Origin of the sequence: Mesorhizobium sp. WSM3860 (assembly GCF_002294995.1) — a bacterium.
Lineage (GTDB): Bacteria > Pseudomonadota > Alphaproteobacteria > Rhizobiales > Rhizobiaceae > Mesorhizobium.
In genome coordinates this window covers 56,835-286,755 of record NZ_NSGF01000002.1, presented here as the reverse complement: position 1 = coordinate 286,755, position 229,921 = coordinate 56,835, and the positions used below count along the sequence as shown (strand labels likewise).

General features: G+C 64.2%; 205 protein-coding genes, 2 tRNA genes and 3 pseudogenes (2 of these 210 only partly in view). 104 read left to right on the top strand and 106 right to left on the bottom strand.

What is annotated here, in order from left to right:
• Positions 1–754: the 5' portion of a sugar ABC transporter ATP-binding protein gene (locus CK220_RS05275; RefSeq protein WP_095810736.1), read on the bottom strand. 812 nt of this gene lie to the left of the window's left edge; only the first 754 of its 1,566 coding nucleotides appear in the window; the start codon lies at positions 752–754; its stop codon lies off the left edge, out of view.
• A 122-nt stretch (positions 755–876) separates the two neighbouring features.
• A complete protein-coding gene (locus tag CK220_RS05270; RefSeq protein WP_095810516.1) occupies positions 877–1,839 on the bottom strand; it encodes a sugar-binding protein in 963 nt (320 codons plus the stop codon).
• Between the two features lie 579 nt (positions 1,840–2,418).
• Between CK220_RS05270 and CK220_RS05265 the strand changes: the two genes are divergently transcribed.
• Both CK220_RS05265 and CK220_RS05260 read left to right on the top strand, forming a co-directional pair.
• Entirely contained in the window at positions 2,419–3,525 is a 1,107-nt protein-coding gene (locus CK220_RS05265) for a LacI family DNA-binding transcriptional regulator (RefSeq protein WP_176478989.1), read from the top strand.
• A gap of 157 nt (positions 3,526–3,682) precedes the next feature.
• A complete protein-coding gene (locus CK220_RS05260; protein ID WP_095810515.1) occupies positions 3,683–4,483 on the top strand; it encodes a class I SAM-dependent methyltransferase in 801 nt (266 codons plus the stop codon).
• A 414-nt stretch (positions 4,484–4,897) separates the two neighbouring features.
• On the opposite strand, the gene CK220_RS05255 is transcribed toward CK220_RS05260, so the two are convergent.
• From CK220_RS05255 to CK220_RS05215, 7 genes are all read right to left on the bottom strand, one after another.
• On the bottom strand, positions 4,898–5,650 hold the full coding sequence (locus tag CK220_RS05255) for a DUF6339 family protein (RefSeq protein WP_095810514.1): 753 nt from the start codon (positions 5,648–5,650) through the stop codon (positions 4,898–4,900).
• Positions 5,651–5,903: 253 nt separating this feature from the next.
• On the bottom strand, positions 5,904–6,482 hold the full coding sequence (locus CK220_RS05245; protein ID WP_095810512.1) for a hypothetical protein: 579 nt from the start codon (positions 6,480–6,482) through the stop codon (positions 5,904–5,906).
• On the bottom strand, positions 6,472–8,406 hold the full coding sequence (locus CK220_RS05240; protein ID WP_095810511.1) for a hypothetical protein: 1,935 nt from the start codon (positions 8,404–8,406) through the stop codon (positions 6,472–6,474). Before CK220_RS05240 ends, CK220_RS05245 begins: the two co-directional genes overlap by 11 nt.
• Complete coding sequence (dcm, locus tag CK220_RS05235) at positions 8,407–9,390, bottom strand: DNA (cytosine-5-)-methyltransferase (RefSeq protein WP_095810510.1); 984 nt, start codon at positions 9,388–9,390, stop codon at positions 8,407–8,409.
• An 804-nt stretch (positions 9,391–10,194) separates the two neighbouring features.
• Positions 10,195–10,271 (bottom strand) — tRNA-Arg (locus tag CK220_RS05225).
• Positions 10,272–10,491: 220 nt separating this feature from the next.
• Positions 10,492–11,418 (bottom strand): DUF1003 domain-containing protein, encoded by a 927-nt coding sequence (locus tag CK220_RS05220; RefSeq protein ID WP_095810508.1) that lies wholly within the window; start codon positions 11,416–11,418, stop codon positions 10,492–10,494.
• A 386-nt stretch (positions 11,419–11,804) separates the two neighbouring features.
• Positions 11,805–12,728 (bottom strand): D-alanyl-D-alanine carboxypeptidase family protein, encoded by a 924-nt coding sequence (locus CK220_RS05215; protein ID WP_095810734.1) that lies wholly within the window; start codon positions 12,726–12,728, stop codon positions 11,805–11,807.
• Between the two features lie 458 nt (positions 12,729–13,186).
• Between CK220_RS05215 and CK220_RS05205 the strand changes: the two genes are divergently transcribed.
• From CK220_RS05205 to CK220_RS05190, 3 genes are all read left to right on the top strand, one after another.
• Complete coding sequence (locus tag CK220_RS05205) at positions 13,187–14,290, top strand: hypothetical protein (protein WP_095810507.1); 1,104 nt, start codon at positions 13,187–13,189, stop codon at positions 14,288–14,290.
• Positions 14,291–14,684: 394 nt separating this feature from the next.
• Positions 14,685–15,296, top strand: coding sequence for a nucleoside triphosphate hydrolase (locus CK220_RS05195; protein WP_095810733.1), 612 nt, complete (start codon positions 14,685–14,687; stop codon positions 15,294–15,296).
• A gap of 148 nt (positions 15,297–15,444) precedes the next feature.
• Positions 15,445–15,753 (top strand): hypothetical protein, encoded by a 309-nt coding sequence (locus CK220_RS05190; protein WP_095810506.1) that lies wholly within the window; start codon positions 15,445–15,447, stop codon positions 15,751–15,753.
• An 8-nt stretch (positions 15,754–15,761) separates the two neighbouring features.
• Here the strand turns inward: CK220_RS05190 and CK220_RS05185 are convergent, their stop codons facing one another.
• The 3 genes from CK220_RS05185 to CK220_RS05175 all read right to left on the bottom strand — a co-directional run bounded on the left by CK220_RS05185 (position 15,762) and on the right by CK220_RS05175 (position 18,117).
• Positions 15,762–16,466 carry a glutathione S-transferase N-terminal domain-containing protein gene (locus CK220_RS05185; protein ID WP_095810505.1) on the bottom strand — a complete coding sequence of 235 codons (705 nt, stop codon included), beginning with the start codon at positions 16,464–16,466 and terminating at the stop codon, positions 15,762–15,764.
• A gap of 183 nt (positions 16,467–16,649) precedes the next feature.
• A complete protein-coding gene (locus tag CK220_RS05180) occupies positions 16,650–17,858 on the bottom strand; it encodes a beta-ketoacyl-[acyl-carrier-protein] synthase family protein (protein WP_095810504.1) in 1,209 nt (402 codons plus the stop codon).
• Positions 17,859–17,862: 4 nt separating this feature from the next.
• The gene (locus CK220_RS05175) at positions 17,863–18,117 is read right to left on the bottom strand and encodes an acyl carrier protein (protein ID WP_040975089.1); all 255 of its coding nucleotides are present in this window, start codon (positions 18,115–18,117) and stop codon (positions 17,863–17,865) included.
• A 197-nt stretch (positions 18,118–18,314) separates the two neighbouring features.
• On the opposite strand from CK220_RS05175, the gene CK220_RS05170 reads away from it, so the two are divergent.
• From CK220_RS05170 to CK220_RS05150, 5 genes are read left to right on the top strand one after another with little or no spacing between them, the layout of a single operon-like run.
• Positions 18,315–19,157, top strand: coding sequence for an urease accessory protein UreD (locus tag CK220_RS05170; RefSeq protein ID WP_176479004.1), 843 nt, complete (start codon positions 18,315–18,317; stop codon positions 19,155–19,157).
• Between the two features lie 37 nt (positions 19,158–19,194).
• Complete coding sequence (locus CK220_RS05165; protein WP_059188709.1) at positions 19,195–19,497, top strand: urease subunit gamma; 303 nt, start codon at positions 19,195–19,197, stop codon at positions 19,495–19,497.
• Between the two features lie 10 nt (positions 19,498–19,507).
• Entirely contained in the window at positions 19,508–19,762 is a 255-nt protein-coding gene (locus tag CK220_RS05160) for a DUF1272 domain-containing protein (RefSeq protein WP_095810503.1), read from the top strand.
• Positions 19,763–19,788: 26 nt separating this feature from the next.
• On the top strand, positions 19,789–20,382 hold the full coding sequence (locus CK220_RS05155; protein ID WP_095810502.1) for a HupE/UreJ family protein: 594 nt from the start codon (positions 19,789–19,791) through the stop codon (positions 20,380–20,382).
• A gap of 7 nt (positions 20,383–20,389) precedes the next feature.
• A complete protein-coding gene (locus tag CK220_RS05150; RefSeq protein ID WP_095810501.1) occupies positions 20,390–20,695 on the top strand; it encodes an urease subunit beta in 306 nt (101 codons plus the stop codon).
• A 20-nt stretch (positions 20,696–20,715) separates the two neighbouring features.
• Here the strand turns inward: CK220_RS05150 and CK220_RS05145 are convergent, their stop codons facing one another.
• A complete protein-coding gene (locus CK220_RS05145; protein ID WP_095810500.1) occupies positions 20,716–21,219 on the bottom strand; it encodes a hypothetical protein in 504 nt (167 codons plus the stop codon).
• Positions 21,220–21,336: 117 nt separating this feature from the next.
• On the bottom strand, positions 21,337–21,708 hold the full coding sequence (locus CK220_RS05140) for a hypothetical protein (protein WP_095810499.1): 372 nt from the start codon (positions 21,706–21,708) through the stop codon (positions 21,337–21,339).
• 179 nt (positions 21,709–21,887) lie between these two features.
• Between CK220_RS05140 and ureC the strand changes: the two genes are divergently transcribed.
• The 7 genes from ureC (at position 21,888) to CK220_RS05105 (ending at position 27,552) form a co-directional block, all read left to right on the top strand.
• On the top strand, positions 21,888–23,603 hold the full coding sequence (gene ureC, locus CK220_RS05135) for an urease subunit alpha (RefSeq protein ID WP_176479003.1): 1,716 nt from the start codon (positions 21,888–21,890) through the stop codon (positions 23,601–23,603).
• 106 nt (positions 23,604–23,709) lie between these two features.
• The gene (locus CK220_RS05130; protein WP_095810497.1) at positions 23,710–24,345 is read left to right on the top strand and encodes a glutathione S-transferase family protein; all 636 of its coding nucleotides are present in this window, start codon (positions 23,710–23,712) and stop codon (positions 24,343–24,345) included.
• A gap of 69 nt (positions 24,346–24,414) precedes the next feature.
• Positions 24,415–24,987: an urease accessory protein UreE gene (locus CK220_RS05125; RefSeq protein ID WP_095810496.1), complete on the top strand. Its 573-nt coding sequence runs from the start codon at positions 24,415–24,417 to the stop codon at positions 24,985–24,987.
• Complete coding sequence (locus tag CK220_RS05120; protein WP_176479002.1) at positions 24,980–25,651, top strand: urease accessory protein UreF; 672 nt, start codon at positions 24,980–24,982, stop codon at positions 25,649–25,651. Before CK220_RS05125 ends, CK220_RS05120 begins: the two co-directional genes overlap by 8 nt.
• Positions 25,648–26,088 (top strand): DUF3995 domain-containing protein, encoded by a 441-nt coding sequence (locus CK220_RS05115; protein WP_095810495.1) that lies wholly within the window; start codon positions 25,648–25,650, stop codon positions 26,086–26,088. The genes CK220_RS05120 and CK220_RS05115 overlap by 4 nt, the downstream gene beginning before the upstream one ends.
• Positions 26,085–26,717, top strand: coding sequence for an urease accessory protein UreG (gene ureG / locus CK220_RS05110; RefSeq protein ID WP_095810494.1), 633 nt, complete (start codon positions 26,085–26,087; stop codon positions 26,715–26,717). Before CK220_RS05115 ends, ureG begins: the two co-directional genes overlap by 4 nt.
• Before the next feature lie 67 nt (positions 26,718–26,784).
• Positions 26,785–27,552, top strand: a complete 768-nt coding sequence (locus CK220_RS05105) for a class II aldolase and adducin N-terminal domain-containing protein (protein ID WP_095810493.1) — start codon at positions 26,785–26,787, stop codon at positions 27,550–27,552.
• A 149-nt stretch (positions 27,553–27,701) separates the two neighbouring features.
• On the opposite strand, the gene CK220_RS05100 is transcribed toward CK220_RS05105, so the two are convergent.
• Entirely contained in the window at positions 27,702–28,334 is a 633-nt protein-coding gene (locus CK220_RS05100; RefSeq protein WP_095810492.1) for an HAD family phosphatase, read from the bottom strand.
• Between the two features lie 203 nt (positions 28,335–28,537).
• Between CK220_RS05100 and CK220_RS05095 the strand changes: the two genes are divergently transcribed.
• On the top strand, positions 28,538–29,497 hold the full coding sequence (locus tag CK220_RS05095; RefSeq protein WP_095810491.1) for a sugar-binding transcriptional regulator: 960 nt from the start codon (positions 28,538–28,540) through the stop codon (positions 29,495–29,497).
• Positions 29,498–29,560: 63 nt separating this feature from the next.
• Here the strand turns inward: CK220_RS05095 and CK220_RS05090 are convergent, their stop codons facing one another.
• Positions 29,561–29,746, bottom strand: coding sequence for a hypothetical protein (locus tag CK220_RS05090; protein WP_095782167.1), 186 nt, complete (start codon positions 29,744–29,746; stop codon positions 29,561–29,563).
• A 110-nt stretch (positions 29,747–29,856) separates the two neighbouring features.
• Between CK220_RS05090 and gcvA (CK220_RS05085) the strand changes: the two genes are divergently transcribed.
• The 9 genes from gcvA (CK220_RS05085) to CK220_RS05045 all read left to right on the top strand — a co-directional run bounded on the left by gcvA (CK220_RS05085) (position 29,857) and on the right by CK220_RS05045 (position 39,810).
• Complete coding sequence (gene gcvA / locus CK220_RS05085) at positions 29,857–30,765, top strand: transcriptional regulator GcvA (protein ID WP_095810490.1); 909 nt, start codon at positions 29,857–29,859, stop codon at positions 30,763–30,765.
• Between the two features lie 163 nt (positions 30,766–30,928).
• On the top strand, positions 30,929–32,239 hold the full coding sequence (locus CK220_RS05080; protein ID WP_095810489.1) for a sugar ABC transporter substrate-binding protein: 1,311 nt from the start codon (positions 30,929–30,931) through the stop codon (positions 32,237–32,239).
• A gap of 138 nt (positions 32,240–32,377) precedes the next feature.
• Positions 32,378–33,250: a sugar ABC transporter permease gene (locus tag CK220_RS05075; protein WP_095810730.1), complete on the top strand. Its 873-nt coding sequence runs from the start codon at positions 32,378–32,380 to the stop codon at positions 33,248–33,250.
• Positions 33,251–33,261: 11 nt separating this feature from the next.
• Positions 33,262–34,086 carry a carbohydrate ABC transporter permease gene (locus tag CK220_RS05070; protein ID WP_095810488.1) on the top strand — a complete coding sequence of 275 codons (825 nt, stop codon included), beginning with the start codon at positions 33,262–33,264 and terminating at the stop codon, positions 34,084–34,086.
• 35 nt (positions 34,087–34,121) lie between these two features.
• Positions 34,122–35,126 carry an ABC transporter ATP-binding protein gene (locus tag CK220_RS05065; protein WP_095810487.1) on the top strand — a complete coding sequence of 335 codons (1,005 nt, stop codon included), beginning with the start codon at positions 34,122–34,124 and terminating at the stop codon, positions 35,124–35,126.
• A complete protein-coding gene (locus tag CK220_RS05060) occupies positions 35,123–35,893 on the top strand; it encodes an L-iditol 2-dehydrogenase (RefSeq protein WP_095810486.1) in 771 nt (256 codons plus the stop codon). Before CK220_RS05065 ends, CK220_RS05060 begins: the two co-directional genes overlap by 4 nt.
• 153 nt (positions 35,894–36,046) lie before the next feature.
• Positions 36,047–37,525 (top strand): mannitol dehydrogenase family protein, encoded by a 1,479-nt coding sequence (locus CK220_RS05055; protein ID WP_095810485.1) that lies wholly within the window; start codon positions 36,047–36,049, stop codon positions 37,523–37,525.
• Between the two features lie 21 nt (positions 37,526–37,546).
• Positions 37,547–38,230 carry an HAD family hydrolase gene (locus CK220_RS05050; RefSeq protein WP_095810484.1) on the top strand — a complete coding sequence of 228 codons (684 nt, stop codon included), beginning with the start codon at positions 37,547–37,549 and terminating at the stop codon, positions 38,228–38,230.
• Positions 38,224–39,810, top strand: a complete 1,587-nt coding sequence (locus CK220_RS05045; RefSeq protein WP_095810483.1) for an FGGY-family carbohydrate kinase — start codon at positions 38,224–38,226, stop codon at positions 39,808–39,810. Before CK220_RS05050 ends, CK220_RS05045 begins: the two co-directional genes overlap by 7 nt.
• 4 nt (positions 39,811–39,814) lie before the next feature.
• On the opposite strand, the gene ugpC (CK220_RS05040) is transcribed toward CK220_RS05045, so the two are convergent.
• From ugpC (CK220_RS05040) to CK220_RS05015, 6 genes are all read right to left on the bottom strand, one after another.
• The gene (gene ugpC / locus CK220_RS05040; RefSeq protein ID WP_095810482.1) at positions 39,815–40,903 is read right to left on the bottom strand and encodes a sn-glycerol-3-phosphate ABC transporter ATP-binding protein UgpC; all 1,089 of its coding nucleotides are present in this window, start codon (positions 40,901–40,903) and stop codon (positions 39,815–39,817) included.
• Between the two features lie 3 nt (positions 40,904–40,906).
• Entirely contained in the window at positions 40,907–41,953 is a 1,047-nt protein-coding gene (locus CK220_RS05035; RefSeq protein WP_095810481.1) for an NAD(P)-dependent alcohol dehydrogenase, read from the bottom strand.
• A 14-nt stretch (positions 41,954–41,967) separates the two neighbouring features.
• Positions 41,968–42,795: a carbohydrate ABC transporter permease gene (locus tag CK220_RS05030; protein ID WP_095810480.1), complete on the bottom strand. Its 828-nt coding sequence runs from the start codon at positions 42,793–42,795 to the stop codon at positions 41,968–41,970.
• The gene (locus CK220_RS05025; RefSeq protein WP_095810479.1) at positions 42,792–43,658 is read right to left on the bottom strand and encodes a sugar ABC transporter permease; all 867 of its coding nucleotides are present in this window, start codon (positions 43,656–43,658) and stop codon (positions 42,792–42,794) included. Before CK220_RS05025 ends, CK220_RS05030 begins: the two co-directional genes overlap by 4 nt.
• A 111-nt stretch (positions 43,659–43,769) precedes the next feature.
• The gene (locus tag CK220_RS05020; RefSeq protein WP_095810478.1) at positions 43,770–45,044 is read right to left on the bottom strand and encodes an extracellular solute-binding protein; all 1,275 of its coding nucleotides are present in this window, start codon (positions 45,042–45,044) and stop codon (positions 43,770–43,772) included.
• 232 nt (positions 45,045–45,276) lie between these two features.
• The gene (locus CK220_RS05015; RefSeq protein ID WP_095810477.1) at positions 45,277–46,194 is read right to left on the bottom strand and encodes an AraC family transcriptional regulator; all 918 of its coding nucleotides are present in this window, start codon (positions 46,192–46,194) and stop codon (positions 45,277–45,279) included.
• Positions 46,195–46,436: 242 nt separating this feature from the next.
• Here CK220_RS05015 and CK220_RS05010 point away from each other — a divergent pair, with 242 nt between their 5' ends.
• Positions 46,437–47,840 (top strand): MATE family efflux transporter, encoded by a 1,404-nt coding sequence (locus CK220_RS05010; RefSeq protein WP_095810476.1) that lies wholly within the window; start codon positions 46,437–46,439, stop codon positions 47,838–47,840.
• A gap of 42 nt (positions 47,841–47,882) precedes the next feature.
• Here the strand turns inward: CK220_RS05010 and CK220_RS05005 are convergent, their stop codons facing one another.
• The 4 genes from CK220_RS05005 to speB all read right to left on the bottom strand — a co-directional run bounded on the left by CK220_RS05005 (position 47,883) and on the right by speB (position 51,329).
• Positions 47,883–48,527: an amino acid ABC transporter permease gene (locus CK220_RS05005; protein WP_095810475.1), complete on the bottom strand. Its 645-nt coding sequence runs from the start codon at positions 48,525–48,527 to the stop codon at positions 47,883–47,885.
• A complete protein-coding gene (locus CK220_RS05000) occupies positions 48,524–49,192 on the bottom strand; it encodes an amino acid ABC transporter permease (protein WP_095810474.1) in 669 nt (222 codons plus the stop codon). The genes CK220_RS05005 and CK220_RS05000 overlap by 4 nt, the downstream gene beginning before the upstream one ends.
• Before the next feature lie 84 nt (positions 49,193–49,276).
• Positions 49,277–50,077, bottom strand: coding sequence for a transporter substrate-binding domain-containing protein (locus CK220_RS04995; RefSeq protein WP_095810473.1), 801 nt, complete (start codon positions 50,075–50,077; stop codon positions 49,277–49,279).
• Between the two features lie 196 nt (positions 50,078–50,273).
• Positions 50,274–51,329: an agmatinase gene (gene speB / locus CK220_RS04990; RefSeq protein WP_095782179.1), complete on the bottom strand. Its 1,056-nt coding sequence runs from the start codon at positions 51,327–51,329 to the stop codon at positions 50,274–50,276.
• 215 nt (positions 51,330–51,544) lie between these two features.
• Here speB and gcvA (CK220_RS04985) point away from each other — a divergent pair, with 215 nt between their 5' ends.
• The 8 genes from gcvA (CK220_RS04985) (at position 51,545) to CK220_RS04945 (ending at position 60,841) form a co-directional block, all read left to right on the top strand.
• Positions 51,545–52,528, top strand: a complete 984-nt coding sequence (gene gcvA, locus CK220_RS04985; RefSeq protein WP_095810472.1) for a transcriptional regulator GcvA — start codon at positions 51,545–51,547, stop codon at positions 52,526–52,528.
• 290 nt (positions 52,529–52,818) lie between these two features.
• A complete protein-coding gene (gene pncB, locus CK220_RS04980) occupies positions 52,819–54,123 on the top strand; it encodes a nicotinate phosphoribosyltransferase (RefSeq protein ID WP_095810471.1) in 1,305 nt (434 codons plus the stop codon).
• Between the two features lie 205 nt (positions 54,124–54,328).
• Positions 54,329–55,777 (top strand): hypothetical protein, encoded by a 1,449-nt coding sequence (locus CK220_RS04975; RefSeq protein ID WP_095810470.1) that lies wholly within the window; start codon positions 54,329–54,331, stop codon positions 55,775–55,777.
• A 255-nt stretch (positions 55,778–56,032) separates the two neighbouring features.
• Entirely contained in the window at positions 56,033–57,337 is a 1,305-nt protein-coding gene (locus CK220_RS04970; protein ID WP_095810469.1) for an ABC transporter substrate-binding protein, read from the top strand.
• A gap of 217 nt (positions 57,338–57,554) precedes the next feature.
• Positions 57,555–58,436, top strand: a complete 882-nt coding sequence (locus CK220_RS04960; RefSeq protein WP_095810468.1) for a branched-chain amino acid ABC transporter permease — start codon at positions 57,555–57,557, stop codon at positions 58,434–58,436.
• Positions 58,433–59,395, top strand: coding sequence for a branched-chain amino acid ABC transporter permease (locus CK220_RS04955; protein WP_095810467.1), 963 nt, complete (start codon positions 58,433–58,435; stop codon positions 59,393–59,395). Before CK220_RS04960 ends, CK220_RS04955 begins: the two co-directional genes overlap by 4 nt.
• Complete coding sequence (locus CK220_RS04950; RefSeq protein WP_095810729.1) at positions 59,392–60,120, top strand: ABC transporter ATP-binding protein; 729 nt, start codon at positions 59,392–59,394, stop codon at positions 60,118–60,120. Before CK220_RS04955 ends, CK220_RS04950 begins: the two co-directional genes overlap by 4 nt.
• Positions 60,113–60,841, top strand: a complete 729-nt coding sequence (locus CK220_RS04945; RefSeq protein WP_095810466.1) for an ABC transporter ATP-binding protein — start codon at positions 60,113–60,115, stop codon at positions 60,839–60,841. The genes CK220_RS04950 and CK220_RS04945 overlap by 8 nt, the downstream gene beginning before the upstream one ends.
• A 116-nt stretch (positions 60,842–60,957) precedes the next feature.
• On the opposite strand, the gene CK220_RS04940 is transcribed toward CK220_RS04945, so the two are convergent.
• Together CK220_RS04940 and pncA are read right to left on the bottom strand one after the other, a co-directional pair.
• Positions 60,958–62,373: a sodium:proton antiporter gene (locus tag CK220_RS04940; protein ID WP_095810465.1), complete on the bottom strand. Its 1,416-nt coding sequence runs from the start codon at positions 62,371–62,373 to the stop codon at positions 60,958–60,960.
• A gap of 43 nt (positions 62,374–62,416) precedes the next feature.
• Positions 62,417–63,031 (bottom strand): bifunctional nicotinamidase/pyrazinamidase, encoded by a 615-nt coding sequence (pncA, locus tag CK220_RS04935; RefSeq protein ID WP_095810728.1) that lies wholly within the window; start codon positions 63,029–63,031, stop codon positions 62,417–62,419.
• 246 nt (positions 63,032–63,277) lie between these two features.
• On the opposite strand from pncA, the gene CK220_RS04930 reads away from it, so the two are divergent.
• Genes CK220_RS04930 through CK220_RS04905 form a run of 6 tightly spaced genes read left to right on the top strand, consistent with a single transcriptional unit; the run spans position 63,278 to position 70,504 of the window.
• Entirely contained in the window at positions 63,278–64,135 is an 858-nt protein-coding gene (locus tag CK220_RS04930) for a xanthine dehydrogenase family protein subunit M (protein WP_095810464.1), read from the top strand.
• The gene (locus CK220_RS04925; protein ID WP_095810463.1) at positions 64,132–67,050 is read left to right on the top strand and encodes a molybdopterin-dependent oxidoreductase; all 2,919 of its coding nucleotides are present in this window, start codon (positions 64,132–64,134) and stop codon (positions 67,048–67,050) included. Before CK220_RS04930 ends, CK220_RS04925 begins: the two co-directional genes overlap by 4 nt.
• Positions 67,047–68,588, top strand: coding sequence for a 6-hydroxynicotinate reductase (locus tag CK220_RS04920; protein ID WP_095810462.1), 1,542 nt, complete (start codon positions 67,047–67,049; stop codon positions 68,586–68,588). Before CK220_RS04925 ends, CK220_RS04920 begins: the two co-directional genes overlap by 4 nt.
• Complete coding sequence (locus CK220_RS04915; RefSeq protein ID WP_095810461.1) at positions 68,588–69,469, top strand: hypothetical protein; 882 nt, start codon at positions 68,588–68,590, stop codon at positions 69,467–69,469. Before CK220_RS04920 ends, CK220_RS04915 begins: the two co-directional genes overlap by 1 nt.
• On the top strand, positions 69,462–70,046 hold the full coding sequence (locus CK220_RS04910; RefSeq protein ID WP_095810460.1) for an amino acid synthesis family protein: 585 nt from the start codon (positions 69,462–69,464) through the stop codon (positions 70,044–70,046). The genes CK220_RS04915 and CK220_RS04910 overlap by 8 nt, the downstream gene beginning before the upstream one ends.
• On the top strand, positions 70,043–70,504 hold the full coding sequence (locus CK220_RS04905) for a MarR family transcriptional regulator (protein WP_095810459.1): 462 nt from the start codon (positions 70,043–70,045) through the stop codon (positions 70,502–70,504). The genes CK220_RS04910 and CK220_RS04905 overlap by 4 nt, the downstream gene beginning before the upstream one ends.
• Here the strand turns inward: CK220_RS04905 and CK220_RS04900 are convergent, their stop codons facing one another.
• Entirely contained in the window at positions 70,505–72,214 is a 1,710-nt protein-coding gene (locus CK220_RS04900; RefSeq protein ID WP_095810458.1) for a hydantoinase B/oxoprolinase family protein, read from the bottom strand.
• 2 nt (positions 72,215–72,216) lie between these two features.
• Complete coding sequence (locus CK220_RS04895; RefSeq protein WP_095810457.1) at positions 72,217–74,289, bottom strand: hydantoinase/oxoprolinase family protein; 2,073 nt, start codon at positions 74,287–74,289, stop codon at positions 72,217–72,219.
• Between the two features lie 220 nt (positions 74,290–74,509).
• Between CK220_RS04895 and CK220_RS04890 the strand changes: the two genes are divergently transcribed.
• The 5 genes from CK220_RS04890 (at position 74,510) to CK220_RS04870 (ending at position 81,023) form a co-directional block, all read left to right on the top strand.
• Positions 74,510–75,337 (top strand): ferredoxin--NADP reductase, encoded by an 828-nt coding sequence (locus CK220_RS04890; protein WP_095810456.1) that lies wholly within the window; start codon positions 74,510–74,512, stop codon positions 75,335–75,337.
• A gap of 142 nt (positions 75,338–75,479) precedes the next feature.
• A complete protein-coding gene (deoC, locus tag CK220_RS04885) occupies positions 75,480–76,529 on the top strand; it encodes a deoxyribose-phosphate aldolase (RefSeq protein ID WP_095810727.1) in 1,050 nt (349 codons plus the stop codon).
• Positions 76,530–76,632: 103 nt separating this feature from the next.
• The gene (locus CK220_RS04880; protein WP_095810455.1) at positions 76,633–79,008 is read left to right on the top strand and encodes an aldehyde dehydrogenase family protein; all 2,376 of its coding nucleotides are present in this window, start codon (positions 76,633–76,635) and stop codon (positions 79,006–79,008) included.
• 199 nt (positions 79,009–79,207) lie between these two features.
• Positions 79,208–79,939 carry an SDR family oxidoreductase gene (locus CK220_RS04875; protein ID WP_095810454.1) on the top strand — a complete coding sequence of 244 codons (732 nt, stop codon included), beginning with the start codon at positions 79,208–79,210 and terminating at the stop codon, positions 79,937–79,939.
• Positions 79,940–80,177: 238 nt separating this feature from the next.
• Positions 80,178–81,023 (top strand): fumarylacetoacetate hydrolase family protein, encoded by an 846-nt coding sequence (locus tag CK220_RS04870; RefSeq protein ID WP_095810453.1) that lies wholly within the window; start codon positions 80,178–80,180, stop codon positions 81,021–81,023.
• 204 nt (positions 81,024–81,227) lie between these two features.
• Here CK220_RS04870 and CK220_RS04865 read toward each other — a convergent pair whose 3' ends face one another.
• From CK220_RS04865 to CK220_RS04840, 6 genes are all read right to left on the bottom strand, one after another.
• On the bottom strand, positions 81,228–82,226 hold the full coding sequence (locus CK220_RS04865; RefSeq protein WP_095810452.1) for an ABC transporter ATP-binding protein: 999 nt from the start codon (positions 82,224–82,226) through the stop codon (positions 81,228–81,230).
• Positions 82,227–82,241: 15 nt separating this feature from the next.
• Entirely contained in the window at positions 82,242–83,303 is a 1,062-nt protein-coding gene (locus CK220_RS04860; protein WP_095810451.1) for a Gfo/Idh/MocA family oxidoreductase, read from the bottom strand.
• A gap of 250 nt (positions 83,304–83,553) precedes the next feature.
• On the bottom strand, positions 83,554–84,393 hold the full coding sequence (locus CK220_RS04855; protein WP_095810450.1) for a carbohydrate ABC transporter permease: 840 nt from the start codon (positions 84,391–84,393) through the stop codon (positions 83,554–83,556).
• A gap of 10 nt (positions 84,394–84,403) precedes the next feature.
• Positions 84,404–85,333 (bottom strand): sugar ABC transporter permease, encoded by a 930-nt coding sequence (locus tag CK220_RS04850; protein ID WP_095810449.1) that lies wholly within the window; start codon positions 85,331–85,333, stop codon positions 84,404–84,406.
• A gap of 224 nt (positions 85,334–85,557) precedes the next feature.
• Positions 85,558–86,817 (bottom strand): ABC transporter substrate-binding protein, encoded by a 1,260-nt coding sequence (locus CK220_RS04845; protein ID WP_095810448.1) that lies wholly within the window; start codon positions 86,815–86,817, stop codon positions 85,558–85,560.
• Positions 86,818–86,869: 52 nt separating this feature from the next.
• Positions 86,870–87,778, bottom strand: coding sequence for an N-acetylmuramic acid 6-phosphate etherase (locus tag CK220_RS04840; protein WP_095810447.1), 909 nt, complete (start codon positions 87,776–87,778; stop codon positions 86,870–86,872).
• 201 nt (positions 87,779–87,979) lie between these two features.
• Here CK220_RS04840 and CK220_RS04835 point away from each other — a divergent pair, with 201 nt between their 5' ends.
• From CK220_RS04835 to nagA, 4 genes are all read left to right on the top strand, one after another.
• Complete coding sequence (locus CK220_RS04835) at positions 87,980–88,861, top strand: N-acetylglucosamine kinase (protein ID WP_095810446.1); 882 nt, start codon at positions 87,980–87,982, stop codon at positions 88,859–88,861.
• A gap of 90 nt (positions 88,862–88,951) precedes the next feature.
• Positions 88,952–89,731, top strand: a complete 780-nt coding sequence (locus tag CK220_RS04830) for a GntR family transcriptional regulator (RefSeq protein ID WP_095810445.1) — start codon at positions 88,952–88,954, stop codon at positions 89,729–89,731.
• Positions 89,728–90,759 carry an SIS domain-containing protein gene (locus CK220_RS04825; protein ID WP_095810444.1) on the top strand — a complete coding sequence of 344 codons (1,032 nt, stop codon included), beginning with the start codon at positions 89,728–89,730 and terminating at the stop codon, positions 90,757–90,759. The genes CK220_RS04830 and CK220_RS04825 overlap by 4 nt, the downstream gene beginning before the upstream one ends.
• Entirely contained in the window at positions 90,756–91,913 is a 1,158-nt protein-coding gene (gene nagA, locus CK220_RS04820) for an N-acetylglucosamine-6-phosphate deacetylase (protein WP_095810443.1), read from the top strand. The genes CK220_RS04825 and nagA overlap by 4 nt, the downstream gene beginning before the upstream one ends.
• Before the next feature lie 203 nt (positions 91,914–92,116).
• Here the strand turns inward: nagA and CK220_RS04815 are convergent, their stop codons facing one another.
• The 12 genes from CK220_RS04815 to CK220_RS04755 form a co-directional block, all read right to left on the bottom strand.
• Entirely contained in the window at positions 92,117–93,637 is a 1,521-nt protein-coding gene (locus tag CK220_RS04815) for a malonyl-CoA synthase (RefSeq protein WP_095810442.1), read from the bottom strand.
• A 60-nt stretch (positions 93,638–93,697) separates the two neighbouring features.
• Positions 93,698–94,441 (bottom strand): GntR family transcriptional regulator, encoded by a 744-nt coding sequence (locus tag CK220_RS04810; protein WP_095810441.1) that lies wholly within the window; start codon positions 94,439–94,441, stop codon positions 93,698–93,700.
• Between the two features lie 257 nt (positions 94,442–94,698).
• On the bottom strand, positions 94,699–95,376 hold the full coding sequence (gene rpe, locus CK220_RS04805; protein ID WP_095810440.1) for a ribulose-phosphate 3-epimerase: 678 nt from the start codon (positions 95,374–95,376) through the stop codon (positions 94,699–94,701).
• 199 nt (positions 95,377–95,575) lie between these two features.
• Positions 95,576–99,301 (bottom strand): DUF11 domain-containing protein, encoded by a 3,726-nt coding sequence (locus CK220_RS04800; protein WP_095810439.1) that lies wholly within the window; start codon positions 99,299–99,301, stop codon positions 95,576–95,578.
• On the bottom strand, positions 99,298–101,565 hold the full coding sequence (locus CK220_RS04795; RefSeq protein WP_176478987.1) for a hypothetical protein: 2,268 nt from the start codon (positions 101,563–101,565) through the stop codon (positions 99,298–99,300). Before CK220_RS04795 ends, CK220_RS04800 begins: the two co-directional genes overlap by 4 nt.
• A gap of 151 nt (positions 101,566–101,716) precedes the next feature.
• Positions 101,717–102,658: an alpha/beta hydrolase gene (locus CK220_RS04790; RefSeq protein ID WP_095810437.1), complete on the bottom strand. Its 942-nt coding sequence runs from the start codon at positions 102,656–102,658 to the stop codon at positions 101,717–101,719.
• 217 nt (positions 102,659–102,875) lie between these two features.
• Entirely contained in the window at positions 102,876–103,658 is a 783-nt protein-coding gene (locus tag CK220_RS04780) for a carnitinyl-CoA dehydratase (protein WP_095810436.1), read from the bottom strand.
• The gene (locus CK220_RS04775; protein ID WP_095810725.1) at positions 103,651–105,729 is read right to left on the bottom strand and encodes an acetate--CoA ligase family protein; all 2,079 of its coding nucleotides are present in this window, start codon (positions 105,727–105,729) and stop codon (positions 103,651–103,653) included. The genes CK220_RS04780 and CK220_RS04775 overlap by 8 nt, the downstream gene beginning before the upstream one ends.
• Before the next feature lie 64 nt (positions 105,730–105,793).
• On the bottom strand, positions 105,794–106,957 hold the full coding sequence (locus CK220_RS04770; protein ID WP_095810435.1) for an acyl-CoA dehydrogenase: 1,164 nt from the start codon (positions 106,955–106,957) through the stop codon (positions 105,794–105,796).
• A gap of 4 nt (positions 106,958–106,961) precedes the next feature.
• On the bottom strand, positions 106,962–108,080 hold the full coding sequence (locus CK220_RS04765; protein ID WP_095810434.1) for a carnitine 3-dehydrogenase: 1,119 nt from the start codon (positions 108,078–108,080) through the stop codon (positions 106,962–106,964).
• Positions 108,081–108,082: 2 nt separating this feature from the next.
• Positions 108,083–108,706: an HD domain-containing protein gene (locus CK220_RS04760; protein ID WP_095810433.1), complete on the bottom strand. Its 624-nt coding sequence runs from the start codon at positions 108,704–108,706 to the stop codon at positions 108,083–108,085.
• Positions 108,707–108,782: 76 nt separating this feature from the next.
• On the bottom strand, positions 108,783–109,700 hold the full coding sequence (locus tag CK220_RS04755; protein WP_066996067.1) for a 3-keto-5-aminohexanoate cleavage protein: 918 nt from the start codon (positions 109,698–109,700) through the stop codon (positions 108,783–108,785).
• A gap of 137 nt (positions 109,701–109,837) precedes the next feature.
• On the opposite strand from CK220_RS04755, the gene CK220_RS04750 reads away from it, so the two are divergent.
• Positions 109,838–110,818, top strand: a complete 981-nt coding sequence (locus CK220_RS04750; RefSeq protein WP_095810432.1) for a GlxA family transcriptional regulator — start codon at positions 109,838–109,840, stop codon at positions 110,816–110,818.
• Positions 110,819–110,877: 59 nt separating this feature from the next.
• On the opposite strand, the gene CK220_RS04745 is transcribed toward CK220_RS04750, so the two are convergent.
• From CK220_RS04745 to xylA, 3 genes are all read right to left on the bottom strand, one after another.
• The gene (locus tag CK220_RS04745; protein ID WP_348629648.1) at positions 110,878–111,663 is read right to left on the bottom strand and encodes a TIGR01458 family HAD-type hydrolase; all 786 of its coding nucleotides are present in this window, start codon (positions 111,661–111,663) and stop codon (positions 110,878–110,880) included.
• An 83-nt stretch (positions 111,664–111,746) separates the two neighbouring features.
• Positions 111,747–111,950, bottom strand: a complete 204-nt coding sequence (locus CK220_RS04740) for a hypothetical protein (protein WP_095810724.1) — start codon at positions 111,948–111,950, stop codon at positions 111,747–111,749.
• 185 nt (positions 111,951–112,135) lie between these two features.
• Positions 112,136–113,461: a xylose isomerase gene (xylA, locus tag CK220_RS04735; protein ID WP_095810430.1), complete on the bottom strand. Its 1,326-nt coding sequence runs from the start codon at positions 113,459–113,461 to the stop codon at positions 112,136–112,138.
• A gap of 112 nt (positions 113,462–113,573) precedes the next feature.
• Here xylA and CK220_RS04730 point away from each other — a divergent pair, with 112 nt between their 5' ends.
• A complete protein-coding gene (locus CK220_RS04730) occupies positions 113,574–113,936 on the top strand; it encodes a nuclear transport factor 2 family protein (protein ID WP_095810723.1) in 363 nt (120 codons plus the stop codon).
• Positions 113,937–114,133: 197 nt separating this feature from the next.
• On the opposite strand, the gene xylB is transcribed toward CK220_RS04730, so the two are convergent.
• From xylB to CK220_RS04710, 3 genes and pseudogenes are all read right to left on the bottom strand, one after another.
• Positions 114,134–115,588: a xylulokinase gene (gene xylB / locus CK220_RS04720; RefSeq protein ID WP_095810429.1), complete on the bottom strand. Its 1,455-nt coding sequence runs from the start codon at positions 115,586–115,588 to the stop codon at positions 114,134–114,136.
• A gap of 81 nt (positions 115,589–115,669) precedes the next feature.
• A pseudogene (locus tag CK220_RS04715) lies at positions 115,670–116,994 on the bottom strand (tetratricopeptide repeat protein).
• A 109-nt stretch (positions 116,995–117,103) separates the two neighbouring features.
• A complete protein-coding gene (locus CK220_RS04710) occupies positions 117,104–117,727 on the bottom strand; it encodes a LysE family translocator (RefSeq protein WP_095810428.1) in 624 nt (207 codons plus the stop codon).
• A gap of 227 nt (positions 117,728–117,954) precedes the next feature.
• Between CK220_RS04710 and CK220_RS04705 the strand changes: the two genes are divergently transcribed.
• The 6 genes from CK220_RS04705 to CK220_RS04680 all read left to right on the top strand — a co-directional run bounded on the left by CK220_RS04705 (position 117,955) and on the right by CK220_RS04680 (position 123,632).
• Complete coding sequence (locus tag CK220_RS04705; protein WP_095810427.1) at positions 117,955–118,722, top strand: L,D-transpeptidase; 768 nt, start codon at positions 117,955–117,957, stop codon at positions 118,720–118,722.
• A 120-nt stretch (positions 118,723–118,842) separates the two neighbouring features.
• The gene (locus CK220_RS04700) at positions 118,843–120,009 is read left to right on the top strand and encodes a diphosphate--fructose-6-phosphate 1-phosphotransferase (protein ID WP_095810426.1); all 1,167 of its coding nucleotides are present in this window, start codon (positions 118,843–118,845) and stop codon (positions 120,007–120,009) included.
• A complete protein-coding gene (locus tag CK220_RS04695; RefSeq protein ID WP_176478986.1) occupies positions 120,009–120,755 on the top strand; it encodes an MBL fold metallo-hydrolase in 747 nt (248 codons plus the stop codon). The genes CK220_RS04700 and CK220_RS04695 overlap by 1 nt, the downstream gene beginning before the upstream one ends.
• Positions 120,756–120,944: 189 nt before the next feature.
• Entirely contained in the window at positions 120,945–122,489 is a 1,545-nt protein-coding gene (locus CK220_RS04690; RefSeq protein WP_095810425.1) for a DegQ family serine endoprotease, read from the top strand.
• A gap of 556 nt (positions 122,490–123,045) precedes the next feature.
• Positions 123,046–123,252, top strand: a complete 207-nt coding sequence (locus CK220_RS04685; protein ID WP_095810424.1) for a DUF680 domain-containing protein — start codon at positions 123,046–123,048, stop codon at positions 123,250–123,252.
• Between the two features lie 149 nt (positions 123,253–123,401).
• Complete coding sequence (locus CK220_RS04680) at positions 123,402–123,632, top strand: DUF680 domain-containing protein (protein ID WP_095810423.1); 231 nt, start codon at positions 123,402–123,404, stop codon at positions 123,630–123,632.
• 103 nt (positions 123,633–123,735) lie between these two features.
• Here CK220_RS04680 and ugpC (CK220_RS04675) read toward each other — a convergent pair whose 3' ends face one another.
• The 5 genes from ugpC (CK220_RS04675) to CK220_RS04655 form a co-directional block, all read right to left on the bottom strand.
• Complete coding sequence (gene ugpC / locus CK220_RS04675; RefSeq protein WP_095810422.1) at positions 123,736–124,848, bottom strand: sn-glycerol-3-phosphate ABC transporter ATP-binding protein UgpC; 1,113 nt, start codon at positions 124,846–124,848, stop codon at positions 123,736–123,738.
• 33 nt (positions 124,849–124,881) lie between these two features.
• Positions 124,882–126,546, bottom strand: a complete 1,665-nt coding sequence (locus CK220_RS04670) for an alpha-glucosidase (protein WP_095810421.1) — start codon at positions 126,544–126,546, stop codon at positions 124,882–124,884.
• A 4-nt stretch (positions 126,547–126,550) separates the two neighbouring features.
• The gene (locus tag CK220_RS04665) at positions 126,551–127,705 is read right to left on the bottom strand and encodes a carbohydrate ABC transporter permease (protein WP_095810420.1); all 1,155 of its coding nucleotides are present in this window, start codon (positions 127,703–127,705) and stop codon (positions 126,551–126,553) included.
• Between the two features lies 1 nt (position 127,706).
• A complete protein-coding gene (locus CK220_RS04660) occupies positions 127,707–128,720 on the bottom strand; it encodes a sugar ABC transporter permease (RefSeq protein WP_095810419.1) in 1,014 nt (337 codons plus the stop codon).
• 192 nt (positions 128,721–128,912) lie between these two features.
• A complete protein-coding gene (locus CK220_RS04655) occupies positions 128,913–130,268 on the bottom strand; it encodes an ABC transporter substrate-binding protein (RefSeq protein WP_095810418.1) in 1,356 nt (451 codons plus the stop codon).
• Positions 130,269–130,289: 21 nt separating this feature from the next.
• On the opposite strand from CK220_RS04655, the gene CK220_RS04650 reads away from it, so the two are divergent.
• Together CK220_RS04650 and CK220_RS04645 are read left to right on the top strand one after the other, a co-directional pair.
• Positions 130,290–130,550: a hypothetical protein gene (locus CK220_RS04650; RefSeq protein ID WP_095810417.1), complete on the top strand. Its 261-nt coding sequence runs from the start codon at positions 130,290–130,292 to the stop codon at positions 130,548–130,550.
• Between the two features lie 78 nt (positions 130,551–130,628).
• Positions 130,629–131,651 (top strand): substrate-binding domain-containing protein, encoded by a 1,023-nt coding sequence (locus tag CK220_RS04645; protein ID WP_095810416.1) that lies wholly within the window; start codon positions 130,629–130,631, stop codon positions 131,649–131,651.
• 219 nt (positions 131,652–131,870) lie between these two features.
• On the opposite strand, the gene CK220_RS04635 is transcribed toward CK220_RS04645, so the two are convergent.
• The 13 genes from CK220_RS04635 to puuE all read right to left on the bottom strand — a co-directional run bounded on the left by CK220_RS04635 (position 131,871) and on the right by puuE (position 146,408).
• Positions 131,871–133,325, bottom strand: coding sequence for a S8 family serine peptidase (locus tag CK220_RS04635; RefSeq protein WP_095810415.1), 1,455 nt, complete (start codon positions 133,323–133,325; stop codon positions 131,871–131,873).
• Complete coding sequence (locus CK220_RS04630; protein WP_095810414.1) at positions 133,315–133,983, bottom strand: anti-sigma factor; 669 nt, start codon at positions 133,981–133,983, stop codon at positions 133,315–133,317. Before CK220_RS04630 ends, CK220_RS04635 begins: the two co-directional genes overlap by 11 nt.
• Positions 133,980–134,546 carry a sigma-70 family RNA polymerase sigma factor gene (locus CK220_RS04625; RefSeq protein WP_095810413.1) on the bottom strand — a complete coding sequence of 189 codons (567 nt, stop codon included), beginning with the start codon at positions 134,544–134,546 and terminating at the stop codon, positions 133,980–133,982. Before CK220_RS04625 ends, CK220_RS04630 begins: the two co-directional genes overlap by 4 nt.
• 268 nt (positions 134,547–134,814) lie before the next feature.
• The gene (locus tag CK220_RS04620) at positions 134,815–135,654 is read right to left on the bottom strand and encodes an alkaline phosphatase family protein (protein ID WP_095810721.1); all 840 of its coding nucleotides are present in this window, start codon (positions 135,652–135,654) and stop codon (positions 134,815–134,817) included.
• A 90-nt stretch (positions 135,655–135,744) separates the two neighbouring features.
• A complete protein-coding gene (locus CK220_RS04615) occupies positions 135,745–137,400 on the bottom strand; it encodes an ABC transporter ATP-binding protein (RefSeq protein ID WP_095810412.1) in 1,656 nt (551 codons plus the stop codon).
• The gene (locus CK220_RS04610) at positions 137,400–138,227 is read right to left on the bottom strand and encodes an ABC transporter permease (RefSeq protein ID WP_066995982.1); all 828 of its coding nucleotides are present in this window, start codon (positions 138,225–138,227) and stop codon (positions 137,400–137,402) included. Before CK220_RS04610 ends, CK220_RS04615 begins: the two co-directional genes overlap by 1 nt.
• Positions 138,228–138,238: 11 nt before the next feature.
• Positions 138,239–139,198: an ABC transporter permease gene (locus CK220_RS04605; RefSeq protein WP_095810411.1), complete on the bottom strand. Its 960-nt coding sequence runs from the start codon at positions 139,196–139,198 to the stop codon at positions 138,239–138,241.
• A gap of 17 nt (positions 139,199–139,215) precedes the next feature.
• On the bottom strand, positions 139,216–140,802 hold the full coding sequence (locus tag CK220_RS04600) for an ABC transporter substrate-binding protein (protein ID WP_095810410.1): 1,587 nt from the start codon (positions 140,800–140,802) through the stop codon (positions 139,216–139,218).
• 149 nt (positions 140,803–140,951) lie between these two features.
• Positions 140,952–142,937 (bottom strand): CocE/NonD family hydrolase, encoded by a 1,986-nt coding sequence (locus CK220_RS04595; protein WP_095810409.1) that lies wholly within the window; start codon positions 142,935–142,937, stop codon positions 140,952–140,954.
• A gap of 83 nt (positions 142,938–143,020) precedes the next feature.
• A complete protein-coding gene (locus tag CK220_RS04590) occupies positions 143,021–143,614 on the bottom strand; it encodes a nucleoside deaminase (RefSeq protein WP_095810408.1) in 594 nt (197 codons plus the stop codon).
• Between the two features lie 10 nt (positions 143,615–143,624).
• The gene (locus CK220_RS04585; protein ID WP_095810407.1) at positions 143,625–144,116 is read right to left on the bottom strand and encodes an ureidoglycolate lyase; all 492 of its coding nucleotides are present in this window, start codon (positions 144,114–144,116) and stop codon (positions 143,625–143,627) included.
• Positions 144,113–144,973, bottom strand: a complete 861-nt coding sequence (locus CK220_RS04580; RefSeq protein WP_095810406.1) for a bifunctional allantoicase/(S)-ureidoglycine aminohydrolase — start codon at positions 144,971–144,973, stop codon at positions 144,113–144,115. Before CK220_RS04580 ends, CK220_RS04585 begins: the two co-directional genes overlap by 4 nt.
• Positions 144,974–144,983: 10 nt before the next feature.
• Complete coding sequence (puuE, locus tag CK220_RS04575) at positions 144,984–146,408, bottom strand: allantoinase PuuE (RefSeq protein WP_095810405.1); 1,425 nt, start codon at positions 146,406–146,408, stop codon at positions 144,984–144,986.
• 176 nt (positions 146,409–146,584) lie between these two features.
• On the opposite strand from puuE, the gene uraH reads away from it, so the two are divergent.
• The 4 genes from uraH to xdhC are packed head-to-tail and all read left to right on the top strand — an operon-like array spanning position 146,585 to position 151,860.
• Positions 146,585–146,959: a hydroxyisourate hydrolase gene (gene uraH / locus CK220_RS04570; RefSeq protein WP_095810404.1), complete on the top strand. Its 375-nt coding sequence runs from the start codon at positions 146,585–146,587 to the stop codon at positions 146,957–146,959.
• Between the two features lie 3 nt (positions 146,960–146,962).
• On the top strand, positions 146,963–148,441 hold the full coding sequence (gene xdhA, locus CK220_RS04565; RefSeq protein WP_095810403.1) for a xanthine dehydrogenase small subunit: 1,479 nt from the start codon (positions 146,963–146,965) through the stop codon (positions 148,439–148,441).
• Entirely contained in the window at positions 148,441–150,804 is a 2,364-nt protein-coding gene (xdhB, locus tag CK220_RS04560) for a xanthine dehydrogenase molybdopterin binding subunit (protein WP_095810402.1), read from the top strand. Before xdhA ends, xdhB begins: the two co-directional genes overlap by 1 nt.
• Before the next feature lie 60 nt (positions 150,805–150,864).
• A complete protein-coding gene (gene xdhC, locus CK220_RS04555) occupies positions 150,865–151,860 on the top strand; it encodes a xanthine dehydrogenase accessory protein XdhC (protein WP_095810720.1) in 996 nt (331 codons plus the stop codon).
• Positions 151,861–151,892: 32 nt separating this feature from the next.
• Here xdhC and dps read toward each other — a convergent pair whose 3' ends face one another.
• Positions 151,893–152,381 carry a DNA starvation/stationary phase protection protein Dps gene (gene dps / locus CK220_RS04550; RefSeq protein ID WP_095810401.1) on the bottom strand — a complete coding sequence of 163 codons (489 nt, stop codon included), beginning with the start codon at positions 152,379–152,381 and terminating at the stop codon, positions 151,893–151,895.
• 249 nt (positions 152,382–152,630) lie between these two features.
• Here dps and CK220_RS04545 point away from each other — a divergent pair, with 249 nt between their 5' ends.
• Positions 152,631–153,203, top strand: coding sequence for a PhzF family phenazine biosynthesis protein (locus CK220_RS04545; RefSeq protein ID WP_095810400.1), 573 nt, complete (start codon positions 152,631–152,633; stop codon positions 153,201–153,203).
• A gap of 37 nt (positions 153,204–153,240) precedes the next feature.
• On the opposite strand, the gene CK220_RS04540 is transcribed toward CK220_RS04545, so the two are convergent.
• Positions 153,241–154,161, bottom strand: coding sequence for a LysR family transcriptional regulator (locus CK220_RS04540; protein WP_095810399.1), 921 nt, complete (start codon positions 154,159–154,161; stop codon positions 153,241–153,243).
• A gap of 151 nt (positions 154,162–154,312) precedes the next feature.
• On the opposite strand from CK220_RS04540, the gene CK220_RS04535 reads away from it, so the two are divergent.
• From CK220_RS04535 to CK220_RS04520, 4 genes are all read left to right on the top strand, one after another.
• Positions 154,313–155,539, top strand: a complete 1,227-nt coding sequence (locus CK220_RS04535) for a urate hydroxylase PuuD (RefSeq protein WP_095810398.1) — start codon at positions 154,313–154,315, stop codon at positions 155,537–155,539.
• A 2-nt stretch (positions 155,540–155,541) separates the two neighbouring features.
• Positions 155,542–156,855, top strand: a complete 1,314-nt coding sequence (gene guaD / locus CK220_RS04530) for a guanine deaminase (protein WP_095810397.1) — start codon at positions 155,542–155,544, stop codon at positions 156,853–156,855.
• A gap of 75 nt (positions 156,856–156,930) precedes the next feature.
• Positions 156,931–157,434 (top strand): heme-degrading domain-containing protein, encoded by a 504-nt coding sequence (locus tag CK220_RS04525; protein ID WP_067324128.1) that lies wholly within the window; start codon positions 156,931–156,933, stop codon positions 157,432–157,434.
• Positions 157,431–158,690 (top strand): glycerate kinase, encoded by a 1,260-nt coding sequence (locus tag CK220_RS04520; RefSeq protein ID WP_095810396.1) that lies wholly within the window; start codon positions 157,431–157,433, stop codon positions 158,688–158,690. The genes CK220_RS04525 and CK220_RS04520 overlap by 4 nt, the downstream gene beginning before the upstream one ends.
• Before the next feature lie 10 nt (positions 158,691–158,700).
• Here the strand turns inward: CK220_RS04520 and CK220_RS04515 are convergent, their stop codons facing one another.
• From CK220_RS04515 to CK220_RS04490, 6 genes are all read right to left on the bottom strand, one after another.
• The gene (locus CK220_RS04515) at positions 158,701–160,167 is read right to left on the bottom strand and encodes a UdgX family uracil-DNA binding protein (protein ID WP_095810395.1); all 1,467 of its coding nucleotides are present in this window, start codon (positions 160,165–160,167) and stop codon (positions 158,701–158,703) included.
• A 2-nt stretch (positions 160,168–160,169) separates the two neighbouring features.
• Positions 160,170–161,405, bottom strand: coding sequence for a putative DNA modification/repair radical SAM protein (locus CK220_RS04510; RefSeq protein ID WP_095810394.1), 1,236 nt, complete (start codon positions 161,403–161,405; stop codon positions 160,170–160,172).
• Between the two features lie 97 nt (positions 161,406–161,502).
• Positions 161,503–162,909 (bottom strand): glutamine synthetase family protein, encoded by a 1,407-nt coding sequence (locus CK220_RS04505; RefSeq protein WP_095810393.1) that lies wholly within the window; start codon positions 162,907–162,909, stop codon positions 161,503–161,505.
• An 11-nt stretch (positions 162,910–162,920) separates the two neighbouring features.
• On the bottom strand, positions 162,921–164,297 hold the full coding sequence (locus CK220_RS04500) for an aspartate aminotransferase family protein (RefSeq protein WP_095810392.1): 1,377 nt from the start codon (positions 164,295–164,297) through the stop codon (positions 162,921–162,923).
• A 142-nt stretch (positions 164,298–164,439) separates the two neighbouring features.
• Positions 164,440–165,414 carry a WD40 repeat domain-containing protein gene (locus CK220_RS04495; protein WP_095810391.1) on the bottom strand — a complete coding sequence of 325 codons (975 nt, stop codon included), beginning with the start codon at positions 165,412–165,414 and terminating at the stop codon, positions 164,440–164,442.
• A gap of 232 nt (positions 165,415–165,646) precedes the next feature.
• The gene (locus CK220_RS04490; RefSeq protein ID WP_095810390.1) at positions 165,647–166,708 is read right to left on the bottom strand and encodes a GTP-binding protein; all 1,062 of its coding nucleotides are present in this window, start codon (positions 166,706–166,708) and stop codon (positions 165,647–165,649) included.
• A 359-nt stretch (positions 166,709–167,067) separates the two neighbouring features.
• On the opposite strand from CK220_RS04490, the gene CK220_RS04485 reads away from it, so the two are divergent.
• Complete coding sequence (locus CK220_RS04485; protein ID WP_095810719.1) at positions 167,068–167,541, top strand: MarR family transcriptional regulator; 474 nt, start codon at positions 167,068–167,070, stop codon at positions 167,539–167,541.
• Between the two features lie 292 nt (positions 167,542–167,833).
• On the opposite strand, the gene CK220_RS04480 is transcribed toward CK220_RS04485, so the two are convergent.
• Positions 167,834–168,685, bottom strand: a complete 852-nt coding sequence (locus CK220_RS04480; protein ID WP_095810389.1) for an AraC family transcriptional regulator — start codon at positions 168,683–168,685, stop codon at positions 167,834–167,836.
• A 33-nt stretch (positions 168,686–168,718) separates the two neighbouring features.
• Here CK220_RS04480 and CK220_RS04475 point away from each other — a divergent pair, with 33 nt between their 5' ends.
• The 5 genes from CK220_RS04475 (at position 168,719) to CK220_RS04455 (ending at position 172,942) form a co-directional block, all read left to right on the top strand.
• A complete protein-coding gene (locus CK220_RS04475) occupies positions 168,719–169,126 on the top strand; it encodes a DUF2000 family protein (RefSeq protein ID WP_095810388.1) in 408 nt (135 codons plus the stop codon).
• 341 nt (positions 169,127–169,467) lie between these two features.
• A complete protein-coding gene (locus CK220_RS04470; RefSeq protein WP_176479001.1) occupies positions 169,468–170,352 on the top strand; it encodes a DMT family transporter in 885 nt (294 codons plus the stop codon).
• Positions 170,353–170,413: 61 nt separating this feature from the next.
• Positions 170,414–171,436, top strand: coding sequence for a LacI family DNA-binding transcriptional regulator (locus CK220_RS04465; protein WP_067324144.1), 1,023 nt, complete (start codon positions 170,414–170,416; stop codon positions 171,434–171,436).
• Positions 171,433–172,416, top strand: coding sequence for a 2-hydroxyacid dehydrogenase (locus CK220_RS04460; RefSeq protein ID WP_095810387.1), 984 nt, complete (start codon positions 171,433–171,435; stop codon positions 172,414–172,416). Before CK220_RS04465 ends, CK220_RS04460 begins: the two co-directional genes overlap by 4 nt.
• 133 nt (positions 172,417–172,549) lie before the next feature.
• Positions 172,550–172,942, top strand: a complete 393-nt coding sequence (locus tag CK220_RS04455) for a hypothetical protein (protein ID WP_095810386.1) — start codon at positions 172,550–172,552, stop codon at positions 172,940–172,942.
• A 15-nt stretch (positions 172,943–172,957) separates the two neighbouring features.
• Here the strand turns inward: CK220_RS04455 and CK220_RS04450 are convergent, their stop codons facing one another.
• Positions 172,958–173,731: a gamma-glutamyl-gamma-aminobutyrate hydrolase family protein gene (locus CK220_RS04450; protein WP_095810717.1), complete on the bottom strand. Its 774-nt coding sequence runs from the start codon at positions 173,729–173,731 to the stop codon at positions 172,958–172,960.
• A gap of 245 nt (positions 173,732–173,976) precedes the next feature.
• On the opposite strand from CK220_RS04450, the gene CK220_RS04445 reads away from it, so the two are divergent.
• Positions 173,977–175,086, top strand: a complete 1,110-nt coding sequence (locus CK220_RS04445; RefSeq protein ID WP_067003340.1) for a TRAP transporter substrate-binding protein — start codon at positions 173,977–173,979, stop codon at positions 175,084–175,086.
• A 219-nt stretch (positions 175,087–175,305) separates the two neighbouring features.
• Here CK220_RS04445 and CK220_RS04440 read toward each other — a convergent pair whose 3' ends face one another.
• The 4 genes from CK220_RS04440 to CK220_RS04425 form a co-directional block, all read right to left on the bottom strand.
• Positions 175,306–176,334, bottom strand: coding sequence for a zinc-dependent alcohol dehydrogenase family protein (locus CK220_RS04440; RefSeq protein WP_095810385.1), 1,029 nt, complete (start codon positions 176,332–176,334; stop codon positions 175,306–175,308).
• A 12-nt stretch (positions 176,335–176,346) separates the two neighbouring features.
• Positions 176,347–178,143 (bottom strand): TRAP transporter large permease subunit, encoded by a 1,797-nt coding sequence (locus CK220_RS04435; RefSeq protein WP_176478984.1) that lies wholly within the window; start codon positions 178,141–178,143, stop codon positions 176,347–176,349.
• Positions 178,140–178,745: a TRAP transporter small permease subunit gene (locus CK220_RS04430; protein WP_095810384.1), complete on the bottom strand. Its 606-nt coding sequence runs from the start codon at positions 178,743–178,745 to the stop codon at positions 178,140–178,142. Before CK220_RS04430 ends, CK220_RS04435 begins: the two co-directional genes overlap by 4 nt.
• A gap of 242 nt (positions 178,746–178,987) precedes the next feature.
• Complete coding sequence (locus tag CK220_RS04425) at positions 178,988–179,893, bottom strand: branched-chain amino acid ABC transporter permease (protein ID WP_095810383.1); 906 nt, start codon at positions 179,891–179,893, stop codon at positions 178,988–178,990.
• 94 nt (positions 179,894–179,987) lie between these two features.
• On the opposite strand from CK220_RS04425, the gene CK220_RS04420 reads away from it, so the two are divergent.
• From CK220_RS04420 to CK220_RS04400, 5 genes are all read left to right on the top strand, one after another.
• Positions 179,988–180,596, top strand: coding sequence for a CGNR zinc finger domain-containing protein (locus CK220_RS04420; protein ID WP_095810382.1), 609 nt, complete (start codon positions 179,988–179,990; stop codon positions 180,594–180,596).
• On the top strand, positions 180,589–181,116 hold the full coding sequence (locus tag CK220_RS04415; protein ID WP_095810381.1) for a hypothetical protein: 528 nt from the start codon (positions 180,589–180,591) through the stop codon (positions 181,114–181,116). The genes CK220_RS04420 and CK220_RS04415 overlap by 8 nt, the downstream gene beginning before the upstream one ends.
• A gap of 56 nt (positions 181,117–181,172) precedes the next feature.
• Entirely contained in the window at positions 181,173–184,799 is a 3,627-nt protein-coding gene (locus CK220_RS04410; protein WP_280952706.1) for an indolepyruvate ferredoxin oxidoreductase family protein, read from the top strand.
• Positions 184,800–185,055: 256 nt separating this feature from the next.
• Positions 185,056–185,508, top strand: coding sequence for a DoxX family protein (locus CK220_RS04405; protein WP_095810715.1), 453 nt, complete (start codon positions 185,056–185,058; stop codon positions 185,506–185,508).
• Positions 185,509–185,667: 159 nt separating this feature from the next.
• The gene (locus CK220_RS04400; RefSeq protein ID WP_095810379.1) at positions 185,668–186,651 is read left to right on the top strand and encodes a complex I NDUFA9 subunit family protein; all 984 of its coding nucleotides are present in this window, start codon (positions 185,668–185,670) and stop codon (positions 186,649–186,651) included.
• A 91-nt stretch (positions 186,652–186,742) separates the two neighbouring features.
• Here the strand turns inward: CK220_RS04400 and CK220_RS04395 are convergent, their stop codons facing one another.
• The gene (locus tag CK220_RS04395; RefSeq protein WP_095810378.1) at positions 186,743–188,113 is read right to left on the bottom strand and encodes a cytochrome P450; all 1,371 of its coding nucleotides are present in this window, start codon (positions 188,111–188,113) and stop codon (positions 186,743–186,745) included.
• Positions 188,114–188,294: 181 nt separating this feature from the next.
• Between CK220_RS04395 and CK220_RS04390 the strand changes: the two genes are divergently transcribed.
• From CK220_RS04390 to CK220_RS04380, 3 genes are all read left to right on the top strand, one after another.
• Positions 188,295–188,876 carry an NADPH-dependent FMN reductase gene (locus tag CK220_RS04390; protein WP_095810377.1) on the top strand — a complete coding sequence of 194 codons (582 nt, stop codon included), beginning with the start codon at positions 188,295–188,297 and terminating at the stop codon, positions 188,874–188,876.
• 247 nt (positions 188,877–189,123) lie between these two features.
• Entirely contained in the window at positions 189,124–191,595 is a 2,472-nt protein-coding gene (gyrB, locus tag CK220_RS04385; RefSeq protein WP_095810376.1) for a DNA topoisomerase (ATP-hydrolyzing) subunit B, read from the top strand.
• 219 nt (positions 191,596–191,814) lie between these two features.
• Positions 191,815–192,732: a hypothetical protein gene (locus tag CK220_RS04380; RefSeq protein ID WP_095810375.1), complete on the top strand. Its 918-nt coding sequence runs from the start codon at positions 191,815–191,817 to the stop codon at positions 192,730–192,732.
• A gap of 76 nt (positions 192,733–192,808) precedes the next feature.
• Here CK220_RS04380 and CK220_RS04375 read toward each other — a convergent pair whose 3' ends face one another.
• The 12 genes from CK220_RS04375 to CK220_RS04320 all read right to left on the bottom strand — a co-directional run bounded on the left by CK220_RS04375 (position 192,809) and on the right by CK220_RS04320 (position 205,028).
• On the bottom strand, positions 192,809–194,206 hold the full coding sequence (locus CK220_RS04375; protein ID WP_095810374.1) for an NAD(P)(+) transhydrogenase (Re/Si-specific) subunit beta: 1,398 nt from the start codon (positions 194,204–194,206) through the stop codon (positions 192,809–192,811).
• Between the two features lies 1 nt (position 194,207).
• A complete protein-coding gene (locus tag CK220_RS04370) occupies positions 194,208–194,630 on the bottom strand; it encodes a proton-translocating transhydrogenase family protein (RefSeq protein WP_067003367.1) in 423 nt (140 codons plus the stop codon).
• The gene (locus CK220_RS04365; RefSeq protein WP_095810373.1) at positions 194,630–195,898 is read right to left on the bottom strand and encodes a Re/Si-specific NAD(P)(+) transhydrogenase subunit alpha; all 1,269 of its coding nucleotides are present in this window, start codon (positions 195,896–195,898) and stop codon (positions 194,630–194,632) included. The genes CK220_RS04370 and CK220_RS04365 overlap by 1 nt, the downstream gene beginning before the upstream one ends.
• An 86-nt stretch (positions 195,899–195,984) precedes the next feature.
• Positions 195,985–196,209, bottom strand: a complete 225-nt coding sequence (locus CK220_RS04360) for an aa3-type cytochrome c oxidase subunit IV (RefSeq protein WP_067003362.1) — start codon at positions 196,207–196,209, stop codon at positions 195,985–195,987.
• 271 nt (positions 196,210–196,480) lie between these two features.
• Positions 196,481–196,630, bottom strand: a complete 150-nt coding sequence (locus CK220_RS04355; RefSeq protein ID WP_095810372.1) for a DUF3096 domain-containing protein — start codon at positions 196,628–196,630, stop codon at positions 196,481–196,483.
• Between the two features lie 146 nt (positions 196,631–196,776).
• A complete protein-coding gene (locus CK220_RS04350; protein ID WP_095810371.1) occupies positions 196,777–197,538 on the bottom strand; it encodes a hypothetical protein in 762 nt (253 codons plus the stop codon).
• A 385-nt stretch (positions 197,539–197,923) separates the two neighbouring features.
• Positions 197,924–200,239 (bottom strand): EAL domain-containing protein, encoded by a 2,316-nt coding sequence (locus CK220_RS04345; protein ID WP_095810370.1) that lies wholly within the window; start codon positions 200,237–200,239, stop codon positions 197,924–197,926.
• Between the two features lie 367 nt (positions 200,240–200,606).
• The gene (locus CK220_RS04340) at positions 200,607–201,608 is read right to left on the bottom strand and encodes an Ldh family oxidoreductase (RefSeq protein ID WP_095810369.1); all 1,002 of its coding nucleotides are present in this window, start codon (positions 201,606–201,608) and stop codon (positions 200,607–200,609) included.
• 82 nt (positions 201,609–201,690) lie between these two features.
• Complete coding sequence (locus CK220_RS04335) at positions 201,691–202,500, bottom strand: ABC transporter permease (protein ID WP_095810368.1); 810 nt, start codon at positions 202,498–202,500, stop codon at positions 201,691–201,693.
• Positions 202,500–203,165 (bottom strand): ABC transporter permease subunit, encoded by a 666-nt coding sequence (locus CK220_RS04330; protein ID WP_176479000.1) that lies wholly within the window; start codon positions 203,163–203,165, stop codon positions 202,500–202,502. Before CK220_RS04330 ends, CK220_RS04335 begins: the two co-directional genes overlap by 1 nt.
• 197 nt (positions 203,166–203,362) lie before the next feature.
• Positions 203,363–204,157, bottom strand: coding sequence for a transporter substrate-binding domain-containing protein (locus CK220_RS04325; protein WP_067324186.1), 795 nt, complete (start codon positions 204,155–204,157; stop codon positions 203,363–203,365).
• Positions 204,158–204,212: 55 nt separating this feature from the next.
• Positions 204,213–205,028: an ABC transporter ATP-binding protein gene (locus tag CK220_RS04320; protein ID WP_095810366.1), complete on the bottom strand. Its 816-nt coding sequence runs from the start codon at positions 205,026–205,028 to the stop codon at positions 204,213–204,215.
• A gap of 211 nt (positions 205,029–205,239) precedes the next feature.
• Between CK220_RS04320 and CK220_RS04315 the strand changes: the two genes are divergently transcribed.
• From CK220_RS04315 to CK220_RS04300, 4 genes are all read left to right on the top strand, one after another.
• Positions 205,240–206,112 carry a dimethylarginine dimethylaminohydrolase family protein gene (locus tag CK220_RS04315; protein ID WP_095810365.1) on the top strand — a complete coding sequence of 291 codons (873 nt, stop codon included), beginning with the start codon at positions 205,240–205,242 and terminating at the stop codon, positions 206,110–206,112.
• A complete protein-coding gene (locus CK220_RS04310) occupies positions 206,082–206,795 on the top strand; it encodes a TetR family transcriptional regulator C-terminal domain-containing protein (RefSeq protein WP_095810364.1) in 714 nt (237 codons plus the stop codon). Before CK220_RS04315 ends, CK220_RS04310 begins: the two co-directional genes overlap by 31 nt.
• A gap of 164 nt (positions 206,796–206,959) precedes the next feature.
• Complete coding sequence (locus CK220_RS04305) at positions 206,960–208,540, top strand: 5-guanidino-2-oxopentanoate decarboxylase (protein WP_095810363.1); 1,581 nt, start codon at positions 206,960–206,962, stop codon at positions 208,538–208,540.
• 184 nt (positions 208,541–208,724) lie between these two features.
• Positions 208,725–209,432, top strand: coding sequence for an SDR family NAD(P)-dependent oxidoreductase (locus CK220_RS04300; RefSeq protein WP_095810362.1), 708 nt, complete (start codon positions 208,725–208,727; stop codon positions 209,430–209,432).
• A 76-nt stretch (positions 209,433–209,508) separates the two neighbouring features.
• On the opposite strand, the gene rpsA is transcribed toward CK220_RS04300, so the two are convergent.
• Both rpsA and CK220_RS32335 read right to left on the bottom strand, forming a co-directional pair.
• Positions 209,509–211,206, bottom strand: a complete 1,698-nt coding sequence (gene rpsA, locus CK220_RS04295; RefSeq protein ID WP_095810361.1) for a 30S ribosomal protein S1 — start codon at positions 211,204–211,206, stop codon at positions 209,509–209,511.
• A gap of 203 nt (positions 211,207–211,409) precedes the next feature.
• A pseudogene (locus CK220_RS32335) lies at positions 211,410–211,511 on the bottom strand (cytidylate kinase); the annotation flags it as partial.
• A gap of 95 nt (positions 211,512–211,606) precedes the next feature.
• On the opposite strand from CK220_RS32335, the gene CK220_RS04290 reads away from it, so the two are divergent.
• Complete coding sequence (locus tag CK220_RS04290; RefSeq protein ID WP_095810360.1) at positions 211,607–212,497, top strand: bile acid:sodium symporter family protein; 891 nt, start codon at positions 211,607–211,609, stop codon at positions 212,495–212,497.
• A gap of 9 nt (positions 212,498–212,506) precedes the next feature.
• On the opposite strand, the gene cmk is transcribed toward CK220_RS04290, so the two are convergent.
• The gene (gene cmk / locus CK220_RS04285; RefSeq protein ID WP_095810359.1) at positions 212,507–213,157 is read right to left on the bottom strand and encodes a (d)CMP kinase; all 651 of its coding nucleotides are present in this window, start codon (positions 213,155–213,157) and stop codon (positions 212,507–212,509) included.
• Between the two features lie 257 nt (positions 213,158–213,414).
• Positions 213,415–214,773 (bottom strand): 3-phosphoshikimate 1-carboxyvinyltransferase, encoded by a 1,359-nt coding sequence (aroA, locus tag CK220_RS04275; protein ID WP_095810358.1) that lies wholly within the window; start codon positions 214,771–214,773, stop codon positions 213,415–213,417.
• Between the two features lie 193 nt (positions 214,774–214,966).
• On the opposite strand from aroA, the gene CK220_RS04270 reads away from it, so the two are divergent.
• The 4 genes from CK220_RS04270 (at position 214,967) to CK220_RS04255 (ending at position 216,828) form a co-directional block, all read left to right on the top strand.
• The gene (locus tag CK220_RS04270; protein ID WP_095810357.1) at positions 214,967–215,362 is read left to right on the top strand and encodes a TIGR02300 family protein; all 396 of its coding nucleotides are present in this window, start codon (positions 214,967–214,969) and stop codon (positions 215,360–215,362) included.
• 176 nt (positions 215,363–215,538) lie between these two features.
• A tRNA-Ala gene (locus CK220_RS04265) sits at positions 215,539–215,614 on the top strand.
• A 132-nt stretch (positions 215,615–215,746) separates the two neighbouring features.
• Entirely contained in the window at positions 215,747–216,097 is a 351-nt protein-coding gene (locus CK220_RS04260) for a hypothetical protein (protein ID WP_245428970.1), read from the top strand.
• Positions 216,098–216,159: 62 nt separating this feature from the next.
• Complete coding sequence (locus CK220_RS04255; protein WP_095810356.1) at positions 216,160–216,828, top strand: DUF2161 family putative PD-(D/E)XK-type phosphodiesterase; 669 nt, start codon at positions 216,160–216,162, stop codon at positions 216,826–216,828.
• 26 nt (positions 216,829–216,854) lie between these two features.
• On the opposite strand, the pseudogene CK220_RS04250 reads toward CK220_RS04255, so the two are convergent.
• A pseudogene (locus CK220_RS04250) lies at positions 216,855–217,592 on the bottom strand (helix-turn-helix domain-containing protein); the annotation flags it as partial.
• 80 nt (positions 217,593–217,672) lie between these two features.
• Here CK220_RS04250 and CK220_RS04245 point away from each other — a divergent pair.
• The 10 genes from CK220_RS04245 (at position 217,673) to CK220_RS04200 (ending at position 227,774) form a co-directional block, all read left to right on the top strand.
• A complete protein-coding gene (locus CK220_RS04245) occupies positions 217,673–218,380 on the top strand; it encodes a DJ-1/PfpI family protein (protein ID WP_095810354.1) in 708 nt (235 codons plus the stop codon).
• Positions 218,381–218,655: 275 nt separating this feature from the next.
• Positions 218,656–219,387 (top strand): FadR/GntR family transcriptional regulator, encoded by a 732-nt coding sequence (locus tag CK220_RS04240; RefSeq protein ID WP_095810713.1) that lies wholly within the window; start codon positions 218,656–218,658, stop codon positions 219,385–219,387.
• The gene (locus tag CK220_RS04235) at positions 219,384–220,586 is read left to right on the top strand and encodes a PLP-dependent transferase (RefSeq protein WP_095810353.1); all 1,203 of its coding nucleotides are present in this window, start codon (positions 219,384–219,386) and stop codon (positions 220,584–220,586) included. The genes CK220_RS04240 and CK220_RS04235 overlap by 4 nt, the downstream gene beginning before the upstream one ends.
• Positions 220,587–220,611: 25 nt before the next feature.
• The gene (locus tag CK220_RS04230; RefSeq protein WP_095810712.1) at positions 220,612–221,889 is read left to right on the top strand and encodes a sugar ABC transporter substrate-binding protein; all 1,278 of its coding nucleotides are present in this window, start codon (positions 220,612–220,614) and stop codon (positions 221,887–221,889) included.
• A gap of 241 nt (positions 221,890–222,130) precedes the next feature.
• Positions 222,131–223,054, top strand: a complete 924-nt coding sequence (locus CK220_RS04225) for a sugar ABC transporter permease (RefSeq protein ID WP_095810352.1) — start codon at positions 222,131–222,133, stop codon at positions 223,052–223,054.
• Positions 223,054–223,902 carry a carbohydrate ABC transporter permease gene (locus tag CK220_RS04220; protein ID WP_095810351.1) on the top strand — a complete coding sequence of 283 codons (849 nt, stop codon included), beginning with the start codon at positions 223,054–223,056 and terminating at the stop codon, positions 223,900–223,902. The genes CK220_RS04225 and CK220_RS04220 overlap by 1 nt, the downstream gene beginning before the upstream one ends.
• 3 nt (positions 223,903–223,905) lie before the next feature.
• Entirely contained in the window at positions 223,906–224,973 is a 1,068-nt protein-coding gene (gene ugpC, locus CK220_RS04215) for a sn-glycerol-3-phosphate ABC transporter ATP-binding protein UgpC (RefSeq protein WP_095810350.1), read from the top strand.
• 100 nt (positions 224,974–225,073) lie between these two features.
• Positions 225,074–225,559 (top strand): hypothetical protein, encoded by a 486-nt coding sequence (locus tag CK220_RS04210; protein WP_095810349.1) that lies wholly within the window; start codon positions 225,074–225,076, stop codon positions 225,557–225,559.
• Positions 225,560–225,740: 181 nt separating this feature from the next.
• The gene (locus tag CK220_RS04205) at positions 225,741–227,180 is read left to right on the top strand and encodes an aldehyde dehydrogenase family protein (protein ID WP_095810711.1); all 1,440 of its coding nucleotides are present in this window, start codon (positions 225,741–225,743) and stop codon (positions 227,178–227,180) included.
• 12 nt (positions 227,181–227,192) lie between these two features.
• The gene (locus CK220_RS04200; protein WP_095810348.1) at positions 227,193–227,774 is read left to right on the top strand and encodes a DUF1349 domain-containing protein; all 582 of its coding nucleotides are present in this window, start codon (positions 227,193–227,195) and stop codon (positions 227,772–227,774) included.
• A 183-nt stretch (positions 227,775–227,957) separates the two neighbouring features.
• Here the strand turns inward: CK220_RS04200 and CK220_RS04195 are convergent, their stop codons facing one another.
• Together CK220_RS04195 and CK220_RS04190 are read right to left on the bottom strand one after the other, a co-directional pair.
• A complete protein-coding gene (locus CK220_RS04195; RefSeq protein WP_095810347.1) occupies positions 227,958–229,523 on the bottom strand; it encodes a glycosyltransferase in 1,566 nt (521 codons plus the stop codon).
• Positions 229,520–229,921, bottom strand: the 3' end of a protein-coding gene (locus tag CK220_RS04190) for a glycosyltransferase (RefSeq protein WP_095810346.1). It continues 1,755 nt past the right edge of the window; the window shows 402 of its 2,157 coding nt (coding positions 1,756–2,157); its start codon lies off the right edge, out of view; it ends in the stop codon at positions 229,520–229,522. The genes CK220_RS04195 and CK220_RS04190 overlap by 4 nt, the downstream gene beginning before the upstream one ends.

The following is a 229,921-nucleotide window of genomic DNA, read 5'->3' as shown; positions in this document are numbered from 1 at the left end:
GCCCGATCATCAGCTTGACCATCTGGTCGTGATTGATGTCGCTCTTCGACAGCGTGCCGGCCAGCATGCCGTCGCGCAGCACCACGACGCGGTCGGCGACGCGCTCGACCTCGTGCAGGCGGTGCGAGATGAAGATGACGCTGATGCCTTCCGCCTTGAGCCCCTTGATCACGTCGAGCAGCTTTTCGGTCTCGGCGAGCGGCAGGCTGGAGGTCGGCTCGTCGAGGATCACCAGCCGCGCCTTGATCGACAGCGCCTTGGCGATCTCGACCATCTGCTGCTGCGCCAGCGACAGCGAGGCGACCGGCGCGTCGGCCGAGAAATTGGCGCCGACGCGTTTCAGGAGCGGCGCCACCATCTCGCGCAGTCTGGCGCGGTCGACCAGCCTCAGCGGCCCGGCCTTGAGCGGCTCGCGGCCGAAGAAGATGTTGGCGGCGACGTCGAGGTTTTCGAACAGGTTGAGCTCCTGATGCACGAAGGCGATCCCGGAGCCGATGCTGGCTTCCACGGTCAAGCCGTCATGCGCGACGCCGTCGACGGTGACGGTGCCGCTGTCCGGCCGCGTCACGCCGCCGAGGATCTTCATCAATGTCGATTTGCCGGCGCCGTTCTCGCCGACCAGGCCGATCACCTCGCCCGGCCTGACCTCCATCGAGAACCCGTCCAGCGCCACGACGCCAGGATAGGTCTTGCGCACGGCCTCGAGGCTCAGGAACGGAGCGGATTGGACGATGGATGGATCGGAATAATTCATCACGCCGTGATTCATCGCGCTTATCGGCAGCCGGTGGACTGCAGACTGACGGGCCGCATGCGGCCCGTCAATACGGACGCCGGCTCAAGGCGAAGCTTGAGCCGGCGCTAACTGTGCATCGATTACTTTCCGGCCATCGCCTTCAGGTTGGCGGCGTAGGCGTCGACATCGTCCTTGCCGATGATCTTGGTCGGCACGATGATCAGGCCGCCGGCCGGAATGCCCGACTTGTCGCCCTTGAGGTAGGCGGCCATCAGCTTCATGCCCTGATAGGCCCATTCGAAGGGTTGCTGCACCACGGTGGCGGCAACCGTGCCTTCCTTGACGCCGCCCAGCGTGATCGGATCGTCGTCGAAGCCGACGACGGTGATCTGGCCGAGCTTGCCGGCGTCGCGCAGCGCCTCATAGATGCGCGGCGTGTTGTAGGAGTAGAAGCCGACCATGCAGGTGATGTCGGGGCTGGCGACCAGCGCGTCCTCGACATTCTTCTTGGCCCGCGCCTGGTCGATGTCGTCGCCGCGCACGTCGACCAGCTCGATCTTGCTGCCCTTGAGCCCGTCCTTCATGCCCTCGATGCGCTCCTTGGCGTTGTCGGCGCCGAGCAGGCCGACAAAGCCCAGGCACTTGCCGCCGTTCGGCATCGCCTTCTTGGCGATCTCGGCCGCCTGCTTGCCGGCATCGACATTGGACGAGCCGATATAGGCGACGCGCTTGGTCTGCGGGGCATCGCTGTCGGTGGTGAACAGAGCGGTCTGGGACGCGATCTTGTTCAGCCCGTCGGTCGAGGTCTTGGGGTCGACTGCCGACACCATGATGCCCTTCACGCCGGCCGTCACCAGATCGTCCATCAGGCGCTGCTGGATGGCGACCGACGACTGCTCGGGATATTTCAGCTCGAGATTGTAGTCGGGCAGTTCGCCTTGCGCCTTCTTCACGCCGGCTTCCGCCGCCTTCCAGAAGTCTGACGCGCCATTGACGACGAAGGCCAGCGTCGGCTTGTCGTCGGCGCGCACGGCTGCGCTGGCCGTCAAGCCAATGGCCAAGGCCGCCGCGGCGACGGACGCGTTACGTATCATGGATTTCATGGTTCAACCTCCCTTTTTGAAACTCATCGCTGGTGTCTCGGCTGCGGCCTGGACGCCCTCTTCCTCAAGGGTCTGGCACCTAAGTCCGGGGCCGATCCACCCGCGACCGAAACACTAGCCACAGATTTGACGTTCGTAAATAGTCCGATTTGTCTGACATTTTCGTGAGAATGAAGGCAGTCCTCTTCCGGCAAATAGCCGGGGCAGCGAACCTGCGCGCCTCCCACATGTCGCCACCGCATCTTGGCCGGTGACGACGAGTTGACAGTAGATCGCTTACCGATATTAGTAAATACTATTAGTCATCGGTTCGGACCGGCGCGCCCCGGCCGCGTCGAAGGTACCGCGGAGCGGCCTGGTTGAAGAAGGATTTGTGCTGGTCGGGTCGGCCAATGTCGCGGAAACCGACAGCTTTGCTGACCTTTCTCGGCCGTTTTGTCGCTGCGTGCTGCGGCTGGTGCCGGCGGTCCCTTATGTGATAATAGTTATAAGCTAAACCGCTCCGGCGGCGGCGCCGGGCTTGGCGTTCTTGCCGTTGCCGCGGCTTTGCCTAACAGCCGGCAGGTTTGGGAAACGATCATGAGCGAACCGACGCAACTGCGCGATCCACCGGAAACACGACGCAAGTCGTCGGCCAAGCCCAAGAGCCGGGTCACCATGACCGATATAGCGAGGGCCGCCGGCTGCTCGCAGGCGACGGTCTCTTTCGTGCTCAACAATTCGCCGGGCATCAGGCTGTCGCAGCAGACGCGCGACCGTGTGATCGAGGCGGCGCGGGCGCTGGGCTATTCGCCGCCGGTCTTTTCAGCTTTGCGTCCGCCCGTCACGCCCTTCGAAGGGCTGGATGGCGTCATCGGCTTTGCCGTCGACCAACTCGCCACCAGCCCCGAGGCGGTGGTCGCCATCGAGGGCGCGCGCCAGGCCTCGTGGAATGCCGGCAACGTGCTCTTGGTGGCGCAGACCATGGGTGATGCCGTCATGGAGCCGCGTGCCGTCCAGGCGCTCACCCGGCGCGGCCTCTCGGCGCTGATCTACATGACCATCTTCACCCGCGAGATCACCGCGCCCGAGTTCCTCTACAGCCTCGACATTCCGGTCATCCTGCTCAACTGCTACACCGCCGACTATGCCTTCCCGGCCGTGGTGCCCTCCGAGATCGCCGGCGGCCAGAACTCCACCCGGCATCTGATCAGCCGCGGCCACCGCCGCATCGCCACCATCACCGGCGAGCCCTGGATGCAGGCGGCGCAGGATCGGCTGAAGGGCTATCGCCGCGCTTTGGCCACCGCCGACATCCCCTTCGATCCGGACCTGGTGGTGGAGGGCGACTGGTCGGCCAGCGCCGGCTACGCGGCAACCGTCAGGTTGCTCGCGTTGAAAGACCGCCCGACCGCCATCTTCTGCCAGAACGACCGCACGGCGATCGGCTGCTACGAGGCGCTGAAGGAGGCCGGCCTGCATATCCCCGGGGACATTTCCGTGATCGGCTACGACGACGAGGAGATCGCCCGCCACCTCTTCCCGCCGCTGACGACATCGATCCTGCCGCACCTGGCGATGGGCCAATGGGCGATCGAGCAATTGGAGACGCCGCCGCCGCCAGGTCGGGGACGCTATCCCGTCACCAAGCTGGAATGTCCGCTGGTGGAGCGGGAGAGCGTGGCGGGGGTGAAGGAAGCGGCATAGGGCGCTCGTGGTTGGCATTTCCTCGCCCCCACAAAGTGGGGGAGAGGTGGCTCGGCGAAGCCGAGACGGAGCGGGGGAGCGCCATCTGCGATTTGCCACCTCGCTTGGCATCCTTCCCCTACCGGTCTAGCCTGAACTCCGTCCAAGGGAGAGAGCCATGACCTCGAGCTTCACCGTTCACGCCGCCTCCGGCTATGAGCAGTTGATGGGCCGCTGGAGCCGCCGGCTCGCGCCCAAGTTCATCGACTTCGCCGGCCTGGCGGCCGGCGAAAAGATCCTCGACGTCGGCTGCGGCACCGGCAGCCTGACCTTCGAATTGGCCAAGTCGCGTGATCTCGCCGAAATCCAGGCCATCGATTTTTCGCCCGTCTTCGTCGCGGCGGCTAAGGAGAGGAACACCGATCCGCGCATCACCATCAGCCAAGCGGACGCCACGGCGCTGCCTTTCGCGGACAATGCGTTCGACCGCGCCCTTGCCCTGCTCGTTCTCCATTTCGTGCCGGAGGCCGGCAAGGCGGTGGCCGAGATGCGCCGCGTAACGCGGCCGGGCGGCGTCGTCGCGGCCGTGGTGTGGGACCATCTCGGCGGCATGCCGGGCATGCGCATGATGATCGACACCGTTGCCGCGCTCAGCGAAAGCGGCCGCCAGATGCGCAGCCGCTACTGCTTTCAGCCGATGATGCAGCCCGGCGAGATGAAGCGGACCTTCGTCGAACAGGGCCTGGCCGACGTCACCGAAACCGAGCTGATGATCCGCATGGATTACGAAAATTTCGACGACTACTGGGCGCCGATTGCGGCCGGCGAAGGCCCGCTCGGGAAATATATGACCACGCTTGATGCGGCAGAGCGGGGGCGCGTCGAGGCGGCGGTGCGCGACGCGTTTGAGGCAGGGCGGGGCGATGGTGCGCGGTCGTTTGCCAATGTGGCTTGGGCTTGCAGGGGCATTGTGCCCTGAGAGCAGCTCCGGGAAAAAGCGCGCAGCGGTCTTCCACCCGCAATTGCGTCGAAACGGCATGCCCGGCGCCGCCAGCTCTTCCGCGAGATCGTGACCGGGCGCCTGCGCGACGAGATCACGCCCGCCGGAGCCGGCATCCAGGTGGTAGGCTATCTGAAACCCGGCATCGACGACATCAGGTCAGCCAGGCCGCCGCGCGAAGGGCGATAAACGTCTCGCCGCTGTCGAAATATTTCCAAAACACGGCGGCCACGCAGGGGCTGGTGCTGGGCTACGCGGCCTGCGACGCGGCGCAGACGCGGGAGGGGGTGGAGCGGCTGGCGGCGGCGATACGCCAGACGGCTGGGGTGAGGGACATACATCGAAGCTCAACCCGCCGTCGAATCGTTCACCGCCCGCGCTATGAAGACCAAATCAAAGACTCTTTAGCTGCAGTCTGTTCACTATTATTTCGTCGAGTATTCCTTCGAGCTGGGTGTATGGCAGACAATCAAGTAGTTTGTAGCCACCGACGGAATTGATTTCCGTCATAAGCCTACGGAACATAGATCGCTGGAACAGCTGTTTCTCTCCGTCGAGCGAGGTGGCTAACTTCCGAACGATCGCGCCAAAGAGGTCCGAGCATTGTGATGTAGTGGGCCGCTCGACCAAGTTGGCGCGGACATCTGATCGAAATAGGAATGCGCGAAGAGCCTGTTCGTGGTCCATCGAACTGATGCGGGCACATAGATGTGCCATCCACCAGAGACGTGATCCCACGTTGTCTCGTTCGACCTGCCGCTTATCGCGCGCGAAAAAATGCTTTGCGACGTGCTTGGTTGCCGCATCATCATCTGCAGGAATGGGCCACCTGGCCCTAGCGTGCTGAAGCAACACTGTGTGGCTGAGGTAAACCCACAAGCGCTCATCCCGCGCTTCATACGGACTTAGTTCGGACAGCGCACGATAAACGATAGCGCAATTCTCGACCTCAAAGAACTTCCCGTCGACTGGCGGTTGAAGCGCGGCAAGCGCTCCCTCATCGAATTCAATGTCGTGCTCAAACCAATACGAAGAATCAGCGGAGACCTCGCTGAAGCTGCCGGTTCGATAAGCACCGAGATTTATCCGAATATTGGCGCGAAGCTCTTCAAGAGCTGTAGCTCGAAGGAAGCGAACCTTAGTCATTCGCCGTTTTCCCCAAAGAAGTAGTTATCCAGAACGCTAATTGGATGGCGCATGAGTTGCTGGGCGATCCAGACCTCGTCATGACTATTTATATCGATCCCTTGATCGGTCATCCTTCGCTTGAAAATATGCGCCCAACGATAGTCAAACTCGCTCTCTTCGCGTTTTAGGAGACTCAAGCACTGCATCACGGCGGCAAAATAGATGGAGTTTATCAGTATGGCACGATTTTCCTTCGTATTCCGAGCTGCATCTATGCGTGCTTTGAGAGCTGGACTGACGCAATTTGAACCTTGTGGCCATCCGCTTGGACCTGCCATTCGTTGTCAGCGATATTGTCCCTCTTGACCATTGAGAAGCAGGAGCTAATTGGCTTGAAGGCGTCGCGATCAATGTAGATCGACTGAGGTTGATCAAGCGCAAGAACGGCACCATTTGGAAACGAAAAAGGCCCGGGACCAAACTCCTCATTGATCCATGCGCATTCAAAATCGGTGATTACTGACGACGCGATTATGTACGGGTAAATTAGTACCTCTCCACGCAACTCGCCAGCCGAGAAAGTTTCAGTGAAGCTCGATTGTTCTTTGATTGAAGCTTTTCGGAAATATGTGTCGCGGCAAGCAAAGACAACGACATAGTGGGCTACTCCGTCCGAGACCAATTTCTTTATCTCGGGCACGCTAAGGGCGAAATCTATCTCCGCTGTAATGATATTGCTGCCAGATGTTTCTTCGAAATAGACGGTAGCTTGAATATCACTGTCCCGATAATCGTCGACTCCCGGGCGAAGTACCGGATACGGAAAGGCGCGCAACAGATCAAATTGCATTAGCCACTACCCTCAAAGTGCCCTGGAATTCGGCGCCAAGTTCAACATCGATAATGCAACGTTCGCCAGCGTTCGCCACGACCCCTTCGATGCGACCATCTTTGATAGTGCCGGCGCTCGCGGCATGCACTGACAAAGCATAATTTGTGTCAGCGCCTGAATCCTGCAGTTCAATTCGCAAGGTACCCGAAGCGGAAGGTGTGAAGGCGACGCGCCGACGGTTCGGTGCCAAGGGCACGGCGCGCACATCACCAAGAGCTAACCCAGAGCTCTGTGTACGCTTAGGTTGGGCTCCTCCATTTTTTGACGGTGGCTGATCGCCTCCGCCTCCGCCATTTTCTTCTCCTCCTCCGTTGCCATCGCCTTCGCCGAGACCATCGCTATCCCCGTCACCGCTACCGTCAGCTATTCCACCCTCTTCGTCATCCACACTTGCAGCACTCGCTTCAAACGTGCCGTTACCGAGTTTGGGTTTTATTGCGCGTGCTCTGATCACAATCGCGCCTGCCGGATTCTCGTCCCTTTGTTTCGTGATGCCTTCTTCGTCTTCATCTCCAAAGAAATCCGCCAATTCATCAAGACTGGTTTCTTCACGTACAGGATCCTTGGCATGGCGCATCAGCATGTTGCGCACCCAGACAACGAGTTCACGCAGCGCCGTGCGGCCGTGCTGGCGGCGATCTGGAGGGAGCCGATCGGGTTCAAAGGCATCGTGGCGAGGCGGTTCCATCGCACGAAGTAGGTTCAGCCCTTTTTCAGACTTGCACTCAAGTACGGCGACGAACTCTTTGAAGTCTCCAAAGCGGATGAGTCCGGGAAGGGTTTCGGTTATCAGCATGCCGTTACGCAGTACAGCCACCCGCCTGGGTAGATTCTCGCCTACAAGGATCCGAAGTTCGCACTCTCCCAAATGGTAATTTTCCGATTGTTCGACATGCACCTCAGGTCCGCCTTCAAGTGCGCGAAGATAACTTGCGACATTCTCAAACTTCTCGGGCTCACCGGCTTGATCAGAAACTGAGTCCTTGAGATCGGGATTAGCGAGCAGGCCACTGAGTGTAGCGGCACTAATCAGGGTGCCATCATCGATCTTCACCTCGAGTTCACCCCGGCTTATGGCGCCGAAGAAATTCTCCACGATGTTAGCAGTCAGCACATTCTGCCAACCTCTGGTTGGCAAAAAGCCAACAACGCTGAGCATTGTGCCTTGCTGACCCTTCAGCCCACCGTCCGGAGTCACTAGCCGCAACCAGTTAGGAATATCGTCACTGAGCGTCTCAATGGGTTGGCACTGCTTGCGGACTCCCCAGAAGCCCGTGCCACGCCTTGTTCGTTTCTGAGCATCGAGATGCGACATCAAAACCGATTTGCCTTGGACGTAGTGGTGAGGCTGACCTTTCTCGTCGGTCCAAACCGTGCTGACGAATACCGTGCGGAGTTCGGATAAAGTAAACGGAGCAAACTTTCCGATGCCATAGGAGCCAGTTGAGCTTCCCACCTTCTTACTTTGACCAGTCGCTTTCATGAGAGCGAAGAAGGGCTTTCCGTTCACGCACGGGCCCTGAAGGCCGGTTGTGTTCGAGTCTCGCAACTGGAGGACATATAAGTCCTTGCCCCCAAGGATCTTGGTGGCATCATTGAAAAACTTGACAGCCTTTTCGCTGTCCTCGCCCAGAGCGGCTTTAGCACATTGAGTAACGGCTTCCCTGAGGTCTGTCACCCCGGGGAGACTCTTCACAGGCACCTTGCGCAATGAAACTGTGATGCGGGCTGGAGAACCAATTCTGGCGTCAATTGTATTCTGGGGGACTTCCCTCCCAAGGTGTTGAAGTCGGCTCCCTGCAAAGTGCTCTATGCCCGGATCGTTAAACCCATCCCATTGGCCCGAACTATCTATCGGGAATTCAAACCCCACCGCCGTCATTCAGTACCCCTCCTCTTCAAGCCTGACCTTCACTTTTTCTGCAAGTAATTTGGCTACAGGCACTGTCACTGCATTGCCAGCCTGTATGTAGCGTTTCGCACGCGGAACGTCGTCGGGGAATGAAAAATCGTTGGGAAATCCCTGAAGCCTAAGGCATTCGTGCTCAGTGAGCTTTCGCAATCCATGGCTATTCATGATAAATGGCACATTGTGCCCACCCAAGCCCATATTGGCGGTAAGTGTCGGGCACACGCCAGGTTCTTTGGCGCGAACTTCGTATTTCCGGAGCTGGTACAAGCATTCACGGTTTGTTACCGTATTGCTGATCATCTTGAAGTACCGGTTCTCCCGAGGCAGGTAATATTCCTCCTCAGCATGGCCATCGAAGTCAATATAATTGCGCATATTCTTTGGAGTGAGGTCCCGCTCAGTCGGAAATTCAAATCGACCACTGCGGAAGGCATCCATAGACAGCGCAACCATAAACAGTCGGGTACGTTGCTGCGGTAGCGCGGTAAGTTCATTGGCGGTTAGTTCGCAGCTGTTTTCCGGGCGAAACCAGTAACCCGCTTTCCGGATAGCCCGTTGAAGTTCCAAAAACCAAGCTCCGCCTTCGCCGTAGCGCAGGAACGGCGCGTTCTCTAGAACAAGTACCTTAGGCTTGTCTGAGCCGAACTCGCTAATCAGCCGAATAATTTCGTAGAAGAGCTTTCCCCGTGGGTCATCAAAGCCTCGTCGTTCACCGGCTTGGGAGAAACTTTGGCAGGGAAACCCCGCGTGAAGGACATCAACAGGCTCCAAACGGTCGCCCGATACAGTGACATCGGTGACACTCTTATCGAGAAGGCGAACGTTCGGAAGATTTCGGCGATAGGTGGCTGTTGCGTGTTCATTGATTTCTACAGCCCACGCCGTGCTGAAGCCCGCTCCTTCGAATCCTAGGCAGAAGCCACCGATACCAGAGAATAGTGCTCCGCATTTCATGGCTGCCAAAGTTCTATCTCCCGAATGCCGTCCTCGCAGCCCGCCGACCACCGAGCCACCAATAGGTGCGTCTTCATCGACAAGCCCATTCGCCCACGGTCGGAGTCTCTCTCGCGCCTGACCACATAGCTTGGTTGGGAGGCGAAAAGTCACACGTCTTCGACGCAAGAACCTGCTCTAACAAATTCGCATTACGTCGTGCAGCAGAAAAAGTTAGGGCCAGACCCGTGCGATTGTTCAAGAGCCGGCCGATCGTTGAAAAAACGCCAGATTGCAAGCCTAGCCTCTTCAGGATCACGTGTTTGGCATTCCCACAGCTCCAGCACTCGCCACCCCTGAGTCTCCAACGCCGCCTTTACCCGCGCGTCGCGTTGCATATTGCGCGTCAGCTTGGGGAGCCAATAGTCTTCGCGGGTGATTGGCAAACGAGCATAGCGGCAACCGCTATGCTGGTGCCAAAAGCAACCATGCACGAAGATTGCCTTTCTATGACGGGGGAACACAAGGTCGGGGGTTCCCGGCAGATCCTTGCGGTGCAAACGAAAGCGGAGGCCCAACCTATGCGCGAGTCGCCTAATACGCAATTCGGGTTGCGTCCCGAACGCTCGAATTCTTCGCATATTCTCGCTGCGTTGTGTTGGATCAAGTCGATCTGCCATTAACATAAGACTCAAAAGTATTATTTCGCCTGGGCATGTATATTCTTGCCCAATTTGAAGTCTATACTGGACGCCATTCAGAAACTCCAATAACATGTTTTGCTTGGAGATATTCAGGCAGACTGACGATATCTGCCACTGTGTTTGGCGCACCCGACAAGATTCGAACTTGTGACCTCTGCCTTCGGAGGGCAGCGCTCTATCCAGCTGAGCTACGGGTGCTTCCCGGGAAACCGGAAAACGAACCGGCCGGTGAGCCGGCCAGCCACGGCTTCTTAGCGGAAGCCGCTCCGGGCTTCAACGGCCAATTGGAGTGGCGGCGGCCTGTGATGGTTGATTGTCTGGTCGATAGGTTATCGGACATGGCGCTCCCCCGCTCCGTCTCGGCTTCGCCGAGCCACCTCTCCCCACTTTGTGGGGGCGAGGAACCCAGGCCTTGGCCTCACCCCTCCGCCTCGCTCTTCGCCACCCTGCGCCTTGTTCCGTGCGTCGCCCGCTTCTGCTTCTTCGCCGTCAGCTCGTGCATGGCGTCGAGCTGCATCTGCTGCATTTCGGCCAGCCGCTGCCATTGGCGCGAGATGAGATAATCGAGCTTCTCGTGCAGGTGCCGCACTTCAAGCTCGGCCTTCAGGTTCACCCGGTAGTCGTTGAAGGAGCGCAGCCGGTCCTTCGCTTCCTGCCGCTTCTGGCTCATCATGATGATCGGCGCCTGGATGGCGGCGATGCAGGAGAGCAAAAGGTTGAGCAGGATGAACGGGTAGGGGTCGAAGGCGCCTGTCGTGCCTTCGAACAGATTGATGCCGATCCAGATCAGCAGCACGGCCGCAAACGAGATCAGGAACCACCAGCTGCCGCCGAACTCGGCCATGTTGTCGGAGACGCGGTCGGCGAAGGAGCGGTGCTCCTCGAACTCTTCTTCCGAGTTTTCCGAGATCGTGTCTTGTCTCGCGATCGATTCCACCACCTGGCGGTCGAGCTCGGAGAATTCGCCGTGCTCCTGCTGCAGCAGTTCCTCCATGTAGCGCATGCGATAGCGCGAAAGCTCCTCGCGGCTGATGCGGGCGCCGCGCGGCAGGTCGGGGTGGTCGGAGCGGATGCGGTCGGCGAGGCTCGGTCTCAGGTCGTCGATGCGCACCAGGTCGCGCTTGCGGAACTTTCGGCCGCTGATCGCCGACGGTTTTTTCTTGGGCTTTGTGCGCGCCGTGCCGGGCACGTGCGGCTCGGAATCCGGCACCTCCGGCGCTTCGAGGATCTCGTCGGCCGCCTCATGCTGGTCTTCCGGCACGGTGGCCGCCTCGAGATATTCGCCGCCGGAGTCGTTTTCGGTGTCGGCTATTGTCTGCGCGGATGCCTTTGGGTCGCCGGCCATGCTCAGTGCTCCTGTTCTCGGGCTTCGCTACGATACGCCGAGCCGGCGCGGCATATCCATTGCGACTGTGAAGCTGGTGTGACCGAACAAGTTGTTGTGATGGGTGGAGGCCGCTTCGCCGGATTCCGCGTGCAATCGTGTAGGGCAGCGCCGCCCCCGCTCCGTCTCGGCGCTGCGCGCCGAGCCACCTCTCCCCCATTTCATGGGGGCGAGGAAACGCCAATCGCCAAGGCCGCGACCTTTCGCAGGCTTGGGTTCCTCGCCCCCGCGAGAGCGGGGGAGAGGTGGCTCGGCGAAGCCGAGACGGAGCGGGGGAGCGCCGTGGACGATTTGTTCGCCCGCGGTGGAGACTGTCCCGCCGGCATTTCAAGGTTTTCTGCGACGCGCTACTGCGCCGGCAAACCCGGCAGCGACGAACTTGGCGCCGGCAAACCGGGAAGCGCCGAACCGGCCGGCTGCTGCCCGGCATACATCAGCCGCGTCTGGGCATCGGCGCTCATCGGCGCCAGGCTGCGCTGGATCAGCGCCTCGACATGGTCGTTGCGCTGGCGCGCGCTTTGGGCGCCCATCACCACCACGATCAGATGCCTGCCGTCGGCATTGTAGGAGGTGACGATGTTGTAGCCGGAGGCGCGGATATAACCGGTCTTGATGCCGTCGACGCCGCGCACCCGTCCCAGCATGTCGTTGTGACCGCGCACCAGCCGGCCGCGGAACATGAAATCGCTTTCGGAGAAATAATGGAAATGCTGCGGGAAGCGGCGCTCGAGCGCGATGCCCAGTACCGCCATGTCGCGCGCCGTCGTCACCTGGCCGTCGTCGGGCAGGCCGCAGGCGTTGCGGAAATTGGTGCTGGTCATGCCGAGCTGCCGCGCCTTGGCGGTCATCATGGCGGCAAACTGCTCCTCGCTGCCGCCGCCGAGATATTCGCCCACCGCCACCGCCACGTCGTTCGCCGACTTCACCACCATGGCGCGGATGGCGGAATCGACGTCGATCGTCTCGCCGCGCCTGAAGCGCAGCTTTGTCGGCGGCTGCGAGGCGGCGTGGTTGGATACCGGGATCTGCGTCTCCTTGCTCACCCGGCCGCTCTCCAGCGCCTCGAACAGCATATAGAGCGTCATCATCTTGGTCAGCGACGCCGGATAGCGCTGCGCCGTCGAATTGACCTCGAACAGCGTCTTGCCGGTCGAGGCATCGACCACGATCGCCGCATATTTCTGCGGCTGCGCCGGCACGGCCAGCACGCTTTCCGGCGGCGCGGCGGTGGTGCAGCCGGCAAGCAGGAGCAGCAGGGCCAGCGCGGCCATCAGTTTCTGGAGGAGCGAAAGCGGAGTGGTCAAGACTGTTCTAAAAATGGTTGCTGAGATGCGGCGAAGCTAGCGTACCGCATCCGCCCCGTCCAACTGGTTAACGGCGGGAATGAGGCATTTGCCCAGCTTTTGGCGGTTTGCACCGGGTTGCATTGCCTTCGAAGTTGGCGCCGCCCCTCATCCGCCTGCCGGCACCTTCTCCCCGTATGGTGACGGGGAGAAGGGGGCTGGCCGCAGGCTCGGCGCTTTTCCTGCAACACTGGGGATTGGCGAAATCGACGGCGACAGCGTCCCTCTCCCCGTCACTATACGGGGAGAGGATGCCGGCAGGCACGTGAGGGGCAGCGCCGAGTTCGACAATTGGTGGCATTCGCCTGATGCAAAATGCCTATCGCCCTGCTTGCGCCCCTGCCGCCGGTCAGGCTTTGTTGTCACCGAAGATTCGAGGTTTAGCAATGGACACCCTCAGCATCAACGCAACAGGCATCTCGGTTTCGCTCGATCTCGCCGTCGGCCACATCGCCGCCCTGGAAATCGAGGCCGATGGCCGCCGCCTGAAGCCGCTGCACCGCGCGCCCTGGGTCGGCTCGCCGCGCGCGGCGTTGCCGGAAAACCTGCCGGAGGGCACGGTGCGCCTGTCCGGCGATTTCCTCTGCGCGCCGTTTTCCACCAGCGATGTCGAGGAAGCTCCCCTCCATGGCTGGACGGCCAACAGCGAGTGGGATGTCGTCGAGAGCAGTGCCATCGCCGGCGGCTGGCGCGCCGTCTTCCGCTTGCGCCGCAAGGTGATGGGTGCTTCCGTCGACAAGGTCTTCACGCTCCGCGACAGCCATCCCTTCCTCTACCAGGAACACGTCTTTTCCGGCGGTTCGGGTGCCATTTCGGTCGCCCACCATCCGATGGCGGCGATGCAGGGCGGCGGCCGGCTCGCCTTCTCGCGGAAGCGTCTGGCGGTCACGCCGGCGATCCCGCTGGAGCCCGATCCGGCGCGCGGCCGGTTTCGCCTGGCCTATCCCGCCCGCGCCACCGATCTCAACCATTTCCCGCTCGCGGCCGGCGGCACCGCCGATCTCACCGACTACCGCATGGAAGACCGGCGCGAGGATTTCATCACCCTGGTCGAGGCCGATCATGGCGGGCCGGGCTGGACGGCGCTCGCCCGCCGCGCCGAGCAGGATCTGGTGCTGGTGCTGAAGAACCCGTCCGAGCTGCCGGTCACCATGCTGTGGTTCTCGAATGGTGGGCGCGACTACGCGCCCTGGAGCGGCCGCCACATCGGCGTGCTTGGCATCGAGGACGGCCGCGCCGCGGTCGGCCACGCCGCCTCGCTCGGCGACAACTGGCTGAAGCATGAAGGCGTGGCGACGGCCTTCGCGCTTGCCGAAGGGCGCAGCGTCTCCTTCCGCCATGTCATCGGCGCGGTTGCCTTTTCCGGCGCCGAGCCGCCCGATATCAAAACGGGGGATGGAGGCATGCATCTTGTGGCGACAGATGGTTCGGCCAGAGACATCGCCTTCGACAACGAATTCCTGCGCATCGGGCGCTCGGTTCCGGCCTGAGGCCCTTGAGTTCGTCATTCCAGGGCGAAGCAGGAGCGAAGCTCCAGGGATGATGGGACGACTAAGAAAGTTGCTGTGACGCCGCGTTCCTTCACACCCCCCTCTGGCCTGCCGGCCATCTCCCCCGCAAGGGGGGAGATCAGACGTCACTGCCGCTTTCGCCAATCGCCTACATTGGACGGAGAGCGCGGACGACGACGCTGCCAATCTCCCCCCTTGCGGGGGAGATGGCCGGCAGGCCAGAGGGGGGTGCTGTCCCGCCGCGTTTCGGATTTCTGTACCGCGCCGGCGGCATGCGATTGCCGGCTTGCAGCCGAAAACGTCGCCATCCACGTTTGAAATTTCCGCCAACAGCCGCCAAGATGCGGCCGGAGTCGCTAGCGAAGAGGCGCCGATGTCTGACTTAGCCCATATCACTGCCGCCATCTTCAAGCGCGCCGGCAAGGCCAAGCGTTTCGTTGTTGCCATTGCCGGCCCGCCGGGAGCCGGCAAGTCGACCATATCGGGCAGGCTCCATGAATTGCTGCCGGAGGGCACGTCCGAGGTCGTGCCGATGGACGGCTTCCACTTTGACGACATCGTGCTCGACCGGCGCGGGCTGCGCGCGCGAAAGGGTGCGCCGGAAACTTTCGACTTCGCCGGCTTCGAGACGCTTTTGAAGCGCATCCGCTCCGGCGAGCCGGACATTGCCATTCCGGTCTTCGACCGCAGCATCGAACTGTCGCGCGCCGCGGCCGAGATCATCTCCGCCGACACCAAGTTCATCCTGGTCGAGGGCAACTATCTGCTGCTCGACGAGGAGCCGTGGTCGCGGCTGGCGGCGCTGTTCGATTTCACCATTTTCGTCGATGTGCCGCGCAACGAGCTCGAGCGCCGGCTGATGGAGCGCTGGCGCGGCCATGGCAAGTCCGACGAGGACGCCCGCGCCTGGATCGCCTCCAACGACATGCCCAACATCGAGCGCGTGCTGGCGCGTCGCCGCGAGGCCGACCTGGTGATTGGTTAACCCGCTAAATTTTCACTATTTTTGGGCGGGAACCTTAAGATTTACAGGTCGTTATCTCCATGACCCGAATTGTGGCGCTGACGCAATTCCAGGGAAAGTCTGGAACGGTTTTCCCTCCGGAATTGCGCGAATAACAGGGAACCGTCTCATGGCAACCAAGACCAGAAAACCCGCGCCTGCAAGAAGCAGAGCCAATCAATCCAAAGCTGGGGCCGCTCCGGCAGCGGCCGAGCGCTCCAAGGACGCCAAGCCGAGCTTCGGCAAGGCGGCGCCCAAGAAGGTCGTGCCCGGCGCGGCGCACAAGGTCGCCGCGAAGGCCGCGAAGCCTCATAAGCCAGCGGCGAGGTCCGGTCCGATGCGCACCGTGGCAAGCGTGGCGACCGGCGCGGTGGTGGCCACCGCGCGGCTTGCCGCTTCGGTGCTCGGCCGAGGCGGCGCCAAAGCCAAGCCCAAATAGAGCGCCACTCAGCCCCGCGCGGGGATGGTGAGGCCCCTCTGCACGGCGGGTCGGGCGAGGCCGCGCTCCAGCCATGCCGCGACCCCAGGGAAATCGTCGAAGCCGACCAGATCGCGCGCCTCGTAGAAGCCGATCAGGTTGCGCACCCAGCCGAGCGTCGCGACGTCGGCGATGGTGAACTCGTCATCCATGATCCATTGCCGGCCCTTGAGCCGCGTTTCGAGGACGCCGATGAGGCGCCGCGACTCGTCGCGATAGCGCTCCAGCGGCCGCTTGTCGGCGATCTCGCGCCCGGCGAATTTGTTGAAGAAGCCGACCTGCCCGAAGATCGGGCCGATCGCGGCCATCTGGAAGAACACCCACTGGATCGTCTCGTAGCGCCGGATGGGATCGGCCGGGATCAGCTTGCCGGTCTTGTCGCTGAGATAGAGCAGGATGGCGCCGGATTCGAACAGCCCGATCGGCTTTCCGTCGGGCCCGTTCGGATCGATCATCGCCGGGATCTTGCCGTTCGGGTTGAGCGACAGGAATTCCGGCGTCCAGCTCTCGTTCTTGCCGATGTCGACGGGATGCGGCTCATAAGGCAGGCCGATCTCCTCCAGCGCGATCGAAATCTTCACGCCGTTGGGCGTCGGCCATGAATAGAGCTGCAGGCGATCCGGATGCTTGGCCGGCCAGCGCTTGGCGATCGGAAAGGCGGACAGGTCGGTCATCGGGGACTCCGGATGCGGATGGGCGCGTGGCCGCGCGCGTGGCGGGCAAGAATTAGGATCCCGGCCCTTCGGGATCAATATGGCCGGCAATTGACCTGCCGCGCACGGTCAGCCAACGAAAGTACCCGCAAGGTTGGAAACGCGTCCGGCGAATGGGCGAGCGCCCGTGTCGGATCGCCCGTCTCAGATCGCCTTGAAGGCCAGCACGGCATTTGTGCCGCCGAAGGCAAAACTGTTGCTCAGTGCTGCGCGCACCTTGCGCTCGCGCGCCACATTCGGCGTCACGTCGAGATCGCATTCTGGATCTGTCTCGCGGAAATTGGCGGTCGGCGGCACGATGCCGTCGCGGATCGCCATCACGCAGGCGATCATCTCCAGACCGCCCGAGGCGCCCAGGCAATGCGCATGCATCGACTTGGTCGAGGAGACGGACAGTGCGCTCGCATGCTCACCGAAGACGCGCTTGATCGCCGCGGTCTCGATCTGGTCGTTGGCCTTGGTGCCGGTGCCATGCGCGTTGAGATAGTCGACGTCCTCGGGATTGAGCCCCGCATCCACCAGGCAGAAGCGCATCGCCGCTTCCGGTCCCTCGACGGTCGGCGCGACGATGTCGGAGGCGTCGGCCGAGAGGCCCGCGCCGGCGATCTCGGCAAGGATGGTAGCGCCTCGGGCCACGGCGTGGTCGTAGCTTTCCAGCACCGCCATGCCGGCGCCTTCGCCGAGCGACAGACCCTGGCGGTCGGCCGAGAACGGCCTGCAGGTGTCGGGCGAAAGCACTCGCAGTGCCTCCCAGCCCTTGAGCACGCCCCAGACCAACGGCGCCTCGGTGCCGCCGGCGACCATGACGTCGGCGCGGCCGAGCCGGATCTGGTCGACGGCCGAGGCGATGGCATGATTGGCCGACGCGCAGGCCGAAGTGACGCCGAACACCGGTCCGCGCAGGCCGAGACTCATGCTGACCTGGCCGGCGGCCGCGCCCGGCATCACCTTCGGCACGGTGAAGATAGCAGCGCGGTTGCGCCCTTCGATCAGGATCGCGCGGTAATTTTCCTCGATCGTCTCGAAGCCGGCGACGCCGACGCCGACAACGGCACCCATCCGATAGGTGTTGTCGGTATGCGCGACCAGTCCGGACTGCCGCATCGCTTCGCGCGCCGCGATCACCGCCAGCAGGCTGAAGCGGTCCATCGACACCACCTGCTTGCGGTCGATGCCGTGATCCGGCAACGCCTTGATCTCGGAGCCGACCTTGACCTTCAGGTCATGCAGCGAAGGATTGTCGATCGGGCCGATTGCCGAGCGGCCGGCGCGCATGGCGTCCCAGATCGCCGGCACATCGGTGCCGAGCCCGCATATTCCGCCAATGCCGGTGATGACGACGCGCTTGAGCATGCAGTCAGGCTTTTTTCGCGATCAGTTCGCGAACCGCCTCGACCATGTCGCCGACGTTCTTGAGGTTGCTCCAGGCGTCGACCGTGTTCATCTCGATCTCGATGCCGTACTTCTCCTCGAGATCGAAGATGATCTCGGTCAATTCCAGCGAATGGATCCCCAGCGTGTTGAGATCCGTGCTCGGCGTGATTTCTTCGCCGCCGGGTTCGGCATGCGCTTTGATCTTTTCGATGATTTCGGTCGTCAGCTGGTCAGCCATTCGGTTCCTTCCCCTGTCGTTTTCCGACGCCAACTGATCAGCGCCCCTGTGTCCCCGGATTCACAAACGTCGTCGCCCCTTACCTCGCCAGGAATCCGCGTGACCGCTCCAAGGTGGCTCCCTCTATAGAAACCGAAACGATGTCAAGCAACAAGCTATATATCGACAAAGCCAGTGGAGTGCTTAACGTTGGCGCCGTGGACATGATCGACGATATCCTGATTTCTTTGCCTGCCGCGCAACGTGTTGCCGGGCGAGGCAGGCTTTTCTGCGGCAAGGGCGGCGGCAGGACCCGCCTTCAACGTCTCTATCAGGATGGATCGGCGAAGATTCGCATGCCGGCGGTGCAAGGCGACCCGCTCGAGGCCGTACTGATCAACACGGCCGGTGGGCTGACGGGCGGCGACCGGCTGGGCTGGGAGATCGAGGTCGGCGAGGGCGCCTCGGCATCCATCACCACCCAGGCCTGCGAGAAGATTTACCGCGCCGCATCCGACCGGGCCGAGACGAAGGTCAGCCTCACGGTTGGCGACGGCGGCCGCATTGCCTGGCTGCCGCAGGAAACCATCGTTTTCAACCGCGCGGCCTTCGCCCGCGCGCTGGATGTCGAACTGGCGGCCGGCGCCGAGGCGCTGCTCTTGGAGGCGACGCTGTTCGGCCGGCTTGCGATGGGTGAACGGACGATCCTGGGCACTTTCCATGACCGCTGGCGGGTCCGCCAGGGTGGCAGGCTCATCCACGCCGAGGACTTTCGCATCGGCCCGGATATCGCAGCCGGTCTCCAGCGCCAGGCCGTGGCCGGCGGCGCGCTTGCAATTGCAACGATGCTTCTCGTCTCCCCGGGTGCGGAGACCCTGCTGGAGCCCGCCCGCGCGATCATCGGTGATCAGGGCGGCGCCAGTTTCTGGAGCGTCGGGCAATCTGGCAAGCTTCTTGCGAGGCTCATCGCCGGCGACGGCTACCAGCTCCGCAAGCGGCTGGTTCCGCTCGTCGATCTGCTCAACGGACGGGCTGGCCTGCCCAAATTATGGTCACTTTGACTTTCGAATATTTTGATCTTGAATACCGAGAAGACGCATGAATCTGACGCCGCGTGAAAAGGACAAGCTGCTGATCGCCATGGCGGCGATCGTGGCGCGCAAGCGGCTGGAACGCGGCGTCAAGCTCAACCACCCCGAGGCGATCGCGCTGATCACCGATTTCGTCGTCGAGGGCGCCCGCGACGGCCGCTCGGTGGCCGAGCTGATGGAGGCCGGCGCCCATGTCGTCACGCGCGCCCAGGTCATGGACGGCATTGCCGAGATGATCCACGACGTCCAGGTCGAGGCGACATTCCCCGACGGCACCAAGCTGGTGACCGTGCACGAACCGATCCGGTGAGGAGGATCCGATGCTGGAACTCAGACCCAATTGCGAATGCTGCGACAAGGATCTGCCGCCGGAGGCACCGGATGCGCTGATCTGCACCTTCGAATGCACCTTCTGCGCCGATTGTGCGCAAAATGTTTTCGGCGGCGTCTGCCCGAACTGCGGCGGCAATTTCGCGCCGCGGCCGATCCGGCCGGCGGCAAAGCTGGCAAAATATCCGGCCTCGACGAGGCGCGTGCTCAAGGCCGAGGGCTGCGGCCCACGCAAGGCTGCCTGACTCGGCAATTTGAAGAGGACCCGCCCATGATTTCCGCTTCGACGAAACGCACCGCGCTTGCCGCGATCCTTTTCCTGGCGGCGGCGCTGCCGGCTTACGCCCATGTCGGCGTCGGCACGACCTCGTCCTTCACGGCGGGCTTCATGCACCCGCTGTCGGGCCTCGACCATATGACCGTCATGATCGCGGTCGGCCTGTGGGCAGCGATGAAAGGCGGCAAGGCGGTGTGGGCATGGCCGCTCGCCTTCGTTGGCGTCATGGTGGCGGGCGCAGCACTCGGCATGCTCCAGGTGCCGGTGCCCTTCGTCGAGCCTGGTATCCTCGCTTCGGTCGTGGCCCTCGGGTTGCTGGTGGCGCTGGCGGTCGACCTGCCGGTCTCGGGGGGTATGGCCATCATCGGCCTGTTCGCCCTGTTCCACGGCCATGCGCATGGCACCGAAGTGCCGGAGAATGCCGGCGGCCTCGAATATATGGCGGGTTTCGCCGTAGCGACGGCGCTTCTTCATGGCATCGGCATCGCGGCCGCGGTCGGTCTTGGGCTCCGCTTCCGCGCCTTGACCCGTCTTGCCGGCGCCGCCTGCGCAGCGGTAGGCGCGGGCCTTGCCTTCGGCATGCTGTGAGGCCGCGATGATCCCCGGCGAAGTCATCACCGCAAAGGGCGACATCAAGTTGAACAAGGGGCTGCCGACGGTGACGCTCAAGGTCGCCAACAGCGGCGACCGTCCGATCCAGGTCGGCAGCCACTATCATTTCTTCGAGACCAATGAGGGGCTGAAATTCGACCGCGAACGCGCCCGCGGCATGCGGCTCGACATCGCCGCCGGCACGGCCATGCGCTTCGAGCCGGGCCAGGAACGTGACGTCACACTGGTGCCGCTCGGCGGCAAGCGCGAGGTCTATGGATTTCAACAGAAGGTGATGGGCAAGCTGTGAGGCGTGGCGGCGCGCTCAAATCACTTCGGCGGCTTGGCGGCCGCGTAGATGACGACCTTCCCCGGATTGTCGAACTCGACGGCAAGCACGTCCTCGGCCTGCACGCGCCGCGAATCGATGGCATTGAAGAGCAGAGCGTTCGCTTCGATCTCCTGCCGCAGCTCCGCGACGTCTTCCTGATGCTGCTTCACCTTGTTCTCGATCGCAGGCGGCGGCCCGCCTTCGCTGCGCGCGGCATCCGTCAGGAAAACGATATCGACGCTATCCAGCTTGGTCGTCTTGCGCACGGTGCCGATATTGTCGCGCGTGCGGTCGATGGCGGTGGTGACCTTCCCGGCGTCCGTCTTCGACAGCGCCTCCTCCTGCCGGACGTCGGAATCGACGATCGTCGCGCCCGGCTTGGTGCTGTCCAGTGGCGGCTTGCCGTCCGCAGGCTGCGCGGGAAACGCTGGAGCGGCGGCCACGAGAAGCATGGCCGCGACAAGGGCTGGAAATCCTGTTCCGGGGCACGGGGCGTTCGCCATCGCTCGCTCCTGGTTGAACTTGTGGCGGGGCGAAAAAGGCGAAACGAGTCTCGTCGGCGGGAGGTTCCGTTCGCGATGATGCTGACGGGCCTGCGACCGGCCCGCCAGCATCGGTCGTCAGCTCGCCTTCTTGATGATCAGCGTCAGCGCGCCATTGGGCTGCAGGCTGGCGGCGATCACCTGCGCCGAGCTCATCCCCTTGGCTTCGAGCGCGGACTTCACCTTGGGTGTCGCGTCGATCGATTTGCGCAATGTCTGCAGGCCGGCGTCGCCGCGTTGCGCCACGATCTGGTTGACCTGCGTCTGCGTGTCCTTTGGCAGTTCCGTAATATCGACAATGCTGACGCTCTCGATCGTCGGCGCCTTGGGCGCGGCGGGAGCAGGTGCCGCCGGCGCCGGGCTCGGCTGCGGCGCTGGCTGCTGCTGGGCGCCGGCCGCACCCGCCATCATCAAGCTGGCGGCGGCCGCGAAAAGTATCGTCGTTCGCATGGATATTCCTTCCCTCGGTTTGGAAAACGCTCGTTTTGGGCTGACTCGGTCACCTCAACCGCCAAATGGGCTCGCAAGGTGTCGTCGAGCGGGTCATTGCGTGACCATTGGATGGCGACAATGTGCGCTCCGCGCCCAATCAACATCTATCTCAGCAACCTCGCTTTCGGGAGCAATCGCTGATGGCAAGAATTTCCCGTGCCGCCTATGCGCAGATGTACGGCCCCACGGTCGGCGACAAGGTGCGGCTTGCCGACACCGAGCTCCTCATCGAGGTCGAAAAGGATTTCACCGTCCATGGCGAGGAAGTGAAATTCGGCGGCGGCAAGGTCATCCGCGACGGCATGGGCCAGAGCCAGGTATCTAGGGCGGGCGGTGCCGTCGACACCGTCATCACCAACGCGCTGGTCGTCGACGCGATCGCCGGGATCGTCAAGGCCGATATCGGCCTGAAGGACGGTCGCATCGCCGCAGTCGGCAAGGCAGGCAATCCGGACACGCAGGATGGCGTCACCATCATCATCGGTCCGGGCACCGAGATCATCGCCGGCGAGGGCAAGATCCTGACGGCCGGCGGCTTCGACGCGCATATCCACTTCATCTGTCCGCAGCAGATCGAGGAAGCGCTGATGAGCGGCATCACCACCATGCTCGGCGGCGGCACCGGTCCGGCCCACGGTACCCTGGCCACCACCTGCACACCCGGGCCCTGGCACATGGCGCGCATGATCCAGTCCTTCGACGCCTTCCCGATGAATATCGGGCTGTCGGGCAAGGGCAATGCGTCGCGGCCGGCGGCGCTGGAGGAAATGGTGCTCGCCGGCGCCTGTTCGCTGAAGCTGCATGAGGATTGGGGCACGACGCCGGCCGCCATCGACTGCTGCCTGTCGGTCGCCGACGACTATGACGTGCAGGTGATGATCCACACCGACACGCTGAACGAGTCAGGGTTTGTCGAGAACACGGTTGCCGCGATCAAGGGCCGCACCATCCACGCCTTCCACACCGAGGGCGCCGGCGGCGGCCATGCGCCCGACATCATCAAGGTCTGCGGCCTGCCCAATGTCATCCCGTCCTCGACCAATCCGACAAGGCCCTACACGGTCAACACGCTGGCCGAGCATCTCGACATGCTGATGGTCTGCCATCATCTATCGCCGTCGATCCCCGAGGACATCGCCTTCGCCGAAAGCCGCATCCGCAAGGAAACCATCGCGGCCGAAGACATATTGCACGACATCGGCGCCTTCTCGATCATCTCCTCCGACAGCCAGGCCATGGGCCGTGTCGGCGAGGTGGCGATCCGCTGCTGGCAGACGGCCGACAAGATGAAGCGCCAGCGCGGTTCGCTGCCTGAGGAGACCGGCGGCAACGACAATTTCCGGGTTCGCCGCTACATCGCCAAATACACCATCAATCCGGCCATCGCGCATGGCCTGTCGCAGGAGATCGGCTCCGTGACGGCCGGGAAACGCGCTGATCTCGTGCTGTGGAACCCGGCCTTCTTCGGCGTCAAGCCGGAGATGGTGCTGGTCGGCGGCACAATCGCCGCCGCCCCGATGGGCGATCCCAACGCATCGATCCCGACGCCGCAGCCGATGCACTACCGGCCGATGTTCGGCGCCTATGGCAAGGCGCTGACCAACTCCTCGGTCACCTTCGTCTCCAAGGCGGCTTTTGATGCCGGCCTCCAAGGCAGCTTGGGAGTTGGAAAAGCCATGGTCGCGGTGGAAAACACGCGCGGCGGCATCGGCAAGCATTCCATGGTGCTTAACGACGCCACGCCGCATGTCGAGGTCGACCCGGAAACGTATGAGGTGCGTGCGGACGGCGAGCTCTTGACTTGCGAGCCGGCGACGGTGCTGCCGATGGCGCAGCGGTATTTTCTGTTTTAGCGCTACCGCAGTCATTCATCCTGCGGCTCTTCGACCCCATCGCCTGATCGCCATTGGGCTGATGGCTTGGATGGTCTAGGGTCCAGGAAAAAGCAGGATTCCAACCATGTACAAGGCCGTCGGATCACGAGGTTCCCGGGTCAGCCGCGTTCTCTGGATGCTCGAGGAGCTCGGGGAGCCCTATGAGTTCGTCGAGGTCAAGCTGCGCTCGCCGGAGGCCTTTGCGCTCAACCCGTCCGGCAAGGTGCCGATCCTGATCGATGGCGAGCTGACAATCACCGATTCGGCGGCGATCTGCGTCTATCTGGCGGACAAGCATGCCGATAAGGGAATGGGCGCCAATCCCGGCCTCGCCGGCCGCGCCGAGATGGATTCCTGGATGCATTTCGCTCAGAGCGAGTTCGAAGCGCCGCTGTGGAATAAGCTGCGCCACCGCTTCATCCTGCCCAAGGAGCTGCGCGTCGATGTCGGCCCTGCCGCTGCCCATGATTTCGCTTCGGAAGTGAAGGCGCTGGACCGCCGGCTCGACGACAAGCCCTTCGCGCTCGGCGGCCGCTTTTCCGCCGTCGATATCCTGCTCGGCGATATGGGCGGCTGGGCGCGCGCCGGCCGGTTCCCGATCGACTCCGATCGCGTCAACGCCTATTTCGATCGCGTGCTGTCGCGACCCGCCCGCGCGCGGGCGCAAGCCAATGCATCGGCCCGAAAATCGGAATCGATTTCCGGAAAGCACGATGCATAGATTCAAAATATTAGAGCGTCCTTTGCGCGTCCAAGAGGACGCGCGGCGCTCTAATGGCGGAGCCATGAAATGAAGCTCAACATCAACACCGATTTCACCAAATTTCCGCGCGCCGTCTCGGTGCTCCCGGCCGGCGAGGGCGGAGCGGCGACACCTTTCGACAAGGCCATCTTGCCGCATGACGAGCGGCACCTGCGCCGCCGCGCCATCGAAACCGCCGGCGGCGACAGGGTATTGGTCGATCTGCCCGAGCCGGTGGCGCTGAACAATGGCGACCGGCTGGTGCTTGAGGACGGCCGCCAGCTCGAGATTGTCGCGGCGCCGGAGGAGGTCTACGACATCCGCGCCCGCGACGCCGTGCATCTCACCGAGCTCGCCTGGCATATCGGCAACCGCCATCTCGCCGCAAGTATCGGGGCGGACCGCATCCTCATCCTGCGCGACCATGTCATCAAGGCGATGCTGGAAGGGCTCGGCGCCACGGTCAGCGAGGTGCTGGAACCGTTCAGTCCGGTGCGCGGCGCGTATTCCGGACATGGCCACGACCAAAGCCCTGCGCATGATCATCACGGCCACGACCATCACGATCATGATCACGCGCATGGCCATCATGACCATGGCCACCACCACCACCATGACTGAGCAATTATCCGGTACCGCACTGCTGCGGCTGATGGCCTGGCTGTCGCCGTCCTTTCCGGTCGGCGGCTTCTCCTACAGTCATGGCCTCGAACGCGCCGTGCATGACGGACTTGTCGCCGATCGCCGGGATCTCGCCGAGTGGCTGGAGACGCTGGTCGAGATGGGCTCGGGCTGGAACGATGCGGTACTGTTTGCCGAAAGCTGGCGGCGCGCCCGTGACGGCGGCGATCTCACGGAGGTTGCCGCGCTTGCCGACGCGCTTGCCGGATCGCAGGAGCGTCACATGGAAACCATGCTCCAGGGCGCCGCCTTCCAAAAAGCCGCCTCTGCCTGGCCCTGTCCCGCACTCGAGCGCCTGCCTCCGGATTGCCCCTATTGCGTCGCCGTCGGCGCGATCGCCGGTAGCCATGGCATCGGCTTGGCGGAAGCGCTGCCGGTCTTCCTGCAGGCCTTCTTCTCCAACCTCGTGCAGGCCGCTATCCGGCTCGGCGTTGTAGGACAGGTAGATGCCACCGCTTTGTTAGCCGGCTTCGAACCTCTGGCGCTGGCGACAGCTGCTCGCGCCGCGGAGTCCACGCTCGATGATCTCGGCGGCTCGGCCTTCACATCCGACATTGCGGCGATGAGGCACGAAACCCAATATTCGCGTCTGTTTCGATCATGATCATTCTTGCCTTCGTCCTCTCCCTCATCCTGTTGCTGATCACCACGCTGCACGTTTATTGGGGCATAGGCGGCATCTGGCCGGGAAAGGACGCGAAATCCTGTGCCCGCGCTGTCGTCGGCTTTCGCGGCGTCGATGAGATGCCCTCGCCCGTCGCGAGCTTTGCCGTCGCCGCGTGCCTGTCGCTCGCGACGCTATGGCCGCTGGCACTTGAAGGCGTCTTCGCCTCGCCCTTTCCCAGGGAGGGCCTTGCCGCCACGGCGCTGCTCTTTGGCATCGTTTTCTTCGGCCGAGGCATCGCCGGCTTCACGCCCTGGTGGCGCGGGCTGACGCCGGAGCAGCCTTTCGCCCGGCTCGACCAGCGCCTCTACTCGCCGCTCTGCCTGTTGATCGGGCTGGGCCTCGCAATCCTCGCCATCACGGAGTTTCCGGCATGACCCAAGCCAATGGTCCCCTGCGCATCGGCATCGGCGGCCCCGTCGGTTCCGGAAAGACGACGCTCACCGAAAAGCTCTGCAAGGCGCTGCGCGACCGGTTCTCGATCGCCGTCGTCACCAACGACATCTATACCAAGGAAGACGCCATGATGCTGGCGCGCCTGCAGGCGCTGCCGGAGGAGCGCATCGTCGGCGTGGAGACCGGCGGCTGTCCGCACACGGCCATTCGCGAGGACGCCTCGATCAACCTGCGGGCGATCGCCGAGTTGAACCGCAAATTCCCCGACCTCGACATCGTCTTCATCGAATCCGGTGGCGACAATCTCGCTGCCACCTTCTCGCCGGACCTTGCCGATCTGACGCTGTATGTCATTTCGGTCTGCCAGGGCGAGGAGATCCCGCGCAAGGGCGGTCCGGCCATCACCCGCTCCGACTTCCTCGTCATCAACAAGAGCGATCTGGCGCCCTATGTGAACGTCAACCTGGACGTCATGGAGACGGACGCCGCCCGCATGCGCGGCAAGCGGCCTTTCGGCTTCACCGATCTGTCGCGCGGCAAGGGCCTGCAGGAGGTGATCGACTTCATCGTCGAGCAGGGCGGGCTGCAATCGGCACGGCCCGCCGCCTGACCCATCAGTTTGCGGTTGCTGGCAGCCGCCATGCGCGGCATGCTCGGCCAAAACCGGAGGATTTTCTATGAGCCTTGCCCGTCTGCAGAAGGAAACGCTGACCAACCTGCCTTACTACGAGGAGCGGGTCGATCTCGCCGCCGCCTTCCGCTGGACGGCGCGGCTCAACATGCATGAGGCGGTCGCCAACCATTTTTCGTTGTCGGTCAACGAGGACGGCACGAAATTCCTGATGAACCCGAACCAGGTGCATTTCTCGCGCATCAAGGCGAGCGATCTGCTTTTGATCGACGCCAACGATCCCGAGACGCTCTCCGGCCCGAACGCGCCCGACCCTACGGCCTGGGGCCTGCACGGCGCCATCCATCGCAACGTGCCGCATGCGCGCTGCGCCATGCATGTGCATTCGATCCACGCCACGGTGCTTGCCTCGCTGGCCGACTCCACCCTGCCGCCGATCGACCAGAACTCGGCCATGTTCTTCAACCGTCATGTCGTAGACCCTCATTATGGCGGGCTGGCCTTCGAAGAGGAGGGCGAGCGCTGCTCGAAACTGCTCGTCGATCCCAAGGTCAAGGTGATGGTCATGGGCAATCACGGCGTGATGGTCATCGGGGATTCGGTCGCCGACACCTTCAATCGCATGTTCTATTTCGAGCGTGCCGCCGAGACTTACATCAAGGCGCTGTGGACCGGCCGGCCGCTGCGCACGCTCTCCGACGAGATCGCGGAAAAGACGGCGAGCGAGATGGACGACTATCCCGGCCAGGCCGAGCGCCACCTTGCCGAGCTGAAGGCAATCCTCGACGAGGAAGAGCCGGTTTATCGGAATTAATCTTCCTTCTCCCCGTTCTACGGGGAGAGGGTGCCCGAAGGGCGGATGAGGGGCGGCGCCGATCTCTGAAAGCTTGCTCAGAGCGGTTCAGCGTTTCGTGGAATCGCAATTCCGGACGGAAAATCGTTACATACTTTTCCTGGAATTGCTCAAAGTCCCAACTGCGCCCGCAGCTCGTCCGCGCTGTTGATGACGATTGCGCCGGGCGGTCCTTCCATCGGTGCTTCCGGCCAGAAAATCGTCTTCATGCCCGCAGCCAGGCCGGCCATCGCGCCGGTACGGCTGTCGTCGACCGCGACCGCGTCGGCCGGATCTACACCAGCGAGATAGGCCGCGCGCAGGAAGGGTTCCGCATGCGGCTTGCCTTGCCGCACGTCGTTTCGGCTCACCGTGTGCATGCCGGGATAGACGAGACCGACCGCGCCGAGATTGGCGTCGACGATCAGCCGGTCGGAATTGGACACCACCGCCTGCTCGACCCCCAGCGCGCGCAATTTATTGAACACCTCGATCGCGCCGGGCCGCGGCTTAAGCGTCTCGGCCATCGGCAGGTAGTGGTCGTATTTGCGCACGATCCAGTCATCGAAGTGCAGGTCGAGACCGAACTGGTCGCGCAGCATTTCGTAGACCGGCCATGCCGCGACGCCCAGCACCCGTTCGTGCAGGTCGGTCGGCGGCGCGATGCCGACGCTGCGCAACGCGGCCACAAGGGCCGCCTCGTGCAGCGGCTCGCTGTCGACCAGCGTGCCGTCCATGTCCCAGAAAACCGCTTTCGGCGTCATGCAAGGCTCCTTTCGCCGATCCCCTTAATGGGTTTCCGGTCCGAGATAAACCGCTCTCCCGGCAAATGGTTGAGGCGAGCGCGAATGGGTCGGTCCTTGGTCGGCAACGGCGCAAGCAATTGCTCTTTCAATTGACAATTGCGCAGAGCTGCTTTCGCTGTAATCTAGACGACCCGCTATTGTCGGGTTTGGGGAGGCAGGAAGTGAACGCGCGACAGGAAACCGGCAGCACCAGGTTGGACGACGCCGCGCGGGCCGGCTGGCTCTATTATGTTGCCGGCAATACCCAGGATCAGATCGCCGCCAAACTCGGCATTTCCAGGCAGACGGCGCAGCGGCTCGTCTCGCTGGCGATGTCGGAAGGGCTGATCAAGGTCCGCGTCGATCATCCGATCGCCAATTGCCTCGATCTTGCCGCGCGGCTGAAGTCGCGTTTCGCGCTCGATCTCGTCGAGGTGGTGCCGAGCGATCCGACTTCGTCCTCGACGACGATCGGCGTCGCCGAGGCGGCGGCGGCCGAGATCGAGCGCCGGCTGAGCTCCGCCGCGCCCATCGTCATGGCCATCGGCACCGGGCGCACGCTGAAGGCGGCAATCGAGCTGTTGCCGCCGATGGAGTGCCCGCAGCACAAGGTGGTGTCCTTGACCGGCAACATCTCGCCCGACGGCTCGGCCGCCCTCTACAACGTCATCTTCACCATGGCCGACCGGGTCAAGGCGCGCTCCTTCCCGATGCCGCTGCCGGTCATCGCCTCCTCGCCGGAAGAGCGCGACATGCTGCTCAGCCAGCCGATGATCCAGCCGACGCTGGCGCTTGCCGCGGAGGCCGACGTCACCTTCGTTGGCATCGGCGATCTCGGCCCGAAGGCGCCGCTCTATGAGGACGGCTTCATCTCGGAAGTGGAATTGAAGGCGCTGCAGAAAGCTGGCGGCGTCGCCGAGATCGTCGGCTGGGTGTTCGACCGCGAAGGCCGCATGATCGAAGGTATCACCAATGATCGGGTGTCCTCGGCCGCCTTGCCGTCACGCGAGAAGTCCCTGGTCATCGCGCTTGCCATGGGCGAGCGCAAGCTGCCGGGCATCCTCGCCGCCGTGAATCGGCGCTTGGTCAATGGCCTTATCACCGACGAACGGACAGCCACCGCCCTGCTTGACGGCACGTGACCAGGGGCTCGGGTTCAAAACAACAATGCTCGAGAATGGGCCTGTCGATAAAAAGACGGCCTGCTATTTGTAGCGTCCATGCGGATCGTTACCGTCGAGGAAACCCATGTCCCGCTGCAGGTGCTCCGACAGTTCTCGGACATCGACATAGCCGCGCCTGCGGCTGGCGAACCACGAGAATTCCCGCGCCAGCAGCGAAATCCATCCATGTATCGGGGTCGAATCGAGTTTTTCCTGCATCGGGGTCATGATCGTCAGCCTTCGCTATGCTTGAACTGGAGTGATCGTCGACCCCAGATATCGGGCTGATCGGCAGGTGCTTCCAATCAAACGTCGATCATGACCCATAAGGAGGCCTTATGCCCGATCTGAGCTCCCGGCAGAATGTCCAGCTCCCGCCTCTGCAAGCGATTCGGGTGTTCGAGGCCGTGGCCAGACACCTCTCCTTCACCAAGGCCGCCGAGGAGCTCGGCATGACCCAGGCCGCCGCGAGCTATCAGATCAAGCTTCTGGAGGAGCGCATCGGCGCGCCGCTGTTCCTGCGTCGTCCACGGCAGATCGAGCTGACCGAACCCGGCCAGCGCCTTGCGCCGGCTGTCAGCGAGGCCTTCGCGCTGCTGGGCGGCGCCTATGCGGCCGCCCGAGCCGGCGCCGACGGCGTGCTTTGCGTTTCCACCCTGCTCACCTTCGCTTCGAACTGGCTGGCGCAGCATCTAGGTTCCTTCCAGGTCGCGCACCCCTCGCTCGCCGTTCGTGTCGACACCTCGAACCTTGTCGTCGATTTCGCCCGCGAGGATGTCGACATCGCCATCCGCTCCGGCGGCGGCAAATGGCCGGGCGTGGAAACGCATATGCTGTTCAGGGCCGACTTCACCCCGGTGCTCAGCCCCAGGCTTGCGGCGAGCATCGGCGGCGTCAAGGAGCCGGCCGACCTGCTCAAGCTCCCCATCCTCGATCCCGGCGACATCTGGTGGCAGGAATGGTTCGCGCTCGCCGGCCTGCCTGCGGAGGAACTCGCCAGCCGTCCCGGCACCAGCATGGGCGCGCAGGCCTATGAGGCCAATGCCGCGATGGCCGGGCAAGGTGTTGCCATCGTCACCAGGGCCCTGTTCAAGAACGAGCTTGCCGACGGCCGGCTGATCCAGCCCTTCGACCTGGTCGGAGACGACGGCCACGCCTACTGGCTGGTCTATCCCACGGCCCGGCGCAACGTGCCGAAGATCCGCGCCTTCCGCGATTGGATTCTCGCCGAGATCGCCTGCCGGTAGCACGACACCGCAACCTGCCGCCTCCGCTGTGCATCGCGCAAACGGGCGCGGGCATCGATTTGTGCTGCGCTGCAGCATCGATTCCGGCTTGACATAATTCACACTTAGTGAGTAATTGCCCGCAGCCAAGGCAAATGCTCATCTTGGTTTTAGGGAGGAATTGATGAAACTTCGCACGCTCACCCTGGGCCTGTTGTCGGCCAGCGCCCTTGCTTTCGCCGCGCATGCCGAATCCATCACCATCGCCACCGTCAACAATGGCGACATGGTCCGCATGCAGAAGCTGACGGACGACTTCACGAAGGCCAATCCCGACATCCAGCTCAACTGGGTCACCCTCGAAGAAAACGTCCTGCGCGAGCGCGTCACCACCGACATCGCCACCAAGGGTGGCCAGTACGACGTCTTGACCATCGGCACCTACGAGGTTCCGATCTGGGCCAAGCAGAGCTGGTTGCTGCCGCTCGAAAAGCTCGGCGACGACTACGACGTCAAGGACATCATCCCGGCCATTGCCGGCGGCCTTTCGGTCGACGGCAAGCTCTATGCCGCGCCCTTCTACGGCGAGAGCTCCTTCGTAATGTACCGCAAGGACCTGATGGAAAAGGCCGGGCTCAAAATGCCCGACGCGCCGACCTGGGACTTCATCAAGGAGGCCGCCGACAAGATGACCGATCGCGCCAATGGCGTGAACGGCATCTGCCTGCGCGGCAAGGCCGGCTGGGGCGAGAACATGGCCTTCCTGACCGCCATGTCGAACTCCTTCGGCGCCCGCTGGTTCGACGAGAACTGGAAGCCGCAATTCGACCAGCCGGAATGGAAGAACACGCTGCAGTTCTATGTCGACCTGATGAAGGCAGACGGTCCTGAGGGCGCGTCCTCCAACGGCTTCAACGAGAATCTTGCGCTGTTCCAGCAGGGCAAGTGCGGCATGTGGATCGACGCCACCGTCGCCGCGTCCTTCGTCTCCGACCCGAAGGCCTCGCAGGTCGCCGACAAGGTCGGCTATGCGCTGGCGCCCGATAAGGGTCTCGGCAAGCGCGGCAACTGGCTGTGGGCATGGTCTCTCGCCATTCCCGCCGGCACCAAGAAGGCGGACGCTGCCGAGAAGTTCGTCTCCTGGGCGACCTCGAAGCACTACCTCGAACTGGTGGCTGCGAAGGAAGGCTGGGCCAACGTTCCGCCCGGAACCCGTACCTCGCTCTACAACAATCCGGAGTACCAGAAGGCAGCGCCCTTCGCGAAGATGACGCTGGACTCCATCAATGCCGCCGACCCGACGCATCCGACCGTCAAGCCCGTGCCCTATGTAGGCGTGCAGTTCGTAGCCATCCCGGAATTCCAGGGCCTCGGCACCACCGTCGGCCAGCTCTTCTCCGCCGCGCTTGCCGGCCAGTCGAGCGTCGATGACGCGCTGAAGCAGGCCCAGGACGCGGCGACCGCCGCGATGACCGAAGGCGGCTACCTCAAGTAAGGCTCCTCCCGGTGCCGAACGCCGGTAGCGGATCATGACCGGCATTGGCCGCCCGAAACCCAGTTCGGGCGGCCACCTTTGCAATCAGGAATTCTGGCAGAACTCTAAAATCCGGCTGACCTTGGGAGGGTGACCGTCATGGCTACTCAGCAAACCCGTTCGCTTGCCCGCTTCATGATGGCGCCGTCGGTGATCCTGCTGTTCGTCTGGATGATCGTGCCGCTGGTCTTTACGCTGTGGTTCTCGTTCCTCCAGTACAACCCGCTCAATCCGATCCGCGATGGGTTCGTCTGGTTCGCCAATTACAAGCTCTTCTACTCCAACCCCGCCTTCCTGCAGTCGATTCTCAACACATTGACCATAGTCGTCAGCGTGCTGGTCATCACCGTGATCGGCGGCATCCTTTTGGCGCTGCTCCTCGACCAGCCGATCTGGGGTCAGGGCTTCGTGCGCATTCTGGTCATCTCGCCGTTCTTCGTCATGCCGCCGGTGGCCGCACTTGTCTGGAAGAACATGATCATGCACCCGCAATACGGCGTCTTTGCCGATATTGCCCGCTTCTTCGGCGCCAATCCCATCGACTGGTTCGGTCAGCACCCGCTGACCGCGGTCATCCTGATCGTCGCCTGGCAATGGCTGCCCTTCGCGACGCTGATCCTGCTCACCTCGCTGCAATCGCTTGACGGTGAGCAGAAGGAGGCGGCCGAGATGGATGGCGCCGGCTTCCTCAGCCGCTTCTGGTATCTGACGCTGCCGCACATGTCGCGCGCCATCACCGTCGTTATCCTGATCCAGACGATCTTCCTGCTCTCGGTCTATGCCGAGATCCTGGTCACCACCAATGGCGGTCCTGGCTACGCCTCCACCAACCTGCCCTTCCTCGTCTACCAGAAGGCGCTCTTGGAATTCAAAATCGGCCAGGCGTCCGCAGGCGGCGTCATCGCGGTCATTCTCGCCAACATCGTCGCCTTCTTCGTCATGCGCGCCGTCGGCAAGAACCTGGACAAGTGAGGGAGGACAGAATGGCACGCGCAGTCACCACGCAGCACAAGACGATCGCAACAGTCGCGGCCTGGATCGTCGCCCTGCTGATCTTCTTCCCGATCCTTTACACGATCATCACCTCGTTCAAGTCGGAGCAGGAGGCGATCCAGGGCTTCGCGCTGATCCCGTCGGGCACCACCGAAAGCTATTCGGAAGTGCAGGCGCAGAGCGGCTACTTCAAGTTTTTCCTGAATTCGGTGATCCTGTCGGTCGGCTCGACCGTCCTTGCGCTCATCATCGCCGTTCCGGCGGCCTGGTCGATGGCCTTCTCGCCGACCAAGCGGACCAAGGACATCCTGATGTGGATGCTCTCGACCAAGATGATGCCGGCCGTCGCCGTGCTGTTCCCGATCTATCTGATCTTCCGCGACACCGGCCTGCTCGACAGCCGCATCGGCCTCACCGTCATGCTGATGCTGATCAACCTGCCGATCGTGGTCTGGATGCTCTACACCTATTTCCGTGAGATCCCGGTCGAGATCCTCGAAGCGGCGCGCATGGACGGCGCCTCGCTGTGGAACGAGATCATCTATGTGCTGACGCCCATGGCCGTTCCCGGCATTGCCTCGACCATGCTCTTGAACATCATCCTGGCCTGGAACGAGGCGTTCTGGACGATCCGCCTGACCACCACCGAGGCCGCGCCGCTCACCGCCTTCATCAGCTCCTTCTCCAGTCCGCAGGGCCTGTTCTGGGCCAAGCTCTCGGCCGCCTCGACATTGGCCATCGCGCCGATCCTGATCATGGGCTGGTTCAGCCAGAAGCAGCTGGTGCGCGGCCTGACCTTTGGCGCCGTGAAGTAAGCCGTAAGCGGCGGACGAAATCCGGGGAGGAAACCATGGGAAACATCACGCTCAAGAACGTCTCCAAGTCCTTCGGGTCGACAACGATCATTCCGAACATCGACCTCGCCATCGAGGACGGCGAGTTCGTCGTGTTCGTCGGCCCCTCGGGCTGCGGCAAGTCCACGCTGCTCAGGCTGATCGCCGGGCTGGAGGACACCAGCGGCGGCACCATCAGCATCGATGGCCGCGACGTGACCCGCGAGGCGCCGGCCAAGCGCAAGCTCGCCATGGTCTTCCAGTCCTACGCGCTCTATCCGCACATGACGGTCGCCAAGAACATCGCCTTCCCGCTGAAGATGGCCGGCGAGGACCAGGCGACCATCGACAAGAAGGTCAAGGACGCAGCCAGAGTGCTCAACCTCACCAACTATCTCGAGCGCCGCCCGGGCCAGCTTTCAGGCGGCCAACGCCAGCGCGTCGCCATCGGCCGCGCCATCGTGCGCCAGCCATCGGCCTTCCTGTTCGACGAGCCGCTGTCCAACCTCGACGCGGCGCTGCGCGGCACCATGCGGCTGGAGATCAGCGAACTGCATCATCAACTGAAGACGACGATGATCTATGTCACCCACGATCAGGTCGAGGCCATGACGATGGCCGACAAGATCGTCGTGCTCAACGCGGGCAATATCGAGCAGGTCGGCTCGCCGATGGAGCTCTATCGCTCGCCGCGCAATCTCTTCGTTGCCGGTTTCATCGGCTCGCCCAAGATGAACCTGATCGAAGGCGCGCCGGCCGAAAAATATGGCGCCAAGACCATCGGTGTCCGGCCCGAGCACATCAACATCTCGACCACGGCGGGCGACTGGAAGGCGACGGTCGGCGTTGCCGAGCATCTCGGCTCCGACACCTTCCTGCATGTTCAGACCGACGGCATCGGCACGATCAATGTGCGCACCGACGGCGAGGTTGCCGTCAAGCATGGCGATACCGTCTATCTGACGCCCGACAAGACCAAGCTCCATCGCTTCGGCGCCGACGGCAAGGCGCTGGCGCAGTGAGGCTCAAAGGCAAATCGGCGCTGATCACCGGATCGGCGCGCGGCATCGGCAGGGCCTTCGCCGAAGCCTATGCGCGCGAAGGCGCCACGGTGGCGATTGCCGACATCAATCTCGAAGCGGCGGAAGCGACGGCGAAGGATATCGGTTCTGCCGCTTACGCGGTCCGGCTCGATGTCACCGACCAGTCCTCGATCGAGGCCAGCGTGAAAGCCGTCGAAGCGAACGCGGGCGGCCTCGATATCCTGATCAACAATGCCGCCTTGTTCGACCTTGCGCCCATCGTCGAGATCAGCCGGGCGAGCTACGACAAGCTCTTCTCCGTAAATGTCGCCGGCACGCTGTTCATGCTGCAGGCGGCGGCCCGCTCGATGATCGCTGCTGGCCGTGGCGGCAAGATCATCAACATGGCGAGCCAAGCCGGGCGCCGCGGCGAGCCGCTGGTCGCGGTGTACTGCGCCACCAAGGCCGCCGTCATTTCGCTCACGCAATCGGCGGGGCTCGACCTGATCAAGCACCGCATCAATGTCAACGCCATCGCACCGGGCGTCGTCGACGGCGAGCATTGGGATCACGTCGATTCGCTGTTTGCCAAATATGAGAACCGGCCGGAGGGCGAGAAGAAGAAGCTCGTCGGCGAAAGCGTGCCCTATGGCCGCATGGGTCGAGCCGAAGATCTGACGGGCATGGCGGTTTTCCTCGCCAGCGACGAAGCCGAATACGTTGTCGCCCAGACTTACAATGTCGACGGCGGTCAATGGATGAGTTGAGGGGGAAGCGCGCCTCTCTTCCTCCGGGGAGGACGCGTCGCGGGGCAGGTGAGGGGCGCATACCGCAAACGGATGCTGCCCCTCACCGCTCGCCCCAAGCAGGTGAATTGGGGTTGGATTGTCGGGCTGCATATCGGCCGAAGGGTAAGTAAGATGACCGTGAAACTCTCTTCCTCGAACCTCGCAAAGCTTCCTTCGACGGTTTCCGGTCCGAAATACGATCGCGCCGCGCTGAAGGCCGGCATCGTGCATTTCGGCGTCGGCAACTTCCACCGCTCGCACCAGGCCGTCTATCTCGACGACCTGTTCAATTCCGGCCTCGGTCATGACTGGGCGCTGATCGGGGCCGGCGTGTTCGAGGGCGAGAAGGCCGGCCGCGCCAGGCTGCAGGAGCAGGACTGGCTGACCACCGTGGTCGAGCAGGACCAGGGCCATCTAAGCGCCCGCGTTACCGGTGCCATGGTCGATTTCTTGACGCCGGGCGATGCTGAGGCGATCGTCGAGCAACTCGCCGACCCTGCGATCAAGATCGTCTCGCTGACCATCACCGAAGGCGGCTATTTCATCGATCCGGCCTCCGGAAAATTCAATCCGACCCATCCCGACATTGTCGCCGATGCTCAGCCGGGCGCAGCGCCGAGGACCGTCTTCGGCATCATCCTTGCCGGACTGGTGCGCCGGCGCGCCGACGGCATCGTGCCGTTCACCGTCATGTCCTGCGACAACATCCCCCATAACGGCCATGTCACGTCCGACGGCGTCATCGGGCTTGCCCGGCTGATCGACGAGGGTCTGGCCAACTGGGTGAGCGACAACGTCGCTTTCCCGAACGGCATGGTCGACCGCATCACGCCGGCCACCACCGACCGCGAGCGCAGCATTCTGGCGAGTGATTTCGGGCTGGAGGACAATTGGCCGGTCTTCTGCGAACCATTCAAGCAATGGGTGCTGGAGGATCATTTCACCGCCGGCCGGCCGCCGCTGGAACAGGCCGGCGTCCAGTTCGTCAAGGATGTCTCGCCTTACGAACTGATGAAGATCCGCATCTTGAACGGCGGCCACGCAGCGATCGCCTATCCGGCGGGCCTGATGGACATCCATTTCGTGCATGAGGCGATGCAAGAGCCGCTGGTGCGCGGCTTCCTCGCCAAGCTGGAGCGCGACGAGATCATTCCGACCGTGCCGCCGGTGCCGGACACGGTGCTCGAGGATTACTACCAGCTCATCGAGCGCCGCTTTTCCAATCCCAAGATCGGCGACACCATCAGAAGGCTTTGCCTTGACGGTTCCAACCGCCAGCCGAAATTCATCATTCCGACCATCGCGGACCGGCTGAAGGCGGGGAAAGGTGTTACCGGCCTGGCCCTAGAGTCCGCGCTCTGGTGCCGCTACTGCTTCGGCACCACTGACAGCGGCGCCGTCATCGAGCCGAACGATCCGAACTGGGACCGGATGCAGGCGACCGCCAAAGCGGCGAAGAACTCGCCCGAGGCCTGGCTGGCGATGGACGACATCTACGGCGATGTCTGCCGCTCCGCCGTCTTCACGCAAGCCTTTGCCCATGCACTGGCCGAACTGTGGGCGAACGGCGCGCGCGAAACCTTGTCGCGCTATCTCGCCGGCAAGCTCTGAAGCTCTTTGGACGCAGCCGCAATGACGCCCGAGCTGGTCATCTTCGACTGTGACGGCGTGCTGGTCGACAGCGAGGCGCTCTCGGTCTCCGCGTTGCTCGGCATGATCGAGCTCGCCGGCGGCACCGTCTCTGAGGACGCCGCCTACGAGCATTTCCTCGGCAAGAGCATGAAGAGCGTGCGCGAGATCCTCGGCAGCGATTTCGGCCTGGAGATCAGCGACAAGCATCTGACCGCCATGCGGGTCGAGTTGATGCGCAAGTTCCGCGAGGAGCTGAAGCCGATCCCCGGCATCAAGGAAATCCTGCCGAAGCTTGGCCTGCCCTATTGCGTCGCCTCTTCCGGCACGCTGGAGCGCATCCGCTACGCGCTCGAGGTCACCGGCCTGCTGGGCCTGCTGGAGCCGCATCTCTTCAGCGCCGCCATGGTCAAGCGCGGCAAGCCGGCGCCGGACCTGTTCCTCCATGCCGCTGCCGCAATGCGCGCTGATCCGCCCGAATGCCTGGTCATCGAGGACAGCCCGGCCGGCATCGCCGCGGCGCGGGCGGCGGGCATGCGCGTCTTTGCCTTCACCGGCGGATCGCATGCGAACAACCCAGCGCTCAAGGCGCGGCTTGCGTCGACCGAACCGGACTTTATATTCGCTGACATGCTGCAATTGCCCGATCTGATTGCAGACCTGGGAGCGAGAGTAAAAGCATCTTGACGAGTTTCGTTTGCGCGGTCGATGTCGGCACCGGGAGCGCTCGCGCGGGCATTCTCGACTCTAAAGGCAATCTGCTCGGCCGCGCGGAGCGGCCGATCGCCATGCACCAGCCTAAGCCCGATCACGCGGAGCACGATTCGGAAAATATCTGGTCGGCAGTCTGCGCCGCCGTGCGGGCCGCGCGTGAGAAGGCCGGCGTCGCTGCATCGGATATCGTCGGCATCTCCTTTGACGCTACCTGTTCGCTTGTGGTGCGCGGCAGGCAGGGCGATCAGCTGAGCGTCTCGGTCACCGGCGAGAAGCGCTGGGACACCATCGTCTGGCTCGACCATCGCGCCATCGCCGAAGCCGACGAATGCACCAGAAGCGGCCATGCCGTGCTCGACTATATCGGCGGGGTGATGTCGCCGGAAATGGAAACGCCGAAGCTGATGTGGCTGAAGCGCAACCTGCCCACAACCTGGAATGAAGCCGGCTATCTGTTCGATCTCGCCGATTTCCTGACCTGGAAAGCGACCGGATCGCTCGCCCGCTCGCAATGCACGCTGACAGCCAAATGGACCTATCTCGCGCATGAGGAGACGGGCTGGCGGCGCGATTTCTTCAAGCTCGTCGGCATCGGCGATCTCTTCGAGCACGGCAATCTCCCGGAAAAAGCGAGCCCCGTCGGCACCGATATCGGGCAACTCACGGCCGATGCAGCGGCAGATCTCGGCCTGACGGAGAAATGCCGGGTCGGCGCCGGGGTGATCGACGCCTATGCTGGCGCGCTCGGCGTGCTCGGCGGCTTTGCCGACGACGAGAAGGACATCAGCCGGCACCTGGCGCTGATTGCCGGGACCTCGTCCTGCGTCATGGCGATGTCGCAGGATCCGCAGCCTTTCGCCGGCGTCTGGGGCCCGTATTATGGCGCGGCGTTGCCGAAGCTATGGCTGTCGGAGGGCGGCCAGTCGGCGACCGGAGCGCTGCTCGACCACATCATCCGCTGGCATGGCGCCGGCGGCGAGCCGGATGCGGCGATGCATGCCAGGATCGCCAGGCGCGTCGCCGAACTGCGCGCTGCCGAGGGCGATGCGCTGGCGGCGCGGCTGCATGTGCTGCCGGATTTCCACGGCAATCGCTCGCCGCTCGCCGACCCGCACGCGGTTGGCGTCGTCAGCGGGCTGACGCTGGACTCCTCCTTCGACAGCCTGTGCAAGCTCTATTGGCGCACCGCCGTCGGCATCGCGCTCGGCGTGCGCCATGTGCTGGAGGCGCTGAACGAGAACGGATATTTGATCGACACGCTGCACGTCACCGGCGGCCACACCAAGAATCCGCTCTTGATGGAGCTCTATGCCGACGCCACCGGCTGCACCGTCATCGAGCCGCTGGCCGACGAGGCGGTGCTGCTCGGCACCGGCATGGTGGCGGCGACAGCCGCCGGGCTTTACCCTGACCTCAACGCCGCTTGCGTCGCCATGCAGCAAGGCGGCAAGACACGCGCCTCCAACCCGGCCGCCGGCGCCCGCTTCGATCGCGACTACCGGATTTTCCTCGAGATGCACCGCCAGCGGCAGGCGCTCGACGCGATCAGCTAGCCGGCTACTGCTTGCGCAGCGACACACCCGTCGTCGCGTCGAACAGGTGGATGCTGTCCTCGTCGAAGCTGTAGCGCACAGGCGCGCGCAGGTCCGAGCATTCGCGGGCCGGCACCAGCGCGCTGATCTCCTTGCCGCCGGAGCCGAACGTCACCAGCGCGTCGTTGCCGTGGAATTCGATGAGGTCGGCCGTGCCCAGCAGCATGTTGCCGCCCGCATTGTTACTTGCCGTTTTCAGGTCCGGAGGCCGGACGCCGAGCACGGCGCGGTCGCCGTGTTGCAGATGAAATTCCCGGCCCTCGATCGAAAGAACCGCTCCTGCGCCGGTCAGCGTCCAGCCATTGCCCGAGCGGCCGACCGTCACTTCGATGAAATTCATGTTTGGCGTGCCGATGAAGCCGGCTACGAACATATTGCCCGGCCGGCGATAGATCTCCGCCGGCGAGCCGATCTGCTCGATCACGCCGTCCTTCAGGAGCACGATGCGGTCGGCCAGCGTCATCGCTTCGAGCTGGTCATGCGTGACATAGACGGTCGTGGTCTTTAACGACTGATGCAGCCGGGCGATCTCGACCCGCATATGGTTGCGCAGCTTGGCGTCGAGGTTGGACAGCGGCTCGTCGAACAGGAAGACTTTCGGCGTCTTGATCATGGCGCGCGCGATCGCCACGCGCTGCTGCTGGCCGCCGGAAAGCTCGGTCGGCTTGCGGCCGAGATAGGGCTCGAGGCCGAGCGTCCTGGAAACCGCCTCGACCCGTTTCTTGATCTCGGCCGCCGGCACTTTCTGCCGCCTCAGCCCGAAGGCGATGTTGTCGAAGATCGTCATATGTGGATAGAGCGCGTAGTTCTGGAACACCATGGCGATGCCACGGTCGCCGGGCTCAAGATCGTTAACCACCTTGCCGCCGATCGACACCTCGCCGCCGCTGATGTCCTCCAGCCCGGCCAACATCCTGAGCAGAGTGGACTTGCCGCAGCCGGACGGGCCGAGGAACACGACGAATTCGTGCTCCTCGATCGAAAGGTTGAGATCGCGGATGACGGTCGTGGCGCCATAGGCCTTGTCGACATGGGAGCAGGTGATCGCGGACATAAGTCACCCCTTCTCGCCGGTGAGCAGGATCTGCAGCTTGACGTCTTGCGGGTTGCCTGCAGCCGCCCGCTCGAAGGCCTTGATGCTGTCCGGAAAATCATAAGTGCCGGTGATCAGTGGCTTGAGGTCGACCTTGCCGGAAGCGATCAACTGTAGGGCACGGTCGAAGATGTTGGCGTAGCGGAACACGGTTTCGATGCGCACTTCTTTCGAGATCGCCGCCGGCACGTCGAGGCTGACCGGCTCGACAGGCAGTCCGACCAGCACCACGGCGCCGCCGGGCCGCACCACGTCGAACAGATCGGCGAAAGCCTTCGGGCTGCCGCTCGCCTCGAAGACGATGTCGGCGCCCCAATTGCCGGTCGCGGCCGCGACGGCTTCGACCAGCAATTGCTCGCCGATATTGACCGGTACGACGCCTGGATACTGGGCGGCGATCTTCAACTTCGGCGCGGAGAAGTCTGAGATCAGGACTTTGGAGCAGCCGCCGGCCAGAGCCGCGACCGCGATCATGATGCCGATCGGCCCGCAGCCGACGACCACGGCGACGTCGCCGGGAACGATCCGTGCACGCGTTGCCGCCTGCATGCCGATGGCGAAGGGCTCGACCATCGCGCCTTCGGCGAAGGAGACATTGTCCGGCAGTCTGTAGGTGAAGGCCGCCGGATGCACCGCTTGAGGAGCAAGCACGCCGTGCACCGGCGGCGTTGCCCAGAAGCGGACGTCGGGATCGACATTGTAGATGCCGAGCTTCGTCGCGCGCGAGGAGAGGTTCGGCACGCCCGGTTCCATGCAGACGCGGTCGCCGACCTTCAGGCTCTTGACGTTGGCGCCGACCTCGACGACCGTTCCCGAGGCTTCGTGCCCAAGCACCATCGGCTGGCGCACGATATAGCTGCCGATGGCGCCATGCGTGTAGTAGTGCACGTCGCTGCCGCAGACGCCGACGGTATGGACGGCGATCCTGACGTCATCCGGCCCGACATCGAGCGGCAACGCGATCTCGCGCAGCGACAGTTCGCCTTTTTTCTCAAGCACCAGTGCCCGCATCGGGTATCCTCGCATCAACTTTTCTTTTGCCGGAAAACGGAATTCAGGAAGCCGCTCAGCACGCCGAGGAAGAGCAGCGGCGGCAGCGACAGAAGCACGACCGAGGCGTTAAGGATCCCCCACGGCACGTTCATGCCTTGCTGGGAAAGCTCGGAAGCCACGATCGGCAGGGTCTTGGCGTTGGAACTCGACAGCATCAGCGCGATCAGGAACTCGTTCCAGACCAGCACGAAGCTGAAGGCAACGGCGCCGGCGAGCGAACGCGCCGCGACGGGAAGAGCGATCCGCCAGAACACCGAATAGGCGCCGTAGCCGTCGACGAAGGCCGCTTCCTCGACCTCCTTCGGCACGGCCTGGAAGGCAGGGATCGCCAGCCACATGATCACCGAGATGGTCAGCAGCGAATAGGTGACGATCAGCGCCGGCAAAGTGTCGTAGAGGCCGATCTGCAGCCAGATCACCATCAGCGGAATAGCTACTGCCACCGGCGGCAGAAAGCGCAGCGAAAGCACGAAGAACTGGATGTCGCCGGCGAAGCGATTGGGATAGCGCGCCACCGCATAGGCTGCCGGCAGGCCGAGCGCGACGCCGATCAGCACGGCCGCGCCGCAAGCGACGACAGAGTTGTAGAGACCAGTCAGCACGCTGTCGCGGCCGAGGATGTAGCCGATGTTGGCGAGCGTCGGCGAAAACACCAGGCGCGGCACGCGCGTGATGATATCGACATTGTTCTTCAGCGCATTGAGCGCCGTCCAGACGAGCGGGAACACGGCCAGAAACCCGGCCAGCGCCAGGATGGCTTTGGCGAGCAGGCGGCCCAGCCCTATCGGATATGGCCTCATGCCTGCACCCGCTTCCAAAGCATGGTGAAGGTGATGACCGTCGCGATCATCATCAGGACCGCCATGGCCGAGGCATAGGAGACCTTACCGGACTCGATGAAGCCTTGCGAGAAGGCATACATGTCGAGTGTCTCGGTCGCCACACCCGGCCCGCCGCGCGTCATCACATAGATCAGGTCGAATGAGCGCAGCGATTCGATCATCTTGACGAACATCAGGCTGATCAGCGGCGCCTTCAGCATCGGCAAGGTAACATAGGCGTGGATCTGCCAGCGCTTGGCGTGGTCGAGCCGCGCCGCTTCGATCGGCTGCGGCGGCAAGGTCTCCAAGTACTTCAGCACGATCACCGCGAAGAACAGGCCCCATTGCCAGACGTCGACCGAGGCGACCGCGAACAGCGCCGTCGAAGCCTTGGACAACGGGTCGAAGATCAGCCCGCCCGTGACGAGCCGGTACGGATAGGTGGCGATGCCGTAGAGCGGGTGATAGGCGAACTTCCACACGAACGCAGCCGAGACGCGCGGCAACAGCACCGGGATGATGAACAAAAGGCAATAGACATTGCGCAGGCGGGGCGAGGCGACCTCGAACATCAGCACGCCGAGCCCGATCGCCACCACCATCGTCGCCACGACCGTGACGATCTCCCATTTCACCGAAACCCAGACGGCATTGAGGAAACGGCGGTCGAGGAAGAGATCGGCGAAGTTGGAGAACCAGACCCAGGAATAGCTCGGCGTGCTCAGCTCGCGGTTCTGCAGGGCTATTACGATGGCGTAGAGCGTCGGCACCATCGACAGCACGAGCAGGATGGCGAGCGTCGGAACGAGAAACGTGACCGGCAGGGATGAGCGTCGGCGCATTGCCTATCCTCGGGTATATCGCGGATGCATTGGAATCGGCGGCGGGACCCGCGGCGCACGGGTTCCGGCATTCCGACGAATGCCGCGGACCGCGCGCCACGGGCGGGAGGATTACTTCTTTTTTACCAGCTCGTCGGCATAGGCCTCGAGCTCGTTCAGGCCGCCCTTGATGTCGGTGCGCGTGCCGGTGACCAGCTCTTCGAGGATGATGCCCCAGCGGTCGCCGAGGTCGGGCCAGCGCGGATCCTGCCAGAAGTTCACAGCCGTGACCTTGCCGGTATCGGCCAGCGCCTGGCCGAGATCGGCGCCGTAGATGTCGGCGAACTCCTTGCTGGACAGGATGCTGGTGCGGTTGAGCTCGCCGAACTGATGCGCGTCGAGCCGGCGCTTCTCGTTCTCCTTCGATGTCGCCCAGGCGATGAACAGGCCGGCGCACTTCTTCGAGGCGTCGTCTTGATTGGCCTTGGTGCCGATGGCGAGCCCGTGGCCGTAGCCGCCGCCCGGCAGCGGCGAGGGCGGCGGCAGGAAGCCGACCTTGCCGACCACCTGCGAGGTCTTGGGATCGACCGCCATGCCCGACAGCGGCGTCGATTCGACGAGGATGGCGACCTGGCCGGAGAGGAAGGCGCCGGTCGATTCATCCCAGCTGCCGGTCTGCGTGCCGGGCGCCGAGTCCTTGAACAGCTTGAGATAGGTCTCCGTCGCCTTGACGGCGGCGTCTGAATTGAAAGCCGGCTTGTCGCCGTCGAACCATTTGCCGCCATAGGCCTTGAAGAAAGGCATCCAGCGCCAGACATTGGCGCCCGAGCCGCGCGCGCCGCGCAGCGCGATGCCATACATGCCCTTGTCGGGATCGTTCAGCTTCGCCACGTCGGCGATCAACTCGTCCAGCGTCTTCGGTGGCTGGATGCCGGCAGCCTCCAGCACGTCCTTACGGTAGACCATCAGGTCGCCGCCGCCGGTCAGCGGCGCGAACCAGACCTTGCCGTCATAGGTGGCGACCTTCTGGCGGCCCGGATCGAAATCGGCGAAGTCGTATTCAGCCGGGTAATAATCAGCCAGTGGCGCGATCCAGCCGGAGGAGGCGAACAGCGCGACATTGGCCTCGTCGACATAATAGACGTTGTAGTTGCCGACGGTGGAGGCGTCGGCACGCGACTTTGCCCGGCGGTCGTTTTCGTTGAGGTAGTCGATCTGGAAGGAGGCGCCGGAGAGTTTTTTGAACTCGTCCTTGGAATCTTCCAGAAGCGTCAGCCCGTCGCGCGGCTGGGCAAGCACCTTGACCGGTGCCGAGCAGACCGGAGCCTGCGCCAGTGCAGCGGTTGAAACGGAAGCGGTAAGCAGGAAAGCTGCGCCGAGGCTGGCAGCGAGCCGATTTGATTTCATTGATTTTTCTCCTCCAGGAACACTCGCAAGAAGCGGAGGCCTGCGGGCTAAAGCGACCCTCACCGTCGCCCGGGTGACCTGCCACCCGTCACCAAAATGAGGAGTTGGAAGCAGCGAGACTAGAAGCCCCGTTGCAGCAGACCTGTACTTTTATGCATTGTGCGACGCAAAAAATGATGCAGACAAAGTCTGCTCGTCACACGAGTATCAGGAGAGCCGGTTCTCGATCCGATCAGGCCCGCAACGCTAGCCGCTGCCGCGACAGCTTGCGGTAGGAGGATGGCGTCATCTTATGCTTGCGCAGGAAGGCGCGGTTGAAGTTCGAGATGTTCATGTAGCCGACCTGGAAGCAGATATCAGTGATCGGGATCTCGGTATCGGCGAGCAGCTTGCAGGCCTGCCAGAGCCTGAGCTTCGCAAGGTGATCGCTGAAAGAGTTGCCGGTGTTCTTCTGGAAGAAGCGCGAGAATGTGCTTTCGCTCATACCGGCCAATGCCGCCACTTCCGGCAGCTTCAGGTCCTCGGCGAAATGCTGGAACAGATAGGTCAGCGAACGCTGGATGATGTCCAGCGACGCCGCGTCGAGAAGCGGGGAAAAGTCCGGCGACGACAAGAGCTCGTATTCGTCGGTCGTGGCCAGCAGGTCCAGCAGTTCGAGGAACATGCGGAACCTTGCCAACCCACGCACCTCGCCCATTGTTTCCATCAGCTCGGCGCCGTCGAGCGCCGTCTGGCCATGGAAAACCATGCCGCGCAGCGAGCGCTCCAGGAAGGGCTCAAGCTCGCGCAACTCCGGCAGCAGCCCGGCCGAGCCGCGCAGCCGCTCGGGATCGAACTGCAGGACGATGTCACGGCCCCCGATCAACTCGCCCGGCTGCACCGCCGTCACCCAGTCATGCGGCAGGCCGCCGCCGACGATCGTCAGGTAGCCCGGCCCGAACTCGCCGATGTGGTCGCCGACCAGCACCACGCCGGACGATTTCCTCAGGAGATGGATCTCGTATTCCGGATGGAAGTTCCAGACATTGCGCTCCCACGGATAGTCGTCCAGCCGCCACAGAAAACTGTCGCTGGCCTCGGTGACGATGTGCTCGAAGGCGGGCACCGTGCGCGGGATCGCGGCCGTGTTCTTTCTGCGCCTGAACGGCATCCATTCCTCCCGACGTGGTTCGCCGGCTCCGGGTCTTCGGACATTCCGTAGCAGCCCTCGCCCGGCAAGTGAACGTGGACGCCGGTGGCCGAGGCTTCCGCTGGATCAATGACTCGCCGCGCCTCCTCCCTTGCCAATATGTCGCATTTCGTTCACAAGGCGGCGCAAATGGCGCCATTTTGCGCCGTTTGCGTGCGGCTTCCGGGCCTCGTCCCGACGCGCCGTGGTCTGAAGAGCGGAAAATGTCTGCGATCGAAGCCGGCGCTCGCGCGCCGGAAAACCTTTGGCGTCAGGAAATCAGGGCGACATTGTCGCTTGCCTGGCCGATGGTGCTCACCAATCTCGGCCAGACCGCCATGACTGCGACCGACGTCATGATGATGGGCCGTTTGGGAGCCGATACGCTGGCCGCCGGCGCGCTCGGCTCCAACCTCTATTTCATGCCGCTGATCTTCGGGCTTGGCCTGATGCTCGCCACCTCGCCGATGATGGCGACCGAGCTTGGCCGCCGCCGCCATTCGGTGCGCGACCTGCGCCGCACCGTGCGCCAGGGACTCTGGCTGGCGGTTCTCGTCTCGATCCCGATCTGGCTGTTCCTTTGGCATGGCGAAGAAGTGCTTTTGGCCATGGGGCAGAAGCCGGACCTCGCGCACCAGGCAGGCATCTACCTGCATTGGCTGCAATGGGCGGTGCTGCCTTTTTACGGCTATATCGTGCTGCGCTCCTTCATCTCGGCGCTGGAGCGGCCGGGCTGGGCGCTGATCATCGTCTTCGTCGCCGTGGCCTGCAACGCCTTCTTCAACTGGGTGTTCATGTTCGGCAATCTCGGCGTCTCGGCCATGGGCATTGCCGGCTCGGGCCTCGCCACCTCGCTTTCCAGCATGCTGATGTTTGTTGGCCTGGCGGCCGTGGTGGTGTTGGAGAAAAAATTCCGCCGCTATCAGCTGTTCGGCCGCTTCTGGCGCTCCGACTGGCCGCGTTTCCGCGGCCTGCTGAGGCTCGGCCTGCCGATCGCCGGCATCCTCGCCTTCGAGGTGACGATCTTCAACGCGGCGGCGTTGCTGATGGGCCTGATCGACGCTGACTCGCTGGCCGCGCACGCGATCGCCATCCAGATCGCCTCGATCTCCTTCATGGTGCCGCTCGGCCTCAACCAGGCGGTCACCGTGCGCGTCGGCCTCGCCCATGGCGCCGGCAATCCGGAAGGCGTCTCCCGCGCCGGCTGGACCGCCTTCGTCATCGGCGTCTCCTTCATGGCGTTGATGGGGCTGGTCATGGTGCTATGGCCGCATCTTTTGATCAGCGCCTTCATTAATCTCGCCGATCCGGCCAACGCCCGGGTGATCGCACTTGCCGTGTCGTTCCTGGTGTTCGCGGCCTTGTTCCAGATCTTCGACGGTGCGCAGGCGGTCGCCGCCGGCATGCTGCGCGGCCTGCACGACACCAAGGTACCGATGATCTATGCCGCGATCGGCTACTGGGGCATCGGCCTGCCGCTCGGCGTGCTGCTCGCCTTCCATTTCGGCTTGAACGGCGTCGGCATCTGGATCGGCCTGGCGTCGGGCCTGGCGGTGGTGGCCGCCCTTCTGCTCGTGCGCTGGCTGAGGCGCGGCCGCATCGCGCCGGCCTTGTCCTTCAGCCATTGAAAAGAGCGGCCGCCGCTTAGCCCCGGCGGCCGTGGTGAATCTTCAGTGTGCGGAGACCCGCTCGAGCCGCCGCGCATATTGCGTCAGCGGGAAACACATGACGAAGAAGATCAGCGCCACCAGGCCGTAGACGGTGAACGGTTCGAAGGTTGCGTTGTTGATGGCGTTGGAGGTCCTCACCAGCTCCTCGAAACCGATGATCGAGGTCAGCGCCGTCGACTTGATCAGCTGCACCAGGAAGCCGACGGTCGGGGCGCGCGTGATGGCGAAGGCCTGCGGCAGGATGATCAGCCTGAGCTCCTGCAGGTAGTGCAGGCCGAGGCTGGCGCCCGCATCCCACTGGCCGCGCGGCAACGCGTCGACGCCGCTGCGCCAGATCTCGGCGAGATAGGCGCTGGCGAAGAAGGTGAGGCCGAGCGTCGCCGCGGTCCACGGCTCGATGCGCAGCCCGAGCATGGGCAGGCCGAAGAACATGAGGAAGAGCTGCATCAGGAGCGGCGTTCCCTGGAACAGCGCGATGTAGCCGGAAGCGATCCGCTTGATCCATTTGTTCGTCGATATGCGCAGGAACAGCACGACCAGTCCGACCAGCGCGCCGCCGACAAAGGCGGCAAGCGACAACAGCACCGTCCAGCGCGCGGCGAGCAGAAGGTTGCGCAATATATCCCAGAGGGTGAATTCGATCATGACACGCCGGCTCCGAGCGCGCGACGCCCGCCGCTGACCAGCAGCCGGCGAAGTCCCATCGACAGGCCGAGATAGACCACGGTCACCACCAGATAGGTTTCGAAGGCGCGGAAGGTGCGGGCCTGCAGCATGTCAGCCTCGTAGGTCAGCTCACGCACGGCAATCTGCGACACCACGGCCGATTCCAGCATCATGATGACGATCTGGCTGGTCAGCGCCGGATAGATCACCTTCAGCGCCTGCGGCAGCACGATCTTGATGAACACCTGCCTGGGCCTGAGCCCGAGCGCAAGCGCTGCCTCAGTCTGCCCGCGCGGCACCGCGTCCAGACCTGCGCCGACGATCTCGATCGTGTAGGCCGCCATGTTGAGCGTCATCGCCAGCATAGCGGCCAGGATCGGATCGAGTCGGATGCCGAGGCTGGGCAGGCCGAAGAAGATGAAGAACAACTGCACCAGGAACGGCGTGTTGCGCATCACCTCGACATACCAGCCGATCGCCAGCTTGAGCGGCTTCGGGCCGTTCCGGCGGCCGGCGGCGCCCAGGATGCTGAGGAAAGTGCCGGCAAGCGTGGTGACGACGATCAGAAGCAGCGTCATCGCTGCGCCGCGCGCGATCGCGCCCGCTGCACCCGCAAGCCAGCCGAAGTCGAGGCTGTAGCCCATCGCGATTGGCCCTGTTGGAAAGTGCGTAGCGCAGAAGTGCGGGAGCGGCTCAGCGCTTCATGGCGCGCTGAACCGCTCCGGGGATCAATCCTTGAGGTTGTCGGGATTGAGCGGTGTCTTCAACCAGGCCTTCGAGCTCTCGTCCAGCTTGCCGTCCGCCAGCATCTTGGCAACCGCATCGTTCACCGCCTTCTTCAGCCTGTCCTCGTTCTTGTTGAGGCCGATATGCGAGGGCGAGGTGAGCAGCTGGAACTTCTGCTCGGGCTTCAATGCAACCTGCTTGGCCAGCACCTGCGCGCCGACATCGTTGCCGACCACCATCAGCTGCGTCTGTCCGGAGATGAAGGCCTGGATGACGGAATTGTAGTTGTCGAAGCGGCGGATGTCGGCCGAGGCGGGCGCCGCCTGGGTGAGCGAAGTGTCCTCCAGCGTGCCGCGATTGACGGCGATCGACTTGTCGGCGAGGTCGTCCTTGCCTTTGACGGCAAGCTCGGCCGGACCGATGACGGCGATGTAGTAGGGCGCGTAGGCGGCGGCGAAGTCGATCACCTGCTCACGCTCCTTGGAGTAGCCGACGCTCATCAGGATGTCGACGCGCTTGTCGGTGAGATACGGGATGCGGTTCTGCCCGGTGACGCTGACCAGGTTCAGCTTCACCTTCAAGGAATCGGCGATCGCTTGCGCGACGTCGATGTCATAGCCCTTGATGCTCATGTCGGCACTGGCCGACGAGAAGGGCGGGAAGTCGGAGAAGATGCCGACATTGATGGCGCCGGCTTTGGTGATGTCGTCGATGGCGTCGGCCTTGGCCTGCGAGGCAAGACCGGCCGCTCCGAGCATGATGAGTGCCGTAAGTGCGGATTTCACTGTGCTGCGAAGAGTCATTTTAGTTCCCCTGCTGGAAGCTTGTTGTTGAAACCGGCCGCCGGCTCCAGCGCGACGGCCGTATTGGCTAGAGCAATTCAAGGAAAAGTGTCGGTTTACGCTTGACGACTTCGCCATGGCTTCCGTCCGGAATTGCGCAAAAACAAAGCGATAGATCGGTTCGCCGTTTTCATGAAACGGGTTAAACGCTTTCGTGTCAGCCCTTCTTGATTGCCGGGCTGAACACCATCAGGCTCAGGATCTCGAACAGGACCTGCGCGCCGACATGGGCGGTGTTGGTGGTCGCATCATATTGCGGCGCCACCTCGACGACGTCGCCGCCGACGATGTTGAGGCCCTTCAGGCCGCGCAGCAGCTCGAGCACCTCGCGCGTCGTCAGCCCACCGACCTCAGGCGTGCCGGTGCCCGGCGCGAAGGCCGGATCGATGCTGTCGACGTCGAAGGAGATGTAGGTCGGACCGTCGCCGACGATCTTCCGCGCCTTCTCGATGATGGCGGGTATGCCGAGGCCGGTCACCTCCTCGGCGTGGACCACCGTCATGCCGGATTCATAGGTGAACTCCCACAGATACTCGGCCGAGCCGCGAATGCCGATCTGGATGGTGCGGGTCGGATCGAGCACGCCGTCCAAGACAGCGTTGCGGAACGGTCCGCCGTGGTGGAACTTGGTCATGTCGAACAGCCCGCTGGTGTCGCAATGGGCGTCGATATGGATCATGCCGACCGGAGCCTGCTTACCGACCGCTTTCAGGATCGGATGGCTGATCGAATGGTCGCCGCCGACCGAAAGCGGCAGCACGCCGGCGTCGACGATCTGGTTGGTGCGCTTTTCGATGTCCTCGTGGCTGATCTCCAGCCGGTAACGGCTGCGGAACGGCGTGTCGCCGATGTCGGCGACGCGCAGCTCATGCGTCGGCGCGCATTCCAGCACATGATTGTAGGGGCCGATGCGCTCGATGGCGCGCAGCGCCCGCGGCCCGAAGCGTGAGCCCGGCCGGTTGGTGACGCCAAGGTCCATTGGCACGCCGATCATCGCCACTTGCAAGTCGCCGAAATCCGGATTGTCGGCGGCCACTTGCCGATAGGGCGCGGCAAGGAAGGTCGGGATGCCGGAATAGGGCGCCAGCCGGGTGCCGCTTTTGCTGAAGATCTTGTCGGCGACCTTGCGGAATTTCGGGTCGAACATCTCGCCGCCATGGCTCTCGCCATATTTGCGGCGCAACGCCTCGAGCTTGCCGCGATCGTAACCCATGTCCGGTCCTCCTCTGTCACTGCTTGCAGCGCGGCGACTGCACGGACGGCTGCCAAGCCAGCCGTCATCCGGCTGGATCGTTGCTCGCCGGCGCCTGCGAATTCTAAGTCTCTTGAGCTGTTCCGGCCAAAAGTGTCAGGCAGCTGTATTGAAAAATCAATTGATATTGTTAGGGTCTTTGCTGTGAGAAAATCTCACAAACTCGGGAGCTGTCCTTGGCCAAGCGCTTGCCGCCGTTGAACCCGCTGCGCGCTTTCGAGGCGACGGCGCGACATGCCTCGCTGACCAAGGCGGCGGGCGAGCTCAACGTCACGCACGGCGCGGTCAGCCATCAAATCAAGGCGCTCGAGCAATCGCTCGGCGTAAAGCTTTTCAAGCGCACGGGTCAGCGCGTGAAGCTGACGCCGCACGGCGCTGAGTTCCTGCCGGCCGTTTCGGCGGCCTTCGACGGCATCGCCGCCGCCACGCAGCGCATGACACGCCCCGCAAGCACCGGCGTGCTGTCGGTGTCCTGCGTACCGGCGCTGCTCCTGTTGTGGATGACGCCGCGGCTCGGCTCCTTCACCGCGCAGTATCCCGACATTCAGCTGACGCTGATCCCCTCCAACGATGCCAGGGACATCCGCGCGCCGCACATCGACGTCTGCGTGCACTATGGCGACGGCAGCTGGAGCGACTGCTGGATACGCAAATGGTCGGGCCTCGAGCTGTTTCCGGTGGTCAGCCCGACGCTGATCAACAACCGCCCGATCCGCAGCGTGCGCGACCTTGCCGACCACGTTTTCCTGCATGGCGACGACGGCCGCGAGTGGCACACCTGGCTCGCCGCCGCCGACGCGCTCGATCTGGAGCGCGGCCGCCGCCATCACCTCGGCGACGCGCGCATAGCGGTGGAGGCCGCCGTCCACGGCCACGGCGTGGCGCTCGGCGATTCCGTGACCGCGCGCGCCTTGCTCGCCAGGGGCATGCTTGTCGCGCCCTTCACTTTGTCGGTTCCGGCGGTCGATGATTTCTATGTCGTCTGCCGCAACGAGATGCGCTCGGCGCCGATCGTCCAGCTTTTCATCGACTGGCTGTTTGCCGAGAAGGAGCAGGACGAGGGCCGCGCCGATGCGCCGGTCGCCGGCCGTGTGCCGAGCCGCAGGAAGCGCCCGGCCCTCAAGGTGGTCGGGGCTAGAGCAGTTCCAGGAAAACTGTGAGCGGCTTTCCGTCCGGAATTGCGGCAAAAACAAAAAGAGCCAGAGCATTTCGCCGTTTCCGTGAAACGGCGATATCCTCTGGCGCAGCGTCCTGACCGCTGGACTTGCATAGCTGCTTTTTGTCGGGCCAGCTTGCAAAGCAGGAAGCGCTTTCAAAAATACAATGCTAAGAGGCTGATACAATTCCGGGAAGCTGCGCGGCGGTTTTCCTTCCGGAGTGCTTGAAAACAGGGACTTGAGGCGCCGCGCTTGAAATCAAGCAAGCGAAACGCGCTTTTTGGGTGAGCAGAATGGCACGAACCGATATAGCGCGGCGCGTCTACAACCACACCTGGAAGCTGGACCCCATCGTCCGCAGCCTGCTGGACACCGATTTCTACAAGCTTCTGATGCTGCAGATGATCTGGGGCATGTATCCCAAGGTCGACGCCACCTTCACGCTGATCAATCGCACGACCTCGGTGCGGCTAGCCGACGAGATCGACGAAGGCGAACTGCGTGAGCAGCTCGACCACGCCCGCACCTTGCGCTTCTCCAAGAAGGAGATGATCTGGCTCGGCGGCAACACCTTCTATGGCCGCAAGCAGATCTTCGAGCCGGAATTCCTCGCCTGGCTGGAGGATTTCCGCCTTCCCGACTACGAGCTCACCAAGCGCGACGGCCAGTACGAACTGTCCTTCCCCGGTCCCTGGATGTACACCACCTTGTGGGAGATCCCGGCGCTCGCCATCATCAACGAGCTGCGCTCGCGCGCCGCCATGCGCTCCTTCGGCCAGTTTGCGCTGGACGTGCTCTACGCCCGCGCCAAGGCCAAGATGTGGGCCAAGACCGAGCGGCTGAAGGCATTGCCCGGCATCCGCATTTCCGATTTCGGCACCCGCCGCCGCCACTCCTTCCTGTGGCAGCGCTGGTGCGTCGAGGCGCTGAAGGAAGGCATCGGCGAGGCTTTCACCGGCACGTCCAACGTGCTTCTGGCCATGGACAACGACCTCGAGGCGCTCGGCACGAATGCGCACGAACTGCCTATGGTGTTTGCGGCACTCGCCAATTCGGTGGAGGAGCTGAGGCAGGCGCCCTACAAGGTGCTGCAGGACTGGCAGCGCTATTATGGCGGCAATCTGCTGATCGTGCTGCCCGATACGTTCGGCACGGCCGCTTTCCTGCGCGACGCGCCGGATTGGATCGCCGACTGGACCGGCTTCCGCCCCGACAGCGCGCCGCCGATCGAAGGCGGCGAAAAGATCCTCTCCTGGTGGCGCGAAAAGGGCAAGGATCCGAAGCAGAAGCTGCTCATCTTCTCCGACGGGCTCGAGGTCGAGACCATCGAGGAGACCTACAAGCATTTCCGCGGCAAGGTGCGCATGTCCTTCGGCTGGGGCACCAACCTCACCAATGATTTCGAAGGCTGCGCGCCGACCGAGACCAACAGCCTCGACGCCATCTCGCTGGTCTGCAAGGTCAGCGAGGCCAATGGCCGGCCGGCAGTCAAGCTCTCCGACAACCCCGCCAAGTCGACCGGCGACGAGAAGGAGATCAAAAGGTATCTCAGGATATTCGGCGAGAAGGACCGGGTGAGGCAGCTGGTCAAGGTGTGAGGCAGCAACGGTGATGTTCATGCCGGGGTCGCCACTTGTCATCCACGACCCTGAAATGTCGAGTTCCCGCCCACCCCCCTCTGTCCTGCCGGACATCTCCCCCGCAAGGGGGGAGATTGGCTGTCGCCACCGCTTTCGCCAATCTTCGACGTTGCAGGACAAGCACCCTTCGCGCGAGCCGCTGATCTCCCCCCTTGCGGGGGAGATGTCCGGCAGGACAGAGGGGGGTGTGAAAGAACACGGCGTTGGCGGAAATTCTCTTTCGAAGGGCGCTCTCGTCTGCGTCCTGACAATTCTCCTCCCCACCCCCGCCTTCGCCCACGCCTCTGACCGCGGCCATGTCCTGCTTCTTCCAACGGGCTACTACATCGCTGGTGGCGCGCTTGCGGTGGCTTTCAGCTTTCTGACGCTGGCGCTGCTGCCGCCCGCAGCTCTTGACCGCTTATGGCGCCGACGCCTTTCTTTGTTCACCGTCAAAGACCACCCGCGGACCGTCCTCAGCTTGCTTTCCTTTGCCGGCTGCGTGCTTCTCGTCGCCACCGGCCTGTTCGGCAGCCGTGATCCACTCTCCAACCCCTTGCCGCTGGTCATCTGGACGCTGCTGTGGGCCGGTTTCACGCTGCTTCAGGGCGTGCTCGGCGATCTCTGGTCCTGGCTCAACCCGTGGTACGGCCCCTGGCGCGTTGCATTTCGCGTCTTCAGCCTTCGCGAAACCGAGCCATCGCGCCTTCCCAAGTGGCTCGGCTACTGGCCGGCTTTCGTCCTGTTCTTCACCTTCGCCTGGTTCGAGCTCATCGACCCCGCGCCCGACGATCCGTCGCGCCTGGCCTTCGCCGCCGCCATCTATTGGCTGTTCAGCTTCGCCGCCATACTCGTCTTCGGCTACGAAAACTGGAGTCGGCGCGGCGAATTCCTGACCGTCTTCTTCTCCATGGTCGCCCGCTTCGCGCCTTTGCAGCGCGAGAAAGGCCGGCTCGACCTCGGCTGGCCGGGGGTGAAGCTGCTGGCGGCCGAGCCATTGCCGGCAAGCGGCACGGCGTTCCTGCTGCTGGCGCTGTCGTCCGTATCCTTCGACGGTCTTTCCAGAACTTTCTTCTGGCTCGGTCTGTTCGGCGTCAATCCACTGGAATTTCCCGGCCGCACCGCGTTGATCGGCATCGGCAGCTTTGGCTTGGTGCTGTCATTCATCTTGTTGGCGGCCCTGTTCGCGCTTGCCGTTTCACTCGGCCAGCGCCTTGCCGGCGACCGGCAACCGTTCGAGAAAGCCGCCGGCCTCCTGGTTTGGTCGATCGTGCCGATCGCGCTCGCCTACCACATCGCGCACTACCTCACGGCGCTGCTCGTCGACGGCCAATACGCGCTGGTCGCCTTGTCCGATCCGTTCGCTCTCGGCTGGAACCTGTTCGGCACCGCCGACAGGATGGTCGAGGCGGGCGTGGTCGCCGGCGCCGAGTCGGCCTGGTGGCTGTGGAATCTGCAGGCCGGCGTCATCATCGCCGGCCATGTGCTGGCGGTCCTGATCGCACATGGCCTTGCCTGGCGAATCCACCCGCAGCCGTCGCGCGCGGCGCTCAGCCAGCTGCCGCTGACGCTTCTGATGATCGCCTACACGATATTCGGCCTATGGCTGCTTGCCACGCCGACGGCGGGATGAGACAAGGGCCGCCGTCATGACGCGCGCATGACCCGGAAAATCGGGTTCGATTTTCGGAAAGGATCATGCGCAAAATCAAAGTGCTCCAGCGTCCGTTGCGCGTCCAAGAGGACGCGCGGCGCTGGAGTGGAAGCTCGCTTGCCACGTCACGGCTTTGGTGATTTAGTTTGTACACATGCAATTTTCGCGTCCTCCGAGCGCGGAGGATCGAGCCGCCCTATCGCTGGTCAAAAAACTGAAAACAGGGGAACGGACATGGCTGACAAGAACGGATTTTTCGACCTCTCCAAAAGCACGCTTTCCCGCCGCACCGCGCTGAGAGGCATCGCCGCCGGCGCCGGCCTGGCGCTCGCGCCCGGCTTCGTTCGCTACAGCCAGGCGCAGAGCTCGGCTCCGATCAAGATCGGCTTCCAGTCGCACCGCACCGGCATCGGCGCCGCCTACGGCCGCTGGTACGAGAAGACGAGCGCTGCCGCCGTCAAGGCGATCAACGATGCCGGCGGCATCGGCGGCCGCAAGGTCGAGCTGGTGATCGAAGATGACGGCACCGATCCCGCCCGCGGCGCCGAGGTGGTCGGCAAGTTCGCCAAGCAGCATAAGACCGACATCGTCTTCGGCACGCTGTTCTCGCATGTGGTGATCGGCTCGGCGCCCGCTGCCGGCGAAAACAAGATTCCCTATTTCGTGGTCAGCGAAGGCCACCACGTCGCCTCGACGAAGCTCAACCGCTACGTCTTCCAGCCCGGCATCACCGACGTGAAGAGCCAGATCCAGTCGATGGCGCCGTGGATCGCGGCGAATGCCGGCAAGAAGGTGACGCAGATCTTCCCCGACTTCGCCTTCGGCTACGACCATCGCGACTACCTGCCGGCGGCGCTGAAGGCGCAAGGCGCTGAGGTTATCGCGCAGATCGCCATCCCGCCGACGGAGTCGTCCTTCACCAAATACTTCCCGCAGATCCCGGCCGAGACCGAGGTGATCTACCACGTCATGGTCGGTCCGGCCGTGCTCACCTTCGTCAAGGAACTCGGCGAGTTCTACGGCTCGCAAAGGCCGCAGCTCTTCGGCTTCATCGACTCCCTCGAAGCCGTCGACATCAACAGCCCGGGCCTCGAATTCCTCGACGGCAGCCATTTCTGGGAAGGCTCGCCGCGCTACGCCCAGCCCGATGATTCCGCCGCGCAGAAGGCCTATCGCGCCGCCGTCGGCATTGACGACAATGGCGCCGCCGTCGGCGACCCCAAGGACGTCTCCACCGCTGCCCACATGTTCGGCTGCTGGGAGACGCTCTATGTCGTCAAGAAGGCGATGGAGGATGCCGGCTATAAGGGGCCTGAAGACCGCGCCAAGCTGGTCGAGGCAACCGAAGCGCTGAAGGAATTCGCCGAAGGGCCGGAGCATCCGCAGGGTCCGAAAACCTTTAACGGCAAGATCCACCAGTGCTTCGGCATCCAGAACATCTCCAAGGTCGAAGGCGGCAAGTTGAAGGTCGTCCACAAGACCAAGATCGAGGACGGCCTCTACGAGCCGGAAGGGGATTACACCACGCAGGCGCTGTGACGCTGACGTTTCGCCGAGCGTGAGCGTCAAGCCACCCCCCTCTGTCCTGCCGGACATCTCCCCCTCGAGGGGGGAGATTGGCAGTTCGTGCGATGGCGGCCATCTGGCGACCTTGGTGATTGGCGAAGCGTTAGGTGAAATCCAATCTCCCCCCTTGAGGGGGAGGTGCCCGGCAGGGCAGAGGAGGGTGCCTCGCGCATCCGCCGGTATCTAGGCCATGCACTTCGGACCCCATCTCCTGCTCGCCGCCCTGGAAGGCCTCGTCACCTCCGCCGTGCTGGCGCTGACGGCGCTTGGCCTGTCGCTGGTGTTCGGCGTCATGCGCATCGTCAATGTCGCGCATGGCGAGTTCTTCATGCTGGGAGCGGTGCTTGCCTGGGCGATCTCGACGGCAATTTCCGGCCATCCCGCTATCGGCTTCGTCGCCGCGCTGGTGATTGCGCCCTTGCTGGTCGGGCTGGTCGCGTTTCTTGCCGAATGGCTGGTGCTGCGCCGGCTGAACTACAATCCCGAAGGCACCATCGTCGCCACCATCGGCATGCTCTACATCATCCAGCAGCTGGCGCTGACTTTCTACGGTCCGGAGGCGCGCCCGGTCGAGCCGCCCTTCAATTACCGCATCCTGCTGCCGTGGTTCGGCTATTCAGGCTACAAGCTGTCGGTCATTGCCGCCTCCGCCGTTCTGCTGGTGATCACCTGGCTGGTGCTCACACGGACGAAAATCGGCCTGATCATGCGCGCCACCCAGTATGACCGCGAGACGGCGCAGGCCTTCGGCATCCCTGTCGAGCGCGTCTATGCCGGCGTGTTCGCCATCGGCGCCATGCTGGCGGCAATCGCGGCGGTGCTGATCGTGCCGATCAGCCAGGCGCATTACCTGATGGGGCAGGATCCGCTGCTGTTGTCCTTCATCGTCGTCATCATCGGCGGGCTCGGCTCGCTGCGCGGCACCGTGGTTGCCGCCATTCTGATCGGCCTCTCCGACGGCATCGTCTCGGTGTTCTTCTCGCCGACCTTGGCCAAGATCATCGCCACGCTGGTGGTCGCCATGGTGCTGGTGTTCCGGCCGCAAGGCCTGTTTGGGACGACGCCGCGATGAAGGATGCTTCGCCGGCAAAGACCTACGCGCTGCATCTCGGCGTCATCGCGCTCCTGTTCGCGCTGAACTTCGTCCTGCCCGATTATCATCAGGGCCTCTTCGCCCGCATCATGGCGCTCGCCGTCTTCGCCATGGGCTACAATCTGCTCTTCGGCTATGTCGGGCTGCTCAGCCTCGGTCACGCCATGTTCTTCTCGGCCGGCCTCTATGGCGCGGGACTCACCGTCTACCACCTCGGCTGGGGTGTGCCCGAAGCCTTCGTCGCCGGGGTTGCCTGCGGCGCCCTGTTTGCCTTGGCCATCGGCCTGCTCGCGCTGCGCACATCGGGTGTGGCGTTCATGATCGTCACCATGATGTTCGCGCAGGTCTTCTATCTGCTCATCCTCTATTTCGCCGCCTGGACCGGCGGCGACCAGGGCCTGGTCATCCAGCAGTCGTCGAGAATCATCACGATCGGCGGCGCATCCCTCGACTTGACCAATCCGACTGTGCGCTACATGAGCGCTCTGGCGCTGTTCTCGGTCGTGCTGCTCATCACGCTTGCCGTCGTTCGCTCCCGCTTCGGCCGCGTGCTGGTCGCCATTCGCGAGAATGAGGAGCGCACGAAGATGCTGGGCTACGACACGGTCGCCAACAAGCTCGCCGCCGTCATTGCCTCAGGCGCCATCTGCGCCGCGTCCGGTGCGGCTTATGCGCTGCTGTTCGGCTATATTGGATCGAGCTTCGCTTCGGTGCAGTATTCGATCCTGCCACTGCTCTGGGTGCTGCTCGGCGGCGCCGCGACCATCCTCGGGCCGCTTATCGGCACGCTGTTCATGTATTATGTCACCGACATCACCAGCGGCTTCACCTCCGCCTATCTTTTGATCGTCGGCGTGGCGCTGATCCTGCTGGTGCTCTTCTTCCCGAAGGGCGTTCTGGGCAGCGTCCGCCAGCGCTGGCTCGGATGGCTGCCGTGATGCCGCTGCTCACCACCAAGGATCTTTCGCGCCGTTTTGGCGGCTTGCGCGCCGTCGACGGCGTCGACTTCGCGCTGATGCCGGGCGAGATCCGCGCCATCATCGGCCCCAACGGCGCCGGTAAGACCACGTTCGTCAGCCTGCTCAGCGGCCGCATCCAGCCGTCCTCCGGCATGATCGTCTTCGACGGCGCCGACATAACGACCATGCCGGCTTACAAAAGGGTCCGCCTCGGCGTTGCCTACACCTTCCAGATCACCAGCGTCTTCGCCAATCTCACGGCCTACGACAATGTCGCGCTGCCGGTGCAGCGCACGCTGACCGACGGCCGTTCGAAGGGGCAGGTGAGGAGCGGCGTCATGGCGGCGCTGGAGCGCACCGGCCTCGCCGACCGCGCCGGTACGCCGGCCGGCCAGCTTTCCTACGGCCACCAGCGCCTGCTGGAGGTGGCGATGGGCCTGGCGCTGAGGCCGCGCCTGCTGATCCTCGATGAGCCGACGCAAGGGCTGGCCGACAGCGAGATCGACAATTTCGTCCTACTGGTGCGCGAGATCGCCAAGCACGCCACCGTGCTGCTCATCGAGCACAACATGCCGGTGGTCATGCAGCTTGCCGACCGCATCACCGTCTTCAATTCGGGAAAGATTCTCGCTGAGGGCACGCCCGAGCAGATCCGCACCAATGCCGAGGTGCAGGATGCCTATCTCGGAGCGACCCATGGCTGATCTGCCCAGCACCAAGAGCGGGCTGCTCGCCATTTCCGGCCTCGACTGTTTTTACGGCGAGGTGCAGGTGCTCTACGGGCTCGACCTTGTCCTCAACAAGGGCGAAGTGCTTTGCCTGTTCGGCCGCAACGGCGCCGGCAAGACGACGACGCTGAAGGCGATCATGGGGCTGGTTCCGGCCGCTGCCGGTTCGATCAGACTGGCCGGCAAGGAGCTGACTGGGCTGGCCGCGCATGACGTGCCCAAGACGGGCGTCGCTTATGTGCCGCAGGGCCGACGATTATTCGCCGACATGACGGTGGCGGAAAACGTCGAGATCGGCCTGATGGCCCGCGGCAAGGGCAAGGCGACGCGGGAACGCGTCCTCGACCTTTTCCCGCTGCTGCGAGAGCGCTTGAAGCAACGCTCCGGCACGCTTTCCGGAGGCGAGCAGCAGATGCTTGCCATGGCGCGCGCGCTCTGTCTCGAGCCGCAGGTGCTTCTGCTCGACGAGCCGACCGAAGGGCTGATGCCGTCGATGATCGCCAAGATCCGCGAGACGGTGGCGAAGCTGCGTGATCTGGGCGTCTCGACGATCCTGGTCGAGCAGCGCGTCGACGCCGTGCTGTCGGTCGCCGACCGCATCTCATTCATCGAGAACGGCCGCAACCGGGAGACGGTCGATGTCGAGGAACTGCGCGCCGACCCCTCCGCGGTGCGGAGGTATGTGGGCGTGGGCTGAGGACTACCCCTCCCTTGTGGGGAGGGTCGCGAGGCAGCGGGGCGGGGCTGGCGCCGACCCCCACCCGGACCTTCGGCCCGACCTCCCCACAAGGGAAGGTAAAGCTCTGCACCGCTTCAGCTGAAAAACAAAAACCCCGCGATCCAAAACGTCGGGATCAGCACCAAGCCCGACCACGCCATGTAGCCGAAGAAGCCCGGCATCTTGAAGCCGCGATGCCTGGCGATGGCAAAGACCATGAAGTTTGGCGCATTGCCGATATAAGTGTTGGCGCCCATGAACACGGCGCCGGCCGAGATCGCGGCGAGCGTCGAGGCGGCTTCGGTCATCAAGTGGTGCGCATCGCCGCCGGCGAGCTCGAAGAACACCAGATAGGTCGGCGCGTTGTCGAGAAAGGACGACAGGGCTCCGGTCAGCCAGAAATAGGCGAGATCGTCGGGCTGGCCGTCGGCCGAGGTGACCAGCGAGACCAGCGGCGCCAGCGCGCCATCGTGCCCGGCTCTCAGGATGGCGATAACCGGCACGATGCAGATGAAGATGCCGGCAAACAATTTCGCCACCTCGGCGATGGGCCCCCAACTGAAGCCGTTCGCTTCCCTGTGGCTCTTGTAGGAGACTTTGAGCGACAGAAAGGCTAGTGCCAGGATGATCGCGTCGCGCACCAGGTTCTGCAGCTCCAGGCCGACGCCGAGGACCGGGATGCTGATGCCCGGCTTCCAGCTGGCGGAAAGCAGGATCGCACCGATCACGCCGGCCAGCAGCGGCAGGTTGGCGAGGCCCCGCAGGCGCACCTTCGTCTCCGGTGTCGGGTCCTTGATCTTCGGCAAGCCGCCCTCGCGGCGATGCAGCACGATGTCGAGCGCCAGGAAGATGATGAGCACCAGCCCGCCGGTGAACAAGGTCTCTTGCCAGAGGTTCGCGGTCGTCCAGAAGAAGTCGACCCCGCGCAGGAATCCGACGAACAGCGGCGGGTCGCCGAGCGGGGTCAGCGAGCCGCCGATGTTCGAAACCAGGAAGATGAAGAAGACCACCACATGCGCGTTGAACGAGCGGTTGTCATTGGCGCGCAGGACCGGTCGGATCAGGATCATCGAGGCGCCGGTCGTGCCGATGACCGAGGCGAGGATTGCGCCGATCAGCAGCAGGCCGGCATTGACCAACGGGGTGCCATGGATGTTGCCGGCGACCAGGATGCCGCCCGAAATCGTGAACAGCGCAAACAAAAGGATGATGAAGGAGAGATATTCTGTGAGCAGCGTGTGCAGCACCGCCTCGCTTGCCGCCGGCATGCCGAAAGCGATCGCCAGCGGAACCGCTGCAAGTGCCGCCCAAGCGGCGGCGATCTTGCCGTAATGATGCTCCCAGACATGATGAAACAGCAGCGGTCCGGTCGCGATCGACAGCAACAGGCCGGCAAAGGGCAGCGCCCACCAGAGCGACATCGCCGCGCCGGGCAGCTCGTGCGCCTCGGCTGCGAAAACCGGTTGTGGAAAGGCGAGAAGGAGTGCGGCCGTCATGGTCGCCGCCAACATCTTCGCCAATGTCGCAAAGCCCCCTCGATGCTTCACGGCGCGGTCAGTCCGAAAGGTGATCTTCGAGCGTCACCCCGGCCTCGCGCATCCGTTTCAGCATCGTGCCGACCGAGCCGTTGAGATCGATGCCGCGGCAGGCATCCAGTCGCACCGTCGTCTTGAAGCCTTGCTTGGCGGCATCGAGCGCCGAGAAGGCGACGCAGAAATCTGTGGCCAGGCCGACCAAGGTAATGGTGTCGATGCCGCGCTCCTTGAGATAGCCGGCAAGGCCGGTTGGGGTTGTGTGGTCGTTCTCAAAGAAAGCCGAATAAGAGTCGATCGCGGAGCGGAAACCCTTGCGGATGACCAGTTCCGCTTTGGTCCAGGCGAGCCCGGAATGGAAATCGGACCCAAGGCTGCCCTGGATGCAGTGATCCGGCCAAAGCGTCTGCGGCCCGTAGGGCATCTCGATCGCCTCGAAGGGCTGCTTGCCTGGATGGCTGGAAGCGAAACTCGAATGGCCGGCCGGATGCCAGTCCTGCGTCAGGATCACGTGATCGGTCCGCCGGATCAGGTCGTTGACCAGCGGCACGATCTCGTCGCCGCCGGCCACCGCCAGCGCGCCGCCGGGGCAAAAGTCGTTCTGCAGGTCGATGACGATGAGCGCTTCGTCGGCCATGCGGCCTCCCTTCTTTCTCGGCTGGGCTCCAGTTGACGCGACCGGAGACGGAACCTTGACCAGATGGCCGGCGGCGTCAACCTCCACAGGCATAACAAAGCCGTGGCGGTCGGTTTGTGACAGACCTGGCCGACCACTTCGCTTTGACAATCGTGGCGAAGTTGATATCATTTGCATACGAATGAATTTGCCTGACTGGGACGGCGGCAGATTCCCTCGGAAAGGCTCCTTTCTGGGAAGGCAAGCGTGATCCGCTACGCGAAACCCACCACGGTCGACGAGGCGCTCGCTCTGCTTGGCGAGGACCGCTGGCGCATTCTGGCCGGCGGCACCGATTTCTATCCGGCGCAGGGAGCGAAACCTTTCCGCGACAACATTCTCGACATCAATGGTCTCGCCGCGCTGCGCGGCATCGCCGAGACGGACGATCATTGGTGGATCGGCGCCCGCACCACCTGGACCGACGTCGTGCGCCACAAGCTGCCTGCGGCGTTCGATGCGCTTAAGGCGGCCGCGCGCGAAGTCGGCTCGGTCCAGATCCAGAACGTCGCGTCGGTCGCCGGTAATCTCTGCAATGCCTCGCCCGCCGCCGATGGCGTGCCGGCGCTGCAGGTGCTCGATGCCGATGTCGAATTGCGGTCGGCGAAAGCCACGCGCTACCTGCCGCTTGGCGGGTTCATTCTCGGCAATCGCCGCACGGCGCGCCAACCAGGCGAGATGGTTACCGCCATTCGTGTGCCGAGACGTTCGGCTGTCGGCACGTCCGTCTTCGTCAAGCTTGGCGCGCGGCGCTATCTCGTCATCTCAATTGCCATGGCTGCGGCGCGTCTGGTGATCGAAGATGGCGTGGTCGCCGATGCTGCTATCGCTGTCGGCGCCTGCTCCGCCGTCGCCCGCCGCCTCAGGGGCGTCGAGGCGGCCCTGCGCGGCCAGCCGGTCACCGGCGCGCTCGCCGATGCGGTGCTGTCTGCGCCGATCGACGAGCTGTCGCCGATTGCCGATGTGCGCGGCAGCGCCGAATATCGGGAGCATGCGGCGCGCGAGATCGTTGTCCGCGCAGTGCGCGCTGCGACTGGCCCTGGCGACGGCAAGGTGGCCGCATGACCATGGAGCGCACCGCCATTGCCTTTGAGGTCAACGGCAAAGCTGTCAGCGTGTCGGTGCCGCCGGTCAGGCGGTTGTCGCAGGTTTTGCGGGACGAGTTGCGGCTGACCGGCACCAAGGTCGGCTGCGATGCCGGCGATTGCGGCGCCTGCACCGTGCTGGTCGACGGCAATCCCGTCTGCGCCTGCCTGGTGCCGGCGGCCTCCGTCTCCGGCGCTTCCGTCACCACGGTCGAGGGTCTCGCCAATGGCAGCCTGTCGGCCTTGCAGGCGTCCTTCCTCGAACACGGCGCCGCGCAATGCGGCATCTGCACGCCGGGCCTGCTGGTGGCGGCTACCGCGCTTCTGGAGCGCAACCCAACACCGAGCGAGGCCGAGACGCAGGATGCGCTCGGCGGCGTGCTCTGCCGCTGCACGGGGTACCGCAAGATCATTGCCGCGGTGATGGATGCTGCACGGCGCGTGAGCGAACCTTCGAAGGTCGGCGCCGCCCCTCATCCGCCTGCCGGCACCTTCTCCCCGTATAGTGATGGGGAGAAGGGACAAGCTCCAACGCTGGCGACCCCCTCTCCCCGTTCTTCACGGGGAGAGGGTGAGGGTGAGGGGCAGCGCCAGCTTTACGGAATTACCAGCAATCTCGACTACCGCTTGCCGGAGGTCGGCCACGCCGTCGGCGCGTCGCCGATCCGGCTCGACGGCGTGCCGAAGGTTACCGGCGACGAAAAATTCGGCGGCGACTCCTTTCCGCACGATGCGCTGTCCGTGCTGGTCGTCCGCTCGCCCTATTATCACGCCGGTTTCAGCTTCGGGGATCTCGACGCATGGGCCGCAGCGCATCCCGGCATTGCGGGCGTCTTCACCGCCGCCGACATTCCGGGCAAGAACTGCTTCGGGGTCATCGGCCCCTTTGCCGATCAGCCGGCTCTCGCCGAAGGTTTCGCGCGCCTGCGCGGCGAGGCGGTGGCGCTGGTAGCGGGCGAGCGCGAGGCCATCGTCGATCTCGACCTCACGGATTTTCCGATCGCCTGGACGGAGCGGCCGCATGTGCTGCAGCCCTGCGAGGCGAAAGCCGAGGGCGCACTCCTGATCCACCGGCATCGTCCGGCGAACCTGCTCACCTCCGGCTATGTCGAGCGTGGCGATCCCGAGAGTGCACTTGCCATCGCTGCTGTCACCGTCTCCGGCACCATCGAGACTTCTTTCGTCGAGCATGCCTATATCGAGCCAGAAGCGGGCTTCGCTTACATGGATGGCGACACGCTCGTCGTCGTCGCCTGCACGCAGGCGCCTTACATGGACCGTGACGACACGGCCAAGGTGCTTGGCCTTCCGGTCGAAAAGGTGCGCATCGTGCCGACCGCCACCGGCGGCGGCTTCGGCTCGAAACTCGATGTCTCGCTGCAGCCTCTGATCGGCCTTGTTGCGATGAAGACCGGCAGGCCGGCGGCACTCGCCTACACGCGCAACGAATCCATGATGTCGACCACCAAGCGCCATCCGGCCGAGATGAAGGCGACCATCGGTGCCGATTCCGAGGGCCGCGTCACCGGCATGATCTTTGAGGGCGACTTCAACACTGGCGCCTATGCAAGCTGGGGTCCGACGGTCGCCAACCGCGTGCCGGTGCACGCCTCTGGCCCCTATCTGACGCCGAACTTTCGGGCGACGGGCAGGGCCATCCATACCAACGGCCCGATCGCCGGCGCCTTCCGCGGCTTCGGCGTGCCGCAGGCGACCATCATGCAGGAAACGCTCTATGACGAGCTCGCCGGCAAGCTGGGCACGGATCGCCTTGACTTCCGGTTGAAGAACTGCCTCCGCAACGGGTGCGAAACGGTCACTGGCCAACGGCTCGAGTCGGGCGTCGGCATCGCTGAATGCCTGGCGTCGCTTCAACCTCATTGGGCTCGCGCGCTTGGCGAGGCGGAAGCCTTCAACGCCACCAACACGGCAAGCAAGCGTGGCGTGGGCGTCGCCTCCTGCTGGTATGGCTGCGGCAATACTTCGCTGCCCAATCCTTCGACGATCAAGGTCGGCATCTCGGCCTCTGGAGATGTCGTGCTCCACCAGGGCGCCGTCGACATCGGCCAAGGCTCGAACACGGTCATCACCCAGATATGCGCCGACGCGCTCGGCCTCTCGCTCGAGAAATTCCGGCTGAAGAGCGCCGACACCGCCATCACACCCGACGCCGGCAAAACATCCGCGTCGCGCCAGACTTTTGTGACTGGCAAGGCGGCGGAGAAGGCAGGCCGCGCGCTGCGCGAAAAAATCCTGCGCTTCGCCAATGTTTCGGAGAAGGCGACGATCGCGCTTGACGGCGCAAGCATCTCAATCGGCGAGGGGGACGCGACGCGGCGCATCGATCTGTCAACACTGAAGATCGATGCCGACGGCTTGGTGTTCGTCGCCGAAGAGACCTACGACCCGCCGACGCTGCCGCTCGACGCCAACGGCCAGGGCAAGCCCTATGCAGTCTACGGCTATGGCGCGCAGATCGCCGAGCTCGAGGTCGATCTCAAGCTGGGCACGGTGAAGCTGCTCAAGATCACCGCAGCGCATGATGTCGGCAAGGCGATCAACCCGGTGCTGGTCGAGGGCCAGGTCGAGGGCGGCATCGCGCAGGGCATCGGCATGGCGCTGATGGAGGAATACATCCCCGGCCGCACCGAAAATCTGCATGACTATCTCATCCCGACCATCGGCGACGTGCCGCCGGTCGAGCACCTATTGGTCGAGGTTCCGGATCCGGAAGGACCCTTTGGCGCCAAGGGCTTGGGCGAGCATGTGCTGATCCCGACCGCGCCGGCGATCCTCAACGCCATCCGCCATGCTACAGGCGTGCTGGTCACCAAAGTGCCGGCGACGCCGAGCCGCATCCTGGCGGCGATCCGTGAAAAGGAGGCGCGCCGATGAGCGAGCTTGCCGAACGTTTCGAAACCCACGATCCCGGCGAGAAGCAGGTGGCGGAAAAGATCCGCTGCGATGCCTGTCCGGTGATGTGCTACATCGCCGACGGCCGCACCGGCGCCTGCGACCGCTACGGCAATGTCGGCGGCCGCATCGTGCGCATGGACCCGCTGACCATCCTCGACCACGCGGCCGAGACCGGCGGCGCGGTCGTGCCATTCGTCGCCGAGGGCGAGGAGTGGGGCGGCGAACTGGTCAACACCGGCCGCCGCTTCGTCACCGCGATCGGCGCCGGCACCACCTATCCGGATTACAAGCCGGCGCCCTTCATCGTCAGCCAGGAGGTCGAGGGTGTCGATCTCGTCACCGTCGTCACCGAGGGCATCTTCTCCTATTGCGGCGTCAAGGTGAAGATCGACACCGACCGCCATATCGGCGACGAGACGGCGACCGTGCGCTCCGAAGGCGAGGCGATCGGCCACGTCACGACGGGCGAGTATGGCTCGCAGATGCTGTCGCTTGGCGGCGTGCATCACTTGACCGGCGGCTCCAAGGCTGAAGGCCGCGCGACTTGCGACGCGCTGCTCAACCTCTGCAACAGGAAGCCGGTCGAGCTCACCATCGATGGCGGTGCAACGGTCATTGTCGAGGCCGGCAAGGCGCCGGTCATCGACGGCAAGGTCGAGCATCGCATGCGCGTCGGCTGCGGCTCGGCCACCATCGGCATGTTCGCCACGCAATGGCGCGGGCTCGTCGACGAGGTTGTGGTGGTCGACGACCATATCACCGGCGTCGTGTCGGAACATCAGGCCGGCAAGGTGCTGGGCTGGGAGGATACCGGGATAAAGATCATCGGCCGCCGCTCGACGCCCGGACGGTACTTCAAGGTTTCGGAGCCGGGCCTCGGCTGGGGCGGCACGACGATCTCCGATCCGCTGTCGATCCTGGGCGATTGGAACGCCAAGAAGGGCGCACGCCCTGGCCTGTCGCTGCTCATGGTTTCGACGACCGGAGAGCAATTCGCCTATTACGAGCTGGACGATGAGTTAAAACCGGTCGAAAAACCCTTCCCGGAGCGGCTGCAGAAATCCGTCGGCCTGATCGAGGACAATTGCGAGCCGGCGTTGTGCACCGTGCTCTTTATCGGCGGCGCCGGCGGCTCGCTGCGCGCCGGCGTCACCGAAAACCCGGTCAATCTCACCCGCTCGGTGCAAGGCCTGAAGACCTATGTCACCGTCGGCGGCGCGCCGGTCTATGTCTGGCCGGGCGGCGGCATCACGCTGATGGTCGATGTCACCCGCGTGCCGGAAGGCGCTTTCGGCTATGTGCCGACGCCGGCCTTGGTCGCGCCGATCGAATTCACCATGCGCCGCGACGACTACGTCCGGCTTGGCGGCTATGAGAGCGAGATCCGCAGCGTCGAGGACATTCTTGCCAAAGGCGGCGAGTACCTCAATCCGCGCAGCAGAGCCGGCGCGCCGGCCGGCAATCCCTGGCCGCCGTTGGCGCAATTGCGTCGCACCCCGGCCAATGGGGCCGACTGATGAACGGCCCGCAGGCGCATTGGCTGGCCGACGGCAGGCGGCTTCATCTCAACCACGGGCCAATCGACCTCATCGTCGAGGCCTTCGGCGATGCAGTTGAATGCCGCGCCGCCTGCGCCCAGGCCGTCGCGCGCTTCCAGACGATCCTGACCGAACTGGTCGAGGAACTTCCCGAATTGCGGCGCCCGGCGTCTTTGCCGCCGCGCGCTTTTGCAGGCCCGACGGCGCGGCGCATGGAGGCGGCCGTGTCGCCCCTGTCCGAAAGGTTCATCACGCCGATGGCTGCGGTCGCCGGTTCGGTAGCCGACGAAATTATGGCCGCGCTTCTCGCCGGACGCCGGCTCGAGCGCGCCTACGTCAACAATGGCGGCGACAGCGCCATTCATCTCGGCAAGGGCGCGACGATAACGCTGGCGATCGCCGGCACCGGGCACGGCATGGCCGACCGCATCACGATCCGCGCCGAAGACGGCGTGCGCGGTGTCGCCACCAGCGGCTGGCGCGGCCGCTCCTTTTCGCTGGGCATCGCCGACGCGGTCACCGTGCTGGCGCGGACCGGCGCCGAGGCGGACGCCGCGGCGACCCTTATCGCCAACGCGGTCGACGTGCCTGGGCATCCGGCGGTTCATCGCGTGCCGGCGCGGGACCTTTCGCCCGACAGCGATCTCGGCGATCGGCTGGTGACGCAGGGTGTCGGCGCGCTCGCACCCGGCGAGGTGGCGCGGGCGCTGGACAACGGCCTTGCCGTCGCCGAAGATTTTCGCCGGCGCGGCCTGATTGCCGCGTCGGCGCTGTTCCTTGCCGGCCAAACCCGCATCAGTGGCTCCGTGGCGCTCGCCGCGCCCAACAAGCATAAAGCGAAGGAAACTGCCCATGCCTGACTTTCCGATCCGCAAGGTCGCGGTGCTGACCGAGGAGATCTTTCACGACGGCGGCCCAGCGGCGAAGGAGCCGCGCCTGCGCGCCGCGGCTCTCGCCGTGGTCAAGAACCCGTTTGCCGGCCGCTATGTTGAGGACCTGCAGGGCGCGATGGAGGACCTGAAGCCGCTTGGGCTGTTGCTTTCCGACAGGCTGATCGCAGCACTTGGTGGCGACGTGAAGAAGATCGATGGCTACGGCAAGGGCGCCATCGTCGGCGCGGCCGGTGAACTCGAGCACGGGGCGCTGTGGCATGTGCCGGGCGGCTATGCCATGCGCGAGCGCCTCGGCGACGCCAAGGCGATCGTGCCGTCGGCGAAGAAGGTCGGCGCCTTCGGCGCCCGCCTCGACGTGCCGCTCGGCCACATCAACGCCGCCTATGTGCGCAGCCACTTCGACGCCATGGAAGTCGGCATCAGCGACGGTCCGCGTCCCGACGAGATCCTGTTCTGCCTAGCCATGACCTGCGGCCCGCGCGTCCACAACCGCATGGGCGGCCTTGCGGCCGAGGACATCAAGGCTTGGGACGGCTTGAGATGAGCGGCGAGGACAATCTGCTGCGGCTGGTCAAGGCCGACGAGCTGGACGAGAACAACTACCATCTGCAGGACCAGGTCGGCTTCATCCTGCGCAAGGCGCATCAGCGCCACGTGGCGATCTTCGCCTCGCACATCGCCGATCTGACGCCGCCGCAATTCGCGGCTTTGGCCAAGCTCTACGACATCGGCGAGACCTCGCAGAACCAACTCGGCACGCTGATTGCCATGGACGCCGCGACCGTAAAGGGCGTCATCGACCGGCTGAAGGCGCGCGGGCTGGTCGAGCTTTCCAAGCACGAGGTCGACAAGAGGCGGCTGCTGGTCAATCTGACGGCTGAAGGCCGCGAGGCGATCGAGCGGCTGATCCCGCTTGCCCGCACCATCACCGAGGAAACGCTGGCGCCGCTCACGGCCAAGGAGGCCGCGACCTTCCTGCGGCTGCTGGCGAAGCTGGCCTGATCAGACCTCCGGATCGACCCCGAACATCTCCCGCGCCTGCTCGGCCGTGTAGTAGCCGAGCCGGACATCCTCGGCGATCTGTTTCGGATCACGCTCGCGCGGATCGCCATAGCCGCCACCGCCGGGAGTGCCGACGCGGACACGGTCGCCGGCCTTCAGCGCGATATCCTGCTCTTTCGAAAGATGCGGCGGCACATGCGCTTCGCCGCCCCGGAACACGGTCACGCTGTTCGGCGCGCCGTCCCTGCCGCCCAGCGCGCCCTGCGGCCCGAAACGGCCGTGGTCCATGACGAAGGACGCGCGGGCTTCACCGCGCAGGATCTCGACTTCATAGGCGAGCCCGAAGCCGCCGCGATGCTTGCCGGCCCCGCCGGAGCCTTCGCGCAGCGCGTAATGCCGGTAGAGCACCGGAAAGGCCTGCTCCATGATCTCGACCGGCGGCGACTTCGAGATGCCGATGGTCGAACAGCCATTGCTCAAGCCGTCATGGCCGGCATTGCCGCCGTAGCCGCCGCCCGAAATCTGGTACATGACATAGTCGCGGCCGCGCGCCGGATCGTTGCCGCCAAGCGCGAAATTGCCGCTGGAACCGGCGGGAGCTGCCGTTACCTTCTCCGGCAATGCCTGCACCATCGCCGCGAACACGGCCTCCGCAATACGCTGCGAAACCTCCGCCGCGCAGCCCGAGACCGGCCGCGGATATTTGGCGTCGAGGAAGGTACCTTCCGGCCGCTTCACGGTCAGCGGCTCGAACGCGCCGGCGCTGATCGGCACTTCCGGGAAAATATGGCGCATGGCGAGATAGACGGACGACAGCGTCGTCGCCAGCACGCTGTTCATTGGGCCGGCGCAAGGTTTCGACGAGCCGGCGAAATCGAAGGTCAGGCTGTCGCCCTTCTTCTCGACGGCCAGATTGATGGTCAGCGGCTCGTTCACCACGCCGTCTGAATCGACAAAAGCCTGTGAGCGGTAGACGCCGTCCGGGATGACGGCGATCGAAGCGCGCATCTGCTCGGCGGCCCGCCGGCGCAGTTCAGCGATCGCTTCGACTACGGTTTGGTCACCGTAACGATCGAGGATCTCACTGAGCCTGTCCTGACCGATCAGCAGCGCAGCAGCCTGGGCGCGGATGTCGCCGATGCGCTGGTCGGCGACGCGGATGTTCGAGCAGATGATGGCGTAGATCTCGGGATCGAGCACGCCCTTCTTGAACAGCTTCACCGGCGGCAGCCGCAGACCTTCCTGTTCGACGGCGGTGGCCGAGGCCGAGAAGCCGCCGGGCACCGAGCCGCCGATATCCGGCCAATGGCCGGTGTTGGAAAGCCAGCAGAAGATCTTGCCGTCGCGGTAGACCGGCATGACGAAGCGCACGTCCATCAGATGCGTGCCGCCGAGATAGGGATCGTTGACGATGTAGATGTCGCCGGGTTCGGGGGCCAGACAACGGCCGTCGGCGATCATCTCGATCACCGTCTTGGTCGAATATTGCATGACGCCGACGAACACCGGCAGGCCCTGGCTGCCTTGCGCGATCAGCGACCCGTCGACGGCGGAATAGATGCCGTCGGAGCGGTCATTGGCCTCGGCGATGACCGGCGAGAAGGCGGCGCGGGAAAACGTCAAATCCATCTCGTCGCAAACTTGCTGCAAGGCGGCCTGCAGCACCGAAAGCGTGATCGTGTCGAGCTTTGCCCCTTTCAACGCTGGCATTGTCAGGCCTCGCCGATTTCGATGATGATGTTGCCGTCGGCGTCCGAACGCGCATGATCGCCGGGCTCAAGCACGGTGGTGGCGTCCATCTGCTCGAGGATCGCCGGCCCCTCTATTGTTGCGTCGAGCGGCAGCCTTTCGCGCGCATAGACCGGCGTGTCGTGCCAGCGCCCGCTGTACCAGATCGGCCGGATCTCGCGCCGCGCCTCCTCAAGCGTCGCCGCGCGTCCCGCCGGATCGATCAGCTGAGACAGGTCGATCTCGGGCCGCACGCCGGTCACCGACGTGTTGAGGTTGACGAGATTGGCGCGGATCTCCGGCAGTTCGACCTTGAAGCGGGCGAAATAGGCTCTTTCGAACAGTTGCTGCAGCGTCGCCCGCGAAACCGATGAAGAGGGCAGCGGCACGTTGATGATGTGCGTCTGGCCTACGAACTGCATGTCGGCGGAGTGGGTGACGCGGATCGCGTCGGGCTTCACCGCTTCCTTGCCGATCAGTGCCTCGCCTTCGTTTCGGTGCCGTTCCAACACCTCGCGAAGCTTGGCTTCGTCGAGACTCGCGACCGGCTGGTTGACCGTATTGACGAAGTCATGCCGCAGGTCGGCGACGACGCAGCCGAGCGCGTTGGTGATACCCGGGCGTGCCGGCACCACCACCTTCGGCAGGCCTAGTTCGCGGGCGAGCGCCGTCGCGTGCAGCGGACCGGCGCCGCCGAAGGCGAACAGCGCGAAATCCCGCGGGTCGTGACCGCGCGACACCGAAACCATGCGGATGGCGCCCGCCATCTTCATGTTGCCGAGCCTCAAGATGGCACCGGCCGCCTCGACGCCGGAAAGGCCCGTGTGCCTGCCGATCCTGTCCTCGAAGATTGCCGTGACGCGCTCGACAGTGACCGGATTGTCGACCGCAAGCAGCTTCTTCGGCGCCAGCCGCCCGAGCACCAGATTGGCATCGGTGATGGTGGGTTCCGTGCCGCCGCGCCCGTAGCAGATCGGGCCGGGATAGGCGCCGGCGCTTTCCGGGCCGATCTGGATCAGGCCGGCCGCGTCGACGCGCGCGATCGAGCCGCCGCCGGCGCCGACGGTGTGCACCGCCACCATCGGCACATGGATCGGCATCGCATATTCGATCTCGATCTCGTTCGAGACGGCGGGCTCGGCGTTGCGGATCAGCGCGACATCGGTCGAGGTGCCGCCCATATCGTAGGTCACCAAGTTGCCGAAGCCGGCGCGTTTTCCCGTGTAGGCGGCGGCGATGACGCCGGAAGCCGGACCGGACATGACGGTCTTTGCCGATTCCTGCGTGACGAAGCGGGCCGAGATCATGCCGCCATTGCCGTTCATGATCAGGAAGTCGCGCGCATAGCCTTTCGCCGCGAGTTCCTTGCGCAGCCGCTCGACATAGCGCTCCAGGATCGGCTGCACCGAGGCGTTGACCGCCGCCGTCACGCCGCGTTCGAATTCGCGCGCCTCCGAAAGCAGCGCATGGCCGGTGGTGATGTGGCCGTTCGGCCAGAGCTCCGCCGCGATCTCGGCCGCGCGGCGCTCGTGCGAGGGGTTGGCGTAGGAATGCAGGAAATGGATGACGAGCGACTCGCAGCCGGCGTCGAGCAGCTTTTTCACGGCATCGCGCAATTCGGCCTCGTCGAGCGGCAGGCGAACCGCGCCGGACGCCTCGACGCGCTCCGACACTTCGAACCGGAGATCGCGCGGAATGACCGGCACGAAGGTGCCCGTCATGCCATAGGCTTGCGGCCGCGTGCGCCGTCCGAGCTCGATCACGTCGCGGAAGCCGCGCGTGGTGATCATGCCGGTCCTGGCCAGCCGGCGCTCCAGCACGGCGTTGGTGGTGGTCGTCGTGCCGTGCACGATGAGGTCGATGCCCTCGATCGGAAAGCCGGTCGCGCCGAGCGCGGCGACCACTCCAAAGGCCTGATTTTCCACCGTCGTCGGGGTCTTGGCGATGTGCACCTTGCCGCCGGCCTTGCCGTCGATCAGGAGCAGATCGGTGAAGGTTCCCCCGACATCGATGCCGGCAACCACGCTTCCCGCCGACGCCGAAAATTTCTCATTCATCGCCGAAACCCGAAATGCCAGGACTACGGATATGCCTCGGTTTGGAAAGCCGTTTTACGCTGCCATCTTGACCTGAAGATCATTTGTATACTAATAAATTCCGGACACAAGAGCTTACCGCTTGGCAGTGTGCAGAGAGCACGTCGGAACCTGACCGTTCGGGCGCGCAGGAGAAAGTTTGGCGCCAGCGCCTCGCGTCCGCGCCGGAAAGTTGGGTTTGATGAACACGACATCCGCGTTGAACCTCACCGGCGCAAAGCCGCTGCAGTTCCCGATCCCGGCCAATGTCTATGCCGAGACCGTGGTATCGGTGAAGCATTACACCGACCGCCTGTTCTCGTTCCGCATCACCCGCCCGCAGTCGCTGCGCTTCCGCTCCGGCGAGTTCGTCATGATCGGTCTGCCCAATGCCGAGAAGCCGATCTTCCGCGCCTATTCCGTCGCCAGCCCCGCCTGGGACGACGAGCTCGAATTCTTCTCGATCAAGGTCCCGGACGGTCCTTTGACCTCGGAGCTTCAGAAAATCGAGGTCGGCGACACCGTCATCATGCGCCAGAAGTCGACCGGCACGCTGGTGCTGGACGCGCTGACGCCTGCCAGGCGCGTGTTCATGATTTCGACCGGCACCGGCATCGCGCCTTTCGCCAGCCTGCTGCGCGACCCCGACACTTATGAGAAGTTCGATCAGGTGATCCTCACCCACACCTGTCGCGACAATGCCGAGCTCACCTACGGCCAGGAACTGGTGGCTGCGCTCGAGACCGATCCGCTGATCGGCGAACTCACCGGCGGCCGCGTCACGCTCTACAATTCGACGACCCGCGAGGAGTCGGCGCGCATGGGTCGTATCACGGCGCTGATCGGCTCGGGCAAGTTCTATTCCGACCTCGGTATCGACAAGCTCAACCCCGAGACCGACCGCATCATGATCTGCGGCTCGATGCACATGCTGAAGGACGTCAAGGAGCTCGCCGAAAGCCTCGGCTTCGAGGAGGGCTCGCTCAGCCATCCCGCCAGCTTCGTCGTCGAGCGCGCCTTCGTCGGCTGAGGCGCGTCTCCCGGTGTTTTGACCATACGGTCAAAAACCTACTGCTTTTGCCGCCTTTTTCCGCTATGAGCCACTGAAGGACTCGTGAAGGACAGCTTCGCGAGCTATCTTCAGTGCACGTCGCTGAATGAAAGGGCAGGAGATGAGCAGCACCATCCGCGAGGCCGGCGCAGGCGCGTCCAAGATCATGCCGCTGCCGGCGCGTGCCGCCGCCAACACGCCGATGCCGCTTGAGCACGGCATTGCCCGCAATCCTGGCATGAAGCTGGACCTCGGCTTCCTCGAATCCGTGCGCAGCGTCAACCGCTCGGCGCTGGAGCGCCGCGTCGCGACCCTCACCAAGCGGCGCTCGATAAAGGCCGACAACCAGGCCGCCTGGCTGCTGCGCGCGATCGCCTGCATGGACCTGACCACGCTGAATTCCAACGACACCGACGAGCGCGTGCGCCGGCTCTGCGCCAAGGCGATCAATCCGCTGCGCTGGGATATCGTCGAGGGCCTCGGCATCGCCGGCGAAACCATGCGCCCGGCCGCGGTCTGCGTCTATCATCCGTTCGTCGCCACCGCGGTCGATGCCGTGCGCGGCACAGGCATCCATGTCGCGGCTGTCTCCACAGCGTTCCCGCACGGCCTTGCGCCGCTCTCGACGCGCCTGCAGGAGATCGAGGCCTCGGTGAAGGACGGCGCCGACGAGATCGACGTTGTCATCCCGCGCGGGCTGGTTTACGGCGCGAAATGGCGCGAGCTGTTCAACGAGATCGTCGCCATGCGTGCCGCCTGCGGCGATGCCCATCTCAAGGTCATCCTTGGCACCGGCGATCTCGCCACCCTGCGCAACGTCATGCTCGCCTCGATGGTGGCGATGATGGCGGGCGCCGATTTCATCAAAACCTCGACCGGCAAGGAAAGCGTCAACGCCACGCTTCCCGTCGGGCTTGCCATGGTGCGCGCCATTCGCGCCTATTTCGAGGAGACCGGCTATCTGATCGGCTTCAAGCCGGCCGGCGGCATTTCCACCGCGAAGGTCTCGCTCGACTGGCTGGTGCTGATGAAGGAAGAGCTTGGCCGGCCCTGGCTCGAGCCGGAGCTGTTCCGCTTCGGCGCCTCCAGCCTGCTCACCGACATTGAGCGTCAGCTCGAGCATCATCTGACCGGGCACTACTCGGCCAACCATCGCCACGCGATGGCTTAAGCCGATAGCCGATCTCTCCCCTTGTGGGGGAGATGTCCGGCAGGACAGAGGGGGGCGCGAAGGAACGCCTTCCTCGAAGAAAATCTCCCTCAGGAGCCGCGCCATGAACATCCTCGAACGCTATCACGCCATGGAATACGGTCCGGCGCCGGAAGCCCGCAACGAGGCCGATGCCTGGCTCGCCGGCCGCGATTTCTCCAAGGCGCTGTTCATCGACGGCGCGTGGAAGGCGGCGGCAAGCGGCAAGACTTTCGATACCGGCGAGCCGTCGTCCGGCAAGGTCCTGGCGAAGATCTCGGATGCGGGTGCTGGCGACATCGACGCCGCGGTCGCCGCGGCAGCAAAGGCGCTGCCAAAATGGTCGGCATCCTCGGGCTACGCCAGAGCCAAAGTGCTCTATGCCATCGGCCGCGCCATGCAGCGCCATCAGCGCCTGTTCGCGGTGTTGGAATCGATCGACAACGGCAAGCCGATCCGCGAGAGCAGCGACATCGACGTGCCGCTGGCGATCCGCCATTTCATCCATCATGCCGGCTGGGCGCAGACGCTCGAGAAGGATTTTCCCGACCACAAGGCGGTCGGCGTCGTCGGACAGGTCATTCCGTGGAACTTCCCGCTGCTGATGCTGGCCTGGAAGATTGCGCCTGCACTTGCCGCCGGCTGCACGGTCGTGCTGAAGCCGGCCGAATTCACACCGCTCACCGCGATTCTGTTCGCCGAAATCTGCGAGCGCGCCGGCGTGCCGAAAGGCGTGGTCAACATCGTCCAGGGCGGACCGGAGGCGGGGGCTGCGATCGTCAACCATCCCGGCGTCCAGAAGATCGCCTTCACCGGTTCCTCCGAGGTCGGCAAGATCATCCGCAAGGCGACGGCCGGATCGGGCAAAAAACTGTCGCTGGAGCTCGGCGGCAAATCGGCCTTCATCGTTTTCGAGGATGCCGACCTCGACAGCGCCGTCGAGGGTCTGGTCGACGGCATCTGGTTCAACCAGGGGCAGGTCTGCTGCGCCGGCTCGCGGCTGCTGGTGCAGGAAGGTATTGCGGAAGCCTTCATTGCCAAGGTCAAGGTCAGGATGAGCCGCCTGCGCGTCGGCAGCCCGCTCGATAAGAACACCGATATCGGGCCGCTGGTCGACCGCACGCAGCTCGACCGCGTCAAGGGCCTGATCGCCGAGGGTGCCAGGCAGGGCGCCGCTTGCTGGCAGCCGGACGCTGCCTTGCCGACGACGGGCTATTATCACCTGCCGACGCTCGCCACCTCAGTTTCGCCGGCTAATATCCTGGCGCAGGAGGAGGTGTTCGGGCCGGTGTTGGCGACCATGAGCTTCCGCAACACCGAGGAGGCGATCGAACTGGCCAACAACACGCGTTACGGCCTTGCAGCTTCGGTGTGGAGCGAGAACGTCAATCTCGCTTTGCATGTCGCGCCGCAATTGAAGGCCGGCGTTGTCTGGGTCAACGGCACCAACATGTTCGATGCTGCCTGTGGCTTCGGCGGTTATCGCGAAAGCGGCTTCGGTCGCGAAGGCGGACGGGAAGGGATGTTCGAATATCTAGCGGCAAAACTGCCGGTCGGTCCGGTGATCAAACCGGACGCGGCCGGCTCGGCCCAGCCCGTCGAGCAAGCCGACGGCACGGCAATCGACCGCACGGCAAAGCTGTTCATCGGCGGCAAGCAGGTGCGCCCGGACGGCAATTATTCGCTGGCCGTCGCCAACGCCAAGGGCAAGCTTGCGGGCGAAGTCGGTCTTGGCAACCGCAAGGATATCCGCGACGCGGTCGCCGCCGCACGCGCCTGCAAGGCCTGGCCGGATGCGACGGCCTTTAACCGCAGCCAGGTGCTCTACTATTTCGCGGAAAACCTTTCCGGCCGCGCCGACGAGTTTGCCTCCCGCCTTGTCCAACTCACCGGCGTCACCGCCAAGGCGGCTCGGGAAGAAGTCGAACAATCGATCGAGCGGCTGTTCCTCTATGCCGGCCTCACCGACAAGTTCGAGGGCCGCGTCCACCAGCCGCCGGCCCGCGCCGTGACGCTTGCGCTGCACGAGCCTGTCGGCGTCATCGGCATCGTTGCGCCGGACAATCAGCCGTTGCTCGGCTTCATCTCGCTGGTGGCGCCGGCGCTCGCCATGGGCAACGCCGTGATCGCCGTCCCGTCCGAGCGTCACCCGCTTTTAGCCACGGATCTCTATCAGGTCATCGAATATTCCGACATTCCGGCCGGCGCCATCAACATCGTCACCGGCCGCAGCGCCGAGCTTTGCGGCGTTCTGGCCAAGCACGACGATGTCGACGGACTCTGGGTGTTCGCCGATGCCGACACCTGCGCCAAGGCGGAGGCCGATTCTATCGGCAATCTGAAGCGCGTCTGGACCGGCAATGGCCGCAGTCTCGACTGGACATCGAGCGAGGCGGCTGGCGAGGCCTTCCTGCGCCGCGCCATCGAGGTCAAGAACGTCTGGGTGCCTTACGGCGACTAAGCGCGTTCCAGGGCCGACGTGGCATGCGCGCCGCAAATCGGCGCGTTTGCCGCAGGCTTCCAGGCTTGACGCGTCGTCATGTGTTCTTTAACCAGAAAAAACAATTGGCCTGCGGAATGGCAATCAGGGGACAGGCTCGCCTGGCACATTGCATCCCTTCTGGCCGCCACTAAGAAAGCTTGTGATACCGGAGGGAAGCATGGCGGATTTGGCAGGCAAAGTCGTCGTGGTCACCGCGGCGGCGCAAGGCATCGGGCGCGCGAGCGCGCTGGCCTTTGCCAATGCGGGCGCCACCGTGCACGCCACCGACATCAACGAGCAGCTTTTGGCCGCGCTCGATGACACCGCCGGCATAAAAACCCGCAAGCTCGACGTTCTCAGTGACGCCGCCGTGGCATCGGCCTTTGCCGAGATCGGCCCGGTCGACGTCCTGTTCAATTGCGCCGGCTTCGTCCATTCGGGCTCCATTCTCGAAATGACCGATGCCGATCTCGAATTCGCGATCGACCTCAACGTCCGCTCGATGATCCGCACCATTCGTGCGGTGCTGCCCGGCATGCTGGAGCGCGGCGACGGCTCGATCATCAACATGGCATCGCTGGCGAGTTCGCAGAAGGGCGTGCCGAACCGCTTCGTCTACGGCCTGACCAAGGCGGCGGTCGTCGGCCTCACCAAGGCGGTCGCCGCCGACTATGTGGCCAAGGGCATCCGCTGCAACGCCATCTGTCCGGGCACGGTCGAAAGCCCGTCGCTGCAGGACCGCATGCATGCCCAAGGGGACTACGAAGCGGCCCGCGCGGCCTTCATCGCCCGCCAGCCGATGGGAAGGCTGGGCACGCCGGAAGAAATCGCCGATCTCGCCGTCTATCTGGCGGGCGCCACCTACACTTCGGGGCAGGCCTACAATATTGATGGCGGCTGGTCGATCTGACTCCCGTTTCGAAAATAGTGGCAGTTCGCAATAACGGTGGGCGAACAGGAAGATCGGATCGGGCCTACGCGTTCATCGGAAGCATCGAAAAGTCTGAAAAATCCAGCCTGCCGACCGCCTGCGCGGAGTCTGCGCTTGCGGGGTATCAGGCTGATGGGTACGGTCCGCCCGATTTTCGCATGAGGTCGCGGCGGAAAGTTTTGCAAACCGGTCTTTGGCCGCAAGGTGGAGAGAAAAGATGAAGTTGCTGCGCTATGGCGAGGTGGGGAGCGAGCGTCCCGGTCTGCTCGATCAGGATGGCACGATCCGCGACCTTTCGGCCTATGTCGCCGACATCGCCGGCACGGCGCTCCACCCGGCTTCGCTGGACATGCTTTCGAAGCTCGATCCGAAATCGCTGCCAGCGGTTCCCGGTAGCCCACGCATGGGCGCCTGCGTCGCCGGCACCGGAAAATTCATCTGCATTGGCCTCAACTATTCCGACCACGCAGCCGAGACCGGCGCCACAGTGCCGCCGGAGCCGATCATCTTCATGAAGGCGAGTTCGGCCATCGTCGGGCCGGATGACGACGTGCTCATCCCGCGCGGCTCGGTCAAGACCGACTGGGAAGTTGAGCTCGGCGTCGTCATCGGCAAGACGGCGAAGTATGTCAGCGAGGACGACGCGCTGGATTATGTTGCCGGCTATTGCGTCGCGCACGACGTGTCCGAGCGCGCCTTCCAGGCCGAGCGCCAGGGCCAGTGGACCAAGGGCAAGTCCTGCGACACTTTTGGACCGATCGGCCCGTGGCTGGTGACCAAGGACGAGATCGCGGATCCGCAGAACCTGAAAATGTGGCTGACCGTCAACGGCAAGACCATGCAGAACGGCTCGACCAAGACCATGGTCTATGGCGTCAAATATCTGGTCTCCTATCTCAGCCAGTTCATGTCGCTGCATCCCGGCGACATCATCTCCACCGGCACGCCGCCCGGCGTTGGGCTGGGCATGAAGCCGCCGGTGTTCCTCAAAGCGGGCGACGTCGTCGAGCTCGGCATCGAAGGCATGGGCCAGCAGAAGCAGACGTTCAAGGCGGACGAGTAAGGCGCCGCCTCCCTTCTCCCCCTGTGGGAGAAGGTGGCCGCGAAGCGGCCGGATGAGGGGTGTTGGAAGGATCCCGGCTTTCCAGACTTAAGCGCTTGAGATCACCTGATCTTTTCGCGCCTCGTTTCTTCCAGCACCCCTCATCCGTCTCGGCGCTGCGCGCCGATCCACGTTCTCCCACAGGGGGAGAAGGCGAAGCCGGTACTACTTCACCACCCTTCCATCTGCCCCGAACCGGTACGTCTTCGCCGGATCCGGCGTTGCATAGAGCGTCGCGCCCGGGTCGGCATTGTAGACGCCGAAGATGCGCACGGTGAGCAGCCCGGCCTTCTCGCAGTCGAGATAGAGGTTGGTGTCGGCGCCGAGATGCTCGGCATGCACCACCGTGCCTTTCCAGGCGCCAGATTTGGCGTCGACGGTGAGATGCTCCGGCCGCACGCCGATGGTCTTCGCCGTCTCGCCAAGCTTGGCGCCGTCGATGAAGTTCATCTTCGGCGAGCCGATGAAGCCGGCGACGAAGTCGTTGGCCGGCGAATTGTAGAGCTGCATCGGGCTGCCGATCTGCTCGATGCGGCCGGCATTGAGCACGACGATCTTGTCGGCCAGCGTCATCGCTTCGACCTGGTCGTGGGTGACGTAGATCATCGTTGCCTTTAGCCGCCGGTGCAGCTGCGCGATCTCCAGCCTGGTGTTGACGCGCAGAGCGGCGTCGAGATTAGACAGCGGCTCGTCGAAGAGAAACAACTTCGGCTCGCGCACCACCGCGCGGCCGATCGCGACGCGTTGGCGCTGCCCGCCCGACAGCTCTGCCGGCCGCCGCTCGAGATAGGGCTCGAGCGACAGCATGGCGGAAGCGATCTTGATGCGGCGCTCGATCTCAGCCGAAGGCGTGCCGGCCTGTTTCAGGCCAAGCCCCATGTTGTTCTTCACCGTCAGATGCGGATAGAGCGCATAGGTCTGGAACACCATGGCGATGCCGCGTTTTGCTGGTGGCGTGACCGACACGTCATCGCCGTCGATCAGCACGCGGCCGGAGGTCGAGTCCTCTAACCCTGCGATCACGCGCAGCAGCGTCGACTTCCCGCAGCCGGACGGGCCGACGAAGACGACGAATTCGCCGTCATTGACCTCGAGGTCGATGCCCTTCAGCACCTCGACCGGCCCGAATGCCTTCTTCACGTTCTCGATGTTGAGCGAGCCCACGGCTTCGTCCTTGTTCTAGAGTTTGATTGGCGCGCCCGTGCGCACGCTCTGGTCGGCGGCGAGGCAGACGGCGAGCGACTTCACCGCGTCCTCCATGTGGCGGGTCAGGTCGATGTCCTCGCGGATTGCCTTGAGCAGGAAGGCTTGTTCGAGGTCGCAGAGTTCCTGGTGCCCCGGCTCGCCTTCCATCGACAGCAGCTCGTCCTCTTTGGCGAACTTGCCGTCCGCTCCGGTCGCGGCGCTGTGCAGGCGGATCGTCGACGTCTTGGTATGGGTATCGATGTCGTCGGACTTCACACCCTCCTTCATGACGATCGACACGCAGCCCTTGGGCGACATCACGTCCTTCACGAAGAAGGCGGTCTCCGAAATCATCGGGCCCCAGCCGGCCTCGTACCAGCCGACCGAGCCGTCTTCGAACAGCACCTGCAGGTGGCCGTAATTATACATCGAGGGTGCCACTTCATCGCTGAGCCGCACCCCCATGCCGCGCACCTCGACCGGTCTGGCATCGATGATCTGCAGCATCACGTCGAGATAATGCACGCCGCAATCGACGATCGGCGAGGTGGTCTGCATCAGCTGCTTGTGCGTTTCCCAGGTGTGGCCGGAGGACTGCTGGTTGAGGTTCATGCGGAAAACGTAGGGACCGCCGAGCTTGCGCGCTTCGGTTATCAGCCGGATCCAGGACGGATGGTGGCGCAGGATATAGCCGATCACCAGCTTCCTGCCGTTGGCCTTGGCGGCATCGACGACGCGCCGTGCGTCCGCCACCGTGGTCGCCAGCGGCTTCTCGACGAAGACGTGGCAGCCGGCCTCGAACGCCCGCACCGCATAGTCGGCGTGGCTGTCGGAATAGGTAGCGATGGCGGCGACGTCCGGTTTCTCCTCGCGCAGCACCTCCTCGAAGGAGCGCCTGATGCGGTGGCCCGCGAGCCCATCCGGCAGCGGCACGTCGGAACGGTTGACGAGCGCGGCGATCTCGAAGCCCGGATTGGTGTGATAGGCGAGCGCATGGCTGCGCCCCATATTGCCGAGGCCGGCAACGACAACGCGAAGGGGTTTATCTGAACTCACCTGGTTACTCCAACCAATCCGTTTCTTCTTGAGAGGGTGTCACCCCACCCGGCGCTTCGCGCCGACCTCCCCATCAAGGGGAGGTAGGGCGTTGGCGCGAAGACCTTCACCGCCGAAGAAGCTGCTTTGACCTGAGACCCCAGGCGATCGAGAATGAAGCGCTTACCTTCTACCTCCCCTCGATGGGGAGATCGGCGCGCAGCGCCGGGTGGGGTGAAGGGCTGCCCGACGAACAATTGGCGGCCCAAGCTCACTTGACGGCTCCTGACGTGATGCCGCGGATCAGTTGCCGCGAGAAGATGACGTAGAGGACCAACACCGGCAGGATCGCCAGCGAGAGCGCCGCCAGGATCGCGTTCCAGTTGGTGACGAACTGGCCGAGGAAGAGCTGCGCGCCGAGCGTCACCGTCTTGGTCTCTTCAGACGGCGCCAGGATCAGCGGGAACCACAGGTCGTTCCAGATCGGGATCATGGTGAAGACCGCGACCGTCGCCATCGACGGGCGTACCAGCGGCAGCACCAGCCGGAAGAAGATCGTGTATTCCGACAGCCCGTCGATCCTGCCCGCGTTCTTCAGGTCGTCGGACACCTGCTTCATGAATTCCGACAGGATGAAGATGGCGAGTGGCAGGCCCTGCGCCGTGTAGACCAGGATCAGCGCCGTCAGCGTGTTGACCAGTCCGCTCGCCACCATCAGTTGCAGGATGGCGACGGTGCCGAGGCGGATCGGGATCATGATGCCGAGCGCGAGATAGAGCCCCATCATCGTGTTGCCGCGGAAGCGGTATTCCGACAGCGCGAAGCCCGCCATGGCGCCGAACAGAAGCACGAAGAACAGCGAGGCGACGGTGACGACGAGGCTGTTCTGGAAATAATGCAGAAAGTCGCCCTGGCCGAACACGGTGGTGTAGCCGATCAGGTCGAACGTTTTCGGTGTCGGCGGCGTCAGCGGCGCGCCGAAGATGCCCGCGCGGGACTTGAACGAATTCATCACCACCAGGATCACCGGGAACAGCGCGATCACCGTGTAGGTCAAAAGCACGGCATGGGCGCCGATGGTGCGGGGAAGCGAACGGGTGGCTGTGCTCATGGCGCTCCCCTCAGAACTGGTAGCGACGCAAGCGCGTCTGGATGAGGAACAGGTAGACGCAGACACCCGCGAGGATGATCAGGAACATCATCGTGGCGATTGCCGCGCCCATGTTGGGATCGCCGATTTGCAGCTGGAAGCCGAAGAAGGCGCGGTAAAGGAAGGTGCCGAGAATGTCGGTCGAATAATTCGGGCCGGCGAGCGCGCCTTGCGCGGTGTAGATCAGGTCGAAGGCGTTGAAATTACCGACGAAGGTCAGGATCGAGATGATGCCGATCGACGGCAGGATCAACGGCAGCTTGATCTTCCAGAACTGCGCCATGCCGGTGACGCCGTCGCATTCGGCTGCCTCGATCACCTCATCGGGGATCGACAGCAGTGCCGCATAGATCAGCATCATCGGGATGCCGATGAACTGCCAGACCGAGACGAGGCTGAGCGCCGTCAGCGCGTATTGTTCCTTGCCGAGCCATGGCGTGAACAGGCTCTTCAGGCCGACAAGGTCGAGAAGATGCGGCGACACGCCCCACAGCGGCGACAGGATCAGCTTCCAGGCGAAGCCCACGATGACGAAGGACAGGATGGTCGGCACGAAGATCGCCGTGCGGTAGAAGGCGGCGAACCTCAGCCTCGGGCTGGAGAGCAGTGCCGCCAGTAGGACGCCAATCGGATTCTGCACCAGCATGTGGATGATGAAGAACCAGACGTTGTTCCGGAGCGCATTCCAGAAGCCTGCGGACCAGTTGGGGTCGCCGAACAGCGTGCGGAAGTTGTCCATCCCGACGAAGACCTGGGACTGGTTGATGTTGCGAAACAGCGAGAGCTGCAGGGTGCCGGCGAGCGGCAGGATCATGATCGCCGTGTAGACGAGAACGGCCGGCGCCAGGAAAACGGCGATATGCCAGCGGATCGGTCTTTTCGGTCGTGTTTGTGCGGCCATGAGTTCGGTCCCCGCCGTCTCTCGTTCCACTCTATGATGCTTAGCTGATGCCTCGATGCGCGGCCTGATTGCCCCCATCAGGGGGAGGACAAAGGCCAGCGACAGTGCGGCTTCGTCTTCCCCGCAGGATGAGGGTAAGACCGAGAGGCGGCGCCGACAATCGCTATCTAGAACGGTTCGAATGCCGGCCGGGCATGTGCCCGGCCGGTCCGTTGCCTGAGCTCTTACTTCGCCGGCTTGTACCAGCTGTCGAGGCCGTCCTGGAGCTTCTTGGCGGCGACTTCCGGCGTGTCGGTGCCGTTGATAACGTTGGCCGATTCAACCCAGGTCTCGTTCTCGAGGTTCGGCGTGCCGCGTCCCAAGATCTGGTAGGTCGAGCGAATCGTCGACTTGCACTTTCCGCGCCAGGAGACGAATTCCTGCGCCAGCGGGTCTTCCATCTTCACCGGCGTGTTGTTCAGGCTGAAGAAGCCCGGCAGCGCGTTGGCGTAGATGGTGGCGAAGTCCGGCGAGGCGACCCAGGAGAGGAACTTCTTGGCTTCTTCCGGATGCTTCGACGCCGCATTCAGGCCCATGCCGATATCGGTGTGGTCGGAGATGTAGCAGGTGTCGCCGGCCTTCTGCACCGGCGGCGGGAAGGCGCCCATCTTGAACTGCGCCTGGGTGTTGAACAGCGCGATTTCCCACGAGCCGGCCGGATAGATGGCGGCGCGGCCGAGCGTGAACAGGTTCTGGCTGTCAGGATAGGTCTGCGCCTCGAAGCCGTCGCCGAGATAGGGCTTCCACTTGGCCAGTTCCTTGTAGGGCTCGACCCACTGCGGATCGGTCAGCTTCTGCTCGCCTTTGATCAGCGCCTGGCGGCCTTCCTCGCCCTTCCAGTAGTTCGGGCCGATGTTCTGGTAGCCCATGGTCGCGGCTTCCCAGAGATCCTTGGTGCCCATCGCCATCGGGATGTAGGTGCCGTCGGCCTTGATCTTGTCGAGCGCGGCGTAGAACTCTTCATTGGTGATCGGCACCTTGATGCCGAGCTTGTCGAAGGCGTCCTTGTTATAGATGAAGCCGTGGATGACCGAGGCCATGGGCACGCAGAACGTCGCCTTGCCGTCATCGGTTTGCCAGGCTGACTTTGCCACGGGGGAGAAATTCTCCATGCCCGGCAGCGCCGATAGATCGGCGAGGTTGCCCTTCTGGTAGAGCACCAGCGACTTGTCGAACGGGCGGCAGGTGATCAGGTCGCCCGCCGAGCCGGCGGTGAGCTTGGCGCCGAGGGCTGCGTCATACTCGGTCGGCGCCGACGGCGCGAACACCACCTTGATGCCGGGGTTCTTGGCCTCGAAGGCTGGGATCAGCTTGTCCTTCCAGATGGTCAGGTCGTCGCCGCGCCAGCTCTCGATGTTGAGCGTTACGTCCTCGGCCAGCGCCATCCCGGTGGTGCCGAGGATGCTTGTGCCGAGCAAAAGGGCCGTCAGTAGTTTGGTCTTCATCTTCAGTCTCCCTGTTGACCTTTTTCAGGTTCGGTTCTGATGAGAACAGCGGCTAGCGCCCCTTGCTCCCCTCGATCGCGGAAAGCGCCGGCCTGAGCTTCTGGCCGGTTTTTTCCAGTATCTTCTCGGCCGCTTCGGCGTTGGCAGCACCCGCGGCGAGCAGAATGGCAGTCTTGACGCCGCCGCCGCTCTCTTCGAGCAGACGCGCCGCGTCTTCGCGGCTGCGTCCGCTGATGGCGGCCACCATGCGCACCGCGCGGTCGCGCAGCTTGACGTTGTCGGCGGTGAGATTGACCATGTAGCCGTCATGCACATGGCCGAGATGGACGGCGGCAAGCGTCGACAGCATGTTGAGCGCGATCTTCTGTGCTGTTCCCGCGCCCATGCGCGTCGAGCCGGCGATCAGCTCCGGCGGCGTCTCGAGCAGGATGGCGACGTCGGCCTCGCCGAACAGCGTCGCGCCTTTGTTGTTGGCGATCGCGATCGTCGCCGCGCCCCGGCGCCGCGCGTCGCCGATGGCCTGGACCGCGTAGGGCGTCGAGCCACTGGCCGAGATGGCGATCAGGCAGTCGCCCTTGCCGATATTGGCATTCGCCACGGCCGCCGCGGCTTCCTCGGTATCGTCTTCCGGTCCGCCGGCAAGCGTGTGGAACGCCTCGTCGCCGCCTGCGATCAGGATGGCTATGCGGTCACGCGCGATACCGAATGTGCCGGGAAGCTCCAGCGCATCGGCGACAGCCATCAGGCCGGAACTGCCGGCTGCCGCGTAGGCGAGCCTGCCTCCACCCTTCAGTTGTCTGGCGATAAGCGCGGCGGCCTCGGCAATGGCCGGAATGGCGCCGTGTACGGCCTTGGCGGCCTCGATCTGCGCGTTGGCGAGGAATGAAAGGATGGCATCCGGGGCCTGGACATCCAGCCCCGCGGCGTTCTGATGCAGCGCTTCCGTGCGCGTCTCGGCCATCCGTTGTCCTCCAACTGACGGGAACAATACCAAAAAAATACCACTTGTCCACATGGATTAACGAAATTCGTCGCAGAGAATAGGCGAGCCGGCAAATTTTCGTGATTTTTCAATAAAATGCGCCTTAATCTTTTTTGAACCGAAATTAACGCTTGGCTATTGGTATTTTATTGGTATTATTCGCCACGAGGAGAAAATCGCGTGAAATTCGTGCTTGGCATCGATGGCGGCGGCACAAGCTGCAGGGCGGCCCTTGCGACCGTCGACGGCGTTGTCGCCGGCCGCGCCAAAAGCGGAGCGGCCAATATCCGCACCGATCTTACCGGTGCGCGCGCCAACATCGTCGAGGCGGCAAGGCAAGCGTTCGTGGCCGCCGGTGAAGATCCGGAGCTGATCCCTGAGACGCCTGCCATCCTCGGTCTCGCCGGCGCCAATGTCGGGACCTACAGGCAGCAGCTGGAAGCGATCCTGCCCTTCAGCAAAAGCCGCGTCGAGACCGATGCCGAGATCGCGCTCGAAGGCGCCGTCGGCTCCGGCGACGGCGCCATGGCGATCCTCGGCACCGGGACCGCCTATATGGCGCGCAAAGCGGGCAAGTCGCGCGCCATCGGCGGCTGGGGCTTCCAGGTCGGCGACCAGGGCAGCGGCGCTCGTATCGGCCGCGATCTGCTCGAGCAGACGCTGCTTGCCTATGACGGCATCCGCCCCGGCTCGCCGCTGACGGATGCGATGCTTGCCGTCTTCCGCAACAATCCCGAGGACGTGGTCGAGTTCACCACCAACGCCAAGCCCGGCGACTTCGGCGGTTTCGCGCCAAAAGTCTTCGAGCATGCCGAAAAGGGCGATCTCGTCGCCAATTGGATCCTCGACAAGGCGGTTGCCGATGTCGAGGCTTCGCTCGGCGCGCTCGAACTCGCCGACGATGCTCCGCTATGCCTGCTCGGCGGCCTGGCGCCGCTCTACGCGCCGCGGCTGTCGGCGCGCTATCGGGCGCTGCTGAAGGCCCCGCTCGACGACGCGCTCGGCGGCGCGGTGCAGATGGCCGCGCGCATCTTCGCGGGCAAATCCGGAGGCGCCCGATGAGCGCCGCCGACCAGATCTTCGCCATGCTGCCGGAGGCGCCGTGATGAGCGCCGCCGGCCGGATCTTCGCCATGCTGCCGGAGGCGCCGCGATGAGCGCCGCCGACCAGATCTTCGCTATGCTGAAGGAATCCTCGCAAAGCGGCGCGCCGCTTTACCTGCAGCTGAGGAAAAGCATCGAGGAAGCGGTCAATCGCGGCCTGATCGGGCCGGGCGACGCGCTGCCGTCAGAGCGCGACATCGCCAGCAAGGCCGACATCTCGCGCGTCACTGTGCGCAAGGCGGTGCAGGATCTGGTGAAGGGCGGCATCCTCGTCCAGCGCCATGGCTCCGGCACCTTTGTCGCCCCGCGCATGGAACGTGTCGAGCAGTCGCTGTCGCGGCTCACCTCCTTCACCGAGGATATGGCGCGCCGCGGCATGGTCGTGCGCTCGGCCTGGCTCGATCGCGGCCTCTATGCGCCCTCGCCGGACGAGATGATGGTGCTCGGCCTGTCGTCGAGCGAGCTGGTGGCGCGCGTGGCGCGCCTGCGCATCGCCAACGACACGCCGCTGGCGATCGAGCGCGCCGCGATTTCGGCGAGCGTACTGCCCGACCCAGAGACGATAGGCTCCTCGCTCTATGCGGCGCTGGAATTGACCGGCAACCGCCCGGTGCGGGCGGTGCAGCGCATCTCGGCCGCCAATCTCGGCGACGGCGACGCGCGCCTTCTCGAAGTGCCGCCGGGGGTTGCCGGCCTGCACATCGAACGTATTTCCTATCTGGCGAGCGGCAAGGTGATCGAATTCACGCGTTCGATCTACAGGGGCGACGCCTATGACTTCGTCGCGGAACTCCGGCTGACCGGGCCGGGAGAGGAGAGCCGGCCATGAGCGCAACCGCCACCCACATGCGGCGCGAGATCGAGGAGATCCCGCAGGCCACCGCCCGCCTGCTCGACGGCTCGGCCAAGGTGCTGGCCGCGGCCGGCCGCGGCCTTCGCGAGCGCGATCCGCATTTCGTCGTCACCGTGGCGCGCGGCTCGTCCGACCATGCCGCCACCTTCATGAAATACGCCGTGGAACTGACGGCCGGCCTCGCGGTGGCTTCCGTCGGCCCGTCGATCGCTTCCATCTATGGCGCGAAGCTGAGGCTGCGCGGCTCGGCTTGCCTGGCGATCTCGCAGTCGGGCAAGAGTCCCGACATCGTCGCCATGGCCGAAACGGCGAGAGCCGGCGGCGCGCTTACCGTCGCCATCACCAACACGGCCGACTCGCCGCTGGCGCGCGCCTCGGATTACGCCATCGACATTCTCGCCGGCCCAGAGCGCAGCGTCGCGGCCACCAAGACCTTCGTCAATTCGGCCGTCGCCGCCCTGGCGCTGATGGCGCACAGCACTGGCGATGAGGCGCTGCTTGCCGCGCTCGCCGGCCTGCCGGAGCATTTCGAGAAGGCGATCGGCTGCGACTGGATGGCGCTCGCCACGGCGCTCGAGGCGCCGCGCTCGCTGTTCATCCTTGGACGCGGCCCATCCTTCGCGATCGCCAGCGAGGCAGCGCTGAAGTTCAAGGAAACTTGCGTCATGCATGCCGAGGCCTATAGCGCGGCGGAAGTCATGCATGGGCCGCTGGCGCTGGTCGGGCCGGGCTTCCCGGTCCTGGCGCTCGCTGCCCGCGACGCGTCGGAGCCTTCGGTGGCCGAGGCCGCCGACAGCTTGACGGCCAAAGGCGCGGCCGCTTTCGTCACCTCCGACGAGGCGAAGGCCGCCAGGCTGCTGCCGCATGTCGCAACCGGCCATCCGCTAACCGATCCACTGCCGTTGATCGTGTCCTTCTATGGCTTCGTCGAGGCCTTCGCCCGCCATCGCGGCCTCGATCCGGATGCGCCACGCAATTTGCGCAAGGTGACGGAAACCGTATGAGCGACCGTTTCGCCCTCACCGGCGCCCGCATCTTCGACGGCGCCGACTGGCATGACGATGCTGCGCTTGTCGTCAAGGACGACACGGTCGAGGCCATCCTGCCCACTGGCGCCATCCCGTCCGGCGTGTCCCGTGTCGAGACCACCGGCCTGCTGGTTCCCGGCTTCGTCGATATCCAGGTCAATGGCGGCGGCGGCGTCATGCTCAACGACCATCCCGATGTCGCCTCGATCGAGACCATTTGCCGGGCGCACGCGCCCTTCGGCACCACGGCGCTCTTGCCGACGCTGATCACCGATATTCCGGCGATCACCGCCGCGGCGGTTACCGCCGGCGCCGAGGCCGCCCGGAAGAAGGTGCGGGGTTTTCTTGGGCTGCATCTCGAAGGCCCGCATCTGTCCGTCGCGCGCAAGGGTGCGCATGATCCGGCTCTTATCCGGGCAATGACGGATGCCGACCAGGCTGCGCTGGTCGCGGCGCGCCGCGGCCTGCCGGTGCTGCTCACCACGGTCGCGCCGGAATCGGTCGAGCCGGCCCGGGTCACGGCGTTGGCAGCGGCCGGCATCGTCGTCAGCCTCGGCCATTCCGACACCGGCTATGCCACGGCGACGGCCTTCGCCGCGGCCGGCGCCACCGTCGTCACCCATCTCTTCAACGCCATGAGCCAGATCGGCAACCGCGAGCCGGGACTGGCCGGAGCGGCGATCGACACCGGCAGCTTCTATGCCGGCATCATCGCCGACGGCATCCACGTCCATCCGGGCACGATGACGCTTGCGCTCAACGCCAAGAAAGGCCCGGGCAAGATCCTTTTGGTCACCGACGCCATGGCGACGATCGGCACCGACATGACATCCTTCACGCTCAATGGCCGCACCATCTACCGCAAGGACGGGAGTCTCAGGCTTGCCGACGGCACGCTGGCCGGCGCCGATCTCGACATGATATCCGCCGTGCGCTTCGTCCATCGCGTGGTCGGGCTCGAGCTGGACGAGGCGCTCCGCATGGCCTCGCTCTATCCCGCCGAAGCGATCGGCCAGGCGCATCGCCTCGGCCGCTTCGCCAACGGCACCGCAGCGGACATTGTCGGGCTGTCGGAGGGCCTGGATGTGAAGGATGTCTGGATCGGCGGCGAAAAGGTGTTTGGGGCGTAAGCCATCCGCGATTTTCGTCATCCTTGGGCGCAGCGACGCGAAGCGGAGCGCAGACCCGAGGATCCATTCCATGACCTTGCTCGGAGAACGCGGCGGAGCAGAATTCTCCGCCGCCGCAACGCCTTAGCGTAACGGCATGGATCCTAGGGTCTGCGCGCGTCGCTTCGCTCCTTGCTCTGCCCTAGGATGACGACGCGCTATTATTAGCCGGCTTTGGCATAGATATCCTTATAGGCCTCGCGCAAAACGTTCTTCTGCACCTTGCCCATCGTGTTGCGCGGCAATTCGTTGACGAAGATGACCTGCTTCGGATGCTTGTATTTCGCCAGCCGCCCGGCGATGGCATCGGCGATATCGGCTGCGCTGATTGCCGGGCCCGGCTTGCGCACCACCACGGCCGTGACGCCTTCGCCGAAGTCGGGATGCGCAACGCCGATCACTGCGCTTTCGGCAACGCCGGCAAGCGCGTCGATCTCGCTCTCGATCTCCTTGGGATAGATGTTATAGCCGCCCGAGATGATCAGGTCCTTGCCGCGGCCGACGATGTGGACATAGCCGTCGGCGTCGATCAGGCCGAGATCGCCGGTGATGAAGAAACCGTCGTCGCGGAATTCGGCACTGGTCTTCTTGGGCATGCGCCAATAGCCGGCAAAGACGTTCGGGCCCTTCAGCTCGATCATGCCGATCTCCCCCTGGGCTAGCGCCTTGCCGCTTTCGGGGTCGGCGATGCGCAGCGCGACACCCGGCAGCGGAAAGCCGACCGTGCCCGCGCGCCGTTCGCCGGCATAGGGGTTGGAGGCGTTCATGTTGGTTTCGGTCATGCCGTAGCGTTCGAGGATGGCGTGGCCGGTGCGCTCGCGCCAGGCATTGTGCGTCTCGCTAAGCAGCGGCGCCGAACCGGAGATGAACAGCCGCATGCGGCTGGCCGCATCCCTCGTCAGGCCCTGCTGCTGCAGGAGCCGCACATAGAAGGTAGGCACGCCCATCAGCGCGGTCGCGCGCGGCAGAAGCGAAATCACACGGGCCGGGTCGAACTTCCGCTCGAACAGCATTTTTGCGCCGGCCATCAGGATGACGTTGGTCGCGACGAACAGGCCGTGCGTGTGGAAGATCGGCAGCGCGTGGATGAGGATATCATCGCCGCTGAAGCGCCAGTAATCCACCAGCACGCGCGCGTTGGAAGCGAGGTTCTCGTGGCTGAGCATGGCACCTTTGGAGCGGCCGGTCGTGCCGGAGGTGTAAAGGATGGCGGCGAGATCGTCGGGGCCGCGCGCCACATCCGCAAAATCCGCCGGCTGCAGCGCCGCACGGTCCGCAAGCCTGCCTCGTCCGTCGCGACCCAGCGTCAGCGTCGCGGCCCCCGCCGATGCGGCAAGCGGTTGCACATCCTTCACCTTTTCCGGATCACACACGACCAGCCGCGGCTCCGCGTCGCGGAAGAAATAGTCGAGCTCCGGCAGCGTATAGGCGGTGTTGAGCGGCAGGAAGACGGCGCCGGCGCGCAGACAGGCGAGATAGAGGAGCAAAGCTTCAGGGGTCTTCTCCACCTGCACGGCGACGCGATCGCCGGGCAGCACAGCAGCGGCGACCAGCGCGTGCGCAAACTGCGCGGACCGCGCCAGCATGTCGGCATAGGAAATCGAACGCCCGTCATCCGTTTCCATCAGCACTTGGCCAGGCGCCGGCATGCTGGCGCGAAAGGCGTCGAACAGGTGATTGGTCATGTCGTCCCTGGCGTCGAAAGCTCGGCCAGAGCGAATATCAGATTTGTCAGCCATGGGCAGCTATTTGCGGCCGCGCGCGGCCTTGCCGGCGCGGGCCCGCGGCTCGTCGCCTGGGCTGAGCTGCGCCATGCACATCTCCGCCGTCAGCCGGTAGTGACTGAGCAAGGCCTCGACCGCGCCGTCGGCGTCGCCGTCCATGGTCCGCTCGGCAATCGTCCGGTGCTCGCCGAGGTCGTCGCGTTCGGAGCCGGGGCCGCGCTGCGAGATCAGTCGGTAGCGGGAGGCCTGGTCGGAAAGCTGGTCGCAAAAGCCGATCAGCCAATGCGAGCGGCACGCGGAGATCAGCGCGCGATGAAAAGCGCGATGCAGCTTCTCCCATTCCGGATTGTTGGTTGCCGGGTCGTTGGGCTGGCGGCGTTCGGCGCGCGCCAATCGGTGCAGGGCGAGTACCAGCTGTTCTTCCCATTCCGCCGTGCGGTGCGCAATGGATTCGCGCAGTGCCCGTTCTTCCAGCCAGCACCGCGTGCGGGTGAGCTCCTCCAGCTCGGCCGCGTTAACCGGCATCACGAAGAAGCCGCGCTGGTCGTGGCGGCCGAGCAGTCCCTCGGCGGCCAGGCGGTTCAGCGCCTCGCGCACAGGCGAGGCGCCGGCGCCATACCGGGAAACGACCCATTCGACGCGCAGCTTGCCCTCGGCTTCCAAAGCTCCCCGCAGCAAGTCCTCGCGGAGTTGATGGTAAACCGAACTGGCCAGCGTGCTCTTCGCACCCTTGCCTTCGCCCGTATCGGCGTTTCCGTGTGGCAATTTGACTCCTGTTGCTGGCCCCTGTTTTGCAGGGTCCCTCGGCCAAGCAATTCCATATATGTATCTTACAGCCGGGCACTGCCGTCTAAAAGCGCCTGGTGGCGATATTCGACTTTAGACTAGGCGAGGTCAACTATCGAATAAAGTAAATCCACTCGGAAAACGGCTGACACGAGTGTGAAGCTTAATATAATTCGGTATACTGAACAGCCGTTAGGTAGCGAGGCGGCTTTGCTAGGAACGAGCTGTCGATGTCTTTAACGGGCGGCCTTGTCGGCGGCTGAGCGGATCGCCTCGATATTTGCCCGGTAGGTTTCGACTGTGCCGCCCTTGAAGATGGCCGCGCCGGCCACCAGCACGTCGGCGCCGGCGGCCGTCACCAGCGGCGCCGTTTCCGGCGAGATGCCGCCGTCGATCTCGATGCGGATCGGGCGGTCGCCGATCAGCGCCTTGACCCTTCGCACCTTGTCGACGATTGCCGGGATGAAAGCCTGGCCGCCGAAGCCGGGATTGACGGTCATGATCAGGATGAGGTCGAGCCGGTCGAGCACATATTCGATCGCCGTTTCCGGCGTCGCCGGGTTGAGCGAGACACCGGCCTTCTTGCCGAGACCTTTGATGGTCTGCAGCGAACGGTCGAGATGCGGGCCGGCCTCGGCATGCACCGTTATGCCGTCGCAGCCGGCCTCGGCAAAGGCCGCCAGATAGGGGTCGGCCGGCGCGATCATGAGATGGCAGTCGAAGAAGGTTTTTGTCCGGTTGCGGATCGCCTTGATCACCGGTGGGCCGAAAGTGATGTTGGGCACGAAATGACCGTCCATCACGTCGAGATGGATCCAATCGGCTCCGGCCGCCGCGACCGCTTCGACCTCGTCGCCGAGCTTCGAAAAATCCGACGCCAGCACCGATGGTGCGATCAGGGTCTTCTTGCTCATGAAAGGCCTCTCCGGCATCCTCATCGGCGCGCTGGGCTGCGCGCTGGCACGCGGGTCTGCCTAGACCATCGTCCGGCCAAGGGGAAGCGTGTTTTCCGCTTCGCTCGACGGGCGCGCAAAAACGCGGACCGCGATGCGGGAAAGAGAGATCCCGCTGGATTGCTCCAGCGGGTTCGCGACTCGGTAGTGATGGGCTCCCTTACTGAAGGTTGTCGGTCGCCGGGTTCCGCTGCAGCCTTGGTTGGCTTCTTGGCACCAACTGCTGCAGGATATTCGGATTGAGCAGCAGGTCCGGATCGATCTCCAAGCCTGGCCGCCTGCGGATCGGGAAGCAATCCGGATACCGTCCGGTCGTTCCGACCGGGCAGCGCCGCCTGATGATCGGCTGGCAAATGCCGTCGATCATCTGCGAGCCCGGCGCGCATTCAGCGTCGACTCTGCGGCACGCGCCGTCGATCACTTCCGTCCCGCGCGGACACACGCAGGCGCCGCGTTTGTTGAGAACCTGGCCGCGGATCGAGCATGCTTGCGGCTTCCTGATCGGGGCGCAGGCCTTGCCCTTCAATTGCGTGCCCCTCGGGCAGACGCAATCGCCATCGGCATTGCGCACCTGGCCGCGAATGCGGCACTGGCTGGGCGGCTGCTGCCTGTCGGGCACGCAAGCCTTGGCGGCGCGGTCGACATGCGTGCCCTTGGGACAGGCGCAGCCATCCGGTGTCGGCACCGCGCCCCGGATGGTGCATTTCGGCGGAACGACCTGGCAGACGCCGTTCACCAGCTCGCCGCGCCGGCATACGCAATTGCCCTCCCGGTCGCGGTACTGTCCGGGACGCAGCGTGCACTGCGGCTCCTGCGGCTGCTCGCCCTTCACGCATCTGCCATTTTCCAGCTCGGTGCCGCGCGGGCAGACGCAGCGTCCATCCTCGGTCCGGATCTGGCCCTTGAGCAGGACGCAGCGTTGCGGCACTGGCAGCGGCAGAAGCTTGGTGCCGCCGGTTGAGCACTGGCCGTTGCGGAAGGTGGTGCCCTCCGGGCAGGCGCAGCGGCCGGCCGCGTTGAGCACCATGCCGCCCGAACACTGGATCTTCACCTCACGCTTGATGGTGAAGGGGTGGCACGCATAGGCCTTGCCGCGGTCGCCTTGCGCGTTGGCTGGGCCGCGCGACAGCACATCGCCGCCGCCCTGCACCGGTGTGTTTGGCGAGAGCACCCCGACACAGTTCTGTCCGCTGACCGTACCCTGCAGAGTGGCAAGGCGCGTGTCGTCGGGAAGGATCACCGTGACATGATGCGTATGGCTTTCGCCGGCGCCCAGCGTCAGATTGGCGATGCAGGACGCCGGCAGCGTCGCCGGCTCCGGCGAGCAGCCGAAGGGCGGGTCTATCGCGGTGATCTTGACCCCTTCCAGCCTGCCGATACCGTCGATGCCGACCGCATCGCCGATGCGGACCGGACCGGAGAAGGCATTCGGCCCGTCATTCGTGACGGTAATCTCGAACGAGCAGGGCGCACCCGGCTGGCACTCGCTGTCGCCGGTCTTCTCGACGCGGATCGTGGAGGCCCCGCCGCCCTTCGCGCAAGCCTGGCCGATCGGATAGACGATGTCGTCGCGGGGCGCCGGCCCAAAAGAGCCGCGCGCGCAGTTCTCGAACGCGTCATTGCCGCCGACCGTCACGTCGAAGTGCCGGCTGGTTCCGGGCGTCATGACGGCGCCGGGAATCTGGCAAGATAGCGTGTTGGCGGGGACTGGCCCGCAGTTCCATTCGGCGCCGTCCGGGGTCACGCTCCGGATGGCGACTGGCGCACCGCCTGACACCAACGTAGCGGCATCGTTGACCCGCACCGGACCGGTGGGGGCAGCCGTGCCGGCATTGGTGATGGTGATGCGGCAGGATACGAAAGACGCACCAGCCAGCGAGCTCTCGCACGCCTTGGTGATGCGCAGGCCGGGCTGGCCGCCATTCGGATGGCGGATGCGCTCGGTCGCGCAGGCTTTGTTGTTGGTGAGGTCGACCTCGCCGGCAATGGCCTTCACCTCGGCGCAGTTCTCGACCGTATCCGGCCGGTAGCTTGCCGGCATGACCGCTTTGACGACGATCGGCGTCGAGGCGCCCGGCGGCAGCGAGATGCCGGGATTGTCGCAGCGGAACTGGCCGGGGCCGTTTGGCCCGCAGGTCCAGGGCGGGCTCGGCCCGAAGGTCGAGGACGTTGGCGCGCCGCCCAGATAGGTGTCGATCACCGTCAGCGGCCCGTGATAGGTGCTGGTGCCGTTGTTGATGAGATCGATCACGAAGCTGCAGATGCCGTCCGGCGTGCAGACCGGCATGCGGGCGCGCTTCTTCAGCATCAGGTCGACCTTCTTGCCGACCGGAGGCTGGCACTGCGGATCGCGATCGCCACGGCGGCAGACCGGGATCGAGGCGCAGCCGCGGTCGTTCTGCTGGCTGCCGAACAGCGGCTTGGCGCTCGCCTGGTAGTCATAGGCGGCGCAATTGCGCAGCGCGCTGCCCTGCCAGCCGCCGGCCGGCTTGAAGCCGAGCTTGAGGACGGCTGAGGCGCCGGGGTTGAGCGTGGTTGCCGGATGGGTGCAGGTCATCGGCGTCGTCCCGGGCGCGCAGACCCAGGGCGGGTTCGGTCCCGAGGACAGCACCGAACCGGCCGGCAAAGTCACCTCGTCGAGCACGATCTTGCCGTTATAGGACGCATCGCCGACATTGGTGACCGTGATGGTGAAGTCGCAGCCGCCGGACATCGTGCAACGTGGCACCTCTGCCCACTTCTCCACCTTGAGGTCGGGCTGCTTTTCAGGCGGGCACCTGAGATCACGCGGAATGTCGATGTCGATCTCCTGCGTGCAGCAAAGTCCCCAGCCTTCCTTCGGCCCGGCATAGGTGTCGATGCCGGTGACGACGAGATGGATGGCCTCGCCCGGCGAGGCGCCGATGATCTTCCAGTTCAGCACGCCGCCGCCGGCAGGTACCTGCTGGGTGTCGGGGGCGATGGTGATGCCGGGTGTCGTCGTCGACAGCTGCACCCATTTGCCGACCATCTCCGGGCCGACCGGCATGTGATAGATGAAAGCGCCGCCGCCGGGCACGCAGTCGACCGTGCCGCGGTCGACCTTGAAGCACTCCTTGCCGGGAGGCGGCGGCGGCGGGTTGCACTTGCTCAGGTCGATCGTGATCGAGGTTTTCACGCCGGTGAGGAAATCGCCGTCGTCGGGCTTGTCCGGATCGTGCGAGGGGATGGTGGTAGCCGGACCGCCCCTGAAGGCCACCTTCATCTCGCCCTGATTGTCGATCGTCGCCGGCGCGGCAAAGGCGGCATGGTCTATCTTGGCCGTGACCCGGAAAGTGATCACGCGTTCGTCCGCAGCGCCGACGCCGTCGAGGTTCGAAGCGCTGATCCGGAAATTGGAAACGCTTGCCGTATCGTTTGGGCCGGCCGATGTGCTGATCGAAGCTGGCGGCAGCGGTCCTCCGGAAGCGCTCGTGCCGTCGCCGACGACGTCGACGCTGATGATCTGCAAGCCGTGCGGCAGCTGGTCCTTGAAGTCGAGCCTTGTCGCCTTCAGCAGGGCCGCCACGCTTGGCCGGTCGAAGTCCTGCGGGTCGCCATGGATGCCGAAGCTCAAGACATACTCGACGCTATCGCAGCCTCTCTGGCCACCCTTCTTGGTGAAGAAGGGTATGATCCGCCCGAGTTCCGGATTGATGCCGCGCGATCCAGCCGTGATTTCTGGATTGGCGATCTGGCCGGCCGGAGCCTTGTCCTGCGCAAGCGCTGGCACTGCCGGCATCATGGCGAGCGCGATACCGGCCGCCATCAGCCAGCGCGCGCCGTGCCTGGCGTATGACAGGGGTTTCATGATCGTGCCCGTGAGGGTTTTGCGCGGGGCAGGGCGGGAAAGGACGAGATCGCTCATCTGTCCCTCCTCGGCGCTTCGCACTCGACGGCCGGCGTCCTCAGCGGCAGCATCACCTTGCAGCAAGGATAGTAGCCGCCCTTGTCCCGGTCGGACTTCCGGTAGAAGCAGAGCCCGACATTGACAGTGGCGCCCGGATTATGGCCGGTGATGCCGATCGTGTAGGGCTTGCCCGGCGCATGCGACATGGGTGAGGTCACTCCGACGCCCGGCGTCTTGGACAAAGCTTTGATCGAATCGCTGCCAAAGCCGGCGTGGTCGTGGAGATAAAGGTCGGCCTGGAGGCCGCGGGGTGTGCAGAAATACTGTACGTCCTCGACATCGAGGCATGGGGGCAGGTTGCCGGCCGGCGGGAAGTCCGGCGGATAGACGGGAGGCAGGAAGCCGCCGGGGATTTCCTCATAATAGCCGGCGCGGCCCTCGCAGGGGCGCCAGACCCTGACGTCGCCGACATGGCCCTGGACGTCCGGGTCTTCGAAATAGCCGTCGAAGTCGACGAACCATGAGCCGAAGGGCGGCACGTTTGCCGGCTTGACCAGCTTGCTTGGCGTGAGCTGCACGCCATGCACGGCAAGCGGCCCGCCGGCGGCGAGGCGCTCCGCAAGCTCGGGATTGTCGCGCAATTTGTCACCGGTGTTGACCACCGTGTCGGTGCAGACCGAGGTGTCGAGCTTGCCCTCGGCATCGTAGCGGTATTGCAGGTCGACGCCGCCTGCCGACTGGCGGTTGCCCTGCGGGAAGCCGACCGCATATTCCTGCGGCACTTCGGCCCAGACCGATTCCGTTGCCGGATCGTCCGGATCCTCGCGCTGGTAGCGGATCACCTCGCCTTTGCCGGTATCGGCGAAGCGGCTGTAATCGTAGCGGTTCTCGACCGGACCGCGCTGGGCGAGATACATGAAATCCTGATTGTCGAAGGCGATGTCGGTGACGGCATAATCTTGGTCGGCCTTGACCGTCAGTTCCCAGCGCGGATCGCCGGCAAAACTCCCGTCGCTTGCAATGCCGACCGACCAGATTTCGGCTTTTTCGCCTACGGAATAATAGAGCCGCCCGCCATGGTAGGCGACAGCCCAGACGCGCCGCGCATCCTGCGTATAACCCCAGGTTCGGGGATCTTCCGAATCGAAGGCGGCGTGGATGTCCATCACGGCGCCGTCGTCGGCGACTGGGGCCAGCCCATGCGCGGGACGCCCGGCAACGCCATGGTCGAAGCTGTCGATCAGGTTGCCCTCGATATCGATGCGGTGAATGAGCCCGGTATCGAGATCCGAAGCGAAGAACTCACGATGGGTCGGATCGAAGGCGAGGTTGCCGATACCCGGCCCGCTGTTGGTGTCGATATCGGCGAATTTGGAGACTGCGCCCGAGATACCGTCGATCTTCCAGATGGTGCCCGGTCCGCCGCCGTTTTCGGTGCCGAACTGGCCGTTCATGAAGACAGCGCCGGCGGCGCCGCGGCGCTGTCGCTCAGGCCGCCCGTCCTCGTCGGCGTCCGGCGTGACGATCTCGATGCCGTGCAGCGAGGTCGCCGCCGCATAGAGGTTCGGAATGCCCGACGGCACGCCATCGCGCACGCCGTCGTCATAGGTGAGGCCGAAGACCTCGCCGATCTGGCCGGCTGTCACCTCGAAGGGCGGCTGCGTGTAGACGATCTGGCCGGAAGCTGGGCCACCGAGTTGCGAGACGTTGAAAATGCGCAACGAGGCCTGTGAAGTATCGATGAAGGTCTCGTCGACCGGATCGACGCCGGGCGGCAGGCCTCCTTTTTCGGAATCGGGGGAGCCGAAATCCGGGATGATCGTGCCGGGGAAGCCGGTCACCGCCATCGAGCCGGGATAGATGATCTGGGTTTCCTGGGCCTTTGCCGCGCCGCCGAGGCAAAAGCCGGCGGCCAGTGCCAGGGCAAGAATTCGGCTGGTTGTCACGATCGGGCGGCGCAAGCCACCGCCGCGAGAAGCCACGAACGAGCCGCGGTCGCGAGACATTGAGCTCCCCCCGAAGTCGTCGGAAGAACCCTCCGATTTCGCCGCGCAAAACAAAGAAAGTCGCGGCGTTTCGGCTCGTTCGTCCCTGATAGAATTGTCTGTTTTCCGCCTGTTCACGATACGCCGGGTGCCTGGCAGGGTCAACGGAATCAGCCGAAAGCCCAGCGCGTCGTTCCCATCCCGAAGCCGGTGATCGCGCCGAACTCCCGCTGCTCCCGCGGACCGCCGAGTCTCTGGGTTTCTGGTCATACGGGCTTCCTTTCCGGTCGGCGCCATGCAGCGCCTGGCCGTCAGTCGCAGGCTGAGGCGGAAAGGTTCAATGCGATCTAGAGAGCAAATCCAGGAAAAGTGTGAGCGGTTTAGGCATCAAAGCTAAGCCGTGAAGCGCGGCGCTTGGATTCGTCTCGACGCGACGCGCTTGGCAAAATCACCAGATCCACTCGCCCCTGCCGAGCGCGGAGACCGCCTCGACGATGCGGGTGAAGCTGGCGCGGGCACGACCGACCGTGTGCCGGGCTCTCAAATAGCTGTGCACCAGCCCCTGTTCTTCGAACCAGTAGGCATACCCGCCGGCCGCGACGACGCGGTCGCGATAGGCCTCGCCGTCTGAGGACAGCGGGTCGCATTGGGCTGTGATCAGCACGGTCGGCGGCAGATAAGCGAAATCGGCGTCAGCGAGCGGCGACAGCGTGATGTCGCCGGTCCGGTCCACGCCGCCGGTGCGAATGTTCAGGTAGAATTCGATATCGCGCACGGTCAGCATCGGCGCGTCGGCATGCGCCACATAGGAGCCACGCGAGCGATCGCCCCCGAGGCTGGGATAGATCAGCACCTGGCCGGCCGGCTTCTTGACGTGACCGCGCGTTGCATGGGCAACGGCCGCGCAGAGGTTTCCGCCGGCGCTGTCGCCGCAAAGCAGGATGGGGCAATCATAAGTCCCGGCGGCCCATTCAAAGGCGCTTAACACGTCGTCGAAGGCGGCCGGATGCAGATGTTCCGGCGCCAGCCGGTAATCGACCGAGACCACCTCGTAGCCGGTGCGGGCGCAGAGCTCGGCGCAGACATCGTCATGGCTGTCCAGCCCGCCGAGGATGAATCCGCCGCCATGAACATAGAGCACCATGGCGTCCTTGTTAGGCGCCGTGTTGCGGTAAACGCGGATCGGGATGCTGTCGGCCGGCGTGGCGATGGCGGTCGTTTCGGCCGTCACGCCTTGCGGATAGCCGGCGAAGAACTCGCGGCACATCCGGTCGTAGATCGCACGCTGCTCTGCGATTGTGTAGTCGATCGTGTCGGGCGGATAATAGGAATTGGTCTTCTCGATGAAGGCCCAGGTCTCGGCGTCGATCAACTTTCGGTAGTCGGTCATGGGATGAGATCGACCTTCGACGCATGCGCCCAGCCACCCCCCTCTGGCCTGCCGGACATCTCCCCCGCAACGGGGGAGGTTGGCAGCTTGGGCGCCGGCGATCCACCTGCGGCGCTGGCAATTGGCGAAAGCGACCGTGACATCCGATCTCCCCCCTTGCGGGGGAGATGCCCGGCAGGCCAGAGCGTGGTGTAACGGAACGCCATCATCTGCGGGCCTATCTGCCCTTCCACACCGGATCGCGCTTCTCCGCAAAGGCGCGGAAGCCTTCCATATTGTCTTCCGAGCCGTAGAGGATATCGACCGTCGGCAGTTGCCTGCGCGTCACTTTGTTCATGGCATCCTGGAAGGTCAGCGCCTCGGCCACGCGCGCCGTCTCCTTGATCGCGGCGAAGACCAGCGGCGGGCCGCTGGCCAAAAGCCGCGCGATTTCCCAGACGCGGTCCTCGAGCTGCTCCTTGGGCAGCACCTCGTTGACCAGGCCCCAGCGATGCGCTTCCGCCACATCCATCCAGCGGCCGGTGAGGAGAAGGTCCATGGCGATATGGTACGGAATGCGCTTCGGCAGCTTGATCGTCGCGGCGTCCGCCAGCGTGCCGGCGCGGATTTCGGGCAGCGCGAAGGAGGAATGGTCCGAGGCGTAGATCAGGTCGCAGGACAGCGCCAACTCGAAGCCGCCGCCCACCGCCATGCCATTGACGCAGGCGATCACCGGCTTGTTCAAGTCGCGCAATTCCTGCAGCCCGGCAAAGCCGCCGACGCCGTAGTCGCCGTCGACCGCGTCGCCGGCCGCCGCCGCCTTCAGGTCCCAGCCGGCGCAGAAGAACTTGTCGCCGGCCGTCTTGACGATGGCGACGCGCAAGCCGGGATCGTCGCGGAACGCCTTGAACGTCTCGCCCATCAGCCGTGAGGTCTTGAGGTCGATGGCATTGGCCTTCGGCCGGTCGAGCGTGACTTCCAGGATGGTGCCTTCGCGGCGGGTGGTGATGACGTCAGCCATTCTTCTTTTCTCCCAGCACCAGCAGCGCGTCGGCGATCCATGCGCCCTTGCCTTCGGCGCAGACGATCAGCGGGTTGATGTCGAGCTCTTCGATTTCGCCTTCATTCTTCTGCACGAAGTCGGCAATGCCGGCGATCGCGTCGATGGCGGCCTGGACGTCGGCTTTCGGCCGGCCGCGATAGCCCTCCAGCAGTGGATAGAGCTTCAGGCCACGCAGCGCCGCCTCGATGTCGTCGCGCGTCGCCGGCAGCATCAGGGTCACGCTGTCGCGCAGCAACTCGACCAATACGCCGCCGGTGCCGAGCGTCATCACCGCGCCGAACATCGGGTCGCGAGTGAAGCCGACGATCAGTTCGGCCACGCCGTCGCGCACCATGCGTTCGGCATAAAGCCCGGTGCCGAGCGGCAGGAGGTCATGCGCGGCATTGCTGACGGATTCGGCGTCCTTGAGGTTCAGCCGCACCGCACCGACCTCCGACTTGTGCGTCACGCCCAGCGTCTTCAGCGCCACCGGAAAGCCGAGCGCCATGGACGCAATCACCGCCTCGACCGCGTTCGAGGCGCGCTCGCCCTTCGGCACCGGCAGCCCGGCCTCGATCAGACGCGCTTTGGCCTCGGCTTCGTCCGGCGTGATGTGGTCGCCGTCGGAAGCGCCCGCCGCCGTGGTGTCGACCGGCTGCGCCTGCGGCTCGCGCCAGGCCCAGCCTATGAAGGCGGCGGCCTGGGCGGCGTCCATCGCTTCCGAAATGCCGAACAAGGGCACCATGCCGCGCGCCATCAGCCCGGCGGTATATTCCTCCGGCAGGTTTTCCGGCAGCGAGGAGACGATCGCGCCCTGCGCCCTGTTGGTCTTCAGCGCCGCCTCGAAGGCGCGCAGCGTCGCCCACCAGTCGGTGTCCGAGCAGCGGTCGGGGCGCGGAAAGTCGAGCACCAGCATGTTGAGGTCGAAGCCGCCCGACACCATGGCAGTGAAGGTGGCCGTCATCGCCGGCTCGTTGTTCCAGATGAAGGTGTGGTAGTCGAGCGGATTGGCGACCGCGACCAGCGGCCCGAGCGTCGATTTGACATGCGCGCGGTGCTCGGCGCTCAGCGTCGGGAAATGCACCCAGCGTCCTTCCGCGCTGTCGGCCATCACGGAGGCTTCGCCGCCCGAACAGCTCATCGACGACAGTCTGTAGCCGGGCAGCGGCCCGGTGATGTGCAAGAGCTTCAGCGCCTCGATAAAGGCCGGAATCGAATCGACGCGCGCGATGCCCAGACGCTTCAGGAACGCGCCCGAGGCGGCATCCGAACCGGCGAGCGACGCGGTATGCGAAACCGTCGCCTGCCGCGCCTGTTCCGAGCGGCCTACCTTCATGGCGATGATCGGCTTCTTCAGCTCGCGGGCTCTCGCCGCCAATCGCTCGAAGCCGGCCACGGAATCGAAGGCCTCGATATGCAGGCCAAGCGACGTGACGCGCTCGTCCTCGATCAGGCCGAGCGCCATTTCGGAAAGGCCGGTCTGCGCCTGGTTGCCGGCCGTCATCAGGAAAGCGATCGGCAGGCCGCGCTTCTGCATCGTCATGTTGATGGCGATGTTGGACGACTGAGTGATAATGGCGACGCCCTTGCCGCCCCCGGCCAGCCTGATCCCGCCATGCTGATCGGGCCACAAAAGCGCGCCGTCGGCATAGTTGATCAGGCCATAGCAGTTCGGGCCGATGATCGGCATCTCACCCGCGGCGGCGACCAGCTCGGCCTGCAGCCGCTCGCCGTCCTCGTCATAGGCCTCGGTTTCGAGGAACCCGGCGGCAAAGCAGACGGCGCCGCCGGCGCCGCGCTCGGCCAATGCCTTGACCACTTCGATGGTGAGATGCCGGTTGACGCCGACAAAGGAGGCGTCCGGCGCGCCGGGCAGGTCGGCGACGGAACGGTAGGCCTTGCGGCCGGCGACCTCGTCCTTGGTCGGGTGCACCGGCCAGATTTCGCCGGCAAAGCCCATCTTGATTGATTGCGCGACGACGGCGGCGGCCTGTGCCCCGCCGAACACGGCGATCGATTTCGGGCGCAGGAGACGTTCGAGTTTATGCATGGTCATCTTTTCATTTGAGCACGATCTTTGCCAAAACCGGATCCCGGTTTTGGCGCATCATGCTCTAAGCCCCGAACGGGCGCAGCAATGCCCGCGAAATAATATGTCGCTGAATCTCCGAAGTCCCTTCCCAGATGCGCTCGACGCGCGCGTCGCGCCAGATGCGCTCCAGCGGCAGGTCGTCCATCAGCCCCATGCCGCCATGGATCTGGATCGCCTCGTCGGCGACGAAAGCCAGCATCTCGGTAGCCTTCAGCTTGGCCATCGCCATGTCCTGATCGGTGACGGTGCCTTGATCGTACTTCCAGCCGGCTTCGAACACCATTAGGTCGGCGGCCTTCAATTCCGTCGCCATATCGGCGAGCTTGAAGGACACGCCCTGGAACTTGCCGATCTGTTGGCCGAACTGCTGGCGCTGCGCGGCATATTCGATGGCATGCGAAAGCGCGCGCTCTGCGCGGCCAAGGCAGGTGGCGCCGACCTGCAGGCGTGTGGCGCCGAGCCACGAATTCGCCACCTCGAAGCCCTTGTGCACTTCGCCGAGCACCTGCGAAGCCGGCAGCCGGCAATCGTCGAATTCGAGGATCGAGTTGGTGTAGCCGCGATGCGAGACGTTGCGGTAGCCGTCGCGCACCGTGAAACCCTTGGTGCCCTTGTCGACGAAGAAGGCGGTGATCTTCTTGCGCTTGCCGCGCGGCGAATCCTCTTCGCCCGACGCCATGAATACGATGGCAAAGTCGGCGATGTCGGCATGGCTGATGAAATGCTTGGTGCCGTTGAGCACCCAGTCCGAGCCGTCCTGGACCGCGGTCGCCTTCATGCCGCGCAGGTCGGAGCCGGCGCCGGGCTCGGTCATCGCGAGGCAGTCCCACTTCTCGCCGCGGATGCAAGGGAAGAGATATTTTTCACGCTGCTCCGGCGTGCCGGCGAGCAGGATGTTCGAGGGACGCGCCACGCAGGTCCAGTGCAGCGCGTAATTGGCGCGGCCAAGCTCCTTCTCGTAGAGCAGCCAGCTCACCGTATCGAGGCCCGCGCCGCCGACATCGGCCGGCATGTTGGCGGCGTAGAGCCCGGCCGCGATCGCCTTTGCCTTCAATTCGTCGATCAGCTCGCGGCGCAGCACGCCGGTGCGTTCCACCTCGCGCTCATGCGGGTAAAGCTCGTTTTCGACGAATGCACGCGTCGTCTCGACGATCAGTTTTTGTTCTTCCGAAAGACCGAAATGCATCGCCTCAGCCCTTCTTCTTGCTTGTTTTCGCCTTGTCAGCCTTTGCGGGCTTCTCGGCCTTTGCCGGCTTCTTCGCCGGCTTGGCGGCTTTTCCTTTGTCGCCTGCCTTGGCGGCTGGCTTCGCCGCCAGCTTGGCGAGCTGCCTGGTATAGTCCTTGTGAAGCGCGCCGGCGCCCCAGCCCTTGCCTTTGTTCTGCTTCGACAATGCTTCCATGATGGCGACCAGATTGTCGTCGCGGATCTTTTCCAGCTCGCGGATCGACAGGCCGTTTGCCTGCTCGTCCGACTGCGTGGCGATCAGGTCGACCAACTCGTCGTTGAACTCCGGCACGTCCATCAGCTTTGTCCACGGCCATTTCAGGCAAGGTCCGAACTGCGCCATGAAGTGGCGCATGCCGGCTTCGCCGCCGGCGACGCGGTAGACCTGGAACATGCCCATTTGAGCCCAGCGCAGGCCGAAGGAATAGCGCATGATGTCGTCGAGTTCCTCGACGGTGCAGATGCCGTCCTTGACCAGCCACAGCGCCTCGCGCCACGCGGCCTCCAAGAGGCGATCGCCGACGAAGGCTTCGATCTCCTTACGCACCACCACCGGCTTCATGCCGATCGAGGCGTAGATCTCCTTGGCGACCTCGATCGCCTCGGGGAAAGTCTGCTGGCCGCCGACGATCTCGACCAGAGGGAGCAGATAGACCGGGTTGAACGGGTGCCCGACGACCAGCCGCTCCGGGTGCTTCTTCATCGCCACCTGCATGTCGGTCGGCTTGATGCCGGAGGTCGAGGAGCCGATTATGGCGTTGGCCGGCGCATGGGCGTCGATCTCGGCCAGCACTTTGTGCTTGAGGTCGAGCCGCTCCGGCACGCTCTCCTGGATGAAGTCGGCATCCGCCACTGCGTCGCCGATCGTCTTGGCGAAGGTGAGCTTGCCTTCCTTGGGCAGGCCGCCGGGCAGCATCTGTTTGTAGGCGCGGCGTGCGCCCTTCATCACCTCGCCGACTTTGCGCGACGCCTCCGGATCGGGATCGAAGATCGAAACATCGATGCCGTTCAAGAGCAGGCGCGCCACCCAGCCGGCGCCGATGACGCCGCCGCCGATGGCGGCCGCCTTGTTGATGATGCGCATGGTCAGGCTCCGGCTCTGGTCTTGGCTGTTTCGGGATCGGAAAGCGGCACGCGCTCGCCGGCGCGGATCACGGCCGGGTCGTAAGCTTTGCGCACGAAGACTTCGAGCACGAGGGGCCGGAAGAACTCGATCGGCAGCGTCTCGTAGTCGGGATCGAAGCTCGACTGGTCCCAGCGCTCGCAGAACTGGTCGCAGTCGTCGAAATAGAGATGGCCGGCGAAGCGGTCGCGGGCATGCCGGTTGCCGCCCAAATGATGCGCGTAATAGAGGCGCTGGAAGTCGCCGTGCTTTTCGACCACCCAGGTGCATTGCTCGCGCACGAACGGTTTCAGGATCGTGGCGGCATATTCGTCATGATTGTAGGGCGCGTAGATGTCGCCGATGTCGTGCAGCAGCGCAGAGACGATCCAGTCAGTGTCGGCGCCGTCGCGCCAGGCGCGGGTGGCGGCCTGCAGCGAATGGCCGAGCCGGGTGATCTTGTAGCCGGACAAGCCTTCGTCGAGCTGCACCAGGGCGGTAAGCAGCCGATCCCCGGCCTTGCCGGCATAGTCGATCTCGTGGGCGGTCAGGAATTCGTAGTCTTCCTTGTCGCCGTCCTTCATCGCGGTGAATTTGACGGTAGCCATCTCGACCTCCCGCTTTTCAACAATTGTTTGAGCATGATCTTTTCCGAAAACCGGTTCCCACTTTTCGGGATCATGCTCATGCCGCGATGGGCGCCCGCTTGGTGAGGTTGAGCTTCTTGCGTACTTCCTCCGGTCCGAGCACGCGCGCGCCGAGATTGGAGACGATGCTCACCGCGCGCTCGACGAGCTGCGCATTGGTCGCCAGCACGCCCTTGTCGAGCCACAGATTGTCTTCCAGGCCGACACGGACATTGCCGCCGGCCAGCACCGCGGCCGCGACATAGGCCATCTGATTGCGGCCGATCGAGAAGGCCGACCAGTTCCAGGTCGACGGCACGTTGTTGACCATCGCCATGAAGGTGTTGAGGTCGTCCGGCGCGCCCCAAGGCACACCCATGCAGAGCTGCACCAGCGCATCCGGCTTCAGCACCTGTTCCTCGACCAGCTGCTTGGCGAACCACAGATGCCCGGTATCGAAAGCCTCGATCTCGGGCTTCACGCCCAGGGCCGTCATCATGCCGCCCATGGCGCGCAGCATACCGGGCGTGTTGGTCATCACATAGTCGGCCTCGGCGAAGTTCATCGTGCCGCAATCCAGCGTGCAGATCTCCGGCAGGCACTGGCGCACATGCTCCATACGGTTGGTGGCGCCGCCCATGTCGGTGCCCTTCTCGTTGAGCGGCAGCGGCGCTTCCGGCGAGCCGAACACCATGTCGCCGCCCATGCCGGCGGTGAGATTCAGCACCACGTCCACATTGGCCTCGCGGATGCGTTCGGTCACCTCCCGATAGAGATGGACGTCGCGCCTGGGCTTGCCGGTCTCGGGGTCGCGCACATGGCAGTGGACGATCGCAGCACCCGCCTTGGCGGCCTCGATCGCCGAATCGGCGATCTGCTTGGGCGAGCGCGGCACGTTCGGGCTGCGGTCCTGCGTGCCGCCGGAACCGGTCACGGCACAGGTAATGAAAACCTCACGGTTCATCGCGAGCGGCATCGTCTTTCCTCCCAAATTCGATCGGCCATCGATGTCGACCAGAAAGCCGGAAACCGGCTTTGCTATGACGACCTGCGCCGAAGCTGGCCCAGCATGACCGACTTGCTGGAAACTGTTTTGCGTTTTACGAAGACGCCATGACTAAAAGCGAAAAGCCGACGATCTTTCGCGCCGAGCGGGAAACCCTCAAGGTGACGGTTCTGGTGTTCTCGGGCTCGTCGATCATGTGCGTGGCCTCGGCGGTCGACCCGCTGCGCGCCGCCAACCGCATCTCGGGCGAGACCTTGTTCGACTTCAAGCTGGTCTCGGTCACGGGCGAGGCGCCGGTGACGACCTGCGGCTTGCCGGTCGCCGTCAGCGGCCGCTTCGATGCCGCCGAGCCGACCGACATGCTGGTTGTCGTCGCCGGCTTCGGGACGCAGAACTATGCGACCTCGGCGTTGCTTGCCGGGTTGCGCCGCGCGGCGCGCGCGGCCCGCGCCTGCGGCGGCGTCGAGGCGGGCACCTGGCTGGTGGCGCGTGCCGGCCTGCTCGAAGGCCGCAGCGCCACCACGCATTGGGAAGACATGGAGGATTTTTCCGCCGCCTTTCCGGGCGTCGATGTGCGCCCCGACCGCTATGTGATCGACGGGCCGGTCTTCACCTCGGGCGGTGCCTCGCCCACCTTCGACCTGATGCTGCATCTGGTCCGCACCCGGCTCGGCATGGCGGCCGCGCTCGATGTGGCGAGCGTCTTCATCTACGATCAGACGCGCGCGGCGACCGACGCCCAGCCGCTCGTCTCGCTCGGCCGGCTCGACGGCTACGATCCGCGCCTGGCGCATGCGATCCGGCTGATGGAAGCGCATGTCGATGAGCCGCTGACCATCGATGCCGTGGCCAAGCGCGCCGGCGTCACGGCGCGAACACTCGAGAGCATCTTCCGCAAGTCGATCGGCGAGACGCCGGGCGCCTATTATCTGCGGCTGCGGCTCGGCGCCGCCCGCCGCCTGGTGGTCGACACGCGCATCGCCATGGCCGACATTGCCGGGCGTACGGGTTTTTCATCGGCCGCGGCGTTTTCCAGGGCGTTTTCCCGCGCGTTCGGCGAAGCGCCGGTCAGGCTGCGGCGCGGCTGAAGGATGTCGCCCAAAAGTGGCAGCGGTTTTGGGAAACGGCATACATCAAAACAATGGGTTCAAAGCGCGTCGCCGGAATCCGTTTCACTGCGGCGCGCTTTAAGGATCCAGTCGGTAGCGGCCGCAAGGTCGTCGACCAGCGCCGTGGGAGGCGGATCGAAGCGTGTTTCATCACCTGGGCGGTACTTGCCGGTCCGCACGAGCAGCCCCGTGCCAAGCCCGGCGCTGAGCGCGCCGGCGACGTCGCTCTCCGCATCGTCGCCGACCATGACCGCATCGGCTGCCGGGCAGTTCAAATCGCCAAGCGCCGCGAGGAAGAAATCCGGCGACGGCTTGCCGAGCACGACAGGGCTTCGGCCGCTGGCGAATTCGAGCGCCGCGACGAAGGCGCCGGCATCGAGGCTGAGCTCACCGTCGGCATCCTTGAAGCTGCGATTGGTGGCAAGAGCCAGAAAATCGGCTCCGGCAACCAGTTCGCGGAACGCTCGGTTTAGGCTGGCATAGTCGAAGGCCTCGCCGGCGTCGCCGACGACGACAGCGCGGCTCTTGCCGCCTTCCAGGCCGGTAAACTCTGCTTCGAGGTTGGGATGGACGAGCAGGTGAGGCTGGAGGTCATGCCCTCGCAGCCACTCGAGCGCGGCGCGCGCCGGCGTCAGCAATTCTTCATCCCTCACCTCGACGCCCATTGCGGCAAGCTGCGCGATGATTCGGTGGCGCGGCGAACGTGTCGTGTTGCTGACGAAGCGCAGCGGCAGCCTGGCCTTGCGCAAACGCTCGACCGCAGCCACAGCGCCTGCGATCGGGGTGTCGCCATCATAGACGACACCCGCGAGATCGAGCAGCACCGCGCGTATCATCGGTGCAGGATGGAGAAACAGTCTCCGTTCGTCAAACTACGGAAATGGCCCAAGGAAATCGGGCCGCAGATTCAGGCGGCGTCTCGGCCTTCGCGCACCATGCGCGAGCGCATGCTCTTGGCCAGCGCCGTTTCCAACCGCGCGGCGACCGCGCGATCCCATTCATTTGCTTCGCCGGCGCCATCCTTTGGATGCGGCAGCGCCATCAGCCGATCGATGATCGAACCAGCCTCGCCGGAAGAGAGCAGGGCGTCGATTTCGCGTTCGTGCTGCATACGTTTCGCCTCCTTCTTTCCTTCCCGCCGCATGTCGACAATATAGGCGATTCGTGACGGCTGTTTGAAGGCAAGAGCGCGGCGATTGAGGGGCAGTGCGGGGCAAAACCTTGTCGTGTAGGTTCGCCCCGCGTCGAATGCAATTTCAGCTCTGCGGCGCTCGATTCGGGCGACGCAGGAAAGCCTCAGACGTAGCGGTTGACGATGTTTTCGAGCAGCTCCTGCCGGCCGGAGCGCGGCTGCGGCTCGATCTTTTCAGTCACTACGCGTTCGGCGATCTCCTCCAGCGTACGCTTGCCGGAAAGCATCGCCTTGCCTTCGGCCGTGTTCCACCCGGCATAGCGTTCGTCGAGCGGGGCCGACAGCGCCTTGTCTCCGATCATCCTGGCCGCGGCCTTGAGGCCGCGCGCGCAGGCGTCCATGCCGCCGATATGGCCGATCAGCAGATCCTCCGGGTCGAGCGACTGGCGGCGCAGCTTGGCGTCGAAATTGGTGCCGCCGGTCTTGAAGCCGCCGCCCTGCAGGATCTGGTAATAGGCCAAAGCCATTTCCGGCACATTGTTGGGGAACTGGTCGGTGTCCCAGCCGGACTGATAGTCGTTGCGGTTCATGTCGATCGAACCGAAGATGCCGAGCGCGTTGGCCAAGGCCAGCTCGTGCTCGAAGGAATGGCCGGCAAGGATCGCATGGCCCTGCTCGATGTTGACCTTCACCTCCTTCTCCAGCCCGAAGCGCTTCAGGAAGCCGTAGACGGTGGCGACATCGTAGTCGTACTGGTGCTTGGTCGGCTCCTGCGGTTTCGGCTCGATCAGGATCGTGCCCTCGAAACCTATTTTGTGCTTGTAGTCCACGACGAGGTTGAGGAAGCGGCCGGCCTGCTCCTGCTCTCGCGCGAGGTCGGTGTTGAGCAGCGTCTCATAGCCTTCGCGCCCGCCCCACAGCACGTAGTTCTCGCCCTTCAGCTTCTTGGTCACGTCGATGCATTTCTTCACCGTCGCCACCGCATAGGCGAACACGTCCGGATCGGGATTGGTGGCCGCGCCCGCCATGAAGCGGCGATGCGAGAAAAGGTTCGCCGTGCCCCACAGCAGCTTGACGCCGGTCTGGTTCATCTTGGTCGAAAAATAATCGGCGATCTCGTCGAGGCGCGCCGCGCTTTCGGAGAAATCCTTGCCTTCCGGGCGAACGTCGGCGTCGTGGAAGCAGAAATAGGGCACGCCGAGCAACGAGAACATCTCGAAGGCGACGTCGGCCTTCAGTTTCGCCAGCTCCATCGTGTCGATGCCGCCGGGTTTTGCGAACCAGGGGCGGTCGAAGGTCTGGCCGCCGAATGGGTCGCCGCCCTGCCAGGCGAAGGAATGCCAATACGCGACGGCGAAGCGCAGATGGTCCTCCAGCCGCTTGCCACCCACCACCTCGTCCGGGTTGTAATATCGGTAGGCCAGCGAATTGGTCGAATCCGGCCCTTCATATTTGATGGTCTTGATGTCGCCGAAAAATCCGCTGCTCATGGTTTCCTTCCTCTCCAAGTGCTTTCGCCCGATTACCTCAGGCGTAATTGGTTTGGCTTTTCCGTGGGTCCAAAAGGGTCATGTCGAAACGATCCAATGAAGGATGAAGACCATGACCGACCTCAACACGATCGCCCGCAATTACATCACCGCCTGGAACGAGAGCGATGCGGCGCGCCGCAAGGCCCTGCTCGAGGCCGCCTTCACCAGCGACGTCAGCTATCGCGATCCGGTAATGCAAGGCGACGGCCACGGCGGCATCGCCGGGCTGATCGACGGCGTGCAGCAGCGCTTTGCCGGCTTCCGATTCTCGCTGAAGGGCGAGCCCGATGGTTTCGCCGACCGCATCCGCTTTTCGTGGAATCTGGGCCCCGAAGGCGCTGAATCCGTCATCGAAGGGACCGATATTTGCGTCATCGAGAACGGCCGCCTGAAGAGCGTCACCGGCTTCCTCGACAAGGTGCCGGCGCAGTGAGGTTTTGTTGCAAGGGTGGGTGCGAGGCACCCCCCTCTGGCCTGCCGGCCATCTCCCCCGCAAGGGGGGAGATCGGCTGTTATCTAGGATTTCGCCAATCTCCAACGCTGCAATAGTGAGCGAGACGCCCAAGCTGCCAATCTCCCCCCTTGCGGGGGAGATGCCCGGCAGGGCAGAGGGGGGTGCTGCGCGCCGGCTCACGCGGTTGCAGCCCTGATCGCCGGATAGAGCGCGCGGTGGCGCTGATAAGCGTCCGCGAAGGCCCCGCCCAGGCTGGCGTCCGGTTCGATCGTGGCATCGGTCGCCGGCGCGGTGCAGATGGCAAGCGGATCGGCCCCTGTCGCGGCGATCAGGCCAAGCCGCGCCGCGCCGAAGGCGGCGCCGAAATCGCCGTCGGCCGGAATGTCGACCGGCACCTGCAACGCCGTGGCGATCGCCTTCAGCCAGTAGCTCGAGCGCGAGCCGCCGCCGATCGCCGTCACCCTGGTCAGGGTCGTGCCGGCTGTCTTCAGCGCCTCCAGGCTGTCGCGGAAGGCAAACGCCACGCCTTCGAGCACGGCCTGGGTCAGCACGGCGCGACTCGATTGATGCGCGAGGCCGGTGAAGGAACCACGAATGGCCGAATCATTATGCGGCGTGCGCTCGCCGGAGAGATAAGGCAGGAAAGAGACGCCCGTCGGCGCCTTCAGCTTATCGCCGAGCTCGCCGGTCAGGTCGCCGGCGCCTTTGCCGGTGATCTCCGACAGCCAGTTGAGCGAATCGGTGGCCGACAGGATGACCCCCATCTGGTGCCAGGTGTTGGGCAGCGCATGGCAGAAGGTGTGCACCGCGCTTTCGGGATTGGGGAGGTAAGATGCATTCGCCGCAAACAGCACCCCCGAGGTGCCGAGCGAGACGAAGGCGTGGCCGGCGCCCACGGTGCCCATGCCGCAGGCCGACGCCGCATTGTCACCGGCGCCGCCCGCGACCGGAATGCCTGAAGCAATGCCCCATTTCGAGGCAAGCTCGCCGCGCAAGGCGCCGGCCTTGGCCGTGCCCTCAACCAGCAGCGGCATATGCTTCTCGTCGAGCGATGTCGCGGCAAGCAGTTCGGAGGACCAACGCCGCTTGCCGACATCGAGCCAGGATGTGCCGGCCGAGTCCGACATCTCCGAAATATGCTCGCCGGTCAGCCACAGCCGCAGAAAATCCTTGGGCAGCAGCACCTTGGCGACAGCGGCAAAAGCACTGGGCTCGTGCTCTTTCACCCAGACGAGCTTCGGCGCGGTGAAGCCCGGGAAGACGATGTTGCCGGTGAGCTTGCGGAAACGCGGGTCGGCGTCGAGCGCCGCCGCCTCGACATGGCTGCGGGTGTCGTTCCACAGGATGCACGGACGCAGCACCTTGTCCGAGGCGTCGAGCAGGGTCGCGCCATGCATCTGGCCGGAGAGGCCGATGCCCTTGACCGCGGCAAGTTCCTTCGGATGGGAAGTGTTGAGCTCGGCAATCGCTGTCTCGCACGCCTCGATCCAGTGCGCCGGATCCTGCTCGGACCAGCCGGGATGCGGCCGCGAGACGTCCAGCGAGCCGTGGCCGGAACCGACGACCTTCTGGCGATCATCGATCAGCAGCGCCTTGACGCCCGAGGTGCCCAGGTCGAGGCCGAGATACATGATTTCCTCCCATTGCCATTAATTTTTTCGGGTCTCGAAAAAATCTGGCTTGCCAGTTCTTATGCCAACATCCGCCTCGGGTCAATTCTCTGACAAATCGGCCCCGCGTCGCGAGAACAGCGCCGACAGCGGGCTGCCCGGCCGCGCCAGCTGGCGCTCGGCCGCCAGCACCCGCGCCAGCGGGCCGTCACCGGCACGGAGCGCGGCCTCGATCAGGGTGAGGTCGATCACGTCGCGCTGCGCATGGCTGCCGCCGAAGCGGTGCGCAATCGAGCGGATTGGCCGGATCAGGCGCACGACTTCTCCGTAGTTGCCCTCGCCGAACGCCTGGAGCGCCAGGGTCAGCGGATGGCCGACGTCGCGCGTGAAGGCGGCGTTGTCGTCATCGCAGCGCATCGCCTCGCGTTGCGCTTCGAGCAGGGTCTGCGCCGGCGCGTGCAGTCCGGCGCCGACAAAGGCCATCATCGCATGCGCATCGTTGAAGGCGTAATTGCCGGCGGCCGCCTTTGGCACCCAGTTCGCGGCAAGTGCCGCCCAGCGGTCGCCGACATCGACGCCGCGGAGATAAAGCCGCCACAGGATCGCCGAGGCGTCTACCATGTTGAGCGCCAGCGTCGAGCGGTCGCCGTAGATCGGCCCGTCATAGAGCTGGAGCACCTCGTTTGTCTCGCCGAGATCGTAGTGGAACAGCGCCAGATGCCACCAATTATGGATCTTGAGGAAGCTCTCCTTCGTCCACGCCTCCGGATTGGCGCGCATCCAGGCGATGCCCTCCCTTTGCCGGCTTTGCATTTCCATGACATGCGCGACCGCGTGCTGCGCCCAGCCGTCGCGCGGCTCGATCTCGATTGCCTGCCGGCCGAAGGCTTCGGCGCGCGCATAGTCGCCCATTTCCTCAAGCCCGAAGGCCTGCATGCCAAGGACGGCATGGTAGCCCGGCATGTCCGGTTGCCAGGCGGGCAGCGCCCGGCCGATGCGGTCGCGCAGCATCCGCGCATTGCCGGTGAAGAAATCGATCTGGTGGCCAACCTGCAGCGCTATCGCGTCGAGCGGATTGTCGATGGCGATGGCCTCGAGGACGCGGGCGGCGTCATGCCAGCGGCCGCTGGCAAGAGGCCGAGCGCCGCGACATGCGCCCGTTCGCGCGCGGTGCCGGCGAGCGGCAGCGCCACCGCGTGGCAGGTTCGCGCAACCGCCGTCCCCTCCCGCTCGGTGGCGAGGCCGAACAGATAGCCCTTGAACACATGCGCCATCACGAAGCTGGGCTCATCGGCGATCGCGCTATCGATGGAGCCGACCGGGTCGCCGATGAAGCACTGCAGCTCACGGACGGCTCTGGCGTAGGACGAAAGCCCGGCATCGGTCGCGCCCGAGTACGTCAGGCCGAATGCGTCCTTCAGCGCCATGCCGCGTCCTTGATGCCTCCTCGTCCGGTCGAACCGATGCGATCCTAGAACATCGACCGTCGGCTCGCCAACCGGCGAGGGCTTCGACTGTGTCGAACCGGACCTGGCCTCAATTCCCCGAACGCATCGCCACGGTGGCGATGCCCGCGCCGACAAGCAATGTCCCGCCGGTGCGGTTGAAGATACGGATCGCCCTTGGGTTGCGCACGATGGCGCGCGCCCGTGACGCAATCAGCGCATAGCCGAAGGCATTGCTGAAAGCGAGCGCCAGGAAGGTCGCTTCGAAGATCAGCATCTGCGTCCAGAAATCGGCATGCCGGTCGAGGAACTGCGGCAGGAAGGCCACGAAGAAGGTGATGCTCTTCGGGTTAAGCGCCGTGACCAGCCAGGCATGCGCCATCATCCTTGCCGCCGACACCGCGTCGGTGCGCGGTTCGGCCTTCAGCGCGCCGCCGGCGCGAAACAGTTTTATGCCGAGATAGATCAGATAGCCGGCGCCAATGACCTTCAGGATCATGAACACCGTGGCCGAGGCCGCCAGCAGCGCGCCGATGCCCAGCATCGACAGCGTCATAGCGGTGAAGTCGCCGAGCGCGACGCCGACCGCCATCGGCAGCGCGGTGCGCCAGCCCTGGCCGAGCGCATAGGAGACGACCAAGAGGATCGTCGGGCCGGGGATGACGAGAAGGATGGCGGAGGCGGCGGCAAAGGCAGCCCAGTTTTCGAAGGACATTTCCTACTCCTTGAGCGCAAAGAACAGGATAAATCCTGGGGTGTGCGAGATTGTAAAGAGGCGTTGGTGAAAATCTTCGGCGCCGGCCCGCTTGGCGCCTGGCCCAGAATAACGCCCTGTTAGGGTTAATCGGGCAAAGTCCTTTCACGCTTTTTCAACCATGACTGACGAAAATTGCCGCCATTCGGCCGGACCGTGCTTCCCGCCGACAGCGTAGGGTTTGGTGTATGCGCGAGTTGCCGCAAAGTCTGACGCCGCCTTCGAACGGCGAAACCGTCGAAACCGAAATTCCGCTCTCCCGCCGCGCCATGCTTTCCGGCATGGGCGCCGTGGCGCTGCTCGGCATGGCCGGCTGCAGCACCACCGACACGCTCGACCTGCCGCAGTTGCAGATTGACGACACCACCACCGGATCGGTGCCGATCCGCCCGGCGATCAGCGTCGACAAGAACGTCACCGGTCCCGACGTGATGTATGCTGCCTTGACCGACAACGGCTTCCAGGTCCCGGCGGTGCCTTACCAGAAGGTCAAGCCGGAGTTTCGCCGCCAGATCGTCGTCGACAAGACCGGCGAAGCGCCCGGCACCATCGTCGTGCATTTGCAGGAGCGCATGCTTTATCTCGTCCAGCCGGGCGGCGACGCCATCCGCTACGGCGTCGGCATCGGTAAGGACGGCTTCCGCTGGTCGGGCCGCGCCAACATCCAGTACGGCAAGGAATGGCCCATCTGGACGCCGCCGCCGGAGATGGTCAAGCGCAAGCCGGAACTGGTGAAATGGCAGGGCGGCCAGCCCGGTGGTTTGACCAATCCGCTCGGCGCCCGCGCGCTTTACATCTACCAGAACGGCAAGGATACCGGTTACCGCATCCACGGCTCACCCGAATGGTGGAGCATCGGGCAGGCGATGTCGTCGGGCTGCGTGCGGCTGATGAACCAAGACATCATCGACCTCTACAACAGGGTATCGAAGAAGAACCCGGTCGTCGTCGTCTGATCTTTTCGGCGGTTCGCGCGGCCGCCATTCTTTCGGGATCAGGCTCCCCGTTTCTCCCGTTGCGCGATGCCGCAAGACAGGCGAAGGTGCCCTGAAAAGCTTCGCCTCGGGAGAACGATCATGGCCGGAACCTTTGTCATCGCGCAGGGCGGCGGCCCGACCGCCGTCATCAATCAGACGGTCGTCGGCGCCACGCTGGAGATCCGCAAGCGGCATCCCGGCGCCAAGGTGCTGGGCTCGATCCATGGCGTGCGCGGCATCCGCGACGGCAACTATGTCGACCTCTCAGCCATCCCCGAAGACCGGCTGCAGCTGATCGCCGGCACGCCGAGCGCTGCCCTTGGCTCGACCCGCGACAAGCCTGACGCCGCCTATTGCGAGGTCATCCTCAACGGTTTGAAGAAGGCCGGCGCCGATGCCTTCATCTATATCGGCGGCAACGACACCTCGGGCACGCAGCAGATCCTGACCGACGCCGCTGGCGGCACCATCGCCTTCGTGCATGCGCCGAAGACCATCGACAACGACCTCGAGGAGAACGACCACACGCCGGGCTTCATCTCGGCGGCCGAGTTCGTCGCCGGCGCTTTCCTGTCGGTCGATTTGGATTTCCGCGCGCTGCCCGGCATCTATGTCGGCATCGTCATGGGCCGGCACGCCGGCTTCCTGACCGCCGCGGCCGCAGCCTGGCAGCTCGATCCGGATAGCGGTCCGCATCTCGTCTATGTGCCGGAGCGCGCCTTCTCCGCCGAGCGTTTCATCGATGATGTCCGCAAGACGATCGACCGCCACAAGCGCTGCATCGTCGCCGTTTCGGAGGGCGTCAGCACCGCCGACGGCAAGGCGCTGGTCGAGAGCCTGGTGCCGCCGGAAAAGCTCGAGCGCGACCAGCACGGCAATGTCAAGCTGTCGGGCAGCGACCTGCCGGCGGCGCTTGAACGCGCTCTGGCGGAAGGCCTGCCGGGCAAGCGGGCGCGCGTCGATGCCCTGGGCTACATGCCGCGCGGCTATGTCGGCGCGATCAGCCCCGTGGACGCCAAGGAAGCCTTCGAAGCCGGCGCGTTCGCGGTCGCCGTTGCCGAGGAGGGTGGCGGCTCGGTGGCGCTGCAATATGACGGCACTAAGACCGTGCTGAAGAAGGTGCCGCTCGAGGCGGTCGCCGGCAAGACCCGCCACATGCCGGACAATTTCATGAAGCCGGACGTCAATCAGTTGTCGGAAGCCGGCATGGCCTATCTGAAGCGGCTGGTGCCGGAAAAATACAAGGTCGGAAAGCCGTTCGTCTGATGGGCGATCTGGTGGTGGGCAACTGGTTCGGCAAATCCATTGTCGATGCCAGAACGACGATGCTGACCGAGCCTTTCGTGCATGATTTCGTGCGCGCCAACATCTGGCATCTCAAGGGCCGCGACGCCGACCTGCTGGTCGATACCGGCATGGGCATCTGCCCGCTGGCGCCCGAGATCGACACCCCGGCCGGCAAGCCGCTGATCGTCGTCGCCACCCACATTCATCTCGACCATGTCGGCTCGCTGCACGAATTTCCGCTCAGGATGGGGCCGAAGGTCAGCGCGGGGGAGTTCGATGGCATGGATGATGCCGTCACCTACGCCAACATGTTCCACAATCTCGATGATGCGGTATCCAAATTGCCGGCGCCGGGCTGGAAGGCGGCTGACTATCGCATCCCTTCCGCACCGTTGACGCGAATGCTCGACGAGGGCGACATCGTCGACCTCGGCGACCGGAAATTCCGCGTGCTTCACCTGCCCGGACATTCGCCGGATTCGATCGCGCTGTTCGATGAAGCCGACGGCCTGTTCTTCGCCGGCGACGCCATCTATGACGGCATGCTGATCGACGACCTGCCGGATTCCGACCGCGCCGCCTATTGCCGCACCATGCAGCGGCTGCTCGAGCTGCCGATACGCATCGGCCATGGCGGCCATGGCCCGAGTTTCGGCCGCGCGAGGATGGGAGAGATCGCGTCTTCTTACCTACGCCGCCGAGAGCGCTTCGTGAGCGCTCTCTGAATTAAATCTTTGTAAGGTCGCGCCAAAACCCTAATTCGGACCATTCCACGCCCTAAATGCGTGGCTGTCGATCCGGCCGGCTGCCATGCATGGCGAGACGGGCAATCCCGGCCGTCGACACGCCGACGGGCGCGTCCTTAGAGAGCCGTCCGCGGCGCCGGATCAACTCTCGCCCGGACAGAAACGACCATGTCACCATTTAGCATTCTTCGCAGACATCGCGTCGCGGCCCTGCTGGGCGCTGCGCTGATCATCTCTCCCGTCGTTGTTTCGTTTGCGCAAAACGCCGGCAATGCCGGCCTGAGCAACGTGGTCGCGACGACACAGACGCCGGTCGCCGGCATTACCGCCCCGAACGGCTCGTTCGCGCCGGTGGTCGCCACCACCAAGCCGGCAGTCGTGACCGTGACGACCGTGATGAAGGAGCAGCCCGGCGCGACGGACGACAGCTCGCCTTTCGACGGCAATTCCCCCTTCGACCAGTATTTCCAGCAGTTTTTTGGCGACCAAGGCATCCCGATGCCCAAGACGCCGCCGCAGCAGGCGCCGCGGCAGGAGGCTTTGGGCTCCGGCTTCATCGTCAATTCCGATGGCACCATCGTCACCAACAACCATGTCATCGACGGCGCGACCTCGATCAAGGTGACGCTCGACGACGGCACCGAGCTTCCCGCCAAGCTCGTCGGCCATGATGCAAAGAACGATCTGGCGGTGCTCAGGGTCAAGGCGAGCAAGCCGCTGCCGACCGTCGCATGGGGCGATTCCGACAAGCTGATGACCGGCGACCAGGTGCTGGCGATCGGCAATCCGTTCGGCATCGGCACCACGGTCACCGCCGGCATCGTCTCGGCGCGCGGCCGCGACCTGCACAGCGGGCCGTTCGACGATTTCATCCAGATCGACGCGCCGATCAACCACGGCAATTCCGGCGGCCCGCTTGTCGACGTGAAGGGCGATGTGGTCGGCATCAACACGGCGATCTATTCGCCCAATGGCGGCAGCGTCGGCGTCGGCTTCGCCATTCCTTCGGACCAGGCGCAAAAAGTGGTCGCCAAGCTGATGAAGGGCGGCGACATCGAATACGGCTACCTTGGCGTGCAGATCCAGCCGGTCACGCAGGACGTCGCGAGCGCCATCGGCCTCGACCATCCGGGCGGCGCTCTGGTCGCGGCGGTCACCGACGGCTCGCCCGCGGCCAAGGCCGGCATCGAGACCGGCGATGTCATCACCGGCTTCGCCGGCCAGGAGATCAAGGACCCCAAGGATCTGTCGCGCGCCGTGGCCGACGTCTCACCCGGCAGCAAGGAAACGCTGAATGTCTGGCGCAACGGCAAGGCGATGCAGATCTCGGCCGATGTCGGCCGCAATGCCGAAGACCAGCAGACCGCGTCGAACGGCGAAGGCGGCAAGCCATCGGCCGAACAGGGCCTGCGCGTGCCCTCGCTCGGCCTTGGCCTGACGGACCTCACGCCCGACATCCGTGAGCAGCTCAACCTGGCCGATAACCAGCGCGGCGCCGTCGTCGAGCGCGTCAACCCGGACAAGGCGGCCTCCGCGGCGGGCATTGAACCCGGCGATGTCATCGTCGCCGTCGACCGCACGCCGGTGAAAAACGCGAGGCAAGCGAACCAAGCGATCGCCGAGGCCGGCAAATCCGGCAGGAAGTCGGTGCTGCTGCTGGTCGATCGCGGCGACGCGCAGATCTTCGTCGCCGTGCCTTTCGCCGCTGGCTGAGGAAATTTCCAAGGAGCCTGCCGGCCTCTCCGGCAGGCAAGCCTTGATCGATGCCGTCATTCCGGCAGGCCTGATTCGCACGGAACGCTACGGGGTGTGAGCGGGCGCGATTCCTCCTGACCGGAGAGAAGGCCGCTCAGACGAGGCTGCGCCCAGAGTTGCCGACGCCTTTGACCCGTGCCGGCAGCGCTCCGGAATCGACCTGGTGAGTCCAAAATGGTTCAGCGGTATCGAAAAGTGACTATTAGGAGATTCTAAAATCGAACCGAACAGTTCGTTTCTGTTGACGGTGCGTGCAGGACGGGGTGAACATCGGCGGTCGTATACACTTGGTGAGCCAAATGCGAAATGGGACAACTCATTCATTTTAAATGGAAAAACCGGTAGTATCCGCGATTGGTACAATTTCAAGATGTGGATTCATGGTCCAGCCGAAACAACTTCGTGATTGGAATCTGGTGGCCGGCTCACCCACATCGGGCCTGTCCGAACGACGCGATTTTCACTCCCAAGACACGCCGCTAGACGGACGCAAGAAAATACTGGAGTACCAAAAATGAAAAAGATTGTTCTCACTGCCGCCGCCCTTCTGGCCATTTCCGGCAGCGCCTTCGCTGGTAGCGACAACTACGGGTCCAACGGCGCCCATCAGCCGGCTGCGGCGGTGGACACTTCTCACACGGCCTCGACCCATAGGTCGGAAGCGGCCGCTCAGAAGCCTGTCACCCAGGGCGCAGACCGCAACCTCTTCGGCAACAACTAAAGAGCCGAACCTGGCCATGATCCATGAGGGGCCATGGCCGACAGGAGACAGACGGTGGATTCACCCGCCGCGTCCCAAGGCATGTCGCCCAAGTGTACCGCAGTTTTGGAAACGACATGCATCAGATTGAGAATTCAGGAGTATTGAAAATGAAGAAGATCGTTCTTGCCGCAACGGCCGTTCTGGCCCTCTCCGGCGCAGCTTTCGCAGGCAGCGACAACTACGGCTCGGCTGGCGCCAGCCAGCAGGCCCCTGCGGTCGACACGACCCGCACCTCGTCGGTCGGCTCCGACTCGCCGGTCTACAAGCTGCTGAACTCGTCGAATGGCGGGCACAAGTCGGCCCCGCAGGGCAGCGACCGCAATCTGTTCGGCCGCTAACAGCTGCAAGCAGTTGACGAAAAGAGCGGCGAGGGCAAACCTCGCCGCTCTTTCTTCAGCGGGACCCTCTCGTGCCTCGTGGCCGAAACGGCAGCACCGCGCGTCAGGCCGCCTTCGCCTCTTCACGACGCAGCGTGAAGGAGTGGCCCTCCGCGTCGAAGATGTGCAGGTCCCCGGCGCCGGCATTGAGCCGCAGCGTCTCGCCGCGCTTGACCTCGACATTTCCCGGCAGCTTGGCCACCAGCGGCAGATCGGCACGGCCAATGTCGACATAGACGAGCTGAACCTCGCCGAGCTGCTCGATATAATCGACCTTGCCTTCGAACAGGTAATCCGTCCCGGTCGCGATCGCCAGATCCTCGGGCCGCACGCCGAAGCTCACCGCCGCGCCGTTCGCGGAGGCGGGCGTTGCGATCGGCACCGTTGCCTTGCGATCGCCGACATGGCTGACCACGGTCGGGTTGCCGGCTTTCTCGATCCTCGCCGGCAATATGTTCATGGCCGGCGAGCCGATGAACTGGGCGACGAAGAGATTGCCCGGCCGCTTGTAGAGCTCCATCGGCGTGCCGACCTGCTCGACGACGCCTTCCTTCAGCACCACGATGCGGTCGGCCAGCGTCATCGCCTCGACCTGGTCGTGGGTGACGTAAATCATCGTCGTGTTCGGCATCGATTCCTTCAGCTTGGCGATCTCGATGCGGGTGGCGACGCGCAGCGCGGCGTCGAGGTTGGACAGCGGCTCGTCGAACAGGAACACCTTTGGATTGCGCACGATGGCGCGGCCGATGGCGACACGCTGGCGCTGGCCGCCCGACATCGCCTTGGGCAGCCGGTCGAGATATTTGGTGAGCTGCAGGATCTCGGCTGCCTGACGCACGCGCTTGTCGATCTCGGCCTTGCTTTCCTTGCCGATCTTCATCGAAAAGGCCATGTTGTCGTAGACGGTCATATGCGGATAGAGCGCGTAGGACTGGAACACCATGGCGATGCCCCGCTTCGAAGGCGGCACGTCGTTCACAACTTCGCCGTCGATCTGGAGCACGCCGGAGGTGATTTCCTCGAGACCGGCGATCGACCTCAGCAAGGTCGACTTGCCGCAGCCCGACGGCCCGACAAAGACGATGAACTCACCCGATTTGATATCGAGGTCGATGCCGTGGAGAATGTTGAGGTTGCCGTATGATTTCTTCACCTGGTTCAGCGTGACATCGGCCATGGTTTCCTCTCCCAGTGATTGTCTGTTCTAAACTCAGTCGATCCGCCCGAACCAGGCGCCATAGCCGCCAAGGCGGATGGGCCCGGTGCCACCTTGTCCCGAAAAGCCGTGTCCCGGCAAGGGCTGCAGCACGCCCTTGCCGAGATCGACTTCGGCCGGCTTGCTGCCGAGGTTGAAGACGCAGGCGATGCGCTCGTTGCCTTCGCTTCGCGCGAAGGCGACGGTGTCGCCATCGCTTTCGATAAAGTAGATGTCGCCCTTCCCCAGCGCCGGATGCTGACGACGGAAGGCGAGGAAGCGCCGGTAATGCTCGAGCAGCGAGCCCGGATCGCCCTGCTGCACATTCACGGCTTGCGCCAGATGCTTGCCCGGTACCGGCAGCCAGGGCTTGGCGGTCGAGAAGCCGCCATTCCTGGCCGCAGCATCCCACACCATCGGCGTGCGGCAGCCGTCGCGGCCCTTGAATTCCGGCCAGAAACGGATGCCGTAGGGGTCTTGCAGGTCCTCGAATTTGAGTTCTGCCTCGCCGAGGCCGAGCTCTTCGCCCTGATAGATGCAGACCGAGCCGCGCAGCGACATCAACAGCGCCGAGATCACCTTGAGATAGGCGATCGGATCGGCTTCGTTGGCGGCCCAGCGCGAGGCCACGCGCATCACATCATGATTGGAGAACGCCCAGCACGACCAGCCGTCGCTGGCGACCTTGCCGAAGGCCTCCAGCACCGCGCGCACCTTGGCGGCGCTGATCTTTTCCGGGGCCAGGAAGTCGAAGGAATAGCACATGTGAACGCGCTTGCCGTCGGCGGTGTAGGCGGCCACCACTTCCAGCCCGCGCTGCGAATCGCCGACCTCGCCGACTGCGGCCTGCGCCGGATATTCGTCGAGCAGCGCGCGGAAGCGCTCAAGGAAAACGAGATTCTCTGGGCGGCTCTTGTCGTAGATATGGTCCTGGTAATTATAAGGGTTCACGGCCGGCGCCGTCTGATCGTTGCGCTCTTCCGGCGGCAGCGGCGGGTTGTCCTCCAGTCCCAGGCTGTGGAAGTAGAAATTGATGGTGTCGAGCCGAAAGCCGTCGACGCCGCGCTCCAGCCAGAAGCGGGTGATGTTGAGCAGCGCGTCCTGGACCTCGGCGTTGTGGAAGTTGAGGTCGGGCTGCTCGGCCAGGAAATTGTGCATGTAATATTGCTGGCGGCTGGTGTCCCATTGCCAGGCCGAGCCGCCGAAGATCGACAGCCAATTGTTGGGCGGCGTGCCGTCGGGCTTGGCGTCCGCCCACACATACCAGTCTGCTTTCGGATTGGTCCGGCTGGAGCGGCTTTCCTTGAACCAGGGGTGGATGTCGGCGGTGTGCGACAGCACCTCGTCGATCATCACCTTGAGGCCGAGCCGATGGGCTTCCGCCACCAGCGCGTCGAAGTCGGCCAGCGTGCCGAACATCGGATCGACGTCGCAATAGTCCGACACGTCGTAGCCGAAATCCTTCATCGGCGATTTGAAGAAGGGCGAGATCCAGATGGCGTCGACGCCGAGCGAGGCGATGTAGGGCAGCCGCCGCACAATGCCTTGCAGGTCGCCGATGCCGTCGCCGTTCGAGTCCTGATAAGAGCGCGGATAGATCTGGTAGATCACCGCGCCCCGCCACCAGTCGCGGTCGACGGCGGGGTCCGGTCTCGAACTCGTCTTCAAAGCCGATTGCATTGTCTCAACCTCCTTTCACCGAGCCGGCAAGCAGCCCGCGGACGAAATAGCGCTGCAGTGAGAAGAACACGATCAGCGGCACGATGATGGTGATGAAGGCCGATGTCGTGAGGATTTCCCAATTGCCGCCTCTCGAGCCGAGCAGCGCGTTGAGTTGCGCCGTCAGCACGATCTGGTCTGGCGCCGTGCCGAGGAAAACCATCGCCACCAACAGATCGTTCCACACCCACAGAAATTGAAAGATGGCGAAGGAGGCAAGCACCGGGAAGGACAGCGGCAGCACGATCTTGACGAAGATCTCGAAATCGCTGGCGCCGTCGATCCGTGCCGATTCCATGATCTCGCGCGGCAGGCCGGCGATATAGCTTCTGAGCAGGTAGATGGCGAAGGGCAGGCCGAAGCCGGTATGCGCCAGCCAGATGCCGAGATAGGTTTTCGACGGCACGCCGAAGAAGGTCCCGACGCCATTGTAGAGCTTGAGCAGCGGGATCAGCGACATCTGCAGCGGCACTACCAGAAGGCCGATGATGACCGCAATCAGCAGCGCCCGTCCGGGAAAGCGCATCCAGGCCAACGCATAGGCTGCGAAGGCGGCGATCAGGATCGGGATCACCGTCGCCGGAATGGTCACGGTCAGCGAGTTCATGAAGGAGCGGCCGATACCTTGCGACAGAAGCACGTTCTCGTAGTTTTCCGTGGTGAATTTCGGCGGCGCCGAGGACGCATAGTAGACGCGCTGGCCGCGATCGCCTTCGAAGGCCTTCGGCGAAGACAGCACGAACGTGCCGTCGGCGTTGACCTGCAGCGACACCCCATCGCCCAGATCGGCAGCTGTGCCGGCCTTGTATTGTGTCGGCGCCGCCGCCTTGGTGCCGAAGGCGCTGATGGCACGCTTGGCGCCGTCGCCGAAGACGTTGCCTTCGATGACGTATTTGCCGTCCTTCTGGGTTTGCGCGGACGCAGCCGGCAGACGCCCAGCCTCGGTCTGGCTGGAGCTTGCGAAGGAGTTCCACCAGCCCGAGGCGATGATCTGGTCCTTGTCGCGCAGCGACGAGACGAGGATGCCGAGTGTCGGGATGGTCCAGATGACGACGAAGATCAGCACGGCGAGATGAACGCCGAATCGGCCGACGAAGGACTTTCCGCGGGTCGCAGCCATCTCAGTGTCCTCCCGTCTCTTTGTTGGCCTGGCGAATGTTCCAGACCATGATCGGGATGACCGCGATCATGATGATGATGGCGATCGTGGCGCCGCGGCCGAAATCGCCGCCGCCGCGGAACATCCAGTCGAACATCAGATTGGCCAGCACCTGGCTGTTCCATTGGCCGTTGGTCATCGTCAGCACGATGTCGAACACTTTCAGCACCAGGATGGTGATGGTGGTCCAGACAACTGCGATCGTCCCCCAGATCTGCGGCACCATGATCTTCCAGAAGATCTGGAACGGGTTGGCGCCGTCGATCACGGCCGCTTCCAGCGTCTCTTCCGGAATGCCGCGCAACGCCGAGGACAGGATCACCATGGCAAAGCCGGTCTGGATCCAGATCAGGATCACCATCAGGAAGAAATTGTTCCAGAACGGCAGCGATATCCAGACCTGCGGCTGGCCGCCGAAATACTGGATGATGGCGTTGAGCAGGCCGATCTGCACCTGGCCCTCGCCGCGATACTCGTAGATGAATTTCCAGATCACGCTGGCGCCGACGAAGGAGATCGCCAGCGGCAGGAAGATCAGGCTCTTGGCGATCGTCCCCCACCAGATCTTGTCGGTGAGCACGGCGATGATCAGGCCGAGGAAGGTGCAGGCCGCCGGCACCACCGCCAGCCACAGGATGTTGTTGAAGATCGAGTTGCGGAAATCATGGTCGCCGAACGCCCATTGGTAGTTGGCGAGGCCGACGAAATGCTCGCCGCCGCGGTCGAGAAAAGAGAGCCGCAGCGTCTCGATCACCGGATAGATCAGATAGATGGTCAGGATGATCATCGCCGGCCCGACGAACAGCCATGGCCGCACCAGCCCTTGCCGGCGCAGATTGTCGACGGCGGCGCTGCCGGAGACGCCGCGCGACGGAAAGATAAGATCGAGCAGTTTGTTGGCGCCCCAGAAATACGCGACACAGCCGCCGACGCCGATGATGATGACGAATATGGCCGAGAAAATCTGAGCCGCCATGGGTCCCTCTCCCTGGGTATGACCGCCAGCCAAGGCTGGCAGCCGCATGCATCGACTTTCAGTTATTCGGAACAATCGAGACGCGAAGACTTCCGGCGTGGGCTGCCGGTCGGACCCGGGCCGTAGCCCGGATCCAGCAGGAGGATGAGGAGAGTCTCGAGGTCGCGCGCGGCGGCCTCTTTTGCCGGCTGCCTACTTGATGGCATCCCAGCTCTTCTGGATATCGGCGGCGACGTCCTGGGCGGTCTTGCCGCCGACGAGGTCGATCATGCCGGTCCAGAAGGAGCCTGCGCCGACCTTGCCGGGCATCAGGTCCGAGCTGTCGAAACGCACCGTGGTGGCCCCGACCAGGATCTCGCCCTGCTTCTTCAGCGCGTCGCTGCCATAGGCGTCCTTGTTGGCCCCCTTGAAGGGCGTGACGAAGCTCTTCTGCGCCATCCACAATTCATGCGCGAGCGGCATCTCGAGGAACTTGATGAATTCACGCGAAGCCTTGGAATCCTTGGTGATCATCACCAGCGTTCCGGCCACTTCCAGCGGCGTGCCCAGTTCCGGCTTTGAGGCGTAGGGCGGGTAGGGGAAGAAGTCCGCATCCTGGCCGAGCTTGACGTTCTCCGGGAAGAAGGAAGGAATGAACGATGCCTGATGGTGCATGTAGCACTTCGGCGGCACTGTAAAGAGGCCCTTCGGGCTGTCGCGGAAGTCGGTTGCCGCGACTGCCTTGGCACCGCCGTCGACCATCTTGTCGTCGGTTGCGATCTTGCCGAAGATGTCGAGGGCGTTGATCACGGCCGGATCGGTGAAGGGAATCTCGTTCTTCACCCATTTGTCGTAGACTTCCGGCGGCTGGGTGCGCAGCATGATGTCCTCGACCCAGTCGGTCGCCGGCCAGCCGGTGGCGCCGCCGGAACCCAGCCCGATGCACCAGGGCTTGCCGCCGTCGGCAATGATCTTCTTTTCGAGATCGGCCAGTTCCTCCTGTGTCTTCGGAACTTTATAGCCGGCCTCCTCGAAATTATCTGGCGAGTACCAGACCAGACCCTTGACGTCGATCTTGTAGGGAAAGGCATAGAAGCCCGCCTTGCCGTCCTTGCCCGTATAGGTGCCGAGCTTGGCCCAGGAGTCGCCGGCGGCATAATTTTCCTTGATCCAGGCGGCGACGTCGTCGCCCAGCGGGGTCAGCACACCCTTGGAAGCGAGATCCTGGATCAGTCCCGGCTGTGGCAGGATGGCGATGTTGGGCGGGCTGCCGGCCTGTGTGTCGATGACGATCTGCTGCTCATAATTCTCGGACGAGGAGTATTTGACCTCTGCCCCGGTCGCCTCGGAGAAATAGTCGAGCACCGAACGCACGAGCGTTTCGTCCTCGCCGCGCCAGGGCCCGAAGATGGTCAGCGTCTCGCCCTTGAGGTCGACTTTCTTGAGCTCGTCGTAGTTCGCCCAGTGGAAGCGCGGGTCCTCGCCCGGCTTGAACTTCAGTTCGGCTTGCGCCGGCAGGCTGAGGGCGAGCGCTGCGAAAGCCGCGCCCAAGAGAAGCATTTTCTTCATCGCAATTCCTCCCAGTGGACAATGAGTTCGGACGAGACCTCCATCCCGTCCGCCGACGCCCGCGGAACTGTGACTCAGCGAGAAGGCAACCGCAACCTTTCGAAGAGTCTTCCAAAGCGCTTTGGCTTCTTCGATCTCGCCATTGAATCGAGTGGAAGTCAAGAGGCCGGCCATGCTAATCGATTTAGACTTGCCTTCGAGATGACAAAAAGTGCGCTGCAGCAAGCTTTTTTGGCATTGCAGCAGCAATTTCGGCTTCAAACTATCTTTGGCCGCCACTAAGGTCATGATGCTGGGCGATAGCGCCAGCGATCATCGGATCGATTCAAATTGAAAGCGCTTTGAGGCTGGAGGCCTCCGATGAACCTCAAGCAACTCTCGCACATGCTGTCGCTTTCGCAGACGACGGTAAGCCGGGCGCTGAACGGCTACCCGGAGGTGAGCGAGGAGACGCGGCGCCGCGTGATGGATGCCGCCAAGCGCCACGGCTACCGGCCGAATCCCAGCGCGCGGCGGCTGGCCACTGGCAAATCGGGAATGATCGGCTATGTGCTGCCGACCGGCAATGCCGTCGACATCGATCCGCATTTCGTCGAGTTCCTTTCGGGTCTCGGCGACTATGCCCGCTCGCACGAGCTCGATCTGGTGCTCTCGCCGGCCGATGCCGACGACCAGGAAACCACTTATCGGCGTATCGTCGCCAACCGGCAGGTCGACGCCGTCTACATTTCCTCGCCGCGCCCCGCCGACCGGCGGCTGGCGCTGGTCAACACGCTGGGCATTCCCTTTATCGTCCATGGCCGCAGCGAGGGCTTTGAGTTCGACTATCCCTATCTCGATATCGACAACGAGGGCGCGTTCCACGAAGCGGCCAGGCTTCTCGTTCAGCTCGGCCACAAACGGCTGGCGCTGATCAACGGCGACGACCGCGAGACCTTCGCCATTCATCGCGAGCGTGGCGTGCGCCAGGCGCTTGCCGCCAGCGGACTGACGCTGGGCGAGCGCCATATCTGTTCCACGACCATGACCGAGGAAAACGGTTATCGCGCCGCCCGCCGCTTGCTCGAAGAAAGCGGAGCGCCGACGGCGATCGTCTGCTCCAGTCTCATCATGGCGCTCGGTGTCGTCCGCGCCGTGCGCGATCTCGGCCTGACCATTCCGGGCGATCTGTCGCTGGTCGCCCATGACGACGTCTTCCCCTGGCTGCGGCCGGAGAATTTCCCGGTGCCGCTGTCGACGACGCGTTCCTCCATCCGCCTCGCCGGCGCGCGCGTTGCCGAGCGATTGGCGGCGCGCATATCGGGGCTGGAAGAGGGCGCGCGGGGCGAGGTCTGGCCGGTCGACCTGGTGGTGAGGGGGTCGGTCGCTGGGGCGCCGCGGTAGTCCGACAGGCGAGACGCCTGGAGCTCCTTCACACCCGCCTCTGTCTTGCCGGGCATCTCTCCCGCAAGGGGCGAGATTGGATGTCGCCGCACGTTTCGCCAATCATCAACTTCGCACAGCTATTTCGGCGCTGAAACTGCTGATCTCCCCGCTTGCGGGGGAGATGGCTGGCAGGCCAGAGGGGGTGCTGTCCCGCCAACATTACAGATATAAGCGGGGTTACTCCTTCACCGCCCCGGCCGCCTTGATATCCAGCAGCCCATAGCCGAAATCATTGTCCCGCCCCTTCGGGCCGAGATCCTTTGCCGTGGCGGCCAGCGCCTTCACGATGTCGTCGGCCGAGCGGTCAGGCGTTGCGTGGATCAGATTGGCGATGGCACCGGATACGATCGCGGCGGCGAAGGAGGTGCCGGTCACCACGTCCGAGCCGGCGCCGCTCGGCGCCAGCATCTCGACGCCCGGTGCCGAGATGAAGACATAAGCGCCGCGATTGGCCTGCGGCATCAGCCCGTCCTTGGCGTCGGTCGCGGTCACCGCGATGACGCCGTCGAAGGCCGCCGGATAGCCGTAAGGCGCTTTCGGCCCGTTGTTGCCGGCCGCCGCGACCAGCACCATGCCGAGCGCGCGCGCATTGCGGCAGGCCGTGCCGAGCAGGTCGTTCTTCGGCCCGACGAAGCTCATATTGATGATGCGCACGTCCTGTTCAGCCGCCCAGTCGAGCGCCGACAGGATGACGTCCATACTCGATTTGCCGCCCTCGAAGGCTCGTGCGTGATAGATCCTGGCGCCCGGCGCCATGCCTTCCAGCGGCCCGACGCCGGCGATCAGCCCGTCGACCGAGGTGCCGTGGTCGCGCTTTTTGATCGGCACGTTCGGCATGGCGTCGAACTGGCCGGCAATGACGCCTTTCAGCGCTGGGTTGGTATCGTCGATGCCGGTGTCGATGACGGCGACGCGCACGTTCTCGCCGCTCGCCTGTTTCGAATCGAGCGCGATGCGCTCGAAGGCATAGTTCACGATGCCGGCGGTCTGCTGCAGCGAATAGATGTGGTTGGGCTCACGCCGTTGGGTGCGCCCGTCGGCGGCGAGCTGCGCCAGCACGACGCCGACCGGCCGTCCGTCGGGAATGCCGTAGCGCACCAGCGTTGTGCCGAGCAGCCGCGACTGGCGCTGCGAGCGCACCTGCAGGCCGAAGGTGGTGGCGATCTGCTGCACCGCGCCGGCATCGCCGGCGACCGTCACCAGCACCTCGTCGGGCACGAACTCGCCACTGACCGCACGCGGCGGCGCTGCGAGATTGAGCCCGGTAGGCGGCGTGATGGGGCCGCTTGGCGACGGAGCGGGCGCCGGTGTGCTCGTCGGAGCCTTTGGAGGCGCCGTTCCGCTCGGCTGCGTTGGCGCAGGCGTCGGGGGTGCCGGCGGATTCGGGAACAGGTCGACGATCAGCGCCGGCAGGAACACGGCGCCGCCGGCGGCATTGCCCGCGCCGGATTTCTCGCCGCCATTCTTAGCACCGCCGTCCTTGTCGCAGTCAGCGCCGGCCGCCGTCGTGCGGTTGAGGCAGTCGATCTGCTTTTGCGAGAGGTTCGGATCGTTGGTCTGCGCAGCGGCGGGAGCGGCGACAAATGTCGCCGCGAGGATTGCCGCATGAAGAACGACCGCTTTAGCCGCCATCGGCCGGTTTCCTTCCCTGCACCACGGCTTCCGCGAAAGGCTGGGCGGCAATAAGGCCGACGAGCTTGTCGTAGTCGGCCGCCGTGCTGGCCGGGATCGTCACGTGAAACACACCGTCGGCGGTCGGCCCGCCGGCGATCTTCAGCCCGTTCTGGCCGAGGAAGGCGGCGATGTCCGACATCTTGGCATCCGGCTTGAACTTGACCAGGGCGAAGGGCAGCTTCGCCAGATCGTCCTGAGCGCCGGCGATTTCAAAGTCGTTGCCCTTGCCACCTGGCCGCTCGAAAGACTGCGCCACGACCAGCGCAAGCAGCGCCGCGGCCGCCGCCCAGGCGACGCCCGAGGGGATCGCCGTGACCCGGCCGAAGACCTTCGCCAGCCATGACTGGCCGGCGGGCGCGCGCGCCGGACCGGCCTCGGCGTCGAGCGCCCTTGCAAAGCGGGAGAGCGCGTCGGCCGGGGGTCGGATCGCTTCGTTGGCGGCGGCGGTGCCGGAGAATTCGGCTTCCGCCTCGCCGAGCGCGGCCATCGCCGCAGGATCGGAGGCCAGCCATTCCTCGACGGCTTCCAGTTCGGCGCCTTCCAGCGAGCCGTTGAGGTAGAACGGCAGCAGTGTCTCCATCTCGTCGCGCCGCGACATCTTTTCAGCGGCGCTCATGGCCACCCCCTGTCGTAACCAGCGGCCTTGAGGGCCTCGCCGAGTTTCTTACGGGCGTAGAACATCCTGGTCTTGACGGTGGCAACCGGGATGTTGAGCACCTCGCCGATCTCGGTCACCGACTGGCCATGGTAATAGGCAAGGTCGATCACCGTGCGGTGCTCCTCCGGCAAGGCATCGACGAAGCGGCGCAAGGCGGCGGCCTTGTCCTCTTTCATGGTGACGACTTCCGGCGTGTCGGCGCTGTCGGGAATCTGCGCCGCGTCATCGTCGTCGATCCAGTCTTCCTTCTTCTTGCGAAGCAAGGATAGCGCCTTGAAGCGGGCGATGCCGAGCAGCCAGGTCGAGACTTCCGAGCGGCCTTCGAAGCCTGGCGCCTGGCGCCACAGCTCGAGAAAGACCTCGTTGGTGATATCGTCGGCCATCATTTCCGATCCCGTCTGGCGCGCCACGAAACGGTAGATCCGCGCGTGGTGACGCATGAACAGGAGCCGCACGGCCGCCCGGTCGCCCTTCGCGACCCGGTCGACAAGCGCGCGATCGGTTTCGGTCGCCGCGTTCATGGCCGGTCGAGCCGCCTGGCTCCTCGTGGCTCTGTCGCTGGTCGGTCCAAGAAGGTTCATCCTCCGCCAAGGAATTTTCGGAAGCTAACCGAAGAAGATGAGCGTTGCCAGAGTATCTCCTTCTTCGCGTCGCTATACGGGGAGAAGGTGCCGGCAGGCGGATGAGGGTCGCCGGCGTTCGCAATTGTCGAGGCTGGCGCTGCCCCTCACCCCCTACCCTCTCCCCGTATGGTGACGGGGAGAGGGGCGCGAACGTCCTGCCCACTTCTCATTCGAGGAAAGGCTTTGCCTTCATCGTAGCCGGCACCGCCACGCCGAGCCGGCTCAGCACCGTCGGCGCGAGCTGCAGCTGGTCGAGCAGCGTGTCGGCTTCAGGACCCTTCGCCGGTCCGAAATAATACAGCGCGAAATCCTGCATCTCGTCGTCATGCCCGCCGTGATGGCCGCGGTCGGTCTGGCCGTGATCAGCGGTGACGATGACTTCATAGCCGGCTTCGCGCCAACCGGGCAGGAAGGCGGCAAGCATTCCGTCCATCGCGTAGCAGGCATGATCCATCTCGTGGCAGTCGTGGCCGAAGCGATGGCCCATCGAGTCCAGCGTGCAGCTGTGCAGGATGCCGTAGTCGATGCCGTGGCGGCGGGTGAGTATGGTCAATGTCGCGAAAAGGTCGACATCGCTCGGCGTCATCTGGTTCTTGAGATTGTAGCCGGTCATGGTGTGGAAGCGGCCATGCGTGATCGGCCCGCCAGGCTCGTCGAATTCCATGTCCTCGACGAGGTCGAACGGAAAGCTGCGGAAGAATTCCGACCAGTAGGAATGCGTCACTGCCCCGGTCCTGCCGCCCGCGTTGCTGACCTCCGAGAAGATATCGGGCTGCCTGACCCGGAACCGATTCTCGTTGGAGAGGATGCCATGCACTTGCGGCGCGACGCCGGTGTGGATCGAGGCGTAGCAGCAGGCCGATGTCGATGGCAGCACGGAGCGCATCTTCCACACTTGCGCCTCGCCCGATTGTACCCAGCCTTCGAGGTTGCCCATAAGCCGGCGCCAGTTCCGGTAGGGCACCCCGTCAAGGATGATGAGCAGCAGTTTGGAGTTAAGTGCCACGGGCAATTCCATGCGTTCTTGCGGGAGAGATCGGCATCGAGGGCTTGACCTCCGGCCAAGTCCGAGAAGCGCAGCGAAGAGCCAGCCAGCTTAGTTGCCGGCGCTTTCCATGCGCCGGCCGGCAATCGCCTTCTCCAGCCAGCCGATCTCCATTTCGGGGACGGAGGACAGCAGAAGGTCGGTATAGGCATCGAAGGGCGGCGCCAGCACCTTGCTCTTGGAGCCGTAGCGCACCACCTCGCCGCGATACATCACCGCGATCGAATCGGCGATCGACTTCACTGTCGCGAGGTCGTGGGTGATGAAGAGATAGGCCACTTTCTCGATCTGCTGCAGGTTGAGCAGCAGCTTGAGGATGCCGTGGGCGACCAGCGGATCGAGCGCCGAGGTCACCTCGTCGCAGATGATCAGCTTCGGCTTGGCGGCGAGCGAACGGGCGATGCAAACGCGCTGCTTCTGGCCGCCGGAAAGCTCGGCCGGATAGCGGTCGATGAAGCCCTTGCCCATCTCGATCTGGTCGAGCAGCTCGGCGACGCGCTTGTCGCGCTCGCGGCCCCTCATGCCGAAATAGAACTCCAGCGGCCGGCCGATGATCGTGCCCACCGTCTGGCGCGGGTTCATCGCCACGTCGGCCATCTGGTAGATCATCTGCAATTGGCGCAGGTCCTCTTTCGGCCGGTCGGAAAGCCTGTTGCCAAGCGTGCGGCCGTCGAAGAAGACGCTACCCTGCTCGGGCGGCAAGAGGCCGGTGATGGCGCGCGCCAGCGTCGATTTGCCGGAACCGCTCTCGCCGACGACGGCCAGGGTCTGGCCCGGGTGGATGTCGACCGAGACGTTCTTCAGCACCTTGACGAGACCGCCGCCATAGGCGGCTGTCACGTTCTTCACCGACAGCATCGGTGTGGTGCCGGGCTGCTGTTCGTTGTGCTCGATCTCATGCACCGAGACCAGCGCGTTGGTGTATTCCTGGCGCGGCTCCTTGATGATCTGGCGGGTACCGCCCCATTCGACCAGCCGGCCATGGCGCAGCACCATGATCTCGTCCGCTACCTGCGCGACCACGGCCAGGTCGTGGGTGATGTATAAAGCCGCCACATGGGTATCGCGGATCGCGTCTTTGATCGCCGCCAGCACGTCTATCTGCGTCGTCACGTCGAGCGCTGTGGTCGGCTCGTCGAAAACGATCAGGTCAGGCTCGGAGCAAAGCGCCATCGCCGTCATCACGCGCTGCAACTGGCCGCCGGAGACCTGGTGCGGGAAGCGCTCACCGATGGTTTCGGGATTGGGCAGGCTGAGCTTCCTGAACAGCGCGACGGCTCGCTTCTCGGCTTCGGCCCGGGTTGCCGTGCCGTGCAGAAGCGTCGCCTCCACCACCTGGTCCATCAGCCGGTGCGCCGGATTGAAGGCCGCTGCCGCCGACTGGGCGACATAGCACACCTCGCGGCCGCGCAGCTTGCGCAAGCCTTCCCTGCCGCCCTTCAGTATATCGCGGCCGTTGAGGATCACCTCGCCGCCGGTAATACGCACGCCGCCCCGGCCATAGCCCATGGAGGACAGGCCGATCGTCGACTTGCCGGCGCCGGATTCGCCGATCAAGCCGAGCACCTTGCCCTTCTCCAGCGTCAGCGAGACATCATGGACAAGGGTGATGGTCTTCGGCGCCTCGCCGGGCGGATAGACGGTCGCCTCGATGCGCAGATTGCGGATGTCGAGGAGTCGGCCGGAATTTGCTTTGCTGTCAGCCATCACCCGCGCCCTCCCTTCAGGCTGGTCGTGCGGTTGAGCACCCAGTCGGCGACAAGATTGACCGAGATCGCCAGCGCCGCGATCGCCGCCGCCGGGATGAGCGCCGCCGGGATGCCGAAGACGATGCCGTCCTTGTTCTCCTTCACCATGCCGCCCCAGTCGGCGTCCGGCGGCTGCACGCCGAGGCCGAGGAAGGAAAGCGTCGACAGGAAAAGCACGGCGTAGATGAAGCGCAGGCCGAGCTCGGAGACCAGGGGCGACAGCGCATTGGGCAGGATCTCGCGGAAGATGATCCAGCCGCTGCCTTCGCCGCGCAGTTTGGCGGCCTCGACATAGTCCATGACGTTGATGTCGACCGCCACCGCGCGCGACAAGCGGTAAACACGGGTCGAATCGAGGATGCCCATCACCAGGATCAGCGTCACCAGGTTGGATGGCAGCACCGACAGGACGACGAGGCCCATGATCAGCGTCGGGATCGACATCAGCAGGTCGACGAGGCGCGACAGCATCGTGTCGAACCAGCCGCCGAACACCGCCGCCGAAAAGCCCAGAATGGCGCCGAGCGAAAAGGACAGCGCCGTGGCCAGCACGGCGATGAACAGTGTGATGCGGGCGCCATAGATCATGCGGGACAAGAGATCGCGGCCGAGATTGTCGGTGCCTAGCAGATGCACCGATGACATCGGTTCCCAAGGGACGTCGCTGACGATCTCGGCATTGCCGTGCGGGGCGATCCATGGCGCCAAGACCGCCGCCAGCACGAACAGCGTCGTCAGCACAATGCCGATCAGCGCCGCGACAGGAGTGCGTCTGATATCGAGCATAACGGCGCCCCCTACTTCGGATGCCTGAGCCGCGGATTGGCGACGATCGCCGCAATGTCCGCGATGATGTTGAGGGCGATATAGACGGCCGCAAAGATCAGGCCGACCGCCTGGACGACGGGAACGTCGCGCTTGGTGACATGGTCGACGAGATATTGCCCCATGCCCGGATAAACGAAAATCACCTCGACCACGACGACGCCGACCACGAGATAGGCGAGATTCAGCATGACGACATTGATGATCGGCGCGATCGCGTTCGGGAAGGCATGCTTGCGGATGACCGCGAAAGCCGAGAGCCCCTTCAGCTCCGCCGTCTCGACATAGGCCGATTGCATGACGTTGAGGATCGCCGCTCGCGTCATGCGCATCATGTGGGCCAGCACCACCAGCGTCAGCGCCGCCGCCGGCAGCGCGATCGCCTGCAACCGCTCGCCTAACGACATTCCAGCATAGACGGTCGAGATTGCGGGGAACCATTGATGCTGGACGGCGAAGTAGAAGACCAGCAGGTAGCCGATGAAGAATTCCGGGAACGAGGTCGAGGCGAGCGCCACGCCGGAGATCATCTTGTCGACCCAGCCATTGCGGTAGCGCACCGCGATCAGGCCAAGCGTGATCGCCAGCGGAATGGCCACGATTGCCGCCCAGAAGGCCAGGAACAATGTATTCCACAGCCGTTCCTTGATCGATGTCGCTATGTCCTGGCCGCTCGACATTGCGGTGCCGAGATCGCCGGTGAGCACGCCGCCCAGCCAGTGGAAGTAGCGGATATAGGCAGGCTGATTGAGCCCGAGCTGTTCGCGCAGATTGGCGAGCGACTCCGGAGTCGCCGATTGTCCGAGGATGGCTTGGGCGACGTCGCCGGGCAGGATCTGGGTGCCGGCGAAGATCAGGACCGAAACGGCCAGCAGAAGGAGGATGCCCAGCGCAACGCGCTGGGCCACCAGTTTCACGACGGGTGAGGACATCTCCGCAAGGCCGGACCTTAGGCTTCCAGCCAGCACTTCGACAGGGCGTAGCCGTTCATCAGCTCCTGATGCGGATCGTCCACCCAACCACCGACCTTGGGACCAGTTGCGTCGATGAACTGGTTGAACATTGGCAGGATCAAGCCGCCCTCGTCACGTACCATCACAGCCATGTCATGATACATCTGCTTGCGCTTGGCCTCGTCGAGCTCGGCGCGCGCCGCCAGCACCATCTTGTCGAAGTCTGGCCGCTTGAACCGCGTGTCGTTCCAGTCGGCGCTCGACAGGTAGGCGGTCGAGTACATTTGGTCTTGCGTCGAGCGGCCGCCCCAATAGGAAGCGCAGAAGGGCTGCTTGTTCCAGACTTCGTTCCAGTAGCCGTCGCCGGGCTCGCGCTTGATTTCCAGCTTGATGCCGGCCTTGGCCGCGCTCTGCTGATAGAGCTGCGCGGCATCGACGGCGCCGGGGAATGCGACGTCCGACGTCCTGAGCAGCACGGCGCCGTCGTGACCCGACTTCTTGTAGTGGAACTTGGCCTTGTCGGGATCGTATTTGCGCTGCTCGATCTCGGTGAACAGCGGGTAGGAGGCGTTGATCGGGAAGTCGTTGCCGAGCGAGCCGTAGCCGCGCAGCACCTTGTTCAGCATCTCTTCGCGGTTGATCGCCAGCTTCAGCGCCATCCTGAGGTCGTTGTTGTCGAACGGCGCCGTGTTGCAATGCATGATGAACACGTAGTGGCCGGGACCGGAGTGGTTGCGGATGGTGACGCCCTTCACGCGCTTGATCAGGTCGACGATCTTCGGCTCGACGCGGTTGATCATGTTGACCTGACCGCCCTGCAGGGCCGCCGTGCGCGCCGTCGCGTCGTTGATGACGACGACTTCGACCTGATCGGCATGGCCCATCTTGTCGCCCTGCCAGTAGTTGGCGAAGCGTTCGCCGACATGACGCACGCCGGGCTCGTTGACCTTGACCTTGTAAGGGCCGGCGCTGATGCCGGCATCGGGTTTGTCCTTGCCGCCATTCGGCTGGACGATCAGGTGATAGTCGCTGAGCAGATAGGGAAGGTCGGCGTTGGCTTCCTTCAGGGTCAGCACCACTTCCTTGCCGTTGGCCTTGATGGTCTCGATGCCCTTCATGTAGCCGAGCGCGCCGGACTTCGACTTCTCGTCCGAATGGCGCTCGAGCGTGGCTGCCACGTCCTGGGCGGTCACCGTCTTGCCGTTGTGGAATTCGATGCCGTCGCGGATCTTCAGCGTCCAGACCTTGGCGTCGTCCGAAGAGCCGATTTCCTCGGCGATGCGGTTCTCGAGCTTGCCGTCGGGCGACAGCTCGACGATCATTTCGCCCCAGCACTTGCCGAAGGCGAAGGGCACCTGGGTCATCATCAGCGCCGGGTCGAGGCTGTTGGTGGATTCACCGCCGACCAGGCCGGCCTTCAACGTGCCGCCCTTGACGGGGCCGGCAGCCCGGGCGGCGCTCGAAAGCAGCGAGTTGGCGAAGGGCGCGGTGACGCCGAGCGCGGCGGCGCGGCCAAGGAAGTCGCGGCGGCTTAGCTTTCCGGCAGCGACGCGCCGGCTGAGATAGTCGAGTTCGTTTGTCATTATGGGTTCCTCACTCTGATGGTACGACCATGTGGTCGGTTCTTGTTCTTGTGAGGGATAATGAGCGCAACGGAAAGCTGTAAGCAAGACCGAATGCGACATGCCGTGGCGTAAATGGCGCGTCGCATTTGGACCAATCTTGTCAGCTCTCACACGAGAGCGCGAGGAATCGCCTGTTTGAAGTCGCGCTCGAACACCAGCTTTTCGCCCTCATAGGCCTCGATTCTGGCGCTGAGGATGAAGTTTTGCGCGTCAGACCGCATCTCGGCGAAGGTCTCGGTCCGCACCGACCATTCGTTCCGCGACAATGTTTGCGTCCAATGCGTGCTGCCCGTCGCCGACAGCGGATCGTCGGGATGGATCGCCCATGTCTCCCTGACCATGCTGCCGTGGACTAGCCCGTGCTCCAGGTCGCGCACCTCGCCGAAATCGTCCGTTATGGAAAGTGTGACGATGCCGGTCTTTTCGTTGCGGTCGATATGCCGTTCGGAATTGGTGGGCCTGATCGTCTCGGTCGCCCAGGGCATAGCCCCTTCCGGTTCGGGGAACGAGACCTCGTCGCCCGTCGCCAGCGGGCGCAGCGGCAGTTTGAGCGTCGCGGCCGACAGTTCGAGCGTCGCCGGCTCCGGCGAAGGCCAGATCATCGGCCAATAGGCGGTCGAGACGGCGACCCGCAGCCGGTGGCCGGCCGGCACCCGATAGGCGCACTGGTCGAGCACGACGCGTGCCGAAACCGTCTCGCCTGGCATCAGCGCTTCCGGGAACTCGTGCGAGTTGCGATGGGTGAGGTTGAGCACGCCATAGGAGATCAGCTCCGAGGCGCCGTCCGGATGCACGTCGCAGAGACGCACTGCGACGTTGGCCTGGCGGCGGTCCACGGCAACCCGTAGTTCGACTTCCGGCGCGCCGACGATATCGATCGCCTCCTCGAGTTCGACCTGGTCGAAGCATACCGAAAGCGCGTCGTCGGGGCGCTGGTCGCCCGGCAATTCCGGACCGAAGGTGAAGGGAAAATACTCGCCGCCGGCAAGCCCGCAACTTTGCGGCGAGGCGACGATTGCCGGCCTGGCGCCTTGGGGAATGAGCTCGGTTGCCTTGACTTTGATGTTGGGCGAGGGCCATTGCTGTTCCGCAACCCAGCGGCCTGGTCGTTCGGGATGCCAGCGAGCCGGGCGCACGCTGTCCATGACATAGGCGCGGTAGTCAGGGTCGGCCTCGACCCCGGTCGCCGCGCCTTTCAGCCAGCGGTCCCACCAGCGCAGCGCCTCCTGCAGGAAGCCGATGGCCGGATTGGGTGCCGCGTAATGCGGATATTTGTGGATCCAGGGGCCGACGATGCCCTTCACCGGCGCCTGGATGTTGGTAACGAGATTGGAGATCGTGTTGCGGTAGCCGTCATGCCAACCGCCGATCGACAAGACGGCCGCCTTAACGGCCGAAAAGTCCTCGCAGATCGAGCCGCGCTTCCAGTAGGCATCGCGATGCTGGTGGCTGAGCCATAGCGGCGCGAGAAAAGGCTGGTTCTCCAGCCGGCTGAGCCACAGATCGCGCCAGCGGTTGCCGCCGGCGATTTCCGGATCCGGCGGCCGCGACGAGTAGGAGAGCATCGTCGAGGCCCAGCCGAAATTCTCGAGCAGCAGGCAGCCGCCCTTGTAATGGATGTCGTCGGCATAGCGGTCGACGGTCGAGCACAGGCTGATCACCGCCTGCAGCGCCGGCGGCTGCTTTGCCGCGACCTGCAGGCAGTTGAAGCCGCCCCAGGATATGCCCATCATGCCGACATTGCCGTTGCACCAGGGCTGCGCCGCCGCCCAGGCGATGACGTCGCAGGCGTCCTGCAATTCCTGCTCGGAATACTCATCGTCCATCAGCCCTTCGGAATCGCCGTTGCCGCGCATGTCGACGCGGATCGAGGCATAGCCGTGTCCGGCGAAATAGGGATGCGTCAGCTGATCACGGAAGATGGTGCCGTCGCGCTTGCGGTAGGGCAAATGCTCGAGAATCGCCGGCACCGGGTTGTCGGCGGCATCCTCAGGCATCCATATGCGCGCCGACAGCCGGCAGCCATCCGGCATGACGATGCCCATATCGGCAAATTCGATGACCTTGCGGGGGAATTCAGTGACGGTTTTCATGCAAGGCACATGATGGAACCGTCGGGGAGGCGTCGTGGGCCAGCCGGCGAAATCGGCTGGTCAATAAGCGTCAGTTCAAAGCGTCAGTTCAGCGGAATGTCGCTCTCGGCCTTGCTTGCCTGGTATGTGCCGGAGAGCTCGTCGTAGCGCGCGGAGATCTTGCGGATGCGCGCTTCCAGCCGCTTGCGTTCCGCCTCGGGCAAAGCGCGCACCAGTCGGCATATGGAAAAGCTCTTCCAATAGGCGTTCTCGGCGTTGTAGCCGCCGGGATCGAGTGTGAAGACTTCTTTGAGGATCTTCAGGTCATGCGGGATGGCGAAGCTGTCGCGCGAGTCCTCGTGGCTGAAGAGGTAGTAGAAATTGTCGAAGCCGGTCCAAGTGATCGCCGACAGGCAGAGCGAGCAGGGCTCGTGCGTGGCCAGGAACAGTGCATCCTTGGTGTCGACGCGCTCGGCCTTGGGCATTTCGTAAAATCGCTTCAGGCAGTGCACCTCGCCATGCCAGAGCGGATTTTCGATCTCGTTGTTGGTTTCGGCCAGCACCAGCGAGCGGTCGTCTTTCCGTAGGATCGCGGCGCCAAACAGCTTGTTGCCATGGGCGACGCCTTGCGCCGTCTTCGGCACGATGTCGTGCTCGATCACGTCGAGCAGGCGGTCGATCAGCGAAACGTCGGCCATGGGTAAGCTTTCAGGGGAGGTGGATCTCGTAGGGATGCGAGAAATAAAATTCTTCGAGATTGGAGCCGTCGCCGCCGCGGTCGACGATGAGAAAATCCTGTTCCTCGCCGATCGGCGTCAGCACGCCGTGCCAGAGGTTGCGCCGGTAGTTGATGCCCTGCCCAGGCGCGGTGATGAAGGCGTGCGGCTCGCCTGGGCCGTCCTGAGTGTCATGGCAGACGACAACCAGGAAGGGCCGCGGCGACAGCGGAATGAAGGCCTGGCTGCCGAGCGGGTGGCGTTCGACCATGGTCAGTTTCAACGGCATCTCGTAGGGGGTGCCGCGTACCATGGAGATCAACACGCGCGCATTTGGCCCGACGGCTTCCGCCGTGGCGAGATCGTGGTAGCGCATCGCCTTGCCGCCATTGATCGGGTAGCGGTTCTCGCCGCCCATATCGATGACGTCGCCAAACGGCGCGAAGTTCTTGCGTGTCAGCGGCTGGGCCACGATTTGGGTCACCGCGCGCGAGCCCCAAGGGCGCCGCCAAGCTTGGCGTGCCGGTTGACGTCCTTGTAGAGCAGGTAGCGGAAATTTCCGGGACCGCCGGCATAGCAGGCCTGTGGGCAGAAGGCGCGCAGCCACATGAAGTCGCCGGCCTCGACCTCGACCCAGTCCTGATTGAGGCGATAGACTGCCTTGCCTTCGAGTACATAGAGCCCATGCTCCATGACATGGGTCTCGGCGAAGGGAATGACCGCGCCGGGTTTGAGCGTGACAATGGTGACGTGCATGTCGTGGCGCATGTCGGCCGGGTCGACGAAGCGCGTTGTCGCCCAGCGACCCTCGGTGCCGGGCATCGGACTCGGCGCGACCTCCTGGTCGCTGCTGAAGACGGCTTCCGGAACGTCGAGGCCGTCGACCGCCTCATAGGCCTTGCGGACCCAGTGGAAGCGGACCGCACCGCTGCTCTCGTTGCGCGCTGTCCAGCCGCTGGCCGGCGGCAGGAAGGCAAAGCCGCCTGGGCGAAGCACATGGTTCTTGCCGGCAACCGAGACCGTAAGCTCGCCCTCGACCACGAACAGCACGCCCTCGGCTTCGGGGTCGAGCTCAGGCCGGTCGCTGCCGCCGCCGGGCAGGACCTCGACGATGTACTGCGAAAAGGTCTCGGCGAAGCCCGAAAGCGGCCTTGCGATGATCCAGGCCCTCGTCTTGTCCCAGAACGGCAGCGGGCTGGTGACGATGTCTTGCATCACGTCCTTGGGGATGACCGCATAAGCTTCGGTGAAGACAGCGCGGCCGGTCAACAGCTCGTGCTGACCGGGATGGCCGCCATGCGGCGCGTAATAGGTTCGCTCGGCCATGTTCATCCTGTCCATGTGTTGAAGCCTATTTTGGAAGCATGTCTTTCAGCCGAAGCAGCGCGATGCGCTCGACTTGTTTGCACGCGGTGTCGAATTCATTGCTGCGGCTGTTGCCGATGCGCGTCTCGAACTCCGCCAGGATCTGGTCCTTGGTCTTGCCCTTGACCGCGATGATGAAGGGAAAGCCGAAGGTCGTGACGTAGGCAGCGTTGAGCTTCGAAAACAGCTCGCGCTCCTTGTCGGTCAGCGCGTCGAGCCCGGCGGAGGCCTGTTCCTTGGCCGATTCCGGCGTCAGCCGCTTGGCCGCCGCCAGCTTGCCGGCGAGGTCGGGATGGGCGTTGAGCACGGAAAGCCGCTCGGCCTCGGTCGCCGCGCGGAAGACGCGGCAGAGCGCGTTATGCAGGCCGCCGGCGCTGTCATGGGCCGGGCCGAGCTCCAGTTCGTAGGCGCGCTCGGCGATCCAGGGCGAATGCTCGAACACCCCGCCGAAGGCATGCACGAATGTCTCGAATTCCATCCGAGACGGGCGCAGCGCCGGCGCTTGGTAGGGATGCGTCTCGCGCCAGTGTTTTGCGATATCGATGCGCCGGGTCAGCCAGACCTTGTCATGCGACTTCACATAGTCGACGAAGCGCTTCAGCGCCGCCACGCGGCCGGGACGGCCGACCAGCCGGCAATGCAGGCCGATATTCATCATGCGTGGCCGCCCCGCCTTGCCCTCGGCATAGAGCGTGTCGAAACTGTCCTTCAGATAGGCGAAGAACTGGTCGCCCGAATTGAAGCCCTGCGGCGTGGCGAAGCGCATGTCGTTGGCGTCGAGCGTATAGGGGATGATGAGCTGCGGCTTCTCCAGACCATCCCGGTCGAACCAGTAGGGCAATTCGTCGTCATAGGTGTCGGAGACGTAATCGAAGCCGCCTTCCTCGGCGACGAGTCGCACCGTGTTGACCGAAGTGCGCCCGGTGTACCAGCCGGTCGGCCGCGCGCCGGTCACTTCATAGTGCAGCCGGATCGTCTCTTCGAGGTCGCGCCGCTCGTCCTCCGCGCTATGGTCGCGGTAGTCGATCCATTTCAGCCCGTGCGAGGCGATCTCCCAGCCGGCTTCCTGCATCGCCGCGACCTGGTCGGGCGAGCGTGCCAGCGCCGTGGCGACGCCGTAGCAGGTCACCGGCACCTCAGCTTCCGTGAACAGCCGGTAGAGCCGCCAGAAGCCGGCGCGGGCGCCGTATTCGTAGATCGATTCCATGTTCCAGTGGCGCTGGCCGAGCCAGGGCGCGGCGCCGACGATCTCGGACAGGAAAGCTTCGGACGCCTTGTCGCCGTGCAGCACGCAGTTCTCGCCGCCTTCCTCGTAATTGACGACGAACTGCACCGCGACATAGGCGCCGCCGGGCCATTTCGGGTCCGGCGGATTGGCTCCGTAACCGCGCATGTCCCGTTCGTAACGCATGATCGCTCCTGCCCGACTGTTGAGATGAAGATATCGAAAGGAGTGCTCGTGCATTCCCCCGAAAATTTTTGAAAGTGCTTTTTGCCCCACTCCGCTCGACCGGGGCTTATGCATCGCCTTTAATTGGCGCACAATTGATCTGAAAACGTTCGACTACTTGGGATGGGAGGCGGCCAGTGGCAGAAACCTCGAAAGCCGATGGCGGGCGTCTGACGACCCATGTCCTCGATACCGCGACCGGCAGGCCGGCAAAGGGCCTCTCGATCGAGCTTTTCCGCCTCGAAGGCCAGGCCCGCGCGCATGTGAAGACGGTCACCACCAACGACGATGGCCGCTGCGACGCGCCGCTGCTCGCCGGCGCCGAGTTCCGCACCGGCGAGTATGAGTTGGTTTTCGCCGCCGGCGACTATCTGCGCGGGCAGGGCGTCAGCCTGCCGCAGCCGGCTTTCCTCGATACCGTGCCGATCCGCTTCGGCATGGCGGAGGAGCGGCATTATCATGTGCCGCTCTTGATCTCGCCCTACGGCTACTCGACCTATCGCGGGAGCTGAGACATGGCCGACAAGACCCGTAACCAGATACGCTTCATCCTGAACGGCGCCGATGTCGCGCTGAACGACATCGCGCCCGACGCGACCCTGCTCGACTGGCTGCGGTTGAACCGCTCGCTGCGCGGCACCAAGGAAGGCTGCGCGGAGGGCGATTGCGGCGCCTGCACGGTGCTGGTCGGCAAGCTGTCGGCCGAGGGCCTGGTCTATGAGAGCGTCAATGCCTGCATCCGCTTCATGGGCTCGCTCGACGGCACCCATGTCGTCACCGTCGAGCATCTGCGCGGCAATGGCGAACAGCTTCACCCCGTGCAGCAGGCGCTGGTCGATTTCCATGGCTCGCAATGCGGTTTCTGCACGCCGGGCTTCGTCATGTCGCTCTATGCGCTGTGGATGAAGACGCCCAACCCGTCCGATGCGGCGATCGAGAAGGCGCTGCAGGGCAATCTCTGCCGCTGTACCGGCTACGAGGCGATCATGCGCGCCGCGCGCGCCATATCAAGCTACGGCAAGGCGGCGAAGGACCCGCTGGCTGTGGAACGCAAGGACATTTCCGCGCGGCTGGAAGGTTTGCACGACGGCGCCAGGGTCGAGGTCGGTTCGGGTAAGCAGCGGCTGATCGTGCCGGCTGACGTCGACGATTTCGCCACGGTGCTCGAGAAGGAGCCTGGCGCCACCATCGTTGCCGGCTCGACCGATGTCGGGCTGTGGGTCACCAAGCATATGCGCGACATCTCGCCGGCGATCTTCATCGGCGGCCTCGACGGCCTGCGCACAATGTCGGAGACCGATGGCGTGATTACGATCGGCGCCGGCGCGACTTACAGCGAAGCCTTCGAAATGCTTTCCAGGCGCATCCCGGCCTTGGGGCCGCTGGTCGACCGCATCGGCGGCGAGCAGGTGCGCAACATGGGCACTATCGGCGGCAACATCGCCAACGGCTCGCCGATCGGCGACACGCCGCCGCCGCTGATCGCGCTCGGCTCGCAGCTAACGCTCCGCAAGGGCAACGCCCGCCGCACGATCCCGCTCGAAACCTTCTTCATTGCCTATGGCAAGCAGGATCGGCAGCCCGGCGAATTCGTCGAGGCCGTCCATGTGCCCGTGCCGGCAACGGGCACGAAATTTGCCGTCTACAAGGTCACCAAGCGCCGCGACGAGGACATTACCGCTACCCTCGGCGCCTTCTATCTGACCCAGGCCAAGGACGGCACCGTGGCGGATATCCGTATCGCCTATGGCGGCATGGCGCCGACGCCGAAGCGGGCGGCTGCGGTTGAAACCGCCCTTATCGGCAAAGTCTGGAGCGAAGAGAGTGTCGAGGCCGCGATGGCCGAATACGCCAGCGCCTTCACGCCAATTACCGATATGCGCGCAACTGCCGAGTATCGGGCGCTGGCGGCGAAGAATCTTTTGCTGCGCTTTTATGTCGAAACAACGGGCACCAGGGCGCCGTTTCAAGTGACCCGCAGCGAGGCTGCCTGATGAACAAGCACGCCACTCCCAACCTCAAGGCCGAAAAAATCGTCGGCGGCGTCGCCACCGAGCAGCGGCACGATTCCGCGCACAAGCATGTGAGCGGCGCCGCCGTCTATATCGACGACATGCCCGAGCCTGCCGGCACGCTGCATGTCGGCCTTGGCCTCGCCAAGGTCGCGCACGGCACGCTGAAGAGCATCGATCTGTCGGCGGTGCGCGCAGCGCCAGGCGTCGTCGATGTGCTGACCTGTGCCGACGTGCCCGGCGAGAACGACGTCTCGCCTAGCAACATGCAGGACGATCCGGTGCTCGCCGAGCACAAGGTGCAATTCTACGGCCAGCCGATCTTCGCCGTGGTAGCTGAGACACGCGAGGCGGCGCGCCGCGCGGCACGCCTGGCCCGGATCGAATATGACGAGCTTCCGGCCGTCATCGAAATCTGGGACCTCGATCCGGTCGAGGACAAGCAGGTCACCACGCCGCTGATCCTGAAGCGCGGCGATGCGGCCGCGGCGATCGCGGCGGCACCCCGCCGCATCAAGAACCGCATGTGGCTCGGCGGCCAGGACCATTTCTACCTCGAGGGCCAGGTCTCGCTGGCGATCCCCGGCGAGGACGACGAGGTGATCGTCTATTCCTCGACGCAGGGGCCGAGCGAGACGCAGCATCTGGTTGCCCATGCACTCGGCGTGCCGAGCCATGCGGTGACGGTGGAGGTGCGCCGCATGGGCGGCGGCTTCGGCGGCAAGGAGACGCAGGCCAATCAGTGCGCGGCCATAGCCGCCATTGCCGCCAAGAAGCTGAAGCGCGCGGTGAAGATCAGGCTCGACCGCGACGAGGACATGACCGCTACCGGCAAGCGGCATGATTTCGCCATCGACTACGAGGTCGGCTTCGACGACGAGGGCAATATCCTAGGCGTCGATTTCACCTATGCGCTGCGCTGCGGTTTCTCCGCCGACCTGTCCGGTCCGGTCGGCGACCGGGCGCTCTTCCATTGCGACAACGCCTATTTCTATCCGGCGGTGCACGCGAAATCGGCACCGCTTTTCACCAACACGGTCTCGAACACCGCGTTCCGCGGCTTTGGCGGTCCGCAAGGCATGGTCGGTGCGGAGCGCGTCATCGACGAAATAGCCTTCGCGGTCGGCAAAGACCCGCTCGAAATCCGCAAGCAGAATTTTTATGACCCGATGGATGCGATCGGCGAACGCTGCCTCACGCCCTATCACCAGAAGGTCGAGGACAACATCATCCACCGCATCGTCGCGGAGCTGGAGGAAAGCGCCAACTATGCGCGGCGGCGGCGCGAGATCAGCGCCTTCAACAACAACAGCCGCTTCATCAAGCGCGGCCTGGCGCTGACGCCGGTCAAGTTCGGCATTTCCTTCACCAAGACGGAGGCCAATCAGGCCGGCGCCCTGGTGCATGTCTATGCCGACGGCTCGGTGCATATGAACCATGGCGGCACCGAAATGGGCCAGGGCCTGCATCTCAAGGTGGCGCAGGTCGTCGCCGAGGAATTCCAGATCGATCTCGACCGGGTCAAGATCACCGCCACCACCACAGCCAAGGTGCCGAACACCTCGCCGACGGCGGCATCTTCCGGCGCCGACCTCAACGGCATGGCGGCGCAGGATGCCGCCCGGCAGATCCGCAAGCGGCTGACCGATTTCGCGGCCGAAAAATACCAGGTGCCGCTCGACCAGGTCGTGTTCCTGCCCAACCGGGTGCGCATCGGCAACCAGGAAATCGCCTTCAGCGATCTGGTCAAGCAAGCCTACATGAACCGCGTTCAGCTCTCGGCGGCTGGCTTCTACAAGACGCCGAAGATCCATTGGGACCGCAGCAAGGGCCGCGGCCATGCCTTCTACTACTACGCCTATGGCGCGGCCTGCTCGGAAGTCTCGGTCGACACGCTGACCGGCGAATATGTCGTCGAGCGCACCGACATCCTGCACGATGCCGGCCGCTCGCTGAACCGCGCGATCGACCTCGGCCAGGTCGAGGGCGGCTTCATCCAGGGCATGGGGTGGCTGACGACGGAAGAGCTTTGGTGGGACAACAGCGGCCGGCTGCGCACGCATGCGCCGTCGACCTACAAGATCCCGCTCGCTTCCGACCGGCCGAAGATCTTCAATGTCAAGCTGACCGACTGGTCGTCGGCCTACGAGCCGACCATCCATCGCTCCAAGGCGGTGGGCGAGCCACCGCTGCCGCACGGCATGTCGGTGCTGCATGCGCTCTCCGACGCGGTGGCGAGTGTCGCCGATCACAAGATCTGCCCGCGACTCGATGCCCCGGCGACGCCGGAACGGGTGCTGATGGCGCTCGAAAGGCTGAAGCGGGAAGCCGCAAAGCCGGCCTAACGGGCCAAAACGTGAAATTCGGGCACGAAACGCTATATTTCCTGGGTGGAAATGCAGACGATGAACTCGAAAGCGCAAAGCCTGAAGGGATTTCTCGGCCAGGGCGGCCGGGTCGCGTTCGTAGAGGTCGCGGCGACGAAGGGCTCCGCCCCGCGCGAGGCCGGCGCCTTCATGCTCGTCTCGTTATCGGCGATTTTCGGCACCATCGGCGGCGGCCAGCTTGAATTCATGGCGATCGACAAGGCGCGGCAGCTTATCTCCCCCCTTGAGGGGGAGATGGCCGCGAAGCGGCCAGAGGGGGTGCTCTCAGAAGGCACCCCGAGAGCGCCGAGCACTGCCGCGGCGACCCCGCCCGGCGGCTCCGCCGCCACCCTCCCCTCGAGGGGGAGGGAAGCCCGCATCGAGGTCGACGAAATCCGCGCGACCTTAGATGTCCCATTGGGTCCTGAAATCGGCCAGTGCTGCGGCGGCCGTGTCGAGGTGCTGATCCGCCTGGTTGACGCTACGATCGAACAGGAACTGATTGCCAAGGCCGAGGCCGAGGAGGCGCATCTGCCGCATGTCTATGTCTTCGGCGGCGGCCATGTCGGCCAGGCGCTGGCCGCGTCGTTGGCGCCGCTGCCCATTCATGTGGAAGTCGTCGAGACCCGGGCCGACGCGCTGGAAGGCATGCCGGAAACGGTTGAGACGCGGCTGACGCCGATGCCCGAAGCGGTGGTGCGCGAAGCCCCGGCGGGATCGGCCTTCGTCATCCTCACCCATGACCATGCGCTCGATTTCCTGATCGTCGCCGAGGCGCTGAAGCGCGAGGACGCCGCCTATGTCGGCATGATCGGCTCGAAGACCAAGAAGGCGACCTTCAAGAACTGGTTCCTGAAGTCCGACGAGGGCAGCGAGGCGCAGTTCCACCGCCTCGTCTCGCCGATCGGCGGCAATACCGTGAAGGACAAGCGCCCGCCGGTGATCGCCGCGCTCGCCGCCGCCGAGATCATGACGGCGCTGGCGTCGCATGCGGCCCAGGCTTCGGCCGCGCCCGAAAAGGCGATGGCCGGCTGATTCAGCCGGCCATCGGAGGAACGCCTAGCAGGCTATTCCTTTTCCTGCGTGTGCGCTTCGAGGAACCACAGCAATTTGTCGAGCGAACGCGAGTAGGCGGTAAAAATGTCGGCGGTGTCGGCATCGCCGGCGTCGTCCGCCTCGTCGATCGCCTCACGCGCCAGCCTGGCAGCCGTGGCATAGCGGTCGATCAGCGCCGCCAGATGATCCTTGGTCTTGTGGATGTCGGTCGGATAGGGCTGTAGCTTCGTTGCCCTCGACACGTCCTGCGAGGTGCCGTGCGCGGTGCCGCCGAGCTGCACGGCACGTTCTGCGATGATGTCGACATGGCCGTCAATCTCCTCGCGGAACTCGTCGAGCATCTCGTGGATGGCGATGAACTGCGGTCCCTTGAGGTTCCAGTGCGCTTGCTTGGTGACCAGCGCCAGGTCGATGGCATCGGCAAGCCTGGCATTGAGAAGATCGATCGATTCCTTCTTGGCGTCGGATTTGAGGTCGTTCTTGGTGACAATGGCGTCCATGGTTGGCTCCTGTGGCGCTGGGTCGCTGTGAAAGCTGGGGACTGGTCTCGGAGGGCGGCCGTGCAGCCGCCAATCGCCAGAACGGCGATGGAGCGGGTTTCGTTCCGCATCGGATCGAGGGGCGCACAGCTGGCGAAGGTATGACTGATGCTCACAGCTGCTCGTCGCTTTCTTCGTTTCCCAAACCGGGTTGAACCGTGTTTTCTGCACGCCTGACGAACACTGAACGACGAACACGGAACGAGCGACATGGATGTTTTGCGCATAGCGGCGTTTTCGGACGGCAACACCGGCGGCAACCCGGCCGGCGTGGTGATCGGCGAGGTTCTGCCCGATGCCGCAGACATGCAGCGCGTCGCTGCAGAAGTCGGCTTTTCGGAGACCGCTTTTGCCGCACGTGAAGGCGATGGCTGGCGCGTCCGCTACTTTTCGCCCGAATCGGAAGTGCCGTTCTGCGGCCACGCCACCATCGCGCTGGGCGCGGCGCTCGTCAGAAATTTCGGCGACGGAATTTTCAAGCTGCTCCTGAACCAGGCCGCCATAACCGTCGAAGGATTCCGCGACGGCACCAACTTTGCCGCCCTCTTCCACACGCGCAATCCCTCCGCTTCCGGCGGCGTCTACGAAGATCCGGCGACCGGCGCTGCCACCGCCGCCTTTGCCGGCTATCTGCGCGACATTGACTGGCCGCATGGCGGCGCGATCGACATCGTTCAGGGCGAGGACATGGGCATGCGCTCGCGGCTGCATGCCGATATTCCACCCACGCTCGGCGCCTCGATCCGGGTATCCGGGACGGCCCGCCTGATGGACGCCGGCTGAGGGTGGTCACCCGCGCGAAGGCGCGTGCCCGCCAGCTCTACTTGCCGGCAAGAATGTCCTTGATCAGCCGCTGGCAGCGATCGGCCATGAAGTCGAGCAGCAGCCGCACCTTCGGATCCTGCAGTTTCTTGTGCGGATAGACGGCGGCGAACTGCACCGGCGTCGGTGGCGTCTTGGCCAGGATCACTTTCAGCCGTTGGTCGCGGATGAACGGCTCGACCTCGAAGCGCGGCTTGTTGATGATGCCGCGCCCCGACAGGGCCCAGCCTGTCAGCACATCGCCATCGTCGGTGTCGTAGGGTCCATGCACCTCGAATTTCTGCGGACCGTTTGGCGTCTGCAGCGTCCAGACATATTCGCGGGTGCCGGAATAGCGCAGCATCAGGCAGTCATGTTTCTTGCCGATCAGCTCCTGCGGCTCGGACGGCTCGCCGCGCGCCTCGAGGTATTTCGGCGCCGCCACCAGCACGCGCTCGCATTCCATGATGCCGCGCATCCGTAGGCTGGAATCTTCGATGATGCCGAGCCGGAAGGCGACGTCGATGCCTTCCTTCATGATGTCGACATTGTGGTCGGAGAGTCTCAGCCGCACCTCGATATCGGGGTATTTGTCGTGGAAATCCGGGATGCCCGAGGCGATCAGCCGCCGGCCGAGGCCGAGCGGCGCCGTCACCTTGATCGTGCCGCGCGGTTGGCCGGAGAGTGCTGCGACCGCGGCCTCCGCCTCGATGATCGCGTCCAGCACCTGCTTGGCGCCGGTGTAGAACACCGTGCCGTGCTCGGTCGGCATCAGCTGCCTCGTGGTGCGGTTGAACAGCCGCACGCCGAGGTGCTTCTCCAACTCCTTGATGCGGTTGGAGGCGACCGCCGGCGAGATGCGCATGTCGCGCCCGGCCGCCGAGAGATTGCCGAGCTCGACGACGCGGACGAAGACGGCGATATTGTCGAGATAGGCCATGCGACGATCGTGGCTCTCAAATGGCTGCGTGGGACGACCCTAGTATTTTCCATTTTTTTTTGAAAGTCATCGCGCACCCCGCCTCTTTTCGTTTGCGCTCCAGACCGTAAAGTCGCCTGATCGGCAGGGACGATTTCCCAGGGGCGACTCGATGATGGATTTTGCGATTTTCTGGGACTGGCTGAGCTTCGCCGTCCGCTGGCTGCATGTCATCACCGGCATCGCCTGGATCGGCTCATCCTTTTATTTCGTCGCCCTCGATCTCGGGCTTCGCCAGCGTCCCGGCCTGCCCGCCGGCGCCTTCGGCGAGGAGTGGCAGGTGCATGGCGGCGGCTTCTACCACATCCAGAAATATCTGGTGGCGCCGGCCGAAATGCCGGAGCACCTGACTTGGTTCAAATGGGAATCCTACGCCACCTGGCTGTCGGGCTTCGCCATGCTTTGCGTGGTCTACTATGCCGGCGCCGACCTCTTCCTGATCGACCCCAACGTGCTCAACATCTCGGTGCCGGTCGGCATCCTCTTGTCCCTCGCCACCATCGGCGTCGGCTGGATTGTCTATGACCTGCTCTGCCGTTCGCCGCTCGGCAAAAGCGATACCGGCCTGATGCTGGTGCTCTACTGCGTGCTGGTTTTCATCGCCTGGGGGCTGACGCACCTTTTCACCGGCCGCGCCGCTTTCCTGCATCTCGGCGCCATCACCGCCACGATCATGTCGGCCAATGTCTTCATGATCATCATCCCCAACCAGAAGATCGTCGTCGCCGACCTGATCGCCGGCCGCAAGCCGGACCCGAAATACGGCAAGATCGCCAAGCAGCGCTCGCTGCACAACAACTACCTGACCTTGCCGGTGCTGTTCCTGATGCTGTCGAACCACTACCCCTTGGCCTTCGGCACTCAGTTCAACTGGGTCATCGCCTCGCTGGTCTTCATCATCGGCGTGCTGATCCGGCACTATTTCAACACCGTGCACGCGAGAAAGGGCAGCCCGACCTGGACCTGGCTCGGCGCCGCCGTGCTGTTCATGATCATCATCTGGCTGTCGACGGTGCCGAAGGTGCTGACCGGCGAGCCGAAGACTTCCGCCGCATCCACTGCTGCCCAAGTCTATATGGCCTCCGCCCATTTTCCCGCTGTGCGCGATACCGTGCTCGGCCGCTGCTCGATGTGCCATACCGAGGAGCCGGCCTATGAAGGAATCTATCACGCACCCAAGGGCGTGATGCTCGACACCGACGCGCGCATCGCCGAGCATGCCCGGGAGATCTATCTCCAGGCCGGCCGCGCGCATGCCATGCCGCCCGCTAACGTCACTCAGATAACCGACCAGGAACGGGCCCTTTTGGTGGCCTGGTTCGAAGGCGCCGGAAAGTAAGCATGACCTCAAAACTCCTGCGCGGCCGCACGCTCTCCTTCCTGCGCTGGCCCGAAGCAATCGACGACCATTCCGCCTGGCGCTACGAGGAGGATGGCGGGCTGCTGATCGACGACGGCAAGATCATTGCTGCCGGTCCGTATGCCGAGATCCGGAAGGGCGCGGGCGCCGGCGTCGAGACGATCGATCATCGTCCGCATCTCATCCTGCCGGGCTTCATAGACGCGCATGTGCATGTCCCGCAGATGCAGATCATCGCGTCCTACGGCGCCGAGCTGCTCGACTGGCTGAACAAATACACCTTTCCGGAGGAGTCGAAATTCGCGAACGCGCAGCATGGCCGCCGCATCGCCAGGCTCTTCCTCGACGAGATGCTGCGCCAGGGCACGACGACGGTCGTCGCCTATTGCTCGGTGCACAAATCTTCGGCCGAAGCCTTCTTCGCCGAATCGCACGACCGCAATATGCTGAACATCGCCGGCAAGGTGATGATGGACCGCAACGCGCCGGAAGGCGTGCTCGACACCCCGCAGACCGGCTATGACGACACAAAGGCGCTGATTGCCGAATGGCACGGCAAGGGCCGCCAGCTCTATGCCATCACCCCGCGCTTCGCCATCACCTCCTCGCCCGAGCAGATGGAGATGGCCGGCGCGCTCTGCCGCGAGCATCCCGATCTCCATATGCAGACGCATCTGTCGGAGAACCACGCCGAGATCGCGTTCACCCAGGAGCTCTACCCCTGGTCGCGCGACTACACCGACGTCTATGAGCATTACGGCCTGCTCGGGAAGAAAAGCCTGTTCGGCCACTGCATCCATCTGGCGGAACGGGAGGCGGATGCTCTGTCGCAGTCGGGCTCGGTGGCGGTGTTCTGCCCGACCTCCAATCTCTTCCTCGGCTCCGGCCTGTTCGACTACCAGCGCTACCGTCGCCGCGAAAAGCCGCTCAGGATCGCTGCCGCCAGCGATGTCGGCGGCGGCACCAACTATTCGATGCTGCGGACCATGGACGAAGGCTACAAGGTGATCGCGCTGAACGGCGAGAAGCTCAACCCCTTCCAGTCCTTCTGGCAGCTGACGCGCGGCAATGCCGAGGCGCTGTCTGTCGCCGAAAAAATCGGCACGCTGGAAGAGGGCACGGATGCCGACATCGTCGTGCTCGACGCCAACGCCACGCCGGCGATGCGGCTGAGGATGGAGACGGTGGAAACCTTGGCGGAAGAGCTCTTCCTGCTGCAGACGTTGGGCGACGATCGCGCCGTGAGCGAGGTCTATGTGGCGGGCCGGCCGGCGAAGAGCGCCATTGTCGCATAGATTAAATGTGCTCGTCGCTTGACCCCGCGTCAGCCATCGGCCAAAGCGTGCGTCGACATTGACAGGGGAAACGCCATGGCTGCCGCCGACGACATCGCTCTGATCAAGAAACAGGAAGCCACGCTGGTCTTTCCGGCCTTCGACGAGGCCGTGGCCTTCCAGATAGGCGCGGCGATCAGGGAGCGGGCGCTCAACGAAAACCTGCCGATCATCGTCGATATCAGGACCTTCGACCGTCCCCTATTCTATGCCGCTATGCCGGGCTCCAACGCCTCCAACCCCGACTGGGCGCGGCGCAAGATCAATGTCGTCAAGCGCTATCTCAGAAGCACCTATCGCATGGTACTGGAGCAGCAGCGACCCGACCGCACCTTCAAGGTCGGCGAAGCGCTCGACATTGCCGACTATGTGCTGGCTGGCGGCGGCTTTCCCGTCGCGGTGAAGGGCGCAGGCGTGATCGGCGTCATCGCCGTCTCCGGTCTGCCTGAACGAGAAGACCACGGTGTCGTTGTCGATGCGCTATGCGCCCACCTCGGCGTCGATGCGAGCAAGCTCAAGTTGCCGCCGGAAGAGCAATGACCGATCCAAAAACTTTCCTTACGTCGATCTTCAACGCCGCCGTCGCGGCCGCCGATCCTGAACAGACGATCCCCAATCATTTGCCGGCAAAGCCGAAGGGCCGCACCATCGTTATCGGCGCCGGCAAGGGCTCGGCGCAGATGGCGGCGGCCTTCGAGAAGGTCTGGGATGGTCCGATCGATGGGCTGGTCGTGACCCGCTACGGCTATGGCGCCAAATGCGAGCGCATCGAGATCATCGAGGCGGCGCACCCGGTGCCGGACGCCGCCGGCCTCGAAGCCTCGCGTCGGCTGCTGGAGAAGGTGCGGGGGCTGACCGCCGACGATCTGGTCGTGGGGCTGATTTCGGGCGGCGGCTCGGCGCTGCTGCCGTCGCCCGCTCCCGGCCTCACTCTTGCCGACGAGATCGCCGTCAACGAGGTGCTGCTCGCTTCCGGCGCGCCGATCGCGGCGATGAACACCATCCGCAAGCACGTCTCGACCATCAAGGGCGGGCGGCTGGCCGGCGCCGCTCATCCGGCACGGGTCGTATCGCTGGTCGTCTCCGACATTCCCGGCGACAACCCGGCGCTGGTGGCCTCGGGGCCGACCGTTCCCGACAGCGGCAGCCGCGCGGATGCGCTGGCGTCGATCGCCGCCTACGGCATGAGCCTGCCGGATGCGGTCATGGCGCATATTCAGTCTCCCGCAGCCGATGCGCCACGCTCCGACGATCCGCGCTTGGCCGGCAATGAAGTGCATCTCATCGCCTCGGCCGGCGTCTCGCTGGAAGCCGCCGCCGCCGAAGCAAAGCGGCAAGGCATCGAGGCCGTCATCCTGTCGGATTCGATCGAGGGCGAGGCGCGCGAGGTCGGCGGCGTCCATGCCGCGATTGCCCGCGAGGTGGCGACCCGTAACCGGCCGTTTGCCAAGCCGATCCTCATCCTTTCCGGAGGCGAAACGACCGTGACCTTGCGCGCCAAGGGCAAGGGCGGCCGCAACTCGGAATTCCTGCTCGCCTTCGCCATCGGCATTGGCGGGGTGGACGGCATCCATGCCTTGGCCGCCGACACGGACGGCATCGACGGCTCCGAGAACAATGCCGGCGCCTTCGCCGACGGCACGACGTTGGCGCGCATGCGTGCCGCAGGGGTCGATGCCAAGGCCATGCTTGCCGGCAACAATGCCTGGACGGCTTTCAATGCTGTCGGCGACTTGTTCGTGCCCGGTCCCACAGGCACCAACGTCAACGATCTCAGGGCGATTTTGATCAGGTAAGAAGCGCGGCCTAAGCAGCCATCAGCTGCTTCACCTTCCTCATGTCAGTGAGAAACCGCTCCCGCTCGGCCTCCTTGTCCTCGTGCTCGCGGATGCGCAGGATGAAGGAGGGATGGATGGTGACGAAGACGCGCAAGCCGTCCTCGCGCTGGATAACGTCGCCGCGCATCCTGGTGATCGGCACCGCCTTGCCTAGAAGCGACTGCGCCGCTGTCGCGCCGAGCGCCACCGCAAGATTTGGCTTGATGAGGTCGAGTTCCTTGTCCAGCCACCAGCGGCAGGCACGAATTTCGCCGGCATTGGGCTTGGAATGGATCCGCCTTTTGCCGCGCGGCTCGAACTTGAAATGCTTCACCGCATTGGTCACATAGACCTTGCGGCGGTCGATCTCGGCCTGGTCCAAAATGCTGTCGAACACCTTGCCCGCGGGCCCGACGAACGGCTTGCCGGCAAGGTCCTCTTGGTCGCCGGGCTGCTCTCCAACAAACACCACGTCGGCAGTCTCCGGTCCCTCGCCGAACACGGTTTGCGTGGCATCGCGCCAGAGCGGGCAACGCCGGCAACCGCTTGCCTCTTCGCGCAATCCCGGAATATCCGTACTTTCGGGCTCCACGACATCCGCCGGCTCCGGCGTCGGCCAGTGTTTTGCCTTCACTTTGGCGTGGTGCGGCGCTGGGGAGGTTGGCATTCGGGCGATCATGGCTGTCGCGGCTCTGTCCGCTCCTGCTATCAGGTCTGGAATGAGCGAGGCCTCGGGAAGGTTCCGCCAATATTTCTTCGGCATCTCCTTCTGCATCGCCTTCACCTTGAGGCGGGCCGGGTTGAAGATATTCTCGAAGTAGGTCCGCCACAGCGCCTCGGCGTCGTCTTCCGCCGGCGCGTCGCGCTTGCCGGCGCCTGGGCCGATCGCCAGCCGCTCGCCGTCCCAGTCGGCCGAGGCGTACGGCGTCAGAATCGTCCAGCGCATGCCGGCGAAGCGGCGCACAAAGAAATCGGCATTGCGCTCGACAATGAAATGGTCGGGCTCGAACCAGGCGACATAACGTTCCTCCGCGCCGTCGCCGATCTTCCGGAAGCGCACGAAGGCGCGCATCTTGTGGGTGTCGCGCCGAACCGCCTTTTCCATGGACTCGAGCCTGCGGATATGCGGGTCGGAAGCGATCGACAGCAGCTTCGGTTCGACGCGCAACCGCCAGAGCAGCCGATAGAGGAAGTTGAAACGCTCGGGATCCGAATGACAGATGACCGTCTCTGCGCGTTCGATGAAGTCGCGCGGCACGACCAGCCGCGTATCTTGTCGGGAAGCCGGCAAATCGTTGGCGCGATTGTCGTCATCGTGGCCAACCTGCCACGCCACGTCTTCGGGCGGAATATCATTCGTTGCCAACCGGCGCGCCGCATCGCGCCAACCGGCGAAATCTATCTCGTTTTCGAGCCGGACGAGATGAGATGCGAGGCTGAGCTGGGTCCGTGGCATGGTCAAAACAGCGAAAGCTGCTCGCAAGGGCGGGTGATGGTCTGGCGCAGGCCCAACTTGTCAGTGAGTGCGCCTGGCGACCAGCCTTCCGCAGTGATGAAGGGGCGTACCTTGGCGACCGAATGGCAGAGCCGTCCGACATCTTCGAGACGCAGCCGGCGATGGCGGCGCGTCTCCAAAATCCTGTCGACCACCTTGGTCCCCAGCCCCGGCACGCGCAGCAGCGCCTCCCGATCGGCGCGGTTGACGTCGACCGGGAACCGGCCGCGGTTGCGCAGCGCCCAGGCAAGTTTGGGATCGATGGCAAGGTCGAGCATGCCGTCATTGCTGCCGGCCAGGATTTCAGGCTGCGAGAAGCCGTAGAAGCGCATCAGCCAGTCCGCCTGGTAAAGCCGGTGCTCGCGCATCAAGGGCGGGTTGTGCAGCGGCAGAGCCGCAGACGAATCCGGGATCGGACTGAAGGCGGAATAATAGACGCGGCGCAGATGATAGCTGCCATAAAGTCGGGCGCTGGCGCGCAGGATGCCATCGTCGGACGTTTTGTCGGCGCCGACGATCATCTGCGTCGACTGGCCGCCCGGCGCAAAGCGCTCGCGTTTGCGGCTCTGCAACGTTGGCTCGGCCTTCTCTTCGATCTTGCGGCGCAGCTCGGCCATGGACAGCCGGATCGTTTCCGGCTTCTTTTCCGGGGCCAGCTTTTTCACCCCTTCGTCGGTCGGCAGCTCGACATTGATGGACAGGCGATCGGCATAACGGCCTGCTTTTTCGATCAGTTCGGCTGACGCTTCGGGAATGGTCTTGAGGTGAATATAGCCGCCGAATTTTTCCTCGATCCTGAGCCGGCGCGCCACCTCGACCATCTCGCCCATCGTTTCGTCCGGCGAGCGGATGACGCCGGAGGACAGGAACAGTCCCTCGATATAGTTGCGGCGATAAAAATCCATGGTGAGCCGCACCACCTCCTCGACGCTGAAGCGGGCGCGTGGCACATTCGAGGAGGAGCGGTTGATGCAATAGCTGCAGTCATAAATGCAGAAATTGGTGAGCAGGATCTTCAGCAGCGAAATGCAGCGCCCGTCCGGCGCATAGGAATGGCAGATGCCCGAGCCTTCGGTCGAACCGATGCCGCCCGATTTCAGGGAATCGCGTTTCGCCGAACCGGACGAAGCGCAGGAGGCGTCGTACTTGGCGGCGTCGGACAGGATCGCCAGTTTCTCGCGGACGGAAAACACTGCCATTCGTTCATGATATGTTCCGCGCGGCGAAATGGCTATAACTTTTGATAACGTGCGCCAGATTGTGATCCGTCGCACGACTGAATGCGTCGCCGGAAGCTTAAACCTCGTGCAGGTAGAGGTGGTAGTCGAGTTCGCTGACGGTGCGTGCGACGCGCAGATATTCCGCCTGCTTGATCGCCACGAAGGTCCGGTGCAGGTCGGGACCGAGCGCCGATTTCAGGAATTCGGAGCCACGTGCCGCCTCGATCGCGGCGCGCCAGTCGGTCGGCATGGTGGACGCTTCCGTTGCCTGCTCATAACCGTTGCCGGTCGTTTCCGGCCCGGGATCAAGGGCCTCGTCGAGGCCCTTGACGATGCCCGCCAGCACCGTCGCCGCCACAAGATAAGGATTGGCGTCGACGCCGGACGGCCGGTGCTCGATACGCCGGCTCATGGCGTTACCCGCCGGCACGCGCAACGCCACGGAGCGGTTGTTGACCCCCCAACTCGGCGCCACCGGCGCATAGGATTGCGACACGAAGCGCCGCCATGAATTGACATGCGGCGCGAACACCAGCATCGATTCGGCCATGGTGTGGATCAGGCCGCCAAGCGCGTTGAGCAGGCTTGGCGACCATTTCTCGCCGGCAGCTTCGGTGAAGACGTTGCGGCCGGCATCGTCCTGCAGCGAGACGTGGAAATGCATGCCCGAACCGGCATAGGCCTCGATCGGCTTGGCCATGAAGCAGGCGGTGACGCCGTGCCGGCGCGCCTGCGCCCTGACCAGCCGCTTCAGCATGACCAGGTCGTCGGCCGCCCGCATCACGTCCTTGCGGTAGTTGAGCGTCAGCTCATACTGTCCGGGCGCATATTCGGAAATCACCGTCTCGGCCGGAATGCCTTGCGCCTTGGCGGCAGCGTAGATGTCGGAAAACAGTGGCTCCATGCCGTGCAGGTGGTCGACCGAATAGACTTCCGTTTTGCCCGAGCGGCGGCCGTCGAGCACGGCGCGCGCCGCCTGCACCTTGCCATCGGCATCACGCTCATTGGCAAGGAGAAAAAATTCCAGCTCGAAGGCGCCGGCCGGATGCAGGCCGCGCGCCGCCAGGATCTCGACTTGCCTGGCCAGCACGAGTCGCGGGTCGGAGGTCATCGGCTGGCCGTCGAGATGATACATCGCCATCAGCACCTGGCCGCGCGGCGGCTTGGTGCCGTGAAGCGTCACCAGCGTGCCGGGAATCGGCCATGCCCTGAGGTCGCCGTCGCCGGTGTCCCAGATCAGCCCGGTCTCGTGGACGTCCTCACCGGTGATGTCGAGGCCAAGGATCGAGATCGGCATATGCCTTCCGCCCTCGAAGATGCTCATCAGCTCGTGTCGGCGCACGATCTTGCCGCGGCCGATGCCGTTGGCGTCGGTGAGCACGATGTCGAAGGCCTCGATGTCGGGATGGACGTCGAGAAAGGCTTTCGCCTCGGCCGGTGTCGAGCCCGAAGGGGAGGTCGCAACTGTGCTCGGATTGTCCATAGCCGCTTGTCTCATGCCGTAAGCCTGGCGGCAACCGCGGCGAAAGCCGCGATCAGGCGGCTTACCTGCGCCGCGGTCGTCGCCGGCGAGATCAGCATCATATTGTGGAACGGCGCGATCAGCACGCCGCGATTGACCAGCGCGACATGGACGGCGGCTTCGAGTTCCGGCGCATGTGCCTTCTCCGCCTCGCCACCGTTCTTGAGCGGCCCGGGCGCGCAGATGAACTCGACGCGGGCGCCGACGCGCGCGACATGCCACGGCAGCTTATGTCGCTCGATGACGGCGGAGAGCCCGGCGTCGAGGCGGCGCGCCAGCCGGTCCATATGCGCATAGGCCTCCTCCGTCATTACCTCTTCCAGCGTCGCCCGCATCGCCGCGAATTGCAGCGGGTTGGCCGACAGCGTGGTGCCCATGCCGGAATAGCCGGGCTCCTTGCTGCGATTGTAGGCGCCGTAGCGCGTCGCGACCTCCTCGCTCATGCCCCAGATGCTGGCTGGCACGCCGCCGGCCACCGGCTTGCCGAGCACGAACAGGTCCGGTTCCAGCCCGTGCTTTCGCGTGTAACCGCCGGGTCCGGTCGAAATGGTGTGCGTCTCGTCGATCAAAAGCAGCGTGCCGGCGGCGCGCGTCAGGCGCCGCAGCGCGTCGTGGAAGCCGGGTTCCGGCAGCACCATGCAGGAATTGGTCAGCACCGGTTCGGTGATCACGCAGGCGACATCGCGGTCGCCAAGCGCTGTTTCCAATGCTGCAATGTCGTTGAATTCGATAATTTTGGTTGCCCGTGTGAGATCGCGGAATTCGCCTGCCAGCCCAGGCCGGTTGACGGACCTGCCGTCGATCAGTCGCACCATCGTCTCGTCGACCGAGCCGTGATAGCAGCCGTTGAAGACCAGGATTTTTTCGCGCCCCGTCACCGCGCGGGCGACGCGCAGCGCGAAGCGGTTGGCATCGCTGGCGGTGGTGGCGATCTGCCAATAAGGCAGGCCGAAGCGCTGCTGCAAGAGCGGGCCGATCGCCAGCGCGTCCTCGCTGGGCAGCATATAGGTCAAGCCGCGTGCTGCTTGCCGGCGGATGGCGCGGGCGACCGCCGGCGGTGAATGGCCGAGCATCGAGCCGGTGTCGCCGAGGCAGAAATCGTCGAGCTTGTTGCCGTCGACATCGGTAATCGTGGCGCCCTTGGCGCTGTCGACCAGGATCGGAAACGGCGTCGGCCAATCGGTCATCCAATGCATCGGCACCCCGCCGAAGAAGCCGGCCATGCCGTTGCCAACCTTGGCCTCGGACTTCGGCCGCGCCTTGCGGAAGGCGGCCGCCTCCGCTTCGCGCAGCTCGGCGATGCGGCCGGCAGCGATGCCGCCGATGGAAGTCTGGTCGACTGAATGCATGAAGCCCCTCTTTCTGGCGCGGCACTCTGCCAACCGGTCGGCAAAACTGCAATTGGCCGTGCAGGGGGCGGGCGTTGGCTCAGGCAGTCGGGAGTAGGGAGTAGGGGAGTAGGGCAGGAAAGCTGCCTATTCCCCTGCTCCCTTACGCAGTGATGTCGATCACGCCGCAATCGCCGGCGGCGCTGCCGAAGACGATGCGGCGCTCTTCCTTGTCCCACATCATCGAGGTGATGGCGCCGTTGCCGGGACGGCGCAGCAGCACTTCCTTGGCGTCGGCGAAGCGGGCCGCGATCACCATGCCGTCCTCATAGCCGATCGCCGTGACCTCCTGGCTGGGATGGCAGGCGACGCAGGTCACCATGGTATTGCCGCGCGTTCCGAGCTCCAGCGGCGCCTTGCCCATCGGCCCGTCCTTGCTCGCGAACGGCCACACGATCGCCGCCGGCGCGCCGGAGCTCGCCAGCCATTTGCCCTTCACGCTCCAGGACAGGCTTTTCACCTTGCCTGGATAGCCGCTCATGCGCATGTGCTTGCCGTCGGCCAGCTTCCAGCCATGCAGCGCGTTCTCCTGCATGGTGGTGATCAGGAAAGCGCCGTCCGGCGAGAAGGTAATCCCGGTGTGAGCGCCGGCCCATTCGAGCTCGACCGGCTTGCCCTCCGCCGCCGGGAAATGCAGCGTCGCGCCGTTGTAGCGGGCGACGCCGAAACGCATGCCCTTGGGTGAGAAGGCGAGCCCTTCCACCGAGCGCGGATGGGCGAATTCCTTGATCTTGCCATCGGCAAAACGGACGAACGCCGTCTTGCCCGAGGCGTAGGCGACCGCGCCCTGAGGGCCTGCCGCAACGCTGGTGATCCATTTTCTGCCGGCACTGGCAAGTTCGCTCGCCTCGCCGCCGGTCTTGACGGCAAACACCTTGCCGTCTTCGCCGCCGGTGATCAGCCGGTCATTCGCCGTATCATGGAAGGCGGCGAGCAGCCCGTCATTCGCCTGTACGGTCTTGTGCCCATTGTCGAGCCGGTGGATCGCGCCATCGGCAAGCGCGAAATGCGGCACGTCGTTGAGGAAAACGGCGGCGACGCAATGGCCATCGAGATCAAGCGGGGCGACTGTGGGCATGGGGACGGTCCATTCGATTTCACTAAGCCGGCGCGGCTAGGTGTGACTCCCCCTTCTCCCCTTGTGGGAGAAGGTGGATTGGCGCGTAGCGCCAAGACGGTTGAGGGGTGTTCACGGAGTGCCGTCATCGCCAAGCTGGAACACCCTTATCCGACCGAGCTTCGCTCGGCCACCTTCTCCCACAAGGGGAGAAGGAAAGAAGGGGCAGCGCTAGCGCCTGAAAGTCCGGAAATCAAGCCGCCTGGCAGGCCTCGAAGCTCTTCCTGAGCCGCTCCTCGTCGAGATCGCGGCCGATGAAGACCAGCCGGCTTTCATGCTTCTCGCCATCCTTCCAGGCGCGCTGGTGATCGCCTTCGAGGATCATGTGCACGCCTTGCAGGACATAGCGGTCCTCGTCGCCCTTCAGCGCGATGATACCCTTTAGCCTGAGGATGTTCGGCCCTTCCATCTGGGTCACCTTCTCGATCCAGGGGAAGAACTTCTTCGGATCCATCTCGCCGCCGCGCAGCGATACCGACTTCACCGTGACATCGTGGATGTCGGAAGGATGGTCGTGATGATGGTGATCGTGCCCGTCGTGATGATGGTGGTGGTCGTGATCGCAATCCGGGCCGCATTCATGGTCGTGATCGTGGTCGTGGGCCTCGAGGAAATGCGGATCGTTCTCCAGCGCCCGCGACAGGTCGAAGGCGCCGCGGTCGAGCACTTCGCCGAGCGCCACGCCGGCGCGCTGGGTGCGATGGATCCTGGCCGCCGGGTTGATGGCGCGGATCGTCGCCTCGACTTTTTCGAGCTCTTCGGGGGTGACGAGATCGGTCTTGTTCAGCACCACCACATCTGCAAAGGCGATCTGGTCCTCGGCCTCATTCGAATCCTTCAGGCGCAGCGGCAAGTGCTTGGCGTCAACCAGCGCCACCACCGCGTCGAGCTTGGTTTTGGAGCGGACGTCGTCATCCATGAAGAAGGTCTGTGCCACCGGCACCGGGTCGGCGAGGCCGGTGGTCTCGACGACGATGGCATCGAAACGGCCGGGCCGCCGCATCAGGCCCTCAACGACGCGGATCAGGTCGCCGCGCACCGTGCAGCACACGCAGCCATTGTTCATCTCGTAGATTTCCTCGTCGGATTCGACGATCAGGTCGTTGTCGATGCCGATCTCGCCGAACTCGTTGACGATGACCGCGTAACGCTTGCCGTGGTTCTCCGACAAGATGCGGTTGAGCAGCGTCGTCTTGCCGGCGCCGAGATAGCCGGTGAGAACGGTTACGGGGATCTGCGTCTGTGCATCGCTCATGGCCTGCCTCGAAAAAATCTGTGCCTCGAAGGATTTGTCGGCCTCATATAGGGTGTGAGCCGCGCTTTTGCACGCGCCAAACCGATGGGCCAGCCGGTCCCGATCGGGGCAGGCGCAGTGGATTAGAATAGCAAGGCAGCCGTACCGGAATCAGAGCCCTCGCGGGTGTGCCGCTGTGAATCTCGGCGGGCCAAAAGTCGTTTGTCATCTAACTGAAATAAACATCTGGCATCACCTGCGCGGGCACCGCAATGCTTGCCGGCAAAGTGTTTTGCAGGCCGGACTCTTTAAATCGTCATTTGCCAGCCGCCGGACAGCCTCTATGCTGCCCGCGCCGGTCGGCCGAAGAGGGAATGACCATGGCCAAGGCGGACAGGACAGCGACTATGGGCCGGCTGCATTCGGCGGCGCGGCTGGCGCGAACGGCGCTTGCTGCGCGGCTTCTGGCACATGGCTTCTACGCCGGCCAGGACCAGATCATGCTGGCGCTCGACCGCGAAGACGGCCAGACACCCGGCAATCTCGCCGGCAAGCTAGGTGTACGTCCGCCGACAATCACAAAGACCATCAACAGGCTGCAGGCGCAGGGTTTTCTCGAAAAGCGCGCCTCCAACGCCGATGCCCGCCAGGCCCATATCTTCCTTACCGACACCGGCCGCGAAACCATCCGCGCCATCGAGAAATCGGTCAAGAAGACCGAGAAGCAGGCGCTGAGGGGTCTCGACAAGAAGGACCAGAAGGCGCTGTTCAAGCTGCTCGTCCGCATCGAGGCCAACCTGTCGAACGAGGAACTGATCCTCATCGACGACGACGCCGAGCTGGACGAAGCGTGACGCGCAGCGTTATCGCTCAACCCAAGCGCGACGCGCAGCGTCGTCGCTCCACGCACCGGCTTAGTATTGCAAGCGCGACGCGCAGCGTTGTCGCTCCACGCACCGGTTTAGTATTGCAAGCGCGATGCGCAGCATCGTCGCTTAACCGCGAGACGTTGGCGACAGACGCGCGATGCGCAGCATCGTCGCGCAACCGCGCGGACCAAGCATAGGCGGCTTACCGGAAAGGGCGACGACTCTGCGCGTCGCGCCTGAACGCCATCACCGGACGCCTCGCGGTTTCGCGACGACGCTAGGCGTCGCGCACCAACGTCGCCCAGCGTCCCGGCGTCAGCCCGAACGCCTTCTTGAAATGCCGGTTGAAATGGCTCTGGTCGCTGAAGCCGGCCGCAACAGCCGTTTCGGCGAGCGGCTCTCCCGCTTCGATCATGCGCCGCGCCCGCTGCAGCCGGCGCATCAACAGGAAGCGATGCGGGCTTGTCGAATAGGTCGCGCGGAAATGGCGCGACAGCGCGTAGCGGTCGAGGCCGGTGATCGCTTCCAGCTCGTCGGAGCGCACCGGCCGTTCGGCGTTTTCTTCGAGATAGTCGCGGGCCAGCGCTGCAGCCCGCCACGCCATCTTTCCCGCGGGTTTTGCCGGCTGTCCGGCATGGCGTTTCAATTGCTGCGCCAGCTGCGCGATGAAATCCGCCACGAACAGGTCGTCGAGCTCCTCGGTGAGCGGTATTAGCGCCGACAGCAGCGTGCCGCGCAACTGAGGGTCGCTCACCACAGCATCCTTAACGAAAGGGAGCGGCGAACCCTGGAGGCAATCGAGCAGCAGCGACGGCTCCAGATAGAGAATCCTATAGCGCAAGCCGTCCTCGGTGCCGGCGCCGCCGTCATGCAGTTCGTCGGGATGCAGAACGATCACCTGGCCGGGCAGGCTGTGCCGAAGCGCGCCGCGATAGTGGAACCGCTGCACGCCGTCGAGCGTCACGCCGATGGCGTAGGTGTCGTGGCGGTGCAGGTCGAAGGCATTGCCGTGGAAACGCGCCTCGATGCGCTCGATGCCGGTGACGCCGGGCGCTGAAACGATCCGGTCGTCCTCAGCGCACGAACGTTCAAGACCTCCCAGCGCCTCATTGCCTAGATCGTGCGCCATCGTCCCTGATCCACTTCTCGGAGAAACATTTTGGTGTTCGACACGAAATTTGCAATCGTGCTCAAGGGAGACCTCGCCGTCTGGCAGAAGCTCAACGTCACCGCTTTCCTGACCAGCGGCATCGTCGCGCAATCCCCTCAAATCATCGGCGAGCCCTATCGCGACCGCGCCGGCAATCTCTTCAATCCGCTCTCGATCCAGCCCGTTATCGTGCTGTCGGCCGACGGGCCGACGCTTGCCGCGATCCACCGCCGGGCGCTGGAGCGCGGCGTGACGACATCGGCCTATGTCGAGGAGATGTTCTCCACCGGCCATGACGCGGCCAACCGCGCCGTCTTCGCCGAATTCGCGCCGGACGACGCCAAGATCGTCGGCATCGCGCTGCGCGCCGAAAAGAAACTGGTCGACAAGATTACCAAGGGCGCCGGCATGCACGCCTGATCCTCCGGGAAGGATGCTCTTGGTGGCTGATTGACCATTCCTCCGGACGACATCGCGCCGGTTGAGATTGGCTGCGACCTGCCAGCTTCGTCGTCCTGGGGTCTGCGCGCGTCGCTTCGCTCCTTGCTCCGCCTCAGGATGACGAACCAGGAACGTTTTGGCTAATCGCCAAAGCAGAGCGCTCTGAGCCTGTCGGCACGCCTTGTTGGGCCAGTCGCTTTTGGCTTGCCGGCCGGCGGCGATTGCCGCAAAAGGATGGCGTCTACCTTTCCTCCGGCCCGACTTTGAGCGTTCCCAAAAATCACGACGACAGCGCGACGCCGCCCGCGGCGATGCTGTTGATGCTCTGCGTCTATGTCTGCTTCACCTTTCTCGACACCTCAAGCAAATATCTGGTGCTCGCCGGCGTCTCGGCGCTGATCGTCGCCTGGGCCCGCTTCATCGTGCATGTCCTGCTGGTCGGCGTCTTCCTGCGCGGCTGGCGCGAGCCGTCGCGCTTCCGCGCCAACAACCTGCCGGCGCACATCCTGCGCGGATGCCTGCTTTTCGGCTCGACCATGTTCAACATCCTGGCGCTCAGGACATTGCAACTCGCCGAGACCACCTCGATCTATTTCTTCGGCCCGATGGTGATCACCGCATTGGCCGGTCCGCTGCTCGGCGAATGGGCGGGCTGGCGGCGCTGGCTGGCGATCCTCACCGGCTTCGTCGGCGTCCTCATCATCACCCGGCCGGGCGTCGGCGTGTTCGGTATGGGCCATCTCTTCGCGCTTGGGTCGATGCTGTCGAACTCTTTTTATGTCATCATGACCCGGCGCATGTCGTCGACGGAGACATCCGAGAGCCTGATCCTGTTCTCGGCGCTTGCGCCGGCGGTGCTGCTCCTGCCCATGCTGCCCTTCTCATTGTCCCTGCCGCAGGACGGCTGGCACTGGGTGATCCTAGTGATGCTCGGCGTCTTCGGCGCCGGCGGCCATTGGCTCCTGGTCCAGGCCTATCGCCTGGCGACGACGACGGCGCTCGCGCCTTACCCTTATTCGCAGATGGTATGGATGATCATCTCCGGCTGGCTGATCTTCCATCAGCTTCCCGATCGCTGGACGCTGCTGGGCGCTGCCATCATCGTCGGCAGCGGCCTCTACATCATCCACCGCGAGCACAGCCTTCGCCTGCGCAATTCCGCTTCCTTGGACACGGAAGCCGAGACCTTGGCAAAAAAACTTTGATTTGCCCTCGATCGATGGCATAAGCCCATTTAAACAGTTTAAAGGCCCCGGGGGACCAAGGCTGGCACAGAAGATCAAGCTTTCGACGATCGCGGATGCGCTCGGCGTGTCCACGGCAACGGTGTCGCTGGCGCTGCGCGACAGCCCGCTGGTGGCGGGCTCTACGCGCGAGCGCATCAAGGAGCACGCGCGCGCCATCGGCTATATCTATAACCGTCGCGCGGCCTCGCTGCGCACCTCGCGCTCGGGCATTGTCGGCGTCGTCGTGCATGACATCATGAATCCGTTCTTCGCCGAGATCCTGCGCTCGATCGAAAGCGAGCTCGACCGCAGCCGCCAGACCTTCATCCTGTCCAATCATTATGACCAGCTGGAGAAGCAGCGCACCTTCATCGACACGCTGCTGCAACTCGGCGCCGACGGCGTCATCATGTCGCCGGCCATAGGCACGCCGGCCGAGGACATCATCATGGCCGAGGAAAACGGCCTCCCGGCGGTGCTGATCGCGCGCACCGTCACCGGCGCCGATGTGCCGGTCTTCCGCGGCGATGATGCCTACGGCACGGCGCTCGCGACCAACCATCTCATCTCGCTCGGTCACAAACGCATCGCCATGATTGGCGGCACGGACCAGACCTCCACCGGCCGCGACCGCTACCAGGGCTATGTCAACGCCATGGAGGCGGCCGGGTTGGAGGTGAAGCCGTCCTGGCGCATTCCTGGACCGCGCACCAAGCAGGCCGGTTTCGAGGCTGCAGGACAGTTTTTGGCGCTGAAGGACAAGCCGACCGCCGCCTGCTGCTGGAATGATCTGGTTGCCATCGGGCTGATGAATGGCATCGCGCGCGCCGGGCTGGTGCCTGGCGTCGATATCTCCGTCACTGGTTACGACGACCTGGAGGAGGCTGCGATAGCGACGCCGGCATTGACCACGGTCTGGAATGGCCAGCGCGAGGTCGGCCGCCGCGCCGCGAGCGCGCTGCTCGACAAGCTGAACGGGCAGGCCGTGCGGCCGTCGCAGGAATTGATCAAGCCGGAGCTGCACGTGCGCCAGTCCACCGGCAAGCCGGTGGAGCGTCAATGACAAAGACAGAAGCGAAGTCGCCGGTCGCCATCCTGGTGCCGGGCCATTTCAACGACCACGCTATCGGCAGGATCGACAAGGCGTTCAAGCGCGTGCGGATCGAGCGCGCCGATCCGTCGCTCGTCAGCGGCGAAATGCGCGAGAGCGTGCGCGGCATCGCCTCCTTCGGCGGCATCAGCGCGGCCATGATCGACGCGCTGCCCAATCTCGAAATCATCGCCAATTTCGGCGTCGGCTATGACTCCGTCGACGCTCGTCACGCGGCCACCCGCGGCGTTATGGTCACCAACACGCCCGATGTGCTGACCGAGGAGGTTGCCGACACCACCATCGGGCTGTTGATCAACACGGTGCGCGAAATGTACGCCGCCGAGAAATGGCTTCGCGACGGCGACTGGGTGAAGAAGGGCGACTATCGCCTGAGCCGGCTCACCTTGCGCGGCCGCCGTGTCGGCGTCTTCGGCATGGGCCGTATCGGCCTTGCCGTCGCCCGTCGCCTCGAGGCCTTCGGCCTGCCGATCGCCTATCACAACCGCCGCAAGGTCGATGGCCTGTCCTACCAATACCATGCGACGCTGAAGGGCCTGGCCGAAGCGGTGGATACGCTGATTTGCATCGCGCCGGGCGGGGCCGCGACGGAGAAAGCCATCAACGCCGGGGTCCTGTCGGCGCTCGGTCCGGACGGCGTCTTCGTCAATATCGGCCGCGGCAGCACGGTGGATGAGGCGGCTCTGGCTGCAGCGCTCTCCAATGGCACCATCGCTGCCGCCGGGCTCGATGTTTTTGCCGACGAACCGAATGTGCCCAAGGCGCTGCTCGATGCGCCCAACACCTCCCTTCTGCCGCATATCGGATCTGCGTCCGACCACACCCGCCGGGCCATGGCGGATCTGTGCGTCGACAATCTCATCTCCTGGTTCGGCGAGCGCCGGCCGCTGACCCCGGTGCCGGAGACGATCAACGTCAAGCCACGCGCCTGACGCGGTAGGCCTGCCACATTTATTAACGCCTGCTTAACCATCCTTCTGCATAATTCGTTATGCATGTTGGTCCGAGCCGGCGCGTGGTTTGGAGAACAGCATGGCACCGCAAGCCAGGACGTGGAGAGGCGGAGTGAAGCTGTTGGCCGGATTGGTTGCGTCAGTCGCCTTATACGGGGGCGTTCAGTCCCTGCACGACGGCAACGGCCAAGGCGCGGTCGAGCAAGCCGGCCCCTCCAGCAGCTATCGGCTGACAGCCAATGGCGACGAAGCGGCCTGCGCAGTCAAGCGCGGCGCCGAGGTCTCGGACGGCCTCTCGTTGCTGACAATTGCCCCGAACTGCAGCAAGCTGATGCCCGGCATCGAGCGTGTGAAATTCTGGCGCGAGCAGGCCGACGGTACGGTCGCATTCAGTGAGAACGGCATCGATCTGGTCGTCACTTTCAGCATTGCCGACGGCGACGGCTACGAATCCTACGCGCCGGCCACCCCGCTTTTGGCGCTGAACGCGACGACCAGCGACTGAGCTGCTCGGGTTCGGCTACTCCGCCGCCGCCCGCGCTCCGGCCTTCGCCGCCGCATGCAGGCGCACGGCATCGCCGAAGGCGCGGAAGATCTTTGCCGAGTTGCTGTCCGACTTCACCCAATATTCCGGGTGCCACTGGACACCGACGGCGAAGGCGCGGGCATCCCTGACCGAGACGGCCTCGACCGTGCCGTCGGTCGCCAAAGCCTCGACCTGCAGTTTCGATCCGAGCCGGTCGATCGCCTGGCGATGCAGCGAGTTGACCTTGATGTCGCCGGCGCCGAACACGCCGGCGAGGCAGGTTCCGGGCTTGATCGAAATCGTTTGGTGGATGCCGAAGCGCTCGTCTTGATTGTCGCTCACCGGCGCGCGGTGATCGAGCGAGCCCTCTCGCTCCTGGATCTCGGTGCCGAGCGTCCCGCCCAGCGCCACGTTGAGCTCCTGGATGCCGCGGCAGATGGCGAGAAGCGGCACGCCGCGCTCGATCGCCTTGCGGATCAGCGGCAGCGTGGTGGAGTCGCGCGCCGGATCGTAGGGGCCGTTGGCCTCACTGGGATCGCCGCCATAGAGCGAGGGATGCACATTGGATTTCGATCCCGTGACCATGACGCCGTCGACCGAGGACAGCAGCTCGTCGAAATCGAGCCGGTCGCCGAAGGACGGCACCAAGAGCGGGAACACGCCGGCGCCGACAATCGCCGCCTCGATATATTGCTGGGGCGCGGCATGCCATGTGTAGTTGTCGAACTGGCGAACATCGGTTGAGACGGCAACGAGCGGCTGCTGCATTTTGGATACGGGTTCCATCGAGGGCTAACGAATTATTCTGCCTACAAAATAGGCGATCCGCCGGCACTTTGCCATGGCAAGTTTCGGATCTCCCAATGGGCCAGGGCGGTGGGCGTTAGACTATAGTTGCACGTTGCCCGCGATGCTGGACTCGACATCTTGCCCGTGTATTGTTTCGCGCAGCCGATCAGGGCACCGAGGATGTCCGAATATCGGTCTGTTGGTCCTAAACGGGAGGAAACTGCATGGATCGTCGTTCGTTCATCCGTAAGGCCGGTGCATCCGGCGTCGGTGTCGCGGCAGCGGCCGCCGCGCTTGCCACGCCGGCCATAGCCCAGTCCAATCCGAAAGTGACCTGGCGGCTGGCATCGTCCTTCCCGAAATCGCTCGACACGATCTATGGCGGTGCGGAAGTGTTCTCAAAAATGCTGTCGGAAGCGACCGACGGCAATTTCCAGGTCCAGGTCTTCGCCTCGGGCGAACTCGTTCCCGGCCTGCAGGCGGCCGACGCCACCGCCGCGGGCACCGTCGAGGCCTGCCACACGGTGGCGTATTACTATTGGGGCAAGGACCCAACCTGGGCGCTGGGTGCCGCGGTGCCGTTCTCGCTCAACGCCCGCGGCATGAATGCCTGGCATTACCATGGCGGCGGCATTGACCTGTTCAACGAATTCCTGGCAACGCAAGGCCTGTTCGGCCTGCCGGGCGGCAACACCGGCGTGCAGATGGGCGGCTGGTTCCGCAAGCAGATCAACACAGTCGCCGATCTTTCCGGCCTCAAGATGCGCATCGGCGGCTTCGCCGGCAAGGTGGTGCAGAAGCTCGGCGTCGTGCCGCAGCAGATCGCCGGCGGCGACATCTACCCGGCGCTGGAAAAGGGCACGATCGACGCCGCCGAATGGGTCGGCCCATATGACGACGAGAAGCTCGGCTTCTACAAGGTCGCGCCCTATTACTACTATCCCGGCTGGTGGGAGGGCGGTCCGACCGTGCATCTGATGTTCAACAAGGCCAAATACGAGGAATTGTCGCCTGCCTACAAGTCGCTGGTGCACACGGCCGCGCAGGCCGCCGATGCCAACATGCTGCAGAAATACGACTACCTCAATCCGGCGGCGGTGAAGCGGCTGGTCGCCAGCGGCGCCAAGCTGGCCCCCTTCAGCCAGGAGATCATGGCCGCCTGCTTCGAAAAGGCCAACGAAGTCTATGCCGAAATGGAGGCCAACAACGCGCCGTTCAAGAAGATCTGGGAATCCATCAAGGGCTTCCGCAAGGAGCACTATCTCTGGGCCCAGGTCGCCGAATACAATTACGACACCTTCATGATGGTGCAGCAGCGTAACGGCAAGCTGTAGCCGGTGATTAGCCCCCTCTCCCCGTCACTTATACGGGGAGAAGGTCCCGGCAGGGGGATGAGGGGCGGCGCCGGCCGCGGCAATTAGTTCGCCCGCCTAGGCCTTACCCATCCGACGTGGGCGCTGCCCCTCACCTGCCTGCCGGCATCCTCCCCGTATAATGACGGGGAGAGGGGCGCCGTCACCGCCGGTTTCGCCAATCGCCAACATTGCAAGACTTCAGGCCCGGCCCGGCACGACCAGCACCTTAACCTCGCCGGGGGCGGCTGGGTTCGAGATCACGCGCGGCGCCTCTTCGAAGGGCACCTGCCTGGAAATCAGCTTGTCGATCTCGATCGCGCCCGACGCGACAAGGTCCGCGGCGCGGCGATGCGTGAACGGGTTGATGAAGGAACCAAGAACCTTCAGCTCCCGGAACAGGACGTCGAACGGCTCGAAGGCCACCTTCTGTCCTTGAGGCATCACGCCGACGATCACCACCGTACCGCCGGACTTGGCCAGCCGCATCGACTGTTCGACGGTGTCCGGGACGCCCGCGCATTCCAGCACTACGTCGACGCCGCCCGGCACTAGGCCGGTCTTTCCGGCTATGGCCTCGATGGGATCGACGGCACTGGGATCGACCGTTGCCGTCGCGCCGAGTTCCTCCGCCAGCGCCCGGCGCGAGGCCTGCCTGGTCGACAGGATGATGGTCGCGGCACCCGCAAGCTTCGCCAATTGCACCGTGAGCAGGCCGATGACGCCGCCGCCGAGCACCACCACCGAGGCGCCGGGCCTGATTCCCGCGAGGTCGACGCCGTGAAGGCAGCAGGCCAGCGGCTCGCAGAAGGCGCCATGCGTCGGCTTGAGGTCGGCCGGCAGGAGGAACGCCTGGCCTTGCGGCATCACGACATAGTCGGCGAAGCCACCGTCCCGGTGGATGCCGATGGCCCTGAGATTGCTGCACAAATTGACGCGGCCAGCTCGGCACTGGCTGCAGCGCCCGCAGGCGATGTTGGGGTCGCCCGTGACCCGGTCCCCGACCGCAATGCCGGACACCGCGTCGCCGACCGCCTCGACGATGCCGCAGAATTCGTGGCCGAGCGTGACCGGCGGCGTGCACGGGAACTCGCCATGGAACAGGTGGCGGTCCGTGCCGCAGACGCCGCAGGCTTCGATCCGCACCAGAACATCCTCCGGCCCCGGCGCAGGTTTGTCGACCTCACGAAGCGCGATGCTGCCGATTGCTTCCAGCCGTACGGCTCTCATGACGGTGTCACCTCAGTTGAAACTCGGCGGCTTGGAAAGATCGGGCGCTGGCGCCGCCGGCTTGGCCGGGGCCGTATCGCCGAAATTCGGCGGCTGTGACAAATCCGGGGTGCCAGGCGCGGCGGGCGCCGAGCCGCCATTGGCGGGCGCCGCGCCATTGTCGGCCGGCGGCGTGCCGAGCGGCGCAAGTCCCGGCATGTCCGGCAGCTTGATGTCGATGGTGCTCGGCTCGACGGCGGCGCCCTTGTAGCGCATCACCATTTGCGGGAAGGCGATGGTAAGCCCGATCATGATCACCTGGATGCAGACGAACGGCACCGCGCCCCAATAGATCTGGCCGGTGGTGACGGGTGCTATCTGCTTGCCGGTTATGCGGTCGAGATAGGGTACGCGCGCCGCGACCGAGCGCAGGTAGAACAGCGCGAAGCCGAAGGGCGGATGCATGAAGCTGGTCTGCATGTTCACGCCAAGCAGCACGCCGAACCAGATCAGGTCGATGCCGAGCTTGTCGGCGGCGGGCGCCAGCAGCGGCACGATGATGAAGGCGAGCTCGAAGAAGTCGAGGAAGAAGGCGAGCACGAAAACCAGTATGTTGACGCCGATCAGGAAGCCGGTCTCGCCGCCCGGCAGCGAGGTCAAGAGATGCTCGACCCAGATATGGCCGTTGACGCCGTAAAAGGTGAGCGAGAAGACGCGCGCGCCGATCAGGATGAACAGCACGAAGGAGGAGAGCCGCGTCGTCGAGGCCAGCGCCTGCTTGATGACATCCATAGTCAGCCGCCCCTTGAAGCCCGCCATGATCAGCGCGCCGACGGCGCCCATGGCGCCGCCCTCGGTCGGGGTGGCGATGCCGAGGAAGATGGTGCCCAGCACCAGGAAGATCAGCGCCAGCGGCGGGATCAGCACGATCACCACCTGCTGTGCCAGCTTGGACATCATGTTGATGTGGAGGCGCTGGTCGGCGATCGCCACGATGTAGATGACGATCACGCCGACGCTGGCGCCGAGGATGTCCGCATTGTCGCCATGCGTCGGGGCGAGGTAGCGATAGGCGGCATAGGAAATCGCGCCGGCCACCAGCAGCGCCACGATCAGCGAAATCACGCCATGGCCGAGCGTGCGGGCCTCGAGCGGCAATGCCGGCATCGCGTTCGGCCGGACAATCGACATGATCAGGATGTAGAGCATGTAGATGCCGGTCAGCACGAGGCCGGGGATCAGCGCGCCCGCGTACATGTCGCCCACCGAGCGTCCGAGCTGGTCGGCCAGCACGATCAGCACCAGCGAGGGCGGGATGATCTGCGCCAGCGTGCCGGAAGCCGCGATCACGCCCGAGGCGAGGCGCCGGTCGTAACCATAGCGCAGCATGATCGGCAGCGAGATCAGGCCCATGGCGATGACGGAGGCCGCCACCACGCCGGTCGTCGCGGCAAGCAGCGCGCCGACGAAGATCACCGCATAGGCAAGCCCGCCGCGAATCGGGCCGAACAGCTGCCCGACCGTGTCGAGCAGGTCCTCGGCCATGCCGGATCGCTCCAGCACAATGCCCATGAAGGTGAAGAAGGGAATGGCCAGCAGCGTGTCGTTCGACATCACCCTGGTGCCGTAGAAATTATCCGGCAGCGCATGCAGCAGCGGCCAGGCGAGGTTGATCGAGCCGCCGGAATAGGGCGACAAGAGCACGCCGATGAAGAAGAACAAAAGGCCGTTCGCGGCGAGCGAGAAGGCGACGGGGTAGCCGATCAAAAGGAAGATGATCAGCGAGGCGAACATGATCGGAGCCATGTTCTGCGCGATGAACTCGATCATGAGCGCACCTCGCCGGACAGCGCCTTGGCTTCTTCGGCAAGCGCTTCGGCCTCGAGCTTGGCTTGGTCGTGGGCCGACACATAGGGAGTGGGATCCTCCATGTCGCCGCGCATGATGGCGATCTTCTTGATGATCTCGGAGACGCCCTGGATGGCCAGCAGGAAGAAGCCGACGAGTAGGATGGCCTTTGCCGGCCAGACGATCAGCCCGCCGGCATTGGTCGACATCTCGCCGCTGCGGAAGGACAGCGACACGTAAGGCACGAAATAGATCACCATCAGCACCACGAACGGCATCAGGAAGAGGAGATGGCCGAGGAGGTCGATCCAGTGCTGCGCCCGGCGGGGGAACATGCCGTAGACGATGTCGATGCGGATATGGTCGTTCTGCTTCAGCGTGTAGGCCGCCGCCAGCATGAAGGCGGCCCCGAACAGATACCACTGCAGTTCGAGCCAGGCGTTCGACGAGATGTCGAACACCTTGCGGATGACGGCGTTGCCGGCGCTCACCAGGATCGCAAGCAGGATCAGCCATGAGACCCAGCGGCCGATGAACTCGTTGATGCGGTCGATCGTCCTGGATAGAGCGAGCAGCCCTGCCATGCATTTCCTCCCTCGCAGCATCGGCCCGAAATCGCGTTCGATCTCGGAAAGCACGATGCGTAACTCAAAGTACTGGCGCCGCGCCCGATCCCGCCTCCCGTGTCGCGCCGCTTGGCCCAACGGTATGCAGTGCGTGGTCCGGTTGGTCAACATGGCAAAGCACGTGCCGGCGGCCCAGGCGGCGAGCAACGGTAAAAACCGGTCACCTCACGGCGCGACATGCAACCAAAGTCTGATGAGGCTCAGGCGACCTTGGCCTGGTCGCGGCCGGCGCCGATCAGCACCAGCATGGCGACGAGGAAGAGGTATATCCAGCCGTCGCGCCATTCGATCGGGAAATAACCGGCCCACAGCGATTCGGCCATGCCGAAGGCCGCGGCGCCGAGAGCAGCCCTAAGCGGCGACATGTAGCCGCCGACCGCCGTGACGAACAAGATCTTGAGGCCGTAGACGAGGCCCGTGCCGAAGCTGATGTTGCCGTAATAGAGGCCGGCGAGCATGCCGGCAAAAGCCGCGCAGAAGCCGCCATAGAGCACTGCGTGGCGGAACACGGCGGTGACGTCGATGCCGCACATCGCCGCCGCCTTCGGGTCGTCGGACACGGCCCGCCAGGCGCGTCCGAAGCGCGAATGGGAAAACAGCCAGGCGGCCAGCGCCACCATCGCTATCACCCCGGCGCAATCCAAGAGCTGGATGACGGTCAGCGTCACCTTGAAGCCGGCACCCTGCGCGAAGGTCACGGGCTGCGCGAGCATCGGCGGCAGCCAGAGATCATGGGTGTCGGCGGCGATGCGGCTAGCTTCAGACAGGAACAGCAAGATGCCGAGCGTCGTCACCACGATGGCATTGGGCGACCGGTCCGCCAGCCTCTCGAACACGCTGCGCGACAGCACCTGGCTGATCAGCACCGCATAGAGCAGGGCGGCGACGATGCCGAGCGCGACCGAGGCGAACAGCGTCAGCCACAGCGCCTGATAGCCGAAGGCGGCGGTCAGGATCATGGTGTGACCGCAAAAGGCAAACAGCGCGCCATAGGCAAGGTTGGTCCGGTGCAGGATGCCGTTGGTCAGCACATAGCCGAAGGCGAGCAGCGCATAGAGCGCGCCCGAATGCAGCCCGTTCAGCACCTGCTGATAGAAATAAAGCATGGAGCATCCCCGGAGCCGTGCGACTTGACCCCGTTTGGAGCGTTGCACCCGGAATCTAACTTGTCAAACACGTTTTATCGGTTAGATTTCTGGCATGACGGTATCCTGGACCCCGCACCGCTTCACCGGCGGCATCCTCGCGCTCGACACGGCGAACACGGTCGTCCTGCGCAACGACCCGGAAAAGACCTTCGACCGTTTCGATGATCCGGCCGAGATCGCCCGCTTCGCCGAGGCGGCGAGCGGCTTTCGCGCCGCCGAGCTTGGCGGCCGGCGGCTGGAGGCGCCTGAACCGGGCGGCATCGCCGCGGTCGTGCTGTCGATCCGCGAAGCGACCGACCGCCTGTTCCGCCATGCCGCCGCGAAAGGCGCGATCGTCGCCGGCCATCTGCCGGATTTCCTGACCGCCTGCGCCGACGGCCTCTCCGGCAGCAGCACCGAGATCGGCGCGCCGGGCAGGCCCTTTGGCGATCCGGCGACGCCGATCGCCTTCGAGGCGGCTTTGGCCGTCTCGGCGCTTTCGCTGTTGCGCGACGACACCGTCGCGAGGCTCAGGATCTGTCCGAACTGCAGCTGGCTCTTCGTCGACCGCAGCCGCAACTCAAGCCGCCTCTGGTGCGACATGGCCGTCTGCGGCAACCGCCAGAAAGCGAACCGCTATTATCGCCGCCGCACGGCGGCCAGGGAGGTCACCAATGCCTAGAAAACTCCGTTCGATCGCTCTCGGCGCGGCCCTGATTGCCGCGACGGCGCTCGGCGCCTGCCGCGACACCGGCAAGGAGCAGCTCTTCGCCATTTCCGGCAAGCTGTTCGAATTCAACTACCGGCTTGGCATCGCCACCTATGTCATCACGCTGAGACCGCTGCGGCCGATGGGCGAGGGGCAGGTTGCCGTGGTGAATTTCCAGAATCCGGCCGGCGGCGACCCGCTCATCGTCAACCAGAAGATCTGGCCGAAGCTTCCGCATATCACCTTGACCAGCCCGCCGCTTACCTGCGTGGTCAAGGACAAGCCCTATTCCGTCACGATCCGCATCGAGGATTCGAGCGGCACGTTGCTTCAAAGCCTCGAGACGACGATGACCTCGTCGGCGGACCAGACCATGCTGCCGGACCGGCCGCTGGTGATCGGGCCGAAATACGAGCTCAACCCGGACCTCGCCGGCCATCCCGACGGCAAGCTGCCCGATGCGCCCAAGCCGGATTGCTCGAAGGCGGCGTGAGGCCCGCTGACTGGTCGAAATTTTCGTGCGCTGCGAAGCCTTTAGCGTGATATTGAATGCGGCGGCCGCTTCCAGCGGGACCGTTTGTTGCGTCCGCTCTGGCCCCTTCGATTTTGTTTGACCTCTCCCGCAAGGGAAGAAAGACTGCGGCCTCCCACTCCGACGTTGGCCGGCCGATCTGCGGCGCGCCTCCGCAGAGGACATGCCTGATGACGCTGCATGACGTCGCGCTCGACGACAAGTTCGACCTTGGCAAGGAGCGCGTTTTCCTGTCCGGGGCGCAGGCTGTCGTGCGCATGCTTCTGATGCAGCGCGAGCGCGACCGCCGCGCCGGCCTCAACACCGCAGGCTTCGTCTCCGGCTATCGCGGCTCGCCGCTCGGCGGCCTCGACATGCAGCTGTGGAAGGCTAAGCGGCAGCTTGCCCAATCTGACATCGTCTTTCAGCCGGGCCTCAACGAAGAGCTCGCCGCCACCGCCTGCTGGGGCGCGCAGCAGACCGAGCTGCTCGGCGAAGGTACCCATGACGGCGTCTTTGCCGTCTGGTACGGCAAGGGGCCGGGCGTCGACCGCTCCGGCGACGTTTTCCGCCACGCCAATCTCGCCGGCTCGTCGAGAAATGGCGGCGTTCTCGCCCTGATGGGTGACGACCACATGGCCGAATCCTCGACCAACGCACACGCCACCGAATTCCTGTTCGTCGACACCATGGTGCCGATCCTCAACCCCGCCGGCGTCCAGGAGATCATCGACTACGGTCTCTTGGGCTTCGCCATGTCGCGTTTTGCCGGCACCTGGGCGGCGATCAAATGCGTCAAGGACAACATCGAATCGACCGCTTCGGTCGACGCTTCGATCGAGCGGCTGAACATCGTCATTCCTGATTTCGACATGCCGCCCGGCGGTCTCAACATCCGCCACGAGATCGACATGCTCGGCCAGGAGGAGCGCCTGCATGAGCATAAGCGTGCCGTCGCTTCCGCCTTCATCCAGGCCAATGGGCTCGATCGGATCGTCTATTCGGGCGGCCGCAATCCGAAGCTCGGCATCATCACCATAGGCAAGAGCTATCTCGACGTCCGCCAGGCGCTGGAGGATATCGGCATCGACGAAAATGCCGCCAATCGCATCGGCATCCGCCTGTTCAAGGTCGGCTGCCCCTGGCCGCTCGATTATCAGCATATCGCCGATTTCGCCCGCGGCCTCGACACCATCGTCGTCGTCGAGGAGAAGCGCTCGCTGATCGAGGTGCAGCTGCGAGAAAACCTCTACGGCTCCGCCATCCAGCCGGCCATCGTCGGCAAGCGGGACGAGCGCGGCGACTGGCTGTTTCCGGCCAAGGGCGCGCTCGACCCGAACGAGATCGCGATCGCGCTCGGCGAGCGTATCCTGCGCACCATCGGCCCCTCGGAGGAGATCGCGGCGCGGGTGGCGAAGCTGCGCCAGTTCCAGGCGATGCTCGCCGATACCGTCGACATCGGTTCGCGCACGCCGTTCTTCTGCTCGGGCTGCCCGCACAATTCCTCGACTAAGGTGCCGGAGGGCTCGCTTGCCGCCGCCGGCATCGGCTGCCACTTCATGGCGCTGTGGATGGACCGGAACACAGTCGGCTTCACCGCCATGGGCGGCGAGGGCGCGCAATGGGTCGGCCAGGCGCCGTTCTCCAAGCGCGGCCATATCTTCCAGAATCTCGGCGACGGCACCTACAACCACTCCGGCGCGCTGGCGATCCGCTTCGCGCTGTCTTCCGGCGCCAACATCACCTACAAGATCCTCTACAACGACGCGGTCGCCATGACCGGCGGTCAGCCGCACGAAGGCGGCCTCACCGTCGATATGATCGCCAGACAGGTGCGCGCCGAGGGCGTCGAGCGCATCGCCGTCGTCACCGACGAGCCGGCCAAATATGCCGGCAAGGCCGATTTCCCGCCCGGCGCCACAATCCATCACCGCGACGACCTCGACCTCGTCCAGCGCGAGCTGCGCGAGGTGAAGGGCGTCTCGGTGCTTCTCTATGACCAGACCTGCGCCGCGGAAAAACGCCGGCGCCGCAAGCGCGGCACCTTCCCCGATCCCGACAAGCGCGTCTTCATCAACGAGCTGGTCTGCGAGGGTTGCGGCGATTGCGGCGTGCAGTCGAACTGCGTCTCGATCCAGCCGGTCGAGACCGAATTCGGCCGCAAGCGCCGGATCGACCAGTCGAGTTGCAACAAGGATTTTTCTTGCCTCAACGGCTTCTGCCCGTCTTTCGTGACGGTGCATGGCGGCAAGATCAGGAAGGCCGAAGGCATTGCCGGCAAGAGCGATCCGCTCGAAGGCGTGCCGGCACCCACCGAATTTCCGCTCGGCGCTCACGGCTGGGCGGCGATCATCGATGGCGTCGGCGGCACCGGCGTCGTCACCATCGGCGCGGTGCTCGGCATGGCTGCCCATATCGAGGGCAAGGGCTGCGGCATGATCGACATGGCCGGCCTTGCCCAGAAGGGGGGCTCTGTCTTCACCCATGTGCGCATTGCCCCGACGCCCGAGGACATCCACGCCATCCGCGTTTCCGCCGGCAAGGCCGATCTCGTGCTCGGCTGCGATCTCGTCGTCTCCGGCGCCAAAAAGGTCCTCGCCGCGGTGCGCGAGGGCCATACCATGTTCCTCGCCAACACCGCCGAAATCATGCCCGGCGAATTCACCCGTTCCGCCGATTTTTCGCTGCCGGTCGAGCGGTTGAAGAAGGCGATCCGTGCCGCCGCCGGCGACGACAAGGCCCATTTCTTCGATGCCACCCGCACGGCGACCGCGCTGTTCGGCAGTTCGCTCGGCGCCAACATGTTCATGCTCGGCTTCGCCTTCCAGCATGGCGGGCTGCCGCTGTCGGCCGAAGCCGTTGAAAAAGCGATAGGATTGAACGGCGAAGCGGTGGGGATGAACATCGCCGCGTTCCGCTGGGGCCGTCGCGCCGCGCACCAGCCGGATTTCGTGCGCGGCCTGGTCGGTCGTACCGGCAAGCCAACATCGGCACCCGCCGAAACGCTCGACGACATCGTCGCCCGGCGCGTGGCTTTCCTCACCGCCTACCAGAACGCCGCCTATGGCAAGCGCTATGCCAACAGGGTCGCGGCGCTGCGCGCCGCCGAGGCGAGGGCGGTTCCCGGCTCGACGGCCGTCACCGAGGCGGCCGCGAAAAACCTGTTCAAGCTGATGGCGGTCAAGGACGAGTATGAGGTGGCCCGGCTTTATACCGACGGCAGCTTCGCCACCGATCTCGCAAGGCAGTTCCAGAGCTACGAAAAGCTGGAATTCCACCTCGCGCCGCCGATCCTCGGGCGGCGCGGCAATGACGGCAAGCCGAGGAAATCGAGTTTCGGCCCGTGGATGATGACGGCATTTCGGCTGCTTGCTGCCATGAAAGGTCTGCGCGGCACCGCGTTCGACCTGTTCGGCCATACCGCCGAACGACGCGCCGAGCGGCAGCTGCTTGCGCAGTACGAGGCCGATCTCGATCTGATCGCCGCAGCACTTGCGCCGGGCAGGATCGAGGCCGCCGCTGCTCTGGCCTCCGTGCCGGCGCTCATCCGCGGCTATGGCCATGTCCGGCAAGCCAGCGCCGCAAAGGCTGCGGAGGAGCGCTCCAGGATGCTGCACCGGCTGACCCAAGCCGCCCCGATGCCGGTTCTCAGCGCTGCCGAGTGACTGCGCCAGACCAATTGCCCGCAGTTTTCGTCCAGGGCCGGGGCGGGCGTGCTTGCTTCACGCCGCCTTGATATCGTCTCAGGTCAGGCCGCCTCGTTGGACCTTGTTTCGGCGCGCGCACTGCCCGGAAAACCCCGCTTCGGCGGGGTTTTCTGTTTCTTCACTGCGGCAATAAAACATGCGGAAATTCGTCAGGTTTATCCTATTTGACGGAGTGGACGCCATCGCGTCCGTCGAATCAGCAAAAGGAGACCGCATGCTCGCCAGCACCGACACGTCCAGAACAAGGCTTTTCGTTCCGGCCCTAGGCGGACTCTATGCGAGGCTGAACAATGCGGCCGAAACGCTGCTGCGCGCCGTCGCCGGGGTCTTCCTCGCCATCCATGGCTCGCAGAAGATCGTCAATCCGTTCGGCGCCACGGAAATGGTCGAAGGTCTGGGCTTCTATCCTGGCGTCTTCTGGTCGCCGCTGCTCGCCTGCACCGAATTCTTCGGCGGCGTTTTCATTGCCATCGGCCTCGTCACCCGCCCGGCCGCTTTCGCCGGCCTGATCGTGCTTCTGGTCACGGTGTGGTTCCACTGGGTGACCATGGGCCAGGGCTTTTCGGGGGCGGAAAAGTCGCTGCTCTGGGCGGCAATCCTCGCCTTCTTCGTCATCCGAGGCGGCAACCGGCATTCGGTCGACGCGCGTATCGGCAAGGCGTTCTGAGCAGCTTTTATCTTGAGGCAATTCCGAACGGAAAACCGCTCCACAGTTTTCCTGGACTTGCTCAAAAGCAAGGCAGCGGCGACCTCCGGTCGCCCTTTGCCTTTGACGCGAAACGGATTAAGAAGCGGCTCAGCCAAGCTTTTGCGCGCGGAGCCAGCCATGACCGAAATCCTGCAGACCCCCAAGCTCGTCGTCGTGTTCGGCGGCTCGGGATTCGTCGGCCGTCATGTCGTTCGCGCGCTCGCCAAGCGCGGCTATCGCATCCGGGTCGCCTGCCGGCGGCCCGACCTTGCCGGCCATGTGCAGCCGCTCGGCAATGTCGGCCAGATCCAGCCGGTGCAGGCCAATGTGCGCGTGCGCTGGTCGGTCGACCGCGCCGTGCAGGGCGCCGATCACGTCGTCAACCTCGTCGCCATACTGCATGAGAGCGGCCGGCAGAAATTCGGCTCCGTGCACGAGTTCGGCGCGCGCGCCGTCGCCGAGGCCGCGCGCTCGGTCGGCGCCGGCCTGACCCATATCTCGGCGCTTGGCGCCGACCTGAACTCGCCGTCAGGCTATGCCCGCACCAAGGCTCTCGGCGAGAAATCAGTGTTCGAGACCGTCCCCGACGCCGTCGTCTTGCGGCCGTCGATCAATTTCGGACCGGAGGACGCCTTCTTCAACCGCTTCGCCAACATGGCGCGCTTCTCGCCCGTGCTGCCGCTGATCGGCGGCGGGCAGACGAAATTCCAGCCGATCTATGTCGGCGATGTCGCCGAAGCGGTAGCACGCTCGGTCGACGGTAACGTCGCGCGGGGCCAGATCTATGAGCTCGGCGGCCCGCAGGTGCTGACCTTCAAGGAATGCATGCAGGAGCTGCTCGCGATCATCGACCGCAGACGCCTCCTGGTGCCGGTGCCGTGGTGGGTGGCCAATATCCAGGCCTCGATCCTGCAGCTGTTGCCCAATCCGTTGCTGACCAAGGACCAGGTGCTGCAGCTGCGCGAGCACAACATCGTTTCGGAAGCCGCCGCCAAGGCGAACAGAACGATCAACGGCCTCGGCATCCAGCCGCAGGCGATCGCCACGATCCTGCCGAGCTATCTCTGGCGCTTCCGCGCCGCCGGCCAGTTCCAGCAGCGCCGGCCGATCGCCGACCGGTAGAAGAGGTTAGAGCGGTTAATCGCTCTACCTGTTTTTTCCGACGCAATTCCGGACGGAAAACCGCTTCACACTTTTCCTGGAATTGCTCTGATCAGGCGCGGCGGGAAACCTGCATCGGCAGGCCGCCCTGCGGCTGCGTGGTCAGCTTCTGCACCGGCCAGGGCCGGGTTTCGGCCGTAACGTCGAAGCGGAAGCGTGACAACAGGATGGCTAAAGCGATGATCGCCTCCTGCATGGCGAAGCTGGCGCCGATGCAGACGCGCGGGCCGGCGCCGAAAGGCAGGTACTGGAAGCGGTCGATCCGGTCGCGGTTTTCCGGATGAAATCGCTCCGGCATGAAGGCGTCCGGCCTGTCCCATAGCTTGCGATGGCGGTGAACCACCCAGGGCATCACCAGCACGGCGGCGTATCTCGGGATATAGAGGCCGTTCCAGGTCTCCGGCTCGATCGGCTCGCGGTTGATCGAGGGCGCCGGCGGATAAAGCCTCAGCGCTTCCTCGAAGGCGGCGCGGGTGAGCGGCATGGCGTCCAGCCACTTTGTCGGATCGGGCTCTTCGGCCAGCACCGCATCGATCTCCTGCTCGACCCTGTCGCGCTCCCAGGGCGCTTCGGCGAGACAGTAGATCGTCCAGCCGAGCGCCCGCGCCGTGGTCTCGTGCCCGGCGCCGATGAAGGTGATGATGTTGTCCTCGACTTCCGCGCGGGTCAGGCCGTCCGGCCCCTCGGCTTTCAGGAGCAGCGTCAAGAAATCCTGCGGCACGCCGTCGGGATCGTGCTTCAGCCGCTCCTCGCGCATCTTCACCGTGTTGGCAACGATGTTGCGGAAATAGGCCATGGTCTTGCGGCCGCGGATGCGGGTCAGCCGCGGCAGCCATTCCGGCGCGCGCAACAGGTCGAGCGGATCGACCCGGCCCATGGTCTCGAACAGGCGGTCAATCTCCTTGGCGAAGCTGCCGGGCTCGCCGGCGATCTCGCCGGAAAACAGCGTCTCGGCGAGGATGTCATAGGTGAGCATCGTCATGTCACGGGCGACGTCAGTCGTGCCGCCGACCTCGTAGCGGGCGGCGAAGTCCAGAGTGCACTTCAGCATCGGCTCGGCGAAACCGAAGATGTGGCGCGGCGTGAACACCGGCGCCATCGCCTTGCGCGAGCGTTTCCACACCTCGCCCTCGGCGGTGAGCAAGCCGTCGCGCAGGATCGGGCGCAGGATCAGCTGGCGCACCGTCGCCATCTTGTAGTTCCTGGCGTTGTCGATCAGCACGTGGCGGATGAGGCCGGGATCGTTGGCGATGACCAGCGGCCCGCCGATACCGGTCACCGAGATCCAGGGCTCGTTGTAGGTGTGCTCGCCCCACAGCTCGAGCGGGTTGCGGTAGACGATGCGTATCATCTCCAGCGTCGAGGGCGGCTGGGTGCGCGGCTTCGGCGCGGGCGGCACGAAGGGGGCGGGCTTTGTGTCCATCGGATGCTCCGCTGCGAGCGCAAATGTAATGCGCGGCAAAGCGGGCGTCCATGTGACCGAACTGCAAATCCGCCAACAGACCCCGCTCGCTTGAATGTGAACGGCGCGGCTCGATGGCTGCTTGTTGACGGTGACCGGTTCCTTTAGTCGCCAATGGATACCGTCAATCAAGGAGCCACCCGTGAAGCACCAGTTGAGCATCATCATCGGCAGCACGCGGCCGGGACGCGCCGGACCGATCTTCGCCGAGTGGCTGGAGGGCTTCGCGCGCGAGCACGGCAAGCTCGAGCCGGTGCTCGCCGACATTGCCGCCTTCAAGCTGCCGCTGCTGGACGAGCCGCATCATCCGCGCCTGCGCAAATACGAGAACGACCGCACCAAGGCCTGGTCGAAGGCGATCGACGCCGCCGACGCCTTCGTCTTCGTGGCGCCGGAATACAATCACTTCGCTGCTCCGGCAATTGTTAACGCCGTCGACTATCTGCTCAAGGAGTGGCGCTACAAGCCCGCCGCCATCTTCAGCTATGGCGGGGTGTCCGGCGGCCTGCGCGCGGCACAGGCGCTGAAGCCGCTGCTGACGTCCGTCGGCGTCATGCCGATCCCGGAAGGCGTGGCGCTGCCTTCCTACAGGACGCTGCTCGACAAGGAGGGCGCGTATCATCCGAGCGAGCAGGCGCTGGGCGGCGCAAAGACCATGCTGGACGAGTTGTTCCGCTGGAGCGAGGCGCTGAAGGCGCTGCGCGCCGGCCTTCCGGCGGAATAGCAGACGTCCCGATGTGACTGCTGCAGGCCGCGCTCGGGCGCTGCATTCGCAGTTGCATAGTCCCGCTGTCCGCCCCGCACTTCCCGGTGCATTGCGCCCCGGTGGCGAAACGCCGCTCGCCAAGCCGGCAAAATGCCTGCAAACCTTGGAAAAACGGCCATTTGCGCCTATATCTAGGACATCAAAACGGCGCGATTCGGGACCATTTTTCCGCGCCGGATCAGCGACATCAATCAGACAGGTATTTATGAGCGATCAGACCGAAAGCGCCATTGGCGTGGAAGCCGAGTATGGTGCCGATTCTATCAAGGTTTTGAAGGGATTGGATGCTGTCCGCAAGCGGCCTGGCATGTATATTGGCGACACCGACGACGGCTCGGGACTGCATCACATGGTCTATGAGGTGGTGGACAACGCCATCGACGAGGCGCTGGCCGGGCATGCCGATCTCGTCTCGGTGACGCTCAACCCCGACGGCTCGGTGACCGTCATCGACAATGGCCGCGGGATTCCGACCGATATCCATCCCAGCGAGGGCGTCTCGGCGGCCGAAGTGATCATGACCCAGCTGCATGCCGGCGGCAAATTCGACCAGAACTCCTACAAGGTTTCGGGCGGCCTGCACGGCGTCGGCGTCTCTGTGGTCAACGCGCTTTCGGCATGGCTCAAGCTGAAGATCCGCCGCAACGGCGATATCTTCGAGATGTGCTTCACCCACGGCAATGCCGACGCGCCGTTGAAGGTCACCGGCACCTACGAGCAGGACAAGCGACCGGGGACCTATGAGGGACGCAGCGGCAGCGAGATCACCTTCTTCCCGTCGGCCGAAACCTTCACCATGGTCGAGTTCGACTACAACACGCTCGAGCACCGGCTGCGCGAGCTCGCCTTCCTCAATTCCGGCGTGCGCATCGTGCTGACCGACGCGCGGCACGCCGATCTCGTGCGCCACGAGCTGCATTATGACGGTGGGCTCGAGGAATTCGTCAAGTATCTCGACCGGGTGAAGAAGCCGCTGATCGAGAAGCCGATCGCCATTCGCGCCGAGCGGGACGGCATCACCGTCGAGGTGGCGATGTGGTGGAACGACAGCTACCACGAGAACGTGCTGGCCTTCACCAACAACATTCCGCAGCGCGACGGCGGCACTCATCTGGCCGGCTTCCGCGCCGCGCTGACCAGGCAGATCACCGGCTATGGCGAGTCTTCCGGCCAGACCAAGAAGGAGAAGGTTTCGCTCACCGGCGACGACTGCCGCGAAGGCCTGACCGCCGTTCTCTCGGTCAAGGTTCCGGATCCGAAATTCTCCTCGCAGACCAAGGACAAGTTGGTCTCCTCCGAAGTTCGGCCGGTGGTGGAAAGCCTGGTCAACGAGGCGCTGGGCACCTGGCTGGAAGAGCACCCAACCGAAGGCAAGGTGGTGGTGGAGAAGGTGATCCAGGCGGCCGCCGCGCGCGAAGCCGCGCGCAAGGCGCGCGACATCACCCGCAAGAGCACGCTGGGCGTCACCTCGCTGCCCGGCAAGCTTGCCGACTGCCAGGAGCGCGATCCGGCGAAATCGGAAATCTTCATCGTCGAGGGCGACTCGGCCGGCGGCTCGGCCAAGGGCGGGCGCTCGCGCCAGAACCAGGCGATTCTGCCGCTGCGCGGCAAGATCCTGAATGTCGAGCGCGCGCGCTTCGACCGTATGCTCAGCTCCGACATGATCGGCACGCTGATCACCGCGCTCGGCACCTCGATCGGGAAGGACGAGTTCAACGCCGACAAGCTGCGCTACCACAAGATCATTCTGATGACGGACGCCGACGTCGACGGCGCCCATATCCGTACGCTGCTGCTCACCTTTTTCTTCCGACAGATGCCGGAGCTGATCGAGCGCGGCCATCTCTACATCGCCCAGCCGCCGCTCTACAAAGTCACGCGGGGCAAGAGCTCGCAATATCTCAAGGACGAAAGCGCCTATGAAAGATATCTGATCGAGTCGGGGCTGGAAGAAGCTTCACTGACGCTCGCCTCCGGCGAGGTGCGGACCGGACAGGATCTGCGCAGCGCCGTCGACGACGCGCTTGCGGTGCGTCACCTGATCAACGGGCTGCACACGCGCTACAACCGCAGTGTCGTCGAGCAGGCGGCGCTCGCCGGCGCGCTCAACGCCGACGTGCTCGCCAATCTCGGCCGCGCCACCGCCATGGCCGAACACGTCGCCAGGCGGCTCGACATGATCGCCGAGGAGACCGAGCGCGGCTGGACCGGACGGCTGTCGACCTCCAATGACGGGTCGGGCGGCTATGTCTTCGAGCGCACCGTGCGCGGCGTCAAGGACGCGGTCCAGCTCGATGCCGGGCTGATCAATTCGGCCGATGCGCGCCAGCTCGACCGCTATGCGCCGCGCCTGGCGGAAGTCTATGGGGAGCAGCCGGCGCTGCGCCGCAAGGAGACCTCCGAGCTCCTTTCCGGACCGCTGGCGCTGCTCAACGCGGTGTTCGCGGCTGGCCGCAAGGGACTGACCATGCAGCGCTACAAGGGCCTTGGCGAGATGAACGCCGAACAGCTCTGGGAAACCACACTGGATCCGAATGTGCGCTCGCTGCTGCAGGTCAAGGTGGCGGACGCCACCGATGCCGACAGCCTGTTCTCGCGGCTAATGGGCGACGAGGTGGAGCCGCGGCGCGAGTTTATCCAGGACAATGCGCTGTCAGTGGCCAATCTGGATATTTGACGCCGTGCCACTGGCCCTCTCAGCCTGCGGTCCGTCTGCCGTCTGTAGCCGATTGGGGTGATGCTGACCGGGAACAGAAGGTCTCCTGAAACATTGTGACAGATCGATCACAGTTTCTTTCAGGAGGTTTCGATGGGCCGCGGTATCTTGCTCTGGTTGCTCGGGGTTCCGATTCCGATCATCATTCTCATCATGCTTTTTGCCCGCTAGGAGGCTTCGATGCAGCCCACCCTATCGGCAACCGAAGCTCCCGGTACGCTAGAATCCTCCGCCACCGCAGTCAGTTGGGGGCCGATCATCGCTGGCGCTTTCGCAGCATCGGCTTTGACTTTCATCCTGACCTTGCTCGGATCCGGACTCGGGCTGACCATGGTTTCGCCTTGGTCCGCGTCAAATCCTTCGGTCACCACCTTCGCGGCTACCACCGGCGCCTGGTTGATTGTCGTGCAATGGCTGTCGGCGGGTCTAGGCGGTTATCTTGCCGGGCGGTTGCGGACCAAATGGGTTGGCGTCCACACTGACGAGGTCTATTTCCGCGACACCACCCACGGCTTCCTTGCCTGGGCGCTGGCCACGTTGCTTGTCGCCGGTGTTCTCGGCTCGGCCCTGTCGGCTGCAGTGGGGACGGGCGTGCAGGCGGCATCCACTGTCGCGTCGGGCGCCGCGATGGGTGCCTCGGCAGGCGCGTCTGCGAACGCCAACGGCGCCTCCGTTGACAATGCGACATCGTATTTCGTCGACACGCTGTTCCGTCCGGCGGATGTGAGCAAGCTTGCAGCCGCCAATCCGCAGAACGACGCGGCGACCACGGCGCAAGCGTCTCGCATCCTGATCGCGAGTGCCGCCTCCGGTGAGGTGTCGGCCGACGACAAGACCTATCTGGCGCAGCTTGTGGCTGCCCGCACAGGCCTGTCGGAAGCCGACGCCAAGGCCCGTGTCGATGCGGTGATTGCAAAGGTGGAGGACGCCAAGACCAAGGCCAAGCAGGCGGCAGACACCGCCAGGAAGGCAACGGCCTCGTTCGCCCTGATCGGCGCCTTGGCGTTGGTCATCGGCGCCTTCATCGCCAGCGCTGCCGCAGCTCTCGGCGGCAAGCAGCGCGACGAAGACGAGGCGCTTTTCCTATCCAAAGGCTAGACTGAGCCGTCTGGTCGTTGAAAGAGAAAGCCCGGCTGACGGCCGGGCTTTTGCGTCTTTGAGACGGCGAGCCGGATCAGTGATCAAAAGCCTTGACGATTTCCTCGGTCATCTTCTTGGCGTCGCCGAGCAGCATCATGGTTCCGTCCTTGTAGAACAGCGTGTTGTCGATGCCGGCATAGCCGGAGCCGAGCGAGCGCTTGACGAAGAGGCAGGTGCGAGCCTTGTCGACGTCGAGGATCGGCATGCCGTAGATCGGGCTGCTCTTGTCATCTCGCGCGGACGGGTTGGTGACGTCGTTGGCGCCGATGACATAGGCGACGTCGGCCTGCGCGAACTCGGAGTTGATGTCCTCCAATTCGAACACCTCGTCATAAGGGACATTGGCCTCGGCGAGCAGCACGTTCATGTGGCCGGGCATGCGGCCGGCAACCGGATGGATGGCGTATTTCACCTCGACGCCGTTGGCCTTGAGCTTGTCGGCCATCTCGCGCAGCGCATGCTGCGCCTGCGCGACCGCCATGCCGTAACCGGGCACGATGATGACCTTCTGCGCGTTCATCATCAGATATGCGGCGTCGTCGGCCGAGCCCTGCTTGACCGTGCGCTCGATGCCGTCATCAGCCGCTGCCGCCGTCTCGCCGCCGAAGCCGCCGAGAATGACGGAGATGAAGGAGCGGTTCATGCCCTTGCACATGATGTAGGACAGGATCGCACCGGAAGAGCCGACCAGCGCACCGGTGATGATCAGCGCCAGATTGCCGAGCGTGAAGCCAAGCGCCGCCGCAGCCCAGCCGGAATAGGAGTTCAGCATCGAGACCACGACCGGCATGTCGGCGCCGCCGATCGGGATGATCAAGAGCACGCCGAGCACCAGCGAAGCGGCGACGATCAGCCAGAAGATAAGCTTCGATTCGGTGGTGACGAGCAGCACGATCAGCACCACCAGGGCTACGCCAAGCGCGATGTTGATCAGGTGGCGGCCGCCGATCATGATCGGCTTGCCGGACATGCGGCCGTCGAGCTTGAGGAAGGCGATGACCGAACCGGTGAAGGTAATGGCGCCGATGGCGACGCCGAGGCTCATCTCGATCAGCGCCTGGGCATGGATGTCGCCGGCCGTCCCGATGCCAAAGCTTTCCGGCGCGTAGATGGCGGCGGCCGCCACCATCACGGCGGCGAAACCGACGAGCGAGTGGAAGGCGGCGACCAGCTGCGGCATCGAGGTCATGGCGATGCGGCGCGCCACATAGGCGCCGACGCCGCCGCCGATGGCGAGCCCCAGCACGATCAGGCCGAAGCGGCCGGCCGAGGGCAGCGCCAGCGCCAGCGTGGTGCAAAGAGCAATGCCCATGCCGATCATGCCGTAGAGATTGCCCTGGCGGCTGGTGGTCGGATGCGAAAGGCCGCGCAGCGCCAGGATGAACAGGATGCCGGAGACCAAATAGAGGAAGGAAGCGAGATTGACGGTCACGTCACTTTTCCTTCTTCTTGTACATGGCGAGCATGCGCTGGGTGACGAGGAAGCCGCCGAAGATGTTGACCGAGACCAGCACCAGGGCGATGAAGCCGAAGCCCGCCGCAAGGCCGGAAGCCGCGATGCCGACGGCGAGCAGCGCGCCGACGACGATGACCGAGGAGATGGCGTTGGTGACGGCCATCAGCGGCGTGTGCAGCGCCGGCGTCACCGACCAGACGACATAATAGCCGACGAAGATCGCCAGCACGAATATGGCGAAGCGGAAGACGAAGGGATCGATGGCGCCACCCGAGAGCGCGTGCGCCGCATTGCCGGCAGCCTCGGCGCCGGCGGGCGCGTTGGCCAGATCCTGCACCGCGAGGCGTACGGCCGCCGTCGCCTGATCGAGCTGGTCAAGGGCTTTCTGCAGCTGTTCCATCACGCGGTCCCTTCTGGCTTAGGCGAGGGTGACTTGGCTGCGGCCCTCTTCCTGGGCGCCGGTTTCTTGTCGGCGGCATCCGCGACCAGGACCGTGGCCGGGATCGCAGCCGGCTCGGTGCGCGGCGTCTCCGCGGCCTTGGCGAAATTGGGGTGCACGACTTGGCCGGCGTCGGTCAGCATCGTCGCCTTGACCAGCTCGTCATCGCGCTTGATCGCAAGGGTCTTCGTCGCCTTGTCGACCATCGTCTCGAGGAAGGCGTAGAGGTTCTTGGCGTAGAGCAGCGAGGCCGACGCCGCGACGCGGCCCGGCACATTGAGATGACCGACGATCTTGACGCCGTTTTCCGTCGTCACGACCCTGCCGGGCATCGCGCCTTCGACATTGCCGCCGCGCTCGACGGCGAGGTCAACGATCACCGAGCCCGGCTTCATCGAGGCGACCATGGCGGCCGAAATAAGCTTCGGCGCCGGGCGACCGGGAATCAGCGCCGTGGTGATGACGATATCCTGCTTGGCGATGTGCTCGGCGGTCAGTGCCGCCTGCTTGGCCTGATACTCCTTCGACATTTCCTTGGCATAGCCGCCGGCGGTCTCGGCCGCCTTGAATTCCTCGTCCTCGACCGCCAGGAACTTTGCGCCGAGCGACTGCACCTGCTCCTTCACCGCCGGACGCACGTCGGTGGCGGTGACGACGGCGCCGAGACGGCGCGCGGTGGCGATCGCCTGCAGGCCGGCGACGCCGACACCCATGATAAAGGTTTTTGCAGCCGGCACCGTGCCCGCTGCCGTCATCATCATCGGCAGCGCGCGGTCATATTCGGCCGCCGCATCGATCACCGCCTGGTAGCCGGCAAGATTGGCCTGCGAGGACAGAACATCCATCGACTGGGCGCGCGTGATGCGCGGCATGAATTCCATGGAGAAGGCGGTGACGCCGGCACTGGCCATCGCGGCAAGCGCCGCATCGTTGCCATAAGGATCCATGATGCCAATGACGGCCGCGCCCGATTTGTAGCCCTTGAGCTCGGCATCGGTGGGCCGGCGCACCTTCAGCACCACATCGGCGTTCGACGCGTCGGCAGCCTTGCCGATCGCGGCACCCGCCGCGGCAAATTCCTGATCGGTGATGCGCGAGCCCAGGCCGGCTCCCTTCTCGACGATCACCTCGAAGCCCAGGCCCGCCAGCCGTTTCACCGTCTCGGGCGAGGCCGCGACTCGCGGCTCGTTCGCATCAAGCTCACGAGGGATGAATACCGTCTGCCCCACCGGATGATCCTTTCGGCTGGAACCTTGCTGCGCAAGGCGTCGGCCGGGACCTCCGGCGGAACGTCGAACGCAATGGCTTGGAGAGTCTATCGCAGAATGAAATAGCCGACGGCCATGATCACGATGAACAGGATGGTCGCCGAGAAGAAGCCGCCCGCGAAGAAGCCGAAGGCCATGGCCAGCAGAATGGCGGCGCAGACGAGCGAGCCATATTTGGCGAGCGTGAGGAATGCGTTGTAGGTGCGATCATGCTCGGCATAGTCCATCTGCGCGCCCAGTTCGACAGGACCGGTCGGCGTGTGATCAGCCATAGGAATACCCCTTCGAAAATGCCTTCGAGGCACATAGCGAAAAGCCGGAGCAAGAGCAATGGCGCTATTGCCGCACGGCCGGCGACAACAGCTTCAAACGGAAGTTGGAATGGGCGGAAGCGGTTGTTGCGATGAGAGGCCTCGCCGCGGCGAGGGACATCGTGGACCCTTAAAGCGCGTCGCGCCGAAACGGATTCGGGCGACGCGCTTCAAAGCTCGTTTTGATGGGTGCCGCTGCCCAGAACCGCTGCACACTTCCGGGCAACACGCATCAGGCGGCGAGGTGCGGAAAAAGGCCGAGCAGGCCGACAACGATCAGATAAAGCGCGACGATATAGTTGAGCAGGCGCGGGATCACCAGGATCAATATGCCGGCGATCAGCGAGATCAGGGGCGTGAGCGCAAGCGAGTGGATGGTCATAATCGTACTCCTTCCCGTGAAAAACCCGATTTGAGCCGGCGAAAAGCCTGGTGGGCAAGAATGCGGCGCCGCCGATGATCAGTGACGCCGGTACTCGTAACGCGGGAGCCGCGGGGAAGGTTCACGATGCGCGGAAGGACGCCCTCTCAGGCGGCATCGCGATAGTATTTGGCCGTCGGTACGATCGACAGAGGCGTCAGCCGGTTGATGGCCGGATTGGCGAACATCATCCGCTGCTCCACTGGCGTCGACTTGAAGAAGGGGAAGCGGTCGAGCGTTTGGCGCAAATTTTCACCGCAGGGGATCTCGAACAAGGCGATCGGCGCAAGGACACCCGGAAACACCTTGCCTTCTGTCCGCTGCACGGCATGGAAGATGCGGGCGTAGTAAGCGGAATGCTCGACCTTGACCGGCGTCAGCACGGCCGTCTGGCCAAAATAGCTGGAAGCCACCATGCCGAGCCTCAGCGTCAGGAAAGGCAGGACTCCGGGCGCGGGCGCGCTATCCGCGTCGGTTGCGAACCGGGTTCCGTCTATGAAGGTTTCTCCGCGGGCAAGCCGCTCGGCCAAGATCTCCGGATAGGCGTCGACGGAGGGCGAATAGGGGTGCTCGCGGGAAATGTAGTGGAGCCGCAGCGTGCTGACCAAGTGGCCATCGAAATAGACGCCGAACCTGTAGGAATTCGGCAGGTTGTCCCAGCGATCCTCGAACATCCCGCTGGCGATGGGGCCGCACATGCCTGAGTGCAGGTAGGACTGATAGCGAAGGCGGTAAATCGCCTCCAGATCCTCGCCTCCAGTGATCAGACGATAATCGACATGCTCCAGCAATTGCATGATCGAACGATTCAGCGCCGAGCCAGCATTTGCGCCGGCGCCAGCCTGCGCATCGTTTCGTGCAGCATCCATTCTCAAGTCCTCGTATCCGCCTGTAAACAGGCTATTCGAGTCAAAATGAGACACAAGCCGAAAATTCGATACTGCTCGTTTACCTTCCGTTAACCTTAACAGGGCGCCGGAAAGGGTTGCGCGGAAAAGTCGACCGGACGCCTGGACCTTGGCTCGCGTTCGACATCAAGGAGATCGCGGATGCCAGAACTGAAAGCACTGGACCGCCACAGCTACCAGTAATATAGGGAATCCAGCCAAAATATTCGGATGTATTGAGTTTCTTGAAGAAAACAAAAGTGAACTTTTGACCCTGAAAAATTCGGATCAAAATCTTCCGATTTGGCGAAAATGGCCTAAGCAACCGCATTCTCAGCCCTGATCGACGAAGTTCGCAAAAAAGCGGCTATCTGGCCGACCGTCTGGGGGCGAGGCGCAGGTCGGCGGCGAATGGCCAGGTGACGTTCGACATCGTCTCGATGCCGGACGCGCTGAGCGCGGCGCCGAACAGGAAGCCTTGCACGAGGTCCGGCTTGACCGAACGCACCAATACCTTCAGCTGCTCGAAAGTCTCCACCCCCTCGATGGTGACGACCAGGCCCAGCGTCCGGGTCAAGCCGACGATACCCTTCAGAAGATCGAGCGACTGGGGGCTCTGGGTCACGTCGATCAGGAAGGAGCGGTCGATCTTGATCTTGTCGAGCGGCAGCTTGTGCAGGTAGCTGAGGCTGGAATAGCCGGTGCCGAAGTCGTCGAGCGCGATGCGGACGCCCAGCGCTTTCAGCTCTTCGATCAGCTCGCGGGTCAGCGATTTGTCGTCGAGCAAGGCAGTCTCCGTCACCTCGATCTCGAGCCGGTGCGGTGCAAGGCCCGACGCCGCCAAGGCATCGCGCACCTTCTGCACGACGTCACGATTGCGGAAGTCCTTGGCCGACAGATTGATCGAAACGCTGGTCTGGGCCGGCCATTTGGCGCATTCGGCGCAGGCCGCCTGCAGCACGAAGGAGCTGATCTCGGAGATGATGCCCATCTCCTCGGCCAGCGGAATGAAGACGCCCGGCGAAATCGGGCCGAGATCGGGATGATCCCAGCGGCAGAGCGCCTCGCAGCTGGCGATGCGCATGGTGCTCATCGACACGATCGGCTGGTAGACGACGCGCAACTCCTTGGCTTGCACGGCGCTGCGCAGATCGGCCTTCATCAGCTGGCGATTGCGGAAGGCGGCATCCATCGATGCCTCGAACAGCCGCCAGCTGTTCTTGCCGAGTTCCTTGGCCTTGTAGAGCGCGAGGTCTGCCTTGACGATCATGCCGTCGACGTCGGTGTCCTTGACCACGGACAACACCGCGCCGCCGCTGGTCTGGATGCGCAGGCCGTGACCGGCGACGTCGACTTCGCCCTGCAGGTCGGCGAAGATCTCGTCTAGCAGGCTGCTGAGATGGCTCTCGTCCTCGATGCGATCGAAATAGATCATGAACTCGTCGCCGCCGAAGCGGCTGACATTAATGCCCGGCCCGGCAACCGCCGCCAGCCGCTCGGCTACGGCGTAGATCAAACCGTCGCCGACCGGGTGGCCGAGCGTGTCGTTGACGCTCTTGAAATCGTCGAGGTCGAGCACCGCCAGGCCGCAGAGCCGGTCGCGGTCGCCGGACGCCATCGCCTCGCCGACCAGCTCGTGGAAATAGGCACGGTTCGGCAAGCCGGTGAGGTTGTCGTAGCGCGCCATGAAACGGATCTTTTCCTCCGCCTCGACGCGGGCCGTGACGTCCTCGAAGGTGATGACGCCGAGTTCCTGGCTGCCTTCGCGGGCGGAGAACTCGTAGTGCTGGCCGTTGGCCAGCGATACAAGCACCTTGCGGTCCCGGCCCTCGCGCAAGGCGCGCGTCAGTTGGGCCTCGATATAGCGGCAATCCTTGGGCGCCAGCATGCCGCCGGCGACGCCGCGCATTAGCAGGCCGTGGATCGAGCGGCCGAGCAGCGCGTCGGCCGATTTCAGCGACATCAGATGGGCGGCCTCGGCATTGGCAACGGCGACGCGCCCGTCGGGGCCGAGCATGACCAGGCCGTGCGACATCGTGTTGAGCGCGCGGTCGAACCTGCGCGTCAGGTTTCTCGCCTGCTTGTGGCCGATGACCGCCGAGAACAGTACGTTGCGGACATGATCGGCGCCAGTGATGGTGATGAACGTCATCGGGATGATCATCAGGCCGAGGACGACGGAGGGCGCGTCCATGCGTAGCAGGAGCGCGAGAGCCGCCGGACCGATGAAGGTCACGGAAAAAATCCGCACCATGCGCGGTGACCCATAGTTGCGGGCGACAACCGTGACCAGGGTCGCCAGCGTCAGCGACATCGCCGCCAGCTCGGCGAACGGTTCGGGATAGACATAGATCGACACGAAACACAGCGCGCCCAATCCGAGACCCTGAAGACAGCCCTTCAGGATGTAGCTACGCTCTAACCGCTGCGCGTGTTCGACATCGGCAATCGCGCCACCTGTCCTCAGGAAGCTGCGAATGCCGAAGTAACGGATAAGGCTGACGGAAAGCAGGGCAAAGGAAAACGCCAGGAACAGGGCATTGTGGGTGCGCTGATAGATCATGATTCCGAGGATCGAGTAGCACGCGCCACCGATCAACAACATGTGCGCGTTGTCGAACAACGACCGCACAAATTGGATATAAACATCCGCAGGGATGCTTTCGGTCTTTGTTTTGCCCATAGGGTCGGCCCAACGCTAAGCCTTGTCATGACACAACCGCCTTAAGAAAGGCTTAGAACAGGACCGGCTTGAGCAAGGGCTTCGGTCCGCCTGCCAAGAGCGCAAGGACATGCATGTCGCCCACAAGCGCGCAGCGGTTTGGGAGAACGACATGCGTCAAAACAAAGACTTAAAGCCCGTTGCCTGACTCCATGTCGACGCGACGCGCTTTAGGCCGACTGGACGCCCGGCGCGGCCGCAAGGCGCGACCCAGGCCACCCTTTTGCGGCTTGCGATGTGGGCTGCCGCCGATAGGTCGCTGCCGGGCAAAGAAAGGTTCAAAGGGGCGCCAAGCAAATGCGCGCCTTGTTGCCGGGCGATGCCTCGATCAGGCCGAGTAGCGTTCGGCGAATTCGGAAATGCGCTGCACGACCGCCTTCGGGATATCGACACCGCGCGCCGTCGCCTTTTCAGCGGCCTCTGCCCGGGCACGGCCGGGGATGTGCACGCCGTAGCGCCGCCGCAGCCGGTCGAGCTGGTCCTTCATGCGCTGTTCGAAATCCGGATCGAGCAATTTGGGCTCGATAGCGAGCACGAAGAGCCCGGTTCCGGGGCTGTCCGGCCCGCCGGAGAACCAGGGCGCGTCGAGCGACCAGTTGGCGCCGGAAATGCCCGCCGCCAGCACCTCGACCATAAGCGCGATGTTGGCGCCGCGCTGGCCGCCGAAGGCGAGCATCGCGCCCTTCATCGCCGCTGCCGGGTCGGTGGTCGAGTTGCCGCTGGCATCCAGTGCCCAGCCCTCGGGAATCTTCCTGCCGTCTTCCGCCGCCTTGCGGATGTTGACGAAGGCGGTGGCGCTCGACGATTGGTCGATCACCAAAGGCGGCCCGTCGGCGGCAGGCGCGGCAAAGGACATCGGGTTGGTGCAGTAGACCGGCTTGACCGAGCCCGAGCCTGCAAGCACCGCCGGCCCGTTGGTGGCGGCGAAGGAGACCAGCCCCTGCGCTGCCAGCCGTCCGGTGAAATAGCCGAGCGCGCCGCAGGTATAGGCGTTGCTCTGCGAGAAGATGGCAACGCCGAACAGCCTTGCTGCCTTGACGAGGTCATCGATCGTCCGGTCGAAGCCGGTGTGGGCAAGCCCGCCGCGCGCATCGGAGAGGTAGACGGCCAGCGCCGGCCGGGTGACGACCGGATCGGCATTGCCGTCGATGCGGCCGTCCTCGATCGCCTCCAGATAGTCGATAAAATGCGATAGTCCGACCGTCGACAGACCTTCCGCCTCGGCCGCGATGATCGAGGCAACCAGCGACTGCGTCGCCTCCTCGTTGGCGCCGGCGCCCAGTGCCGCCATGCGGCAGAGCCCTGTTGCCTGGTCGAGAGTGAGTTGCATCGGAGTTGCTCCGCAGCAGCGAGTAGGGAATAGCGAGTAGGGGAGATAAACGAACTACTCGCTATTCGCTACTCTCTATTCGCTAACCGATCTTGACCGGAATTCGAGCCTCGATGCGGCTGAAGATGAGAACGAGGATGCCGGTGATGGTCATGTAGATCAGCGCCAGCAGCAGCAAGGGCTCGTAGGTGAGATAAGTGTCCTGCCGTACCTTGGACGAGACGGCGAAGATATCGATGACGCTGATCGTCGCCACCAGCGGCGTCGACTTGAGCTGCAGCACGGTCTCGCCGGTCAGTGTCGGCAGCGCGCGGAAGAAGGCCTGCGGCAGCCAGATGCGGCGGAAGATCTTTAAGCGGCTCATGCCGAAGGCGCGCGCAGCTTCCAACTGCCCTTTCGGCACGCCAGCGAAGGCGCCGCGCATCACTTCTCCCTCATAGCCGGCGAATGACAAGGTCAGCGCCAATACGCCGTAAGGCCAGGCTTGCCTGAGATAGGGCCACATCCAGGACTCGCGAATCCATGGATATTGCGGAAACAGCGATCCAAGCCCGTAATAGAGCAGCCAGAGTTGCAGCAGCAGCGGCGTACCGCGGATGATGGTGCAGAAGATCTTGGCCGGCACGGCGAACCAGAACGGCCCGCCGGCCTGCGCCAGCCCAAGCGGCACGGCGAGCATGAAGCCCAGCGCGCAGGTGACGACGAGGATCCACAGCGATCGCCAGATGCCGAGCAGCCCCATCTGCCAATATTGCGGCAGCCAGTCCCAGCGCATGAAGAAGGCCGCGCAGAGGACCAATCCCAGCGCGATGAGGATCAGTACGATGCGGTGCGGCTTGAGCCAGAGCGAGGCACGCGCCGCCATGTTGATCGTGGTCGCTTCGGCCGACATCAGCGCGCCTCCTTGACGGAAGGCATGCCCCGCCGCGACCAGGCCTCGACGCGGCCGATGATCACGCTGGAAAACAGCGTCAGCGCCAGATAAAGCGCGCCGGCAGCAAGATAGAAGACCAGATAGGCCTTGGTGACGCCGGCCGCCTGACGCGTCGCAAGCGTCAGTTCGAAGAAGCCGACGACGGCAAGCAACGCGGTGTCCTTGGTGGCAATCAACCACAGATTGGCAAGACCGGGAATGGCGAAAGGCAGCATTGCCGGCAATGTTATGCGCCTCAACATCAGGCTGGGCGGCATGCCATAGGCGCGGGCGGCCTCGATCTGGCCTTGTGGGATGGCCAGGATGGCGCCGCGGATGACTTCTGTGGAATAGGCGCCCTGGACGACACCAAGGACAAAAATGCCGGCGGCCAGCCCGCTGATGTCGACGCGCTGGTAACCCATCGCAGTCAGCACCTGATTGATGAGATCGGTGCCGGCGTAATAGAGCAGAAGGATCAGCACCAGTTCCGGCACGGCGCGCACCACCGTGGTGTAGACGGCGAGCAGATCGCGCGTCACCGGTCCGCCGTAGAGCTTGCCCCAGGCGCCGCCGGTGCCGATCAAAAGGCCAAGGCAGGTGGCGCCGATGGCGATCTCGATCGAATGCAGCAATCCGACCAGCAGGGTACCGCCCCAGCCGGGCGGCACCGGCGACAGGAGTTCGATGATGCCGGCCGCCGAGGCCGGAAGAAAGGCATTGATCAGCTTCGCCCCCGAATTGCTGGCAGCCGACCGCAGCGTTCAGCGGCGGGCATGCTTGGCAAGGTTTGGGCCAAGGGGCATGGCGCTGGCCATGCCCCCAATATCAAGTGGACGTGTCAGTTCGACTGCGTGGCGCCGCCATAGATGTCGAAGTCGAAGTATTTCTTCGAGATCTCATCGTACTTGCCGTTGGCGCGGATCGCCTTGATGCCGGCGTTGATCTTTTCCTTGAGCGCGGTGTCTTCCTTGCGCACGCCGGCGCCGACGCCCGGTCCCAGCACTTCGTCGTCCGGCGCGACCATGCCCTTCAGATCGCAGCAGGCCTTGCCCTGGTCCGTCTTGAGGAATTCGCCGAGCGCGATGGAGTCGGCCTGCACCGCATCGAGGCGGCCGGCGGCGAGATCGTTGTTGGCCTCGTCCTGCGTCTGGTATTCCTTGATCTCCTGCGCGCCGGTGAAGTGCTTCTTGGCGTAGACGGCATGCACGGTCGACACCTGAACGCCGATCACCTTGCCTTTGAGATCGTCCGGCGTGGCGCCGAACTTCTGGTCCTTCGGCCCGATGATTGCTGTCGGCGTGTTGTAATACTTATCCGAGAAGTCGATCGTCTTCTTGCGCTCGTCGGTGATCGACATCGACGAGACGATGAGGTCGATCTTCTTGGTGGTGAGCGCCGGAATGATGCCGTCCCAGGCAACGGGCGTGATGACGCAGTCGAGCTTCTCCTCGGCGCAGACGGCGTCGATGAAGTCGATCTCCCAGCCGACCCACTTGCCCGTCGCATCCGGCGAGGTGAATGGCGGATAAGGCTCGGCGGCGACGCCGATCTTGACCTGATCGGCCTTGGCCACGCCCATCGCGGCGACACCGAACAGCAGCGCCGCGGCGAAGGTCTTGAGAACAGTCTTCATTTCAGGACTCCCAGTTTGTTGTCGTTCCCGGTTTTCGCTCCGCTTGACGCCTGCCCTAGCCGACATTGCGGAGGAATTGCTTGAGCCTTTCGGATTTCGGCGCGCCGAACAGCTGTTCCGGCGGGCCTTCTTCCTCGACCAGCCCGTTGTAGAGGTAGACAACATGCGTCGCGACCTCGCGGGCGAACTTCATTTCATGCGTCACCAGCACCATGGTGCGCCCCTCGCGCGCCAGGTCGCCGATCACCTTCAGCACCTCGCCGACCAGCTCCGGATCGAGCGCGGAGGTCGGCTCGTCGAACAGCATGACGCGCGGATTGATCGCCAGCGCCCTGGCGATCGCGGCACGCTGCTGCTGGCCGCCCGACAGGAATGCCGGGTAGACGTCGCGCTTCTCCGCCAGCCCGACGCGGGCGAGCAGCTTCTCGGCCTGGGCGATCGCCTCGTCGCGCTTGAGGCCAAGCACGTGCACCGGAACCTCAATGACGTTCTCGATCAGCGTCATGTGGCTCCACAGGTTGAAGTTCTGGAACACCATGCCGAGTCTCGAGCGGATGCGCTCGATCTGCTTGCGGTCGGCAGGAACCGTATGGCCGTGGCTGTCGGCCTTCAGCTTGATCTCCTCGCCATTGACGCGGATGATGCCGCTGGTCGGGTTTTCCAGGCAGTTGATGCAGCGCAGCAGCGTCGACTTGCCGGAGCCCGAGCCGCCGATGATGGCGATCACCTCGCCGTCGCGCGCCGACAGCGAAACGCCCTTCAGCACATGCAGCTGGCCGAACTTTTTATGCAGGTTCTCGACATGGATGGCTTCGGCGGCGCCGCTCTGCGCTTGGCCGGCTGGGACTGCGGCGGCTTCCACCGCGCTCACCGGGTGACCTCTATAGGGGCGACGGCAGTTCGTCGAACGTCCATCCGGCTCATCAACATACGCTATACTGTCCCGCTCCTCACTTCAGCATGGACCCGGCAGCGCGAGCCCGTCAATCCCGTTCATTACGGCACTTGCAGCCTTGTTGCGCAAGTGTATAAATAGCCTTTCATGAAATTTTTTCGGTTTTTTTCATCTAAAAAGGGCATTGATGAGCGCTTTCGGATCACAATCCATGGCGGCGCCGCTGCGGCGCGTGCTCATGCGGTCGGCGGCGAACGCCATGCGCGAGGCCGACAGAGCTCAATGGCACTATGGCCCGGGGTTCAACCCGGCGAAGGCAGCGTCGCAGCACGCGGCCCTTGCTGGACTGGTAGCGGCTTCCGGCGCCGAAATCGAATGGATCGAGGACAAGGCGGACGGCCTTTCGGATTCGGTGTTCACGCATGATCCATCGCTGATGACCGACCGCGGTGCGCTGATCCTGTCCATGGGCAAGCCATTGCGCGCCAGGGAGCCCTCCCTGCATGAGGAAACCTACAGAAGACTGGGCATTCCGATCCTCGGCCGCGTCGAAGCTCCTGGCCAGGTCGAAGGTGGTGATTGCGTATGGGTGGATGCCCGCACGCTGGCAATCGGGCGCGGGGTCCGCTCCAACCAGGAAGGCATCCAGCAGGTTTCCAACCTGCTGACGCCGCTGGGCATTTCCGTCTACGGTTTCGATCTGCCTTTGTGGCAGGGCGAAGAGGCGTGCCTGCATCTGATGTCGGTGATCAGCCCGCTGGCCGACGACCTCGCACTGGTTTATTCACCGCTTTTGCCGGCCCCCTTTTATCAGATGCTGAAGGCGCGCGGCATCAGGCTGGTCGAAGGCGACGCCGGAGAATTCGCCGCTTCCAACGGCCTCAGCCTGAACGTGCTGCCGACCAGCCCGCACAAGGTCATTGCCGTTGCGGGCTTTCCCAAGACCAAAGCCGCGATGGAGGCGGCCGGCTGCACGGTTGAGATTTTCGAGGCGGATGCGCTCTGCATCGCCTGTGAAGGCGGGCCGACATGCCTGACACGGCCGATCCTGCGCCAATGACTGTGCGCCGCAAGTTCCGTCGCGAGGGCGAGGAGCGGCGGCGGCAGGATCTGATCGAAGCGACCCTGGACTGCGTGGCGGAATATGGCCTCCAAGGCGCCACTTTGCGCACCATCGCGTTGCGCGCCGGCGTCACCGCCGGGCTGATCCGGCACTATTTCCCCGGCAAGGAAGAATTGCTGCAGGAGGCCTATACGGCGCTGGTCGGCCGCATGACCGAGCAGGCGAAAGCAGCATTGGTCATGGAAGAGGCGTCGCCGCGCCAACGCCTTGCGGCTTTCGTCACCGCCAATCTCAACGCGCCGATCATCGACCAGCGGGTGTTTTCGCTCTGGGCGACCTTCATCGGCCGTGCCAGTGCGGATCCGACGCTCGCCCGCGCCCACCGCGAAGGCTATCTTGGCTTTCGCAACGAGGTGGAAGCGGTCGTGGCCGAGGTGCTCGCCGCCGAACAGCGCAAACCGGACGCAAGTCAGCTGCGCCGTCACGCCATCGCCATCAATGCGATCATCGACGGGCTTTGGATCGAAGGCTGCCTGGCCGGTGAGATGTTCTCGCCCGGCGAATTGGCGGCGATTGGCATCAAGGCTGTCGAGGCCGAACTCGGCCTCGCGCCGCTAGAGCCGGAGATTTCAGGTCGAATCGGCCTGAAATCTGAATCCGGCTCTAAATCAAAGAGATAGAGCATGATGTCGTCCGAAACCGCTTCACACTTTTCGGCATCATGCTCTCGCAATTCCGGGAAAAGTGAGAAGCGGTTTTTCGGCGGGAATTGCGTAACGAACAAAGAGATAGAGCGGATCACTGTTTCCGTTGAACAGTGACCCGCTCTAAAGGGAGGAAACCAATGACCACGCTCGGCGAAGCGCTCATAAACTTGCTCGAGGCGCATGGCGTCGACACCGTCTTCGGCATTCCGGGCGTCCATACGGTCGAGCTTTATCGCGGCCTGGCGCGCTCGAAGATCCGCCACATCACGCCGCGCCATGAGCAGGGCGCCGGCTTCATGGCCGACGGCTACGCCCGCGCCAGCGGCCGGCCGGGCGTCGCTTTCGTCATCACCGGACCCGGGCTGACCAACACCATCACCGCCATGGGCCAGGCGCGCGCCGATTCGGTGCCGATGCTGGTGATCTCCGGGGTCAACGCCACGGATACGCTCGGCAAGGGTTTGGGTTTCCTGCACGAATTGCCGGACCAGCGCGGCATGATGGAGAAGGTGGCGCTGTCTGCTGAGCGTGTCACCGAGGCCGAGGAACTGCCGGGTGCGCTCGCCCGCGCCTTCGCCGTCTTCTCCTCGTCGAGGCCGGGTCCGGTTCACATCGAGATCCCGACAAACGTCATGGTGAAGCCCGCCGAGGGGCTCGCGCCGGTGCTCGGCAACGCCGCGCCGCCTGCTCCTGACGCGGCAGCTGTTGCGGAGGCTGCGAGGTTGATCAAGGCGGCTCGCCGTCCGCTGATTCTTGCCGGCGGCGGTGCCAAGAAAGCCGACGCGGCGCTGACGCGCTTCGCCGAAGCGCTCGGCGCCCCGGTCGTCGAGACCGCCAATGCGCGCGGCCTGCTGCATCGCCACCCGCTCTTGGTGCCGGCAAGCCCAAGCCTGAAGGCGGTGCGCGCGCTGATGGCGGACGCCGATCTGGTGATCGCCGCCGGCACCGAATTCGGCCCCACCGACTATGACGGCTATGGCGATGGCGGCTTCGTGCTGCCGCCGAAGCTCATCCGCATCGATATCGGCGCCGACCAGCTCGCGCGCCGCCCGGTGACGGTTGGCATCCACGCCGATTGTGCCGAGGCGCTTTCTGCCCTGCTGGCTGCACTCGGCCCCGTTCGTGTCGCCGCGAAAGACGGCCAAGCCCGCGCGGCCGCAGGACGAGAGGCCGCGCTGGCGGAGCTGCGGCCGGACTACCTGGCGCAGCTGCGCGCGGTGGAGACGATCCGCGATGCGCTGCCCGGCGCCATCATCGTCGGCGACTCGACCCAGCCGATCTATGCCGCCAATCTCTATTACGACCACGACCGTCCGGCTGGATGGTTCAATGCCGCGACCGGTTTCGGCGCGCTGGGCTACGGTCCGCCGGCAGCGATCGGTGCTGCCCTTTCCGTGCCCGAAGCGCCGGTCGTGTGCCTCACCGGCGACGGCGGCTTCCAGTTCACCTTGCCGGAGCTGGGCGCGGCGCTGGATGCCGAGGCGCCGGTGATCTTCGTCGTCTGGAACAATCGCGGTTATCGCGAGATCGAAACCTCGATGCTTGATGTCGGCGTCGAGCCGGTCGGCGTGTCGCCGGCACCACCGGATTTCTGCAAGCTCGCCGAGGCCTACGGCATCGAAGCCGAGCGGCTGACAGGGGTCGATGTCCTGGCCGGTGCGCTGAAGCGCGCGCGAGCGGCCGGCAAGCCGCGGGTTATAGAAATCACCGTCGATTGAAGGTCCTGGCGACCGTCTCATCCAGCCGAGACGCAGTCGGGTGACGTCAGGCGGCTGCGTCTCGACGCATGCAAAGACGGGACGCCTGCCATGTCGATATTTCAATTGAGTGACAACGCGAAAGGCGCGACGTTCGAGGCTGGGGGCGGCATAATCATAAGAACACGACAGGAGCAGTCGAAATATGACGGAAACGCTTAACGGCAGGCATGTCGTGGTGACGGGCGGCACTGGGGCGCTCGGCGGCGCGGTTGTCGGCAGGTTGCTGGAGCAGGGCGCGATTTGCCACGTGCCCAATGCGCATGCCGCGGCTCCGCCGCATTTTCCCTACGCGGCTCACGCCAGCGTCCATCTGGCGCACAATGTCGACCTGTCGGACTCCGCCAAGGTCGAGGCCTTCTACCATCAGGTTCCGGAGCTTTGGGCTTCGATCCATCTCGCCGGCGGTTTCACCATGGCGCCGGTGGAAAAGATCGAGTCGGCATCCTTTGCCGAGATGATGGACACCAATGCCCGGACCACCTTCCTTTGCAGCCGCGCCGCGGTGCGCTCGATGCTGGCGTCGGGCACCGCGGGGCGCATCGTCAACGTCAGCGCGCGCGCCGGGCTTGATCCCAGGCGCGGCGCCGGAATGGTCGCCTATGCCGCGAGCAAGGCGGCGGTCGCCGCGATGACGCAGGCGATGGCCGAGGAGCTGAAGCACAAGGGCATCTTGGTCAATGCGGTCGCGCCCTCGACGCTCGACACGCCCGCCACCCGCGCCGACATGCCCGACGCCGATTTCACCAAATGGGTCAGCCTCGAAGCCGCCGCCGAGGCGATCGCCTATCTTGCCTCGCCCGCCAATCAGGCGATGAGCGGCACGCTGGTGCCGCTCTACGGGCGAGCCTGATCTCACAGATCAAAGTGCAATGAAAACCCCGCCGGATCGCTCCGGCGGGGTTTTTGCTTTTGGTAAAGGAAGGAGCTTAGTTGCCCTGCTTCTTCAGCGCCGCGCCCAGGATGTCTCCCAGCGAAGCGCCGGAGTCGGTCGAGCCGTACTGGGCGACTGCTTCCTTCTCTTCGGCGATTTCCAGCGCCTTGATCGAGACCTGCAGCTTGCGGGTCTTCTTGTCGAAGGCGATGACGCGGGCGTCGACCTTCTGGCCGACGGTGAAGCGCTCGGGGCGCTGCTCGTCGCGGTCACGGGAAAGGTCCGAACGCTTGATGAAGGTCTCGAGGCCGCTGTCGACCAGCCGCACTTCCAGACCGCCATCCTTCACCGCGGTGACCTCGCAGGTGACGACGGCGTTCTTGCGCAGCTCACCGCTGCTCGCCGCCTCGCCGACCGTGTCGCGGGCCAGCTGCTTGATGCCGAGCGAGATGCGCTCCTTGTCGATGTCGACGTCGAGCACCTGCGCCTTGACCATGTCGCCGCGATTGTACTCTTCGATGACCTGCTCGCCCGGACGGGTCCAGTCGAGGTCGGAGAGGTGCACCATGCCGTCCACGTCGCCTTCGAGGCCGATGAACAGGCCGAACTCGGTCTTGTTCTTGACCTCGCCCTCGACCTGGCTGCCGACCGGATGGTTGCGCGCGAAGGCTTCCCACGGGTTCTCCAGCGTCTGCTTGAGACCGAGCGAGATGCGGCGCTTGGCCGGATCGACCTCGAGCACCACCACGTCGACTTCCTGCGTCGTCGACAGGATCTTGCCGGGGTGCACGTTCTTCTTCGTCCACGACATTTCCGAAACGTGGATGAGGCCCTCGATGCCCGGCTCCAGCTCGACGAACGCGCCGTAGTCGGTGATGTTGGTGACGGTGCCCTTGATCTTCTTGCCGATCGGGAACTTGGTGCCGATATCCGACCACGGATCGCTCTCGAGCTGCTTCATGCCGAGCGAGATGCGGTGGGTTTCCTGGTTGATGCGGATGATCTGCACCTTGACCGTCTGGCCGATGTTGAGGATCTCGGTCGGATGGTTGACGCGGCGCCATGCCATGTCGGTGACGTGCAGCAGGCCGTCGATGCCGCCGAGGTCGACGAACGCACCGTAGTCGGTGATGTTCTTGACCACGCCTTCGACCACCTGGCCTTCCTCGAGGTTCTGCACGATCTCCGAACGCTGTTCGGCGCGGCTCTCCTCGAGCACGGTGCGGCGCGACACCACGATGTTGCCGCGGCGGCGGTCCATCTTGAGGATCTCGAAGGGCTGCGGGTTGTGCATCAGCGGCGAGACGTCGCGGATCGGACGGATGTCGACCTGGCTGCGCGGCAGGAACGCCACGGCGCCGTCGAGATCGACGGTGAAGCCGCCCTTGACCTGGTTGAAGATGACGCCCTCGACGCGCTCACCCTTGGTGAACTTCTCTTCGAGGCGCACCCAGCTCTCCTCGCGGCGGGCCTTCTCGCGCGACAGCATGGCCTCGCCAAGCGCGTTCTCGATGCGCTCGACATAGACCTCGACGGTGTCGCCGACCTTGAGGGAGGAGTCCTTGCCCTTGGCGCCGAATTCCTTCAGCGGCACGCGGCCTTCGACCTTGAGGCCGACGTCGATGATGGCCATGTCCTTTTCGATCGCGGTGATCGTGCCCCGGACAACCTGGCCCTCGCCGGAATGGCCGGCGGTGAATGATTCTTCGAGCATGCTCGCGAAATCATCGCGAGTGGGATTTGCAGCTGACATTGTTTCTCCTGGAATGCCTCGCACAACAAGCGAAGCGGGCGCCGTGGGTTAGCGTTGCGTGAGCCTGCCGGCGTTCCGGGCTGAAGAGCCCTCGGCCGCTTACGCGGCAAGTCCGGCGCATAGAGAATGCTGGCAGGCTGGTTCGTGCCCGATATGGGTATTTTCATCGCCTCCGGCAACGGAAAACACGAGGAAAACCCGGATCAGGCCTTGTTTCTCTTGGCCAGCAGTCTTTGATGACTAGCCATGGTCGCCAGAAACGAGGCCTCTATAGCCATTTCGCCGGTGTCAGGCAAGTGCGCGTCGCCGCGGTGCGCCTGCTCCGCCCAAAAGTTTTGCGATTACGCGTTCGCGGTTGCAGTTCTTTTTGCCGACATGGATGGTCACGGGGAGGATCACTATGCAGTCAAGCGCCACTTTCAACATCTTCCTGCCAGTTGCGCTCGTCATCATCATGCTGGGGCTTGGCCTGTCGCTCAAGCTCCAGGACTTCTTGCAGGTGGTGCTGCGACCGAAGGCCCTCCTTGTGGCTCTTATCGTGCAGATACTGGTTCTTCCCGTCCTTTGCTTCGGCATTGTGTCGGTTTCGGCTTTGCCGCCTGCCATGGCGGTCGGCATGATGCTGCTCGCGGCCAGTCCCGGCGCCCCGTCCGCGGTTCTCTTCACCCACCTTGCCAAGGGCGATACGGCGCTCAGCCTGACGCTGACGGCGATCAGCTCAATGGTGGCGCTGGTGTCGGTGCCATTGATCACCAATTTTTCGCTGCTGCATTTCTATGGCGCCGGGCACGTCATCCCGCTGCCGATCGAGAAATTCCTGCAGTTCTTTGCCGTTGTGCTTGTCCCGGTCTCGATCGGAGTTGCCGTCCGGCACCGCTACACGGCCTTGGCCGAGCGCCTGGAGGGCCCCGTCAAGCTACTGGCGACGCTTTTTCTTGCGGCGGTCGTTATTTTTGCCGTCGTCGATCAGCGGCAGGTCATCGTGACCTGGGGGCCTGTTGTCGGCTTTGCCGCCTTTGCCTTCAACGTGATGAGCATGGCGCTCGGCTACGCCGTTCCGTCGCTGCTGCGCCTGGAAAGGCGGCAGGCGGTCGCCATCACCATGGCAACGGCCATCCACAACGCCGCGTTCGTCATAGCCTTGGCGCTTAGCGAATATCTGCTCAACAATGCCGAAATGGCGATCCCGCCAGCGCTTTACGCCTTGATTGCCTATGTCACCGCCGCGGTTTTCGTAGCCGTCCTGAGCAGGTCAGGCAGACATGCGATCGAAGGTACGATCAGGTCGTGACAGCCAAGCTCAGGCGAGGTCTTTCGCGGCCATGGCGCGGTCGACGATTGCCATGGCCGCCAGAAACGCGGACTCGATTGTCATGTCGCTGGTGTCGAGCAAGTGCGCGTCCGCCGCCGGCTTGAGCGGAGAGTCGGCACGGCCCATATCGCGCTCGTCGCGGCGCTCGATGTCGGCGAGGATCGTGGCGAAATCGGCGCTGCCTCCCATGCTTTCGATCTCGGCCAGCCGGCGACTTGCCCGCACCTCGGCGCTTGCCGTGACGTAGAGCTTGATGTCGGCGTCCGGACACACGACCGTGCCGATGTCGCGGCCATCGAGCACCGCGCCTGGCGGCGCCTTGGCGAACTGGCGCTGCTTCTCGACCAGGATACGCCGGACTGACGGAATGACGGCGACCTTTGAGGCGGCCTCGCCCACCGCATGCGCCGAAAGCACCGTGCGATCTAGGCTGGTGAGGTCGACCTGGCGCGCCGCGGTTTCCGCCGCCGAGACATTGTCGAGCGGCAGGCCGAGCTCGAGCAGCCTATGGGCGACGGCGCGATAGGTAAGCCCGGTGTCGAGCAGGTTCAGCCGGTAATGATCGGCGAGCCGGCGGGCGAGCGTGCCCTTGCCGGCGCCTGCGGGGCCGTCGATGGCGATGGTGAAGGTGTGGGTCATGGGTCGGCCGACGTAGTCGAAGAGCGCGATGAATATGACAAGCGCCGCGATCCTTCACACCCCCCTCTGTCCTGCCGGACATCTCCCCCGCAAGGGGGGAGATTGGCAGTTCCGATGCCGGCGCCTTCCATCCGGCGTTGGAGATTGGCGAAGGCCTGCGCGACATCTGATCTCCCCCCTTGCGGGGGAGATGTCCGGCAGGACAGAGGGGGGTGCTGTCCCGCCCGCATTTCAGTTTGGCCCCAATGCATCGCCCGTCACTCGATCTCCGCGCCCAGCCCCTTCATCAGCCCCATGAACTCCGGAAAGCTCGTCGCGATCATGTTGGCGTCGTCGATCGTCACCGGCTTCTCGGTGGCGAGTCCCATCACCAGAAAACTCATGGCGATGCGATGGTCGAGATGGGTCTTCACCGCCGTATCCGGGCCGTTGGGGTGAGCGCCCAGCCCCTTGCCGCCCGGCCTGCCGCGCACGGCGAGCGAGGCTTCGCCCTCGCTGCAGTCGACGCCGTTGAGCTTCAGCCCGTTGGCGACAGCCGACAGCCGGTCGGATTCCTTGACGCGCAATTCCTCGAGACCCTGCATCAGCGTCTCGCCTTCGGCGAAGCTCGCGGCGACCGCCAGCACCGGATATTCGTCGATCATCGACGGCGCCCGCTCCGGCGGCACCACGACGCCCTTGAGGTCGGAGGAGCGCACGCGCAGGTCCGCCACATCCTCGCCGCCGGCATTGCGCGGGTTGAGGATGTCGATGCGACCGCCCATCTCCTGCAATGTGAGGAGCAGCCCGGTCCGGGTCGGATTCATAAGCACGTTCTCGATGACAATGTCGGAGCCCGGCACGATGAGCGCCGCCACCAGCGGGAAGCCGGCGGAGGACGGGTCGCCGGGCACGGCGATGGTCTGCCCCGTCAGCTTGCCCTGGCCCTCGACGAAGATGTGGCGCGCGCCGCGCTCGTCGGTCTCGACGGTGAGGTTGGCGCCAAAGCCTTTCAGCATCTTTTCGGTGTGATCGCGCGTCATCACCGGCTCGATTACGGTGGTGATGCCCGGCGTATTGAGGCCGGCAAGCAGCACCGCCGACTTCACCTGTGCCGAGGCCATCGGCACGCGATAGGTGATGGGCGCGGCGTGTTTCGGACCGCGCAGCGTGATCGGCATGCGGTCGCCGGGGGCCGCGTTCAGCACCTGCACGCCCATCTGGCGCAGCGGCTCCAGCACCCGGCCCATCGGCCGGCCGGAAAGCGAGGCGTCGCCGATGAAGGTCGTCTCCATGTCGTAGGTGCCGACCAGGCCCATGGTGAGCCGCGAGCCGGTGCCGGCATTGCCGAAATCGAGCGGGCCTTCCGGCTCGAGCAACGCGCCGTTGCCGGTGCCGCGGATCACCCATTCGGCGTCCCTCTTTTCGATATGCGCGCCCATCGCCTTCATGGCCGCGCCCGTGCGCATCACGTCCTCGCCTTCCAGCAGGCCGGTGATGCGCGTCTCGCCGGAGGCGAGGCCGCCGAACATGAAAGAGCGGTGCGAGATCGACTTGTCGCCCGGCACCCGCGCCGTGCCGGCAAGGGCAGGGGATTTGCGGGCCGTAGCCGGCTTTGGGGCGGCAGCGTGAGACATTGTCTTTTCCAAATGCGGTGCCGGCGGGCCGGCTCAATTCGTCATGTTGCGGCGGTCTCGTATCACGGCGCGCCGCAATGGTCATCCCCTCACGCGGGCCTTCGAATGCAAGGTTTTGCGATGCCGGCTTTTGGCTTTGACAGCGCGGAAAACTGCGGTTAAGGGGACCATTCTTTTTTTGACGAGGCCTGACGTGGCAAAAGCTGAACTTGGCACCAAGCGTGTCGACCCGGAAACGGGTCGGAAATTCTACGATCTGAACAAGGACCCGATCGTCTCGCCCTATACCGGCAAGAGCTATCCGCGCTCCTATTTCGACGAAGGCAAGATTTCCGCGATCGAGGACGATGAGGACGTCGCCGACAAGGAAATCGACTCCGAGGAAGAAGAAGGCGCCGAAGTCGTCTCGCTCGAGGAAGCCGATGACGAGGCCAAGGGCGGCGGCGACGATCTGCCCGATCTCGGCGACGACGAGGAGGATGTCGATCTCGGTGACGATGACGATGACACCTTCCTTGCCGACGAGGAGGAAGAGGACGATGACGTTTCCGATATGATCGGCGTCGGCGACGACGAGGACGAGGTCTGATTCCGGGCCTTGCGCGAATGTTTGCCGGCCATTTTGGCCTGTGACGAAAAAGCGGCTTTTCAAGGCTTGATCTTGACCGAAGGCGGCGCTAGAAGCCGCCAGCACTAAACGACGGCGCGGCGTCCAAGCGCGCCGGATCTCTTCGCCGGAAACGGCGCCGGCTGACTGCCGGGAGTGGGGCCATAGCTCAGTTGGGAGAGCGCTTGAATGGCATTCAAGAGGTCGTCGGTTCGATTCCGATTGGCTCCACCAAACAGTCTTTCTTTGATGCTCGGTTTCGCGGCATTGGCGCTCGTCGCTTGTGAATCGGTATCCGAGGCCCCGCCTCCTCCTCCTCAACCTGGACCGGCTGCCGTCGCGGCTCCCGCTGCCCCGGACACTGCGGTGCTCGACCAAACCGTGGCGATCACGCCTCCCGGCAAAAGTGTCCCCGCCAGATATGCGGCTTTTTCAGGCATATGGGCCGGACGGCTGGATGGCACGTTTGAAGGCAAGCTGGCCGTGCTGACGGTTTCACCGGGCGGGCAGGTGACGGTCAGCTACGCGTGGGGCGATATGGCCGACAACAAGCCGGGGATCGCGGACGGCGCCGGCAGGATTGTCGGGAACACATTGAAGCTTGGGCGCCTGCCGAACGGCGCAGACATCACGTTTACGAGGCAGCCTGACGGAACGCTGGCCGGCACCTACACGCTTGCCGGCCAGACCTATAGGGGCCAGTTCGCCAAGCAATAGCGGCGGGCGGTCGCGTCGCCTTCGGCCGTGCCGGCCGGTCTCGAATCGGCTATGGCTTTCCCATGCAGGAGACATCCCTCTACACCCCGGTGAAGGGGTTTCTCGAGAGCCTCGACTTCACCGTCAAAGGCGAGGTCGGCGGCTGTGACATCGTCGGGCTGCGCGATGGCGAGCCGCCCGTGGTCGTCATCTGCGAGCTGAAGCTGCAGTTCAATCTCGAGCTCGTTCTGCAAGGTGTCGATCGGGCGGCGGCCTGCGACGAGGTCTGGCTTGCCGCCCGGATGTCGGCGCGCGGCAAAGGCCGCGAGCACGATCGACGTTTTCGCGCGCTCTGCCGCCGGCTCGGCTTCGGCCTGCTCGCGGTCGATGGAAGGGGCAAGGTCGAGCTGCTGCTCAGCCCGGCCGCCGTGCCGCCGCGGCGCGACCCGAGGCGGCGCTCGCGCCTGGTCGAGGAACATCACCGCCGCAAGGGCGATCCGTCCCTGGGCGGCAGCACGCGGCGAAAGCCGATCATGACCGCATACCGCCAGGAAGCGATTGCCTGCGCAGCAGCCATGGCCGATGGCCCGAAGCGGCCGCGCGATCTCAAGGCCCTTTCGTCGCGCGCGGCCAGCATCTTGCTGCACAATTATTATGGCTGGTTCGCCAGGGCCGAACGCGGCATATACGCGCTGACTGAAGCCGGCCAGGCGGCCGTGCAATCACATGGGATGGTTGAGAGCCCGTTGTAGCGAACGTTCATCGGCAAGACGGTGCTTCAGAAACGCTCGCGATAGTCGCGCGGGTTCGTCCCGAGGGCCCGCAGGAAGCCGCGTCGCATCGTCTCTTCCGAGCCGAAGCCGCAGCGGCGGGCAGCCTGGTTGACGGCCAGTCCCTGTTCCAGCACCCGTCGCGCCGCCTCGATGCGTATCTCTTCGACCGCGCGGGCGGGTGTCCGGCCGGTCGCCTCCCGGTAGTGCCGCGAAAAGCTGCGTGGGCTCATATTGGCGCGTTCGGCCAATGTCGTCAGCGAAAGGTCGCCGGCCAGATTGTCGAGGATCCAGCCATGCAGCCTGTCGAAGCGCTCGTCGCCATCCTGCAGCTTGAGGGTCTGGCTGAACTGCGCCTGGCCGCCGGGACGTTTCAGGAAGACGACGAGTTGGCGGGCCACTGCGAGCGCCATGCGCCGGCCGAGGTCGGCCTCGACGAAGGAAAGCGCCAGATCTATGCCCGCCGTCACGCCGGCGGACGTCCACACATTGCCGTCGCGAATGAAGATCGGGTCGGGCTCGAGCCGGACCGCCGGAAAGCGCCGGGCGAATTCCGCGCAGCGTCCCCAGTGGGTGACCGCGCGGCGGCCGTCGAGCAGGCCCGCCGTCGCCAGCAGGAAGGCGCCGCTGCAGACTGAAGCCGTTCGCATGGCGTCGCGCGAGCGGCCGATGATCCACTGGACAAGCTGGGGATCCTCGCAGGCCGCGTTGACGCCCCACCCGCCAGGCACGATCATCGTGTCGATCTCCAGCCCGCGCGTCGGCAGCACGGTGGTCTCCAGCACGAGGCCGGCCGATTGCCCGGAGTCAACCTGCGGAGATTTCCATGACCCTTCGTTTCGGCATCCTCGTGTTCCCCAATGTCCAACAGCTCGACCTCACTGGTCCGTACGAAGTCCTGGCATCGGCAAAGGGCGCCGAGGTGGAACTGATCTGGAAGGATCGCAATCCGGTGGTGTCGTCGACACGATTGTCCCTCAACCCGACGGCAACCTTCGACGACTGTCCGCCTCTCGATGTGCTGTGCGTTCCTGGCGGCGGGGGCGTCAACGGGCTGTTGGAGGACCAGGCAGTGCTCGACTTCGTGCGGCAGCGCGCGGCGCAGGCGCGCTATGTCACGTCGGTGTGCAGCGGCGCCCTGGTGCTCGGCGCTGCGGGATTGCTCAAGGGCAAGCGGGCGACGACGCACTGGTACGCACATGACTTCCTTACCGAGTTCGGGGCGCTGCCTGTCGACGAGCGCATCGTGGAGGACGGCAACCTGATCACCGCCGGTGGCGTGACCTCGGGGATCGATTTCGGCCTGGCGCTGGTCGCGAGGCTCCTCGGACGGGCCGAGGCCGAAACGGTGCAGCTCTCGCTCGAATATGCGCCGGCCCCTCCCTTCCGGTCGGGCACGCCCGCCGAGGCTCCACCGGCCGTGCTGGCGCAGGCGAAGGAGCGGCTCGCGGGTTCGCGGCGGGTCCGCGAGGAAATGTTTGCCCGCTGGCGCGGCGTTCGCGCGGCCACCACACCGGTGCGCATCCGCGGCTAGAGCAATTCCAGGAAAAGTGTGAAACGGTTTTCCGTCCGGAATTGCGTGAAAACAAAAGCATTCCAGGAAAAGTGTGAAACGGTTTTCCGCCCGGAATTGCGTCAAAACAAAAGATAGAGCGGTTTGCCGTCTCCCTGAAACGGTGAACCGGTCTAAGCCGATCGGACCAAATCGCACACTCCGCGCCGTTCGTTCTCTCTCGATTTTCGGCTGTTGACTCTCCATTCCGCCTGTGTAGAAATTGGTTGGACCATTGAACCACTTTGGGCCACGGCGTGACTGACCCTCTCCCGCCCATCCAGACCACGGCCCGTGATGACGCGGTGCTGAAGGCGTTGGCCGGCTTCGTGCGGCAGGAGGCGCTCGGTCCCGGTCAAAAACTGCCGACCGAGCGCATCCTGGCCGAACGCCTCAAGGTCAGCCGCAACACGGTGCGCGAGGCACTCACCCGTTGGGAAGGGCTGGGCCTCGTCGAACGGCGCCAGGGCAGCGGCACTTACCTCAAGGCGGCGGTCTCGCCCGACATGCTGCACATGCCGCTGACCCTTGCCGGCGGCAACGACTTCGCCGGCCTGATGCGCACGCTGGAGATCCGCCGCGCGCTGGAGGCCGAGGCCGCCGCTCTTTGCGCCGTCCGCGCAGGCAAGGCTGAGGTTGCCGAGATCGAGCGCAAGCTCGACATCATGGAAGAAGCCTTCCACAGCCGCGCCGGCATGTCCTCGGAGGAGGACTGGGAGTTCCACCAGTCGGTCTACCGCGCCTCCGGCAATCCGCTGTTCGAGCAGATCATCAGTGCCATGCACGAGCTGTTCCACCGCTTCTGGGAACATCCGCTCGGCGTGCGCGACTTCGGCCATGCCAGCTTTCCCTATCACCGCACCATCTTCGACTGCATCGCCGCGCACGACCCGGAGGGAGCCCGGGCCGAAGCGCTGAAGCTCATCGCTACTGTCGAAAACGACCTGAAGCGCGGCGCCGCCAACCTCAAACTTTTGGACCGCAGATGAACGAGCAGCTCGCCGCCTTCGACCCGGCCTCTTTGGCCAGCGACTATCTCGGCGAGGCCGCGACGCTTCTCGCGCATGACGATCCGTTCCCCGGCGGCGCGGTGGTGCCGCCGATCTACCAGACGTCGCTCTTCACCTTCGATAACTATGCCGACATGGCCGACACCTTTGCCGGCAGGCGAAGGCAGCCGATCTATTCGCGCGGCGACAATCCTACGGTGATGGAATTCGAGGCGCGCGTCGCGGCTTTGGAAGGTGCGGAAGCCGCGCGGGGCTTCTCCAGCGGCATGGCGGCGATCAGCGCCACCGTGCTCGCCTTCGTCGGCGCCGGCGAGCGGATGGTTGCCGTGCGCAACTGCTATGGCGACGCCTACCGTCTGTTCGAGCGCCTGTTCCCGCGCCTGCAAATCAAGGTCGACTATGTCGACGGCTCGGACCCCGATGCGGTGGCGGCAGCGCTTCCGGGCGCCAAGCTGCTCTACCTCGAAAGCCCGACCTCGATGATGTTCGAGCTGCAGGACATCGCCCATCTGACCCGGCTGGCGAAGGAACAGGGCATCGTCACCACCATCGACAATTCCTGGGCGACGCCCGTCTTCCAGAAGCCGATTTCCCATGGTGTCGATCTGGTGCTGCACTCGGCCTCGAAATATCTCGGCGGCCACAGCGACACCGTCGCCGGCGTCGTGGCGGGCTCGGCCGCGCATATCAAGCACATCAACGAGCAGACCTATTCGTCGCTTGGCGGCAAGCTCTCGCCTTTCGAGGGCTGGCTTCTGCTGCGCGGCCTGCGCACGCTGCCGCTGCGATTGCCGCATCATATGAAGAGCGGCCTCACCATAGCCGAGCGGCTGAAGGCGCATGGCAAGGTCGAGCGGGTCAACCATCCCGCCTATTCCAATCATCCCGGCAAGAAGACGCTTGCCGGCTATGCCGGGCTGTTCTCTTTCGAGGTCGCGGAGGACGTCGACATTCCGGCTTTCGTCGATGCGCTGAAGCTGTTCCGCATCGGTGTCAGCTGGGGCGGGCATGAAAGCCTGGTCGTGCCGGCCAAGGCCTCGCTCGAGCAGACGCCGGGCCTGAATTCGATGGCGCGATTCGGCGTCAGCCCCCGAACCATCCGCTTCAATGTCGGATTGGAAAATGTCGAGGATCTCTGGGCCGACATCGCCCAGGCCTTCGACAAGGCAAAAAAATAAGGTGTTCAAAATGGGAGTTCCGAACATGAAAAGACTGACAATCCTGCTTGCCGCCGCTGCCGGCCTGGCGATTTCCGCCGGGGCCGCGCTGGCCGATACGACCATCAAGATGGTCGAGGTCATCACCAGCCCGCCGCGCACCGAATTCCTGAAAAAGCAGCTCGCCGAATTCGAGCAGGCCAATCCCGGCATCAAGGTCGAGCTCGTCTCGCTGCCTTGGGGTCAGGCATTCGAAAAATTCCTGACCATGGTTCAGGCGGGCGACACGCCGGACGTCGTCGAGATGCCGGAGCGCTGGATGGGCCTCTATGCCAATAACGGCCAGCTCGAAGATCTTGGCCCGTACATGGCCAAGTGGGACGGCGCCAAGACGCTCGGCGACCGCGCCAAGCAATTCGGCTCGACCGTCAACAACACGCAGTTCATGATCCCTTACGGCTACTATGTGAACGCGTTGTTCTGGAACAAGAAGCTGTTCAAGGAAGCCGGCCTCGACCGTCCGCCGGAAACCCTCGACGAGTTCGTCGAGTTTTCCAAGAAAATCTCGGCCATTCCCGGCAAATATGGCTACTGCCTGCGCGGCGGCCCCGGCGCCTTCAACGGCATGCACATGTTCATGAACATCGCCGCCGGCAAGGGCGGCTACTTCACCGAGGACGGCACCTCGACAATCAATGACGAGGGTTCGGTCAAGGGGCTGCAGATGCTGGCCGACATGTACAAGAACGGCCTGGCGCCGAAGGATTCCGTGAGCTGGGGCTTCAACGAGACCGTGACCGGCTTCTATTCCGGCACCTGCGCCATGCTCAACCAGGATCCGGACGCGCTGCTCGGCATCGCCGATAAGATGAGTGCCGACGACTTTGCGGTCGCGCCGCTGCCCGTCGGCCCGAGTGGCAAATCCTATCCGACGCTGGGCTATGCCGGCTGGGCGATGTTCGCCAATTCGCAGCACAAGGACGAGGCCTGGAAGCTGATGGCGACGCTGCTGTCGCCCAAGGACAATCTGGAATGGGCCAAGGAAGTCGGCGTCGTCCCGATCCACAACGGCGCCGATCAGGACGCCCACTTCAAGACCGAGCAGTTCAAGGGCTGGTTCACCGAGCTCAACGACAGCTCCAAATACGAAATGGTGACGCCGCCGACGCATCTGGAAAACCTCGGCAACTTCGTCGACCAGGTGGCAATCAAGAACTTCCAGGAAGTGCTGCTTGGCCAGAAGCCAGCCAAGCAGGTGGCCGACGAGTGGGCGGCATTCCTGACCAAGGAGCAGCAGGCCTGGCTGGCGAAAAACAAGAAGTAACCCTTCTTCCTTCTCCCCGCTTGCGGGGAGAAGCTGTCACCCGATGCATGTCGCCCAAAAGTGCGTAGCGGTTTTTGGGACAACGACATGCACAGATAAGTGACGGATGACGGGCAGCGCCGGGTCCTGAAAGGTCGGCTCCGCCCCTCATCTGCCTGCCGGCATCTTCTCCCCGTATAGTGACGGGGGGAAGGACGCTGTCGCCAACGCTGGCCTCACCATCACCCGTAGAGCCAAATCCATGACCTACGCAGTGTCCGAAATCCGATCTACCGGCCGGCCGCGCAAGAAGCGGCTGAGCAAGGCCGCGATCGAGCCCTGGCTCTATCTTTCGCCGGCTATCGTCCTGCTGGTCGTGGTGCTCCTGGTGCCGCTGATCATTGGCATCAGCTATTCCTTCCGCAAATTCTCCGCCTTCAAATCGGAATATGTCGGGCTCGGCCAGTACCAGGCGATGCTCTCCGACGCGGTGCTCGGCCAGGCGCTGGTCAACACGCTGTGGTGGACGGTCGCCAGCCTGTTCTTCCAGTTCTTCCTCGGGCTTGGTCTGGCGTTGCTGCTCGACAAGCCCTTTTATGGCCGCAAGGTGGTGCAGGCCGTGGTGTTTCTGCCCTGGGCGGTGCCGTCCTTTCTTTCCGGCCTTACCTGGGCCTGGCTGTTCAACCCGATCATCGGGCCGCTGCCGCACTGGTTTTTCGCGCTCGGGCTCAAGGCCGAGCCGACCAACGTGCTTTCCGATCCGGCCACAGCCATGTGGGGGCCGATCGTCGCCAACATCTGGTTCGGCATTCCCTTCTTCGCCATCACGCTGCTTGCGGCGTTGAAGTCGATCCCATCGGAACTGCATGAGGCGGCAGCTATCGACGGCGCCTCGCCCTGGCAGCGCTTCACCAAGGTGACGCTGCCGTTCCTGGCGCCGACCATCGTCATCACCGTCATGCTGCGCACCATCTGGATCGCGACCTTCGCCGACCTGATCTTCGTCATGACCGAGGGTGGGCCTGCGGGCTCGACCAGCACGGTGCCGGTCTACATCTATGTCAGCGCCTTCAAGTCACTGGACAAAGGCTATGCGTCCGCAGTCGCGGTGCTGCTGCTGGTGCTGCTCATTGCCTATGCGGTTGGCCTGATCGCCGTCCGCCGCACGCTTGTGAGGCATGTCTGATGATCGCCGGCCGCTCCACCTCCTCGCGCATCGCCGGCGGCATCGGCCTCTACGCCGCGATCGCCGCCTATGTCATCTTCGCGCTGTTCCCGATCTTCTGGACGCTGAAGATCTCTGTGACGCCGGAGCGGCTGCTCTACTCCGAAGGCATAACCTTCTGGCCATCGGAAACGACGCTCAAGAACTTCGACACCGTGCTGGAGGCTTCCGACTTCCCGCGCTATTTCCTGAACAGCGTCATCGTCTCGGTGTCGACGGCGGCACTGGTCACCGTCATCGCCACGCTTGCCGGCTATGCGATGTCGCGCTTTACATTCCGCGGCAAGGCGACTTTGGCCATTTTGCTCTTGCTCACCCAGACTTTCCCGCTGGTCATGGTCATCCCGCCCATCTACCGCATCATGGGTGATCTCGGCCTGACCAACAGCCTGACCGGGCTGATCATCATCTACACCGCCTTCAACACCGCCTTCGCCACCTTCCTCATGCAATCCTTCTTCGACGGCATTCCGAAGGATCTCGAGGAGGCGGCGATGATCGACGGCTGCACCCGCGCTCAGGCGATGCGCAGGGTCATCGTGCCGCTCACCTTGCCCGGCATGGGTGCGACGCTCGGCTTCGTCTTCACTGCCGCTTGGAGCGAATTGCTGTTCGCGCTGATGCTGATCTCCAGCGACGAGCAGAAGACCTTTGCCGTCGGCCTGCTCACCTTCATCGGCAAGTTCGCCGTCGACTGGGGGCAGATGATGGCGGCCTCCATCCTGGCGCTGATCCCGGTCTGCATCTTCTTCGCCTTCCTGCAACGCTATCTCGTCACCGGCCTTACCGCCGGCGCTGTCAAAGGATAATCGATGGCTTCCGTCACGCTGCACCATGTCGAGAAGGACTATGGCGCGCTGCGCATCCTGCACGGCGTCGATCTCGAGATCGCCGACGGCGAGTTCGTTGTGCTGGTCGGCCCGTCCGGCTGCGGCAAGTCAACGCTGCTGCGCATGATTGCAGGCCTGGAGGAGGTCACCGGCGGCCAGATCCGCATTGGGGAGCGCCTGGTCAACGACGTCGCCCCGAAGGACCGCGACATCGCCATGGTGTTTCAATCCTACGCGCTTTATCCGCATATGGACGTCTCCTCGAACATGGGTTTCAGCCTGATGCTGAAGAAGGCCGAGAAGACGACGATCGACGGCAGGGTGGGCGCCGCCGCCAAGCGCCTGGGGCTGGAGACCTTTCTCGGCCGCCTGCCGCGCCAGCTCTCCGGCGGCCAGCGCCAGCGCGTTGCCATGGGCCGCGCCATCGTGCGCGATCCGAAAGTCTTCCTGTTCGACGAGCCGCTGTCGAACCTCGACGCCAAGCTGCGCGTCCACATGCGCGCCGAGATCAAGGCGTTGCACCAGCAGCTCAAGACGACGTCGGTCTATGTCACGCACGACCAGGTCGAGGCGATGACCATGGCCGACCGCATCGTCGTCATGCATGACGGCTATGTGCAGCAGGTCGGGCATCCGCTGGAGCTTTACGATCGTCCCGTCAACACTTTCGTCGCCGGGTTCATCGGCTCGCCCGGCATGAATTTCTTGCCGGCAAAGGTCGCTGACGGCGGCAAGGTCGATGCCGTTCTGGCCGACGGCCAGAAGCTGAGGCTGCCGGACGGCCTGCCGCTGAAGGAGGGCGATGCGCTGACCGTCGGGCTGCGGCCGGAACACATCCGGCTGGCTGACGACGGCCCGCTGAAAGGTGAGGTCGAGGTCGTCGAGCCGCTCGGCCTCTCGACGCAATTCTATGTCAGGCTGGCCAACCAGCAGGTCTGCGTCTTCGTCATGGGCCGCAGCAATGTCAAACCGGGCGACGCGATCCGGCTCGCCGCCGACCCAGCGGCGCTGCATCTGTTCGATCCGGCAAGCGGCAATCGCGTAGGGTAGGTCAGCGCCCTGACGCTTCGATCCTGCCGAGAGGTGAATTGCGGTTTTCGTCAGCCGCGCTCTGCTAGACTCCCGTTGATTCGTCTCGACAGGGAACGGCATGAGCAAGGCTCTCGGCACATTCGCATTGGTCACGGTTCTGAGCGCCTTGCTGATGGCGCTTTCGCTCGCGGTCGCCAGGCACGGCTACCCCCAGGGCGCCTTCGGCGTCAAGCGTCTCGACGGCATTGCCGACGCGGGTTCGTTCCTTGCCATTGCGGCCATTTATTTCTTCAGCGCGCTGTTGATGATGATCCTGCCCATCCGCGCCGCCGGCGTTGTGCTTACCCATGCCGCCGACGCGATCTTCTGGGCGACGATCGTGCTGTTCGCCGCCATTGTCGGTTCGCTTCTCGCCCGATGGGCACTCGGCCAGCGCGAGGTGCCTTGGACCCTTCTCAACTGGCGCTTCCTGTTCGTCCCGGCGATCGTCGCCGCGCATCTCACCATGAATGAGCTTCGCCGCAACGTCCTGCTCAGAAGCCTATTCTTCGTCATCTTCGCTGCGGCAACGCTCGCCTGCCTGTTCTGGTCGTTTTCGGTCTGAAGGCCGTCAGGTCCTATCACAGGTGGTCGGGTGGACTTCCACCGCCGTGCGCCTACCTTTACCGAAAGCTCTCGGGTAGACCTTTCCGCAGACGACGGCTATATCATTTGTCTGACAAATGATCGGCGCTTTGCCATGCCAGCCAATCTCGAAGAAACGAGCCAATTTCGAAGGAATGAAGATGACCGTGCTCCGCAAGAACCTGATCGACGGCGAGTGGCTGGGCGAGGCCGGCTCGCGCAACATCAACCCGTCGAACACCAACGATGTGGTCGGCGAATACGCTTCGGCCGGTCCTGAGCAAGCGAAACAGGCAATCGCGGCCGCCAAGGCGGCCTTCCCGGCCTGGTCGCGCTCCGGGCCGCTGGCGCGCCATGCCGTGCTGAAGAAGACGTCCGACGAGATTATGGCGCGCAAGGACGAGATCGGCCGGTCTCTCGCCCGCGAAGAAGGCAAGACCCTGGCCGAAGGCGTCGGCGAAACCATCCGCGCCGCGCAGATCTTCGACTTCTTCGCCGGCGAGACGCTGCGGCTGTCGGGTGAGATGGTGCCGAGCGTCAGGCCCGGAGTCGGCGTCGAGATGACCCGCGAAGGAGTCGGTGTCGTCGGCATCATCACGCCGTGGAACTTCCCGATCGCCATTCCCGCCTGGAAGATTGCGCCGGCGCTGGCCTACGGCAACACCATCGTCTTCAAGCCGGCGGAACTGGTGCCCGAAAGCGCCTGGACCATCGTCGACATCCTGCATCGTGCCGGGCTGCCCAAGGGCGTGCTCAACCTCGTCATGGGCAAGGGCTCGGTCGTCGGCCAGGCGATGCTCGACAGCCCCGACGTCAACGCCATCTCCTTCACCGGCTCGGTCGGCACGGGCAAGCGTGTCGCCGCCGCAAGCGTCGAACACATGCGCAAGTTCCAGCTCGAAATGGGCGGCAAGAACCCGCTCGTCGTGCTGGATGACGCGGACCTTGCGGTCGCCGTCGATTGTGCCGTCAACGGCGCCTATTTCTCGACCGGCCAGCGTTGCACGGCGTCCTCGCGCCTCATCGTCACCGCGGGCATCCACGACCGCTTCGTCGACGCCATGAAGGAGCGCCTGGACAAGCTGGTCATCGGCGACGCGCTCGACGCCAAGACGCAGATCGGGCCGGTCGTCGACCAGACCCAGCTCAAGCAGGATGAGGACTATATCGCCATCGGCCGCCAGGAAGGCGCCGAGCTCGCCTTCGGCGGCGAGCGGCTGGAGCGTGAGACTCCCGGCTTCTATCTCAGGCCGGCGCTGTTTACCGGCGCCACCAACGCCATGCGCATCTCGCGCGAAGAAATCTTCGGCCCGGTCGCCAACGTCATCCGCGTCAAGGACTTTGACGAGGCGCTGACTGTGGCCAACGACACGCCGTTCGGCCTGACCTCCGGCATCTGCACGACCAGCCTGAAGCATGCCACGCATTTCAAGCGCAATTCCGAAGCCGGCATGGTGATGGTCAACCTGCCGACGGCGGGCGTCGACTTCCATGTGCCGTTCGGCGGCCGCAAGGGCTCGAGCTACGGCCCGCGCGAGCAGGGCCGCTACGCCATGGAGTTCTACACCACCGTGAAGACGGCTTACACGTTTGCTGGCTGACAGGCAGGCTTCATGACGTCTGGTTTCGCCGGAATGGCCTGGGTCAACCCGCCGCCGCACCATGTGTTCGGCGACGGGACGCTGCATGTCCGCACCGGCAAGGAGACCGATTTCTGGCGCGAGACCTTCTACGGCTTCCGACGCGACAATGGCCATTTCCTCCATCGTCCCGTGGCGGGCGACTTCAGCGCCGAGGTCACCGTCAAGGGCGAATACAAGGCGCTCTATGATCAGGCTGGCCTGATGCTGCGGCTCAGCGAAACGCACTGGATCAAGGCCGGGATCGAATACACGGACGGCCTCGCCTATGTTTCCGTTGTCGTCACCAACGACACCTCCGACTGGTCGCTGGTCGGCATTCCGACCGACCCCGACGGCGTGAGGATCCGTCTGACCCGCCACGCCGAGGCGATTCGGGTTCAGCATCTCGATGCCGCGCACGACCGCTGGAAACCGGTGCGGCTGGCGCATTTCCCGGTTTCGCGGAGCGTCGACGTCGGCATGATGTGCTGCTCGCCGCAACGCGAAGGCTTCGAGGTGATGTTCTCGGGCTTCAGCGTTGGCCCGCCAATCGCGAGAGAGTTGCACGATTGATGGTGACGGGGGCGCTGCACGCTTGCGCAGTTCATTGGTCGATGCCCGCAGCGCGGCATGGGCGCGGTGACCGCCATCTCAGTCGTTCGGCGGCCGAGCATCCGGCGGACCTCGTTGCGACGCTGGAAGGCTGCCCTCCGCGGCCGGGCCGTTTCTGGAGGGAACCTGGGAACGACGGGGCGCTCACCAGGGGACGTGCTGTATCTCCAGCCGCGGCAATCCAATCGGCCTGATGCCGAGATCGTTCGCCAGGGCGCCGAAACCCTCGGTCTCGATCAGGTCGCGATAGGGGATCTCCGGAAAGCGAAGGCCGCCGCGATGCAAGGCGGCATCGACCAGGAGCATGGTGCCGCCGACACCATCCAGGCCGATGCTGTCGAGGTGGCGGACGTCGCTCATATGCAGCCTTGCATGTGTGTGCCGCGGAGGCTGATAGAGACCGTCGTGAACATGGCGGAAGTAGCTATGGTCTTTGTTGTGCCGCACAGTCACGAAACTGTTGAGGTCGAAGCTGTCGCCGCCTTGAACTTTCACGCAGTGCGGCGCGACGATGCGGTGCCGCCTTGCAATCAGCCGGGTCACGACGTCCGCTGGAAAACGCCAGACATCGATATCGATCCACAGCGCCCAGTGGTCCTCCTCGGTCAGCCCATGATCGATCAGATGGTTACGCACCTTGGCGATGCCGCTGCGCCTCACGCGCTGCAGGTGCCGGTTCGCTCGCTTGTCGCGGTCAAGCTCGGTGCCGAGTTGTTTCCGCAGCAGCACGACTTCGCGATACTCCTTGCCCAGGGCCGCAGTGGCACCTTGCAGCCGCTCCCAGCTGCCATCTGAACTGTCGCCTTCGCAAAGGACGAGCTTCATCTTGTCCTTTGGGTAGTCGAGCCGTCGCAACGCGGCGAGGAATGGCTCTATGTGTTGGGCCGCATCGCGCAGCGGCACCAGCACGGCGAGGTTGGATCCCGATGGTGGCGGCGCCGCGATGGCCGCTTGGCTGACGCTTTGCCGGGCGGCTTGCTCATCGGAAATAGTCCCGCGCGTTAGGCGGTGCCGGGCCTGGTAGATCAACTTGCGCAGCTTGTGCCGCAACCGGGCGGGCTTCTCCGGCGTCCACCAGGTGCCCGCCCAGTGGTGGATCGACAACGTCATGCCGCCGCTGCCCGCCCGCTTTCCCGACGAATCGAGAGGCGAGTACAATTCGGCCGGATGGATCGCAAACGCCGTCTGGTCAGGATAGCCGAGTTGCGCGGAGGTGAGCACGCAAGGCCCGGTGGCGTCGATCGCCTGTTTTGCACGGACGAGCCCGGGCAGGAACGACAGCAAATGAAGCCAGAATGGGTGCCCCGGCGGACTGGCCATGGTGCCGTTGAACAGAAGGTAAGGCAATCCGCGAAAGTCCGCCTGCACGCGCGCGTGGGCTTCCGGCTCCGTGCAGAACACGATCCGATCCTCGCCCAGGAGCGGATCGAACGGCGCCACGCATTCGCAATCGATATCGGCATAGACGCCGCCGAAATGGTGGAGAAGCAGATAGCGGCCCGCGTCGGCGCGCAAGATGCCATACTCGTAGCTGCAAAAGGTCGGCAGGAAGCTGGGATAGTGTGCGGCCACGAACTCGAGCAATGTCCGATCGTTCCAGAACATCATCGTCCAGTCCGGATGATGCCGCTTCCAGCTGTCGACATAGCCTCGGAAACGGGCTGGGACGATGTCGGTCTTCCACGTCTGGTGCAGGATTTTCGGGATCATCCGCGGCTCACGGCTTGAACTCGGTCACAGTTGGAGTCAACGGGCTGGCCATCCAGGCCCAGCCCCCGACCGACGGCATCGCGGATCGCTTGCGGTCCGAACCGCGACCACGCGGCATCGTGGGCCCGGAGGCGAAGGCTGGCCATGCGCGGATGGTCAGAACAAAGTCTGACCGCCATGTCGGCCAATCCCTCGTCGGTGTCGGACAGAAGCACCTCTTCGCCCTCGATCAGGTCGAGACCCTCCGCTGCCAGCGGCGTTGCAATGACGGGGACCCCCCAGGCCATTGCTTCGAGGATCTTGATGCGCGTGCCGCCGCCCATGGCAAGCGGCACGATGCTGAGATGGGCAGAGGATAACAGAGGTCTGATATCGTCCGGGTCCTCGACCAGACTGAC

Bases quoted from the DNA above. Each gene is read 5' to 3' on its own strand.
- CK220_RS05270 (WP_095810516.1), bottom strand. From the start codon at position 1,839: ATGAAATCCATGATACGTAACGCGTCCGTCGCCGCGGCGGCCTTGGCC.
- CK220_RS05265 (WP_176478989.1), top strand. From the start codon at position 2,419: ATGAGCGAACCGACGCAACTGCGCGATCCACCGGAAACACGACGCAAG.
- CK220_RS05260 (WP_095810515.1), top strand. From the start codon at position 3,683: ATGACCTCGAGCTTCACCGTTCACGCCGCCTCCGGCTATGAGCAGTTG.
- CK220_RS05255 (WP_095810514.1), bottom strand. From the start codon at position 5,650: ATGACTAAGGTTCGCTTCCTTCGAGCTACAGCTCTTGAAGAGCTTCGC.
- CK220_RS05245 (WP_095810512.1), bottom strand. From the start codon at position 6,482: ATGCAATTTGATCTGTTGCGCGCCTTTCCGTATCCGGTACTTCGCCCG.
- CK220_RS05240 (WP_095810511.1), bottom strand. From the start codon at position 8,406: ATGACGGCGGTGGGGTTTGAATTCCCGATAGATAGTTCGGGCCAATGG.
- dcm (WP_095810510.1), bottom strand. From the start codon at position 9,390: ATGAAATGCGGAGCACTATTCTCTGGTATCGGTGGCTTCTGCCTAGGA.
- CK220_RS05220 (WP_095810508.1), bottom strand. From the start codon at position 11,418: ATGGCCGGCGACCCAAAGGCATCCGCGCAGACAATAGCCGACACCGAA.
- CK220_RS05215 (WP_095810734.1), bottom strand. From the start codon at position 12,728: ATGGCCGCGCTGGCCCTGCTGCTCCTGCTTGCCGGCTGCACCACCGCC.
- CK220_RS05205 (WP_095810507.1), top strand. From the start codon at position 13,187: ATGGACACCCTCAGCATCAACGCAACAGGCATCTCGGTTTCGCTCGAT.
- CK220_RS05195 (WP_095810733.1), top strand. From the start codon at position 14,685: ATGTCTGACTTAGCCCATATCACTGCCGCCATCTTCAAGCGCGCCGGC.
- CK220_RS05190 (WP_095810506.1), top strand. From the start codon at position 15,445: ATGGCAACCAAGACCAGAAAACCCGCGCCTGCAAGAAGCAGAGCCAAT.
- CK220_RS05185 (WP_095810505.1), bottom strand. From the start codon at position 16,466: ATGACCGACCTGTCCGCCTTTCCGATCGCCAAGCGCTGGCCGGCCAAG.
- CK220_RS05180 (WP_095810504.1), bottom strand. From the start codon at position 17,858: ATGCTCAAGCGCGTCGTCATCACCGGCATTGGCGGAATATGCGGGCTC.
- CK220_RS05175 (WP_040975089.1), bottom strand. From the start codon at position 18,117: ATGGCTGACCAGCTGACGACCGAAATCATCGAAAAGATCAAAGCGCAT.
- CK220_RS05165 (WP_059188709.1), top strand. From the start codon at position 19,195: ATGAATCTGACGCCGCGTGAAAAGGACAAGCTGCTGATCGCCATGGCG.
- CK220_RS05160 (WP_095810503.1), top strand. From the start codon at position 19,508: ATGCTGGAACTCAGACCCAATTGCGAATGCTGCGACAAGGATCTGCCG.
- CK220_RS05155 (WP_095810502.1), top strand. From the start codon at position 19,789: ATGATTTCCGCTTCGACGAAACGCACCGCGCTTGCCGCGATCCTTTTC.
- CK220_RS05150 (WP_095810501.1), top strand. From the start codon at position 20,390: ATGATCCCCGGCGAAGTCATCACCGCAAAGGGCGACATCAAGTTGAAC.
- CK220_RS05145 (WP_095810500.1), bottom strand. From the start codon at position 21,219: ATGGCGAACGCCCCGTGCCCCGGAACAGGATTTCCAGCCCTTGTCGCG.
- CK220_RS05140 (WP_095810499.1), bottom strand. From the start codon at position 21,708: ATGCGAACGACGATACTTTTCGCGGCCGCCGCCAGCTTGATGATGGCG.
- CK220_RS05130 (WP_095810497.1), top strand. From the start codon at position 23,710: ATGTACAAGGCCGTCGGATCACGAGGTTCCCGGGTCAGCCGCGTTCTC.
- CK220_RS05125 (WP_095810496.1), top strand. From the start codon at position 24,415: ATGAAGCTCAACATCAACACCGATTTCACCAAATTTCCGCGCGCCGTC.
- CK220_RS05120 (WP_176479002.1), top strand. From the start codon at position 24,980: ATGACTGAGCAATTATCCGGTACCGCACTGCTGCGGCTGATGGCCTGG.
- CK220_RS05115 (WP_095810495.1), top strand. From the start codon at position 25,648: ATGATCATTCTTGCCTTCGTCCTCTCCCTCATCCTGTTGCTGATCACC.
- ureG (WP_095810494.1), top strand. From the start codon at position 26,085: ATGACCCAAGCCAATGGTCCCCTGCGCATCGGCATCGGCGGCCCCGTC.
- CK220_RS05105 (WP_095810493.1), top strand. From the start codon at position 26,785: ATGAGCCTTGCCCGTCTGCAGAAGGAAACGCTGACCAACCTGCCTTAC.
- CK220_RS05100 (WP_095810492.1), bottom strand. From the start codon at position 28,334: ATGACGCCGAAAGCGGTTTTCTGGGACATGGACGGCACGCTGGTCGAC.
- CK220_RS05090 (WP_095782167.1), bottom strand. From the start codon at position 29,746: ATGACCCCGATGCAGGAAAAACTCGATTCGACCCCGATACATGGATGG.
- gcvA (WP_095810490.1), top strand. From the start codon at position 29,857: ATGCCCGATCTGAGCTCCCGGCAGAATGTCCAGCTCCCGCCTCTGCAA.
- CK220_RS05080 (WP_095810489.1), top strand. From the start codon at position 30,929: ATGAAACTTCGCACGCTCACCCTGGGCCTGTTGTCGGCCAGCGCCCTT.
- CK220_RS05075 (WP_095810730.1), top strand. From the start codon at position 32,378: ATGGCTACTCAGCAAACCCGTTCGCTTGCCCGCTTCATGATGGCGCCG.
- CK220_RS05070 (WP_095810488.1), top strand. From the start codon at position 33,262: ATGGCACGCGCAGTCACCACGCAGCACAAGACGATCGCAACAGTCGCG.
- CK220_RS05065 (WP_095810487.1), top strand. From the start codon at position 34,122: ATGGGAAACATCACGCTCAAGAACGTCTCCAAGTCCTTCGGGTCGACA.
- CK220_RS05055 (WP_095810485.1), top strand. From the start codon at position 36,047: ATGACCGTGAAACTCTCTTCCTCGAACCTCGCAAAGCTTCCTTCGACG.
- CK220_RS05050 (WP_095810484.1), top strand. From the start codon at position 37,547: ATGACGCCCGAGCTGGTCATCTTCGACTGTGACGGCGTGCTGGTCGAC.
- ugpC (WP_095810482.1), bottom strand. From the start codon at position 40,903: ATGTCCGCGATCACCTGCTCCCATGTCGACAAGGCCTATGGCGCCACG.
- CK220_RS05035 (WP_095810481.1), bottom strand. From the start codon at position 41,953: ATGCGGGCACTGGTGCTTGAGAAAAAAGGCGAACTGTCGCTGCGCGAG.
- CK220_RS05030 (WP_095810480.1), bottom strand. From the start codon at position 42,795: ATGAGGCCATATCCGATAGGGCTGGGCCGCCTGCTCGCCAAAGCCATC.
- CK220_RS05025 (WP_095810479.1), bottom strand. From the start codon at position 43,658: ATGCGCCGACGCTCATCCCTGCCGGTCACGTTTCTCGTTCCGACGCTC.
- CK220_RS05020 (WP_095810478.1), bottom strand. From the start codon at position 45,044: ATGAAATCAAATCGGCTCGCTGCCAGCCTCGGCGCAGCTTTCCTGCTT.
- CK220_RS05015 (WP_095810477.1), bottom strand. From the start codon at position 46,194: ATGCCGTTCAGGCGCAGAAAGAACACGGCCGCGATCCCGCGCACGGTG.
- CK220_RS05010 (WP_095810476.1), top strand. From the start codon at position 46,437: ATGTCTGCGATCGAAGCCGGCGCTCGCGCGCCGGAAAACCTTTGGCGT.
- CK220_RS05005 (WP_095810475.1), bottom strand. From the start codon at position 48,527: ATGATCGAATTCACCCTCTGGGATATATTGCGCAACCTTCTGCTCGCC.
- CK220_RS05000 (WP_095810474.1), bottom strand. From the start codon at position 49,192: ATGGGCTACAGCCTCGACTTCGGCTGGCTTGCGGGTGCAGCGGGCGCG.
- CK220_RS04995 (WP_095810473.1), bottom strand. From the start codon at position 50,077: ATGACTCTTCGCAGCACAGTGAAATCCGCACTTACGGCACTCATCATG.
- speB (WP_095782179.1), bottom strand. From the start codon at position 51,329: ATGGGTTACGATCGCGGCAAGCTCGAGGCGTTGCGCCGCAAATATGGC.
- pncB (WP_095810471.1), top strand. From the start codon at position 52,819: ATGGCACGAACCGATATAGCGCGGCGCGTCTACAACCACACCTGGAAG.
- CK220_RS04975 (WP_095810470.1), top strand. From the start codon at position 54,329: ATGTCCGGCAGGACAGAGGGGGGTGTGAAAGAACACGGCGTTGGCGGA.
- CK220_RS04970 (WP_095810469.1), top strand. From the start codon at position 56,033: ATGGCTGACAAGAACGGATTTTTCGACCTCTCCAAAAGCACGCTTTCC.
- CK220_RS04960 (WP_095810468.1), top strand. From the start codon at position 57,555: ATGCACTTCGGACCCCATCTCCTGCTCGCCGCCCTGGAAGGCCTCGTC.
- CK220_RS04955 (WP_095810467.1), top strand. From the start codon at position 58,433: ATGAAGGATGCTTCGCCGGCAAAGACCTACGCGCTGCATCTCGGCGTC.
- CK220_RS04945 (WP_095810466.1), top strand. From the start codon at position 60,113: ATGGCTGATCTGCCCAGCACCAAGAGCGGGCTGCTCGCCATTTCCGGC.
- CK220_RS04940 (WP_095810465.1), bottom strand. From the start codon at position 62,373: ATGTTGGCGGCGACCATGACGGCCGCACTCCTTCTCGCCTTTCCACAA.
- pncA (WP_095810728.1), bottom strand. From the start codon at position 63,031: ATGGCCGACGAAGCGCTCATCGTCATCGACCTGCAGAACGACTTTTGC.
- CK220_RS04925 (WP_095810463.1), top strand. From the start codon at position 64,132: ATGACCATGGAGCGCACCGCCATTGCCTTTGAGGTCAACGGCAAAGCT.
- CK220_RS04920 (WP_095810462.1), top strand. From the start codon at position 67,047: ATGAGCGAGCTTGCCGAACGTTTCGAAACCCACGATCCCGGCGAGAAG.
- CK220_RS04915 (WP_095810461.1), top strand. From the start codon at position 68,588: ATGAACGGCCCGCAGGCGCATTGGCTGGCCGACGGCAGGCGGCTTCAT.
- CK220_RS04910 (WP_095810460.1), top strand. From the start codon at position 69,462: ATGCCTGACTTTCCGATCCGCAAGGTCGCGGTGCTGACCGAGGAGATC.
- CK220_RS04905 (WP_095810459.1), top strand. From the start codon at position 70,043: ATGAGCGGCGAGGACAATCTGCTGCGGCTGGTCAAGGCCGACGAGCTG.
- CK220_RS04900 (WP_095810458.1), bottom strand. From the start codon at position 72,214: ATGCCAGCGTTGAAAGGGGCAAAGCTCGACACGATCACGCTTTCGGTG.
- CK220_RS04895 (WP_095810457.1), bottom strand. From the start codon at position 74,289: ATGAATGAGAAATTTTCGGCGTCGGCGGGAAGCGTGGTTGCCGGCATC.
- CK220_RS04890 (WP_095810456.1), top strand. From the start codon at position 74,510: ATGAACACGACATCCGCGTTGAACCTCACCGGCGCAAAGCCGCTGCAG.
- deoC (WP_095810727.1), top strand. From the start codon at position 75,480: ATGAGCAGCACCATCCGCGAGGCCGGCGCAGGCGCGTCCAAGATCATG.
- CK220_RS04880 (WP_095810455.1), top strand. From the start codon at position 76,633: ATGAACATCCTCGAACGCTATCACGCCATGGAATACGGTCCGGCGCCG.
- CK220_RS04875 (WP_095810454.1), top strand. From the start codon at position 79,208: ATGGCGGATTTGGCAGGCAAAGTCGTCGTGGTCACCGCGGCGGCGCAA.
- CK220_RS04870 (WP_095810453.1), top strand. From the start codon at position 80,178: ATGAAGTTGCTGCGCTATGGCGAGGTGGGGAGCGAGCGTCCCGGTCTG.
- CK220_RS04855 (WP_095810450.1), bottom strand. From the start codon at position 84,393: ATGAGCACAGCCACCCGTTCGCTTCCCCGCACCATCGGCGCCCATGCC.
- CK220_RS04850 (WP_095810449.1), bottom strand. From the start codon at position 85,333: ATGGCCGCACAAACACGACCGAAAAGACCGATCCGCTGGCATATCGCC.
- CK220_RS04845 (WP_095810448.1), bottom strand. From the start codon at position 86,817: ATGAAGACCAAACTACTGACGGCCCTTTTGCTCGGCACAAGCATCCTC.
- CK220_RS04840 (WP_095810447.1), bottom strand. From the start codon at position 87,778: ATGGCCGAGACGCGCACGGAAGCGCTGCATCAGAACGCCGCGGGGCTG.
- CK220_RS04830 (WP_095810445.1), top strand. From the start codon at position 88,952: ATGAGCGCCGCCGACCAGATCTTCGCTATGCTGAAGGAATCCTCGCAA.
- CK220_RS04825 (WP_095810444.1), top strand. From the start codon at position 89,728: ATGAGCGCAACCGCCACCCACATGCGGCGCGAGATCGAGGAGATCCCG.
- nagA (WP_095810443.1), top strand. From the start codon at position 90,756: ATGAGCGACCGTTTCGCCCTCACCGGCGCCCGCATCTTCGACGGCGCC.
- CK220_RS04815 (WP_095810442.1), bottom strand. From the start codon at position 93,637: ATGACCAATCACCTGTTCGACGCCTTTCGCGCCAGCATGCCGGCGCCT.
- rpe (WP_095810440.1), bottom strand. From the start codon at position 95,376: ATGAGCAAGAAGACCCTGATCGCACCATCGGTGCTGGCGTCGGATTTT.
- CK220_RS04800 (WP_095810439.1), bottom strand. From the start codon at position 99,301: ATGAGCGATCTCGTCCTTTCCCGCCCTGCCCCGCGCAAAACCCTCACG.
- CK220_RS04795 (WP_176478987.1), bottom strand. From the start codon at position 101,565: ATGGCGCCGACCGGAAAGGAAGCCCGTATGACCAGAAACCCAGAGACT.
- CK220_RS04790 (WP_095810437.1), bottom strand. From the start codon at position 102,658: ATGACCGACTACCGAAAGTTGATCGACGCCGAGACCTGGGCCTTCATC.
- CK220_RS04780 (WP_095810436.1), bottom strand. From the start codon at position 103,658: ATGGCTGACGTCATCACCACCCGCCGCGAAGGCACCATCCTGGAAGTC.
- CK220_RS04775 (WP_095810725.1), bottom strand. From the start codon at position 105,729: ATGCATAAACTCGAACGTCTCCTGCGCCCGAAATCGATCGCCGTGTTC.
- CK220_RS04770 (WP_095810435.1), bottom strand. From the start codon at position 106,957: ATGCATTTCGGTCTTTCGGAAGAACAAAAACTGATCGTCGAGACGACG.
- CK220_RS04765 (WP_095810434.1), bottom strand. From the start codon at position 108,080: ATGCGCATCATCAACAAGGCGGCCGCCATCGGCGGCGGCGTCATCGGC.
- CK220_RS04760 (WP_095810433.1), bottom strand. From the start codon at position 108,706: ATGGCTACCGTCAAATTCACCGCGATGAAGGACGGCGACAAGGAAGAC.
- CK220_RS04755 (WP_066996067.1), bottom strand. From the start codon at position 109,700: ATGCCGCTCGCGATGAACCGTGAGGTTTTCATTACCTGTGCCGTGACC.
- CK220_RS04750 (WP_095810432.1), top strand. From the start codon at position 109,838: ATGACTAAAAGCGAAAAGCCGACGATCTTTCGCGCCGAGCGGGAAACC.
- CK220_RS04740 (WP_095810724.1), bottom strand. From the start codon at position 111,950: ATGCAGCACGAACGCGAAATCGACGCCCTGCTCTCTTCCGGCGAGGCT.
- xylA (WP_095810430.1), bottom strand. From the start codon at position 113,461: ATGAGCAGCGGATTTTTCGGCGACATCAAGACCATCAAATATGAAGGG.
- CK220_RS04730 (WP_095810723.1), top strand. From the start codon at position 113,574: ATGACCGACCTCAACACGATCGCCCGCAATTACATCACCGCCTGGAAC.
- xylB (WP_095810429.1), bottom strand. From the start codon at position 115,588: ATGTATCTCGGCCTCGACCTGGGCACCTCGGGCGTCAAGGCGCTGCTG.
- CK220_RS04710 (WP_095810428.1), bottom strand. From the start codon at position 117,727: ATGTCCTTCGAAAACTGGGCTGCCTTTGCCGCCGCCTCCGCCATCCTT.
- CK220_RS04705 (WP_095810427.1), top strand. From the start codon at position 117,955: ATGCGCGAGTTGCCGCAAAGTCTGACGCCGCCTTCGAACGGCGAAACC.
- CK220_RS04700 (WP_095810426.1), top strand. From the start codon at position 118,843: ATGGCCGGAACCTTTGTCATCGCGCAGGGCGGCGGCCCGACCGCCGTC.
- CK220_RS04695 (WP_176478986.1), top strand. From the start codon at position 120,009: ATGGGCGATCTGGTGGTGGGCAACTGGTTCGGCAAATCCATTGTCGAT.
- CK220_RS04690 (WP_095810425.1), top strand. From the start codon at position 120,945: ATGTCACCATTTAGCATTCTTCGCAGACATCGCGTCGCGGCCCTGCTG.
- CK220_RS04685 (WP_095810424.1), top strand. From the start codon at position 123,046: ATGAAAAAGATTGTTCTCACTGCCGCCGCCCTTCTGGCCATTTCCGGC.
- CK220_RS04680 (WP_095810423.1), top strand. From the start codon at position 123,402: ATGAAGAAGATCGTTCTTGCCGCAACGGCCGTTCTGGCCCTCTCCGGC.
- ugpC (WP_095810422.1), bottom strand. From the start codon at position 124,848: ATGGCCGATGTCACGCTGAACCAGGTGAAGAAATCATACGGCAACCTC.
- CK220_RS04670 (WP_095810421.1), bottom strand. From the start codon at position 126,546: ATGCAATCGGCTTTGAAGACGAGTTCGAGACCGGACCCCGCCGTCGAC.
- CK220_RS04665 (WP_095810420.1), bottom strand. From the start codon at position 127,705: ATGGCTGCGACCCGCGGAAAGTCCTTCGTCGGCCGATTCGGCGTTCAT.
- CK220_RS04660 (WP_095810419.1), bottom strand. From the start codon at position 128,720: ATGGCGGCTCAGATTTTCTCGGCCATATTCGTCATCATCATCGGCGTC.
- CK220_RS04655 (WP_095810418.1), bottom strand. From the start codon at position 130,268: ATGAAGAAAATGCTTCTCTTGGGCGCGGCTTTCGCAGCGCTCGCCCTC.
- CK220_RS04650 (WP_095810417.1), top strand. From the start codon at position 130,290: ATGAGTTCGGACGAGACCTCCATCCCGTCCGCCGACGCCCGCGGAACT.
- CK220_RS04645 (WP_095810416.1), top strand. From the start codon at position 130,629: ATGAACCTCAAGCAACTCTCGCACATGCTGTCGCTTTCGCAGACGACG.
- CK220_RS04635 (WP_095810415.1), bottom strand. From the start codon at position 133,325: ATGGCGGCTAAAGCGGTCGTTCTTCATGCGGCAATCCTCGCGGCGACA.
- CK220_RS04630 (WP_095810414.1), bottom strand. From the start codon at position 133,983: ATGAGCGCCGCTGAAAAGATGTCGCGGCGCGACGAGATGGAGACACTG.
- CK220_RS04625 (WP_095810413.1), bottom strand. From the start codon at position 134,546: ATGAACGCGGCGACCGAAACCGATCGCGCGCTTGTCGACCGGGTCGCG.
- CK220_RS04615 (WP_095810412.1), bottom strand. From the start codon at position 137,400: ATGGCTGACAGCAAAGCAAATTCCGGCCGACTCCTCGACATCCGCAAT.
- CK220_RS04610 (WP_066995982.1), bottom strand. From the start codon at position 138,227: ATGCTCGATATCAGACGCACTCCTGTCGCGGCGCTGATCGGCATTGTG.
- CK220_RS04605 (WP_095810411.1), bottom strand. From the start codon at position 139,198: ATGTCCTCACCCGTCGTGAAACTGGTGGCCCAGCGCGTTGCGCTGGGC.
- CK220_RS04600 (WP_095810410.1), bottom strand. From the start codon at position 140,802: ATGACAAACGAACTCGACTATCTCAGCCGGCGCGTCGCTGCCGGAAAG.
- CK220_RS04595 (WP_095810409.1), bottom strand. From the start codon at position 142,937: ATGAAAACCGTCACTGAATTCCCCCGCAAGGTCATCGAATTTGCCGAT.
- CK220_RS04590 (WP_095810408.1), bottom strand. From the start codon at position 143,614: ATGGCCGACGTTTCGCTGATCGACCGCCTGCTCGACGTGATCGAGCAC.
- CK220_RS04580 (WP_095810406.1), bottom strand. From the start codon at position 144,973: ATGGACAGGATGAACATGGCCGAGCGAACCTATTACGCGCCGCATGGC.
- puuE (WP_095810405.1), bottom strand. From the start codon at position 146,408: ATGCGTTACGAACGGGACATGCGCGGTTACGGAGCCAATCCGCCGGAC.
- xdhA (WP_095810403.1), top strand. From the start codon at position 146,963: ATGGCCGACAAGACCCGTAACCAGATACGCTTCATCCTGAACGGCGCC.
- xdhB (WP_095810402.1), top strand. From the start codon at position 148,441: ATGAACAAGCACGCCACTCCCAACCTCAAGGCCGAAAAAATCGTCGGC.
- xdhC (WP_095810720.1), top strand. From the start codon at position 150,865: ATGAACTCGAAAGCGCAAAGCCTGAAGGGATTTCTCGGCCAGGGCGGC.
- dps (WP_095810401.1), bottom strand. From the start codon at position 152,381: ATGGACGCCATTGTCACCAAGAACGACCTCAAATCCGACGCCAAGAAG.
- CK220_RS04545 (WP_095810400.1), top strand. From the start codon at position 152,631: ATGGATGTTTTGCGCATAGCGGCGTTTTCGGACGGCAACACCGGCGGC.
- CK220_RS04540 (WP_095810399.1), bottom strand. From the start codon at position 154,161: ATGGCCTATCTCGACAATATCGCCGTCTTCGTCCGCGTCGTCGAGCTC.
- CK220_RS04535 (WP_095810398.1), top strand. From the start codon at position 154,313: ATGATGGATTTTGCGATTTTCTGGGACTGGCTGAGCTTCGCCGTCCGC.
- guaD (WP_095810397.1), top strand. From the start codon at position 155,542: ATGACCTCAAAACTCCTGCGCGGCCGCACGCTCTCCTTCCTGCGCTGG.
- CK220_RS04525 (WP_067324128.1), top strand. From the start codon at position 156,931: ATGGCTGCCGCCGACGACATCGCTCTGATCAAGAAACAGGAAGCCACG.
- CK220_RS04520 (WP_095810396.1), top strand. From the start codon at position 157,431: ATGACCGATCCAAAAACTTTCCTTACGTCGATCTTCAACGCCGCCGTC.
- CK220_RS04515 (WP_095810395.1), bottom strand. From the start codon at position 160,167: ATGCCACGGACCCAGCTCAGCCTCGCATCTCATCTCGTCCGGCTCGAA.
- CK220_RS04510 (WP_095810394.1), bottom strand. From the start codon at position 161,405: ATGGCAGTGTTTTCCGTCCGCGAGAAACTGGCGATCCTGTCCGACGCC.
- CK220_RS04505 (WP_095810393.1), bottom strand. From the start codon at position 162,909: ATGGACAATCCGAGCACAGTTGCGACCTCCCCTTCGGGCTCGACACCG.
- CK220_RS04500 (WP_095810392.1), bottom strand. From the start codon at position 164,297: ATGCATTCAGTCGACCAGACTTCCATCGGCGGCATCGCTGCCGGCCGC.
- CK220_RS04495 (WP_095810391.1), bottom strand. From the start codon at position 165,414: ATGCCCACAGTCGCCCCGCTTGATCTCGATGGCCATTGCGTCGCCGCC.
- CK220_RS04490 (WP_095810390.1), bottom strand. From the start codon at position 166,708: ATGAGCGATGCACAGACGCAGATCCCCGTAACCGTTCTCACCGGCTAT.
- CK220_RS04485 (WP_095810719.1), top strand. From the start codon at position 167,068: ATGGCCAAGGCGGACAGGACAGCGACTATGGGCCGGCTGCATTCGGCG.
- CK220_RS04480 (WP_095810389.1), bottom strand. From the start codon at position 168,685: ATGGCGCACGATCTAGGCAATGAGGCGCTGGGAGGTCTTGAACGTTCG.
- CK220_RS04470 (WP_176479001.1), top strand. From the start codon at position 169,468: ATGCTCTGCGTCTATGTCTGCTTCACCTTTCTCGACACCTCAAGCAAA.
- CK220_RS04460 (WP_095810387.1), top strand. From the start codon at position 171,433: ATGACAAAGACAGAAGCGAAGTCGCCGGTCGCCATCCTGGTGCCGGGC.
- CK220_RS04450 (WP_095810717.1), bottom strand. From the start codon at position 173,731: ATGCAGCAGCCGCTCGTTGCCGTCTCAACCGATGTTCGCCAGTTCGAC.
- CK220_RS04445 (WP_067003340.1), top strand. From the start codon at position 173,977: ATGGATCGTCGTTCGTTCATCCGTAAGGCCGGTGCATCCGGCGTCGGT.
- CK220_RS04440 (WP_095810385.1), bottom strand. From the start codon at position 176,334: ATGAGAGCCGTACGGCTGGAAGCAATCGGCAGCATCGCGCTTCGTGAG.
- CK220_RS04435 (WP_176478984.1), bottom strand. From the start codon at position 178,143: ATGATCGAGTTCATCGCGCAGAACATGGCTCCGATCATGTTCGCCTCG.
- CK220_RS04430 (WP_095810384.1), bottom strand. From the start codon at position 178,745: ATGGCAGGGCTGCTCGCTCTATCCAGGACGATCGACCGCATCAACGAG.
- CK220_RS04425 (WP_095810383.1), bottom strand. From the start codon at position 179,893: ATGCTTTATTTCTATCAGCAGGTGCTGAACGGGCTGCATTCGGGCGCG.
- CK220_RS04420 (WP_095810382.1), top strand. From the start codon at position 179,988: ATGACGGTATCCTGGACCCCGCACCGCTTCACCGGCGGCATCCTCGCG.
- CK220_RS04415 (WP_095810381.1), top strand. From the start codon at position 180,589: ATGCCTAGAAAACTCCGTTCGATCGCTCTCGGCGCGGCCCTGATTGCC.
- CK220_RS04410 (WP_280952706.1), top strand. From the start codon at position 181,173: ATGCGGCGGCCGCTTCCAGCGGGACCGTTTGTTGCGTCCGCTCTGGCC.
- CK220_RS04405 (WP_095810715.1), top strand. From the start codon at position 185,056: ATGCTCGCCAGCACCGACACGTCCAGAACAAGGCTTTTCGTTCCGGCC.
- CK220_RS04400 (WP_095810379.1), top strand. From the start codon at position 185,668: ATGACCGAAATCCTGCAGACCCCCAAGCTCGTCGTCGTGTTCGGCGGC.
- CK220_RS04395 (WP_095810378.1), bottom strand. From the start codon at position 188,113: ATGGACACAAAGCCCGCCCCCTTCGTGCCGCCCGCGCCGAAGCCGCGC.
- gyrB (WP_095810376.1), top strand. From the start codon at position 189,124: ATGAGCGATCAGACCGAAAGCGCCATTGGCGTGGAAGCCGAGTATGGT.
- CK220_RS04380 (WP_095810375.1), top strand. From the start codon at position 191,815: ATGCAGCCCACCCTATCGGCAACCGAAGCTCCCGGTACGCTAGAATCC.
- CK220_RS04370 (WP_067003367.1), bottom strand. From the start codon at position 194,630: ATGGAACAGCTGCAGAAAGCCCTTGACCAGCTCGATCAGGCGACGGCG.
- CK220_RS04360 (WP_067003362.1), bottom strand. From the start codon at position 196,209: ATGGCTGATCACACGCCGACCGGTCCTGTCGAACTGGGCGCGCAGATG.
- CK220_RS04355 (WP_095810372.1), bottom strand. From the start codon at position 196,630: ATGACCATCCACTCGCTTGCGCTCACGCCCCTGATCTCGCTGATCGCC.
- CK220_RS04350 (WP_095810371.1), bottom strand. From the start codon at position 197,538: ATGGATGCTGCACGAAACGATGCGCAGGCTGGCGCCGGCGCAAATGCT.
- CK220_RS04345 (WP_095810370.1), bottom strand. From the start codon at position 200,239: ATGGGCAAAACAAAGACCGAAAGCATCCCTGCGGATGTTTATATCCAA.
- CK220_RS04340 (WP_095810369.1), bottom strand. From the start codon at position 201,608: ATGCAACTCACTCTCGACCAGGCAACAGGGCTCTGCCGCATGGCGGCA.
- CK220_RS04335 (WP_095810368.1), bottom strand. From the start codon at position 202,500: ATGTCGGCCGAAGCGACCACGATCAACATGGCGGCGCGTGCCTCGCTC.
- CK220_RS04325 (WP_067324186.1), bottom strand. From the start codon at position 204,157: ATGAAGACTGTTCTCAAGACCTTCGCCGCGGCGCTGCTGTTCGGTGTC.
- CK220_RS04315 (WP_095810365.1), top strand. From the start codon at position 205,240: ATGAGCGCTTTCGGATCACAATCCATGGCGGCGCCGCTGCGGCGCGTG.
- CK220_RS04310 (WP_095810364.1), top strand. From the start codon at position 206,082: ATGCCTGACACGGCCGATCCTGCGCCAATGACTGTGCGCCGCAAGTTC.
- CK220_RS04305 (WP_095810363.1), top strand. From the start codon at position 206,960: ATGACCACGCTCGGCGAAGCGCTCATAAACTTGCTCGAGGCGCATGGC.
- CK220_RS04300 (WP_095810362.1), top strand. From the start codon at position 208,725: ATGACGGAAACGCTTAACGGCAGGCATGTCGTGGTGACGGGCGGCACT.
- rpsA (WP_095810361.1), bottom strand. From the start codon at position 211,206: ATGTCAGCTGCAAATCCCACTCGCGATGATTTCGCGAGCATGCTCGAA.
- CK220_RS04290 (WP_095810360.1), top strand. From the start codon at position 211,607: ATGCAGTCAAGCGCCACTTTCAACATCTTCCTGCCAGTTGCGCTCGTC.
- cmk (WP_095810359.1), bottom strand. From the start codon at position 213,157: ATGACCCACACCTTCACCATCGCCATCGACGGCCCCGCAGGCGCCGGC.
- aroA (WP_095810358.1), bottom strand. From the start codon at position 214,773: ATGTCTCACGCTGCCGCCCCAAAGCCGGCTACGGCCCGCAAATCCCCT.
- CK220_RS04255 (WP_095810356.1), top strand. From the start codon at position 216,160: ATGCAGGAGACATCCCTCTACACCCCGGTGAAGGGGTTTCTCGAGAGC.
- CK220_RS04245 (WP_095810354.1), top strand. From the start codon at position 217,673: ATGACCCTTCGTTTCGGCATCCTCGTGTTCCCCAATGTCCAACAGCTC.
- CK220_RS04235 (WP_095810353.1), top strand. From the start codon at position 219,384: ATGAACGAGCAGCTCGCCGCCTTCGACCCGGCCTCTTTGGCCAGCGAC.
- CK220_RS04230 (WP_095810712.1), top strand. From the start codon at position 220,612: ATGAAAAGACTGACAATCCTGCTTGCCGCCGCTGCCGGCCTGGCGATT.
- CK220_RS04225 (WP_095810352.1), top strand. From the start codon at position 222,131: ATGACCTACGCAGTGTCCGAAATCCGATCTACCGGCCGGCCGCGCAAG.
- CK220_RS04220 (WP_095810351.1), top strand. From the start codon at position 223,054: ATGATCGCCGGCCGCTCCACCTCCTCGCGCATCGCCGGCGGCATCGGC.
- ugpC (WP_095810350.1), top strand. From the start codon at position 223,906: ATGGCTTCCGTCACGCTGCACCATGTCGAGAAGGACTATGGCGCGCTG.
- CK220_RS04210 (WP_095810349.1), top strand. From the start codon at position 225,074: ATGAGCAAGGCTCTCGGCACATTCGCATTGGTCACGGTTCTGAGCGCC.
- CK220_RS04205 (WP_095810711.1), top strand. From the start codon at position 225,741: ATGACCGTGCTCCGCAAGAACCTGATCGACGGCGAGTGGCTGGGCGAG.
- CK220_RS04200 (WP_095810348.1), top strand. From the start codon at position 227,193: ATGACGTCTGGTTTCGCCGGAATGGCCTGGGTCAACCCGCCGCCGCAC.
- CK220_RS04195 (WP_095810347.1), bottom strand. From the start codon at position 229,523: ATGATCCCGAAAATCCTGCACCAGACGTGGAAGACCGACATCGTCCCA.